This is a genomic window from Staphylococcus sp. Marseille-Q5304, assembly GCF_943737015.1.
GTDB classification, from domain to species: domain Bacteria; phylum Bacillota; class Bacilli; order Staphylococcales; family Staphylococcaceae; genus Staphylococcus; species Staphylococcus hsinchuensis.
Genome location: NZ_CALSFP010000001.1, coordinates 749729 through 980414 on the forward strand (window position 1 = coordinate 749729; position 230686 = coordinate 980414).

A 230686-nucleotide genomic window follows, 5' to 3' on the forward strand; every position below is an offset into this window, starting at 1 on the left:
GTACGCAGTTTGGTTAGTTGCATTAGGGTTTGGTGGCGGTATGATTGTACCTGCTATTTATGCGTTAGCGGGGGCTGTTTGGCCACAAGGCGGGCGCCAAACGTTTAATGCAATTTATTTAGCTCAAAATTTAGGTGTGGCAATTGGAGCAGCTACAGGTGGTTTCGTAGCTGAGCTTAGTTTTAACTATATTTTTATTGCGAATCTCGTAATGTATGTAGCCTTTGCGATTGTAGCTATTACTCAATTTAATTTAAGTATAGACTTTAAAGTTAAACACCAAGATGCATTTAGTTTATTTTCAAAGGAAAATAGGACACGTTTCATCGCTTTAGTACTATTATGTGTGATGTTCAGTATCTGTTGGATTGCCTACATTCAATGGGAAAGTACAATCGCTTCCTTCACACAGGAAATAGACATTTCTATGAGTCAATATAGTTTATTGTGGGTGGTTAATGGTATCATGATACTCATTGCACAACCTATTATCACACCCGTAGTCCGACTGTTAAAAGGTAATTTGAAATATCAAATGTTTGTAGGTATTGGCGTATTTATTCTGTCATTTTTCATTACTAGTTTTGCAGAACAATTTAGTGTGTTCTTAGTAGGTATGATTATATTAACTATTGGTGAAATGTTCGTTTGGCCTGCAGTACCAACAATTGCAAACCACTTAGCTCCTGAAGGTAAACAAGGAGCATTCCAAGGATATGTTAACTCTGCTTCTACTGTAGGGAAGGCCTTTGGTCCCCTCATTGGTGGTGTCGTTGTAGATGTGTTTAATATGTCGACAATGTTCTTATCGATGATTGGATTATTGGTTATTGCGTTATTTTTCTTATTTATATTTGATAGAAAATTAGACTCACAAATCAAATCATAAATTATTGAGAAATAACTAGACTAAAAATGAATATGATAATTTATTAAATATTCCAAGGTAGAAGTATTTTCCGTTTGAATGACTTGAAATAAAAGTATTTTTAAAATAGAATTATTTATGATAGGAGTAGTAGCTTGATTGCTGTTCTAAAGAGAGCTAGTGATGGTGGAATCTAGCGTTCGGCATTAAGTGAACTTGCCAGGAATAAGTGAATGACAAACATCTCTAACTATTAATCCAAACGAGTGCACATCAAATATGTGAATCAGGGTGGTAACGCGGCACAGTCGTCCCTGCTAAATGCTTAATAGTTTGAGGTGTTTTTTTAATGAATAGGAGGAAAAGTTGTGAATTACAATCATAATCAAATCGAGAAAAAATGGCAGGATTATTGGGAAACACATAAAACTTTTAAGACCAATGATCAACTTGGACAAAAGAAATTCTACGCTTTAGATATGTTTCCTTATCCATCAGGAGCTGGTTTACATGTAGGACATCCTGAAGGTTACACAGCAACGGATATTATTTCACGTTATAAACGTATGCAAGGTTATAATGTGCTACATCCGATGGGATGGGATGCATTTGGTTTACCTGCTGAACAATACGCCTTAGATACTGGTAATGATCCACGAGAGTTTACGCAACAAAATATTCAAACATTTAAGAGACAAATTAAAGAATTAGGTTTTAGTTATGATTGGGATAGAGAAGTAAACACAACGGATCCAGAATATTATAAATGGACACAATGGATTTTTATTCAACTTTATAATAAAGGACTTGCTTATGTAGATGAAGTAGCCGTGAACTGGTGTCCGGCCCTTGGCACAGTACTATCAAACGAAGAGGTAGTAGATGGTGTCTCTGAACGTGGTGGTCATCCTGTTTATAGAAAACCGATGAAACAATGGGTATTAAAAATAACAGAATATGTTGACCGTTTATTAGAAGACTTAGATGATTTAGACTGGCCTGAATCATTAAAAGATATGCAACGTAACTGGATTGGACGTTCTGAAGGTGCGAGTGTTACTTTCGATGTAGAGGGTTCAGATAAGGATATTGAAGTCTTTACCACACGTCCAGATACGATTTATGGTGCTTCTTTCTTAGTGTTAAGCCCAGAACATGAAGTTGTGAATGAAATTACAACAGAAGATAAGAAAGCAGCAGTTGAAGATTATCAAAACGAAGCGTCTAAAAAATCAGATTTAGAAAGAACTGGTTTAGCTAAAGAAAAAACAGGCGTCTTCACAGGAGCTTATGCAGTTAACCCATTATCAGGAGAAAAAGTTCAAATATGGATTGCAGATTATGTACTTGCTTCATATGGTACGGGTGCTGTTATGGCAGTACCTGGTGGCGACGAGAGAGATTATGAATTTGCTAAGGCTTTTGATCTTCCAATCGTTGAAGTGATTGAAGGTGGAGATTTATCGAAAGAAGCTTACACAGGTGATGGCCCACACGTGAACTCAGGAGAGCTCAATGGATTATATAATGATGAGGCAATCACTAAAGCAATTGAATTGCTTGAAGCTAAAGGTGCCGGCAAGAGACAAGTCAACTATAAATTAAGAGATTGGTTATTCAGTCGTCAAAGATATTGGGGTGAGCCTATTCCAGTAATCCATTGGGAAGATGGCTCTATGTCAACAGTTCCTGAAGATGAATTGCCACTACTTTTACCTGAAACAGATGAAATCAAACCTTCAGGTACAGGAGAATCACCACTTGCTAACATTGATGACTTTGTAAATGTCGTAGATGAAAAGACTGGTATGAAAGGGCGTCGTGAAACGAACACAATGCCACAATGGGCAGGTAGCTGTTGGTATTACTTAAGATATATCGACCCTAATAACGAGAAGATGTTAGCAGATCCAGAAAAACTTAAACATTGGTTACCAGTTGATTTATACATCGGTGGTGTAGAACACGCTGTATTACACTTATTATATGCAAGATTCTGGCATAAAGTACTTTATGATTTAGGTGTTGTACCTACGAAAGAACCATTCCAAAAGCTATTTAACCAAGGTATGATTTTAGGTGAAGGTAATGAAAAAATGAGTAAATCTAAGGGTAACGTTATCAACCCTGATGATATCGTTAAATCTCATGGTGCCGATACTTTACGCTTATATGAAATGTTTATGGGGCCACTAGATGCGGCGATTGCTTGGAGTGAAAAAGGTTTAGATGGTTCACGTCGTTTCTTAGATAGAGTATGGAGATTGTTGATTACTGAAGATGGAGAACTATCAGATAAAATTGTTAATAACCACTCTAAGACATTAGATAAGAGCTACCATCAAACTGTGAAAAAAGTAACTGAAGACTTCGATACACTTAACTTCAATACCGCAATTAGTCAAATGATGGTATTTATCAACGATTGTTACAAAGCAGATGAATTGTATAAACCATACGTTGAAGGCTTTGTTAAAATGCTCGCACCTATTGCGCCACATATTGCTGAAGAATTATGGTCACGTCTAGGCCATGAAGAAACAATCACTTATCAACCGTGGCCATCATATGATGAATCATTATTGGAAGATGATGAAGTAGAAATCGTTATCCAAGTAAATGGTAAAGTGAGAGCGAAAGTGAAAGTAGCAAAAGAAGCTACGAAAGAAGAAATGGAACAGATCGCATTAGATGAAGAAAATGTTAAAATGGCTATAGAAGGCAAAGATATTAAAAAAGTGATTGCAGTTCCACAGAAGCTAGTAAATATCGTAGCTAAATAATGAAGTAGGAGGAATTAACTATGCAAACTATTTCAGTTGATGAATTAAAGAATAAAGTTTTAAATTCAAATCCTGTAAATATTATTGATGTTAGAACTGAAGAAGAAACAGCGATGGGAATTATTCCAGGTGCTAAAACGATTCCGATGAATCAAATTCCTGATCATTTAAGTGACTTCAGTGAAAATGAAAAATATTATATCGTTTGTAAATCAGGTGGACGTAGTGCTCAAGTAACAAACTACTTAGAGCAAAATGGTATCGATGCTGTAAATGTTGAAGGTGGCATGGATGAATGGGGAGACGAAGGTCTTCAAATTGACCGCATTTAATAAAAGTTTAAAACTTTAAATATAAAAATAGACCAGATGAAACATTGAGTTTTCATCTGGTCTATTTATTTTATGTGTTAATTTCATGCTTAAATTGACTTGCATTAGACCCTGCAATATGACCTGTAACGAGGGCACTTGTGATGTTGTACCCACCTGTATAGCCATGTATATCTAGAACTTCGCCACATAAATATAGCCCTGGTACTATTTTAGACATCATTGTTTTAGGTTGGATTTCTTTAAGTGTAATGCCACCACCTGTTACAAATGCCTTATCTAAAGGTAAAGTGCCATTTACTGTAAAGGTAAAGCCTTTAAATAAATTAACTATTTGTTCGATTTGTGTTTTTGAGATGTGATGACCGGTTAAGGATTGTGAAATCTCAGCATATTCTAAGATTAACAATAAATATCTTTCCTCTATTAATCCATGTAAACTATTCTTTATATATTTATCGGGTGTGGCATTGATACGTTGTCGAATTTCTGATTCAAGTTCATCAGCGTTTAAATCAGGAAATGCATCGATTTGCATTTGGATATCTTTCTTTTTTTGATATTTTTGTTCTTTATAAACAAACTGACTACAGCGAAGTGCGGCAGGGCCACTTATACCGAAGTGAGTAAATAGCATGTCCATTTGATGCGTGACACGTTTTTTACCATTTTTCTTAAGTACAGACAACCTGACATCTTTTAGACTTAGACCTTTCATTCTTTTGCTCGTAATGAATGGTTCAGAAGAAGTAATCGGTACTTCAGTAGGGAATAGCTCAGTGATTGTGTGGCCTAAATGTTGGGCGAATTTGTAACCATCACCTGTGGATCCTGTTTTTGGGACACTTGTCCCACCTGTAGCTATGATTAAGCTTTTGCTTTCAAATAGCGTCTGATCATTTAATTGTACTTGGAATGTTTGGTTATCTGTATATTCAATGTTCGAAACAGTAGCCATTTCCTTTACTGACACGTTATTTTGATTTAAGGTTTCAATGAGGGCATCAACAACATCTTGTGCTTTATTGCTAACTGGGAACATACGACCATGATCTTCTTCTTTCAGACGTACGCCTCTCGATTCGAAAAATTGAATAATAGATTCATTATCAAAAATTGAAAATGGACTATATAAAAACTTTCCATTTCCTGGGATGTTTTTTATAATTTCATCATAGGGAAGGCGATTGGTTACATTACAACGACCACCACCTGAGATTTTTAATTTTCGACCGAGACCTTTTTTCTTTTCGAGTAATAAAATATTATCATCATGTTGGCTTGCGGCGGCTGCAGCCATAAGACCACTCGGTCCACCACCTATAATAATTGTTTGATACATAAGATATGCCTCCCTAAACGATATAGTCTTATTTTATAGTAATATATTTTTGAAAAAAAGTAATTTAAAGGTTATTATTAAGTTTACGAGTGTAAAAATTTAATTGAGAATAGGAAGATCTGAATGAGTGAAAGTAAGGAATTAGTAAGAGGTACTTTCTTAATTACTTTAAGTATCATGATTACTAAGATATTAGGGATTATTTATTTCATTCCATTTAGTAGTATGTTTGGCGATAGTAGAAATTTAGCACCATTTTCATATGCGTATACGCCTTACAATATTGCTATTGCTGTGGCGACAGCGGGAATACCACTCGCAGCTTCAAAGTATGTTGCGAAGTACAATGCGTTAGGCGCCTATCGTGCCAGCCAAAAGTTCTATCGTTCTAGCTTTATCGTCATGGCTATCACTGGTTTTATCGGCTTTTTAATACTATATTTTTTAGCACCTGGCATTGCAGACCTTACCTTAGGTCACGGTAATGGTAAAGGTAATGGTGACGGGTGGTCAGTCGGTGAAGTAGCTTGGGTAATCAAGATTATCAGTGTGGTAGTCATCTTCATACCACTACTCGCTACATGGCGTGGTGTATTCCAAGGTTATAAATCCATGGGACCAACTGCCGTTTCAGAAGTAATTGAGCAAATTGCACGAATCATCTTTATTCTTGTAGGATGTTACCTCATGTTACATGTTTTAGATAGTTCATTGCTAATCGCTAACGGAATTGCAACATTTGGTGCAGCGATTGGTGCAATTGCAGCACTTTTCACTCTTTGGTATTACTGGCAGAAACGGAAACATAATATTGATAGAATGATAGAAGAAGATACGACCGACATCAATATTAGTTATACGAAAATGTATTTGGAAATCATTTCTTATAGTATACCGTTTGTTATTGTAAGTTTGAATTTCCCATTATTTAACTTAGTCGATCAGATGACACACAATCCAACTTTAAAACTTGTGCATGTTGATCCTGGAGAACGAGACCATTTCTTTACAATTTTAAATATGTTTACAAATAAAATTGTAATGATACCAGCGTCACTTGCTTCTGGTTTTGCAGTGAGTTTAATACCATTTATTACAAAGACTTTCGCTGAAGGTAACACACGAGAAATGCATCGTCAGATTCGTACATCTCTTGGTGTCTTAATGTATATCACTGTTCCAGCTAGTTTAGGTATCATGGCTTTAGCTTTACCTATATACGTTGCGTTTTATGGTAGAGCAGATGGTAGTGAAATCTTATTCTATTACGCACCTGTAGGTATTTTAATTGCGTTATTGAGTGTAACTGCATCGATGTTACAAGGTATAGACAAACAAAAATTAACGGTCTTTGTTATTTTAGCTGCAGTTGTTATTAAATTTATATTAAACATACCTTTAATTATGATGTTCCATACAGTTGGTGCAGTATTTAGTACCGGACTTGCTACATTGTTTGCTGTTATATGTAATTTAGTGATATTAAAGATATATGCTAAGTTTAACTTTAGTGAGACGTGGTTACATTTCGGTAAAATCTTTATCTATAGTTTCATTATGATGATCGTAGTTGAAATTTGTTCATATGTTTTACAAATGTTTATTGAGCCACATGGCAGATTTAGTGCAGGTCTCATAGTTACAATTAGTGTAATAATTGGTATGTTGCTATATGCAATTATGACTATGAAGACACGTCTTGCTGATGAATTTTTAGGTGATTTGCCAAATAAAATCAGACGCAAGCTAGGAATTTTAAAATGAGATTAGATAAATATTTAGCGAATATGGGTCTAGGTACCCGAACTGAAGTCAAGCAAATGCTTAAAAAAGGTAAAGTTGCTGTAAATGACAAAGTTGAAAAATCACCTAAAACGCAAGTTCAAGCTGAAACAGATCGTGTATACGTGGATGGTCAAGAGGTACAATTTATAGATAAGGTTTATTTAATGTTGAATAAACCGAAAGGATACATTTCAGCAACTGACGATGATCAACATCCAACTGTTATTGAATTAATTGACGATTACCAGTATTTAGACATCTTTCCAGTTGGGCGTTTAGACAAAGATACAGAAGGATTACTATTAATTACCAATGATGGTCAATTTAATCATCAAATAATGAATCCTTCAAAGCACGTTTCAAAGACTTATGAAGTTATTTCAGAAAAAACTATCACGAATGATGATATAAAATCCTTCAAAAAGGGTATTGAATTGAGTGAAGGAGTTATGAAGCCCGCCGAATTATCGCATGGTAAACTGGACAAGCAATCATTTGTTACGATATCCGAAGGTAAGTACCACCAAGTTAAGCGTATGTTTCACGCGATAGATAATGAGGTATTAGTATTGAAACGTGTCAGTATAGGCGACTTGCAACTAGATTCAGGTTTGGATTTAGGCGAGTATCGTCATTTAACTGAAGAAGATTTTAAAAAATTAAGACAAAATTAATGAAGAGGTGTAATTATGGCTAAATCAAACGTATTAAGAGCATTAGTTGGAATTGGAGGAGCAGCTGCAGCAATTGTACTGTCTAAAAAGGAAAACCGCGATAAATTAAAAGGTGAATATGATAAATATAAAGAAAATCCAGAATCATATAAACAAAACGCAAAAGATATCGCAACACAAATCAGTTCAAAAGCAAACGAAACTTTCAATGAAGTAAAACAAGACCCTAAAGGTTATGCAAACAAAGTAAAACAAGATCCAAAAGGATTTATCAATGACCAAAAAGATAGAATTAAAGGGTCAACTGTGAAAAATCAAGACGAAGAACATGTTGAAGAAGCAAGATTTACAGACGAAGGTGCTGCAGATCCTTCAAACAACTTACGTGTTGTAACTGAAGATGAACTTAAGAATAACAGTAATAAACACGATAGTGACAATGAAGACTCAAATAAATAATTGTTAATATTCATTATTTAAAATATAAAAGGTTGAAAGAAATGATTCGATTTCTTTCAACCTTTTTTTCGTCCATAACATAAGATTGCCTGATTTTTCACAAAATAAAACAGTCAAAATTTTCAAAAAATATGGCGTCTTACTGTAGTTTATACAAAAGTTCATGTAAAATAACAGATATATCAGACTTAAGAAGGAAGTTGATCATACATGTGGAGAGAAAAAGTTCAAGAGTACGAAGATCAAATAATAGAGGACTTAAATGGATTACTAAAAATCGAAAGTGTCCGAGAAGACAACAAAGCAGATGAAGACCATCCAGTCGGTCCAGGGCCGCGCGAAGCTTTAGATTATATGTATAAATTGGCTCAAAGAGATGGCTTCGAATCACATGACGTGGATCATATCGCAGGACGTATAGAAGCAGGTGAAGGTTCTGACTTATTTGGCATTTTATGTCACGTAGATGTTGTGCCAGCAGGAGAAGGTTGGGATTCAAACCCATTTGACCCAGTGGTAACTGATAAAGATATAATCGCTAGAGGGACATTAGATGATAAAGGCCCAACAATTGCAGCGTATTATGCTGTTAAAATTCTTAACGAGATGAATGTAAACTGGAAAAAAAGAATACATATAATCATAGGTACAGACGAAGAGTCTGACTGGTTATGTACAGATCGTTACTTCAAAACCGAAGAAATGCCTGCTTTAGGTTTTGCGCCAGATGCGGAATTTCCTGCAATTCATGGAGAAAAAGGTATCAGTACATTCGATATTAAACAAACTTCAAAAGATGATGAGTTAGATGAACCTGACTATGAACTTATTTCATTTAAATCAGGTCAACGTTATAATATGGTGCCTGATGAAGCAGAAGCACATGTTGGCGTCAAAGAAAACATGACAGATGTGATACAAAACTTCGAACAATATTTATCTGAACAAAATTTAGATGGAGAAAGTACAGTGGATAGTGGCGTGTTAGTATTAAATGTCCAAGGTAAAGCTGTACATGGTATGGATCCTTCAATTGGAGTAAATGCAGGTCTTTATTTATTGAATTTCTTATCTGCATTGAACTTGGATAAAACTGCTGCAAACTTTATTGATTTTAGTGAAAAATATTTATTTGAATCACACTTCGGCGAAAAAATGGGTATGAAATACCATACAGATACGATGGGGGATGTGACTACAAATATTGGTGTTATTAGCTATGACAAAGAAAATGGCGGCCAATATGGTGTTAATTTAAGATATCCGCAAGGTTTTGAATTTGAAGAAGCGATGGACCGCTTTAAAAATGAAATTAAACAACTTGGATTTACTTTTGAAATAGGTAAAGATCAAAAACCTCATTACGTAGAAAAAGATGACCCATTCGTACAGAAATTAGTGCAAGTATATCGTGAACAAACTGGAGATGAAGCCGAACCATATACAATCGGCGGTGGAACATATGCACGTAACCTTGATAAAGGTGTTGCTTATGGTGCTATGTTTAAAGGTTCAGAAGACTTAATGCATCAAAAGAATGAATATATTTCTAAAAAGCAATTATTTGATGCAACAAGTATTTATTTACAATCAATTTATGAAATATGCGTGGAGGGATAATATGACAAAAGTATTAATCAATGAACAATTAGTAGAAGAACAAGATGCAAAAGTACCGTACAATGACAGAGGATATGTATTTGGTGACGGCATTTATGAATATATCCGTATTTATGACAATTATATGTTTATGGCGAAACCTCATTTTGAAAGATTAGTAAGAAGTGCTGGAGAAATCGGTTTAAATTTAAAATATAGTGTTGATGGATTTATCGAATTAGTTCAAGAATTAATCGATGCCAATGGTATTATTAACGGCGGTGTTTATATCCAAGTGACAAGAGGTGCAGCACCACGTGATCATGCGTTCCCAGAGGAATCAACAGAAGCAAATGTTATGGCATTTACTAAATCATATGATCGCCCTTATAAAAAATTAGAAGAAGGTATCAGTGCAGTAACAACTGAAGATATACGTTGGTTAAGATGTGATATTAAAAGTTTAAACTTACTTGGTAACGTCTTAGCAAAAGAATACGCAGCTAAAAATAACGCTGGCGAAGCTATTCAACATAGAGAAGACATCGTCACTGAAGGTTCTTCTAGTAACGTATATGCGATTAAAGATGGAGAAATTTATACACATCCAGTTAATAACTACATCTTGAACGGTATTACACGTAAAGTGATAAAATCTATTGCTGAACAATATGAAATTGAATTTAATGAAGAAGTCTTTACTTTAGATTTTCTTAAAAATGCAGATGAAGTTATTGTTTCAAGTACTTCAGTTGAGGTTATGCCTGTAGTTAAATTAAATGATAAACCAGTAGGAGATGGAGAAGTAGGCTCAATTACTAAAAAGTTACAAGAAGGATTCACAAAATATATAGCTGAAGATAGAAAATAAATTACGAATTTCGATAGTAATATCTCAAAAATTACTCTCAAATTATGTTATAATTTTAAATGAGCCGTAAAAAAGTAATCTAAAAAATCAAAGGTAAAAAGTGACTTTTTGTTTCTGATTTTTGGTTGAAAAACACCCTTAAACGATATAAAATCTTTTATGAGTCTTCAAAAAATGAACTAATAAAGTTTATAAAAAAGATAAAATAAAAGCCTGTAACAACTCAATTTATGTTAGAATAACTAAGTTGAGAATAAAGAGGGAAATACGAGTGACAAATACATTTTAGTTTGTTTTATGTTCACATGGGGACAGTGTGTCATATATGCTTGTAAATGTTTGTTGCTTTAATATAAAAACTGTTGAAATTCAAATTCAGTGTAAATGATTAAATATGGCTCTTGGAATTATTTTCTGGAGCCATTTTCTATTTGGAAAGTGAGGTGAACGTGTTGGAGCAGTTTTATCAATTAGGGTGGACACTTGATTCTGCAGGAGGCGCATCTGGTGAAGCTTACATGGCCGAACAAGATGGACAAAAGCTATTCTTAAAAAGAAATTCTAATCCTTTTATAGCGGCATTATCTGCCGAAGGAATCGTACCGAAACTAGTATGGACGAAACGTATTGAAACTGGAGAGGTTGTCACAGCGCAACATTGGAAAAACGGTAGAGAGCTTGCTTTTAACGAAATGAAAGAAAATCGTGTCGCTTTATTGTTAAAAAAGATACACAATTCTAAAACTTTATTAAACATGCTTAAAAGAATGGAAATGGAACCTATCACACCTGAAATAATGTTGAATAAGATTAATGCCTCGTTGTCACGCGAAGTACTTACGCATCATGTGACAAGGAAGGCGCTTACTTATTTAGAAGACAATATACCTGATATGGATCCTCGCTTTTTCACCGTCGTTCATGGCGATGTAAACCACAACAATTGGTTACTTTCTGATCGAGATGAACTTTATTTGGTTGATTGGGAAGATGCCATGATTGCCGACCCTGCAATTGATTTAGGTATGCTGCTTTACAACTACGTTCCTGAAAGAAACTGGGCACAGTGGTTAGAAGAATATGGAGTAAAAGATTCAATTGAATTACAAAAGAGAATGAAATGGTACACAGCTATTCAAGCCATAGGAATGATTCAATGGTATGAAGAACAGAAACGTTACAAAGACATGAATATGTGGTTGAAATTTTTAAATGATATGATGAATCATAATGCATTTATATAAGGAGTAATATTAATGAGAGTGCGATACAAACCATGGGCTGAAGATTATTTGAAATCTCATCCAGAGATTGTAGATATGGATGGTGCACATGCAGGTAAGATAAGTGATTGGTTTGAAAAAGAACAACCGATTTATATAGAAATTGGTTCAGGTAAAGGCCAATTCATCACAACTTTAGCAGAACAACATCCTGAAATTAATTTTATTTCTATGGAACGTGAAAAAAGTGTCATGGTAAACGTTTTACAGAAAGTATTTGATTTAGGATTAACAAATATCAAATTAATTTGTAATGATGCGATAGAATTAAATGAATATTTTAAAGATGAAGAAGTTTCTCGTATCTATTTAAACTTTTCTGATCCATGGCCTAAAAAACGACATGCCAAACGTCGTTTAACATATCATACGTATTTAGCACGTTATAAACAAATATTAAAGAAAGATGGAGAAATCCATTTTAAAACAGATAATCGTGGTCTGTTTGCGTATAGTTTAGAAAGCATGTCGCAATTTGGTATGTATTTCACGAAAATGAATTTAAATTTACATGAAGAAGATATAGAAGAAAATATCGTCACTGAATATGAGAAAAAGTTTTCCGAAAAAGGTTCTCGTATTTACCGAATGGAAGCTAAATTCCATGAATAACATTTGTAAAGAGGCTGGGACAAAAATAGTTGTCTCAGCTTCTTTGTCGATTATACAGTAGATGACTGAATTGTAAATGCGCTTATATCAAGCTTTTCCAATCCTAGTCATCCTTGCCGGGGTGGGACTACGAAATCTCTATTAGAAAATTCGATTTCTGTCCCGCTCCCTCTTTTTATTTATATTAAATTAGGTAAATGTAAATATATAGTATTTGATTTCGTTATGTGATAGTTATAATCAATATTTAAAAATTTAAGCAAACATTATATAGAATGTTTTACCTCCCGTCATTATTATATTAATATGTTAATAAAGTGTTACGTAATTGGAAATATTCAAGGGGGTATGTGAGATGAAGTTAGGACAATTTGAAATTAATTATGTGAATGGTGGCATCACTTAGATGGATGGGGGAGCCATGTTTGGTGTCGTTCCTAAAGCACTGTGGTCCAAAAAATATCCTGTTAATGATAAGAATCAGATTCCTTTACCAACACATCCTATATTAATTCAAACAGGTGATAAAAATATATTAATTGATAGTGGCATCGGTAAAGATAAACTTACAGATAAAGAACGCCGCAACTTCGGGGTAGACTATGAGAGTGATATAGATGCAAGTTTAAAAGCATTTTCACTGACAACAGCAGATATAGATATTGTGTTAATGAGCCATATGCATTTTGATCATGCTGCAGGGTTAACATATTCAAACGGTGACTCAGTATTTGAAAATGCTATTCACGTATTACAACAAGATGAACGGCATGAATTCCAAAGTCCGAATATGCGTAGTCAATCTACTTATTGGCCTAAAAATAACGGGGATTTCAAAAACAATTTAATATTATTTGAAAAAGAAATTGAAATTTATCCAGGTATAAAGATGATACACACAGGCGGACATAGTTATGGTCACAGTATTATTACTATAGAGAGTAATGGAGAAAAAGCAGTCCATATGGCAGATATCTTTCCTACGACAGCCCATAAAAATCCATTATGGGTAACGGCATACGATGATTATCCACTACAATCCATTCGAGAAAAAGAACGCCGAATAACGAATTATATTATGGATAATTTCTGGGTTTTTGTTTTATCATGATGCAACTTATTTTGCAGTTAAATTTAATAAAGCAAATTCAAAAGAAATCGAATCATATATTCAAAGAGAATCTTAGTATGAGTAGGGTTTAATTTTTATAAAATGATACGGTTTTAGTACTGTCATCATAAATATAAAAGATTGCATTTTAAAATGAGCCTGAGAAACGATAAAGTATCCCGGGCTCATTACCATTTCTTGTTGATAAATTATTTTGAATAAACAAACTCGTCAATCCACATTATCAGTTTCATGACGAGTAAATATACATGTAAGCTTATTTGAAATGGGTGTCGTGTTCGCACAAAAGTTAAGAAGTACGTTCAATAATATCGATGATTTCACCGTTGTTGGCATCAGCATAGAAATCATAATACGTGCGTTTATCATTTGATTGCGTTGTAATACCACCTTGGTAAACCGTAAATGTACCTTCACTTGTTTCATATGTTACGGTTTCATTTAATATGTATGAGCCGACAACATTTCTGAAATATGTTTTAACTTCTGCTAACGTCTTTTCGGATTGAAAGACATGATGGTGTAATTGTCGATGAATTAAATACATCACACCGATAATAGATAGAAATGAAAAAATAAAGGTAAAGTACCACTTCATTTTACTGAACATAACAGTTCTACCCCCTAAAAAGTCATATTTATAGTTTACCACAATGAAGATGCTATAATAAAGATAAGGAGTGAGCGAACGTGACTATTGATTTTAATAAAACAATTAAGAGAATGCAGACATTAACAGAATTACATGGTGCTCCAGGGTTCGAAGATGATGTTAAATCATATTTAATAAAAGAGATGGAACCTTGCGTCGATGAGTTTGTTTATAACCGAATGGGCGGGTTTTATGGCGTGAAGAAATCAAATAAACAAAACGCAAAAAAAGTAATGGTTGCTGCACACATGGATGAAGTTGGATTCATGGTGACGCATATAACCCCACAAGGTTTATTACATTTCACTAATTTAGGCGGTGTCGCAAATGATATTTGGCAAGGACAACGCTTAAAAGTAAAGACACGCGAAGACGAAGAAATTATCGGAATTGTATCTAATATACCTAAACACTTTAGATCCGGTAATGAAGGTGCACCTAAGATTGAAGATTTGATGTTGGATATAGGTTGTGACTCAGAATCAGAAGTCCTTTCACGTGGTATACAGATTGGAGATTCAATCGTTCCTGAAACACCGTTTACACAGTTATCTGAATACCGTTATGCTAGTAAAGCATGGGATAATCGCTATGGTTGTTTAATTGCCCTAGAACTATTAGAGTCATTACAAGGAGAAACGTTAGATTTCGATTTATATGTGGGTGCAAATGTACAAGAGGAAGTAGGTCTCAGAGGTGCACGCCCAGCAGCCGAATTAGTCGATCCTGACGTTGCTTTTGTAGTAGATTGTTCACCAGCCAATGATATGAAGGGAAGTCAACGTCTCTCAGGTACATTAGGATCTGGAACGTTAATTAGACTTAAGGACGGGACGATGATACTCAAGCCTTCATTTAGAGACTATTTAATGCGTTTGGTAGAACAACATGATATCAATTACCAATATTACATTTCACCAGGTGGAACAGATGGTGGAGAAATTCATAAAGCAAATATTGGCGTACCGACAGCTGTGATTGGTGTATGTGCTAGATATATCCATAGCACAAATGCAGTATTTGATATTAGAGATTATCACTCAGCTCGACAATTATTAATTCAATCAGTTACGCAATTGGATGATAAACAAATAGAACATTTACAATATCAATAAGATTTAGGAGAGAGAATATGAAAGCATTAGAAAATGAACAACAATTTAATGAATTGAAACAACAAAAGACAGTATTTCTTTTCACTGCAGATTGGTGCCCTGATTGTAAAGTCATCGAACCAGATTTACCTCAATTAGAGGAAAAGTATGATTCATATCATTTTGTATCTGTAGATAGAGATCAATTTATGGATATTTGTATTGAACATGGCATTATGGGCATCCCAAGTTTTTTAGTATATCGAAACAATGAACAAATAGGCTCGTACATTGGGAAAGAACGCAAATCTATCGAGCAAATAGATGAATTTTTATCTAGTTTATAATGTCTAGTATAAATTTTAAAAGTAAATGATGGGGGTTTGTTGGAAAAATTTATTTATTTAAGTAGAGATGAGTAATGATTCATTATCTACAGACAAATCCCTACAATTTACTTTTTTTCTGTTACTAGCTTATTATTTATTGTAAACTATATTAAGGCACGTAAATAGGAGTGTTATCAATGAATGTCTTTCAAATGAGAGATAAGCTTAAAGAACGTTTAAGTCATTTAAATGTGAAATTTAGTTATAATCGCGAAGAAGAAACATTACGTATTTCAAGAGAAGATAACGGTAAAGGTGTAACCGTTAAACTTGATACAATTGTAGCTAAATATAAAGAACAAAAGGAAAATATCGTAGACGAAATTGCATATTATGTTACTGAAGCTATTGGTCAAATGAAAGATCAAGATATTTCAGAACTTGAAAACATAGAAGTAATGCCAGTATTAAGATCACCAAGTTTTGACAAAAAAGATAAAAACGGTGTTCCATTTGTTATCGAACGTCATACTGCAGAAACAAATATATTTTATGCTGTTGACTTAGGTAAGTCATACCGTTTAATAAATGAAAAAATGTTGGAACAAATGAATTTAACACAACAACAATTAAAAGAAATGGCTTTATTCAACGTCAGAAAATTAGACAATAAATACAAAACTGATGAAGTTAAAGGTAATATTTTCTACTTTGTTAATTCAAATGATGGTTATGATGCGAGTCGCATATTGAATACCCAATTTTTAAATGAAATTCAACAACAGTGCGAAGGTGAAATGTTAGTTGCCGTACCACATCAAGATGTATTGATTATTGCTGATATACGAAACAAAACAGGTTATGATGTTATGGCACATTTAACAATGGAGTTTTTCACTAAAGGATTAGTGCCGATTACTTCATTATCATTTGGTTACGATCAAAGTCACTTTGAACCTATATTTATTCTAGGTAAAAATAACAAACAAAAAAGAGATCCGAATGTTATTCAAAGATTAGAAGCAACAAGAAAACAATATCAAAATAAAGATAAACATTAAGGAGTTTTAAATATGAATTTATTTTATAATAAAGAAGCAGTAGGAGATGTAGCTTTTTTACAAATTGATCCTACACCAGGTGAATTTAGTTACGAAACTAAAGGAGATGTAGTGGAAATCACACGTGAAAGTCAAGTAGTTGGCTATAACATCTTCAACGTTTCTCAACACGTAGAAATTAATGGAAATGGACATATCAAACTCACAGAATCATTGCTCAATGGGCTACAACAGTTAATTAAAAATGCTGGATTTAATTATGAACTAGACGCTGATTTATCACCCAAATTTGTAGTTGGATATGTAGAAACGAAAGAAAAACATCCAGACGCTGATAAATTGAGTGTATTAAATATAGATGTAGCAACTGAAAAGTTACAAATTGTTTGTGGTGCACCGAATGTTGAAGCGGGTCAAAAGGTAGTCATTGCTAAGGTAGGCGCAGTAATGCCTAGTGGTATGGTGATTAAAGATGCGAAACTCAGAGGCGTAGAGTCAAGTGGTATGGTATGTTCTATGAAAGAATTGAACTTGCCGAATGCACCGCAAGAAAAAGGAATTATGGTGTTATCTGATGATTACAAAGTGGGACAACCATTTTTTGAAGAATAAAAGGAGGTCATGCACGAATGAGCTGGTTCGATAAGCTATTTGGAGAAGATAATGATTCTAGCGATAGTTATCTTAATAAGAGAAACCAACGACGTCAAAGAGCTAATGAACGCGAGAGACATGACTCATTACATTCGCAAAATAACGATGTATACGAGAGACCTAGAGGTAAATTTAGATTTCCCATCAATGGTTTAGATAAGACGGAAGGTTCTCATCATAATGACGAGGTGAATGAATCTACTTCATACAGACACGAACAGACAGAACCTGACTTTATGAGTGATCAAGGTCAACGTAGACGCCGTAGACAAAGCAATGAGGCAGATTCAACATCACAGAATAATCGTAACAATAGTAGTTATACATCGACTAAACGCAAACAATCTAGTATAGAGCATAAGCCTAAACAACACAAAGGCACAAGAATGCGTATACAAACAGACGCTTTACGTGCGAGTAGTAATACGAAACAAAATCGTTCAAAACCTTTGTATCATCAACGAGAGTTTAAAGCGAGCGAAGTACCGTCAGCTATTTTCGGTACGAAGACGCCTAAACCGCTTAAAGCAGGTAAGATTGTAACTTCTAACAACTCTGAAGACACTTCGGATTCTAAACAACAAGAAACGAAAAGAGATTACAGTAGCACTGGGCATTCAAAAACTTCATCTTCTGAAAGCAATCGCAGTGAAGTACGTCAACAACATTCAGAAACGTCAAACACTTCGAATAAACAAGGGACACCAGAAGGTAAGAACAATACGATAAATATTGAAAATATTTACGCGTCACAAATTGTTGAAGAAATTCGTAGAGAACGTGAACGCAAAGTTAACCAGAAAAAGCAATTTAAAAAGGCTTTACAACAAAAGCGTCAACAATATCAACAAAACGATTCTGATAGTATACAAAAAGCGATTGATGAAATGTATGCAAAACAAGCGAAAGATTATTTAGGTGAAAGTTCTTTAGATGACCTAGAATTAGATGATATTGATTCACAAAACGATGAACAACATAATTCAACACAAAGTGAAACAAATACATTACATGAATCAAATCATGCAAATGATGCGTCACAGCATGAAGGTGGACAATATTCACCATTTAATTATGAAGAAGTTGACTTAGATAATGTAAGTAACGTACATACAGATGCAAACGAAACACAAATTATTGAAGACGTTGAAGACGAGAATAATGAGCAAGATTCTGTAGAAACATCCTCAAATAATGAGGACACGGAATCAAATCATTCAGAACAATCTCATTTAGAAGAAGTGCAATTATCTAATCCTCAACAAACAAATACGGAAAATGGTACTACTTCTACAACGAATATTGATGAAAATATAACAGACAATCAATATTCAGAATCTAATACTTCACCAGAAAATGAAGTAACTGAGGCAAATTATCGAGAAATTGATGAATCTTCAAGCAATAAACAACACGATGAGGATTCAGATATTCATGAAACTTCATCGAAAGAAGAAACTGATGGTGAAAACATATCTAACGACCAATTAACAGAAAACACTCAAACTTCTGAGTTTAAAGAAGATAATTCAGAAACATCTAATTTAACAGAAGAACAAAGTACTGGAAGTGAACATTCATCGCATGTTGTTTCAGAAACACCGACATCCGATATTGATTTAGTTGATAATGATAATGATTCTAATAACGATGAAACAGATGAACGCTCTGAAAACATAAACCAAAATGAAGAAACACAATCGCAGTACGAAAGTACAAAACATCACAGTGAAAATCAACCTCAAGCAACGGAATCATCTATCGTTAATAATTCGCATGATACTGCATCAAATCAGCAATCTTCAGATGTTGAAAATGCAAAAAATAATGAAAAATCAACGGAACCACGAACATCGAAAGAACAACCAAATTCAAATATTAAGAAACGTCCTAAGAAGAGTGGGGGTAGCCCGTTCAATGTTGTAATGACGCCTTCAGATAAGAAACGCATGATGGATGCACAAAAAGAAAAATATATTTCACAACATAAAGATATTTCAAATAACCTCGTAGACCAACAACAAGAAGAATCGAATGAAACAATGTCGGTTGAAGACGATTCAGATAAAGATAAAAATGAGCCACCAAGTCAAAATAAGGCAAATCTTGAAAAACCAAGCAGTGGAACAACTTCTTCTACACAAGAAAAACAGAAGGTAACTGAGCCGCCACTAAAACCAGAAGTTTCAAATCAACAAGCAGTTGAACATTCGGTAGAACAAACCGTTGAACAACCATCGCAAGATTCTCAAAATAAAAATTCATTAAGAAAAGGTCCAATGATTCAACTACCAAGTACAACTCTTCTAGAAGAGCCAGAAGAAATCAAGGTAGATAATGAGTGGATTGAAGAAAAGAAACAAGAACTTAATGAAGCATTTTATTACTTTAATGTACCAGCAGAAGTCCAAAATGTTACAGAAGGACCAAGTGTGACACGTTTCGAACTTTCTGTTGAAAAAGGTGTGAAAGTGTCACGTATTACTGCATTACAAGATGATATAAAGATGGCTTTAGCAGCAAAAGATATTAGAATAGAAGCACCGATACCGGGTACGAGTCTAGTTGGTATCGAAGTGCCCAACCAATCATCGACAAAAGTTAACTTGCGTTCGATTATTGAATCACCAAGTTTTAAAAATGCTGAGTCCAAATTAACAGTTGCTATGGGTTATCGTATAAATAACGAACCACTGTTGATGGATATAGCTAAGACACCGCATGCACTTATAGCAGGCGCAACAGGTTCAGGTAAATCTGTATGTATCAACAGTATTCTTATGTCATTGCTTTATAAAAACCATCCAGAAGAGTTAAAGTTATTACTCATAGATCCTAAGATGGTTGAATTAGCGCCATATAATGATTTGCCACATTTAGTGTCACCTGTAATTACAGACGTAAAAGCAGCTACACAAAGTCTTAAATGGGCTGTCGATGAAATGGAACGTCGTTACAAAGTATTTGCGAAATACCATGTACGAAATATTTCAGCATTTAATAAAAAAGCACCATATGAAGACAGAATGGCGAAAATCGTTATCGTTATCGATGAGCTTGCCGATTTAATGATGATGGCACCACAAGAAGTTGAACAATCTATTGCACGTTTAGCACAAAAAGCACGTGCAAGTGGTATCCATATGTTAGTTGCTACACAACGACCTTCTGTAAATGTCATAACTGGATTAATCAAAGCAAACATTCCAACTAGAATTGCATTTATGGTATCATCAAGCGTAGATTCACGTACTATTTTAGATAGTGGTGGCGCTGAACGTTTATTAGGTTATGGTGACATGCTTTATTTAGTTAATGGTATGAATAAACCAATCCGCGTTCAAGGTACATTTGTTTCAGACGATGAAATAGATGATGTAGTAGACTATATAAAACAACAACGTGAACCTGAATATTTATTTGAAGAAAAAGAGCTCCTTAAGAAGACTGAAGCACAACCACAAGACGAATTATTCAATGATGTTTGTCAATTTATGGTTCGAGAAGGACATATTTCTACGTCATTAATTCAAAGACAATTCCAAATCGGATATAATAGAGCAGCAAGAATCGTAGACCAACTTGAACAATTAGGTTATGTTTCAGGTGCAAATGGTTCTAAACCGCGAGATGTGTATATGACAGAAGCTGATTTAAATGACACATAAAGATAAATAAACAATAAATAAGGAGTGGTAAAATGACGCATTATCATTTTGTTGGAATTAAAGGATCAGGTATGAGTTCTTTAGCCCAAATTATGCATGATCTTGGAAATAAAGTACAAGGTTCAGATATTGAAAATTACGTATTTACAGAAGTTGCGTTAAAAAATAATGGTATTGAAATCTTACCGTTTGATCCAAATAATATTAAAGAAGATATGGTGGTTATTCAAGGTAACGCCTTTCCTGATACACATGAAGAAATTGTTAAGGCACATGAGTTAAAGCTTGATGTTATTCGTTATCATGATTTCCTAGGACATGTGATTAATCAATTTATTTCCGTCGCTGTAACTGGTGCCCATGGGAAAACATCAACAACTGGTTTGTTATCACATGTGATGAATGGTGACAAGAAAACATCATTCCTAATTGGAGATGGAACTGGTCTTGGAATTCCAGCTAGTGACTACTTTGCCTTTGAAGCGTGTGAATACCGTAGACATTTCTTAAGCTATCACCCTGATTATGCAATTATGACAAATATCGACTTTGATCACCCAGATTATTTTAAAGACATAAATGACGTTGTAGATGCCTTTCAAGAGATGGCACGAAACGTTAAAAAAGCAATTATTGCTTGGGGTGAAGATGAGCATTTAAGAAATTTAGATTTTGAGGTACCTGTGTATTACTACGGATTCTCTGAAAATGATGATATCTATGCTAATAACATTCAAATAAGTGAAAAAGGTACTCAATTCGATGTTTATATAAAAAATGAATATTTCGATACTTTCATTTCACCACAATTTGGTGATCATAACATTTTAAATAGTTTAGCCGTAATTACTATTTGTTATTTAGAAGATTTAAATATTGAAAATATTAAAGAAGCGCTTGAAACTTTCGGCGGTGTTAAACGTAGATTTAATGAGACAAAAGTAGGTAAACAAGTACTCGTCGATGATTATGCACATCATCCAAGAGAAATTAGTGCTACAATTGAATCTGCGAGAAAGAAATACCCACAAAAAGAAGTAGTCGCTGTCTTCCAACCACATACATTTAGCCGTACGCAAGCATTTTTAGACGAATTTGCTGAGTGTTTAAATACAGCTGATAAAACTTACTTATGTGATATTTTCGGTTCAATAAGAGAAAATAATGGTGAGTTAACAATTCAAGATTTATTGCAAAGAATTGATAATGCCGAACTCATCGATGAATCGACTGTAAATGTCTTAGAACAATACGATGATGCTGTTATTTTATTTATGGGCGCTGGTGATATTCAAAAAATTCAGCGTGCATATATGGAAAATATAGGTGTTTCCACCTCATTTTAATATGTTTATGTTAAAATGAATTGGGTATTTATATTAAATAACAAGATATGTTTATTAGGAGGCGTTTTAAAATGGAATGGATTTTACCCATAGCTGGAATTATTGCGGCAATTGCTTTTTTAATCTTAGTCATTGGAATCGTAGTCGTATTAATTTCAGTTAAGAAAAATTTAGATCATGTTGCTAAAACTCTTGATGGGGTTGAGGGACAAATTCAAGGTATTACACGTGAATCAACGGATTTACTTCACAAAGCTAACCGCTTAACTGAAGATATCCAAGACAAATCAGATCGTTTAAATTCAGTTGTTGATGCAGTTAAAGGTATCGGTAACTCAGTTCAAACTTTAAATGGTTCTGTAGACAGAGTTACAAACTCAATTACGCACAATATTTCTCAAAACGAAGACAAAATTTCTCAAGTTGTTCAATGGTCAAATGTAGCAATGGAAGTTGCTGATAAATGGCAAAACAGAAGAGATCGTAGAAATAGTGCAAATTATAAAGCGGACAGTGTAGCAAATGAAACAAATTATTCAAGCGAGTCAAATTACTCAAATGATAGAAGAGCTTACTCAAATGAGTCAACTCATTCAAATGAATCAAACCAAAGCTATACAACACGCGTAAACAAAAAATAAATCATATACTTAAACAAACAAATGCACTTAAATGAGGGTAGTACTTATTTAAGTGCTTTTGTTATAGGAGGCTATCTTTTATGAAATATTATAATCGTGATAATTATGAAAGAAATAACTATGAAGGCAATTTTGAAAGTTATGAAGTACCAGAAAATTTTTCAGAAGGACCACGTAATGTATTTGTCTATGGTTTTATCGTAGGGGCAGTACTTGGTTCAGCGATTGGCATTGTTTCATTAAATAAACCTAAAAAACGTGAAAAACCTTCTGACAAAGCATACAATTCAAACATCATTGCTCAATCAGAACAAGATAAATTAGAAGCTGATAAGCAAGTTGATCACATTAAATCTAGTGTAAATGGAGCACAACGTAAAGACAACCCAGAATTAGAAGCGCAGAAATCTGCTATTCAACAAGAATCTGCAAGCAGTAATTTAGCTGATAATTCACCAAATCCTCAACACGATGAAAATAAACAACTTAATGCGGATGAAAGTAAATCAGATTCAAAAGATACTGAAGCATCACATATTAATTCAAATTCTACACCTTCAACAGACGAATACAATGCACAACAGCAGGCAATTAAAGAAGAGGTTGCTGAAGATGATGCTAAACATTCAGATAGTAACGCCTCTGATTCAAAACATACTGGTGCTAAAGTAGCAGCTGCTACAGGTGGAACAGTTGCTGCGGCTTCAGTTGCAAAAGCAGCGAGTGATAAAAAAGATGCAATGCATTCAGATGATAAAGTTGTAGAAGACACTAAAAAAGCCCAAACAACAAATGAAATCAACAGTAAGAATGACAAAGATGTACCTAACTTAGTTACTGAAGATGATAAAAAGCAAAATTCTAAAAAATCAGCAGCTGTAGCAACAGGTGCAATTACAGCATCTAGCCTTGCTTTAGCGGCAAAAAATAAAAATAATGCTTTATCAAAAGATAGCCAAGTAGCTAAAAAAACTGAGAACTTATTAAAACCTGAAGCAATCAAATTAGGTAAGAAAAAAGATGTACCTAACTTAGTTACATCTAGTGCTAGCACTGCTGGTGTTTCAAATGATAAAGTGAATAACACACCAGATAAAGAACAATCTGCGCAACCGGCACCAGCTGAAAGACGTGTAAAACAAACACACGAATCAGCAACATTCAACAATGGTATCATTACACATAATAAAGCAGGAGCTTCTGAAAACAATTCGACTGTAAATGAATCTAACAAAGAGCAAAATTCAGCTGAAGCAAAAAATAATGAACCTGTTTATAAAAAGAATAGACCACAATCAACAAAAGCTGAAAAAGCTGAAAGCAAAATCGAGAAAAGAACATTTAACGATTAATAATATTAAATAATTACTTCTGCCTGAGACAGGTCACTGTCTCAGGCTATTTTTATAAACAATAGATTCGCTAAATAATTTTAAAGATTTTGCTAAAAATATATCTTTATTCATATGTAAAAAGTAGGGTATTTGACAATTTCTATTTGAATATGACTGAAAATTCAGTTATTATTAAGCGTACCCGTTCCAAATATATTTTATATTCTGACTTGAACTTATATACGGTTCTTGTTAGAATGTTTTTTAACATTTATTTTATCGCTTTAAAGCGAAACAAAATATTTAAATTTTCATAGAGGTGAGTAAAAATGACGGACAGATTACAAGAACTGAGAGAAGAACTTGTTGGGATTAATGATGAAATACTTACGCTTTTATCTAAAAGAGGGAAGCTCGCACAACAAATAGGTCAGGAAAAACGTAAACAAGGTACAGTCGTTTATGACCCACAACGTGAAAAAGAAATGATTAATCAATTATTAGATAAAAATGAAGGCCCATTTAACGACAACGTGATAAAACAATTATTTAAAGAAATTTTTAAAGCCTCTACTGATTTACAAAAATCAGAAAACGAAAAGCATTTATATGTATCAAGAAAGTTAAAACCTGAAGATACAATCGTTCAATTTGATAATGGTGGTATCATTGGTGACGGTAACAAGTCATTCGTATTTGGACCATGTTCAGTTGAATCTCAGGAGCAAGTAGATAAAGTGGCTGCTGATTTACAGGCAAAAGGCGAGAAGTTCATTAGAGGTGGCGCATTCAAACCGAGAACATCACCATATGATTTCCAAGGACTTGGTGAAGAAGGATTAAAAATACTTAAAAATACAAAAGAGAAATACAACTTGAATGTTGTTAGTGAAATTGTAAATCCAGCTGACTTCGAAATCGCTGATCAATACTTAGATGTATTCCAAATCGGCGCACGTAACATGCAGAACTTTGAACTATTAAAAGAAGCTGGTCGTACAAACAAACCAGTCCTATTAAAACGAGGACTTTCAGCAACGATTGACGAATTTATTTTTGCTGCAGAGTACATCGCATCTCAAGGTAATGAAAATATCATCTTATGTGAACGCGGTATTCGAACTTACGAAAAAGCGACACGTAATACATTAGATATTTCAGCTGTTCCTATTTTAAAACAAGGCACGCATTTACCAGTATTTGTTGACGTCACGCATAGTACTGGACGTAAGGATATTATGTTGCCAACAGCAAAAGCTGGTTTAGCAGTAGGTGCTGATGGTATTATGGCCGAAGTACATCCTGATCCATCTGTAGCATTAAGTGATAGTGGTCAACAAATGGACCTAGATGAGTTCAATACATTCTACAATGAATTAAGACCACTTGCTGATATGTATAATAATAAACAATTAAAATAATAAATATTGAACTAAATCAACAATACATCTACTTAATTTAAAATTTTTCTATCCTTATCACATGTTCGAAATGCTTGTGATAAGGATATTTATTTTATAAATAAGTAACTTTACAAGAGCATTTTAAAGGTAAATTTGACATAACCATGACAACTAAGTCAAATTTATTTGATTACTTCACAAAATGTGATAAACTTTGAAAAGTCATGAAAACAGGATATAATAGTAAATAAAACGCTTACAAGGAGGAAAATATGACAGTCACTATATATGACGTTGCACGTGAAGCACGTGTTTCGATGGCAACTGTATCAAGAGTTGTAAATGGTAACCATAACGTTAAACCGCAAACCCGAGATAAAGTAAATGAAGTTATAAAGAAATTAAATTATCGTCCTAATGCCGTTGCAAGAGGGTTAGCTAGTAAACGCACGACAACTGTAGGCGTGATCATTCCTGACATATCAAACGTATACTATTCTCAACTTGCACGCGGTTTAGAAGACATCGCAACGATGTATAAATATCACACAATTATTTCTAATTCGGATAATGATCCACAAAAAGAAAAAGAGATTTTTAATAACTTATTAAGTAAACAAGTTGATGGCATCATCTTTTTAGGTGGTACGATTTCTGAAGAAATCAAAGAAATTATAAATAAATCTTCTGTACCTGTAGTCGTTTCTGGTACTAATGGAAAAGACGATGGTATTGCTTCAGTTAACATTGATTTTAAAGCGGCAGCCGAAAAAACTACGCAACACTTAATTGACAAAGGTGCTAAAACGTTTGCATTTGTTGGAGGAGAATACTCTAAGAAAGCTCAAGAAGAAGTACTCATGGGCTTAAAAAACGTTTTATCACAGCATCAATTAACATTAGATGATGATCATATATATAACGGTAATGAAACGTATAAAGATGGCATCAAAGCTTTTGAAGCTTTAAAGAAATATAAACCTGATGCAATTTTATCTATTAGTGATGAGCAAGCAATCGGACTCGTTTATGCAGCACATGATGTTGGGGTTGAAGTACCTGAATCATTACAAATTATTAGTTTTAATAATACGCGTTTAGTTGAGATGGTACGTCCACAGTTATCAAGTGTCATTCAACCATTGTATGATATAGGTGCGGTTGGAATGAGATTACTGACTAAATATATGAATGAAGAAGACATTGAAGAGCCTAATGTAATCTTGCCACATCGAGTTGAATACAGAGGTACAACAAAATAATTTGATATTCTAGATTTATCTTACTCATTTAGCAAGTAAAAGCGATGATTTCACTGTTTTATAAAATCATCGCTTTTTTATATACATTTATAAATTACTCAAACCAACTTTTTACTTGTAATGCATGCTTACGATTGGTTTGAGATATTTCGTCTTTTCTCGGAATCATTTGGTAGTTTGTCAATTCATCTTTCCAGACTGTTGGAAGGGGACATGTCGCATAACTTTGCCATTTATTTAACCATCGTTCAGGCAAATTCCCGTCTTGAGGTGGCTCATTAATCAATGCTAAAAATACATGACTCCATGCACGTGGTACAACTTCCCATATATTATAACCACCGCCTCCGAACATCATCACTTTACCTTCCGTATATTTGTCAGCTAATTCTTTAATCATATAAGGTATTTGATATAGTGCATCTAAAGTGCAATTCATATGTGTAAGTGGGTCTAAATAATGGATATCTGTACCATGCACACTGAGTATAATATCTGGCTTAAAGGTAGCAATTACTGGTTCAATCGTTGTTTTGAATGACTCAATAAACGATTGATCTTCAGTGTAAGGTTCTAGTGGCACATTCACTGTGTAGCCGTAGCCTGTTTCACTTCCCCGTTCTGTATAATGGCCCGAACCAGGAAATAGAAATTTACCTGTTTCATGAATGGAATAATTTAATATATGGTTGTTTGTATAAAAACTCCATTGTGTGCCATCTCCATGATGGGCATCTGTGTCGATACAAAGCACACGTTGATTGTAGTTCTGTTGTAAATAAGCTGCAGTAATTGCAACATCATTATAAATACAAAAGCCATTGGCACGACCTGGTAAACTGTGATGTAAACCGCCACCTAAATGACACCCATTTGTCAATTTACCTTCCATAATTAAATCAGCGAGATTAAGCGCGCCACCAACGATACGAGCTGAATGTCTGTGCATCATACGAAACTGAATGGTTTCTTCGCCATCTAAACCATATTTCTTCGCTTCTGATTCACTTAAAATACCATGAGAAGCATGACGTATTGCCTGTATATAATCATGTGTGTGAATTAAACCTATTTCTTTATCGGTAGCTATACGAGGTTGGATGATTTGTGTTTCCTTTAATGCACCTAACTCTAATAATAATTCGGTTGTTAATTTTAATCTCATTTGATTGAAGGGATGACTGTTATTAAAGCGATATTGTAAAATTGCGTTTGAATAAACATACCCCGTTGTTTGTTTTACGTTGTTCATGACATACCCACCTTTAAAAGAAAAATCGATTCATAAAACGAATATCATCAAATGATTGTAATTGATCGATTGTTATTCTTGAACCAATTCTGGCCATCAGACAATTTGCTGGATGACTTGTAATTTCAGGGTCATCTGTAGCAAATACTTCTAGGCCACCATAACCCATTAATTTTTGCATTAACTTTTTATATTGGTAAACATCTAATTGGGAATTCTTCAAATCCCAATGCCAATAATACTCAGTAGTTAATACGATATAATCTTCATATTCATCTGCTGCCAAACTAACCTTTATTAACTCACTACCAAGATGTAGGTGACGAAACGCTAAACTGACCTCTATGGCACCTAATTCAATTAAATAAGATAATTTACCAGTTGCCCATCGTTCTAGTGGATCGGGGTAATGATAAGTTACATAACCAATGATATGCTGCTCTTCACGCAATACGAAAATACGTCCTTCAGGTAATTCACTTATTTCTTTAAGTGCTTCAAATTGATCGTCAGGTGTACGAAATGCATCTAAACCTTCGTCGAATGTCATAGAAGATAACGATTCTATAGGGACTGGACCTTCAATTATGAACGTACCTTCATCCAAATGATAAGTTTCAGATTGATATGTTTTAATGTGTTCCATTGTTTCACTCCCATCACGCACGTTAAGGTATAAAATATTAATTAAATTATCTTTATTATATGTGATAGTTCTAGAAAATCCTACAAAATGAGGCGTTTTATTTTGATTATTTTGAAAATTTAAAAATTATTCTGTATAATCAACTATAAGAAAGCGATTTCAAACAAGGGGGATTTAAAATGAAAGTAGAAGTTTATGAAGGGGAACAAGGAAATTTTAATCTTCAAGATTATGAAAAGGAATATCAAAACTTCGACTGGAAAGAAGTTGAGAAAGCATTCACGTGGTCAGAAACAGGAAAAGTTAATATGGCACATGAATGTATCGATCGTCATGTAGATGACGGTAAAGGCGATAAAGTCGCATTACACTATAAAGATGCGAAACGTCAAGAAAGCTATACTTATAAAGAAATGCAGTTAAATATTAATAAAGCTGCCAATGTGTTAAAGGATGAGGCAAATGTAGAGAAGAGCGATCGAGTATTTATCTTTATGCCTAGAACACCTGAGTTATACTTTGCATTTTTCGGGATTTTAAAGTTAGGTGCAATTGCAGGTCCTTTATTCGAAGCATTTATGGAGAAAGCTGTCGGTGATCGTTTAGATAATAGTGATGCTAAAGTAATCATTACAACGAATGCATTGTTACCTCGTATTCCTAAAGATAAATTGCCTAACCTTGAAACAATCGTCGTAGTTGATGACGAAGTTGATGATGAATACGTTGACTTTAATAAATCATTTGAACAGGCAAGCGAAGAATTTGAAACAGAATGGTTATCACTTGATGACGGTTTAATTTTACATTATACATCAGGTTCTACAGGTCAACCTAAAGGTGTGTTACATGCACAAAAAGCAATGTTATTACATTATATTTCTGGTAAATATGTATTAGATTTTAAAGAAGATGATGTTTATTGGTGTACGGCTGACCCAGGTTGGGTTACAGGTACATCTTACGGTATCTTCAGCCCATGGTTAAATGGAGTGACGAACTGTATTGCAGGTGGACGTTTCTCACCAGAGTTCTGGTATAACATGATTGAAGAATATAAAGTAACTATTTGGTATACAGCACCAACTGCTTTAAGAATGTTAATGAGTGCTGGTGATGATGTCGTTGAGAAATACGATTTATCATCATTAAAGAGTATCTTATCAGTAGGTGAACCGTTGAACCCAGAAGTTATAAAATGGTCTAAAGATGTCTACGGTAAACGTGTATTAGACACATGGTGGATGACTGAAACAGGTGGCCATATGATCGTTAACTACCCAGCAATGGATATCAAATTAGGCTCAATGGGTAAACCTCTACCTGGTGTGGAAGCAGCGATTGTTGATGATCAAGGAAATGAGCTACCTCCAAATCGCATGGGTAATTTAGCAATTAAAAAGGGTTGGCCATCAATGATGGTTTCTATTTGGAAGAATCCAGAGAAATATGATTCTTACTTTATTGGTGATTGGTATGTATCAGGAGATTCAGCTTATAAAGATGAAGATGGCTATTATTGGTTCCAAGGACGTGTCGATGATGTCATCATGACTGCTGGAGAACGTGTTGGCCCATTCGAAGTTGAGTCTAAATTAGTTGAGCACGAAGCTGTCGCAGAAGCGGGTGTGATTGGTAAACCAGATCCAATTAGAGGAGAAATCATTAAAGCCTTCGTAGCATTACGTTCTGGATATGAGCCTTCGGACGAACTTAAAGAAGATATTCGTAAATTTGTAAAAGAAGGTTTAGCGGCACATGCTGCACCACGCGAAATCGAATTTAAAGAAAAATTACCAAAAACACGTTCAGGTAAAATCATGCGTCGTGTACTTAAAGCTTGGGAACTTGATTTACCAGAAGGCGATTTAAGTACAATGGAAGATTAAAAAACTTTATAAATAGTATTAATTAATTCAAGAGTCCCTATTTAAGGGAAGCTATTTTATAACAATGAATAGGAGAGGAGTCTGAGGCAAAAATAGATGTCTCAGACTCTTTTTCAATTAGCCATTAGAAATCTGAATTGAAAATGCACTTAAATCAAGATTTTTTCAATCCTAGTCATCATGCCGAGATGGGACCACGAAATCTCTATTAGAAGATTCGATTTCTGTTTCACGTCACTAATTCAACACCGTGATGTCGCAAATGAAAGCGTTATCTAAATTGTCGACATTCAGATGTAAGTTAGATACTATTAAAGTGTAAGGACGTAGTGAAATTTTTTACTATAAACTAAAAGGGGCTGAGGAATTTGGCACAATTATCGGATTTAGATATTGCGAATAAAGCAACGTTGCAACCAATTAGCGATATTGCAGAAAAGGCTGGAATCGACGCAAATGCATTAGAACAATATGGACATTATAAAGCTAAGATCGATATCAATCAGATTAAACGTCGTGAACAGAAAGGGAAAGTTGTACTCGTCACTGCAATGAGTCCAACTCCAGCAGGTGAAGGTAAATCAACAGTAACTGTAGGCTTATCAGATGCACTTAATCATTTAAAGCATAACGTAATGGTTGCATTACGCGAACCTGCATTAGGACCTACATTTGGTATCAAAGGTGGCGCAACTGGTGGTGGTTACGCACAAGTATTACCGATGGAAGATATCAATTTACATTTCAATGGTGATTTTCATGCAATAACAACTGCCAACAATGCGTTATCAGCTTTTATAGACAATCATATTCATCAGGGTAACCAACTTAATATAGATCAACGACGAATTGAATGGAAACGTGTCTTAGATATGAATGATCGTGCATTACGTAATGTGGTTGTCGGATTAGGTGGGCCAACACAAGGTGTGCCGAGAGAAGATGGGTTCAATATTACGGTAGCTTCTGAAATAATGGCAATACTTTGTTTAGCTCGTGGAATTAAAGACCTTAAAGAAAAGATAAGCAAAATTACAATTGGTTATACGACTGACAAAAAGCCTGTTACTGTAGCTGATTTAAAAGTTGAAGGCGCACTAGCGATGATTTTAAAAGATGCTATTAAACCGAATTTAGTTCAAACCATTGAGGGCACGCCTGCACTTGTTCACGGAGGTCCCTTTGCTAATATTGCACATGGATGTAATTCCATTTTAGCAACAGAAACAGCTAGAGATTTAGCAGATATTGTAGTTACAGAAGCAGGATTTGGTTCAGACTTAGGTGCGGAAAAGTTCATCAATATTAAAGCGCGTGAAGCAGGATTTGAACCATCAGCTGTAGTAGTCGTGGCTACAATTAGAGCAATTAAAATGCATGGCGGCGTTGCCAAAGATAATTTGAAAGAAGAAAATGTTGCAGCTTTAAATGACGGAATCGTAAATTTAGAGCGTCATGTAGATAATGTTAGAAAGTATGGACTTGAACCTGTTGTCGCATTAAATGCATTCGTCAATGATACGGACAAAGAAATTGAATTTGTTAAAAACTGGGCAAACACACATAACGTGAAACTTGCACTAACTGAAGTGTGGGAGAAAGGCGGGCAAGGGGGAGTTGAATTAGCAAATGAAGTGTTAGATGTAATTCAACAGCCTCAATCATTTAAACATTTATATGATTTACAAACGCCATTAGAAGAGAAAATAGAAACAATTGTCAAAACTATATATGGTGGAAGTAAAGTTACTTTTTCTAGTAAAGCAGAGAAACAATTGCAACAATTTAAGGCGAATGGGTGGAATCATTTTCCAATATGTATGGCAAAAACGCAATATTCCTTTACAGATGATGCCAACAAACTCGGTGCACCTGAAGATTTTGAAATTACGATTCGTGAATTAGAAGCTAAGACTGGCGCAGGATTTATTGTAGCATTAACGGGGTCAATTATGACAATGCCTGGTTTACCAAAAGAACCAGCTGCATTAAACATGGATGTGACTGATGATGGAAAAGCAGTAGGTTTATTTTAATGGAACATTATCAAGTGAAATAAATTTTTTACACATAAAAGGAGAGGCGTCCGAATATTAAAGACGCCTCTTTTGTTCATATTTAATTGAATGATTATTATTGTGTTACTAAATGTGCTTTAATGTTATATTTTTTTGCACGTTCATATGTTTTAGAGGAGATTTGTTTTTCCACTAACATACGTTTAAGAACGTAATGTTGTCGATCAATGCCAATTTGAAGCGCTTGATCTGATTTTAAAGAACCATCTTTGTTATAAGGCGTATAGTGATAGGGACTTTGTAGTAAGCCTACGATGTAAGCGGACTCAGCAACGTTTAAATTTTCTGCTGATTTACCGAACAAGCTAAATGAAACAGACGCAATACCACTAATATTTGCACTATGACTATCCAAACCAAATGGGACAATATTTAAATAAGTAAAGAGTATTTCTTTCTTACTGAGTAAATGTTCTGTACGCATTGCCAATACCAATTCATTGGCTTTACGGCTATAGGTGCGCTCTTTCGAAAGGACTTGGTTCTTAACGAGCTGTTGTGTGATAGTGCTGCCACCTGTAGCAGATTGTGAATTAAATAAATCTTCACTGATAGCTCGAAAAACTGCCTTTGGTAATACACCGTTATGGCGGAAAAACATACTGTCTTCAGAAGAAGTAAGTGCCTTAATAACATTGGGGCTGACTTCCTTAGGTCCTGTAATAAGTGTATTTGTAGAATTGTCATATTGAGGTAATATCGGTTTGTTGATTTTCATTTTAGTGTTGCCAGAAATGGTTAATAATTCCTTTTTTAGTTCTGCATCAGACATATTTGTGGAGGTTTTTGATAAACTATGAAAATATATCATTAAAGCTAATAATGTGATTCCACATATTAAACAAAAAATTAAAAATAGTCCTATACAGATGCGTTTAATCTTTTTATATATGCGTTCAAAATTTTGGAATGTTGTTTGGTCTGTTTGATGTTGAGGTTGATCAAAAATTTGTTTTTGCATTGTTACCTCCTTGATTTAACAAATATTATAACATATATTGTTTCATTGACTTTTAAAAAGGAGTTAATTATAATGAGTTACAAATCGATATCGTTATTTGGATATAGGACAAGTAGCATTTTGCCATTTCTTAAGAGAGTTAGTGGTTGCTGGAAACTAATGTAATGCTTAATGTGAATACACCTAGCTAATATTATCCAAACATTTTAGTTAATGAATGTATCATTAATAAAGTTGCTTTCTAGAGTATGGTGGTACCGTGCAATTGCGCCCTTACAATTCGTTGTAAGGGTTTTTTATTTTTTATAATGGTGAAATGTATGAGTAACGATATCCAATTTTCAATAATATAGAGCTAAATTACTAGGAGGTTAGGTTGATGACAAATGAACTCATTTCAGAATTACAATGGCGAGGTTTAATTTATCAACAAACGGATGAACAAGGTTTAGAAGATTTACTCAATAAAGAACAAGTGACTTTGTATTGTGGTGCTGATCCAACAGGAGATAGTTTACATATAGGGCACTTATTACCATTCTTAACATTACGTCGCTTCCAAGAACATGGCCATCGACCACTTGTATTAATAGGTGGCGGTACAGGAATGATAGGAGATCCTTCTGGTAAATCAGAAGAACGTACACTACAAACGGAAGAGCAAGTTCAACATAACGTTGAATCTCTTAGTAAACAAATGCACCAATTATTTGAATTTGATACAGATAAAGGTGCAACGTTAGTAAATAACAAAGATTGGTTAGGACAAATATCTTTAATTGATTTTCTAAGAGATTATGGTAAGCATGTCGGTGTGAACTATATGCTTGGTAAAGATTCTATTCAAACACGTTTAGAACATGGTATTTCATACACTGAATTTACGTATACCATCCTACAAGCGATTGATTTCGGTCATTTAAATCGAGAATACGACTGTAAAGTACAAGTTGGCGGATCTGATCAGTGGGGTAATATCACAAGCGGAATTGAATTAATGCGTCGTATGTATGGTCAAACTGAAGCTTTCGGTTTAACAATTCCATTAGTTGTAAAATCAGATGGTAAGAAATTTGGTAAAACTGAAGGCGGCGCAATTTGGTTAGACGCAGAAAAAACAAGCCCTTATGAATTTTATCAATTCTGGATTAATACTTCAGATGATGATGTAATTAAATTCTTGAAATACTTCACATTCTTAGAAAAAGATGAAATCGATAAATTAGAACAATCACTAGAAGAAGCACCACATTTACGTGAAGCACAAAAAGCATTAGCAGAAAATGTTACTCGATTTATTCACGGTCAATCAGCACTTGATGATGCTATTCGAATTTCACAAGCATTATTCTCAGGTGATTTACAATCTCTTTCTGCTCAAGAGTTAAAAGAAGGATTCAAAGATGTGCCACAAGTTGAATTAAGTCAAAATACGACAAACTTAGTTGAAGCAATTGTAGAAACTGGTATCTCTTCTTCTAAACGTCAGGCACGTGAAGATATTAATAACGGAGCAATTTATATTAATGGTCAACGTCAACAAGACCTCAAATATGAATTAAGCGATGAAGATAAGATTGAAAATGAATTTACGATTATCCGTCGCGGTAAGAAAAAATATTTCATGGTGAACTATAAATCATAATTCGATTAACAAAATATATAAAAGAGGATGGAAAATAAATTATTTTCCATCCTCTTTTTTGTTATTGAAATAAGCCTGAGCCATCACTTGATCCTTGGTCGGGTTGTTGCTGAGTAGAAGATTGACTTTCACTATCTTTTTGTTTAGATAATTTAACTTTAATATCTTTCGTTTTGTTTTTCCGTTCAACTGTGATTGTGATAGTATCTCCTGGTTTTTTGTTGTGATAAAGATATGATTTTAAATCAGTGTCTTCTTTGATTGATTTACCATCAACTTTAGTGATGATGTCGCCTTCTTTTAAGCCATTATCCTTTTCTACTTTAGCAACGTAGATGCCGTCGTTGCGTTTTGTTTTTAATTCGTCTTTATAAGATTCTGGAATTTCACTCAAGTTTAATAAACCAATTCCAATTGAAGGGCGCTCGATTTTACCATGTTTTGCAAGTTCCTTGATTGTTTCTTTAACTTCATTACTAGGAATGGCAAATCCAATTCCTTCAACTTGTTCATTTGCAATCTTCATTGAATTAATTCCGACTAAATTACCATTAACGTCTACTAAGGCACCTCCAGAATTACCTGGATTAATAGCAGCATCAGTCTGAAGTACATTCACCTTATTATTACCAGATGAAGTTTGACTATCTATCGTTCTTTCATTTGCTGAAATGATGCCGGAAGTGACAGAATTGGCAAATTCTAAACCTAGTGGATTACCCATTGCAAAAACACTATCTCCCGTTTTAACTTTAGAAGAATTTGCAAATTGGATTGATTTTGTACCTTTCGTGTTATCTATTTTCAAAACAGCCATATCGGTTTGAGCGTCTTTACCGATAAGTTTAGCATCGACCTGCTTAGAATTATGTAATTGAACTTTGATTTCACTCGCATCATCGATGACGTGATTATTCGTAACAATGTAAGCAGAGCCGTTACTTTTTTGATAAATAACACCTGAACCTACGCCAGCTTCTTCTGATTTAGAAGATTTCCCTTTTAATAAATCATCTAATCCTTCAGCTTTTTGCATATTGATGACGCCGACAATTGCAGGTGAAACGTCATTAATCATCTGATTGACAGAGTCATATTTATCACTTTTACCATCTAGTGTATTACCACCACTTTTGGTATTCGTCGTTTCTTGAACTTTACCAGCATCTTTGTTAGACATTGTTCGGTCAATGATCTTTCCAACGCCTAGAACGAGTAAAGCACCGATAATACCTGCAATAAGTGCAACGATAATCGTTTTTAACCAAGGAAAACGTGATTTGTTATGACGACTATAACGCTGATTTGATTGTTCTTGATGTTGATTCATCCCATTATTAAAATCTGACATGTTTTACCTCCCAACTCGTCTATAAGTATTATTATCTAAGTTTTTTCAAATGATTTCTAGTGTAAAAACTTCATACTTTAGACTGAAATATAATTGTACTTGTTCGGAACAATTCTAAATGATAAAATCAGTAGGTGATAAAAAGCAAATAAAGTAGGTGGGAAAATGTATAGTTTTATCAGTGGTTTATTAAAGTTAATCATCGTTAAGTTAAGTCGTTCATTAGAAGTACAAGGTAAGGAGAATATACCCCAATTACATAAGTATGTAGTGACATGTACTCATGAAAGCTATAACGAAGTAATCATGTTAGGTATGGCAATTCATCCAAATCAAATTCATTATATGGCGAAAAAAGAATTATTTAACCATAAATTGTTTGGTAAGTTTTTATTATCTCTTAATGCCTTTCCTGTGGATAGAGAAAATCCAGGGCCAAGTACTTTAAAGAAACCAGTTAAACTAATTAAAGAGAACAAAACGGTTGGAATCTTCCCTACAGGTCAACGTAAAAAATATAGTGAAGGGGCACCTTTAAAACGAGGAGCTGCTACAATTGCAATGCTTTCAGGTGCACCGATATTACCTGCTGCTTACGTAGGGCCAAGTAAAATTATAGGATTAATTACTGGGAAAGCAATTATTAAATTTGGTGAACCAATCGAAACAAAAAATCTACCAAAAGAAATGAAACGTAATGAAAAGCTTGAATATATTACGAAAACGTTAGAGAGTCGTACGAAAACGTTACAAGACGAGCTCTATGCTTATGTTGGTAAAAAATAACTATATTGTTAATTCATGAAATGTTAAAATATATTATTAAATAATATGTTAAAATAACATTGTACAATAACGATATATGTTCGACACCACGTGTACAAATATTGTACGTGGTGTTTTTTTAATGAAAAGGGGGATTTGTTTTGTTAAGTTTCTTACAACGATTAGGTCGATCGTTAATGTTACCAGTTGCGGTATTACCAGCTGCTGCGATAATTGCAGGAATTGGTAACGCACTTAAAGCGATGCATATATTACCTACAGTAGCAAACTTCTTCAGTACTGCGGGACAAACGATACTAGAACAATTAGGGATTTTATTCGCCATTGGTGTAGCGCTTGGGATGGCAAAGAAAAATGATGGTGCAGTTGCATTGGCTGCAACAGTCGGTTATTTCTTAATAACAGGTGTATTAAGTCCTGAAAAGTTGGCACCGCTATTAGGTGAAAAACAGTCTCACGTAGATGCTGCTTTCGAACAAATGAATAATGGTAATGTACTTATTGGGTTGTTTGTTGCGTTAATCGCAGCATTTACATATAATAAATTTGCAGAAACAGAATTACCTGCTGCTTTATCTTTCTTTAGTGGTAAACGTTTAGTGCCAATTATGACTGCTTTCTTTAGTATCTTCTTAACTGTCGCAATGTTATTTATTTGGCCTGCAATTTATTCAGTTATAGTTAACTTCGGTAAATGGATTATAGATTTAGGACCATTTGGGGCATTTCTATATGGATTCTCTAATAGATTATTAATACCAACTGGATTGCATCATGCATTGAATACAGTATTTTGGTTTGATTTAGCTGGTATAAATGATATTGCTAAATTCCAGTCGGGAGATGGTGCTGAAAAAGGTGTTACTGGACGTTACATGGCTGGTTTCTTCCCAGTGATGATGTTTGGAGTGCCTGCTGCCGCACTAGCTATGTACCGTGCTGCTGAATCTAAACAGAAAAAACGTGTCTACGGTTTGATGCTAGCAGGTTCAATTTCAGCATTCTTTGTAGGTGTCACAGAACCCATTGAATTTGCATTTATGTTCGTTGCACCTGAATTATTTGTTATCCATGCATTTTTAACAGGTGTATCAATGTTTATAGCAGCATTGTTTCATTGGACAGCAGGATTTTCATTTAGTGCAGGTCTCATAGACTTTGTGCTGTCTCTAGTTAACCCTGTTGCGAATAAACCTTATATGTTAATTGTACAAGGACTCGTTTTCTTCGTAATGTATTACTTTGTTTTCAGAGCTGCAATTAAATTCTTAAAATTAAATACACCAGGCCGAGGAAACAATTTATTACCTGACCCAACTTCAGAAGAAGCTTCAACGGGAGACAAAGATAGCCAATCTGACAATCGCACGTCTAATAAATATGCGAAGACAGCAAGTCAAATACTTGATGGGCTAGGTGGTAAAGATAACGTTAAGACATTAACAAACTGTGCCACACGATTACGTATGGAGTTAAATGACAATTCAATTGTCGATGATAGTAAAATTAAAGGCGCTGGTGCAGTAGGCGTCACTAAGAGTGGTAAACATAATACGCAAGTTATCGTTGGTACTCAAGTACAACAGGTTGCAGATGAGATAGAAAAATTAATAGACTAGCATGTATCAACGTGTTAGTTTCACCAGAAGCTGAGACAAAAATAGTTGTCTCAGCTTCTTTGTCAATTAATGAGACTACGAAATAACTTTCTGTCCAAATCCATATTTTTAACAATAAATATAGCTATAGATAGTTCCTTTTAAAATATAAATTAACACTTAACTTTGAAAGGAGCTTATTTATGTTTGAAAAGTGAGTGAAATCTAATTGCGCTTTATTATAGGACATAGTACGATTAATACATATCAGAATTTTCTGATTAAAGGAGAGGCGATAGTATGAAATCGGTATTATTTGATGTAGATGGTGTATTTTTAAGTGAAGAAAGATGTTTTGATGTTTCTGCTTTAACTGTGTATGAGCTACTAATGAGTAAATCATATATAGGACTTGATCCTTCGTTTGAGTTTGAAGGTCTGACAGATCAACAAATCAATGATATTAGAAATACTGTATTTTATCATGATGAGATACTTAAGAAATTAAAGTCATTAGGCTTAAATTCTAATTGGGATATGTTATTTATTGTAGGGGCACTTCATTTTATTGAATTATGTAAGACACTACCACCACAAATGAAGGAAAGTGTATTAGAAGCAGAGAAATTTAATGAACAGACTTTACAAACTGTAGGCGGACAATTAGATGATATTACGCTTAATTTTGAATTACCATTATCATTTTTAGAAGGTGTTAAATCTGGAAAAGATAATATATATAAAGCGTTAATTACATATGCGAGCGAAACTTTGCACACTAACCAGACAGAGATATTTGAATTGAAGAGCCCATTCTGGAAATTGACTCAAGAAATTTATCAAGAGTGGTATTTAGGAGTAGAGCTATTTAAACAGGTTGAACAAAAAGAAAACCGTTCTTTATTTAAAAAGGGCTATATATACGAGGAAGTGGTTTTACGACCTGTCGAAGAAATCAAGCAATTATTAGCTGATTTAAAAGCAGCAGGCTACCATATTGCGATAGCAACAGGGAGACCACGTACAGAAACAATCGTTCCGTTCGAAACGATAGGGATTAAATCTTACTTTGATGAGAAATATATTGTCACAGCCAGTGAAGTATTAATTGCTGAAGATAAATTTCCACATTTAAAACCGTTGGGCAAGCCTAATCCATTTAGTTATTTAGCTACATTATCTGGTAATGATGAAAATGAATACGAAAGTTATACTACAAATCAAGAACAACGTGTAACAAAGGATGAAGTATTTATTGTGGGTGATTCGCTAGCCGATTTATTAAGCGCGAAAAAGATTGGCGCAACTTTTATCGGACCATTAACTGGTTTAAAAGGTCAACAGGCACGTGAAGAGTTAGAAAGTTATGAAGCGGATTATATTGTAAATCATGTAGGGGAAATTCGTGATATATTACTCTAACGTTATAAATAACGTATTTTAGATATTAAAACCCCTCTAACAGATATTTTAACTAAATCTGTTAGAGGGGTATATTTTTGGTTTTTCAACATTTTTAAAATAATGGAAATATGGCGCGTACATTAACTTTTTGCATTTACTTATAGAACGGGCTGCGTTTGTTCTATGTCTTCTAATTCAACACTTCGAACTTGGTTGAAACCTTCAATTTGATATAAACTTTCAATTACTTCTTGCGTAGCAGGATTATCAATTGAAAGAATCATTAAAGCATTTCCGCCTTGTTTAGAACGGCCTAAATGCATTGAAGCGATATTGATATTATATTCACCTAAGATTTGACCAGTTCGACCAACGATACCTGGTTTATCAGTATGATTTACTACAAGTTGGTGTCTTTCAGGTTTGAAATCAACAGGATATTCGTTGATTCGCACAATACGCGTACCGTAACCATTTAAAACTGTTGCACCGATTTTAATTTGTGTATCTTGGTTTACGAGTGTTAATTCAACGTAATTACTGAATCCACGATGTTTTGAATTTTTTTCTATATTATAAGATACACCTTGTTCATTCAGTGAAACTAAAGCGTTGATAAGGTTCACGCGTTCTCCTAAATCTTGGCGTAACACACCAGAAACAAGCGTTCTTGTTAATAAACTTGTATCATCTAAAGCGATATCGCCTTCATATTTAATGTGTAATTCACGCGGAGCTTTTTCTAATAATTGAATACCAACTTCTCCAGTTAATTTACTTAATTCGATATATGGTTTTAATTCTTCATTGATGACATCATATGTCATTTTTGGAGCGTTAATTGCATTGAGTACATTTCCATTTTCAAATATATCAATAATTTCATTCGCCACTGAGATTGCGACTTTTTCTTGAGCCTCTACTGTTGATGCACCTAAATGAGGTGTGACAATAACTTTATCATTCTTAACGATAGGTGATTCTGTTGCAGGTTCATTTTCAAATACGTCAATTGCAGCTGCTTGTATTTTATCTTCATCTAAAGCTTTCACTAATGCCTCTTCATCGATAATACCACCACGTGCGACATTGATAATCTGTAACGTTGGCTTTGCGCGTTGGAAGAATGCTTCATTGACAATGCCTTTCGTTTTAGGCGTGAGTGGGGTATGCACAGTGACAAAATCAGATTGCTCTGCAATTTCTTCTACCGTAGCTAAAGTAATATTTAGTTCTTTAGCTTTATCTTCAGAAAGGTAAGGGTCAAAGGCTAGTATACGCATGCCGAAACTTTGCGCACGTCTCGCAACACCAATACCGATTCTTCCGGCACCTATTACACCTAAAGTTTTATTATATAACTCTGTACCTCTATACGCTTTTCGATCCCAGCGACCGTCCTTTAAAGATTGATGTGCTTGTGGAATATTACGCGCCATTGATAAAATCATAGCCATTGAATGTTCAGTTGCAGAAATGGTATTTCCGTCAGGCGCGTTAATTACAATGACACCGTGTTTTGTAGCAGCATCAATATCTATGTTATCTACACCAACACCTGCTCTTGCAATGACTTTTAAATTTGGCGCAGCTGCAATAACATCTTGAGTCACTTGTGTTTGACTACGTACGATAAGCCCTTCATAGTTAGCTATTTTTTCGATAAGTTGCTGTTCATCTAAATCGGTATGCGTATCTACTTCAAAATCATCGTGCTCAAAAAGACTTTTTAAACCTTCTGGTGAAATTGGATCAGAAACTAAAATTTTATACATAAGCTTTAATAACCTCCATATATTGAGTAATTGCTGTTCCGATATATGATTTCTGTCTAAAGTCAGAAACTAAAATTTCAAGTGCTGATACAACATGTAAGATATCAAATGGTGAAATTTGTCCCATGTGTCCGATACGTAATATTTCGCCTTTTAAATGTCCTTGACCACCAGCAATTGTAATATTGAAACGAGACTTGAGTTCACCTTTAAGATAATTGAGTTCTTCCTTTGATTGAGGTACAAAGGCAGTAACAGTAGGTGAAGCATACTCATCTTGTACGAGTAGCTCTAACTCTAAAGCTTTTAAAGCTTGTCTCAATGCATCTCTTATCGCATAATGTCTAGAAATAACATTTTCTAAACCTTCTCGTTCTATTAATTTCGCGTAAGCATTTACACCTCGAAAGAGTGAAACATTCGGTGTGAATGGTGTAGAATTCTTAGAAAGTGAGGTTAAATATTTATTTAAGTCTAAATAAAATCTTGGCGTCGTCACTTCGCTAAATCGTTCTTTTGCACGATCATTGTACGCCACGAAAGCAAGGCCAGGGGGTAACATGATTGCTTTTTGACTGCCTGATACGAGCACATCAATATCATCACGTTCAAGGTCGACGTCGACTGCACCGATACAACTTACTCCATCTACAATGAAATAGATAGAATCATCGAATTGTTTTAATGCATGGCCGAGTTCATTAACTGGATGTAATACAGCGGTAGAAGTCTCACAATATTGACTGAAGACTGCTGTAATAGAAGTGTTTAATGATTGTAGATAGTCCATAAATGCATCAACATCTACTGCTTGTCCCCATTCCACATCGTATATATGTACATTGTTGTAGTAGGTCTCTGCAATTTGTTTGAAACGATTACCAAATGCGCCAGAAACAATAATAACAATTTCGTCGTCTGGATTAGCGATATTTAACATACTTGCTTCTAAAGCGCTTGTTCCACTTGATGTTAGAATCATGACATTATTCTTTGTACCAAATGTTGGTTTAAGTGCTTGGAATGCTTCCTCTGCAATTGCTTCAAAGTCAGTTGACCGATGTCCTACCATTGGTTGTTGTGTTGCATGTAAAATTTCTTGAGCTACAGGAGTAGGACCAGGTGTTAATAACAAAGCGTTATAATAGTTCATTGAATAATCCCCCCAAATGAATAAGATTTAATAAGTTTAGCAAATTTTCTGATAATAAAAAAGTATTAAATTGTGAAAATAAAGAAAATTAGGAAAATTAAACCGAGATGTAAGGGCATACATCTTTAGTATATAGGACTTAGTGAAATATTTAAAAAATTATACAATTTTTGGTTCGATTTCGACGATCACATTGCCTTTTATAGAATTAGAAATCATACAATTGCTATCTGCAATTTTTAATAATTTATCAATTTTTTTAATAAGTTTTTGTTTTTGTGTATCATTTACAGTAATTTGTGGGTAATGAATGATAGAGTGCATTTTAAATTTGCCTTTTTCAAGCATAGCATTACCGACGCTTGATTGTTCAATATGAATATCTTTGAAACCTGAGCGTTCTAACACTGTTGCTAGTGAAATGATATAGCAAGAGGATGCTGCGGATACAAGTAATTCATCAGGGTTGGTTCCTATACCATTACCACCTAATCCGGATGGAATCGAGATTTGTTCATTTAGTACATCACCTGTTAAGTCACCGTGAGCATTTCGCCCATCTTGCCACTGTGTTTTTACTTTAAATTGATGTTTTACCATTATCGGCACCTCCGTAATATAGATAATAATTTAAGTTTAGATGATTATTTTAAATAAAGAAAGGGGAGATGTTTTTTCATGGTTGAAACGCATGGGAAAAATATAACTTTAGTTGCACATAGAGGTTTATCTCTAGAATACCCAGAAAATACTAAAGTTGCATATAAAGCAGCATTAAAAGAAAATATTGATATTTTAGAAATTGATATTCACCGCACTAAGGATGATTACTTTGTAGCCATACATGATGATACGATAAACCGTACTTCTAATGGTGAAGGTAAAATAAGAAAAGAAACGCTTGAAGAGTTAAAAAAATATGATATTGGTGCTTGGAAAGATATTAAATATTCAGCGTCAGTTATACAAACGCTTGATGAGGTCATTGAATTAATCAAGGATCATCCACAAAAGTTATTAATTGAATTAAAAGATCCAAGTAAATATCGAGGCATCGAAGAAGAAATTGTAGAATTTTTACATAATAGTGATTTATCTAACGATAGAATTATCGTTCAATCTTTTAATCATAAAACAATTAAAAAGATGTATAAGATTGGCGTTGAATTTGAATTAGGTGTATTGGTAAGTAAAAGAAATTATTGGTATAAATTACCGAGATTCAAAAAAATAAGCAAATTTGCTCATTATGTAAATCCAAATGCAGCACTCGTAAGAAAAAGATTTATTAAAAAAGCGCATGAGTATAATTTAAAGGTCATGCCCTATACTGTTAATGCCCCTAAAAAAGCAAAATCTTTAATCGATTTAGGGGTCGACGGTTTAATCTCAGACACACCAGATACATTACTCAATGAAGAAACATAATATACAAAAAACCACGCAGAAACAAATGCTTCTGCGTGGTTTATTATGGAATCGTAAATTCCTAAAGTTATTAACCAACTCAGCTTATCTTGAGTAGTACTCAACGATAAGTTGTTCGTTGATTTCAGCTGGTAATTCGCTACGTTCTGGAATGCGTACGAATTTACCTTTTAAGTTGTCAGCATCAAATTCTAAGTAATCAGGTACAAAGTTATTGATTTCAACTGATTCAGCAATGATATCTAATTTCATAGATTTTTCACGAACTGAAACTTCTTGACCAGGTTTTAATGTGTAAGATGGGATATCAACACGTTTACCATCAACTTCGATGTGACCGTGGTTAACGATTTGACGAGCTTGACGGCGTGTACGTGCTAAACCTAATGAATATACAACAGCGTCTAAACGAGCTGCTAATAATTGCATGAAGTTTTCACCGTGTACACCGTGTTGGTTACCAGCGATTTCGAATGTGTTACGGAATTGTCTTTCAGTCATTCCATATAAGTAACGTAATTTTTGTTTCTCACGTAATTGTAACGCATATTCTGATAATTTTTTACGTTGGTTTGGTCCATGTTGACCTGGAGCGTATGGACGTTTTTCTAATTCTTTACCTGTACCGCTTAGAGAGATACCTAAACGACGAGATTTCTTCCAATTTGAACCTCTGAATCGAGCCATAATAGGACTCCTCCTTTTTCTTTTTTGTTGTTATGAAAAAACAAAAAAGATGTTGTATGCTTAGTTGGATATGTTGTTTTATGTGTCCTCGCCTCATAGCTACGGTTACACGGCACGTCCGCGTTGGGAACAACATAGAGCCAATTAATATACAACTGCTATTTCGTTAATTCACACAAAGTTCATTGTACCACGATAAACAAAACTGTCAATAAGGTTTAGTGTTTTTCTTCAAATAAGTATGAACAGATTTTATTTGATGCGTTGTTCAATAATTTGTACAACTTTCTTTAATTCGGTTGCATCCGTTTCAGAAAATCGACCTTTAATCGGGGCATCAATATCAAGTACACCTATCACATCATTATCTTTATGTACAGGGATAACGAGCTCTGATTTACTATTAGCATCACATGCGATATGTCCTGGAAAAGCATGAACATCATCAATACATTGTGTCGTATCATCCTGGACTGCGGTACCACAAACGCCTTTACCAATAGGAATATGCATACATGCTGGATGTCCTTGGAACGGTCCTAAAATTAATTCATTCTCGTTGATTAAATAAAACCCGACCCAATTAATTTGAGGAAGTGTATCATTTAATAAAGCGGATATATTACTTAATATTGCAATTAAATTAGACTCATCTTCAATAAGACTTTCAACTTGTTTCTGCAAAAGATCATAGTTAGTTTGTTTCATTTCTGTCATATGGGTACCTCGCTTTTTACTTTTCATTTAGTATAAAGACTGTTTTAATAGTAATCAATCAAATGATTTTAAACTGAGAGATAATTTGTATTTCAAAATGTGTGACCACAATAAAATATTTGTAATTTTATCTTCAATTCACTCATTTTCTATTTTAATGGATGTGTTAATTACGTTATAATGGAAGGTGATAAAATAGGAGGAGAAAAAATATATGGTGTTGTATATAATTTTAGCAATTATTATCGTTATACTGATCGTAGTCGGTATATTATTTTATATGCGTTCGAGCAAAAGCAAAATGATTGAAAAAGCCGAATCGCGTAAAGAAGAGGTAAAGAAATTACCATTCGATGAAAGTTTGAATAAACTTTCAAAGCACAAATTAACAGGTGAAACTAAATCCACATATGAAGGATTAAAGAAATCATCAGAAGATAGTAAAAACAAATATCTTGTTCCAGTCGAAGAAAAGATTCATAATGCTGAAGATTTATTGTATAAATTTAAATTTTCTCAAGCCGAAAATGAAATCAACGAAGCCCATGAGTTTATGGATCAATACGAAGCAAATTATAATTCTATGACGAATGATGTTGAAAAAATTAATTCCGTACATAAAGAAAATGATCAACTTTATAATGATTGTAAAAATGATTATAGAGAAATGAAACGTGATGTATTGGCAAATAGACATCAATTTGGTGAAGCAGCAGAACCACTTGAACATGAAATTGAATCATTTGTTCCTGAAATGGAACAATATGAAGCCTATAAAGCAGAGGGTAACTATAATCAAGCGCATCAACATATCAAGACGTTACATGAAGATATGGATTTCTTAAAACGTGATATGGCTGAAATACCTGATTTAATCAGAGAAGCTCAAAAGGAATTACCAGGTCAATTTCAGGATTTAAAATATGGTTGTAGAGATTTGAAGGTTGAAGGTTACGACTTAGATCATGTTAAGGTTGATAGTAATTTACAAACGTTGAAGACGGAACTTAGTTTTGTAGAACCTATGATAAGTCGATTAGAACTTGACGAAGCCAATGAGAAGTTAGCAGCAATTAACGATAAATTAGATGAAATGTATGAGTTAATTGAAATTGAAGTAAAATCTAAAAACTCAGTGGAAGAATCTAAAGAAGTAATTACAGATGACTTATTTAAAGCGAAAGAAATGAACTATACACTCCGTACAGAAATAGAATATGTACGAGAAAATTACTACATCAACGAAAGTGATGTTCAAAACGTTAGATTATTTGAAAATGAAATTCAAAATTTAATCTCAGTTTATGATGAAATTTTAGGTGAGATGTCAAAATCAGCTGTTCGTTATAGCCAAGTTGGTGACAATCTTAAATATATTGAAGAGCATGTTGTTGTCATTAATGAAAAACAAGAAAAATTACAAAACCATCTCATCCAATTAAGAGAAGATGAGTCAGAAGCAGAAGACAACATTCTTCGCGTTCAAGCGAAAAAAGAAGAAGTTTATAGAAAGTTACTTGCTTCAAATTTACCAAGTGTGCCTGAACGTTTCGTTATTATGAAAAACGAAATTGATTATGAAGTACGTGAAATAAATGATAAGTTCAGTGTTCGACCTATTCACGTAAAGCAATTAAAGGATAAAGTTTCTAAAGTTGTGTTACAGATGAATAAATTCGAAGACGAAGCAACAGACGTATTAGTCAATGCAGTTTATGCAGAAAAACTTATCGAATATGGTAATAGATACCGTAAAGACAATACAAATGTTGATAAGAGTCTAAACGAAGCCGAACGACTCTTCAAAAACAATCGATATAAACGTTCAATTGAAATTTCTGAACAGGCGTTAGAAAGTGTCGAACCTGGTGTTACAAAACATATTGAACAACAAGTCATTAATTAATAAAAATATAGTTACGGTGAGTAATTTATACTGAAAAGCCAACCCAAAAGATAAATTTAATCTTTTGGGTTGGTTTTTTAATTTTCACGAATATATAAAGAACTGTTCTAGACGTAAGTTGAGGGAATTGGTAAGATGTTTTATGCGAGTTAAAAGTATATTCATTATAAGATTAAATTAAAAGCAATGATTATTATTGATAAAAAATGAATTGGAAATAACCATTTTCAATTTGCGATACAATATTTGATTTGAAGTGGCTTTTCAAACATGGTGATGAGGCGTATAATAATCAAATTGTAATTAATGAATAAGAGATAACAGCTATCGAAATAAAAGGAGTGAACAAAGTGATATACCTTGATAATGCCGCTACGACGAAACCTAATAAAGATGTTTTAGACACGTTTTTAAAAGTAAATGAGTCATTGTATTTTAATCCAAATAGTCCTCACCAAGCTGGACTCCAAGCAGAACAATTATTACAACAGACAAAATCACAAATAAAATCGTTATTTAACATAAAAAATGAATATGATATTTTGTTCACGAGTGGCGCTACAGAGTCCAATAATATCGCAATCAAAGGCATAGCTCGAAAGAAAAAAGATTCTGCAAATGAAATTATCACTTCGTTATTGGAACATCCATCTGTACTAGAAGTTGTCCGAGCACTAGAGGATGAAGGTTTCGTAATAAAATATGTGGACGTGACGTCTGAAGGTAAAATCAATTTAGACCATCTAGAAGAACTCATGTCAGACCGCGTAGCATTGGTGACATGTATGCATGTGAATAATATTATGGGACAAATTCAACCTATAAAAGAAGTTGCAAATATCGTACATCAATATCCGAAAGCACATTTACATGTAGATGCTGTTCAAGCTATTGGTAAAGTAGATTTAATATTCGAAGGTGTTGATACTTTAAGTTTAAGCGGTCATAAATTTAATGGTCTAAAAGGGCAAGGCGTGTTGTTTGTACGTAACGTTCATCAATTAGAAACCATAGTTCATGGCGGTGGCCAAGAATTTGGAGTTCGTAGTGGGACGGTTAATTTACCCATAGATATAGCAATCGTGAAAGCGATGAAACATGCAGTTACACATACAGAACAACTTTTTAAACAATTATTGCAATTCAATAACGATTTACGACAATTCTTAAATCAGTTTTCAGGCGTGAAAATTAATTCGCCTCAAGATGCCGCATCGCATATATTGAATGTCGGCTTTCCAGGTGTTAAAGGAGAAGTGCTCGTAAACGCGTTTTCAAAACGTGATGTGATGCTCTCGACGACGAGTGCTTGTTCATCAAAGAAAGCGAGCTTGAATGAAGTACTGCTATCAATGAATATCCCAGCCAAATGTATAGAGGGAAGTATTCGAATTTCAATGGGTGCAAATACTACAGAAACTGATATTAATCAATTTAAACAGAACTTTACAGAAGTCTATGAAGAAGTGAGGGAGTTGTTACAATGATTTACGATCATTTATTAGTAAGATACGGTGAACTAACGTTAAAGGGCGCAAATCGTAAGATGTTTGTTAACCAGTTACGTTCAAATACGAAACGTGCATTAATGCCTTTACAAGGATATAAAGTGAAAGCAAATAGAGATAGAATGTATATAGAATTAGAGCAAGATGCTGATATGGAAGAAATGTGTAACCGTCTTAAACAAGTATTCGGCATTTATTCTATCAGTCCCGTGTTAAAGATTGAAAAAGATATTGCCACAATTAAAGCACAAGCCATTGAATTTGCTCATCAATATAAAGAAAATGATACTTTTAAAATAGATGTAAAACGTTCAGATAAGAACTTTGAATATGATACTTTTCAATTACAACGTGAAGTAGGCGGTGCTGTATTATCTGAAACTGACCATTTATCGGTAGATGTACATCATCCTGATCACGTAATTAAGATAGAAGTACGTCACGATGCAATTTACATTTATGATCGTGTCATTGAAGGTGCAGGTGGCTTACCAGTTGGCACAGGCGGTAAAACATTACTTATGTTATCTGGTGGAATAGATTCACCCGTAGCTGGAATGGAAGTAATGCGTAGAGGCGTAACTATTGAAGCAATCCACTTCCATAGTCCACCATTCACAAGTGAAAAAGCAAAAGATAAAGTAATTGAATTAACACGTATCTTATCTGAACACGTAGGTGAAATTAAATTATACATTGTCCCATTCACAGAACTACAAAAACAAATTCATAAAGTTGTTCATGAAAGGTATACGATGACATCTACGCGTCGTATGATGATGCGCGTTGCAGATAAAGTTGTACATCAAGTCGGTGCAAATGCAATTGTAAACGGTGAAAATTTAGGACAAGTAGCAAGTCAAACATTAAAAAGTATGTATGCTATCAATGCAGTAACTTCTACGCCAGTATTACGTCCGTTATTGACGTTAGATAAAGAAGAAATCGTTCATAAAGCAAAACAAATAGGAACTTTCGATGTGTCAATCCAACCATTTGAAGATTGTTGTACAATCTTTACACCTAAAAATCCTGTTACTGAACCAGATTATGATAAAGTGTTAAAATACGAAGAAGGTTTTGATTTTGAAGAAATGATTCAAAGTGCTGTAGATAATGTAGAAACTATAAATATAGATAAAAATTATGAAAGCAAAAAAGATAGTGAAACAAATTCATTAGCAAAAGATTTGTTTTGATTTTTAACTTTTATAAAAAGTATGGTATGATTCTGAATGTCTTTTATTTATATATAAAATGATCAAAAAGTTATAATAGTTAGGAGTTAGCACAGTGTTACAACCAGATATTTCAATTATTTTGATCATCGTAGGTTTAGGTTTTTTAGCGGCATTCATTGATTCAGTCGTAGGTGGGGGCGGACTCATCTCGATACCTGCATTACTCTCTGTCGGCATGGCACCCTCAGTGGCCCTTGGAACGAATAAATTAGCAAGTTCGTTCGGGTCATTAACAAGTGCTGTGCGTTTTACAAGAGCAAGAAAGGTAGATTTAAAGCTTGTAGGGAAACTATTTCCATTCGTATTCGTAGCAGCGATTGGTGGGGCTTGTTTAGCAATTATATTACCACCTGAACTGTTAAAACCATTAGTAATCGTCGTTTTAACCTTTGTATTGATTTATACTTTAGTTAAGAAAGATTGGGGCAGTGTCCGTTCTGTAAAGAAATTCACTATAGGTAAAGCAATCGTCTTCGTCCTATTGATGAGTGGTATTGGCTTTTATGATGGATTTCTAGGTGGCGGCACTGGTTCATTTATGTTATTTGGACTACTGATGTTTGGTTTTGACTTTTTAAGTGCTGCAGGAAATACCAAAGTGCTTAACTTCGCTTCAAATGTAGGTGGATTAGTGCTATTTATGTTTCTAAATGAAGTAGATTATTTTTATGGAATAATCATGGCGCTTAGTATGATCGTTGGATCATATGCTGGTACAATGTTTGCACTGAAAAAAGGTGTAGGTTATGTTAAAATTTTATTCATAATTGTAACCGCTATCTTAATCGTTAAAAATACCTACGATTACATTATGACATTAATTTAAAATATTTTACGTCTGGATTATAAAGTACTCAGACCGGTATTCATGGCAATTTCTATTGAAATAATATAGAAATTGCCTTTTATTTTTATTAAATCATTCGGGATATAAGTAAAATGCACAATGATTATCAAGCTGATTTAAGTTTTTCTACATATGAAAATAATAGTTAACTGAGGTGTACATATATATAATTCTTATGTTTAAATTAATAGTGAAATAAAATATTGTATATAGGAGTATGTGTAATGTCGAAAAAGAGAATAATTGCAATTATTATAGCAGTCGTTATCGTATTAGGTGGCATATTCATGAGCACTATTTCTACGATTGTTACGAGCATGTTTAGTGATTCTGGTGCGACGTCTGACATGAACCCGTTCCCAGAAACGGTCGAAAAAGACGGAAATTCAAATAAACGTATTGCGCATTTAACATTGAATGGTGAAATTACAGAAGGAACAGGCGCTGATGCGTTTGGTGGAAGTACGGGTTATAACCACGAAGCGTTTCTAAAGCAACTCGATGTCGTTAAAAGAGATGACACAGTTAAAGGTGTGTTATTAACCGTAAATTCTCCAGGTGGAGGTACATATCCAAGTGATGAAATTTATAAAAAAATTAAGGACATAAAGAAAAAAGGTAAAAAAGTCTACGTACATATGGGCACAATGGCCGCTTCTGGAGGTTATTATATTTCAGCACCTGCTAATAAGATATATGCAGGGCCACAATCAATGACAGGTTCAATTGGTGTTATTATGTCTAACTTAGATTACTCTGAATTACAACATAGACTTGGTGTAAAAGAAAACGTAATTAAATCTGGGGCTCATAAAGATATAATGAGTAGTTCACGTAAAATGTCTAAAGAAGAACGTAATATATTACAATCTGTTTTAGATGATAGTTACAATCGATTTGTGAATATCGTGGCAGAAGGTCGAGATATGCCGAAGAAAAAAGTTAAAAAATTAGCAGATGGCCGTATATATAGTGCCCAACAAGCAGAAGATAACGGTTTAATTGATAAGATTAGTTACGAAGATAAAACCATTAAAGATTTGAGAAAAGATATACATGCAAAAGATGCAGAAGTTTTCCAATATGATCAAGAAGGTGGTTTCTTCCCTGGTCTATTCCAAACTAAAGCAACAATCACACAATTCAAAAATGATCTTCACGGTTTAAAATCAATTATTAACAATGATTCTAATGCCAAACCGATGTATTTGTATGAAGGGTAGGTGTTACGATGAGCGATAATAACAATAATGCTTATAAGAATAGTTATAATAAACAGTTTGATATACATCCGACTAATGAGTATGACCAACAAGGAGAATCGAACAGTGATCGTGACGCACAACATACAAAGCATTCGTCACAACAAGATGCACAAACACAAACCAATCAAAGTGAAACATCTGATTTGTATCACCAAGAAGTAGCGAAAGCGATTTATGCGGGATTTGGAATAAGATTCTTTAGTTTCATCATAGATTTGTTAGTATTATTTGGAGTTGGCGCTTTCGTATTAAGTCCAATATATGCCTTCACGCATATCGATGAAGCAAAGTTATGGATTGATTACTTTAGTATAGGCCATTTAATAGACGCATTATTATTTTATTTATATTTTGTCTTAATGACTAAATATTTCAAACAAACAATAGGTAAGATGATATTTAATATTAGAGTCGAACGCATTGATAGAAAGACTTTAAAATGGTCCGACGTGTTATTTAGAGAGTGGATTGGTCGAATTATTTGTGGTGTGTTTGCTTGTCTACCGTATTTAGTAGTTATTTTTACTCCACAACACAGAGGTATACATGATTACTTTGCAGATACAGTCGTTATTAAAAATAAATTAGAAAAGTTATTTTACGAGAAAAAATAACAAAATGTACAAGCAAGATCTTTTCATTTATAGATGTTGTATCGTTATAATGACGTTAGTCAACATAATTTAAGGAGGCATACACAATGACACAAATTACATTTAAACAGGAGCCAGTTACTTTATTAGGTTCACCAGTGAAAGTAGGAGACACAGCTCCTGATTTTACCGTTTTAGCTAATGATTTAAGCGAGGTAAATTTATCTAAATATGATGGGAAGAAAAAATTAATTAGCGTAGTCCCATCAATCGATACAGGTGTATGTGACCAACAAACACGTAAATTTAATGAAGAAGCTTCACAAGAAGATGGTGTTGTCTTAACAATTTCTGTAGACTTACCATTTGCACAAAAAAGATGGTGTGCTTCAAATGGTCTAGATAACGTTATTACATTGAGCGATCATAAAGATTTATCATTCGGTAAAAGCTACGGCGTAATTATGGAAGAATTGCGATTATTAGCACGTTCAGTATTTGTATTAGATGAAAATAATAAACTTGTGTATACTGAAGTCGTGCCAGAAGGTACAGATTTCCCAGACTTTGAAGCAGCATTAAATGCTTATAAAAATATTTAAATATAATTTTGAATTGCCGTGAATTTTATATATTGTAGATTAGTCACGCATTCTTATTATAAAAAGATAGAAATATTGACATAATAAAGTAAACTGTCCATAATAGTTGAGTCATACAAGGTTGAGATTTGCATTACTTGAGTTGTTTTAAGTGAGATACTTTATAAATATTTTGAAACAACGATGTATTTGCAATGCCTTTATTTCAAACAATTTATGGACAGTTTTTTTAGAAAGGACTATTCAATGACACAAGAAGAAACAGTATTGGAAAGATTATTCCAGACATTAGACGACAAAACAAAATCATTAAACAAAGAAAATGGTCAAAGTTTAATTGAAAATTTAGGTTTAGCTATGGAAGATGTCTATACTAATCAAAGAGATTTGTTAGAGCAAGCTACGTTACAAGATCGTAGAAAGGCATTTCAATTCACTTATTTAAGTTTATTACAACAAGAAGATATTCAAGCAAATCATCAAATTACACCGGATTCAATTGGTTTAATTTTAGGATTTTTAGCACAACGCTTTTTAAAAAATAAAGATGAAATGCATGTAGCTGATATTGCGAGTGGTGCAGGTCATTTAAGTGCCTCTATTCATGAAGTAATGATGGAAAGTACATTAATGCACCATCTCGTTGAAGTTGATCCAGTATTATCAAGAGTAAGCGTTCATTTGGCTAATTTCTTAGAGATACCGTTCGATGTTTACCCCCAAGATGCAATTATGCCATTACCGTTTGAAGAAGCAGATGTTGTGGTAGGAGATTTACCAATAGGGTATTATCCTATTGATGAACGTAGCCAACAAATGACTTTAGGTTTTAAAGAAGGACACAGTTATTCTCATCATCTCTTAATCGAACAAGCTGTGGCTGCATTGAGACCTTCAGGTTTTGCATTTCTAATTGTACCAACACATATCTTTGAAGGTGACAAAGTGAAACAGCTTCAAAATTTCATTGCAACAGAGACAGAAATGCAAGCATTTTTAAACTTACCTAAAACATTGTTTAAAAATGAAAAAGCTAGAAAATCGATCTTAATATTACAGAAGAAAGAAACTAATGTAACACGCCCTGTAGAGGTGCTTTTAGCAAACATTCCAGATTTTAAAAACCCACAACAGTTCCAAGCATTTTTACAGGATTTAAATAGTTGGATGGAACAAAACCATTCAGAATTATAAACTGTAATATCCTTGAATTTGATCTGTATTAATGGTTAAATAGAAATGAATACTACAACACATAAATTGGGGGCATTACGCATATGTCAAAGTTAATCTTGGCCATAAACGCTGGTAGTTCTTCATTGAAATTTCAACTTATAGAAATGCCAGAAGAAAAGGTAATCACTAAAGGACTTATTGAACGCATTGGATTAAAGGATTCGGTGTTCACTGTTCAAGTTGATGGAGAAAAATTCACGAAAGTTGAAGATATTTCTAATCACATAGATGCAGTAAATATTATGTTAGAAAGCTTTAAAGAGCACGGTATAATTGATGATATTAATGACATCGATGGTACAGGACACCGTGTCGTTCATGGTGGGGAACTGTTCCCAACATCAGTTTACGTAGATGATGAAGTTGAGAAGAAGATCGAATCATTGAGTGAACTAGCGCCATTACACAACCCAGCAAATTTAATGGGTATTAGAGCTTTCCGTAAATTATTACCTGAGATTCCACATGTAGCTGTATTTGATACATCATTCCATCAAACAATGCCAGAAAAATCATACTTGTATAGTTTACCATACCAATATTATAAAGATTACGGTATTCGCAAGTACGGTTTCCATGGTACAAGCCATAAATATGTGTCACGCCGTGCAGCGGATATTTTAAATAAACCAATCGAAGAGTTGAGAATCATCTCTTGTCACATTGGTAATGGTGCATCTATAGCTGCAATTGAAGGTGGCGAATCAGTAGATACTTCTATGGGATTCACACCATTAGCAGGCGTTACAATGGGGACACGTTCAGGTAATATTGACCCAGCATTAATTCCATTTATTATGGAAAAAACTGGCAAAAGTGCAGAAGAAGTATTAAATACTTTAAACAAAGAATCAGGTTTATTAGGTATTTCAGGTACTTCTAGTGACTTAAGAGACATTATCGAGGATGCGAATGAAGGTAAAGATAGAGCCCAACTTGCTTTAGATGTATTTGCATCTAGAATTCATAAATATATTGGTTCTTATGCAACACGTATGCATGGTGTAGATGTTATCGTCTTCACAGCAGGAGTTGGAGAAAATTCTGATCCAGTAAGAGCGAAAGTTTTAGAAGGGTTAGAATTTATGGGTGTGTACTGGGATGCTAAGAAAAATGAACATATTCATGGAGAAGAAGGCTTTATTAATTACCCACATTCACCGGTCAAGGTTCTCGTAATTCCTACCAATGAAGAAGTAATGATAGCACGTGACGTAGTGAAATACGGAAACGTAGAATAATTATATTATTCCATACTAATAAATAAATCGTATTGTTCTAATATCCTAATAATGGAGTATAGAAACAATACGATTTTTTTATACGGAAAAAGGTGAGGCAATAGCTCAATAGAGCTATTGCCTCACCAAATAAATGTGTAGTAGTCTGACAGCTTTAAATATGATTATTTAGATTCTGGTTGTACCTCATATGCTAAGAATTGTGTTTGTTGTTCTTTATTGAAATTATCATCAGCTACTAGAACGATACTGTCATGTCCGTTTGGTAATTTTTTACCGAAAGTAATTCCTTCAACGTTATCGATTTTTTTGAAGTTATCATCGTTTAAGTTAAGTAGGCATTCTTTCTTAACTGGTTGAACATTTTGTCCTTTAAGTGATGCCTTATTTTTCACGTCAGTCCCTTGGTTTACATCTATTTTGTAAACGCGAATATAATTGTGGAACACGCCATCAGCTGATTGAACTGAAGCACGTTCTAATGTTAAGAATTGATGATCGTTAATCGCTAGCATTTCTGTAACACCATTAAGTGCGAATTTACCTTTACCAGGTGTTGCAGGAATTGGATCAAGTGGGTAAGCAACTTCTGATAATACGTTACCTTGACGATCGTATTGAGTAATACGTGATAATGCTCCTTTTTCTGGTGTAGGTTCTTCATCATCTTGTTTTAATGGTCCTTCTAACGCTGTCCAAATCGTTTTACCATCAGCTGAGAATGTACTACCTTCAATAGCTTGGTTATTTCTAAATCCTTTTTGTTCTTTATCATCCATTTTTACAGTATCTTTTACTGGGATATCTGATTTATATTGACCGTTTAATGAAGCCTTTCTTATGAAAGGATTAATACCTAATGTACGGTCGCCTTCACTTGTATATAAAATTTCGTTATTGTTTAAAGGATCGAAACGGATAGATTCTGGATCCACGACTGTATCATCTGATTTGCTGTCATATTTATCTTTACTTACGTAATTTTTACCATTTGGTTGTTTTAAAGTTTCAACATCTTTGAAGTTAACTTTTTTAAAGCCATTTTGATTGTAGTTTAGTTTAAGTCCATAAAATCTTGCTGGATTATATTCTGAACGGTCGTCACTAATAGCTAACCATTTGTTATTTTTAGGGTTGTATGTAATACCTGATAATCCACCAACTTTTGTACCTTTATAAGTTGTGTTTTGAGGTAATGATTGTGAACCTAAAAATTTTAATGAACCAACTGTTCTTGTATCTTGAGATTGTTGGTGTTGAGAACCGTTAGATTGTGCCGGTGCGTTCATTCCAGAAGCAAATGCAACACTACCTGTACCTAATACACCTAAAGTACCAACAGTTGCGATTGAAGTTAAAATAACTTTATTGAATTTTTTCATATTTAAATTCGACTCCTTTCAAAATTTCCACTACATATCAAGCATATAGATAAATTATGAATGATATATAAAGCAATAATAATTTTTTTGTAAAAATGTACGTATTTATATGGAAATCGAACGCTTCAATGAAAACATTCATATACAAAGGCCAAACTCAAAGATTAAACGTTGAAGGTATAGTGGGGTATCTTTAAATATTTTTTGAAAATTGTTCCTGAAACAATACTTAAATATTTCAGGTACTGGTAAATAATCGATAACTATTATTTTATCTAATAAATAGAAAAGGCAATTTCCATATGAATAAAATAGAAATTACCTTTTCAACAGTCGGAGCACGATAAATCTCAGACATTAATGATTTGATTGTTATAGAAATTGATATGCTTACCTTTGAGATTTAAATGGTTCATTATTGCTCTTTGTATTGTGATTTTAAATGTTCTGTTGCAACTTGTGGTTGGAAATCTTCTGGGAGTTCTTCAGTACGAACAACGAGCACATCGCAAGGTGAGTGACGTACGATTGCTTCTGATACTGAACCTACAATAAAACGTTCAACAGCATTGAGTCCAGAAGTACCACACATAATTAAATCTGCACCAACTTCGTTAGCAAGTTTCTTAGGAATGATGGCTTTCGGTGAACCGAATTCTAATCGCGTTTCAACGTTTGTTACGCCAGCATTTGTCGCAACTTCTTTATAACCACTAAGTAAATCTTCTGAGAAATTTTTAGATTTCTCGGTAAATTGTGCGTCGTAAACTTCATATGATGAATACGTTCTTGAATCGATGACATTTACAACAGTTAATTTAGCGTCGTTACGATTTGCAACATCAACCGCTTTGTTGAATGCCCATTCCGCTTCATGTGATCCATCTACGGCAATTAGTATATTTTTATAAGTTCTCATCACAATTACCCCCTCGTTTTCTTTACTTTATTATACCACAATTTACAGAAAATTAACACAACTTAAAAGAGTTGTAAAAATGCCCGTTTATTTTGATTGCGCTTTCACTTTATAAACGTTAATATAGTCCTTGGAGGTGGATGGAATGATTATAGGTATTCCTAAGGAGATAAAAAATAACGAAAACAGAGTAGGGCTATCACCAAGTGGTGTACACGCCCTTGTTGAACAAGGTCATACATTACTTGTTGAGACTTCAGCTGGTTTAGGTTCTTATTTCGAAGATGAGGACTATACACAAGCAGGGGCAAAGATTGTTTCTAAGAGTGAAGAAGCATGGGATGTAGATATGGTTATTAAAGTTAAGGAACCATTAGAAGAAGAATTCGAATTCTTCAAAGAAGGTTTAATCTTATTCACTTATTTACACCTAGCTAATGAAGAGAAATTAACTCAAGCTTTACTAGACAAAAAAGTTGTTGGTATCGCATATGAAACAGTTCAATTAGCTGACAAGTCATTACCATTATTAACACCAATGAGTGAAGTTGCAGGTCGTATGTCTGCACAAATTGGTGCTGAATTCTTACAAAAATATAAAGGCGGTATGGGAATCTTACTTGGTGGAATTCCAGGTGTTGCTAAAGGCCGCGTTACGATTATCGGTGGAGGTCAAGCAGGTACAAATGCAGCTAAAATCGCACTGGGTTTAGGTGCAGATGTAACAATCCTTGACGTAAACCCTAAACGTTTACAAGAATTAGAAGATTTATTTGATGGTCGCGTTCATACAATTATGTCAAATCCATTAAACATTGAACAATGTGTTGAAAACAGTGACTTAGTAATCGGTGCAGTATTAATCCCAGGAGCTAAAGCACCAAACTTAGTAACTGAAGACATGGTTAAGAAAATGAAAGACGGTGCTGTAATCGTAGATATCGCTATCGACCAAGGTGGTATTTTCGAAACAACAGACCATATTACAACACATGATGACCCAACTTATAAGAAACATGGTGTCGTTCATTATGCTGTTGCTAATATGCCTGGTGCAGTTCCACGTACTTCAACAATCGGTTTAAATAATGCTACTTTACCATATGCATTACAAATCGCTAAAAAAGGCTACAAGAAAGCATTACAAGACAATCATGCACTTTCATTAGGTTTAAACACTTACAAAGGTGAATTAACAAATAAAGGTGTAGCAGATGCTTTTGATAGAGACTACGTTGAAATTGAAGACGCATTAAATAAATAATTCTAATTAATATAGATCTAGATATAATCTAATTACAATTAAGGAGTAACGCATAATTTTCAGTAGGTGACATCAAGTCTTAAAGACTTGTCTAAAACCCAGGTTGCTAGTTGTGTAGTATTAAGTTCATATTACTGATAATGTTGCTTCTTATATCGATATAATTTGGGAGTGGGACAGAAATCGAATTTTCTAATAGAGATTTCGTAGTCCCACCCCGGCAAGGGTGACTAGGATTGAAAAAAGCTTGTTCTAAGCGCATTTTCAATTCAGACATCTACTGCCAAATTGATAACGAGTCTGAGACACCTATTTTTGTCTCAGACTCGTTTTTTATTTTATTCAAATGTGAAATTCAGTTATACAATTTTCGTTCCGTGTACTTCTTGAAATGGAAATGCGTCAACTAGTTTATGAACATTATCTTTTGTCAAACCACCGCCAGGCATAATTTCTATTTTACCCGAAGAGTGCGTTACAAGTTTGCCTAGATGGTTTAAATTATCAAATATATTTGTGCCTTTTGGGCCACCATGCGTTAATAATCTAGTGAAACCTAATTCAATTAAATGGTTTAAAGCTTTCATTTGACGTCTTTCATGTACTTCATCAAATGCCATGTGGCAAACTGTTGGTATTGGGTGGGCAAGTTGTTTTAAAGTTTTCATTTGCCATATATTTAGATCACCTTCTTCGTTTAGACAACCGAAGACGAAGTAATCCACATCAATTTCTTTTAATGCTTTCATGTCTCGCTGCATAATTTCAATGTCATATAATTGGTATATAAAGTCACCACCTCGTGGGCGAATCATCACAGCAAGTTCTACATTATTCATCTTACAAATTTCAGAAGCAATTTGCGTCATACCAAAGCTAGGTGTTGTACCGCCAACCGCTAAGTTATCACATAGTTCAATTCGGTCTGCACCATTTGCAATTGCATCTTCTAATTGTTGAATCGTTTCTACTACAGCTTCTCTAATCATTTTTTATACTCCGTTAAAGATATTGCGCCATCATCAGTAACTAAAATATCATCTTCTATACGGACACCAGCAATGTTCGGCGCATAAATTCCTGGTTCTATTGTAATCACCATGCCTGCTTCAAATGAGTTATCGTTATTTCCAGATACATCTTGATATTCATGTTCTTCAAGTCCTAATCCATGTCCAAGACGGTGGGTGAAGTACTCACCATAACCAGCTTCGGCGATAATGTCTCTAGCAAGTTTGTCAATATCACTTATTTTAACACCTGGTTTAATCGCAGCGATTGCTTTTTCTTCAGCTTCTAATACGATATTGTAAATATTTTTAGCTTCATCTGATGGATTGCCAAATGGAATTGTTCTCGTGATGTCACTACAATAGTGTTCATAGACGACACCTAAATCAAATAATACGAATTCATCTTGCTGTAATTTACGGTCACCTGGTATTCCGTGAGGTGATGCTGCATGATCACCAAAGAGCACCATCGTGTCAAAACTCATTTCATTTACACCATATGCTTTAATTTCATTTTCAATATAGTTTACGACCTGTCGTTCTGTGACACCTTCTTTTAAGTAAGACACGCCAAACTCTATACACTTATCAGCAAGGGCGCACGCTTTTATAATTTTATCTATTTCTTCATCACTTTTGATGTTTCGTAATTCGCGTAATGTTTGATCAATATCAGCGAAACTATTTACTTCAAAAGTCTCTTTCAATTCACGTTGACGTGCAACGGTTAAGTGGTATGCTTCGATTAACATTTTGTCAAAAGTTGAGTCTAATTTTGACAATGGATTTTCACTATCTAAATAACCAATAACCTTACCTTCGAATGGGGAATTTTGTACTTCTCCCATTTCCATTTTTGGACATATGAGAATTTGCTCTCCATCATCTTTGATTAGTAAAGCGAACAAACGCTCATGAGGTTCGCTATGGTAACCTGTTAAATAAAAAATATTAAGTGGTGTTGTAATCCAAGCTGCTTGAGCCTGTTCTTCTTTTAAAATTGACTGGATTTGCTTTAACTTCATATTTATCATCTCCACTTCATCTATTAAGTTTAATTTTAAGTGAGTTATTAATAAATTTCAAAATTTAAATACATTCGTATAAATAAATGCTTCATCTTATTGCGTGTTATAAAACGGCTTCTACGTGGTATAGTAGAAATAAATAGTTGAACAGGGGGAAATATAATGAAACTTTCATTTCATGGTCAATCAACAATCTATTTTGAAGCAAACGATAAAAAGGTAATAGTTGATCCATTTATTAGTGGCAACGAATTATCAGACTTAGATGTAGAAAATTTAGAAGTGGACTATATTATTTTAACGCATGGTCACGCTGATCATTTTGGTGATACAGTTGAGCTTGCGAATAAAAACAATGCTACAGTGATTGGTTCAGCAGAGTTAGCTGATTATTTAACTACAAATAAAAATGTTGAAAATGTAAGACCTATGAATATTGGTGGGAAAGCAGAATTTGAATTTGGTTCTGTGAAATATGTACAAGCATTCCATAGTTCAAGCTTAACAAATGATGAAGGTATCCCAGTCTATTTAGGTATGCCAATGGGTATTGTTTTAGAAGTAGAAGGTAAAACAATTTATCATACAGGCGATACAGGATTATTCAGCGATATGAAATTGATTGCTGACCGTCATCCAGTTGACGTTTGTTTCATTCCAATCGGAGATAACTTTACAATGGGTATTGATGATGCAAGTTACGCAATCAATGAATTTATTAAACCTAATATCACAGTGCCAGTACACTATGATACGTTTGAATTAATTGAACAAGACCCTAAGCAATTCGAATCAGCTGTTAAAGAAGGGGAAGTTCAAATTCTAAAACCAGGTGAACAAGTTAAATTTTAATTGATTTTACAATTTAACTTACAATATAAAAAAGGCCAGTCAGCTTACTATAGTTGACTGGTCTTACTTATTGGTGGAAAATTCAAAAGTTATTTAACGATAAGTACAGGTATTTTAGCTCTTTTTGCTACTTTATGGCTCACGCTACCTAAAACAATTTTCTTTTGTTCTTCTGCTTTACGGTTACTTAATACAACGATTTCATATTCACCGCTATTGGCGTGTTTGATTAATAACTCTTTTGCATTACCGCGTTCGATACGTTCATTATACTGTATCCCGTAAGATTTTAATTTATCGCGTGTTTTTGCTAAACCTTCTCTACGTTTTTCGATGAGTTCATCGATATGAATGCCTGACTTTACCGAAGATTGTGCATCTTGTTCATTGATGGCATTTAAAATAGTAACAGTTGAACCTTCGCCCACTAGTTTTGAAATTTGTTCTAGTGCTTTATCATTTTTTAAAGTTGTATCTACGCCAAGTAAAATATGTTTATACATAACAACCCCTCCTTAATATTTATTTAATAATATCGTTTCTTAAAAATCAATGAAATAATTATGAACTATATTTAATTGAAACAGCATAGCATTTAAATAATATATTGTGAGACAATACATGTTTGAAATAGTGTTAATTAACTAAGCCATACACAAACTTCGCAATTTTAAAATTAAGAAGTTATAATATGATCAAATGGTTTGATAAATGGGGTTTGAATAATGACGAAACATGAACAGATATTATCACATATTGAATCGCTCTCGATAGGCCAAAAAATTTCAGTTAGAAAGATTGCAAAAGATTTAAATGTTTCTGAAGGTACGGCCTATAGAGCAATCAAAGATGCAGACAAAATAGGGTTAGTTGCAACAATAGATCGTGTAGGTACTGTAAGAATTGAAAAGAAGAGTAGAGAGGAAATAGAACAGTTAACATATAATGAAATTGTAAAAATCGTAGAAGGTGAAGTACTCGGCGGTAAAAATGGCCTCACAAAAACATTAAACAAATTTGCGATTGGCGCTATGGAACTTAATGATGTAGTTAAATACCTCAGTTCAAACACCATATTAATTGTTGGTAACCGTGAAGACGTACAACTTGCGGCACTTAAGAAAGGGAGTGCAGTACTTATTACCGGAGGCTTTTCAACTACACAAGAAATTATTAAATATGCCAATGAGCATGATTTACCAGTGTTATCTTCTCAATACGACACATATTTAGTTGCTAATTTGATAAATAAAGCCATGTACAATCAGAAAATAAGAAAAGAAATTCTTTTAGTTGAAGATATCGTAAAACCAGTAAATGATAATTCAATTATTTTTGACGATATGACTTTATTTGATTATAAAGAGAAGGCAGATATGACTGGGCATTCAAGATTTCCTGTTGTAGATAAATCTAGACATTTAGTAGGCATCGTGACAAGTAAGGAAATAATAAAAATGCATGAAGATGATAAGATTGTTCATTTTATGACAAGAAATCCACTCAAAGCTCAATTGAATACAACTGTAGCAAGCTGTGCACATATGATGATTTGGGAAGGTATTGAGTTATTACATGTTATTGATGTGAGCAAGAAACTCATCGGGGTAATTACAAGAAAAGATGTGTTAACTGCGATGCAATTAATAGGTCGACAACCTCAAGTAGGCGAGAAGATTAACGATCAGGTCGCTAAATATATGACGATCACTAATGATAATATTAAAGTTCAAGTAACGCCATTATTAACGAGTCAATATGGCACTTTAAGTAAAGGTGTGTTTGTAGCATTAATCGAAGAATCGATTCGCTATGAAATACGTAAATTGAAAAAGTTAGAAGTAATGATAGAAAGCTTAAATATCATTTACATTAAGGCAGTGCAAATTGAATCAGAAATAGAAATACATTATGATATGTTAGATGTGGGCAGAAATTTTGCTAAGATGGAAGTGACAATGACCAATGAAAGTCAAAACGTTGCCAAGGCATTAATAATTTGTCAATTAATAAACTAATATACTTTACACGAAAAGGGCGATACATATGGTAGAACAATTTAATGAAATTATGGAAATAATTGAAAGTTATGATGTTGTGATTATACATAGACATGTGAGACCTGATCCAGATGCTTTGGGATCACAACTAGGTCTTAAACGTTATTTACAATTAAAGTTTCCCCAAAAAAAGATTTATGTAGTAGGTGAAAGAGAAACTTCATTAGACTTTATGGGTGAAATAGATGAAATTACAGATGATCTATACAAAGATGCACTTGTTATTGTGTGTGATACAGCAAATGCACCACGAATTAGTGATCAAAGGTTTAATGAAGGTCAAAGGTTAATTAAGATTGATCACCACCCAGCCGTTGATCAATACGGAGAGGTCAATTATGTGAATGTAGAAGCATCTTCTACAAGTGAAATTATCTTTGATTTCATTGCACATTTTAATGATTTATCAATCATTGACGAGAATGTTGCACGATTGCTTTACCTAGGTATTGTTGGTGATACAGGACGATTCTTGTTTAACAACACGACACCACATACGTTGCAAGTTGCAAGCCAATTAATAGAATATCCATTTAATCCAAATGAGGCATTAAATCATTTAGGTGAAAAGGATCCAAAACTATTGCCATTCCAAGGCTATGTATTACAGAACTTTGATTTAAATGATAAAGGATTTTGTAAAATAACGATTTCACAAGATGTTTTAGAGGAATATAACATTGCAGCGAATGAGGCGTCGTTATTTGTAAATGCAATTGCTGATATCAAAGGCTTAAAAATTTGGGTCTTTGCAGTTGATGAAGGGTCTGAAATCCGCTGTCGCATCCGTTCTAAAAATATTGTAATTAATGATGTTGCTAGTGACTTTGGTGGTGGAGGCCATCCTAATGCTTCCGGAGTATCAGTTAGTAGTTGGGAACGTTTTAACCTATTAGCTGAAGCGTTAAATAATAAGTTGTAATCTAATAAGAGGTGTTTCTCATGTCAGTGCATTTGAATATTCACACAGCATACGATCTATTACATTCTAGCCTGAAAATCAAAGAAGTTGTGTCAAAAGCAGCACGACAAGGTTATACATCTTTAGCTATTACAGATACAAATGTATTATATGGTTATATTGAATTTTACGATGCATGTATCGAAGCTAATATTCACCCAATATTTGGTATGACTATTTATGTCACAGATGGGTTATATGATATTGAAACGGTCGTTCTCGCTAAGAATAATAATGGTTTGAAAAATTTATATCAACTTTCTTCAGCGCTTAAGTTGAAGGATAAGCGTGAAACGCCAATAGAATGGTTGAAAAAGTACGTGAAAGATCTCGTAGTTATCTTTAAAAATGCATCAGAGGAACACCAAACAATTATTAAACAATTTGATGAAATAGAGCACATATACGTAAATCATACGAGTCAAAGTGAGATAAAACGTCCTAAAGTTTGGGCTCAAAATGCTTATTATCTAAATCCTGAAGATGCAGATACAATTTATGCGTTAGCAGCTATTAGAGATAATAGTAAGTTAGATCTTGTGAATGAACATGGTTCTAGAGAAGAGCATTTTTATAATCAAGAGGAGTTACAACATTTAGAAGTCAATGACGCTATATGGCAACAAACATTAGAAATTGAAAACATTTGCCGTGCTGAAATGACATTTAATCAAACGCTACTACCTAAATATCAAACTCCTAATCAACAATCTTCTAAACAATATTTATGGAAATTATTAGAACAAGCTCTAAATAACCTTAATCTTTCACCCCAACAGTATGACACTTACTATGAAAGATTATCACATGAATATGATGTCATTACGGGTATGGGATTCGAGGATTATTTCTTAATTGTAAGTGATTTAATACACTTTGCGAAAACGAATAGTATTATGGTCGGTCCAGGTCGTGGTTCATCAGCAGGCGCACTAGTGAGTTATTTATTAAATATAACGACGATTGATCCGATAAAATATAATTTATTATTTGAACGTTTTTTAAATCCGCAACGTGTCACAATGCCAGATATTGATATTGACTTTGAAGATACAAAAAGAGATCAAGTCATTCAATACGTACAAGAAAAATATGGTACGCACCATGTAGCTGGTATAGTTACTTTCGGACATTTACTTGCTAGAGCCGTAGCGAGAGATATTGGTCGAGTAGTAGGATTTGATGATGTCACATTGAATGAAATATCTAAATTAATTCCTCATAAATTAGGTATTACTTTAGATGAAGCTTATCAACAAGAAGACTTCAAACAATTTGTACACCGTAATCATAGACATGAACGTTGGTTTGAAATTTGTAAGAAGTTAGAAGGATTACCAAGACACACTTCTACACATGCTGCAGGGATTATTATTAATGATCATCCTCTTTACCAATATGCGCCATTAACACAAGGTGACGGCGGGATTTTAACACAATGGACGATGACCGAAGCAGAACGTATCGGATTATTGAAGATAGATTTTTTAGGTTTAAGAAATTTATCTATTATTCATCAAGTCATCGATCAAGTTGCTCGCGAGAAAGACATTCATATAGATATAGAATCTATTCCATTCGATGATAAAAAGGTATTCCAATTATTATCAAGAGGCGATACAACAGGGATATTCCAGTTAGAATCAGATGGCATTCGCAACGTGTTAAAACGGCTGAAACCAGAACATTTTGAGGATATTATAGCTGTGACTTCATTGTATCGTCCAGGTCCAATGGAAGAGATTCCGACGTATATTGCTAGAAGACATAACCCTTCAGAGGTTCAGTATTTGCATGAAGATTTAGAACCAATTTTGAAAAATACTTACGGTGTAATAATATATCAAGAACAAATCATGCAAATTGCTAGTAAATTCGCTAATTTCAATTACGGAGAAGCGGACATATTACGTCGAGCAATGAGTAAGAAAAATAGAACTGTATTAGAAAGTGAACGTCAACACTTTGTTCAAGGTGCCTTAGCAAATGGCTATAGCGAACATTTAAGTGGTCAGATATTCGATTTAATATTGAAGTTTGCTGACTATGGTTTTGCTAGAGCACATGCCGTTAGTTATTCAAAAATAGCTTATATTATGTGTTACTTAAAGGTTTACTTTCCAAATTATTTTTACGCACAAATACTTAGCAATAATATAGGTAATGAGAAAAAAACGGTGCAATTAATGGAAGAAGCAAAGCAACAAGGATTAAATGTGTTACCACCTAACGTTAATGAGAGTCATTGGTTTTATAAAGCAACTTCTAAAGGTATTTATCTTTCACTTGGTGCGATTAAAGGTGTTGGATACCAAAGTGTTAAAATTATCGTAGATGAGCGTAAGAAAAATGGGCCGTATGATGATTTTATAGATTTTACCAGACGCCTTTCCAAACGCGTTAAATCTCGCAAGTTGTTAGAGGCACTTATATTGGTAGGTGCATTTGATACTTTAGGTAAGAATAGGGCGACGTTATTACAGACGATTGATCAAGTATTAGATGATGTAAGTCAAGTTGAACAAGATAGCTTTATTATTGAAAGGTTAACGCCAAAAACCTCATATGAAGAAAAGGAAGAGCTACCTGATAAGACACTAAGTGCGTATGAGAAGGAATATCTTGGTTTTTATGTTACGACGCACCCTGTGGAGAAATTTTTCGAACAAAAACAATACTTGGGTATTTTTAAATTAAATAATGCCAAAGATAACCAACCGATTATGGCTCAAGTTGATAGTGTGCGAAAGATAAGAACGAAAAATGGTCAAAATATGGCGTTTATACAGTTAAACGATGGATTACAAAATTTAGATGGCGTCGTATTTCCTCAGAGCTTTAAAAATTATGAACTATTACTTCAAAATGAAGAAACGTATATCGTGAGGGGGAAATTCGAAACGAGAAATAATAAGCCACAACTCATCGTAAACCAAATAGAAACAAGTGATGACTTTGAATCTCATAAAATAAACTCTGCACGAAGTATTGTCATTCGTAATGTAGAAGACTTAACTGTTTTAGAAAATATGCTCTCTCATTCTAAGGGGGAATCACATATACCAGTTCAAGTGTTACAAGGTGAACGACAAACAGTTAAAACAATTGGATTTGTAAATAAAGATCTCGAAATCATTCAAGCACTAATAGACAAAGTCACGCCTTGGAACATTAGGATTATATAACTTTAACGGCCATATGAATTGTGTTATAGTAAACTGATGGTTAATGTTTAATTCTCCATCAGTTTATATTTTTTAAGAAAATAATTTGAATAGTATCTGATTCACATATGTGTTTTTATTACAACTATTAACGAGTTGAAGTGAATTTAAGCGCTGTAAACGTTATCATTTGTATTCTGTGTTAGAGTGTAATAAAAATATATATGTACAGTATTATTATAATTTCTATTTTGAATGTAAAGGGGTAGATTTCATGTCATTGAGAGACGAAGCTTTAGAAATGCATAGACGCAATAAAGGGAAACTTGCAGTATCACCTAAAGTTAAAGTAACGAACAAAGAAGAATTAAGTCTAGCTTATTCACCAGGTGTAGCAGAACCTTGTAAAGAAATTCATGAAAATCCTAGAAAAGTATTCGAATATACAATGAAAAGTAATACAGTTGCTGTAGTAACAGATGGGACTGCTGTTTTAGGATTAGGTAATATTGGGGCAGAAGCGAGTATTCCGGTTATGGAAGGTAAATCTGTATTATTTAAAAGCTTCTCAGGTGTAGATAGTGTACCAATTGCTTTAAATACGACAGACACTGATGAAATTGTCAATACAGTTAAATTACTTGAGCCAAACTATGGCGGTATTAACCTAGAAGATATTTCAGCCCCACGTTGTTTTGAAATCGAAGAGCGACTAAAAAAAGAAACGAAAATTCCTGTATTCCACGATGACCAACACTGAACTGCAATCGTGACTGTAGCAGGTATGATTAATGCACTACGTATCGTTGATAAAGATTTATCTGATATTAAAGTAGTACTTAACGGTGCTGGGGCAGCAGGTATTGCTATAGTTAAATTATTATACTCTTACGGGGTCCGCGATATGATTATGTGTGATTCAAAAGGCGCTATTTACGAGGGTCGTTCATTTGGTATGAATGATACGAAATCATATGTTGCGAAATGGACAAACAGAGATAAACAAGAAGGTAATTTAAGTGATATTATCGCTGATGCGGACGTATTTATCGGCGTTTCTGTAGCGGACTTATTATCAAAAGAAATGGTAGAATCCATGGCTAATGATCCAATTATCTTTGCAATGGCGAATCCAAACCCTGAAATTCACCCTGATACAGCTAAAGAAGCAGGTGCAAAAGTTATCGGTACAGGACGTTCTGATTTCCCTAACCAAATTAATAACGTACTTGCGTTCCCAGGCATCTTTAGAGGAGCTTTAGATGTTGAAGCTACTCACATAAACGAAGAAATGAAACAAGCAGCAGTTGAAGCAATCGCAGACTTGATTAAACCAGAAGAATTAAACCCTGATTATTGTATACCAGGTCCATTCGATAAACGTGTTGCGCCATCAGTAGCTAGAGAAGTTGCTAAGGCTGCGATGGAATCAGGTGTAGCACGCGTAGATGTAGATCCAGAAGAAATTTATAACAAGACGATGAAATTAACTGAGATAGACAACGGCTAATCAGTTTTATAAAATATTAAGTTGAGGCACCAATTAATATGATATGTTAATCGTATCTATTAATTGGGTTTGCCTTTTTTAAATTAAGAAAGCAATGGTTATTTTGTGGAGGTTTACTAATGTTTAAAGATTTTTTCAATAGAAGTAGTAAAAAGAAAAAGTATGTAACAGTATCGGATTCTAATCAAAGTGATGTACCAGCAGGAATAATGACGAAATGCCCCAAATGTAAAAAAATAATGTATACAAAAGAATTAGCTGAAAATCTAAACGTTTGTTTTAATTGTGATCATCATATTTCATTAACAGCATATGATCGAATTGATGCGATTTCTGATGAAGGTACATTTGTAGAGTTTGATAAAGGCATGACTTCTGCAAACCCATTAGACTTTCCAAGCTATGAGGAAAAGATTCAGAAAGACCAGGGTAAAACTGATTTAAAAGAGGCAGTTGTTACAGGTACAGCTAAATTAGATGGCATTGAATATGGTGTGGCCGTAATGGATGCACGTTTCAGAATGGGGAGCATGGGCTCTGTCGTAGGTGAAAAAATTTGTCGCATCATCGAACATTGTACAGAACACCGATTACCATTTATCCTATTCTCTGCAAGTGGTGGTGCCAGAATGCAAGAAGGAATCATCTCTTTAATGCAAATGGGTAAAACAAGTGTTTCACTTAAAAAACACGCAGATGCAGGTTTACTTTATATTTCATACATTACGAACCCTACAACTGGTGGTGTTTCAGCAAGTTTCGCTTCAGTTGGAGATATCAATATTAGTGAACCGAAAGCGTTAATTGGTTTTGCTGGTCGACGCGTTATAGAACAAACTATAAATGAAAAGTTACCAGATGATTTCCAAACATCAGAATTTCTTTTAGAACACGGTCAGCTTGACATGGTTGTCCACCGTAAAGAAATGAAAGAAACACTAGCGAGTATTTTAAATATGCATCAAGAGGTGAAAACAAATGCTTGATTTTGAAAAGCCCCTATTCGAAATAAAAAATAAAATTGAATCCTTAAAAGAATCGCAAGAAAAAAATGATGTAGATTTACAAGAAGAAATAGATATGTTGGAAGCCTCGTTAGATAGAGAAACGAAGAAAGTATATACAAACTTAAAGCCATGGGATCGTGTACAATTAGCACGTTTACCAGAAAGGCCAACAACATTGGATTATATTTCTTATATTTTTGATGATTTCCTACAGTTGCATGGTGATCGTAATTTCCGTGATGACCCAGCTATGGTTGGTGGTATAGGATACCTTAATAACACGCCTGTAACTGTTATCGGTCAACAAAGAGGTAAAGATACTAAGGATAATATTTATCGAAACTTCGGGATGGCGCATCCAGAAGGTTATCGTAAGGCGTTACGTTTAATGAAACAAGCTGAAAAGTTTAATCGTCCTATCTTTACTTTCATCGATACGAAAGGTGCGTACCCAGGGAAAGCCGCCGAAGAACGTGGCCAAAGTGAATCTATAGCTAAGAACTTAGTCGAAATGGCTTCGCTAACAGTACCAGTCATCTCAATTGTTATTGGTGAAGGTGGTAGTGGTGGTGCTTTAGGTTTAGGTATCACTAATCGCGTACTGATGCTTGAAAATAGTACATATTCTGTAATTTCTCCTGAAGGTGCTTCTGCATTACTGTGGAAAGATAGTAATTTAGCTAAGATTGCCGCAGAAACGATGAAAATCACTGCACCTGATTTATATGATTTAAATATTGCAGATGAAGTTATAAATGAACCGCTTGGTGGAGCGCATCACGATGTAGAAACACAAGCCCAATCAATTAAATCAACTTTTGAAAAACACCTAAAAGAATTAAACACTTTATCTAAAGATCAGTTGATAGAAGATAGATATAATAAATTCAGACAAATTGGTGACTATATAGAAGAATCATAATATTTGAGATAACCCCCTATGCACTTATGTGCATAGGGGGTGTGTTTCTATTTAAGATGATGACCATTTAGTATAAATTGGTTTACTTCATTTTGTAAAAAAGGTTCGATCTGTTCGTCGTGTAAACTGTTTAGATTTATTAAATAAAAGGTAAATGATAAGTGTGAAGTTAAAAGATTTCACTTCCTAATAAGCAACCGCTTACTTTGTGAAAATCGTGTGAAAACTTGTTGTTAAAACGTTTTCATATATTTAAATAATCTATATTGATGGCACCACATAATAAATTATGGTATTTTTATTATAAGAAAATATGTAAGAAAGGTATGTCGTCATGAAAAAAATAGCAGTCTTGACTAGTGGTGGAGATTCACCAGGAATGAATGCGGCTGTAAGAGCTGTGACGCGTAAAGCGATTTACAATAACATTGAAGTTTATGGTGTATACCAAGGCTATCAAGGGTTATTGAATGACAATATTGAAAAGTTAGAACTCGGTTCTGTTGGTGATACGATACAACGTGGCGGTACTTTTTTATATTCCGCGAGATGTCCTGAATTTAAAGATGCGGATGTGCGTAAAAAGGGTATCGAAAACCTTCGTAAACGCGATATCGAAGGTCTTGTCGTAATTGGTGGAGACGGTAGTTATCGTGGGGCACAACGTATCAGTGAGGAATGTAAAGAAATTCAAACGATTGGTGTTCCAGGCACAATCGATAACGACATTAACGGTTCTGACTTTACAATTGGATTTGATACAGCTTTAAATACTATCATTGATAGTGTCGACAAGATTCGTGACACAGCCTCAAGTCATGCTCGTACATTTATTATTGAAGTGATGGGGCGTGATTGTGGTGATTTAGCTCTTTGGGCAGGACTTTCTGTTGGTGCAGAAACAATTATCTTACCTGAAGTAAATGTAGATATTAAAGACGTTGCTGAAAAAATCGACAACGGTATCAAACGTGGTAAGAAACATTCAATCGTTATGGTAGCCGAAGGTTGCATGTCTGGAGAAGCATGTGCGAAAGAATTATCAAAATATATTAACATCGATACGCGTGTTTCTGTATTAGGACATATACAACGTGGTGGTAGCCCAAGTGGTGCTGATCGAGTATTAGCCTCACGTTTAGGTGGCCATGCTGTTGAATTATTACTATCAGGAAAAACAGCTGTAGGTGTAGGCATAATGAATAACGAATTAACAGACACACCTTTCGATGAGATTTTTAATGCTAAAAATCAAAAATTCGAACATTCAATTTATAATTTAGCAAAAGAATTATCTATTTAATCATACTGGGAGGCATTAATAATGAGAAAGACTAAAATTGTTTGTACTATAGGACCAGCTTCAGAATCAGAAGAAATGTTAGAAAAGTTAATGAAAGCAGGCATGAACGTTGCAAGATTGAACTTTTCACATGGTGATCATGCTGAGCATAAAGCGAGAATCGATTCAATTCGAAAAGTAGCTGATAAGTTAGGTAAGACAGTAGCTATCTTATTAGATACTAAAGGTCCAGAAATTCGTACGCATAACATGAAAGACGGTGCTATTGAACTTGAAAAGGGCACTGAAGTTATCGTGAGTATGACTGAAGTAGAAGGTACACCAGAAAAATTCTCAGTAACATATGACAATCTTATTAATGATGTAGATGAAGGCTCATATATTTTATTAGATGACGGTTTAATTGAATTACAAGTTAAGCAAATTAATAAAGATAAAGGCGAAGTACTATGTGATGTATTAAATAGTGGTGAGCTTAAAAATAAAAAAGGCGTTAACTTACCAGGTGTTAAAGTAAGTTTACCAGGTATTACTGATAAGGATGCTGAAGATATCAAGTTCGGTATTAGTGAAAACATCGACTTTATCGCAGCAAGCTTTGTACGCCGTCCAAGTGATGTATTAGATATTCGTAAATTATTAGAAGAACAAAATAATAAAAATATCAGTATTATTCCAAAAATTGAAAACCAAGAAGGTATTGATAACATTGAAGATATCTTAGAAGTCGCTGATGGCTTAATGGTTGCTCGTGGTGACATGGGTGTAGAAATTCCTCCAGAATCAGTGCCAATGGTTCAAAAAGACCTAATTAGACAATGTAACAAATTAGGTAAACCAGTTATCACTGCTACGCAAATGTTAGACTCAATGCAACGTAACCCACGTGCAACACGTGCTGAAGCAAGTGACGTAGCGAACGCTATTTACGACGGTACAGATGCAGTTATGCTTTCAGGTGAAACAGCTGCCGGTCAATATCCAGAAGAAGCCGTTAAAACTATGAGTAACATTGCCATCTCAGCAGAAGGCGCACAAGATTATAAGAAATTATTATCTGATCGCACGAACTTAGTAGAAACTTCTTTAGTTAATGCAATCGGTGTTTCAGTTGCTCATACTGCATTAAACTTAAATGTAAAAGCTATCGTAGCAGCTACTGAAAGTGGTTCTACAGCGCGTACAATTTCAAAATATCGTCCACATTCTGACATCATTGCAGTTACACCAAGCCATGAAACTGCACGTCAATGTGAATTAGTGTGGGGGATCCATCCAGTAGTTAAAGAAGGACGTAAGACAACTGACGCATTATTAAACAATGCAGTTGCGACAGCAGTTGAAACTGAAAAAGTTCAAAACGGTGATTTAATCATTATTACAGCAGGTGTTCCTACTGGTGAAAAAGGAACTACAAACATGATGAAACTTCACTTAGTAGGTGATGAAATTGCTAAAGGCCAAGGTATTGGTAGAAATTCTGTAGTAGGTACAACAATGGTTGTTGATAAAGCGAGTGAACTTGAAGGTAAAGATTTATCCGAAACAGTTATCGTGACTTCTTCAGTCGACGAATCATTCGTACCTTATATTGAAAAAGCAGTAGGGCTAATTACTGAAGAAAATGGCATCACTTCACCAAGCGCAATTATTGGATTAGAAAATGGTATTCCAACAGTTGTGGGCGTTGAAAATGTAGCAAATGTTGTTAAAAACAATTCACTTGTTACTGTTGATGCAAATCATGGTAAGATATTTGAAGGTTACGCAAACGTACTTTAATCATAAGTTTAGAGAAGAAACTATATATTAAACGAATAAATTAAATTGATATCGATGATTTCTAGAGTTGGAGTTCTAGGAATCATCGATTTTTTATAGTAATAAGTATTAGATATGTGTTGATGATGACGATAAATATTTTTGTATTTATATCAAAAGCTAATGCATTAGATTAAAAAAACGCATTTACAAACACAAGTATTTAACGAGTGTCTGTAAATGCGCTAACTAGATATTATTATTTTTTGTCTTCTTTCAGTGCCATTTTTTTATATCGTATATACATTAGGATTAAAATGATAAACCAAATAGGTGTTAAGTAAATTGCGATTCTTGTTTCTGTATTTACAAATAACAAGCAGAATACTAAGAAGAAGAATGCTAAAATAATGTAAGCAACATATTTACCACCTGGTAATTTGAATTCCAATTGTTTATGAGCATTTGGATTTTGTCTATGGTAGTTAATGTAAGCTACCATAATCAATGACCAAACTACTAAGAATAATACAGTGGAAACGGTTGTTACATATGTGAATACTAATGTTGCATTTGGAATAATGTAGTTTAACAATGCTGCTATTAACAATAATGCACAAGAAACAAAAATTGCTGTGTGCGGTACACCGTTTTTATTTGTTTTAGAAAAATGCGGTGGTGCTTGATTTTTCTTTGATAAACCAAATAACATACGGCTATTTGAGAATATACCACTGTTACATGATGAAGCCGCGGCTGTTAACACTACAAAGTTAATGATTCCGGCAGCAAATGGAATTCCAATCAATGCAAATAGTCTAACGAATGGACTCTCTTCCGGATTCATTTCATTCCATGGAATGATAGACATAATTACTGCAAGTGAACCAACATAAAACACTAAAATTCGCACTGGAACATTATTCACTGCTTTTGGAATTGTAGTTTTTGGATCTTTCGTCTCACCGGCAGTTACACCGATTAATTCGATACCTACAAATGAGAATAACGCCATTTGGAATGACATCATAAATCCGCTAATACCTTTCGGGAAAATACCATTATCGTATAAATGTGTCATAGATGCGTGACCAAATTGTGTTTTGAATCCGAGAATGATCATCACTGCCCCGACAATAATTAATGCTAAAATTGTTATAATCTTAATAAGTGAAAACCAAAATTCTAACTCACCGAATAACTTCGCGCTAAATAAGTTTAATGACATTAAGACTAATACACAAAATAGTGCACTTAGCCAGTTTGGAATATGTGGAAACCAAAAGCTCACATACTTTGCAACGGCTGTCACTTCTGCCATGCCGGTAATAATCCAACATAACCAATACGTCCAACCAGTGACAAACCCTGCAAACGAACCAATATATTCATTGGTAATGTCAGCAAATGATTTGAAATTGGTATTTTTTACTAAAATTTCTCCCAAACCACGCATAAACATAAATAGCATAAATCCAATTATTATGTAGGTAAGTAATATAGAGGGACCGGTTAAAGCGATTGTTTGACCTGCTCCTAAAAATAATCCAGTTCCAATTGCTCCCCCAATTGCAATCAACTGGATATGTCGATTACTTAGTTCTCTTTGTAATTGATTTTTTGCCATATGCATAACTCCTTTATCTAGTTAATTATTATTATGCTATTTGAAGTTAAATAAAACAACTATTTTCTATATACAAGATTTCTGAAATTTAAAAATACCTTAATAATTAGTTATTAATCATGATAACGAATTAAAAAGGTATAAAAATTGATGTGAAGTCAAATACATACTAAAATAGAGTCATAAGGACGAAAACGTGCATAACGTTTGATAAGGCATATGATGTATGATTTTATTTATGATGAAACACAATTAATCCAATTGTTCAATAATTATTCACAAATTACGAATGATTGGATATAATGGTAGCTGAAAGCCATTTCATAATGAAATAGAAAAGGGGAATTTATATATGGCAGAGTTAAAAAAAGGTTTAGAAGGGGTAATCGCCGCTGAAACCAAAGTGAGTTCTATCATTGATAGCCAATTAACTTACGCTGGATATGATATCGATGATTTAGCTCAAAATGCAGAATTTGAAGAAGTTATCTTCTTATTATGGCATTACCGATTACCTAATAAAGAAGAATTACAAGATCTTAAAGAAAAGCTACATGAGTACATGACGCTTAACCCTCGAGTATATAGCCACTTTAAAGAATACTCGACTTCTAAGGTTCACCCTATGACTGCTTTGAGAACATCAGTGTCATATATAGCACATTTTGATTCAGATGCTGACGAAGAAAGCGAAGATTTTACAATGGATCGTGCAATTAAAATCCAAGCAAAAATGGCATCACTTGTAACTGCGTATGCACGCACAAGACAAGATAAAGAAATCGTTCAACCTAATAAAGATTTAAACTATGCTGGTAACTTCTTATACATGTTACGTGGTGAATTACCAAGTGACATCGAAGTAGAAGCATTTAACAAAGCATTAGTTTTACATGCAGACCACGAATTAAATGCATCTGCTTTCACAGCGAGATGTGCAGTTTCATCATTATCAGATATGTATTCTGGTATCGTTGCAGCTGTTGGTTCTTTAAAAGGACCTTTACACGGTGGTGCAAACGAACGTGTTATGAGCATGTTAACTGAAGTTGGTTCAATCGATAATGTTGATAGCTATATTAACAAGAAGATTGAAAATAAAGAAAAAATCATGGGATTCGGTCACCGCGTATACAAAGATGGAGACCCTCGTGCAAAATACTTAAAAGAAATGAGTAAGAAAATCACAGGCGAAACTGGTCAAAGTGAATTATTTGATATCTCTGTTGCAATTGCGGATAAGATGAAAGAAGAAAAAGGTTTAATTCCAAATGTCGACTTCTTTAGTGCAACAGTTTACCATAGTTTAAATATTGAACATGACTTGTTCACACCAATATTCGCAGTAAGTCGTACATCAGGTTGGATTGCACATATCTTAGAACAATATAGAGATAATAAAATTATGCGTCCAAGAGCAAACTATATTGGTGAAACTTATAGAACATATGAACCTATTGAAAATAGATAACATTTGATTGATTTGCGTACTTTAGTGGTATGCAATATATGAGTGCTGAATGATTTCAGCGTTAAATTATTGATTCAATAGTTAATATAAGAAATTTAAACACGGAGGTTATTTACATGTCAGGTGAAAAAGTTACAAAAACAAATGAAGGTTTAACAGTACCAAATAATCCAATTATTCCATTTATTATCGGTGACGGAATCGGACCAGATATTTGGAAAGCAGCAAGTCGTGTTATTGATGCAGCTGTTGAAAAAGCTTATAACGGTGAAAAGAAAATCGAATGGAAAGAAGTATTAGCTGGTCAAAAAGCTTACGATGAAACTGGCGAATGGTTACCAAAAGAAACACTTGATACGATTGAAGAGTACTTAATCGCAATCAAAGGACCTTTAACAACTCCAATCGGTGGCGGTATTCGTTCATTAAACGTTGCTTTACGTCAAGAGTTAGATTTATTTACTTGCTTACGCCCAGTACGTTGGTTCCAAGGCGTACCTTCTCCAGTTAAACGTCCAGAAGATACTGATATGGTTATTTTCCGTGAAAATACAGAAGATATTTATGCTGGTATCGAATTTAAAGAAGGTACTCCAGAAGCTAAGAAATTAATTGATTTCTTACAAAATGAAATGGGTGCTACTAATATTAGATTCCCAGAAACTTCAGGTATTGGTGTGAAACCAGTATCTAAAGAAGGAACTGAACGTTTAGTACGTGCGGCTATTCAATATGCAATTGATAATAACCGTAAATCAGTTACTTTAGTACACAAAGGTAACATCATGAAATTCACTGAAGGTGCATTCAAACAATGGGGCTACGATTTAGCTCAAAACGAATTCGGCGACAAAGTCTTCACTTGGCAACAATATGACAAAATTGTTGAAGAAGAAGGTAAAGACAAAGCAAACGAAGTACAAGAGCAAGCTGAAAAAGAAGGTAAGATCATTATCAAAGATTCAATCGCTGATATCTTCTTACAACAAATCTTAACTAGACCAGCTGACCACGATGTAGTTGCTACAATGAACTTAAACGGTGACTATGTATCAGATGCATTAGCTGCACAAGTTGGCGGTATCGGAATTGCTCCAGGTGCTAACATTAACTATGAAACTGGTCACGCTATTTTCGAAGCAACACACGGTACAGCTCCAAAATATGCTGATTTAGATAAAGTTAACCCTTCATCAGAATTATTAAGTGCTACTTTAATGTTAGAACATTTAGGTTGGCAAGAAGCAGCTGATAAGATTACAGCTTCAATTGAAAAAACAATTGCTTCTAAAGTTGTAACTTATGACTTTGCCCGCTTAATGGATGGTGCGAAAGAAGTTAAAACTTCAGAGTTTGCTGATGAATTAATTAAAAACCTATAATAGATACGGTTACCAAATATATTAAGTTATTAAACTGAAGGTCTGAGATATAAATTGCTCCGACCATGAGATAAAGAGTCTGAGACACCTATTTTTGTCTCAGGCTCTTTTCTTTTTGATTTAAGATACAAAGGATATTGATTTAGTGGTTGTTACCTTTAAGGTTCAGATTATTTTTTAAAATAGATATACTAATATTATTAATTGTTACAATACTTTGGTTAGAAGTATATATAGCAAAAGTGAAAAGGGTTAAATAATATTGTGTAGTGTATAGGTTTGGTTATTCTAAGTAATCAATGTTAAGATATCATTAAATGATTGTTTTGTAGATATGTAGTGCAATATAGCTAAGTAAACTCAAATTAATTCGAAGTAAAATTACATTTTATTTATAAATACTCAATAAACATAAAAAGTTGTTGGAAGTATTAAGATTATGTAAAATCGTTATAAATTATGTTATTTTTATTAAAATTTGAGTTATACTGTATTCGTAAACCACAAATATGGAGGTACACTATGTCACAGAAAGTACTTGTAGTAGATGATGAGCAGTCAATTGTAACCTTGTTAAAATATAATTTAGAACAAGCAGGATACATAGTTGATGTAGCATATGATGGGGAAGAAGCTTTAGATAAAGTAAATACATCTAATCCAGAACTTGTCGTACTGGATGTTATGCTACCTAAAAAAGATGGAATTGAAGTTTGTAAAACAATTAGATCAGATAAGAACTTAGTTCCAATTTTAATGCTTACAGCAAAAGATGATGAGTTTGACAGGGTTCTAGGTCTTGAGCTCGGTGCAGACGATTATATGACTAAACCGTTTTCTCCAAGAGAAGTTGTGGCAAGAGTCAAGGCAATACTAAGACGTTCTGCGATGATCAATGAAGCTAAAACCGTTGAAAGTGATGAAGCAGATATTATTATTGGCTCGATTCGTATACGTCCTGAATACTTCGAAGTATATCGAGACGAAGAATTATTAGAATTAACGCCGAAGGAATTTGAGTTATTACTTTATCTAATTGAAAGACAAGGAAGAGTAATAACACGAGAACATATGTTGAACTCAGTTTGGAACTATGAGTTCGCAGGAGATTCACGAATTGTGGATGTACATATTAGTCATTTAAGAGATAAATTAGAAGAAAATCCTAAACAACCAAAACTTATAAAAACTGTGAGAGGTTTAGGATATAAGTTGGAAAGACCTAAAGCCTAATGCTCAAGTTTCACCAACGACTCTTACTATTATTATGTACAATTGTCATTTTGAGCTTTATTGCTCTAGGCGGTATTATATCTCATGTGATATATGATACGGTGACAATGAGTCAACAAGGTGATTTAGAACATCAAGCAAAGCATTTTGCAAGTTTATATGACCATGACAAACAACGCGAAATTCAAGATGTTGCAAAAAATAAGCGACTCACTGTAGTAATAAAGCAAAAAAACGAAGACAATGAAATTTTTTCCACAAAACAAGGATTACCTATCAATGAGCATATTAATAATGCAGCAAATCCTTCGAATTTAATCTACGATAAGGTAGATGATGACAATCGATATACTTATAAAACACCTATTAACCATTACGATGTTTTAATCACAGGAGTTAATAATAATATTTTAGCTTTACAAATTCAGGTTTGGAAGTATACAGGTTTGATTGGCATATTTGTATTATTTATTATTTTCTTTGTGGTACGTAGTATAAACCGAACTTATATACGTCCAATCAACGAAGTAACTTATGCGACTAATTTATTAACTGAAGGGTACTATCATGTCCGTGTACCTGAAAGTAATGTTAAAGAAACACGCGAACTTTTTGTTACAACGAATGAATTAGCACGTAAATTACAAACGTTAAACCATAAACAAAAGTTACAGTCTAATCGATTGAAGACGACGGTTGAAAATATTCCAAGTTCGATATTAATGATTGATCGTTATGGAGAAGTTGTAGTCGCTAACAAATCATATTATGAAGTATTTACACCGGAAGCAACGGTGGAAAATAAAAACTATAATGATTTTATCAACCCTAAGATACAAAAGTTAATTTCAGAGACATTTAAAGTTGAAAAACCTATTTATGATCAAATTGAATTGAAGATTGATCAAGTTCATGAAAAATACTTTGACGCGGCATGCGTGCCGATTTTATCTAAATCACGAAAAAATTTATATGGTATGGTTGTCGTACTACACGATATTACTAACTTAAAGAAATTAGAAAATTTACGTCGAGAATTCGTAGCAAATGTATCTCATGAGTTGAAAACACCGATTACTTCGATTAAAGGTTTTGCTGAAACTTTACTTGATGGCGCTAAAAATGATGAACAAACGCTGACAGATTTCTTAAAAATTATCTCCAAAGAATCGGATCGAATAGAAACTTTAGTATTTGATTTACTAGATCTTTCACATATTGAACAACAAACTGAAATTGAAACAGATTTAATTAGTTTGTCAGATATAGCTGAGTCAACAATCGAAAATATGTATACAATCGCAGAAGAAAAAGATATTTCGATAATAAATCAAATTCATCCTGATATTGTAATAGATGCAAATAAAGACAAAGTTTCTCAAGTTGCTGTAAACTTATTATCAAATGCTATTAGTTATTCTAAAACAGGTAGCGAAGTCATCGTCAGAGTCTTTAAAGAAGGTAACAAACGCATGTTGGAAGTTGAGGACTTTGGTATTGGTATTAGTGAAGAAGATCAGAACCACATCTTCGAACGCTTTTATCGTGTTGATAAAGCGAGAAGTCGAGATTCAGGTGGCACAGGGTTAGGATTATCAATAACAAAACATATTATGGAGGCGCATAATGGCCGAATAAATGTTTATAGTGTGCCAAATGAAGGTTCTACATTCAGAGTGACTTTCTTTGAAAACGAAGATTAGACTAACTACAAATTAACATAAGAAAAGGCTGGAACATTTTAATGTTTCAGCCTTTTTATTATAAATCTTTCATGAGAAGAATATGAGTAACGTTTATAGATAGATTCAATGAACTCTACAAGTGTTCAAGGATTATATATGATAAAATATAAGATAAATATGTGTTGGAGGTTAATTATAGTGAATAAATTAGTCTTAATTGATGGTAATAGTTTAAGCTTTAGAGCATTTTATGCATTACCACTGCTACAAAATAAAGCTGGCATTCATACAAATGCAATATACGGTTTTGCAATGTTGCTTGAAAAAATTTTAAAAGAAGAACAGCCTACACATTTCTTAGTGGCATTCGATGCTGGTAAAACTACTTTTAGACATGAAACGTATGGTGAATACAAAGGCGGACGTCAAAAGACGCCACCAGAGTTAAGTGAGCAATTCCCATATGTGCGCCAATTATTAGATGCATATCAAATTAAGCGTTATGAATTAGAAAATTACGAAGCTGATGACATCATCGGTACATTAAGTACAAAGGCAAGTAATGAAAATTTTGAGACGATCATTATTACGGGCGATCGAGATTTAACGCAACTTGCTACAGGTAATGTAACGATTTATTACACTAAAAAAGGTGTGACTGATGTCGATCACTATACGCCTCAATTTATCGCTGAAAAATATGATGGGTTAGAACCGAAACAAATTATTGATATGAAAGGTTTAATGGGAGACACTTCAGATAACATACCAGGTGTTGCTGGTGTAGGTGAAAAGACCGCTATTAAATTATTAAAGCAATTTTCAACTGTAGAAAATGTCTATGACAATATTGATGATGTATCAGGTAAAAAACTAAAAGAGAAATTAGCCAATAGTAAAGATGATGCGTTAATGAGTAAAGAGCTTGCAACCATTAATGTAGAAAGTCCAGTTGAAGTATCATTAGCGGATACAAAATTACCGGTCGAACCAGATACAAATGACAAGATTGAATTATTCAAGAAATTAGAATTCAAACAGTTGTTAGATCAAATGGATGCACAAAGTGAAACGCAAGACACAGAAGCAAAGGAAATTAGCGTTATAACTGAGTTTAATGACGTAGATTTTAATAAGCTAACTTCTGCCGCGATACATTTTGAAATTGACGGTATCAACTATTTAAAAGAAGACATTTTAAAATTCGGACTGTTCGATGGTACAAATCATTACGTTATCGATGCAAAACAAATTAATGAGTACCCTCAATTAGTTCAATGGTTAGAAAGTGATAAAACTGAAAAAATCGTTTATGATGCGAAGAAAACTTATGTGGCAGCACACCGCTTAGAGATTGACGTGAAAAATATTCAATTTGATATTATGTTGGCGAGTTATATTATTGATCCATCTCGAAGTATCGATGATGTGCACTCAGTAGTAACACATTTCGGTCAACATTACGTGCAATCCACTGTCTCGATTTACGGTAAAGGTAAGAAGCGTCAAGTTCCAGAAGATGAGACATTAAATTATCACATTGCTACGATTACTGAGGCAATATCTGAATCTCAAAAATATATGGAACAACAATTAGAAGAATACAACCAAACTGATTTACTTAATGATTTAGAGTTACCATTGGCTCGCATTTTAAGCAAAATGGAAGAGATTGGTATTTACACTGATGTTGATGATTTGAAACAAATGGAACAAGAAATCCAAAGTAAATTAGACGTCTTAATTGATAATATATACGAAGCAGCAGGTGAATCATTTAATATTAACTCACCAAAACAATTAGGTGTCGTGTTATTTGAAACTTTAAAACTACCAGTAATTAAAAAGACCAAAACTGGATATTCTACGGCAGTAGATGTGCTAGAACAATTACAAGGTGAACATCCAATCATTGATCACATCTTAGAATATCGTCAACTATCAAAGTTACAATCTACGTATGTAGAAGGGTTACAGAAAGTAATTAGTGATGATCAACGCATACACACACGCTTTAACCAGACGTTAGCACAAACGGGAAGATTATCATCAATCGATCCAAATTTACAAAACATTCCAGTTCGTCTAGAAGAAGGTAGAAAAATTAGAAAAGCATTCAAATCAACAGATAAAAATAATGTAATTTTCTCAGCGGACTATTCACAAATTGAATTACGCGTATTAGCGCATATTACCCAAGATGAAAGCATGAAGAAAGCATTCATAAATGATGAAGATATTCATACGGCTACGGCAATGAAAGTATTTGGCGTTGACGCTGATGAAATTGATTCAAATATGCGTAGACAAGCAAAAGCTGTAAACTTCGGTATAGTTTACGGAATTAGTGATTATGGTTTAAGTCAAAGTTTAGGCATTACGCGTAAAGCAGCTAAAAAATTTATAGATGATTATTTAGATAGTTTCCCAGGCGTTAAACAATATATGGAAGATGTCGTAAAAGACTGTAAAGCACAAGGCTTTGTAGAAACATTGCTTCATCGACGTCGTTATATTCCAGATATTACAAGTCGAAACTTTAATTTAAGAAGTTTTGCGGAAAGAACTGCAATGAACACACCAATTCAAGGTAGCGCTGCAGATATTATTAAATTAGCCATGGTGAACTTTGATCGTGAAATTGAGAAAACAGATTTTAATGCTAAATTATTATTGCAAGTTCATGACGAATTAATTTTCGAAATTCCTAAAGATGAGGTCGAATCATTCGAACCATTTATTGAAGAAATTATGGATAATGCTTTAAAATTAGATGTCCCACTCAAAGTAGAATCAAGCTATGGACAAACGTGGTACGATGCAAAATAGAAAGTAGGTCAATATATGCCTGAATTACCAGAAGTAGAACATGTTAAAAGAGGCATTAAGCCTTTTGCCAAAGGTCAAAAAATAGAGTCTATTACTTACTCTGATAAAGTGCAAGAAGGTAAAGCTGCAAATAAAGAGACGATTATTAAAGGTTTAGAATTGGATACGTTTAAAACGTTTACCGAACAATATATCATTACTGATATAGAAAGAAGAAGTAAATATATTGTCTTTTATTTAGAAAAAGATGGCGATCAGAGAATATTGCTAAGCCATTTAGGCATGGCAGGTGGTTTCTTTGTTGTTGATGAGCTAGAGGATATTGGAAATGCGAATTATCGTAAACACTGGCATGTCATTTTTCAATTAGATAATCATAAACTATTAGTATATTCAGATATAAGACGATTTGGAGAAATACGCAATTTACCTTCATTTGATGCGTATCCATCATTTTTAGAAATAGCACCTGAACCATTTGATGAAGAAGCACTGCCACATTACATGGCTTGTTACGACAAGTCCTATTATCAAAATAAACCTATTAAACAAATGATTCTTGACCACCGCGTCATTGCAGGTTGTGGTAATATATATGCTTGTGAGGCATTATTCCGTGCAGGTATTCATCCTGCGACCCTACCTAATGATTTAAATCATCAACAACGAGAAATGCTTTTTTATTATGTTCGTGAAGTACTTCAAGCGGGTATAGATAGTGGAGGTACAAGCATTTCCGATTACCTTCATGCAGATGGTAGTAAAGGGACAATGCAATTACATTTGAACGTATATAAACAAAAATACTGTAAAGTATGTGGTAATGAAATAGAAACAGCGGTAATAGGGGGACGAAATAGTCATTTTTGCCCTCATTGCCAGAATTAAGGAGAGATGAGTCATGCCAAAAGTTATAGGCTTAACAGGGGGAATTGCTACTGGCAAATCAACAGTAGCCGAATTATTAGAAATTCATGGTTTTAAAATAGTAGATGCTGATACAGCTTCGCGTCAAGCAGTGGAAAAAGGGTCCCCTGGACTTAATCAAGTTAAAGAAAAGTTTGGAGACGAAGCCATTGATGAAGATGGCAATATGAATCGTGCATATGTAGGTGACATTGTATTTAACCAACCAGAAAAACGATTGGAATTAAATGAAATTGTACATCCAATTGTTCGCGAAATCATGGAACGTGAAAAACAACAATATTTAGATGCTGGTCAAGATGTTATTATGGATATCCCATTATTATTCGAAAATGACTTACAAAATACTGTTGATGAAGTATGGTTAGTTTATACTTCAGAGAGTATTCAAATAGATCGTTTAATGGAACGCAATGATTTATCAATGGAAGATGCAAAAGCAAGGGTCTATAGTCAAATGTCTATTGATAAAAAGCGTCGTATGGCTGATCACGTTATCGATAACAGAGATTCAAAATTAGAATTAAAACAAAATTTAGAACGTCTATTAGTAGAACAAGGATATTTACAATCTTCTGAAGAAGATAATGAATCAGTATAACTTTAATAATTTTAATGAGCGAGACAGAAATCTATAGTTTAGTCGTAGATTTCGTTGTCTCGCTTTTTTTATTTTAAAGGTGAAACGGTATAAATTGCTTTGAATATGTCATACTAATTTAAAATAAGGAGTAATTTTAAGCTTCTTATAGCAATGCATATAATTTTTTAAAAATCAATATAAATCCCGACAGAAAAGTGAAATGAAAAATTTTATTTTAATAAGAAAACGCTTTCTAAAATGTATTATTTTATGCTATACTATTTTTTGTAAAGTATAACACATAAACGAGGAGTGCTATCAATGGCGACAAATATTGCAATTAATGGGATGGGAAGAATCGGACGTATGGTGCTACGCATCGCTTTAAAAAAGGATGATTTAAATTTAGTAGCAATCAACGCGAGCTATCCTCCAGAAACAATTGCTCATCTTATTAACTTTGATACTACACACGGAAAATTTGATTTAACTGCTGAACCAACTGAAGATGGTATTAAAGTAGGAGATCAACAAATTAAGTTAATTTCTGAAAGAGATCCTGAAAAATTACCTTGGGATGAACTAAATGTTGATTTAGTTATCGAAGCAACAGGTAAATTTAACCATGGTGATAAAGCCGATGCACATGTTAAAGCAGGTGCGAAGAAAGTATTACTTACAGGCCCTTCTAAAGGCGGTAAAGTTCAAATGGTTGTTAAAGGCGTAAATAATGACCAATTAGATACTGAAACTTATGATATCTTCAGTAACGCATCATGTACTACAAATTGTATTGGTCCCGTTGCTAAAGTATTAAATGATCAATTTGGCATTCAAAATGGATTAATGACTACAGTTCATGCAATTACAAATGATCAGAACAATATTGATAACCCACATAAAGATTTACGTCGTGCACGTTCATGTAATGAAAGTATTATTCCAACATCTACTGGTGCAGCTAAAGCGCTCAAAGAAGTGTTACCTGAATTAGAAGGTAAATTACACGGTATGGCATTAAGAGTTCCTACTAAAAATGTTTCTTTAGTAGATCTTGTTGTAGATTTAGATAAAAATGTTACTGTTGAAGAAGTTAACCAAGCATTTAAAGATAACGATCTTGGTGACGTAATTTCAACTGAAGATGCACCATTAGTTTCAATGGACTTCAATACAAATCCATACTCAGCTATCATCGATACACAAAGTACAATGGTGATGGAAGATAATAAAGTTAAAGTTATTGCTTGGTACGATAATGAATGGGGTTACTCAAATAGAGTAGTTGAAGTTGCGCAACAAATTGGTGAATTAATTAAATAAAATGAATGTTTTCTTAAACATAAAGATATTTGAAACATAATGTACTCAAACAGGTAAAAAGCAATTTCTATTGAAATAATATAGAAATTGCTTTTTTCATATATTAAATTATTTTTAGCATTAAGTTTACTGATGTTATAACAAATGTCTCACCATATGTATGGTAAAAATATTAAAATGATAACCTTTAAAGTTTAAATAGTTTCACTCTATGGAGTGAATAACTTTTGAATATTAATCACAAATAGTCATTCTTTTGTGTCATAGACATTTATAGTATAATGTAAGTTAATCAAATTGAGAGGGTGATAATTCGGTGAAGTGCCCGAAATGTAATTCGACGCATTCTCGTGTTGTGGACTCTAGACATGCGGATGAAGTGAATGCGATTCGACGCAGAAGAGAATGTGAAACATGTGAAACGCGTTTTACAACGTTTGAACATATAGAGAAAAGACCATTGATCGTCGTGAAAAAAGATGGCACACGCGAACAATTTTTAAGAGAGAAAATATTAAATGGTCTTGTGCGTTCATGTGAAAAAAGACCCGTGCGCTATCAAAAATTAGAAGAAATAACTGATAAAGTTGAATGGCAATTAAGAGATGCAGGGCAAGCAGAAATTTCATCTAGAGATATAGGGAATTATGTGATGGATTTATTGATGGAAGTGGATCAAGTTTCTTATGTTAGATTTGCCTCTGTATATAAAGAATTTAAAGACGTGGATCAGTTATTACAATCCATGCAAGGTATTCTTTCAGAGGATAAACGGAGTGATGATTAATGGGTTTACAATCAGAAGACTTTGGATTAAGACCACATGATAACTTTACGGTCATAAGACATTTTGATTTAACTCAACATCATTTGGATATATTAAATCGTCTGTTCACCCCTTTAACTGGCCCAAATGCGATAGGTGTTTATCATTATCTCAATCAATTCGTAGCTCAGCAATCTTCTGATGTATTAACGCATTATATTATAATGAGTGAGCTTAAAATTAATTTAATAGACTTTCGTAAAAGTATGGATTTATTGGAAGCTATCGGACTTGTTCAATCTTATGCAAAACATGATGAACAACTTTCATCTTTTGTTTATAAACTCGTTCAACCTCCGTCTGCTAAACAATTTTTTAATGATCCGATGTTATCTGTTTATTTATTTAGTGAAGTGAGTAAACAGCGTTATTTACAGTTAAAGCAATACTTCGAAACGCATGATGACGTCAATTTAGCTCAATATCAAAATATTACTCGTAAGTTTACGGATGTGTTTAAAGTACCGCGTCATTCTGTTAATGAAGATACGCAACATATTCAAGGTGAAGAAACATATGATGGAGTAGATTTGTCAGAAATTAAATTTGACTTTGAACTATTATATGACTTGTTGGAATCTCACTTTGTCAGCAAACAAATTATAACGCAAGATGCGAAGGCCTTAATTATTCAACTTGCAACTTTATATGGGTTAACGCCAGAAGCTATGAAACGGATTATTTTAAAATCTATCACGAGTGCACAAGAGTTGTCATTTGAAGAATTAAGAAAGCAAGCTAGGTCATACTATTTAATAGAACATGAACAACAATATCCATCGTTACAAGTCAAAGAAAATGACAACAAAGTGTCCATTTCACAATCGACAGATGTCACAACTCAAGAGAGTAAAGCAGATGATTGGTTAGAACAGTTAGAAACGACGAGTCCTATAGATATGCTTGTGTCATGGTCAGAGTCTGAACCAACTTTTAAACAGAAACTGATGGTCGAAGAATTAATAGAACGCGAAAAGTTGCCATTTGGTGTGATTAACATATTACTTCAGTTTGTCATGTTAAAGGAAGATATGAAACTTCCGAAGTCTTATATTTTTGAGGTAGCATCTAACTGGAAAAAATTAGGCATCAAAACGGCGAAACAAGCATATGAACATGCTAAAAAGGTAAACCAACCGAAAACAAATCAATCATCAAATGAAAAAGGAAAAGCAACTTATCGTCAACAACAATTACCTTCAAGAGAAATGACACCAAAATGGTTAGAAGAACGAGATAACCCACAATATCAAAATAAAGATACCGTTGATGAAGACTTTGAACGAGATAAAGAAACATTTCTTAAAGAATTAAAGGAAACATGGAAGGAGGGTGATGAATGAAATCTTTCAACCAAATCATGGGTGATTCAAAGGCTTTAACAAACCGCATTGAAAAAATTAAAAAGAACGTCGTCAATAATCCCGATGTCAAAGCATTTCTTCAAGAACACCAAGCTGAAATAACAAACGCAATGATAGATGAAGATTTAAATATTTTGCAAGAATACAAAGACCAACAAAAAGTGTATGACGGCCACCGATTTGAAGATTGTCCAAACTTTGTACAGGGGCATGTTCCCGAGCTATATGTCGATCAAAACAGAATCAAAATTCGCTACTTACAATGCCCTTGTAAAGTGAAGCATGATGAAGAGAAGTTTAACGCTAGCTTAATCACCTCACATCATATGCAACGAGATACTTTAAATGCAAAGCTCGATGATATTTATTTAAAAGGTAGAGGCAGACTTAATATTGCTAAAGAAGCACATGAAATTTGTCGAAAGTTAGTTGATCAAGACGATTCTGTGAAAGGTTTATATTTATATGGACCTTTTGGTACAGGTAAATCGTTTATTTTAGGTGCCATGGCAAACCAATTAAAGTCTAAAAAGATTCCTTCAACAATTATATATACACCTGAGTTTATACGAACGTTAAAAGGCGGATTTAAAGATGGTAGTTTTGAAAAAAACTTGCAGAAAGTTCGAGAATCAAATATCTTAATGCTCGATGATATCGGAGCAGAAGAGATTACACCGTGGGTAAGAGATGAGGTTTTAGGACCGCTTCTCCATTATCGTATGGTTCAAGAACTTCCAACATTCTTCAGTTCAAATTTAAGTTTTGAAGAATTAGAGTTTCATTTATCGGTCTCTCGTGCTGGTACTGATAAAACCAAAGCGGCGAGAATTATGGAGCGCATTAAAACATTAGCAAAACCATATTTCTTAGAAGGCGAAAATTACCGGAACGATTGAAAATTATAACAAATGATGTATAATATAATTAAATCTAAATCGAAGTGAAACGAAACAAAGACATGATGTATAAACTAGAACTTTACAGAGAGTCAAAGAAGATGAGAATTTGGCAAGTTCATTTATACATTACTACTTTGTCAATGATGTTGTAATGAACATCCGGCTCAAGACCGTTATCTTAAGTAGAGTAGAGTGGCTTTCTTATAGTTAGTCGCTTTTATTTAGGGTGGTACCGCGAAGACCTCGTCCCTTTTGGGATGGGGTCTTTTTCATTTTCAACCATAATTAATTGGTACATCACGTGCAACTTCGATTTAAATTTCAAAAATAGGGAGGATATATCATGGATCAAATTAATATTACATTTCCTGATGGTAATTCAAAGGCGTTTGATAAAGGTACAACAACTGAAGAAATTGCACATTCAATTAGTCCAGGTTTAAGAAAAAAAGCAGTCGCAGGTAAATTAGACGATCAAATGATTGATTTAACAAGACCGATTGAAGAAGATGGGGCACTTGAAATCGTGACGCCTGGTAGTGAAGAAGCATTAGAAGTATTACGACATTCTACTGCACATCTTATGGCTCAAGCATTAAAAAGATTATACGGCGATGTGAAATTTGGTGTCGGTCCTGTTATCGAAGGTGGTTTCTATTACGACTTTGATACAGACGAAAATATTTCTTCAGATGATTTCGAAAAAATTGAAAAGACAATGAAACAAATTGTTAATGAAAATTATTCAATTGAACGAAAAGTGGTAACTAGAGAAGAAGCTAAATCATTCTTTAGTGATGACCCATATAAATTAGAATTAATCGATGCGATACCTGAAGGCGAAAATGTAACGTTGTATTCTCAAGGTGAATTTACAGATTTATGTAGAGGTGTCCATGTACCTACTACTGCGAAGATTAAAGAATTTAAACTTCTATCTACTGCAGGTGCTTACTGGCGTGGAGATAACGATAATAAAATGTTGCAACGTATATACGGTACAGCATTTTTCGACAAAAAGGATTTAAAAGCACATTTACAAATGTTAGAAGAGCGTAAAGAACGGGACCATCGTAAAATTGGTAAAGACTTAGAGTTATTTACAAATAACCAACTCGTAGGTGCAGGTTTACCATTATGGTTACCAAACGGGGCGACAATTCGTCGAGAAATTGAACGCTATATTGTTGATAAAGAAGTGGAAATGGGTTACGACCATGTGTATACACCAATCATGGCAAACGCTGATCTTTATAAAACATCAGGCCACTGGGATCACTATCAAGATGACATGTTCCCTACAATGAAATTAGATGAAAACGAAGAAATGGTATTAAGACCAATGAACTGTCCTCACCATATGATGGTCTATGCTAATAAACCGCATTCTTATCGTGAATTACCTATACGTATCGCTGAATTAGGTACAATGCATCGTTATGAAGCGAGTGGTGCCGTTTCTGGTTTACAACGTGTAAGAGGGATGACACTAAATGACGCACACATCTTTGTAAGACCAGATCAAATTAAAGAAGAATTTAAACGCGTCGTAAACTTAATTATTGATGTATATAATGACTTTAATTTCGAAGATTATTCATTCAGATTAAGTTATCGCGATCCTGAAGATAAAGAGAAATATTTCGATGACGATGAAATGTGGAATAAAGCCGAAAGCATGTTGAAAGAAGCGGTTGATGAATTAGGTTTACAATATGAAGAAGCAATTGGCGAAGCAGCGTTCTACGGTCCTAAATTAGACGTGCAAGTACAAACTGCTATGGGTAAAGAAGAGACATTATCTACAGCGCAGTTGGACTTCTTATTACCGCAAAAATTTGATTTAACATATATCGGTAATGATGGAGAACAACATCGTCCAGTAGTGATCCACCGTGGTGTCGTTTCTACAATGGAACGTTTTGTTGCCTTCTTAACTGAAGAGACTAAAGGTGCATTCCCTACATGGTTAGCGCCTAAGCAAGTCGAAATCATTCCAGTAAATGTTGATTTACACTATGATTATGCGCGCTCTTTACAAGATGAACTTAAATCACAAGGCGTAAGAGTTGAAATTGATGACCGCAATGAGAAAATGGGATACAAAATTAGAGAAGCTCAAATGCACAAAATCCCATACCAAATCGTAGTCGGGGATAAAGAAGTTGAAAATAAAGAAGTTAACGTTAGAAAGTATGGCTCTCAAGACCAAGAAACAATGGAAAGAGATGAGTTTATTTGGAACTTGGTTGATGAGATTCGTTTGAAAAAACAAAGATAACTTGAAAAGATAAATTATTTAATGTATATTGTTAATCAGTGAAATTAATAAAAATTTGAGTTAGAGGTTGCATTTTTAAGGAGTAATTATCCAGAAATCATATGGGATACATGTTGGATTGATGAAAGGTAAAAATGCCGAAGCTTTTATTGCCCATATACAATAAGAGTTGGGTCAGTTACCGAAAGGAACTGGACTGTCACATATGTGATGTGCTACCTATATAAGTGTTTGAGTTAAGGGTGCATATCAAAAGGTATGCACCCTTTTAATGCTGGGTTATTGATTTACATGATAGAAGCAAAAACGTAATTTTATAAATATTAGTATGTATTACGTTCAGCAACTCATGAAATTTAACCTTATAGAAAGTTAGCCTCTAAGTTTAAAGAAAGGAAGCTTTTATGGCAAAACAACAAAGTCAAAATGATGGAGTACAAAGAGGTTTAAAAGATCGCCACATATCCATGATTGCAATAGGTGGATGTATTGGTACAGGTTTATTTATGACGTCAGGTGGCGCTATACATGATGCAGGTGCATTAGGGGCATTACTTGCATATACGATTATTGGTGCAATGGTGTTCTTCCTGATGACCTCGTTAGGAGAAATGGCCACTTACCTTCCAGTTTCGGGGTCATTTAGTACTTATGCTACACGATTTGTAGATCCCTCACTAGGATTTGCATTAGGGTGGAATTACTGGTTTAACTGGGTCATTACGGTGGCTGCAGACGTCACGATAGCCGCACAGGTAATAGAATATTGGACGCCATTGACAGCTATCCCGGCATGGGTTTGGAGTTGTTTATTCCTAGTAATTATCTTCGGTTTAAACTCACTTTCAGTTAGAGTGTACGGCGAAAGTGAATATTGGTTTGCATTAATTAAAGTAGTTACCGTGATTATATTTATCATCATCGGCTTACTTACGATATTAGGTATCATGGGTGGTAAGTTTGTTGGCTTTGATACATTTACTAAAGGTCAAGGTCCGATTTTAGGTGATGGATTAAATGGTAGTTTACTTTCAATATTAGGTGTATTCTTAGTTGCAGGCTTCTCTTTCCAAGGAACTGAATTAATTGGTATCACAGCTGGTGAATCTGAAAACCCAGAACGTGCAGTACCAAAAGCAATTAAACAAGTCTTTTGGAGAATTTTACTGTTTTATATTTTAGCTATTTTCGTCATCGGTATGTTAATTCCTTATGACAGTTCTGCGTTGATGGGCGGAGAAGATAGTGTGGCAACTTCACCGTTTACTTTAGTATTTAAAAATGCAGGCCTTGCATTCGCAGCCTCATTTATGAACGCAGTTATTTTAACTTCGGTATTATCTGCTGGTAACTCAGGTATGTACGCTTCAACGCGTATGCTATATTCTATGAGTAAAGATAAACTAGCATTTTCAGCATTTGGAAAAACAAATAAAAATGGTGTACCTTATATCGCATTGTTAGTAACAGGACTACTTGTTATCGGTATATTCGTACTACAACATTTAAGTGGAGATGCTTACCAATATATTGTTGCAGCAAGTGGAATGACCGGATTTATAGCTTGGGTCGGTATTGCGATTAGTCATTATCGTTTCAGAAAAGCATTCGATAAACAAAAACACGATAAATCTAAACTGAAATATAGAGCCACATTGTTCCCATTTGGACCAATATTTGCTGGGATATTATGTGTGATTGTTATCATCGGACAAGATGTTGACTTTATTAAAACAGGGCACTTTGATTTAAATCGATTTATTATCACATATATGGGTATACCAGTGTTCTTAGTCTTTTTCCTATATCATAAACTACGTTATAAAACGAAAAAGATACCATTGGATAAAGTTGACTTAAGACAAGATGTCCAAATGGAAGAATTCGAAAAAAATAAATAAAATAGTCTTGACTTAATTGTGTATTGTTGCTATCATGGTCAATGTTGAATACGAAACGAACCAAGTAGAGGCTCCCGCTTCTCACCTGTAGCGACGCATATGCAGTTGGCAGGTCTATAGTACATGAGTACGATTATCATGTGTAAAAGAGGGCGGGTATATTGTATACTCGCTCTCTTTTTGCTTGGGATAATTTCGTAAAAAAGTTGGAGGTGTCAACCATAGCAAAAGATCAAACTCAAGTTAACGAAAAGATTCGCGCAAAAGAATTACGACTTATTGGACAAGATGGAGAGCAAATTGGAGTTAAATCTAAAAATGAAGCGTTAGAAATGGCAGAACGCGTAGGTTTAGATGTAGTTATTATGGCTCCTAATGCTAAACCACCAGTTGCTAAAATTATGGATTACGGTAAGTACAAATTTGAGCAACAAAAGAAAGAAAAAGAAATGAAAAAGAAACAAAAAACGATTAACGTTAAAGAAATCCGTTTAAGTCCAACGATTGAAGAACATGATTTCCAAACTAAGTTGAAGAACGGCCGTAAGTTCTTAACTAAAGGTGACAAATGTAAAGTTTCAATCCGTTTCAGAGGACGTGCGATTACGCATAAGGAAATTGGTCAACGCGTATTAGAGCAATTCGCAAATGAAACGAAAGATATTGCTACAGTTGAACAAAAACCTAAAATGGATGGACGTCAAATGTTTATCATGTTAAGTCCAATTAACGAAAAACAATAATCGAAATTAGTAGGAGGAAATGAATCATGCCAAAAATGAAAACACACCGTGGAGCAGCTAAACGTGTTAAAAGAACTGGTTCAGGTAAATTAAAACGTTCTAGAGCTTTCACTTCACACTTATTTGCAAACAAAGAAACTAAACAAAAACGTCAATTACGTAAATCTGCTTTAGTTCACAAATCAGATATGAAACGCGTAAAACAATTATTATCTTATAAAAAATAATCGAACGATATAACAATTGAAATATAATTTTTGAGGAGGAGTTATTATGCCACGAGTTAAAGGTGGAACAGTAACAAGAGCTCGTCGTAAAAAGACGATTAAATTAGCTAAAGGTTACTTCGGTGCTAAACGCACATTATATAAAGTAGCAAAACAACAAGTAATGAAATCAGGTCAATATTCATTCCGTGACCGCCGTCAAAGAAAACGTGATTTCCGTAAATTATGGATTACACGTATTAATGCGGCAGCACGTCAACACGACATGAGCTATTCAAGATTAATGAATGGTTTAAAGAAAGCTGAAATCGACGTAAACCGTAAAATGCTTTCTGAAATTGCTATCTCAGACGAAAAAGCTTTCGCTGAATTAGTATCAAAAGCAAAAGAAGCATTAAAATAATAAAGACGATACATTTTCAAAGTGATAATTTCTACTATTATATGTAGGAGTTATCACTTTTTTATTATTATAAATTTCCATACATAAATCACAGGAATAAATATAGAATCGTGTGTAAGCGTGATGATATTTTGATATCTACACTGCATTTGATAAAATAACAAAGAAGTCATATATGAAGGAGATACTTATGTCTAAATTTGATGAAATGATCACAGTTGTTCCAAGAACAATTTTATTTTCAGATGAAAAAAATCAATTTAATGGATTTTTAGATAAAAATTCACCCCAGGGTCAAGAAATTTTTGATACGTTACAGCAATATGAAGTTAAACGTAGAGGTGATATGGAAGAAGATCCATCCTATAAACAACTCGTTTCATATTGTTTATTAGAAAATGAACATGATGAGTTATTGATTTATGAGCGTCTCTCAGGTGGAGGTGAATCTCGTCTTCACGGCCAGTCATCAATTGGTGTCGGTGGACATATGAATGAAGTTCCAGGGGCAGACTCTATAAATGAAGTGCTAAGAACAAATGCACAAAGAGAATTAGAAGAAGAGGTTGGCCTTTCACAACAAAAATCACAAAATCTAACGTATACTGGATTTATTAATGATGATACGAATGAGGTAGGAGAAGTTCATTTAGGTGTCGTTTTTAAAATTAAGGTCAATAGTAAAGATGTAGAGGCTAAAGAAACTGACACATTAAAAATTAAATGGGTAGATCAAAACAAAATTGACAACTATGATGAATTTGAAACGTGGAGTTCATTAATATTACAAGCGTTATAATAGAGGTGTATTTGAATGTCTGACATTATTCCGTTTCCCCGTTCTCAAGATAAGTTAATAAGGGAGATTAAACAGTCATTTAACAAAGATAAATTTGATCAGACTTATGAACTTTTTGAACAATATGAACAACAATTTGAATTAGATGAACAAATGTCATTACTCAAATGTGCATTATTGTACCAAATGGGTAGTTACCTAGAATTAAGAGAAGAGGCTATCATTTTATTGAAGCAAGGCATCACTAAATATGATGATTTAATGATTTATTATATTAAAAGTTTAGAAGGTTTAGGACAATACTTTGAAGTGGTAGAAGTGATAAATCAGGTTATAGATGAAGTTCATAATCACAAGACACGTATGGAATTATATCCTATTAAAGAACGTGCGTTACGAGAATTAGAGAAACACAACGAACACGCTTCAGAGTTGCTTCAACAATTTGATGAACTATCATTACGCGAACAGATAAATACAATCCTAATGCTTATAGATTTTAATGAATTCCACTATAAAGAAACAATTGTTAACATCTTAGTCCATTCTGATTTAGCGCCCAATGTAGTAAGTATTATGTTAGAATATTTACGCTTTGCTCAGTATGACAATGAAATTGAAATTACAAAGTTAAAGCAAAAGGTCTCTGTTAATCCCAATCATTTAACAGGGCTAGAGCACACTAAGATCAAGGAACAAATCATTCCTCATGTAATTGGTCGATTAGAAGATCAAGTAGCGACGATTACTACTGAGGCGCTCCATTTAATGAATAATCACGCGATACTCCTTTATCCTATTGACGTTGAAAGCATTGCATCTATAGACGATTGGATATATGCATATACAAATTATTTCAAGTCAATGGTTAACTTAGAAAAGCGTGACGATCAACACCCTGTAATTAAATATCTCGAACAATTAGATAGTCAATCATAATTAAAGTATGTAGTTCAGGGTAAATTAAATATTGAAAATAAATTTCAACGAACTATTCTTTGTATGGGTGAGTGCCATGTTTGTGTAGCACAAGGTCATATGCTATAATAGGGAAGTTGAAAAAATAAAATAGGATAATCATGGAGGTTTTTATACATGACAGCAACTTGGGAAAAAAAGGAAGGTAACACTGGAGTATTATCAGTTACTGTTCCTGCAGAAAAAGTAGATCAAGCAATTGACAAAGCTTTCAAAAAAGTAGTAAAACAAATTAACGTGCCAGGTTTCCGTAAAGGGAAAGTACCTCGTCAAATTTTCGAACAACGTTTTGGTGTAGAAGCATTATATCAAGATGCTGTAGACATTTTACTACCAGAAGCTTATGGGGAAGCAATTGATGAAACAGGTATTAAACCAGTTGATCAACCAGAAGTAAACGTTACTTCAATTGAAAAAGGTCAAGACATGACATTTGAAGCAACTGTTGTTGTTGAACCAGAAGTTGAATTAGGTGACTACAAAGGTTTAGAAATTGAAAAACAAAGTTCAGAATTAACTGACGAAGAAGTTCAAGAATCTATCGATCACCAATTAGGTCACTTAGCTGAAATGGTCGTTAAAGAAGATGGTGCTGTAGAAGATGGAAACACAGTAAACATTGACTTTGATGGTTATGTTGATGGTGAACAATTCGAAGGCGGACAAGCTGAAGGTTACGACTTAGAAATTGGTTCTGGCTCATTTATCCCAGGATTCGAAGAACAATTAGTAGGCGTGAAAACAGGCGAAGAGAAAGATGTAAATGTAACATTCCCTGAAGAATATCATGCTGAAGAATTAGCTGGTAAAGAAGCTACTTTCAAAACAAAAGTTAACGAAATTAAATATAAAGACGTACCAGAATTAACTGATGAAGTTGCAAATGAATTAGATTCAGAATCAAATTCTGTTGATGAATATAAAGAAAATTTACGTAAACGTCTTGCTGAACAAAAAGAAACTGAAGCTGAAAATGCTCAAAAAGAAGAAGCAATTACAAAAGCTACAAACAATGCAAAAGTTGATATCCCAGAAGCAATGATTAACACAGAAGTTGATCGCATGGTACAAGAGTTTGGTCAACGTATGCAACAACAAGGTTTAAACTTAGAAACTTATTTCCAAATCTCAGGTCAAGACGAATCTCAATTAAGAGAACAAATGAAAGACGATGCAGAAGAACGTGTTAAAACGAATTTAACGCTTACTGCAATCGCTGACGCTGAAGATGTAGAAGTATCAGACGAAGATATTGATAAAGAACTTGAAAAAATGAGTGAACAATTCAATATCTCAGTTGAAGATATTAAACAAACATTAGGTAATACAGACATCGTTAAGAACGACGTTCGTATTCAAAAAGTGATTGACTCATTAGTGGATAACGCTAAGTTAGTTGAACCTTCTAAAGATGATTCAGAAAAATAATATTCACACGATGTGAGCGAAATGCTTTATACAATAGACTTGTGTGTCTAATATAAATAGAGTTGTAGCAGATGCATTTATTCAATGCGTCTGCTACACTGTTATGTGCACAAAACTTGTAGATTAAGTAAGTTGCATATTAAAATACTATCTAGTATAGTCTTTAGGGAATAGGGGTGTAAATAAATGTTTAAATTCAATGAAGATGAAGAGAATTTAAAATGTTCTTTCTGTGGCAAAGACCAAAATCAAGTTAAAAAGTTAGTCGCAGGAAGTGGCGTATATATATGTAATGAATGTATTGAATTATGTTCAGAAATTGTTGAAGAAGAATTAGCTCAATCTGCACCAGAAGGGCTAACTGAATTACCAACACCTAAAGAAATTATGGATCAATTAAATGATTATGTAATAGGCCAAGAAAAGGCTAAAAAATCATTAGCTGTAGCTGTATACAATCATTATAAACGTATCCAACAATTAGGTCCGAATGAAGATGAAGTAGAATTACAAAAAAGTAACGTTGCTCTAATCGGACCAACTGGTAGTGGTAAGACATTACTTGCACAAACTTTAGCGAGAACACTTAATGTTCCATTTGCAATTGCAGATGCAACAAGTTTAACTGAAGCTGGTTATGTAGGTGATGATGTTGAAAATATCTTACTACGTTTAATTCAAGCAGCAGATTTTGATGTCGATAAAGCTGAAAAAGGTATTATTTACGTAGACGAAATCGACAAAATAGCTCGAAAATCAGAAAACACATCAATCACTCGAGATGTTTCAGGTGAAGGTGTTCAACAGGCACTATTAAAAATATTAGAAGGTACTACAGCTAGCGTACCGCCACAAGGTGGACGTAAGCATCCAAACCAAGAACTTATCCAAATTGATACTACTAATATTTTATTCGTATTAGGTGGTGCGTTTGACGGTATAGACGAAGTAATTAAACGTCGTCTAGGTGAAAAAGTGATTGGTTTCGCTAGTAGTGAAGCTTCAAAATATGATGAAGATGCTATTCTTGAACAAATTAGACCTGAAGATTTACAATCATATGGTTTAATTCCTGAATTCATCGGTCGTGTGCCAATTGTAGCTAACTTAGAAACATTAGATGTTAATGCATTAAATAACATCTTAACTCAACCTAAGAATGCGTTAGTTAAACAATATACTAAGATGTTAGAACTAGATGATGTAGAACTACAATTTACAGATGAAGCTTTAGCTGCTATTAGTAACAAAGCTATAGAACGTAAAACTGGTGCACGTGGTTTACGTTCAATCATCGAAGAAGCACTTATCGACATTATGTACGATGTACCTTCATCAGATGGTGTAGTTAAAGTCGTAATCACAGATAAGACAATTAATGAAGAAAAAGAACCTGAGTTATATGATAAAGAAGGTAATCTTGTAAACAAGGAACAAACTTCAGCTTAATTTTTTAAAATGTACCCTAAGTTGTGCTTTATATCACAGAACAACTTAGGGTATTTTTATGTGTGAAATTTGTAAATCAGTAGATAATGTTATGATTGGTCTCAATTTGCGTATTGTTATTGTCTCATTTGATTGAAAAAATTATTATTACTAAAGTTTTTAGAATGATATAATATATAATAAATGTCACATTAAAGGAAAAGAGGGTCAGACTTTATGGAAGTGAATCCTAACCAAATAGAATTATTAATAAGTGCAGTAAAAAAAGAACAGTATCCAGAAACAGGGCTAGGTGAAGTAGCACTTAGCGGTAGATCTAATGTAGGGAAATCTACCTTTATCAATAGTATGATTGGTAGAAAAAATATGGCACGTACTTCTCAACAACCGGGTAAAACACAAACACTAAATTTTTATAATATCGATCAACAATTAGTATTTGTCGACGTTCCTGGTTATGGTTATGCGAAGGTAAGTAAAAAACAACGTGAAGCCTTTGGTAAAATGATTGAGCAATATTTGTCAGAAAGAGAAACATTAAAGCTTGTAATTCAATTAGTAGATTTAAGACATAATCCAACAGAAGACGATTTATTGATGTATGATTACTTAAAATATTTTGATATTCCAACGTTAGTTGTTGCTACGAAAGAAGATAAAATTGCAAAAGGTAAAGTTCAAAAGCATCTAGCTAATATCCAAAGCAAACTAGAAATGGAACCTGAAGATGAAATTATTAGTTATTCTTCAATTAAAAATAATAAGCAAAAACAAATTTGGGAAATTATTGAAAAATACTTGTAATCAATCTAAATTACATGGAAATTTTTTTCAGTTAGATGCCCGTTCTCACTCAAATAGAATCACAAATTGTTGATATTCTTAAGTTAAATTCAGTAAACTACACGGTTTCAATTTTTGACAACTATTTGACTGTAGATTGTAATTCTTCTAATTTATTTGAGCAACGTGGTTAACTGTGGGAACAAATGTGTTATAATTTACATATTGTAAAGTGTATGGAGGGCGTTATAAATGCATTTAATTGCGATAAGCATTAATCATCGAACAGCAGATGTTGCTTTAAGAGAAAGAGTTGCTTTCAAAGATGATGCCATACGTTCAGCTAATGTTGATTTATATGAAACTAAATCCATTTTAGAGAATGTCATATTATCAACTTGTAATCGAACTGAAGTATATGCAGTAGCAGACCAAATTCACACAGGTCGTTATTATATCCAAAGATTCTTGGCAAGATCATTTGGATTTGACGTTGAAGAAATAAAAGAAATGACTGAAGTTAAAGTAGGGGACGAAGCAGTTAGACATCTATTAAATGTAACTGCGGGCTTAGACTCAGTTGTGTTAGGTGAAACGCAAATCTTAGGTCAAATCAGAGAATCTTTCTTTATCGCACAAGATGAAGAAACAACGGGTACGATTTTTAATCATCTATTTAAACAAGCAATTACATTTGCGAAAAAAGCACATAACGAAACTGATATTGCTGATAATGCAGTGAGTGTTTCTTATGCAGCTGTTGAATTAAGTAAAAAAGTATTTGGAAAAATAAATAACAAGCAAGCAATTGTAGTTGGCGCTGGTGACATGAGTGAGTTATCTATTTTAAACTTAATAGGTTCAGGCGTTACAGATATCACGATTGTTAATAGAACGTTAGCTAAAGCTGATCAACTTGCTTCAAAACATCAAGTTAAAAGTGCACCTTTATCAGACCTCTCTAATTTATTATCTTCAGCTGACATTGTTATTAGCTCCACAAGTGCTGAAGACTACATCTTATCTATGGATATGATGCAACACGTTCAACAATATCGTAAAAATGATTCACTTGTTTTAATAGATATTGCTGTCCCTAGAGATATTGATCCACAAATTGACGAGCTTGAAAGCGTGTTTAACTATGATGTTGATGACTTAAAAGGACTTGTCGATGCAAACTTAAGAGAACGTCAAAACGCAGCAAATGAAATTGCCCAAAGAATTCCTGCCGAAATCGAAGCACATAATGAATGGGTCAATATGTTAGGTGTTGTACCTGTGATTCGTGCATTACGTGAAAAAGCAATGGGTATTCAAGAAGAAACAATGGAAAGTATCGATAGAAAGTTACCAGGGCTTTCTGAAAGAGAACGTAAAGTTATATCCAAACATACAAAGAGTATCATTAATCAAATGTTAAAAGACCCTGTTAAACAGGCGAAAGAATTGAGTAGTGACAAAAATAGTAACGAAAAATTAGAGCTATTCCAAAACATTTTTGACATTGAAGCTGAACAAGCTTATGAACCGAAAAAATCGAAAAGAAGAGTGAACAGCACAGGTCGAATATTAGGTTTTGAATAGTTACTACAAATGGTGATGACATGCAAGATATTTTATTAATTAGGTTAAATGAGCTGTTATTAATTATATATTTATTTAGTATCGCTTGTTATTTTTATGATTTTGTGAAAAAACATCATTTGGCTAGTAAAATCGGCTTTGTAACACTAGGGATTGTTTGGGTATTACAAACAATCTCTTTATCTATATACATTAATGTGACAAATCAGCTTCCATTGGTGAATATTTTCAATATATTATTTGCACTTGCATGGTTAATTATTTCGATTTCCCTCGTAATTAGTGTGATAAAGCAAATTAATATTTCCATATTTTTATTTAATATGGTGGGTTTTGTACTAATAGCAATGAGTACTTTTCAACCGATGTATTATAATAGTACGAATAAACATCTCAATATTATAAATGAATTATTAATTGTCCATATTATTTTAGCGACGATAAGTTATGCTTTATTTACATTTGCATTTGTAAATGCGATTTTGTATATCATTCAATATAATAATTTAAAGCAAAAACGGTTTACGCAAAAATATTTCCGCTTAGGTAGCGTGGCAACTTTAGAACAAACGGTATTTATTAGTTCATTAGTTGGATTTGTGTTTATCATTTTAAGCATTATCCTGGGTGCTCAGTGGGGCTTTAACACACTTGGAGTTAAAATTTTACTTGATCCTAAAGTTGTATTATCAAGCATCATCACTGTATTATATGGGTTGTATTTATATTTCAGAGTAAGACACAAGTTCAATAAGAACAAATTAATCTATTTTAATATCATATTATTCTCTATTAGTATGCTTAATCTCATATTCACATCACACTTTTCTGTTATCCATTAATACAAGCATTTATACGAATTATTTCAAACTAACTATAAAGGAGGATAATAACGATGCGTAAGTTAATCGTTGGTTCCCGCAGAAGTAAATTAGCTTTAAAACAAAGCCAACAATTTATTGATAAATTAAAAGCCGTTGATCCGAACTTAGAAATTGAAATTAAAGAAATAGTAACTAAAGGTGACCGCATAGTAGATAAACAATTGTCTAAGGTTGGGGGAAAAGGGCTCTTCGTTAAAGAAATTGAAAATGAATTATTCAATAAAGACATTGATATGGCTATACATTCTTTAAAAGATGTGCCGAGTGTAATGCCTGAAGGTTTGACATTAGGATGTATACCTGATCGTGAAAACCCATTTGATGCGTATATTTCTAACAACCATGTGCCAATAGATGAATTACCAGCAGGCAGTATCGTGGGCACAAGTTCCCTTCGTCGTGGTGCTCAAATTATTGCTCAATACCCACACTTAGAAATAAAATGGATACGCGGTAATATCGATACGCGTTTAAGTAAATTAGAAACGGAAGATTTCGATGCTATTATATTAGCAGCTGCTGGTCTTAAACGTATGGGTTGGTCAGAAGATATTGTGACATCTTATTTAGATGATGGAACAGTTGTTCCGGCTATTGGACAAGGTGCGCTAGGTATTGAATGTCGTTCAGATGATCATGAACTGCTTGAATTATTAAATAAAGTTCATAACCAAGAGGTTGCAGATTGTGTAACTGCTGAACGTACATTTTTAAAACGTATGAATGGTAGTTGCCAAGTTCCTATTGGCGGATATGCAACAAAAAACAATGATGATACAATTGAGTTCACAGGCTTAATTATGTCAACTGATGGTAAAGAACGCTACCAACATACAGCACAAGGCATAGACCCAGTGAAAGTTGGGGAAAGTGTTTCAAAAGTTTTAGAAGACCAAGGTGCTTATGAAATTATAAAGGCATTAAACGAATCCGAATAATCGTTTGAGGTGACAAAATGAAACCAGTTATAGTAATGACGCAAACTAGTGAATTTGAAACAGAAGATATGACAATTTTGCATAAACCCTTGATTTATGTAGAACCGTTATCTTTTGATTTATCACTGCTTGATGTTAACTATGACTGGTTTATTTTTACGTCTAAGAATGCAGTTAAATTGTTCTATCCTCGTATGAGCCAAATGCAAGACACCAAAATTGCTGTTATTGGTAAAAAAACGGCTCACTACTGTGAGAGTTTAGGTTTAAAAGTAGATTTTATACCATCAGATTATTCACAAGAAGGATTTTTAAAGCAATTTAATCCGCAAGTCAGCAGCCGCATACTTATTCCTTCTAGTAAAAAAGCGCGTCCATTATTACAACAATCTTTGCAACAACAAGGGCATACAGTTAGGAAAATTGACTTATACCAACCTCTCCCACATACTGAAAATATAAATGAAGTAAAGCGATTAATAGAAACTGATAAAATCAATGCGATTACCTTTGCGAGTACTTCAGCAGTAAAATATTTTTTTGAAAGTGGAGAAGTGCCCGCATTTAACAATTATTTTGTAATTGGTCAGCAAACTTTTGAGGCGCTTAAACAATTTGGTATACAAGCGACAATGGCTGACAAACAAACATTAGAATCATTAATTAATATTATTAGAGAAAGTTGGGAAAAATGATGAAATTTAATAGACATAGAAGATTACGTAGCAGTAAAACAATGAGAAATATGGTAAGTGAAACACATGTAAGAAAAGAAGACTTAATCTATCCTATATTTGTCGTTGAACGAGATAATGTTAAAGAAGAAATCAAATCTATGCCAGGCATTTACCAATTAAGTTTGAATTTATTAAGTGAAGAAATTAAAGAAGCGCACGATTTAGGCATCAAAGCATTTATGTTCTTCGGTGTACCAAATGAAAAAGATGAAGTTGGTACGGGCGCTTATGATCATAACGGCATCGTTCAAGAAGCTACTCGTTTAGCAAAATCTATGTATGATGATTTACTTGTAGTAGCAGATACGTGTCTATGTGAATACACAGATCATGGTCATTGTGGTGTCGTAAATCATGAAACGAAAGATGTTGATAATGATAAATCATTACCATTATTAGTAAAAACGGCGATTTCTCAAGTTGAAGCGGGTGCAGATATTATAGCTCCTAGTAATATGATGGATGGTTTCGTAGCAGAAATTAGAGCTGGACTTGATGATGCAGGTTATTACAACATTCCAATTATGAGTTATGGTATTAAATATGCCTCAAGTTTCTTTGGACCGTTCCGAGATGCTGCTGAATCAACGCCACAGTTTGGTGATCGTAAAACATATCAAATGGATCCTGCTAATAGACGTGAAGCTTTAAGAGAACTTGACAGTGATCTTAAAGAAGGTGCAGATATGATGATTGTTAAACCTGCTTTAAGTTTCTTAGATATAATTAGAGATGTTAGAAATACGACAAACTTACCAGTGATTGCGTATAACGTAAGTGGGGAATACAGTATGACGAAAGCAGCTGCGCAAAACGGTTGGATTGATGAACAAGCTGTAGTCATGGAACAAATGATTTCTATGAAACGCGCAGGTGCAGATATGATTATCACATATTTCTCTAAAGACATTTGTAGATATCTAGATGAAAAATAAGGAGGTACATTGATGAGATATACAAATTCTGAACAAGCGATGGAAAAGGCGGAAGAACTTATGCCAGGTGGCGTTAACAGCCCCGTACGAGCATTTAAATCTGTAGATACACCAGCTATATTTATGGATCATGGTAAAGGATCTCGTATTTATGATATAGATGGAAATGAATATATTGACTATGTATTAAGTTGGGGACCGTTAATTCTAGGTCATCGTAACGAACAAGTAATCAGCAAAATCCATGAAGCCGTTGATAAAGGTACAAGTTTCGGTGCTTCAACTCTCCAAGAAAATAAATTAGCTGAACTCGTAATTGAACGTGTACCTTCTATTGAAAAGGTGCGTATGGTTTCTTCAGGTACAGAAGCAACATTAGATACGTTACGTCTCGCACGTGGTTATACAGGACGTAATAAGATAGTTAAATTTGTAGGTTGTTATCATGGACACAGTGATTCACTATTAATAAAAGCAGGTTCAGGTGTAGCAACATTAGGACTACCTGATTCACCTGGTGTGCCAGAAGGTATTGCTAAAAATACAATTACTGTACCTTACAATGATTTAGATGCAATTAAAGTTGCCTTTGAAGAATTTGGTGATGACATTGCTGGTGTTATCGTAGAACCTGTAGCAGGCAACATGGGCGTTGTGCCTCCTGTTGAAGGATTTTTACAAGGATTAAGAGATATAACAAATGAATTTGGTTCATTGTTAATCTTTGATGAAGTAATGACAGGCTTCAGAGTAGGGTATAACTGTGCCCAAGGTTATTACAATGTAACACCTGATTTAACTTGTTTAGGTAAAGTTATCGGTGGTGGATTGCCTGTTGGTGCAATTGGTGGTAAAAAAGAAATCATGGATAAAATAGCACCGACTGGTGATATCTATCAAGCTGGTACATTATCAGGTAACCCATTAGCAATGACGAGTGGTTATGAGACGTTAAGTCAATTAACGCCTGAATCTTACGATTATTTCAATCGTTTAGGTGATTTATTAGAAGAAGGACTAACTGAAGTATTTGCGAAACATAACGTGCCAATTACGATTAATAGAGCCGGTTCAATGATTGGTTATTTCTTAAATGAAGGGCCTGTTACCAACTTCGAACAAGCAAATGAAAGTGACCTTGAATTCTTTAGTCAAATGTACAGAGAGATGGCTAAAGAAGGTATATTCTTACCACCTTCACAATTCGAAGGTACTTTCCTTTCGACTGCTCATACGGAAGAAGATATTAAACAAACAGTACAAGCATTTGATCGAGCTTTAAGTAGATTAGTATAATCAACTTCAGTGCCCATGCATAAATTTTGCATGGGTACTTTTTTGTGATTAAATGCACATTGGAGCGTGACGATAAAGACGAAAGATGTGAGGACATGAAGATGCGATTAAAGAATAATATTATTGTATTCATTTTAGCACTTGTGATTAGTTTAATATTAAATGCTGTGCATATGTTACTACCATTTATGTTCGGACCTATCATTGCCAGTATTATTTGTGTAAAAGTTTTCAAAATGAAAGTAGAGTGGCCTCAATCCTTAGGTTTACTAGGTATGATATTACTAGGTGTACAAATTGGTTCAACATTTACTAAAAAAGTTATCCTCGAAATAAAGGATGATTGGTTATCAATTGTTTTCATTACCTTGATGCTATTAACCCTATCGATGATAATTGCATACTTCTTTAAGAAAATTGCAAAAGTAAATTATGAAACTGCAGTTTTAAGTGTCGTGCCCGGCGCCCTAAGTCAAATGTTGATTATGGCCGAAGAAAATAAAAAAGCTAATATTATGGTAGTGAGTTTAACTCAAACTTCTAGAATTATATTCGTAGTTATTTTAGTACCTTTAATATCATTTTTCTTTAAAGATTCAGGGTCCGGAAGTGCTGGAGCATCATCCGTGAAACCATTAACTCAAATGTTATCGCTTCCTAATGTAATAATATTAATTGTTGCAATTGCGCTTGTTTATTATATTATGGATAAGATTAAATTTCCTACTAAGCAATTGCTGGCACCGATTATAGTACTCATCGCGTGGAACTTAATTACAGGTATTAACTTTAAACTAGATAACTTCCTTATAGCAGGTGCACAAATTATTTATATGATTAGAATTGGTATCCAAATATCTAAATTGTTAGATCAGATGAAAGGCCGTGTCGCAGTAGCAATAGCTTTTCAAAATATATCATTAATATTGTTGTCATTTATCATGGTATTGATTATTTCAACATTTACGAAACATCCTATCAATGAATTGTTCTTAGGTGCAGCCCCTGGAGGAATGAGTCAAATTGTTCTTGTTGCAATAGAAACAGGAGCGGATGTCGCCCGAATTTCTAGTTATCACATCTTTAGAATATTCTTTATCCTATTCGTAATAGCACCATTAATCAGTTATCTCTTAAAATATTTAGCAAAATTAGATCTTCAGAAAGAAAAAAACGAAGAATCACAAAGGTGAAAATTCATATATAAATAAACTGTCGATTAACTACAATGTTGATCGACAGTTTTTCTAGAATAAGATATTTTCAATTTGAATGTTATATAGTTTGGTTGTTTGGATTATGAGGACAATCACGTAAGTGGGCGTTATATAAACCTGCTGCTTCTAAAAATGAAAATACTGTAACTGGACCTAAGAATTTAAAACCGTAACTTTTAAGTTTTTTAGATAAACGTGTTGCTCGTTCATCTACCGTAATACGGTCGCTTGAATGAATATACCCCATGTCTATTGGTTCATCATCTACGTATGACCATAGAAACTTACTAAAACTTCCATAATCTTCCTCAATTTTAAAATAACCTTTAGCTTGACTCACAATCGCTTCCAATTTCTTACGATTATGAACGATATTTGGAAATTCCATAAGTGCGTCTATATCACTCTCTGTCATCTGTGCAATTTTTCTGGTTGAAAATCATGAAAGGCTGCTTCATAAGATGCTTTCTTTTTTAAAATAGTTAACCAAGATAAGCCTGCGTGTTGGGATTCAAGTGCTAATAATTTAAATAATTGATGACTATCATATAATGGTTTGCCCCAAACTTCATCATGATATTTTAAATAAACAGGATCTTTAGTACCAAAAGCGCATTCATTCATTTTTATTCCTCCTGTGGATTGACTTATTTTATTATCCATTATACTATAAATGATGAAAATGAATAATGTCGATTGGGAAGAGTAAATAGAGTTGAATTTCACAGAGAGTGCATATAGGCTGAGAATGTACATTTTACTTTGTTGAAGGTAGCCCAGAATAATCTTTGATTGAACGGCTGTGGAGAGTAAACAGTTAAAGTAGATGAAAGCGTGATTGAGCGTTAATCATAAATTAAGTGCTCGAGATGCATATTTCACATCTTGAGAATTTAGGTGGTACCACGGAATATCCGTCCTATATGATTTAGGACGGATATTTTTATATTTAAGGAGGATGTTGTAAATGGAGATGAAACCAAAGTATAACCCGAGCGAAGTTGAATCGGGTCGCTATGACCAATGGGTTAATAATGGTTATTTTGAAGCGGAAGGTAGTCAAACTAAAGAAACATATACGATCGTAATCCCACCTCCAAATGTGACTGGTAAATTACATTTAGGACATGCATGGGATACGACTTTACAAGATATCATTACACGTATGAAACGTATGCAAGGTTATGACACTTTATATTTACCTGGTATGGATCATGCAGGTATTGCGACTCAAGCTAAAGTTGAAGCTAAGTTAAACGAACAAGGTATTTCACGACATGATATTGGCCGTGAAAAATTCTTAGAACAAGCATGGGATTGGAAAGAAGAATACGCACAGTTTATTCGCAGTCAATGGGCTAAACTAGGATTAGGTTTAGATTATAGTAGAGAGCGTTTCACATTAGATGAAGGTCTTAGTAAAGCAGTTAAAAAGGTCTTTGTTGATATGTACAACAAAGGATTAATTTATCGCGGAGAATATATTATTAACTGGGATCCTCATACACGTACTGCATTATCTGATATCGAGGTTATTCATGAAGATGTACAAGGGAAATTCTATCACTTTAAATATCCTTATGCCGATGGTGATGGATTTATTGAGATTGCTACAACACGCCCTGAAACTATGTTAGGGGATACAGCTATTGTAGTTAACCCAGATGATGAGCGCTATAAAGATGTTATTGGTAAAAAGGTTATTTTACCTATCGTTGGGCGTGAATTACCAATTTTAGCAGATGAATATGTCGATAAAGAATTTGGTAGTGGTGCAATGAAAGTGACACCTGCACATGATCCAAATGATTTCGAAATAGGTAATCGTCATGACTTAGAACGCATCGTAGTTATGGATGAATCTGGTAAGATGAATCAACACGCTGATAAATATGAAGGTATGGATCGATTTGATTGTCGTAAACAACTTGTTGAAGACTTAAAGGCTGAAGATCTTGTTATAAAAATCGAAGAACATGAACATTCTGTCGGACATTCTGAACGTTCTGGTGCGATTGTCGAACCTTATTTATCAACACAATGGTTCGTTAAAATGAAACCACTTGCCGAACAAGCACTCAATAACCAAGATACTGATAACCGTATAGACTTTGTTCCGCAAAGATTTGAAAAGACTTTCAACCGTTGGATGGATGAAATAAGAGATTGGACGATTTCACGTCAGTTATGGTGGGGTCATCAAATCCCTGCATGGTATCACAATGAAACTGGTGAAATGTATGTAGGAGAAGAAGCGCCATCAGATATTGAGAACTGGACACAAGATGAAGATGTACTTGATACTTGGTTCTCAAGTGCTCTATGGCCGTTCTCAACTTTAGGTTGGCCAGATTTAGATAATGAAGATTATCATCGTTATTTCCCAACAAATGTATTAGTTACAGGATATGACATCATCTTTTTCTGGGTAGCTAGAATGATTTTCCAAGGATTAGAATTTACTGGGCAACGTCCATTTAATGATGTGTTACTACATGGCTTAGTACGTGCAGAAGATGGACGTAAAATGAGTAAATCCCTTGGAAATGGCGTTGATCCAATGGATGTTATTAATGAATATGGTGCAGATAGTTTAAGATACTTCCTAGCAACTGGTTCTTCACCAGGTCATGATTTACGTTATTCAACTGAAAAGGTTGAATCCGTATGGAATTTCATTAATAAAATATGGAATGCGGCACGATTTAGCCTCATGAACATTGGCGAAGAGTTTAAAGTTGAAGATGTTGATTTATCAGGCAACTTGTCATTAGCAGATAAATGGATTTTAACGCGATTAAATGAAACAATAAAAACAGTAACTGAGTTAAGTGATAAATATGAATTCGGCGAAGTTGGTCGTGCACTATATAACTTCATTTGGGATGAATTCTGTGATTGGTATATTGAAATGAGTAAGATTCCAATGAATAGTGATGACGAAAGTCAAAAACAAGTCACGCGTTCCGTATTAACTTATGTATTAGATAATACGATGAGAATGTTACATCCATTTATGCCTTTCGTAACAGAACAAATTTGGCAGAATCTTCCACATGAAGGTGACACAATTGTCAAAGCAGCTTGGCCACAAGTTAATGACGCGTTAGTTTTTGATGAAAGTAAGGAAACAATGCAACATCTAGTTGAGATTATAAAATCTGTAAGAACATCTAGGTTAGAAGTGGATACACCGTTATCTAAAGCGATACCTATTTTCATCCGTGCGAAAGATAGCAATATTAAACAAACATTAAATGACAATTCAAACTATATTGATCGTTTCTGTCATCCAAGTGAATTAACAATAGATACAGAAATCGACATTCCAGAAAAAGCTATGACTTCTATAACAACGGCGGGAGAAGTTGTGCTACCATTAGAAGGGCTCATAGATATGGATAAAGAGATAGCTAGATTAGAAAATGAACTTGTCAAATGGGAAAAAGAATTAGACAGAGTAAATAAAAAATTAGCGAATGAAAACTTTGTAAATAAAGCACCTGAAAAAATTATTAATGAAGAACGTGAGAAAAAACAAACGTATCAAGAAAAATATGACGGTGTTAAATTACGAATTAATCAATTAAAAGCATAGGAGTCGTAGAGATGAATTACCTAGACAGCTTATATTGGATACATGAACAAACTAAGTTTGGTGTGAAACCTGGTGTGAGACGTATGGAATGGATGCTCCAACGTTTGAATAATCCTCAAGAAAATATCCGTGGTATTCATGTAGGTGGAACAAATGGGAAAGGTTCTACCGTTGCATACTTAAGAACTGCATTAGTAGAAAACGGATATCAAGTTGGAACATTCACTTCTCCATTTGTTGAGATTTTTAATGAACGCATCGGATTAAATGGAGAACCTATTTCTGATGATGCCATTGTCGAATTAGTGAAACATGTCAAGCCTGTCAGTGAAGCATTAGTACAAGAAACAGAATTAGGTTCAGCAACTGAATTTGAAATTATTACCACGATGATGTTTTTATATTTTGGAGAAATACATCCAGTGGATTTTGTCATAGTTGAAGCGGGTTTAGGCATAGCAAATGATTCTACAAATGTGTTTAAACCGATACTTTCAATACTTACAAGTATTGGTTTAGATCATACTGAAATTTTAGGAAATACATTTGCGGATATAGCTAGAGACAAAGGTGAAATCGTGAAGACAGAGACACCTGTAATTTACGCTGTTAAAAACGAGGATGCCTTAAAAATTATTCGAAATAACGTTGAAGAAAGAAATGCGATAGGTATCGAGTTAGATAGAGAAATTAGCGTTATTTCCGATGATGAAGAATTCACTTATCGTTACAAAGATTATGAACTTGAAAACTTATTACTAGATATGAAAGGTGAACACCAAAAAGAAAATGCAGCATTAGCAATAACAGCACTTATTGAAATGTATGAATCTAATATAGTAGATTTAGATTTTAATAAGATGATAAATGGTATAGAATCTGTAAGTTGGATAGGTAGAATTGAACAAGTTAAGGAAGAACCAATCATCATTTTAGATGGTGCACATAATGTAGAAAGTGTAGAAGCATTAACAGATACATTAAAAAAATATTATAAGATAGATAACATAGATATACTATTTTCAGCTATTCAAGGTAAACCATTACATGAAATGTTGGATCAACTTACTACGATTGCCTCAACGATGTATATTACTGAATTTGATTTTCCAAAGGGTTTAACAAAGGAAGAAATATACGAAGAATTACAATATGATGATAAAGAAATCATTTATGATTATGTTGACTTTATTGAAAACTATAACGGCGAAGGTTTAATAATTACGGGTAGTTTATATTTTATTAGTGACGTTAAAACTAAGGTTAAATTTTAATTATTTGCATCTAAGTTAATTAATATATTTTGTTTTGCTGGAAGGAGAAGTTTAATTTGAATAAAGACATTAAGTATCCACAATTGAGGCTATTGATTGATGTCATCGGTTCATTAGCAGCAGTAGGCTTTGTAATTATGATGGTATTCGGTAGTTATTTTAAAAATGACACAACTGGTTTTGAATTAGGAATCAATTTAACAGGAGAACTTATGCCAGTATCTATGACATTTTTAAGTATTGTAATTATTTGTGCGGTAGCTTCTATCGTCTTGCAAAGAATTAAATAATCCGGCTTTTTATGCAAAAGAGAGTGGACAGTAATCGAATTTTTAATGGAAAATTCGTGGTCACACCTAAATGAAAAAAGTCTGAGACACCTATTTTTGTCTCAGACTTTTGTTTTATTTATTTACGTATTCTGCAATTGCATCTCTTAAAAACTGCGTACCACCCTTAACGTGTTTATCATAATATGCAGTAAATCGTTCGTCTGCGATATACATTTCGGCTAACCCGAGATGTGCCTCTTTCGTGTATCTTGGCCAAGTGTAAGTCAGCCATTGACGATGCTTATCAGCGAGTAATTGCGCCTCTTCTGAAGTTGGGTCTTGTGTTTGATATGCATCTGCGAGTAATTCTAGTATTTCATGCTCTAATTGTTTAAATTGTTGGAAGTCTTTCTCGGACATTCCCATAACTTTCGCATTGCTCTTATCAATCATATCATTACCATATTTTTCTCTTATTTCATCCCCGTAAAGTGCTTCATTTTTATCAATCATGTCTTGTTTAAATCCTTCAAATTTTTCGTTATCATTCATAGTTACCTTTCCTTTATGGTAGGCTAGCGTTTTTTCAATTGTCGTGAGTATTTGGTCTAAACGATCTCGTTTAGCGGTTAATTTACGATGTTGTTCATCTAATGTTTCAATTTGGTTATACGATGGTTCGTTTAGTAATTTTTTTATCTGTTGTAGTGATAAATCTAATTCTCGATAAAAAACAATCTGTTGTAATACATCGACGTGTGTAGTTTGATAAATACGATAACCTGCTTGATTAATTCTTGATGGTTTGAGTAAATCAATTTCATCATAATAACGTAACGTACGTGGACTTACACCTGAAATTTTAGCTAGTTCACTAACTGTGTACTCCATAACATCACCTCCTACAATTGCAATATAAACTATGACGTAACGTAAACCTCAATACTAAAATAGCATATTTTTATACTAAGCATGTTTTTAATAATATTTGCTATTGTATATTGTTCAGTGGTAAGTTTTATGTAGATTAACTAAGGGTCAATAGGGGGATTATAAATGAATTCGTTAGCAAAAATTACAGCCCATGGGAAATATGTTCCGTCTAAAGTAATGACGAATGAAGATTTTGAAAAAATTGTAGAAACTTCTGATGAATGGATACAACAAAGAACCGGTATTAAAGAACGTAGAATTACTGCTGATAACGAATACACGAGTGATATGAGCTATCAGGCAATTTTAAATCTCAAAGAGAAGTACAATGTAGATTTAACTGATGTAGACATGATTATTAACGCAACAATGACACCCGACTATAAAACGCCAAGCGTAGCAGCATACGTACAAGCTAGACTTGGACTTAAACAATGTGGTTCATTAGATATTAATGCAGCCTGCGCAGGTTTTGCTTATGGATTGAATATAGCGAATGGGTTGATTACTTCTGGACAACATAAAAAGGTATTAGTGGTCGGGGCAGAGGCTTTATCAAAAATTACCGATTATAAAGACAGAAATACATGCATTTTATTTGGTGATGGTGCAGCAGCATTTTTAGTAGAATATAGTGAAGATGAAACGAGTTTCATCGCGAGTAGCACAGGTACTGATGGTGAAAAAGGGAAATATCTCTATAGTACAGATCTATCTAATAAGATGTTTGACGAAGACATGGAAAATCCTGGGTATATCGTACAAAATGGTCGCGGTGTATATAAATGGGCAGTTACTAATGTGCCACAAGTTATTCAAAACACATTATCTCAAACTGAATATAGTATAGATGATTTAAATTGGTTTGTACCACATAGTGCGAATGCACGTATGATTGAAGCAATTTGTAAAAAGTCTGGTATCAGTTATGACAAAGCATTAATGAGTTTACAATATTTTGGAAATACCTCTTCTGCAACGATACCTCTCGCAATTGATTTAGCAATGGAGCAACAAAAGTTAAATAAAGGAGATTTAATGTTGCTCGTTGGTTTTGGTGGAGGATTAACTTACGCCTCTACTTTGATAAAATGGACGATTTAATAATACTTAAGTATAGAATTTAGAATATCAATTTCTAGCATTAAGCCCATCAAAGTTTCTGCAAACTTGATGGGCTTAAATTATATCGATAATTAGTTTTGACTTTGCTCGCTTACCTAGGGGGCTGGGTCGAGCCTCGGTCTCGACACACATCCTGCTCCCTCTGGTGTCTCGCAAGCAACATCACTTTTTATATATGATTATTATAAAATATGACAATTACGTAAATTATAAAGTACAACCTCACCAATTTAACGACTTGTCTTTAAATTAAAAGTTTTAACAACTCTCAATTAACTCTACCAATGGTAACTGAAATGATACCACACATATTGAGAAACATTTAGTAGAAACGATTCCAGAAAAAATTTAATATTTTCTATGGTGCTGCCTCTTATCAACTTAAAGCGATGTAAAATCATATTTTATTTAAAGATGTTTGTGTAAATATACAAATAATGATATCATTAAATTAGTTAGGTACCTAACTAATTAGGAGGCAGTTTTCATGAAAGATTTTTATTTATACGATAGTCCTTCTTTTAAAAGACTTAAAAATTTACGACAAGATTATCCAGAGTTAGATCCGAATTCTGTAATGCTTTATTTAGAGTTACAGAAAACTTATAAGTTAATGAAAGAAAAGCACGATAATTTAATGCAACAGTACGAAATATCAGATGCAAAATTTACAATTATGATGTTATTAACTAAAGAACAAGATATGACATTAGCGCCATCACAATTATCAAAAAAGATAGGAAGTAAAAAATCTACTATTACTGGCATTTTAAAAGGGATGGAGAATAAAGGTTTAATTCAAAGAAAGTTATATGAAGAAGACAAAAGAACTAATTATGTACAGCTTACGAAAGAGGGATTAACTGTATTAAAAAAAGTTTTACCAGAAAATTATGAATTAGTATCTAGTATGTTTGAAACTTTCACTTCAGAAGAAAAGGAGACTTTTTATAATTTAATAAGCAAGTTAAAAAATAAATTATTAAAGGATGAGGAAAATGAAGAAGAAAATTGAATTATTAGAAACATATTTAAGTTTGTATATTAACCATCATGAAGTTTTAGAAGATATGGAAAAAGACGGGAATAAATATAAAGTTATTGACGTAAGAAATGCTCCAAAAAAAGTAAAAAAAGATAAAATAAAGAATTCTATTGAAATACCTGCCAAAGAATTGAAAGAGCAGTTAGATACATTATCTAAGGATTACATTTATGTCGTATATGATTGGACAGGTGGCACAATACTAGGAAAGGTTGCACTACTAGAATTATTGAAGAACGACTTTGAAGCTTATGAATTAGCTGGAGCACTTGAGGGATGGAAAGGTATGAACCTCCCACTTGAAGAAGTTTAAGTAATTAAAATAAAAAAATGAGTGAATGTGATGAAAAAAGTTTTGGATGATTTTAGTTCTTATCAATTTATAAAATATGTACTGTCTTATATGGAGATAGATAGTATAGATAGCCCTACTAAAGAAAGATATAACGTTGAATATGAAGCATTTCAATTTTCTGTTCAAAACACAACCTTTAAAAGTCGGTTAGCAAAACAGACACCTAAGAAAAAAGGTTATTTTGTCGCAATATGGCACAAAAACAAGGACAATGTAAATATTCCATTTCATTTCGAAATCATGCAAGACTTTTTAGTGATTAATATATTAGATAAAAACTATAAAGGACAGTTCATTTTTCCGAAAGAACTTTTAAGACACAAAGGCCTCATTACTTCAAATAAACACAAGGGTAAAATGGCATTTCGTGTGTATCCATCATGGGAAACAAATTTAAATAAAACTGCCAGCCAAACGCAAAAATGGCAACTACAATATTTTATAGATATGTCGGAAGAAATGGATTTCATAAAAATGAAGAATCTGTATTTTAATAAATTTTAAAATCGAAAAGAGGCTATAAAATTGAAAATAGCAACATTTCTTATATTAGACCAATATGCTGAATGGGAAGCAACGTATCTAAGTGCAACTTTGAGCAAGAGTGATGAGTGGGAAATACGAACAATCTCAACTCATCAACAAGTTAGGTCAATAGGTGGGTTTAATACGTTAGTAGATTATACATTAGAAAATGATCCTGGTGATGAAGCGTTACTTGTGTTAGTTGGTGGAGATAGCTGGAATATTGAGGACCCTACTGTGACAGAAAAAGTAAAGGATGCTTTTGATAAAGGCATTGCCATTGGGGCAATTTGTGGGGCAGTCGATTATTTAGCACGTTATGGCTTTTTAAATCAATATATTCATACGGGTAACGATCAATCTTTGTGGTCTAATTATGTTAATTATCAACCTGACAAACATTTTGTGTCTCAACAATCAGTTGCGGATGGCAATCTTGTTACTGCTAATGGAACTGCTGCGCTATCATTTACTCAAAAAGTGTTACAATTAGTGAACTTTGATACAACTGAAAATATAGAAAAGCTGACGTATCTATATCAAAATGGCTTCTATCGTTATTGCGAAAAGTATGGTAATCCATATATGTAATATTTTCGTAATGTAAGACAATTATGCATTTTTACTACAAAAATATTTCATAACTGGGACAGTTAAGCACTGAAATTGACCATTTAATAAATTTAATGTCATTAATTGAAAAAAATGATAGAATTTAAATTACATTATTGTTACAACTATGACATGTATTTTACATTCAATAATAAATGACATGTTAATATTAAAAAATTGGTGTGATTCAGTGGAAAGCCCGATATTATTAAAAAGGTTATTGATACCTGTGTACTTTATATTAGCATTTTTATTATTTTTACTTTTTTGTGTGCATATTAAGACAGAGGTATTTGCAATTTATGTTTTGATTCTTATGTTATTTGGTTTAGGTATTGCTTCCATTATTTATAACTATAAAATCAAGCAGTGACAAATAAATAATAAAACCTTCCTTAGGTTTAAAAAAGGCTGGCATAGATTATGTGCCAGCCTTAAATTTATGTTGTAATCCCTATAAACATGTGTAGGAATACATAGATTATGCTTCATACGGTAAACAAATTTCAATATTCAACCTATATTGTATTAAATAATGAAGACAACTAAAATAATTACAATTAATAAAATTGATATCCAAATGACTATATCTTTAATCTTTCCGTGAAGGACTTCAGGTAACATTAGTAAAATAACGCCTAGGATGACAAGTGTTTTTGACAAATAACTTAAAAAGTTAGGGCTGGGCGTTACTGTGTCCCCAATAATAAGTAAAATAATAGCTAAGATAAAAACATATTTTGCGAAAGAACTAAGTTTTTTTAATATTAATTTGCTTTGATCTTTCATTAATAGCCTCCTACAGGTAATTATGTCTTTTTTAGCGTATCATAATGGTACTTTTTCTAATAGTTAATTTATTAAATTAATATCGTTTATTTGACATAAGAATAATGTTTTATTTTAAGATAATGTGATAGTATTTAAAAAAGGGAGGCAAGGAAAAATGTCAGATAAAAAATTCCCAAAAGATGCGATGCGTGTCTTGAAAGAAACGAGTCGTACATTCTATATACCCATTACATTTTTGGAAAAGGAATTAAAACATTCAGTTGCGTCAGCATATCTTATCATGCGTGCGATTGATGAAATTGAAGATCACGAAGATGTTGATAATGACACTAAAAATAAAATATTATTACAAGTCAGTGATTTATTAAAACATTCATTTGATGAAACGCGTTATCAAGAAATATTGAGTCCTGTAAAAGAAAAAATGCCGGAGGTTACTATACGGTTAGGCGATTGGATTGATGCTTGTCCTGATCAAACAGTGTCAATCGTTACGGAATATTCTAGTGAGATGGCTGAAGGCATGGCAAAATGGGCTAAAGCAAATTGGAATGTTCGTACCCGTGAAGAGTTAGACGATTATACATATTACGTGGCAGGCCTTGTCGGAGTGATGTTGTCCGAGTTATGGGAGGTTTGTGCAGGAGAAAAAACAGATCGTGAACTTGCGATTGGTTATGGTCGAGGACTACAAGCCGTAAATATTTTACGCAACGAAGAAGAAGATTATGAGGAACGTGGTGTAAGTTTTGTTCCAGACGATATGAATCGTGATGATTTATTTAAATATGCCGAGGACAATTTGGCGAAGGCTGATGAATATATGACTATGGTACATAAACGCAGTATAAGACTTTTCTGTAAATTACCATTAGCGTTAGCTCATAAATCTTTAAAAGCAATGAAAGATGGACGTGAAAAGATTTCTCGTCAGGAAGTAGAAGAAACAGTAGAAGAAGTAAAAAAAGATTAAATTAATTTTAAGTGGAACTCAGAACTGATCACGGTCATGAGTTCCATTTTTTGTATTAAAAGTATAAAATTATAAAAGTTTTTAGGAATATGATAATTTTGTTAAGTTTATGATTTATACGTGCTATACTTAGTACGGAGGCGTTCTGATGATTTATATATTATTATTTTGTCCTGTTCTCTTTAGCTTTTTATATCAATTTTGTGAGGTAGAAGATTTATCGTTAAAATATTTATTTCGTCGATATACATGTGATTATTGTCATCAACCGTTAGGTTTTACTAGTTTAATACCTATTTGGAGTTTCATCCAACTTAGAGGTCGTTCCATTTGTTGTCACCAACGCATTTCAAGAACATATTTGATTGGTGAATTATTCGCACTTATTCCTATAATTTTTTTTATTTCACTTTTCCTATCAATTCCACTTCTTATTTACTTACATATTTATTTTTACTCACTTTTGCAATCTATGATTTTAAAACTTTCACCTTACCATTACATGTCTTTATTGTATTTAGTTTCTGTGTGTTTTATTTAATTTCAGGTGAGTGGTTATTTTTTATCTTAGTAACGCTTTTATCACACTTATTTTATTTTCTTTGTCATAAAGGTATAGGATATGGTGATATTTTAATATTTTCTATCTTATCTTACATACTTCCATATAACACGTTAGTTATTATGCTTTTATTAACAAGTATTTTAGCCACTATTTTTGGGCTCTATTACCATTTGTGTTTACATCAGAAAAATAAAAAAATACCATTGTTACCATTTGTATTTATAGCTTTCAATATTGCTATACTATTTTAAACAAGGAGATGAAACATCATGAGAATCAATGAATTGGCAGATTATCAAAAGCCAAAAGAACGCATGCTTAATCATGGTGCCTCTGAATTGTCTCATGCTGAATTGTTAGCAATTCTAATTAATACAGGGCGAAAAGGATATTCAAGTTTAGACATTGCACATGAATTATTGAGATCAGTCAGTAATTTAAAGGAATTAAAGTCACTTTCATTAAATGATCTAAATCAAATCAAAGGAGTAGGAGTATATAAAGCATTAACATTAAAGGCGGCATTTGAACTTGGGGAGCGTATGCATTCAGGTAGTGTTGAAGAAAAGGTTCAAATCAATTCACCAAAAGATGTCGCTAATTATATGATGGCTAAAATGGAGCATTTAAAACAGGAACAACTTGTAGTGTTATTTTTAGATGCTAAAAACGTTGTGTTTAAACAAAAGATAATATTTATTGGTACATTAAATTCTTCAATTGTGCATCCTCGTGAAATATTTAATGAAGCCATTAAACAATCTAGTCATTCAATAATACTCATTCATAATCATCCTTCAGGAGAGGTCACGCCTTCTAATGAAGATATCGAGACAACAAAAAGACTCATCCAATGCGGTGCAATCATAGGTATTGAGATTTTAGATCATATTATTATAGGGGACCATCAATATCTAAGTTTAGCTGAAGAGGGATATATTGATTGAAATTTTGAAATAGATAGACAGAAATCGAATTTTCTGACAGAGGTTTCGTAGCCACTTTTAAATGATAAAGAGTCTGAGACAATTATTTTTGTCCCAGACTCCTACAGATATAGTGGGTTTTTAATTTGAATAGTAAAGATTATTTAAACGTTGAGACAATTAGATACTAGATTTCACATCATAAATTAACTGATTGATATCTACATTGAAATAATCTAGCGCGTATATTGCACCTTGATAAGCTAAATAAAGGCATAAAAGTACAAGACCTATATATATTAAAGCTCTTATAATCGAAACGCTAACTCTAAATAATAAAATAACTAAGAGTGCGATAAGTATGATAGTTAGCATGCTCATGATATATTCACTCCTTTATGTATATCATACAGTTTACAAGACCAATTGACATCGGTCTATGGTAATGTTTGAATTACGCCCATAGACTGATGTAGTTATATACTTATAGAATTTATAATATGATAGTATATTAGAAATGGAGGGTGGTTCATGCGTTTTATATTTAGGTTAATAAAGAATATTATTGCTATCATTGCGATATTGATGATTGTCTTTTTCGCTATGAGATACGCACCAGTTTTAAAAGATCAAGCATGGAACCCAGTTCATAATGAAGAACCATCTATGAATAAGAACGCACCAAACTCACAAATGACCGGTGGCGAAAGGTATACGGTCGAAGATAATGATTTATTGAATAATGTACCATTGAGCCAAGTTAAAAATGTGTTCAATTTTATTGATAAGAGAGAGTTTATGTCAGTATCTGGCATAGGACGTATGGGGTATAATGATAAATATTTAGCAGGCCAAAGAGATGATAAATTTATTATATATAAATTTGGTTCAGATTCTATCAGAGTATATAAAACTGAAATTGAAATGCAACAAGACTTAAATAAAATGGGTCAAAATATTGAGTTAAAAACACCATCAAGCTTTGAGTAACACATTTGAATTATACTATAAAATGCGTTAGCCTTATTACAGTAAATTATTAAAAGGTTGGTGTGTAATGATGAGTGAAAAATCTAGCGAGAAAAAAGCTGATGAACAAGCAAAAGCACAAAATCTATTTGCACGTTGGCGTAAAGATGAAACTTTATATAAAGAAGATGAAAAGGATTCAAACGAATCTAAAGAAACAGATGAATCTAAAGAGGATAATAAATAATATTTTATTAACCAAAATTACAATTTTTCAGATAGCTTAAGAAAGATGGTTTCTCTAACAAGAGACAGCCATCTTTTTTTATTGCAAAATAAAGTGCAACGGTAATCGAATTCGAATCCATTGGTCGAGGGTTAAAGAAATGGTATACTTTGATAGCGTGAGGTAAGTTGAATTTAGAACAAATTTAAACAAGTTATATTTGTTATTCATGCTTGTATTATCGCTAATAGTAATCATATTGATAATATTAATATACATATTTATATTTTTATGGATACATAAATGGTTTTATTTGAAAATTTTTCACATCAAATTATCAAATATAATTTCAAACAATTTTGATATTCATAAATATGGTTAGTGCTTTATTTCATAAGATAAGTAATATAAAATAAGAACAGAACATAATAAGATGGTTAATTGAGGTGTTTAGGTTGTCAAAGTTTTTTAAAAATAACAAAGCGGTTGTTATTTTATGTGCAATCATTCTTTTTATAGCGTTGATTGGGATGTCGTTACGTTCTCAATCACAATCACCAGTTGAACAATATGTGGGTGACTCAGTTTCCTTAGGACAGAGGGTAGTTAGTTATCCTACGCAATTTATCGCTGGTTCAATCGGCAATTTCTTTAATAATGATAAAGATTCTAAAGATGAGTCTGCAAAGTTAAAAAAACTTGAAGCCGAAAATGAAAGATTGAAAGCTGATAACAAGAAATATAAAAAGGAATTGAAAATTGATGATATTTCAAAATATGAGCCGATATCAAGTACAGTTTTGGCAAGAAATCCTGATCAATGGATGAACAAATTAGTAATCAATCAAGGTGCTAAAAATGGAATAGATAAAAATATGGCCGTAATGACTTCGAAAGGTTTAGTAGGTCGTATCACAAAGGTCAACCAATTCTCCTCTCAAGTTGATTTAATTACTACGAAAGCACGTTCCAATCGTTTATCTGTAAACATACAACATAAAGGTAAGAATGTGTTCGGTTTAATCGATCATTACGATTCTAAAAATGAAGAGTTAGTCATTTCAGATGTCGATAATAAAGATAAAATCAAAAAAGGGGATAAAGTTGTTACAAGTGGTTTAGCTGATCAACTTCCAAAAGGTATTTACATAGGTGAAGTTACTAAAGTTCAAAATGACGAATATGGTTTATCAAAACAAGTCAAAATAAAAACAGCAGCTGACTTATCAGATTTAAATCATGTATATGTCGGAAAGAGAGATCCTGATACATTACCAAAAGAAGAAAGTGGGGACAAGTAATGCGTACGTTATCCTACTTCTTAATTGGTTTAATATTATTTTACATTGATACGATTATTGGTTTAGTCATACCAATGCAAATCAATGATAAAGCAATCATCTTTGTACCACATTTAACATTAATGTATCTTTTAATGCTATGCATTTATCGTAGTTTTGGTGTATCTATTGTATTATCTATTATCTTGGGATTAATGGCAGATTTATATTTTGGAAGTTTTTATGGGTTATATCTATTTGGATATATATTACTCGTAGTGATGATGGACTTTTTCTTCAAAACATTTTATAGAGATCATGGAATGATATTTATAGTAGTTTTATTTGGAACTATGGTTTTTGAAGTATACAGTGGTGTTATTTATAGTATTTTAGGTATCGTTGATATGAACGTAGTCAATTTCATATTATTTAGAATGATTCCAACATTTATCTTGAATTTTATTTTATTATTGATTTTATTTCCAATTATCAAGAAATTTACATCGAAAATGCAATTCAAGATTGACAGTAAGAATAGCTGATGCTAAAATGCAGTAGTTGAGTAGTTTATAGCTACATACAACCGCTCAAATACAGGTTTAAGTACATTCAATGTCACCTGCATTTGGCGTGACTTAAATTATAGGAGGTGCAAAGTATGTTTGCTATTATTGAAACAGGCGGTAAACAAGTTAAAGTTGAAGAAGGTCAAGAGATCTTTGTAGAAAAATTAGCTGCAAACGAAGGTGATTCTTTCACTTTCGATAAAGTACTATTTGTAGGTGGAGACGCAGTGAAAGTTGGTGCGCCAACAGTTGAAGGTGCTTCAGTTTCTGCTACAGTGCAAAAGCACGGTCGCGGTAAGAAAATCACTGTTTTCACTTATAAACGTCGTAAAGACTCTAAGCGTAAACAAGGTCATCGTCAACCTTACACTAAATTAACAATCGACAAAATCAACGCATAATTATGATTAAAGTTGATGTTACATTAAATGACGATGGTCAAGTAACAGACGTGATTATGGATGGTCATGCAGAAGCTGGCGATTACGGACATGATCTCGTGTGTGCTGGTGCTTCAGCAGTTCTATTTGGTAGCGTGAATGCTATTATGGGACTAACGACTGAAAAACCAGATATCGATTACGCCGATGATGGAGGATACTTCCACATCAGAAGTGTTGATACAAACAATGAACAAGCGCAATTAATTCTTCAAGCGATGCTCGTATCGTTACAAACTATTGAAGAAGACTATAAAGAAAATATTAGATTAAATTATAAGTGAGGTGCAACCAAATGTTAAAATTAAACTTACAGTTCTTCGCATCTAAAAAAGGGGTAAGTTCTACAAAAAACGGCCGTGACTCAGAATCAAAACGTTTAGGTGCTAAACGTGCTGACGGTCAATACGTAACTGGTGGTTCAATTCTTTTCCGCCAACGTGGTACTAAAATTTATCCTGGTGAAAATGTAGGTCGTGGTGGAGACGATACATTATTCGCTAAAATCGACGGCGTTGTTAAATATGAACGTAAAGGTCGCGACAAAAAACAAGTTTCTGTATACGCAGCAGCTGAGTAATTTTTGTCTTCGGTAACACCAGAAGTTATACTTCTGGTGTTTCTTTTTTGTCTTTATTTTCTACAAAGCTAGATAATGCTATAATAAAAAAGATACGATAAAAGTAAATTGAGAAAAAGAGGTGAAATCATGTTTGTCGATCAAGTTAAAATATCACTTAAAGCAGGTGATGGTGGTAATGGTATAACTGCCTATAGAAGAGAAAAATATGTGCCGTTTGGAGGCCCAGCTGGTGGCGATGGTGGAGACGGTGCAGATGTCGTGTTTGTAGTAGATGAAGGTTTAAGTACCTTATTAGACTTTAGATACCAAACTCATTTCAAAGCTAAACGTGGCGAAGGCGGACAAAGTAGTAATATGCATGGTAAAAATGCAGAAGATTTAGTATTGAAAGTACCACCTGGCACAATTATTAAGAGCTTAGAAACAGAAGAAGTATTAGCCGATTTAGTTGAGCATGGCCAACGTGCTGTGGTTGCTAAAGGAGGTCGCGGTGGTCGTGGAAATTCACGATTTGCATCACCAAGGAACCCTGCACCTGATTTTAGTGAAAATGGTGAACCAGGTGAAGAAATTGATGTCACATTAGAACTGAAATTACTTGCAGATGTCGGATTAGTTGGTTTCCCAAGTGTAGGTAAATCAACATTATTGTCAATAGTTTCAAAAGCAAAACCAAAAATCGGTGCTTATCATTTTACAACGATTAAGCCTAATTTAGGTGTGGTATCTACGAAAGATAATAGAAGTTTCGTCATGGCAGACTTACCAGGTTTAATCGAAGGTGCGTCAGATGGCGTAGGGCTTGGACATCAATTTTTACGACATGTTGAACGTACGAAAGTAATAGTACACATGATTGATATGAGTGGTTCAGAAGGTAGAGATCCTTTTGAAGACTATAAAGTGATAAAAGAAGAATTAAAAGCCTATGAGCAACGATTAGAAGATCGCCCTCAAATCTTGGTGGCGAATAAAATGGACATGCCAGATGCAGAGGATAATTTAGAATTATTTAAAGAACAATTAAATGATGAAACAATGCAAATTATACCTATGTCTACTTTCAAACATGATCACATTGATGAGTTGCTATACACAATTGCTGACAAATTAGAAGAAGTGAAAGACATAGATTTCACCAAAGTTGACGATGAAGCAATGGGTATTAACCGTGTGGTTTATAAACATACGCCAGATCAAGATAAATTTACAATTACACGTGATGATGATGCTGCTTATGTAGTAAGTGGTAAATCGATTGAACGTATATTCAAGATGACTGACTTTAATAGTGAACCAGCAGTACGTCGATTTGCACGTCAAATGCGCTCTATGGGTATTGATGATGCCTTACGTGCACGTGGCTGTGAAAATGGCGATATCGTAAGAATCTTAGGTGGAGAATTCGAATTTGTTGAATAGGAGTGCTAAATATGGACACAAACGATCATAAAAAGTTTTATTTAATTAGAGAAGACGTACTTCCAGAATCGGTTGTTAAAACACTTGAAATTAAAGATGCTTTGAAAAAAGATCCATCACTGTCCATATTTGAAGCTGTTAAACAACATAACTTATCGAGAAGTGCATTTTATAAATATCGAGATACAATTTTTCCTATTGATGACAAAAAAGAAGAAACGAGAGAATTTACATTAATTCTATATGTTAACGACATGGTTGGTATGTTAGCGAATGTACTTAATAAGTTATCCAGTTTAAGCCTATCAGTACTGACGATACATCAAAGTATCCCGATGGAAGGCAGAGCAACTATTACGCTTTCATTAGATGCACAAGCAACAGATTTGGAAATTGATGATATTATGGAATCTATAAAAACCATTGACCATATTTCTAAAGTAGAATTAATCAGTATGTCAATGTAAGGGAGTAAAATAGATGTATGCATATGTAAAAGGAACTTTAACAGAATTATATCCAACACATGTTGTTGTTGAAACGGGTGGAGTTGGTTATGAAATACAGACACCCAATTCCTATCGATTTCAGAAATATTTAGATAATGAATTAAAAATCTTTACGTCTTTAATCGTACGTGAAGATGCTCAGTTACTTTATGGTTTTATAAATCAAGAAGAGAAAGAGATGTTTCTAAATTTAATTAAAGTAACTGGTATTGGACCAAAATCTGCGCTTGCTATATTAGCAACGAGTACGCCAAACGAAGTTAAAATAGCAATTGAAAATGAAAATGATGCGTACCTCACTAAATTTCCAGGTATCGGAAAGAAAACAGCACGACAAATCGTTTTAGATTTAAAAGGTAAAGTTCAAGTTAATGATACAGAAGAACAACAAGTGCTAACTCACGAAGAAACGTCTGATCAATCACCGTTAATCGAAGAAGCGTTACTTGCTCTAGGTGCGTTAGGTTATTCAAAACGAGAACTTACAAAGGTGGAAAAAGCCTTAAATAAAGAAACAGTTGAGTCTGTAGATGACGCAGTTAAACGCGGTTTACAATTACTCGTTTCTTAATATGATAAATTATGTATTATAAGGGGGATTAAACATGGATGATCGAATGGTAGATCAATCATTACATGATGACGAATCTAACTTTGAATTGTCGTTAAGGCCAACCAAATTAAGACAATATATCGGTCAATCAACTATAAAGTCAAATCTAGAAGTTTTTATTAAAGCAGCTAAAATGAGACAAGAACCATTAGATCACGTGTTGTTATTTGGTCCCCCTGGGTTAGGTAAAACGACATTATCAAATATTATAGCGAACGAGATGGAAGTCAATATGAGAACAATAACGGGTCCTTCCATTGAACGACCTGGTGATTTAGCAGCAATATTATCTGGATTACAACCTGGCGATGTTTTGTTTATTGATGAAATACATCGCTTGAGTAGTGTCGTTGAAGAAGTATTATATTCAGCAATGGAAGATTTCTTCTTAGATATTGTCATTGGAAAAGGCGAGGAAGCACGTAGTATTCGTATAGATTTGCCACCATTTACACTCATAGGAGCTACAACGAGATCAGGTAGTTTATCAGCACCTTTACGTGATAGATTTGGTGTTCATCTAAGATTAGAATATTATAAAGAACAAGATTTGAAAGAAATTATATTGCGAACAGCAGAAGTACTTGGTACTCAAATTGATGATGAAAGTGCGAGTGAATTAGCTAAGAGAAGTAGAGGCACACCACGTGTTGCCAATCGTTTACTTAAAAGAGTGAGGGATTTTCAACAGGTGGAAGATGATGACTATATTAAAATTCGTACCACAAAGCGTTCTTTAGAGTTGCTGCAGATTGATGATGAAGGTCTTGATTATATTGATCATAAAATGATGAATTGTATATTAAAGCAATACAATGGTGGACCAGTTGGTCTAGATACGATTGCTGTATCAATTGGTGAAGAACGTGTGACCATTGAAGATGTTTATGAACCATTTTTAATTCAAAAAGGTTTCCTTGAGCGCACACCGAGAGGACGTAAAGCGACGGCATATGCGTTCGAACATTTTAATATGCATGGAGAGAGGGAATAATTTGGAAATTGAAGCATTTGATTATGATTTACCGGAATCTTTAATCGCTCAAACCCCATTGAAAAATAGGGATCAAAGTCGATTGCTTGTTTTAGGCAGATCTACTGGAGAAACAGAGCATAAACAGTTTAAAGATGTTATTGATTATTTTGAGAAAGGCGACACGCTCGTTCTTAATGATACACGTGTAATGCCAGCACGATTATTTGGGCTAAAAGAAGAAACTGGCGCAAAGGTAGAAATGTTAATGTTAAACCAAATCGAAGGCAACGATTGGGAAGTATTACTTAAACCAGCTAAACGTGTCAAAATAGGTCAGGTTTTAACATTTGGAGAAGGCAAAATAAAGGCTGAATGCGTTGAAGAACTAAATCAGGGCGGTCGTATTATGCGTTTACACTATGAAGGTATTTTACAAGAACGTTTAGATGAATTAGGAGAAATGCCATTACCTCCATATATTAAAGAACGTTTAGATGACCCTGATCGATACCAAACTGTATACGCTAAAGCGATTGGTTCAGCTGCTGCACCAACAGCAGGATTACACTTTACAGATGCATTGTTGGAACAAATTCGTGAAAAAGGCGTAAACATTGCCTTTATAACGTTGCATGTAGGTTTAGGCACATTTAGACCTGTAAGTGTTGATAATATAGATGACCATGAAATGCATAGTGAGTATTATCAAATGGATCAACAAACTGCAGACTTATTAAATGATACAAAAGCACGTGGTAAAAAGATTGTGTCAGTTGGTACAACGACAACACGAACGCTTGAAACTATTATGCAAAATCATACAGAATTTAAGGCGCAAAGTGGTTGGACAGATATATTTATCTTCCCAGGATTTCAATACAAAGCAATAGATGCACTTATCACAAATTTCCATTTGCCAAAATCAACGCTCGTAATGTTAGTTTCAGCGTTTAGTACACGTGATAATATATTAAATGCATATAAAGAAGCAGTGGAGATGAAATATAGATTCTTTAGTTTTGGAGATGCTATGTTAATCATATAGTGAAAGGATTGAAATAAAATATGCCAGCAGTGACATATGAACATATAAAAACATGTAAACAATCTGGCGCTCGATTAGGAATCGTTCATACACCGCATGGTTCATTTGAAACGCCGATGTTTATGCCTGTAGGAACAAAAGCGACAGTTAAAACAATGAGCCCTGAAGAACTACATCAAATGAATGCTAAGATTATCCTTGGAAACACCTATCATTTGTGGTTACAACCGGGAAATGATATTATTAAAAAGAGTGGGGGCTTGCACCAGTTTATGAACTGGGATGGTCCTATACTGACGGATTCAGGCGGATTTCAAGTATTTAGTTTAAGTAATTTACGTAATATTACTGAAAAAGGTGTTGAGTTTAGACATCATACCAACGGTTCGAAATTATTTCTAAGTCCTGAGAAATCAATGCAAATTCAGAATGATTTAGGCTCAGATATAATGATGGCATTTGATGAGTGTCCACCAATGCCATCAGAGTATCAATATGTAAAGGACTCACTAGAAAGAACGACACGTTGGGCTGAAAGATGCTTGAAAGCACATCAAAGACCTGAAGATCAAGCTTTATTTGGAATTATTCAAGGTGGAGAATATAAAGATCTTCGTCAACAAAGTGCCGAAGAACTTGTAGCATTAGATTTTCCTGGCTATGCAATTGGTGGTTTGTCTGTAGGTGAACCGAAACCAGTAATGTATGATATGGTTGAACATACTGTACAATTCATGCCAGAAGATAAACCACGTTATTTAATGGGTGTTGGATCACCTGATGCATTAATCGAATGTAGTATACGTGGTATGGATATGTTTGATTGTGTATTGCCGACAAGGATTGCGCGTAACGGCACTTGCATGACTTCACAAGGTAGACTGATCGTAAAGAATGCCAAATATGCGGAAGATTTACGACCGCTTGATGAAGCATGTGATTGTTATACTTGTAGAAATTATAGTCGTGCTTACATAAGACACTTAATCAAGGCAGATGAAACATTTGGTATTCGTCTGACAACGTATCACAACTTACACTTCCTCTTAAAGATGATGGAAGATGTAAGACAAGCAATTCGTGAAGATCGTCTTCTAGATTTCAAAGAAGAATTCTTCGAACAGTATGGGCTCAATGTAGACAACCCTAAAAACTTTTAGAAAGGAGTTTTATAATAATGAATACATTACAGTTTATTTTTCCTGTCTTATTAATCGTATTAATGTATTTCTTAATGATTCGTCCACAACAAAAGAAAGCAAAACAGCATCGTGAAATGATCAATCAAATTGAATCAGGTCAACGCGTAACTACAATTGGTGGTATTAAAGGTACAGTACGTAGTGTTGATGAAACAACTGTTGTATTAACTTTAAATGGCAGTGGCACTGAAGTTACTTTAGAAAAACCAGCAATCAAACAAGTTGATCCTTCATAGTTGTAAAACTGAAGGTTCACGAAGAATAAATGTGTAAAGTGTTTAAGACATTGATATTACACATATTAAAATAAACGATGATTTCTACAGCTATTTGTAGAGGTCATCGTTTTTGTATTTGTTCAAATTTATTCACTTTTACTGGAAAATATCATTTTATATTTCAAAAAAACAAAATGGATGAGTGGTATATTTGGTCATTGTTTATTTTGATTTGCTTTTAAGGAAATTGACAATACATGTTATACTATAGTAGTTGTCATTTTTATTAAATTTACCAAAAGTGATACAATGACGCATGTTCAATCGAAAGGATTGTAAAAATGATTTCATGTGTTTGTTTTTACAAACAATGTAATATGTTAAGATATATATCGCCGTTAGAAAATCATAATTATAGACTTTAACTTGCAATATTATGATTTAATCGAGTATTCTTAAAACATAAGCTTACAATGAGGTGTTCAAGTGAAGAAAGGTAGTAGAATAGTTGCGTTCTTATTACTTGTAGTTCTATTGTTCGCGGGCATGGGACTTACATATAAAAAGGTAGTAAAAGATGTAAACCTTGGTCTAGATTTACAAGGTGGTTTCGAAGTATTATATCAAGTTAACCCTCTTCAAAAAGGCGATAAGGTAGACGATAAAGCAGTAAAAGCAACTGCAAAAACGCTAGAAAATCGTGTCAACGTCTTAGGGGTCTCGGAGCCGAAGATTCAAGTCGAAGATAAAAACAGAATCCGTGTTCAACTTGCCGGAGTTAAAAATCAATCACAGGCGAGAGATATTTTATCTTCACAAGCTAACTTAACGATTCGTGATGCTAATGATCACGTAATGTTAACAGGTAAAGATCTGAAACAGGGCTCTGCGAAGCAAGAATTTAAACAAAATACGAACCAACCCGCTGTTACATTTAAAGTAAAAGATAGCGATAAATTTAGAAAAGTTACAGAAAAAATTTCTAAAAAACGCGAAAATATGATGGTTGTGTGGTTAGATTACGAAAAAGGCGATTCTTATCATAAAGAGAAAAAGAAAGAAGAAAACCACAAAAAGCCTAAATACGTATCTGCCGCTTCCGTAGATAAACCAATTAATTCAGACAGCGTTGAAATTTCTGGTAACTTCAATGGTGAAGAAGGCGTTAAAAAGGCCAAACAAATAGCTGATTTATTAAATTCTGGTTCATTACCAGTAGATTTAAAAGAGATTTATTCAAACTCAGTGGGAGCACAATTTGGTCAAGATGCCTTAAATAAAACAGTGTTTGCTTCACTTATTGGTATTGCGGCAATTTACTTATTTATGATTGGGTTCTATCGATTACCGGGTCTCGTTGCAACAATAGCGTTAACTGCTTATATTTACTTAACGTTATTAGCATTTAACTTTATTTCCGGTGTGTTAACATTACCTGGTCTTGCTGCCCTTGTGCTTGGTGTAGGTATGGCTGTCGATGCTAATATCATTATGTACGAACGGATAAAAGATGAACTCAAGATTGGTCGAACGCTTAAACAAGCGTATAAGAAAGCAAATAAAAGCTCTTTCTTAACAATCGTCGATGCACAGTTAACCACTGTCATTGCTGCAGCAGTACTGTTCTTCTTCGGTGAAAGTTCAGTAAAAGGTTTCGCAACAATGTTATTATTAGGTATTTTAATGATCTTTGTTACAGCAGTATTCTTATCACGAGGTTTATTATCATTACTCGTTTCATCAAACTTCTTTAAGAAATCAAAATGGTTGTTTGGTGTTAATAAGAAGAATGTTCATGATATCAACGAAGGTAAGGATGTTCACGATTTAAAAACACCTTACGAACGCATCAATTTCATGAAATTAGCTAAACCATTACTTTCTTTAAGTGTTTTAATATTACTTGTAGGAACGATTATTTTATTCATTTTCAAATTGAATTTAGGTATCGATTTCTCAAGTGGTACACGCGTTGATTTTGACTCGAAAGATCAAGTTAGCGATAAAAAGGTAACGAAAGTATTGGAACAAAAAGATTTCAAACCTGATCAGGTTTCTATAGGTGGTAATGGCAAGCAAGGTACTGTTCAATTTAAAAAGGATTTATCAAAAGATGAAGTCTCTAAAGTTAAATCAACGATTAAAGATGAATTTGGTAAAGATCCTTCAGTCAATACGGTATCACCAGTTATTGGTCAAGAACTTGCTAAGAACGCAATGTTAGCACTTGCGTATGCTGCAATTGGTATTATCTTGTATGTCACATTCAGATTCGAATGGCGCATGGGCTTAGCCTCAATCTTGTCATTATTACACGATGCCTTTATGATTGTTGCTGTATTCAGCTTATTCCGACTTGAAGTCGACATCACATTTATCGCTGCTGTGTTAACGATTATCGGTTATTCTATCAACGACACAATCGTTACATTCGATAGAGTAAGAGAAAACTTACGAAAAGTTAAAGTGATTACTGACAAGTCACAAATTGATGATATTGTGAATAGATCAATACGTCAAACAATGACACGTTCAATCACTACAGTATTAACTGTTGTAATTGTAGTTATAGCACTACTTATTTTAGGTGCAAGCAGTATCTTTAATTTCTCATTAGCATTATTAATCGGATTAATTTCAGGTGTATTCTCATCTGTCTTCGTCGCTGTTCCTTTATGGGGCATTATGAAAAAACGTCAGTTGAAAAAATCAGATAACAACAAATTAGTTGTTCATAAGAAGAAAAAATCAAACGACGAAAAAATCCTCGTTTAATAATCAGATGAAGCCATAATTCATGATAAATCATGAATTATGGCTTTTTAATTTAAATGAAATAAATACAATAAGTAACGGCACTGGTAAACTACTTTTTATTTTAGGTTATCTTTTGTATAATGGCTTGTGGAAACGAGGGAGAGACGTATGATTAAATCTAAATTTAATTGGGATATTCAAACACCCGAAACTGAAATATCAGAAGAAGTTGCATCTAAGTTTAAGTTATCTCCAATAGTCAAGAAAATATTAGAAAGCAAAGGTTTCATTGCTGAAGATACGATTGACTCAATACTATCAGGTACACAAACATTACATGATCCATGGCAACTCAGCGATATGTCAAAAGCAGTAGAACGTATTAACTTTGCTATTGACCAAAATCAAAAGATATTAGTTTATGGAGATTATGATGCAGATGGTGTGACATCAACCACAATACTAGTAAATACGCTTAAAGAACTTGGTGCACACGTTGGCTGGTATATACCAAATCGTTTTTCAGAAGGTTATGGACCAAATGAAATGGCCTTTAAAAATGCATATGATGAAGGTATATCACTTATTATCACCGTAGATAATGGCATCCAGGGTCACGATGAAATTCAAATGATACAAGAATTAGGCGTTGACGTTATTGTCACAGACCATCATGAAATCGGTAGAACTTTACCGAATGCTCATTCAATCATACATCCAATGCATCCTGATTTTGATTATCCTTTTAAATATCTATGTGGTGCGGGCGTAGCTTATAAATTAGCACAAACTTTATTATCACAACCGCCGTCATACTTTGTAGGTTTAGTGGCTATAGGGACAATAGCTGATTTAGTTTCTTTAACTAATGAAAATAGAACACTGGTTAAACAAGGTTTAGAAGTATTAAATGATCATTGTCCACCTTCAATCAAGTCCATTTTAAAGCAAGCTGCTTATAATGATGATATTAATGAAGAAACGGTCGGTTTTGTAATTGGCCCAAGACTTAATGCAGTGGGCAGACTTGAAGATGCGGGACTTGCAGCTGAATTATTAATGTCAGACTCTGAAGACGAGGCAGAATTTCTCGCTGAACAGGTAGAATTCTTTAATCAAGAACGTAAAGATATTGTTGCAAAAATCACAGAACAAGCTTTAGAAATGGCTGAGACACAAGTTCAACAAGGCAATAAGTTCTTACTACTTGCCGAAAGAGATTGGCATGAAGGTGTGCTAGGTATCGTTGCATCAAAAATAGTCGAAACATATCATTTACCTACATTGATATTGAATATTGATGATATTCAAGACCATGCGAAAGGTTCAGCTCGAAGTATCGCTCAAGTTTCGATGTTTGAAATATTAAATAGTCATTCAGATTTAATTTCTAAATTTGGTGGTCATCATATGGCAGCTGGTATGACTATGCCTATTGAAAATGTAGAGCCGTTACAAGAAGCGTTAAATGCATGGATGGATCAACTTGCTGAAACAACATCATTAGAACCAAGTAAAAAGGTAGACGTGCAAATTAATGAATCTGAGATAACGATTGATAACATTCGTGATATTGAAAGGTTGCGACCATTCGGTACTGATTTTGCAAGCCCTTGCTTTGAATTACAAGATGTTAACGTACATCAAGCGAAAGGTATCGGCCAAGATAAAAGACATTTAAAACTCGTAATAGGTCAAAGTCAACTTCAAGCCCTCTATTGGCAAAATGGTAAACTCGTACACGAATTAGGGCAACAACAACCTATCAATGTTATCGGTACATTACAAATTAATGAGTGGAACGGTCATCAATCTCCTCAATTTATGATTCAAGATCTAGCAAGTAATAATTTACAAGTGTTGGATTACCGTAGTAAAAATAAAACAACCAATTTCGAGGAAAATGATACAGAAGTTGCATATTTTATCCATGAAAAAAGTGAAAAATTGGGTGAGCATTATTATTTCTATGGCGAATATGTGCCACGCGATTACGAAAAATATGTACTTAGAGATTTACCTGCGACAATTAAAGAATTGCAAGTTACTTTACAAATGATTAACGCTTCACAAATTTATCTCGTCTTAAATCATAAGCATTCAGTATATTTTGACGGTATGCCAAAGATTGAAACCTTTAAGCAATGTTATAAAGCGCTCATTGCTAAGCAAGAGACAGATTTATCGAAAGATGGGATGCAACTTTGCAATTATTTAAATATTAAGCCTGAGTTACTGAAGTTCATTCTGAAAGTATTTATCGATTTAGAATTTATCCAACAGCAAGAGGGTATAATTAAAATAAATCATTCTTCTGAAAAGACGGCGATTGAATCAAGTCAATTTTACCAAGCACGCCTTGAAAGAATTGAAGTAGAGAAAAGATTGTTGTATGAAGATTTCGGTAATCTGAAACAATGGATTAGAAATGAAATGAAAGAGAACTAGGAGGAAGTTTGTATGGATTTAAAGCAATATGTATCAGAAGTCAGTGATTGGCCAAAACCGGGTGTAAACTTTAAAGATATTACGACAATTATGGATAACGGTGAAGCTTATGGTTATGCTACGGATCAAATCGTTGAGTATGCTAAAAATAGAGACGTAGACCTTATAGTAGGTCCGGAAGCACGTGGCTTTATAATCGGCTGTCCAGTAGCGTATTCAATGGGAATAGGTTTTGCTCCAGTGCGTAAAGAAGGTAAGTTACCTAGGGAAGTCGAGCGTTATGAATATGATTTAGAATATGGAACAAATGTCTTAACAATGCACAAAGACGCTATTAAACCAGGTCAACGCGTATTAATTACTGACGATTTATTGGCAACTGGTGGGACAGTAGAAGCCACGATTAAAATCGTTGAAAAATTAGGCGGCATTGTGGTCGGTTTAGCTTTCATAATTGAACTTAAATATTTAAATGGTATTGATAAATTAAAAGATTATGATGTTATGCGATTAATCTCTTACGACGAATAATAGAAAGTGTAAATATTAATTAAAAACCAAGTGATGCCAAAGATGTTGGCGGTCATTTGGTTTTTCTCTATGCCAAATATTTATACACTAAGATGGAAATGTTTCCAATTTAGTTAAATTGCTGTAACGCATTATACAAAATGTTATTTCATCTATTGAACGCATTTATTTATTTAATAACATGTAGTATTATATAACTATTATCAAAAATTATAGAGTAAGAATTATAATGTCATATTAGTAACTTAAACCTAAGGATAATACGTATTCGAAATAGAAATTTGCATTTAGAACTTGTCATCAATCACACTTTCAAGTAACTACTAGGTGCATAATAATAAATACAGTATATGTATTTATTATTATGAAAATCGTACTTTTACTATCGTTATATGGGTAAAACAAGTAAACAATGATATCATGTTAAATTTCTTTCTTATCTTGAATTTTTGTAATAATATGACAGATAAATATTGAAATTGATGTTTAAAATAGAATGGGGGGTCTCAAATGAATAATGAATATCCATATAGTGCGGATGAGGTATTATATAAAGCCAAATCATATTTAACAAAAGAAGATTATGAGTTTGTGCTAAAAAGTTATCATATCGCATATGAAGCACATGAAGGACAATTTCGTAAAAATGGCCTTCCATATATCATGCACCCCATTCAGGTCGCAGGTATTTTGACTGAAATGCATTTAGACGGGCCTACCATTGTCGCTGGGTTTTTACATGATGTAATAGAGGATACACCTTATACATTTGATGATGTAAAAGGCATGTTTAATGAAGAAATTGCAGTCATCGTTGAAGGTGTGACTAAACTTAAAAAGGTGAAATACAGATCAAAAGAAGAACAACAAGCTGAAAATCACCGTAAGTTATTTATTGCTATAGCTAAAGATGTGCGTGTCATTTTAGTTAAATTAGCTGATCGTCTACATAATATGAGAACGTTAAAGGCAATGAAAAGAGAAAAACAAATTCGTATTTCTCGAGAGACTTTAGAGATATACGCACCATTAGCGCATCGTTTAGGTATTAATACGATTAAGTGGGAGTTAGAAGATACTTCTTTACGATATATAGATAGCGTGCAATATTTCAGAATTGTCAATTTAATGAGAAAGAAAAGAAGCGAACGAGAAGAATACATTCAAAATGCCATTGACCGTATTAATGTAGATATGACTAAAATGAAAATCGATGGTGAAATTAACGGTAGACCTAAGCATATTTATAGCATTTATAGAAAAATGGTGAAACAGAAGAAGCAATTTGATCAAATATTTGATTTATTAGCTATAAGAGTGATCGTTAATTCGATTAATGATTGCTATGCTGTATTAGGTTTAGTTCACACTTTATGGAAACCTATGCCAGGTAGATTTAAAGACTATATTGCAATGCCTAAACAAAATATGTATCAATCATTACACACCACCGTTGTTGGGCCTAACGGTGATCCATTAGAAATTCAAATTCGTACCTTTGAAATGCATGAAATAGCTGAACATGGGGTTGCTGCGCATTGGGCATATAAAGAAGGCAAACAAGTTACTGACGAATCTCAGAATTTTAATAAAAAACTGAATTGGTTAAAAGAATTAGCCGAAACAGATAATACCACTTCAGATGCGCAAGAATTTATGGAAACACTGAAGTTTGATTTACAAAGTGATAAAGTGTATGCTTTCACGCCTGAAAGTGATGTTATCGAATTACCTTATGGTGCCGTTCCAATAGACTTTGCATATTCGATTCATAGTGAAGTAGGAAATAAGATGATTGGCGCCAAAGTAAATGGTAAAATAGAACCAATCGATTATGTCTTGCAAACAGGTGATATCGTTGAAATTAGAACGAGTAAACATTCATATGGTCCAAGTCGTGATTGGTTAAAAATTGTTAAATCCTCAAGTGCGAAGAGTAAAATTAGAAGTTTCTTCAAAAAACAAGATCGTTCATCGAACATCGAAAAAGGTAAGTTCATGGTCGAAGCGGAAATTAAAGATCAAGGATTTAGAGTTGAAGATGTTTTAACGGATGAAAATATTCAAATCGTAAATGAGAAATATAACTTTACAAATGAAGATGATTTATTTGCAGCAGTTGGGTTCGGCGGTGTGACGTCGTTACAAATCGCAAATAAATTAACAGAAAAGCAACGTATTTTAGATAAACAGAAAGCACTTAACGAAGCACAAGAAATAAGCAAATCAATCCCTATAAAAGACGGCATTACAACTGACAGTGGAGTTTATGTTGAAGGTATTGAAAATGTCTTGATCAAATTATCAAAATGTTGTAATCCAATCCCAGGAGATGATATTGTAGGTTATATCACGAAGGGTCATGGTATAAAGGTACATAGAACTGATTGTCCAAATATTAGAAACGAACAAAACCGTTTAATTAACGTAGAATGGGTGCGTTCTAAAGACTCTTCACAACGATATCAAGTTGATTTAGAAGTTAATGCATATGATAGAAATGGACTACTTAATGAAATATTACAGGCTGTAAATTCTACAAAGAGCAACCTTGTCAAATTTGCTGGTAGATCTGATGTGGATAAAAATGCAGTTATTAATATTAGCGTTATGGTAAAAAATGTAAACGAAGTATACCAAGTTGTAGATAAAATTAAACAGCTCGGAGATGTGTATACCGTCACGAGAGTATGGAATTAGAGGTGCAACATAAATGAAAATAGTGGTTCAAAGAGTAAAAGAAGCAAAGGTTACTAATGAATCCATTGAAAATAGTATAAATCAAGGTTTTTGTTTACTCGTTGGGGTTGGCCAATCTTCAACTAAAGCTGACATAGAGACTTTAGCTAAAAAGATCGCTAATGCACGATTATTTGAAGATGAAAGTGGTAAGTTAAATCTTAATATTCAACAAATTGAAGGTCAGATTCTATCTATTTCTCAATTCACATTATATGCAGATGTTAGAAAAGGAAACCGCCCAGGTTTTGCTAAATCTATGCCACCACAAGAAGCAAAAGAAATGTATGAACAGTTCAATGATGCATTACGTGCTTACGGAATTGAAGTTAAAACAGGTGAATTCGGTACAGACATGCTTGTAGATATCGCAAACGATGGACCTGTGACTGTTATATACGAAAGTCAGGATGGCAAAATAATATGAAAAAAATCATCGCATGGTTAGAGAAACATAATCTTTTAAATTTACCTTCATTAATTATCGCAATTTCTTTTGTTTTCTTTGTAATTTTAATCATTGCATTATTAAATGTTAATGATAAAGATAGTAATAATATTTATGTTACAGAGAACGCTGAGTTAAGAACCGGACCAAGTCCTGTTTATCCTGAATTAAATAAAGTACACCAAGGGCAAAACTTCAACAAAGTAAGTGAACAAGGAAAATGGATTCAAGTAGAGTCATCTAATGGTAAAGAAAAAGGTTGGATTGCTGGGTGGCATACCAACCTCAATATCAAATCTGATGCTAACCCTAACAAAAAACCACTTAAGAAAAAAACAATCGTATTAGACCCTGGACATGGGGGCAGTGATGAAGGAGCTTCCAGTAATACAAATAAAAAAAGTAAAGAAAAGACTTACACTTTGAAAACAGCTAAAGAATTAAAAAAGCTTCTTGAGAAAAAAGGTGCAACTGTAACTATGACACGTAATTCTGATACATATGTGTCACTTGATGATCGAAATATTAAAGGTGATGCTTATATCAGTATACATAACGACGCATTAAAATCAGATAAAGCAAACGGTAGCACAGTTTATTGGTTTAAACAAAATCAACAAACATTAGCCCAAACGTTAAATGCGAGCTTACAGAAAAAAGCATTGTTGACAAATAAAGGTGCAAGACAACAAAACTATCAAGTTTTAAGACAAACTGATATACCAGCTGTATTAATAGAGATGGGCTATATCAGTAATCCAACAGATGAGAATATGATTAAGGATAGATTACACAGACAAATTGTAGAACGTGGCATAGTCGATGGGTTAGAAACTTATTTCTCTGGTTAAATATGTTGCAAATCATTTCAAAAACAGTTAACATATAACTTGAATTCTATATTAAAACCGTTATGATTCTTGAAGACTCACTATGAAACAGGTAGTACAATAATTGTGCGTAGAGACGTAATGCTAGGCTGAAACATTATGCTGAGTAATTTTGGGTTTAAACACAAGAACAGGTGCTTATACAAGCCGTTTAACGAACGTTATTCGTATGAAGTGGGTTACACTTTTTGTTATTGTAACCAATAAGGGTGGCAACACGGAGTTTCGTCCCTTGTATGACTGTATAGTCATGCAAGGGGCTTTTTTATTGTCGAAAAGGAGAGGTTGTTTATGATAAATATTCCTAGAGGGACACAAGATATTTTACCTGAAGAAACCAAAAAATGGCAGTTGATAGAAGCAAAATTACATGAATTAATGAAATTATATAATTATCAAGAAATTAGAACACCTATATTTGAGAGCACTGATTTATTTGCTAGAGGCGTGGGTGATTCAACTGATGTTGTGCAAAAAGAAATGTATACATTTAAAGATAAAGGTGACCGTAGCATTACGTTAAGACCAGAAGGTACAGCGGCTGTAGTACGTTCATATATTGAGAACAAAATGCAAGGTTTACCGAATCAACCAGTTAAACTTTATTATAATGGTCCAATGTTCCGTTATGAACGTAAACAACGCGGACGTTATAGACAATTTACTCAATTCGGTGTAGAAGCAATTGGTGCTGAGAATCCAGCAATTGATGCCGAAGTATTAGCGATGGTTATGCATATATATCAATCATTCGGTTTAAAACATTTGAAACTTGTAATTAATAGTATTGGTGATATTGATTCACGTAAAGAATACAATGAAGCGTTAGTTAAACATTTTGAACCTGTGATAGGCGAGTTTTGTTCTGATTGCCAATCTAGACTACACACGAATCCAATGAGAATACTAGATTGTAAAGTAGACCAAAATCATGAAGCCATTCAAAATGCACCAAAAATTAACGATTATTTAAACGAAGAATCAAAAACATATTTTGCAAATGTAAAACAGTATTTAGATGAGCTCGATATTCCATATGTAGAAGATTCAAACTTAGTTCGTGGATTAGATTATTACACGCACACTGCATTTGAACTAATGATTGATAATCCTGATTATGATGGTGCAATCACAACGCTTTGTGGTGGGGGACGCTATAACGGATTATTAGAGTTATTAGATGGTCCAAGTGAAACAGGCATTGGCTTTGCATTTAGTATCGAACGTTTATTGATGGCTTTAGAAGAAGAAGGCATTGATCTTGGTGTTGAAAATAATTTAGATCTCTTCATCGTTACGATGGGAGAAGAAGCTGATGATTATGCCGTACAATTGTTAAATAAATTACGCCACAACGGTGTGAAAGCTGATAAAGATTACATGGAACGCAAGATTAAAGGTCAAATGAAACAAGCTGATAGACTGAAAGCTCGCTATACAGTTGTTATTGGAGATCAAGAATTAGAAAACAATCAAATTAACGTAAAACATATGGAATCAGGTAACAGTGAAACAATTCGACTATCTGAAATAGTAAACTTTTTTAATTAATAAGGAGAAGATATAAATGAGTAAACGTACTACGTATTGTGGTTTAGTCACAGAAGAGTATTTAGATCAAGAAATCGTATTAAAAGGTTGGGTACATAACCGAAGAGATTTAGGTGGCCTAATCTTTGTTGATTTACGTGATCGTGAAGGTATTGTTCAAATCGTATTTAACCCTGATTTTTCACAAGAAGCTTTAGCGACAGCAGAAACAGTAAGATCAGAATACATCATTGAAGTTAAAGGTACGGTTAAAAAACGTGATCCTGAAACAGTAAATCCTAAAATTGCTACTGGACAAGTTGAACTTCAAGTTTCACACATTGAAATTATAAATAGATCAGAAACACCTCCATTTGCGATTAATGAGGAGAACCAAAACGTTGATGAAAATATTCGCTTAAAGTATCGCTATTTAGATTTAAGAAGACAAGAATTAGCACAAACATTTAAGATGCGTCATCAAACTACACGTTCAATTAGACAATATTTAGATTCTACAGGATTTTTCGATATTGAAACGCCAGTGTTAACAAAATCAACTCCTGAGGGTGCACGTGACTATTTAGTGCCTTCTCGTGTACACGAAGGTGAATTTTATGCACTACCACAATCACCACAGTTATTTAAACAATTATTAATGATCAGTGGTTTCGATAAATATTACCAAATCGTAAAATGTTTCCGTGATGAAGATTTACGTGCTGACCGTCAACCAGAATTTACTCAAGTCGATATTGAAATGAGCTTTGTCGATCAAGAAGATGTTATGGATATGGGAGAAGAAATGCTCCAAAAAGTAGTTAAAGATGTTAAAGGGGTAGAGGTGCCACGACCATTCCCACGTATGACATATAATGAAGCAATGGCTCGTTTCGGTTCAGATAAACCTGATACACGTTTTGGTATGGAATTGAAAGATGTATCTGATTTAGGTCGCTCTATGGATTTCAAAGTATTTAAAGATACAGTAGAAAATAACGGTGAAATTAAAGCAATTGTAGCAGAAGGTGCTGCCGATCAATATACACGTAAAGATATGGATGGCTTAACAGAATTTGTAAATATTTATGGTGCCAAGGGTCTTGCGTGGGTTAAAGTTGTAGATGATGGATTAAGTGGTCCGATTGCAAGATTTTTCGAAGAAGAAAATGTAGAACAAGTATTACAATTAACTGGTGCTAAATCAGGTGACTTAGTGATGTTCGTTGCTGATAAACCAAACGTTGTTGCTCAAAGTTTAGGCGCTTTACGTATTAAGTTAGCTAAAGAATTAGATCTTATCGACCAATCTAAATTAAATTTCTTATGGGTAACTGATTGGCCATTATTAGAATATGACGAAGATACTAAACGTTACACTGCAGCACATCATCCTTTCACTGCACCAAAAACAGAAGACATTGATAAATTAGAAACTGAACCAGAAAATGCTCAAGCTAATGCCTATGATATCGTATTAAACGGTTATGAACTCGGCGGTGGTTCAATAAGAATTCACGAAGCAGAAATTCAACAGAAGATGTTTAAAGCATTAGGTTTCACAGAAGAACAAGTACAAGAACAGTTTGGATTCCTAATGGATGCATTTAAATATGGTGCTCCACCACATGGCGGAATTGCATTAGGCTTAGACCGATTAGTAATGTTATTAACAGGCCGTACGAACTTACGTGATACAATTGCGTTCCCTAAAACTGCATCTGCGACTTGCTTATTAACTAATGCACCAGGTGAAGTGTCTGACGCACAATTAGAAGAGTTATCTTTACGTATCCGTCATTAGTCTAAATGTAAGTTCAAATCCTTGCTAAATAGGAATTATGTGGTATGATATTTAGCATAAGATAGTCATCTGTAGTGTTCGTAAGTTTGCTTTTTATTTGGGCCTAACGCACTTTGATCAGGGAGCTCAATAGGTTTTCTTGCAGCGCACACGCCTCTAAAGGAGGACTTGCAAAACAAGAAACAGGGCACCCACCTGTTATATAGCAGGCCGAATGATCAAGCATTTTATAACTACGGCACAGACGGACTCTATCGGTACGCAAGGCTTTAAGTCTTGCGTATTTTTTTGTTTAAAATGCAAAATTTAAATTAGATAGTTAGTTGATTTAATCTTACGTTGGCAATCATTGTTTCGTTCGATATAATACATATTAAAGCATAGTAGTTTAATAAGAATCATTATTATTTTAAGGAGTAACGATTTAAATGAGACATCAGTTTTCTAGAAACGAATTAGCATATGGCCAAGAAGGTCTAGACCTATTAAAAGAAAAAACAGTTGTCGTATTAGGTGTAGGTGGAGTAGGTTCATTTGCAGCAGAAGCTTTAGCACGTACTAATATAGGACATATTATTTTAATTGATAAAGATGATGTGGATATAACAAATGTCAATCGACAAATACATGCACTCACTACCACTGTAGGACAAAGTAAAGTTAATTTAATGGAAGAACGTATTAAATTAATAAATCCAGAGTGTAAGGTTACATCGTTACATATGTTTTATACTGAAGAAACGTATGAAGCATTATTTAGTGAGTATGACATCGATTATTTTATCGATGCGAGTGATACAATAATGTATAAAGTACATTTAATGAACGAATGTTTAAAGAGAGATATTAAAGTTATTTCAAGTATGGGAGCTGCTAATAAAATAGATCCTACTCGTTTCCAAATTGCAGACATTTCTCAGACACATACAGATCCTATGGCGAAGATTATACGTCAAAAACTTAAAAAGTTAGGCATTCGTCGCGGAATACCAGTTGTTTTTTCCGATGAAAGTCCAATTGTTATTAGAGAAGACGTCAAAGATAAAGTTGGAGATGCAAATGCGCCATCAAGAAAAGGGCAAATGCCACCATCTTCAAATGCTTTTGTTCCAAGCGTTGTAGGATTAATTTGTTCAAGTTATGTTATTAATGACATTTTAAAAGATATACCAGTCACACGTATCAAAGATAAGAGATAAAATAAAAACATTTTAGGATGATAAGAAGAGGCACCATAGGAATGGTTGAATTCATTTTCTAGAATTTTTTTACTAAATGATTTACAATTTGTACGGTATTTTGTCAGGGATAAGCATTTCAGTTTCCATCAGTAGAGTTTCTTGAGACATGTTATAAATTTATACATAAGACACCTCGTTAATTTGGTTTAGTGGTTTTTATTAAATTATACGAAAGTGTCTTATTTTTTTGTAGTAATAATATATAAGAACTAAGTGTTGTTTGCGAGACACCTGTATAGAAGTACTAGCTTCAAAATAGATATATTTTGAAGCTAGTACTTCTTAATGCAAGTGACAATGGTCACTTGTATACCACTGTGATTGGGTCGAGAACGAGGCTCGACCCAGCCCCCTAGGTAAGCGAGCAATAACAAGCCCATCAAAGATCAAAATCTTTGATGGGCTTAATGCTAGGTATTTATGTCCCGGCTTCTATTTTGTTTTAAATCATTACTTGTTTTTGTGTTGTGATTGATTAATATGTTCGAAAATTGATTTAAACTGTTGTTCTGTTTTTGAAGTTGTTTTAGGTTCATAATATATTTTATCTTTTAATTTATCCGGTAAATATTGTTGCGCAACGAATCCGTTATCATAATTATGTGGATATTTGTATCCTATTGCGCGACCTAAATCTTTTGCACCTGAATAATGTCCATCTCGTAAATGATTAGGTATTTGTCCGACGTTGCCTTTTCTAATATCAGACAATGCTGAATCAATTGCCTTAATGCCTGAGTTTGATTTAGGTGAAAGACATAGTTCAATTACGGCTTGGCTTAATGGGATTCTTGCTTCAGGAAAGCCTAGTCTTTCAGCTGATTCAATAGCAGCTAACGTGCGTTGACCAGCACCAGGTGAAGCAAGTCCGATATCTTCATAAGCAATTACAAGCAAACGACGTACAATTGTTGGTAGGTCTCCAGCTTCAATTAAGCGGGCAAGGTAATGCAATGCAGCGTTGACATCACTACCTCGGATTGATTTTTGAAAGGCACTCATCACATCATAATGCATATCGCCATCTTTATCACTGACGAATGCACCTTTTTGTAAGCAATCTTTTGCATCTTGCAATGTAACATGTCTGACGTCGTCTTCTGGTTGTGCACTTAATACTGCTAATTCTAAAGCATTTAATGCACTTCTGACATCTCCTTGACTTTGTGTAGCAAAATACTCAATTGCTCCTTCTTCAACTTGTGGATGATAAGATGCTAGACCATCTTCAGCATTTTCGATTGCACGCTCAATAGCAACTCTAATGTCATTTTCATCTAATGGATACAACTCAAATATTTGTGCTCTTGAACGAATTGCAGGGTTTATTGCATGGTATGGATTAGAAGTCGTGGCACCGATGAGTATGATTTTTCCATTTTCTAAATAAGGTAATAAGAAATCTTGTTTAGCTTTGTCTAATCGATGAATTTCGTCTAACAATAGGATTACTTGTCCAGACATCTTAGCTTCTTCTACAATGAGTTGCATATCTTTTTTTGTATTTGTAACAGCATTTAACTGTCTAAATTTAAATTGTGTGCTTCCTGCAATGGCTTTTGCAATACTTGTTTTACCAATGCCTGGTGGACCATGAAAAATCATTGAAGATAATCTTTTTGTTTCAACCATTCTCCTGATAATCCCTTTAGGGCCGACAAGATGTTGCTGTGAAATAATATCGTCTATGGAGTTTGGTCTCATTTTGGAAGCTAATGGTTCATTAGTCAAAATCATTCAACACCTTTCTAATATAATATTAACGTAAAAAATGATAGAATGTTATCATATAGTATTCGAATTAAGTGAGGTTATAATATGAAAATATCAACAAAAGGGAGATACGGTTTAACTTTAATGATATCTTTAGCTAAGAAACAAGGTCAAGGTTGTGTCTCATTGAAATCAATAGCTGAAGAAAATAATTTAAGTGATTTGTATCTAGAACAACTGGTTGGACCTTTAAGAAATGCAGGATTAATTCGAAGTGTCCGTGGGGCCAAAGGTGGTTACCAATTGCGTATACCAGCAGAAGAAATAACTGCTGGCGACATTATAAGATTATTAGAAGGTCCTATTACATTTGTAGAAAGTATCGAATCTGAACCCCCAGCACAGAAACAATTATGGATAAGAATGCGCGATGCAGTACGAGATGTATTAGATAATACGACTCTAAAGTATTTAGCAGAATATAAAGAAACGAACAATTTAGACGGCTATATGTTTTATATTTAATAATTTTCATTTTTAATAGTGAAGAACTTAAAATATAATATGATATGTTTATAATTTTTCTTAAACGGGAATGTCTAATACATAAGTATTAAGGAGGTTCTTTATCATGGCTGATGAAAGTAAATTTGAACAAGCAAAAGGTAACATGAAAGAAACTGTAGGTAATTTAGCTGACGATAAAGATTTAGAAAATGAAGGTAAAGAAGATAAAGGTTCTGGAAAAGCGAAAGAATTTGTAGAAAATGCAAAAGAAAAAGCTAACGAAACTATCGATAAACTTAAAGGTAATAACAAAGACCAATAAGCTTTATTAAAAGAGGTGTAAAACATGGCTGAAAATTTCTTAGATAAAGCTAAAGAAACTGCAAAAAACGTTTCAGACAAATTAAAAAATAGCGATAATGAAAAAGCACAACAAGCTTCAGAACAAATTGATAAATATACAGGCGGTAGCGAAGACAACACGAAAACGACAAAGAAAATGAATAGTTGTTAATTATTATAAAAGGCTTAATCCAAATGGATTAAGCCTTTTTATTTATAATAACAACTTACAGTTGTTCGACTACATTTTTTAGCTTTTTATAAGATTCAAGTTGTGCTGTTTGGTCATAGATATAACTAACAGCCATGAGCTCATCTATTTCACCATAATCGTGTATGAATTGATTAAGTTTTTGTTTAACTGTTTCTTCTGATCCAACGAGTGAGTGTTGAATACGCATTTGCGCCATTTCATATTCTCTAGGCGTTAGTAGTCCTTTTAAATCATCAGTAGGGGGTTGGACAGGTTGCATTTTGCCTCGCGTGATACTCGTCATCACTTGAGCTTGTGTTGTTGCTAAATAATGAGCTTGTTCATCAGTATCTGCGACGATCGCATTTAAACAAACAATCATATAAGGCTCGCTTAATACATCTGAAGGTTCAAATAATTCTTTGTATATTTCCATAGCTTCTTTCATTTGTTGTGGAGCAAAATGACCTGCAAATACATAAGGTAATCCCTTTCTCGCAGCTAAATGAGCAGAATCAGTAGACGATCCTAATATATATAAAGGTACATTTTTACCGATTGCTGGATAAGCACGTACATAAGCCTGTTGATTAGCAGGTCCGAAATATGTGGCTAATTGTTCAACTTCGTCAGGGAATTCATAAACACCGTTATGTTGATCCCTTCTCAGTGCGCTTGCCGTTATCATATCTGTGCCGGGTGCTCTACCTAAACCTAGATCTACACGATTAGGAAAGACCGTGGCCATTGTACCGAATTGTTCTGCTACAACGAGGGGGGCATGGTTAGGTAACATAATGCCTCCTGAACCTACACGAATATGATTTGTATGCTCTAAAGTATGTTGAATTAATAGTGCTGTCGCAGAACTTACCAAGTTTGGAGCGTTATGATGTTCTGCAATCCAATAACGATGATAATTTAATGATTCTAAATTTTGAGCTAATGTGACCATATCAGCAATAGCATCTTTATCTTCTTGACCTTCACGAATAGGTACTAAATTTAATGCTGAAAGATTTAAACGTTTCATCTCGTCCTTAACTCTCCTTATTTTAATAATATAAAGAGTATAACAGTCAAAAAGAAAGTTGCGTAAAATATTGCTCACTGTTATAATATACCCAAATAAAACGTTAGGTGGCTTAAATTAAGACGATGGATATAACTCATAAGAAACAATTAATTAATAACAATATATTAAATAAATTATGGGATATGTCTATGTCTTAAAAAGCCCGTGTTATATAAAATAACAGAATATAAATGAGTTCGTTTATGACATGTCATATCTTCGAAAGTGAGGAATAGGTATGTCATTTTATTTTGAAGAAAAACCTTTCGAGAAATATGGTAAAGAACTGATAAAGCACGTTAATATTAAGGTAGAACCAGGGGAACATATCGCAGTGATAGGTGAGAACGGTATAGGGAAGACGACATTACTGCGTTCCATTTTTAATAAATATGAAGAGACAGCTTATTTAATGGAACAAGATTTATCACAATTTCAGGAATTTACTGCTTTAGATTACATTATGTCTTGGTATCCTAAGTTGTTTGAATTGAAGCGTAAAATTACAACAGATTATGAATATATTTCAGATTATATTGAACATAATGGTTATGAAATTGAAGAACGTATTATACGAGTGGCTAAACAATTTGCATTATCTGAGGAAGATTTAGATAAAACATTATCTGTATTGAGTGGCGGACAACAAACTAAAGTAGCATTAGTGAGAGCAATGATTTCGCAACGCAGTTTAATATTATTAGATGAACCTACTAACCATTTAGACCATGAAATGATAGATGAAGTTGTAAAATATATTAACCGTAGTAATAGTAGTCTATTATTTGTGTCGCATCATCGAGGATTCATTGATTTAACTGCCAGTCATATTATTGAAGTCAGTCCGGATAGCACAAGAAAATTTGTAGGTAATTATAGTCAATACCAATCAATTATCGATGTGGAACGCCAAACAGAAGCAAGAGCATATGAAAAAAAGCAAAAGGAAATCAAAGCACTGGAATCGACTATTCAACGCGTTCAAGATTGGCATCATTCTGCTAAACAGTCGGCAAGTGTGCGTAATCCATTAGAACAGAAGCGTTTAAGTAAACTCGCTCAAAAAGCAAAAGTTAAAGAATCTCAACTCAACCAAAAGATTGATAAACTCAATACTCAAAAACCGAATGAAGATAATAGGCATTTTCATTTTGTTAATCAGCATAGTGTAAATAAGAAATTCTTAGTAACTATGAAAGATGTGTCAGTAACAATAAATAATCAAATTATTTTTAATGAGATGAATTTTGAAATAAAACATAATGAAAATATATTACTGACTGGTCCGAATGGTAGTGGTAAATCATTATTGATTGCGTTAATAAGTCAACAATTTGCTCCTGATGAAGGCGATGTATATGTTACTCCTTCATTAAAAATCGCGTATTTCGACCAAAAAAATGCTAATTTGGATTATCAAAGTACACCGCTATCGATGTTATTAGATATGGATGGTATGGCACGGAGCCAAGCGCAAACGATACTTGCTTCATTTGGATTTGATCAACGCAAAATCACTCAACCAATTTCAAATCTATCCATAGGCGAAAAAAGTCGATTACAATTTGTTCTCTTATATTTTTCTAATCCACATTTACTCATATTAGATGAACCGACCAACTATTTCGATATTGCTACACAAGATTTAATTTTAAAAATGTTAGACAGCTTTACAGGCCAAGTATTAATCGTTACACATGATGATTATTTAAAATCCCAGTTTGAAGCTACACATTGGTCAATTGAAAATAATAAATTAGTCAATGTATCATTAACGCCACAAGAAGAATCAAATGTCGATGATACATTAAAATTATTGGAGGATTATAACTCTATTGATGAAGATGGACATTTTCAAACAGACGACTAGAAAATTTAATTAGATGGTGCTATCATTGGAACATTGATAAAATTGTAAGGAGTGTCAAACATGGAAGTTTATGCGGATTATGCTGCAACCACGCCAGTTAAAGAGGAAGTTATAGATAAGATGACTGCAGTGTATCAACAACACTTTGGTAACCCCTCTTCAATTCATAGTGTTGGCAGAAATGCACGTAAATATTTAGATGATGCACGTCGTCAAATTGCTAAAGGATTAGGCGCGAAGACAAGTGAAGTTATCTTTACAAGTGGTGCGACAGAATCAAATAATACCGCTATTAAAGGTATTGCATACGCAAATAAACATCGAGGCAATCATCTCATTACCTCTAAGGTAGAGCATCATTCTGTACTTCATGTATTTGAGCAACTAGAAAGAGAAGGCTTTGACGTTACTTATTTAGATGTAGACAATGAAGGACTTATTAAATTAGATCAATTAGAAGCAGCGATGACTGAGGAAACAATATTAGTTTCTATTATGTTTGTTAATAACGAAGTAGGTACCGTTCAACCAATGTATGACATCGATGCTATCGTTTCTAAATCTAACGCGTTATTCCATGTAGACGCAGTTCAAGCTGTTGGCCATTTAGAGATAGACTTTCATGACTTCGATATTGATACTATGAGTATAACTGCACACAAGTTTGGAGGCCCAAAAGGAATTGGGGCGTTTATAGTTAAAGATGGGACTACAATAAACTTTCCGCAATTAGGTGGAGAACAAGAGAAGAAAAGAAGAGCAGGTACAGAAAATGTGCCTCAAATTGTTGGTTTTGCAGAAGCATTGAAACTAGCGAATGAACATCGAGATGCAAACAATGTTCATTTAATGAACTTAAAGAATTTATTTCTTGTATCATTACAAGAACGTTCAGTTCTATTCGAATACAATGGTTCAATGACTGATTCTACAGGTCATGTAGTAAATCTCTATTTCCCATTTATCGATGTTGAAACGATGTCGACGTTATTAGATTTATCGAATATTTATGTCTCTTCAGGGTCAGCATGTACGGCTGGTACTACAACTGCTTCCCATGTACTCGTTGCCATGTATGGAGATGAAGATAGAGCAAATCATTCCGTTAGATTTAGTTTTAATGAACAAATGACAGAACAAGAGATTAAATATATAACTACGGAAATTCATAAAATTTATCATAAGTTTAAGGAGGAAAATTAGTTGTCAAATAAAGATATACGTGTAGTTGTAGGTATGTCTGGTGGTGTAGATAGTTCAGTGACGGCACACTTGTTAAAAGAACAAGGCTATGATGTCATCGGAATATTTATGAAAAATTGGGACGATACCGATGAAAATGGTGTTTGTACAGCTACAGAAGATTATAATGATGTCATTGAAGTGTGTAACCAAATTGGAATTCCATACTATGCGGTGAATTTCGAACAAGAATATTGGGACAAAGTATTTACTTACTTCTTGGACGAATATAAAAAAGGACGTACACCAAATCCTGATGTGATGTGTAATAAAGAAATTAAATTTAAAGCATTTTTAGAACATGCTTTAAAATTAGGCGCAGACTATGTAGCGACAGGACACTACGCGCGTGTAAGACGACATGAAGATGGTCATGTAGAAATGCTACGCGGTGTAGACAATAACAAAGACCAAACTTATTTCTTAAATCAATTATCTCAATCACAACTAAAACATGTCATGTTCCCAATTGGTGATATCGATAAGAAAGAAGTTCGTAAAATTGCTGAAGAACAAGATTTAGCCACGGCTAAAAAGAAAGATTCTACTGGAATTTGTTTCATAGGCGAACGTAATTTCAAAGAATTCTTATCTAACTATTTACCTGCACAATCAGGTGACATGCGTACATTAGCAGGCGAAAAAGTAGGCACTCATGCAGGATTAATGTATTATACAATAGGCCAGCGTCATGGTCTTGGCATAGGTGGAGACGGCGACCCATGGTTTGTTGTAGGAAAGAATCTAAATGATAACGTGCTTTACGTTGAACAAGGCTTCCACAATGAAGCATTATATAGTGATTATCTAATTGCTTCAGATATTTCATTTGTGAACCCTGTCGATTTAGAAAATGGCTTTAATTGTACGGCTAAATTTAGATATAGACAAAAAGATACAAAAGTTTTCGTATCAAAAGAAAGCGATAATTCAGTTCGAGTTACATTTGATGAACCAGTTAGAGCAATTACACCTGGTCAAGCAGTTGTATTTTACGATGGTGATGTGTGTCTAGGTGGCGCTACTATTGATGACGTGTATAAACAATCAGGTCAATTGAGTTATGTCGTTTAATCATTAATGAATTAAGGTGAGAGATTAGAACAAGTGCACAACAAGAGTATTAAAGACTCTTTGTAATCCGCATCTGTTCTAATCTCTTTTTTTAAAATGAATGTTTCCACCTATATGAAAATGTTATAATAAGATGCAGAAAAGAGGTTTTTTAAGTGAATCAACAACAAATTTATGAATTAATAAAACAAGGTCAATTTGAAACAGCGTTAAAAGCATTATTTGAAAATATAGAAGCTGAACCAAAAGAGGTTGAAAATTACATAAATGCAGGAATATTATTGGCTGAAGCAGGAGAAATTGAAAAAGCTGAACGTTTTTTCCAGAAAGCCTTAACGTTAGATCCTGAAAACGGAGCAATTTATTACAACTTAGCTAACGTCTATTACAATGTGGATCAATTTAAAGACGCAATTAAGTTATATCAACAAGCGTTAAAATTTAACGTAGATAAAATTGATACGAATTATATGATAGGTATGTCTTTCAATCATTTGGAAGCATTCAAAGAAGCTCTACCATTCTTTATGACAGCTGCAGAAATGGACGATCGAAAAGATGTAGAAGTACAGTTTCAATACGGACTCGTACTCTGTCATTTAGAAATGTTTGACCAGGCAATTAAACAATTAGAGTACGTATTAACACTAGATGAAAAACATACAGATGCATTATATAATCTTGGTTTAGCAACTTATATGAAAACTGAAGACACCGACAAGGCGATTAAATTATTTGAACGAGCGGTTGAGATTAACCCAGAACATCATATGAGCCAACACGCAATCACAACCTTTAAAGCTATAGCAGAGGAGGAATAACATATGGATGACCCTACATTATTTACACAGTCGATGATCAAAGGGACTGTTGACGCCATACTTTTTCAAAATAAAGACAACTTTTATACCGTGTTGAAAGTCGACACGATTGAGTCAGACGAGTCATTTGATTCTATGCCGACGATTGTAGGGTTCTTTCCAGATGTTACTGAAGGAGATGTCTATACTTTCAAAGGTCAAGTTGTTACACACCCTAAATACGGTAAACAATTAAAAGCTGAAACATTTGAAAAAGAATTGCCACAAACTAAAGAAGCTATCATCAGTTACTTATCCAGTGAATTATTTAAAGGTATCGGTAAAAAAACAGCGCAAAATATTGTAAATACGATTGGCGAAAATGCAATCAACGACATTTTAAACAACCCAGAAGTATTAGAGCGCGTTCCAGGTTTATCTAAAAAGAAACAAAAGCAAATTGCCGATCAAATTGCTAGTAATCAGGAAACTGAACAAATTATCGTAAGATTACATGACCTTGGATTTGGTCCGAAATTAGCGATGTCCATTTATCAAGCTTATTTAGGTGAAACACTTAATATTGTTGAGAACAAACCCTATCAACTTGTTTATGATGTGCGTGGTATAGGTTTTAATAAAGCAGATGCACTAGCGAGAAAGTTAGGCATTCACTTTAATGATGTAGAAAGAATTAAAGCAGGGTTACTATACGTATTAGAAGAAGAATGTGTAAAACAAGGACATACCTATTTACCGAAAGCATATACACTTGAAACAACACAAGACATGTTATCTAATGAACCTTCCGAAATAATTGAAATAGAAGATTTAGCTCAGGTAGTTGATGATTTGGTGCAAAATGATCAGTTGATTCTACAACAAGATGAGTTAGCGATACCTAGTTTATATTACTCAGAATTAAAAAGTGTACAAAATCTTTATCGAAATTATATTTATACTCAAAAGTTAACCGAGATAGAACAATCGGATGTATTGATGGAAATTGGAGAGATTGAGGATTATAACAAAGTTTCGTATGCTGCATCACAAAAGGACGCATTACAAACTGCTATCAATTCAAAGGTGATGTTATTAACCGGGGGACCTGGTACTGGTAAGACTACTGTTATCAAAGGTATCGTAGAATTATATGCACAAATTCATGATTTATCACTAAATTACGATGATTATCAGAATAACGACTATCCAGTCGTTTTAGGTGCACCAACAGGTCGCGCTTCTAAACGTTTAGCCGATGCAACAGGATTAGAAGCGATGACCATTCATAGATTAATTGGTTGGAATCAAGATACACAACCCGAAGATTTATTAGAGAATGAAATAAACGCAAAATTGATTATCATTGATGAAATGTCAATGGTCGATACTTGGTTGTTCCATCAATTTATGAACGCAGTACCTTTAGATGCTCAAATCATATTGGTAGGAGATGAAGATCAATTACCATCCGTAGGTCCTGGTCAAGTGTTTAAAGATTTAATAGATTCTAAAGTGATTCCTCGAGTAAATTTGACGGAGGTATATCGACAACAAGATGGCTCAAGTATTATAGAGTTAGCCCACCGAATGAAACTCGGTCAAGACATAGATATTACACAGCGATTCCACGACCGAAGCTTTATTAATTGTTCAACAGAGCAAATACCTAACTTTGTAGAAAAGGTTGTCGCAAGTGCTGTGAAGAAAGGTTACGATATGAGTGATATCCAAGTGTTAGCACCAATGTATAAAGGTGCTGCAGGTATTAAAAAGCTCAATGTAATCTTACAAGATATTTTAAATCCAAAGGAAAAAGATTCAAGAGAAATCACTTTTGGAGAGGTTGTTTTTAGAAAAGGCGATAAAGTTCTGCAACTTGTGAATCGCCCGAGTGATAATATCTTTAATGGCGACATTGGCGTTATCGTCGGTATATTTTGGGCTCAAGAAAATGACTTAAATAAAGATGTGTTAGTCGTGGATTTCGAAGGTAATGAAATCACATTTACGAAACAAGATTTGATGGAACTCACACATGCTTATTGCACTTCAATTCACAAAGCACAAGGTTCAGAGTTTCCTATCGTTATTATGCCGATGGTTAAACAATATTTTAGAATGTTACAAAAGCCTATTCTATATACAGGGCTTACACGAGCAAAGCAATCCTTAGTGTTTTTAGGCGATCCTCAAGCTTTTGAAATAGGCTTGAAGACGCACGGTCAAACGAGAATGACTCATCTGTGTACATTTTTAAAGGCATACTTTAATAATGAAGAAATAGAACCTAAACTTTCAACAGCTAACACGGGCGATTCAGACGAAGAAGAGAATGAAGATGCATCGCTCGTATTAACTGAAGAAACGATATTTAAAATTAATCCTATGATTAATATGGGACAAATTACGCCTTATGACTTTGTTGAAGATTGACACGAGCTTGTAAAATAAATACAATAAAGATAACTTCAACATAAAGATGAGTAAATTGTGTTAGTCATAAAGAGATGTGCTGGTTGGTGTAAAGTACAGGTGACACAATTGAACGCTACTTTATGTCAAACTTTATACTTAACTAATTGAGTGATAAATGTGTAAATCATTGACGTTATATACATTGATGAATGTGGTTTACTTTATTTATAACTAGGGTGGTACCGCGAAACGTTCGTCCCTTTTTGAGGATGAGCGTTTTTTTTGTTTGGACAAAACGTTTAAAAATTGTTCTTATGGGAGGAAAAAAGATGAAAAATTTAAAAGCAAGTGAAATTAGACAAAAATACATTGATTTTTTTGTTGAAAAAGGGCATATGGTAGAGCCTTCAGCACCATTAGTACCGATAGATGACGAATCATTATTATGGATTAATTCAGGTGTTGCTACATTAAAAAAATACTTCGATGGTCGTGAGACGCCTAAAAAACCGCGTATTGTAAACTCTCAAAAAGCGATTCGTACGAATGATATAGAGAATGTAGGTTTTACTGCACGTCACCACACATTTTTCGAAATGTTAGGTAATTTCTCAATCGGTGATTACTTTAAAAAAGAAGCAATCGAGTTTGCTTGGGAATTTTTAACAAGTTCAGATTGGATGGGAATGGAACCAGAAAATTTATACGTTACAATTCATCCAGAAGATACTGAAGCATACCGTTTATGGAATGAAGAAATTGGTTTAGAAGAAAGTAGAATAATAAGAATTGAAGGTAACTTCTGGGATATCGGTGAAGGTCCATCTGGTCCTAATACTGAGATATTCTATGATAGAGGGAAGGAGTTTGGACAAGAAGACCCACCAGAAGAAATGTACCCAGGTGGCGAAAACGAGCGCTATTTAGAAGTTTGGAACCTAGTATTTAGTGAATTTAACCATAATAAAGATAATACGTATACGCCGCTTCCAAATAAAAACATTGATACGGGTATGGGACTAGAACGTATGGCATCTATTGCTCAGAATGTACGTACGAACTATGAAACAGATTTATTTATGCCTATTATTAAAGAAGTTGAGCAAATTTCAAACAAAAAATATCTTGAAAATAATACTTATGATATCGCGTTTAAAGTTATTGCAGACCATATCCGAACAATTTCATTTGCTATTTCAGACGGTGCATTGCCAGCTAATGAAGGTCGGGGCTATGTATTACGTCGTCTACTCAGACGTGCAGTTAGATTTAGCCAATCATTAGAAATTAATGAACCATTTATGTATCGCTTAGTTGATATTGTTGCTGAAATTATGGAACCATATTACCCAAATGTGTTACAAAAATCAGACTTTATTAAACGTGTAATTAAATCTGAAGAAAAACGTTTCCATGAAACATTAGAAGAAGGTATGGCTATACTGAATGATTTAGTGGCTGAAGCTAAAGAAGGTTCAAAGATAATAGATGGTAAAGATGCCTTCAAGTTGTATGATACGTATGGTTTCCCAATCGAATTAACAGAAGAGATCGCAACACAAGATAATTTAACTGTTGATATGGAAACATTTAACGTTGAAATGGAAAAACAAAGAGAAAGAGCAAGAAATGCCCGTCAAAATTCACAATCTATGCAAGTGCAAAGTGAAGTATTGAAGAAGATTAATACTGAAAGTAAGTTTGTAGGCTACGATGTTTTAGAAACAAACACAACTTTATCTGATATTATTTTTAATGGTGAACTTGTAGATGAAGTTGAAGCGGGAGAAACGATTCACTTTATTTTACAAGAAACGCCATTTTATGCAGAAAGTGGTGGACAAGTAGCGGATAAAGGAAATATTAGTAATGAAAATTTTGAAATTGCAGTTCAAGCCGTTACAAAAGCACCCAATGGTCAGAACTTGCATAAAGGTGAAGTACAATTTGGCACTGTAACTCAAGGCAGTACAGTGACAGCGACTGTAGATGAAGCTAATCGACGTGCGATTGAGAAGAATCATAGTGCGACGCATTTAGTTCATGCTGCATTAAAAGAAGTATTGGGGGACCATGTTAATCAAGCAGGTTCACTCGTTGAGCCAGATAGACTAAGATTTGACTTTTCACACTTTGGTCCAATGACTGCTGAAGAAATTCAACAAGTAGAAACTAAAGTGAACAATGAAATTTGGAAGAATATTAACGTTAAAGTTCAAGAAATGCCAATCGATGAAGCGAAACAAATGGGAGCTATGGCGTTATTTGGAGAAAAATACGGCGATATCGTACGAGTAGTTAACATGGCACCATTCTCTATTGAACTTTGCGGTGGTACGCATGTAAATAATACTGCAGAAATTGGCTTATTTAAAATAGTAAGTGAATCAGGTACTGGAGCTGGCGTGCGTAGAATCGAAGCATATACAAGTAAGGCTGCTTTCCTATATTTAGAAAGTATTCAAGAAAAGTTCAATACTGTTAAAGATAATTTAAAAGTTAAATCAGATGACCAAGTCAATGAAAAAGTATTACAATTACAAACGACAGAAAAAGATTTAACGAAACAATTAGAACAAAGCAATAGAGAAATTACGGCACTGAAGATGGGTGACATTAAAGATCAAGTTGAAGAAATAAATGGAATTAAAGTACTTGCTACGGAAGTTGAAGTTGCTAATGCTAAAGCAATTCGTGAAACGATGGATGACTTCAAATCAAAATTACAGGATACAGTGATTATTTTAGTGAGTGACGTCGGAGGCAAGGTTTCTCTAGTAGCAACTGTTCCGAAAGATTTAACAGATAAAGTGAAAGCTGGAGATATCATTAAAAATATGGCACCAGTCGTTGGTGGTAAAGGTGGTGGCCGCCCAGACATGGCTCAAGGCGGTGGTACGGAACCTGAGAACATCACAGAATCATTACGTTTCATTAAAAATTACATTAAATCGCTATAACTTCCTTTTGTAGTACGGTAAAATGTAAGCAAATATGTTTTATTCAAGTTAAAGGAGTGTTTATAAATGGATGGCTTCGACAAAACTATGAAATTTAATTACGAGGAAATTCCTAAAGAGGATGTAAAGACTGTACTTCAAAATGTTTATAATACGTTACAAGAAAGAGATTATAACGCTGTGAACCAAATTGTAGGTTACTTATTATCAGGGGATCCCGCATATATTCCACGTCACAATGAAGCACGAAATCAAATCCGTCGAATTGACAGAGACGATATTATGGAAGAATTAGTGTCTACGTATTTGCAAGAGTACGATAAATAAATATGCTCAAACATAAAATAATTGGTTTAGACGTAGGTAGTAAAACCGTGGGGATCGCTATAAGTGATCTCATGGGATGGACCGCACAAGGTTATGATACACTCCGCATTGATGAAAGTAATAATGATTTAGGTATTGATAAGTTAGTAGAGATTATTAATAAGGAACAAGTAGGCACAGTAGTAATCGGTTTACCAAAAAACATGAACAATTCTATTGGATTTCGCGGCGAGGCTTCGTTACAATACAAGGAGCAACTTAAAGAAACACTGCCATCTATTGAAATTATTATGTGGGATGAGCGATTAAGCACCATGGCTGCAGAACGTTCACTATTAGAGGCTGATGTTTCCAGACAGAAACGTAAAAAGGTAATAGATAAAATGGCAGCAGTATTTATCCTACAAGGATATTTAGACTCTATTCAATAAAAGGAGCGTTTTAAAATGACAGAGCATAATCATGATGCTGAATTAGAAGTTAACAACGAAGAGGAACTATTAACTTTATATGATGAAGAAGGAAATGAAGTATTATATCGTAAAGTCTTAGAATTTTATCATCCAGAATTCAAGAAAGAATACGTTATTCTTGCAGAAGAAGGCGCAGAGTCAGACGATGATGATATGATAGAATTAGTTCCAATGATTAATGACCCAGACGAAGATGGAGAGGGAGGAAAATTCCTTCCTGTTGAAACTGATGAAGAATGGGATATGATCGAAGAAGTGGTTAACACAGAAATGGATGACCATGACCACGAACATTAATTGAGTGGTAATTAAACAAATATGTTATTCAAACCTTCAAAGTATACAACTATATACTTTGAAGGTTTTTTATTATTTATGAGGTCCTTTTGAGAATTATTGGATTCAAATTTAAAAGAAATATATTCACAATTTACACTTATATTCTAACTTACTTTATGGTAAAATATATTAAGTTAAATTGTAACGTTATGGTAAATTGTAATTTTTTAAATATCAAAGACGTCGTGAAGAACGTTAAAAAGATTAACTTAATCAGTCACCTATATATGACTGATTTATTTTATTGTAGGGCGGAAGAAGAGATTATAAATTAAAGAATATCTATGTAAGCCGACCTCTGAACAGTAGATAAAGGAAGTTTTGAAATATGGATAAAAATCATCTATATGTTCTGAGTTTATTAGAACATAATAATGTAGATATAGAATCGTTGAGACCTTACGCTGAAAGGCATAAGGTCCCTATTGTTGATAAAGTCAGTTTAGAGATGATTAAACAAACTATACGCCTTCATAAACCAATACATATATTAGAAATTGGAACGGCTATCGGCTATAGTGCGATGCAATTTGCTTCTGTCGATCGAAATATTCAAGTTACAACGATTGAAAGAGATGAATCAATGATCAATTTGGCTAGAACAAATTTCAAGCAATTTGGGTATGAACAACAAATCAATTTGATAGAAGGAAATGCATTAGAACAGTTTGAGAGCGTTGAGGATAAACAATTCGACATGATTTTTATTGATGCCGCAAAGGCGCAATCATTAAAGTTCTTTCAACTTTTTACACCTTTATTAAAAACAGGTGGTGTTGTAATTACGGATAATGTATTGTACCACGGCTTTGTTTCAGACATAGATGTAGTGAGAACGAGAAATGTACGTCAGATGGTTAAAAAGGTTCAACAATACAATGAGTGGTTAATGCAACAACCTAATTTTAATACAAACTTTTTAAACATAGATGATGGTTTAGCCATTTCAATCAAAGGAGAGTCAAAATGACAGAATTACTAGTAACACCTAAATCTGTTAATCATATAGAAACTTTAATAGAAAAAGGTGCCGATGCATTTGTAATTGGGGAACAGAAATATGGACTGAGACTTGCTGGAGAGTTTAACAAGCAAGCGATGCGTGAGGCAGTTGAATTAATTCATAGTCATAATAAAAAGGCATATGCTGCAGTCAATGGTATTTTTCATAATTATCATCTAAATGGATTAAAAGCATATATTGAATTTTTACATGAAATTCAAGTTGATAGAATCATTTTTGGCGATCCTGCTGTTGTTATGTATGTAAATGAACAAGCAAATCCGATTGCTCTTCATTGGGATGCCGAAACATTAGTAACCAACTATTTCCAATGTAATTATTGGGGCAAGAAAGGTGCTAAACGTGCACAACTTGCTCGAGAACTAAGTTTAGAAGAAATAATCAATATCAAGAAAAATGCTGACGTTGAAATTGAAGTTCAAGTTCACGGAATGACTTGCATGTTTCAGTCAAAACGAATGTTATTAGGCAATTACTATACATTCCAAGAACGACAATTGAAAATAGAACGTAATCGTGAAGCGAATGAATTGTTACTTTATGATGAAGAAAGAGATAACAAATATCCAGTTTTTGAAGACTACAATGGTACACACATTATGTCGCCGAATGATATTTGTTTAATAGAAGAATTAGATGCATTATTAGAACACGGTATTGATGCGTTGAAGATAGATGGTGTGTTGCAAACTGAAAAATATATCAACGTTTGCACCGAACAATATCGACAAGCAATTGATTTATACGATGAAGATCCAGAACTATATGATGACGAAAAATTTATGTTAGTAGATCCTATTGAAGATATACAACCAGAGCATCGCCCGTTTGATGAAGGATTCTTATTTAAACATACTGTATATTAAGGGAGGCTTTATAATGAAAGTTTTAGAAGAAGTACAACCAAAATCTAAACCTAAGATGAAAAAGCCTGAACTTCTCGCTCCTGCCGGTAATTTAGAAAAACTAAAAATCGCTGTACATTATGGTGCAGATGCTGTATTTTTAGGCGGTCAAGAGTATGGGTTAAGGTCTAATGCAGATAACTTTACGATGGAAGAAATTAAAGAAGGTGTAGAGTTTGCTAATCGTTATGGTGCACAAATTTATGTTACAACTAACATCATTGCTCATGATGAAAATATGGACGGCTTAGATGACTATTTACGTGAATTAGAACAAACAGGAGCAACTGGTATTATTGTTGCTGACCCTTTAATTATCGAAACATGTAAAGAAGTTGCACCTAAATTAGAAATTCATCTATCTACACAACAATCTCTTTCCAACTACAAAGCTGTAGAATTTTGGAAACAAGAAGGATTAGATCGTGTAGTATTAGCGCGTGAAACAGGTGCACGTGAAATGCAGGAAATGAAAGACAAAGTCGATATTGAGATTGAATCCTTTATTCATGGTGCAATGTGTATTGCTTATTCAGGGCGTTGTACATTGAGTAACCACATGACAGCACGTGACTCTAATAGAGGCGGTTGTTGTCAAAGTTGTCGCTGGGATTATGATTTATTGCAAGTAGACGACGAAGGAGAACTAGATTTATTCTATGAAGATGGTGAAGTGACGCCATTTGCAATGAGTCCTAAAGATTTAAAACTAATTGAATCTATTCCCAATATGATGGATATCGGTGTGGACTCATTAAAAATAGAAGGGCGTATGAAGTCTATCCACTATATTGCAACGGTCGTTTCTGTTTACAGAAAGGTTATCGATGCATATGCTGAAGATCCAGACAAGTTTAAAATTAAACCAGAATGGCTCATGGAATTAGATAAATGTGCTAATAGAGATACCGCTTCATCATTTATCGAAGGTACACCAGGATATGAAGAGCAAATGTTTGGAGATCAAAATAACAAAAAAACACCTTATGATTTTTGTGGATTAGTGTTGGATTATGATAAAGAGAGTGGTATTGCGACAGTTCAACAAAGAAATAACTTCAAACCAGGTCAGGAAATCGAATTTTTTGGACCTGAAATAGATACATTCAGACAAGTTATTGATACGATCTATGACGAAGAAGGTAACGAATTGGATGCTGCTAGACATCCATTGCAAATTGTTCAAATCAAAGTAGATCATCCAATTTATGCTAACAACATGATGAGAAAGGAAATTGGATAATGAAACACACAACTATTATCGGCATTGCTGGTGGCTCAGGTTCAGGTAAAACATCAGTAACGAATGAAATCATGAAAAATCTTGAAGGTCACAGTGTAGCTTTGTTAGCACAAGATTATTATTATAAAGATCAATCACATTTATCATTTGAAGAAAGACTTGAAACAAATTATGACCATCCGTTTGCTTTTGATAATGATTTATTAATCAAAAACCTAAATGAGTTGAAAAATGGTCAAACAATCGAGGTGCCGACGTACGATTATTCTACACATACACGTAGTGATGAAACAATTGCATTTGAGCCAAAAGATGTTATCATCGTAGAAGGCATATTTGCACTGGAAAATAAAACATTAAGAGATTTAATGGATGTTAAAATTTATGTCGATACAGATGCAGATTTACGTATTCTTCGTAGATTAATGAGAGATACAGAAGAGCGTGGTCGTACAATGGATTCAGTTATTAACCAATACTTGAATGTTGTTAGACCAATGCACAATCAGTTTATCGAGCCAACGAAAAAGTATGCGGATATTATTATCCCTGAAGGCGGAAGCAACAAAGTGGCTATCGACATAATGACAACAAAGATTCAAACGTTAGTGAGTAAACAATAGTATATATGTAAAGGAAGATGACAATATGGAAAACCAAAAACAATATCCTATGACTCAAGAAGGATTCGAAAAACTTGAACAAGAATTAGAAGAATTAAAGACTGTTAAACGACCAGAAGTCGTTGAAAAAATCAAAGTTGCTCGTTCATTTGGTGACCTTTCAGAGAACTCCGAATACGATGCAGCAAAAGACGAACAAGGATTTATTGAACAAGATATTCAACGTGTAGAACATATGTTACGTAATGCATTAATCATTGAAGATAATGGTGATAATAACCAAGTACAAATCGGCAAAACAGTAACATTTGTTGAACTACCAGGTGAAGAAGAAGAAAGTTATCAAATCGTAGGTTCAGCTGAGTCAGATGCATTTAAAGGTAAGATTTCAAACGAATCACCTATGGCACAAAGCCTTATCGGTAAGAAATTAAACGAAGAAGTACGTGTACCACTACCAAATGGTGATGAAATGAATGTTAAAATTGTTAATATAAAATAATAAACTTAATTATAATTCATTTGTAATGAACTTTAAATTGCAAAAGTACCCATAAATGATGATTTCTATATGTATTTTTATAATAGAAATCATCTTTTTGTGTACGAATCATCTGCAATTTTCATACATTTACACAAAAAATGTAAACGATTACATAATATTTTATATACTTATTGACTGGTTTTTGGTAAATTATAAATATATCTATACATAATTTATCCTTGTGTATTTGCAAAATTTATTTTAACAAAATTGTTGGCAGTGATTACTTATAATTTATATCATTAATTAAGCAAGATTTGTACGTAGATGGTACAATAGTAGTATTACGCGTTAATGAGTATAATCTAAGTTAAATTTTTATTTTATGGTAAAGGGGAGTATTATTTTGGAATATAAGTTGATAAATGAACAGACGTTTATGATTTATTTTAATAACCAAATCGATCGTCAAACGTTCCAAAAAGTACAACAAGTTGAACAATACATAAAAGATCAACAACATGACGCTATAGTTGAAGTTATACCATCATACCGTGCTATTATGGTCAATGTTGATATTACTCAACAGAACGTTAAACAAGTTATTGACGATTTACAGCTAGATCAACTAGATGAGTCACAACTGTCAATGACTGATAGTCGCACACGAGTTATCAATCTACCAGTTGTTTACGGGGGACAATATGGTCAAGATATTGAGGAAGTTGCGAACTATAATGATATTACTGTTGATGAAGTTATTTCCAAACATACAAAGAATGCTTATTTAATCTATATGTTAGGATTTATGCCTGGTTTTCCTTTTTTAGGTGGACTTGATGAAGCATTACATACGCCACGTAGAACAGAACCAAGAACACGCATTGATGCTGGTTCAGTTGGTATCGCTAATAATCAAACAGGTTTATACCCTACAGAGTCACCAGGCGGTTGGCAGATTATTGGGCGTACGCCAATTAAAGTATTTGATTTGAATCGAAACCCTATGTGTTTATATGAACCCGGTGATTATTTGAAATTCTATGCAATCGATGAAGCGACATATGAACAAATTCTCGATGAAATGAAACAATCAGATTTTAATATTGAAAAGTGGGTGAAAGTTCAATATGAGCATTAAAATATTAAAACCAGGTTTATTTAGTACGATTCAAGACTTGGGCAGAATAGGTTATCAAGATCAAGGTTTTTCAACTGCGGGTGTGTTAGATTCATATGCATTTAGATTAGGTCAAGCATTAATCAATAATGAAGGACCTGCGATTGAATGTACCGTGATAGGGCCTGAGATTCAATTTTTAGAAGATAATGCTTTTGTTATCACAGGTGCACTATTTGATGCCAAATTAAATGATGAATCAGTGAGTAATCAGACAGTTTATTCAGTTGAACAAGGTGATGTACTTAAACTTGGCCAAGCCGTGACGGGTGCACGTGGCTATGTACTATTCGAGAAACCCTTGGATTTACCACTTGTAGCTGAAAGTTATTCAACTCATACGCGAAGTCAAATGGGTGGTTTACAAGGCCGTGTGTTAAAACCTAATGATATTATCCCTTGTAAAACAATAGAAGATCTTACTTCACACGTTGCTTACAGTTTAAATATAGATCATCAAGACTTTGAACAAAATACAATTAGAATCATTGAAGGTTCTCAAATTGATGCGTTTTCTCAAGAAGCTCAAGAAATTTTAGTTTCAAATGAATATAAGATTTCTGAAAAATCAGACCGAATGGGCTATCGATTACAAGGTGAAAATATTTCTCCTGAAGAGAAAGCAGATATTATTTCAGAACCTGTAGCTTTAGGTAGCATCCAAGTACCGAATGATGGTAATCCGATTATCCTCCTTAATGATAAACAAACAGTAGGTGGGTATACTAAAATCGCAACTGTATGTGCAGCAGATCTTTCTGTTTTAGCTCAGAAAAAACCAGGTGAAACAATTCATTTTGAGTGGTCTACAGTAGAATCTGCGATAGAAAGTTTAGAACAAAAGGAAAAATCATTCCAAGAAAGAATTAAGCAAGTAGTTGAGATGCCAACTTTTGATATAAATCAAATGCGACGTACGTCAACACGTATTAATAATTTATTAAAAGGAGAATAATAATGAACTTTGAAAATATTGAACAAGTTATCAAATTAATCAAACAAAATGATGTGAAAAAATTTAAATATAAAGATAACGAATATGAAATAGATGTTGACTTTACTGAAGCTGTAAGTCAAAGTCCAGCACCACAAGTAACTCAAGCTACGCAACAAACTGAATCTACTACTTCAACGTCAGATTCACAAAGTAGTTCTGAATCAACTCAAGGAGAAGAAGTTAAATCACCAATGGTTGGTACATTCTTCTTACAAGACGAAAAAGAATTAACTGATCCAATCATTGAGGTTGGCGATGAAGTGAAAAAAGGTGACGTAGTAGGTTATATCGAAGCTATGAAAGTTATGAATGAAGTTACAAGTGATGTCGAAGGTGTAGTCGATGAAATTCTAGTATCACACGGTACGAATGTAGAATATGATCAAGCTATTATTAGAGTGAAATAACTTTGAGAAAGGGGCGTTTGCAGTGTATCGTTGTTTAATTGCAAACAGAGGTGAAATTGCGGTTCGAATCATCCGTGCTTGTAGAGAATTAAATATTGAAACAGTTGCAGTTTATGCAAAAGGGGACGAATCAAGCTTGCACGTTAGTTTGGCTGACCAAGCAATTTGTATTGGTGAAGCGAATCCATTAGATAGTTATTTGAACCAAGATAGAATCATAAGTGCAGCAGATATTACAGGAGCGAATGCAATTCATCCTGGTTATGGATTTTTATCTGAAAGTTCATCATTTGCACAAAAAGTTGAAGAAAATGATATCCACTTTATCGGTCCTACGAAGAAAACGATGGAGTTAATGGGAGATAAAATAACAGCTCGTCAAACAGTTGATAATGCTGGTGTGCCCATTATTCCAGGTTCAACAAATGATGTTAAATCTGTAGAAGAAGTAAAAGAATTGGCTGAAGAAATTGGCTATCCATTAGTATTAAAAGCAGCAAGTGGCGGTGGCGGTAAAGGTATCCGTATCGTTAAATCAGAAGATGAACTTGCAAAATCATTTAAAGAAGCGAAAAGCGAAGGTAAAAAATACTTTGATGATGATCGTGTGTATGTTGAAGCATTTATACCTGTAGCTAAGCACGTAGAAGTTCAAGTTATTGGTGATGGAAAAGACAATTACATACATTTAGGTGAACGTGATTGTTCAGTTCAACGTAAAAATCAAAAGCTCATAGAAGAATCACCATGTGCTGCAATTTCCGATGAAATGAGAGAATCGATGTGTAACGACGCCGTTAAAGTTGCGCGAGCTTCAAATTATAGAAGTGCAGGAACGATTGAGTACCTCGTGACTGATGATGCTTACTATTTTATCGAAATGAATGCACGTATTCAGGTTGAACATACAGTCACTGAAATGCGTTCAAATAGAGACTTATTGAAAGCACAACTTTATTTACTACAAAATGGCGAGCTACCTTTCTCACAAGAAGACATAATCTTTGATGGGCATGTCATAGAAGCGAGAATTAATGCTGAAAATCCACAACGTCAATTCCAACCTTCACCAGGTAAAGTTAAAGCATTACATTTACCACAAGGTCACAACGTTCGTGTTGATAGTTTACTATATCAAGGATACATGGTTTCACCTAATTATGATTCGTTAGTTGCGAAGGTAATCGTAAAATCAGAAGATCGTCAATTAGCAATCAATAAATTAAAAGTGACACTAGATGAGATGGTCATCGATGGATTTACGACAACTGCTGATTTCTTATATGCAGTCTTATCATTCCCATTATATGCTGATGGAGATGCTAAAGATGTCGACATCAAATTCTTAGATAAACATCAAATTATCAAGGAGGAATCATAAATGCAAATAGATTTAAATTGTGATTTAGGAGAAGCATTTGGTAATTATTCATTTGGTGGCGATGCGCAAATTATCCCTCACATTACTTCAGCTAATATAGCTTGTGGTTTCCATGCTGGAGATCCAGATGTAATGAATGAAACGATAAAGCATGCAAAAGAACATGGCATTGGAATTGGTGCGCACCCAGGTCTGCCTGATATACAAGGTTTTGGTCGTAGAAAAATGGATTTATCACCACAGGAAGTTTACGATATTGTTGTTTATCAACTCGGTGCATTAAATGGTTTCTGTCGTATTCACGACGTAAAACTAAACCATGTTAAACCACATGGTGCACTTTACCAAATGGGTGCGAGAGACGCAGCTATTGCTAAAGCTATTGCACAAGCGGTATATGATTTTGATTCTTCACTAATTTACGTTGGTTTATCTAATACATTATTAATTTCAGAAGCAAAAGCAGTTGGCTTAACAACGGCTTCAGAAGTATTTGCAGATAGACGCTATGAGGATGATGGACAACTTGTAAGTCGTAAAGAAAGTGATGCAGTTATTACAGATACAGAGCAAGCAATAGAACAAGTCGTGATGATGGTAAAATCACAAAAAGTTGTTTCAAAAAACAACAAAAAAATTGATATTGAAGCGGATACAATTTGTGTGCACGGCGATGGCGCTCATGCCGTTGAATTTGTATCACAAATCAAAGAAAGATTAACGAAAGAAGGAATTTCTATTTCGAAATTAGGGGGATAAGATATATGGGAGAAAAACAAATACCTAAAGAAAATGACGCGAAGTTTACGAAAAACCATCGCAGGTTGTTATTAGGATCAGTATTCTTAATGGCAACTTCAGCGATTGGGCCTGCGTTTTTAACGCAAACAGCAGTGTTCACTGAACAATTTGCTTCAAGTTTTGCTTTTGCAATTTTACTATCAATCCTGATAGATATTGGAGCTCAAATTAATATATGGCGTGTGTTAGTAGTTACAGGGAAACGTGGACAAGAAGTAGCTAACGATGTTGTAAAAGGTCTAGGAACAGTTATTTCTGTACTCATAGCCATAGGTGGTCTTGCCTTTAACATAGGTAATATCGCCGGTGCAGGTTTAGGTCTACAAGCTATATTTGGGATAGACGTTAAAATTGGTGCAGCAATTACAGCGATTTTATCAATTGCAATCTTTATGAGTAAGAGTGGACAAAAAATCATGGACGTCGTTACGATGTTCCTTGGTATTTTAATGATTGTAGTCATTGCATTTGTAATGGTAAAAGCACAACCACCATATTTAGAAGCAGCACAACATTTAGTATTACCAGAAAAACCGCTCGCACTCGTACTTCCAATTATCACATTAGTTGGTGGTACAGTTGGGGGTTATATCACATTTGCAGGAGCACACAGAATTTTAGACTCAGGTATTGAAGGTAAGTCTTTCTTACCTTTCGTTAATAAAGCAGCTGTTTCTGGTATTTTAACAACTGGTGTATTACGAGCTTTATTATTCTTAGCTGTACTTGGCGTAGTTACAACAGGCGCAGCATTGAACGCAGATAATCCACCTGCATCAGTATTTGAACATGTATTAGGCCCAATAGGTCGTAATATTTTTGGTATCGTTTTATTTGCAGCGGCGATGTCATCAGTTATTGGTTCTGCATACACAAGTGCAACTTTCTTAAAAACTATGACAAAATCTTTAAATAATCGTACTAACTTAATCGTTATAGCATTTATTGTTATTTCTACTCTCGTATTTTTATTTATTGGTAAACCTGTAACATTATTAATCGTTGCAGGTGCGTTAAATGGATTAATTTTACCGGTTACTTTAGGAACAATCTTAATTGCGAGTAAACGTAGATCGATTGTTGGAGATTATAAACATCCAACGTGGATGTTAGTTGCAGGTATTATTGCAGTTATCATAACGATTTTTACAGGGGTATTTTCACTTCAAGAATTAGGTCAATTGTTTGGAAAATAAGGGTTTTGACGACTCTAACATTTCAACCTTGGGTTTTAAATTTTAAAACTCAAGGTTTTTTGTTTTGAAAAAGGACAAAAAAGGCAGATTTAATAAGTAATTTTTTCTAACTTTTCATCTAATTTTTTATCAATTTTTTAATCACGATTTAGAAAATGATTTTTAGATTTCATATTTACCTCAAAATATACAATCACTTATTCCAATACATTATGTATTCTTTGTTTTGAGTTTCATCTTTGGTTTCTTCTTTTATTTTAAAGTTATGATGTTTATAAAATTTAATTGCTTTTTTGTTTTGTTGATATATTTTTAGTGATAGATTATCTTTTTCAGTTTGCAAGTATTTTATTAATTTATCACCTATCCCTTGATTTCTTTCATTTTTTTCAACAAACATTCCTGCTATATAATTATCCACCAAACCGCAGAAACCTATGATTTCTTCATTTCTTGTATAAACAATAATATCAGCTTTTTTAAAGGCTTTTAAAACATTTTCATAATTACTAATCCAATATTTTTCATCGATAAAGTTATGGGTAGTTATATTTGAATTTAATCAGAGGTCTCCTAAAGTCTTTAATTTTTGTTCGTCCTTATTGTTTAATTTATAAATCATTTTTTTACCACCTTGGTCTTGATTTTTAAAGCACGTTGTTATCTTGATGTTACTATAAATTAAATTATACGAATACGCAAAAACTTACCTATTAATTTAGGTGGTTTTTAAGGGTAAAAAAGGACAGATTTAATAAGTAATTTTTTATCAATTTTTTAATCACGATTAAGAAAATGTTTTTTAGACTCTATTTTTAAAAGTTAGAGATACTTTCAAAGTTTTTAGTTTATGTCGAGAATATTTATTGATGGTGAGAAGTACCCTTAACTAAATTTGGAGACGAATGTTGGCAGAGCGTGAGCTATTAAGCCCACGATTCGACAAGTTTTGGGATTGTTAAGGGTTCCGAAGATTAATGTCAATAAAGTAAATTTTTTGGTAAGATAAAAAGAAAGGGGTTATTTTATGAAGTTGTATGTTTATGAAACTGTTAGGACAAATAATTTTGAAGATAAAGATATTATGAATAAAATTCTAGGGATGTGGGATAGCTTTTATAAAAATAATGATGATTATAATGGTAAGGTATATGCAGTTTACTATGATTATGAGTCGAATTATAAAGGCGATTACTCGTTAGCTTTGTGTACAGAAGATATTTTGGCTGATAAATTTTTCGAGGTTGACTTTGCTAAGAGTATTGAATATAAGTGTGCTGGAAAAGATGAAATTATAACCGTATGGAAACGAATTTGGGAAGATGAAGAAGAAAACAAAATTAAAAGAAGTTATGATATTGATTGTGAAGAATATAAAAAAGATGGATCAGTTGTTATACATCTATTTTAGCTTTTTGTAAAACGAGGTTCTTCTTGTATTAATCTTTCAATTAGGAATTTTGCTTTTCAAGATTTCTAGAGGTATTATAGCAGTTATCATAACGATTTTCAAAAGGGTACTTTCATTTCGAGAATTAGGTCAATTTTTTGATAAATAAAAATAGATTTAAATGTAAATAAAGAATGCGAACTTCCTTTAAATTATACAAAAGGGATTCGCATTCTTTTTTTGATATGAAAATTTTATTAATTGAAATTTGTTATTAATTTTTGTCTTGTTTTTTAGTCTAATAACAATTTGATACCTCTAACTATGTTTAATATAAATAAATAAACTGTTAAAGCTAATAATATAATAGCGATAACGATCACTAAAAAGAATAACCATCCACTATCTTGCAATAATGGACCTGATCCTACCAAAGCTAAAATGCCTAAGTAGAAACATACTACGGTTAATATATGATTTAATAATGCTTTGAAACCATGACTAGATGTTTCTCCTTTTGCTACAATACCTACAATAAGTGGTAAAATAATTGGTGCAAAAAAGAAACTTAAATAACTTATAGAAGAAAGAACATGTTCGTTTCGTTGATTCATACGTTACACCTCCTACAACTATTGAACCATATAATTTGCATAAAAGTAATGGTAATGATGTGATATAACAAAAGTGTTAGGTCGTAAGCGTTTGCACCAAATTTGATTCAACATTTTGTCATTATATTGTATGGAAAACATTTATGGGTTATTATTTTATATTTATAGATGTATGATCGAGGTATTTACATAAATATGATAAAATAATCAAGGTTAGGATTAATTTAATGAGGTGAGTGTGAATGATAGGTATCATTGGTGCAATGGAAGAAGAAATTACAATTTTAAAAAATAAATTAACAGAATATGAAGAAATAAATATTGCCCATGTTCATTTTTATAAAGGTAAGCTCGAAGGTAAAGACGTTGTCCTTACTCAAAGTGGTATTGGTAAGGTAAATGCTTCAATATCAACCACATTATTAATTGAAAAGTTTAATCCTGAAGTAATTATTAATACAGGTTCTGCGGGGGCTCTAGATGATAAGCTAAATGTAGGTGATATTGTTGTAAGTGATAAAGTAAGTTATCATGATGCAGATGCTCGTGCATTCGGCTATCAAATAGGCCAAATTCCTCAAATGCCAGAAAGTTATCAAACAAACGTTGGTTTATTGGATAAAACGGTTCAAATTATTGAACAACGTCAACTTGTTGCACAAACAGGTTTGGTTGTCAGTGGGGACAGCTTTATTGGTACACCCGAACAAAAAACACAGATTAAAAGTAACTTTCCAGAAGCGTTAGCAGCTGAAATGGAAGCTACAGCGATTGCACAGACATGTTACCAATTCAATACACCATTTATTATTACCCGTGCCATTTCAGATTTAGCTGATGGAGATGCGGGAATAACATTTGAAGAATTTTTAGGTAAAGCAGCAAAATCGTCTAGTGAAATCGTCGTACGACTCATTAATAATATATAAAAAGGTGAATGATATGGGAATTATTAAAAAAAATTTCTTGCCAAATGAATATGTTCAATCGGTTTATCAAATCGATTTTAATAAATTAGCTGAACAAGGATTTAAAGGCATAATTACAGATTTAGATAATACACTTGTTGGTTGGGATGAGTTACAACCAACTGAATCAATAAAGAAATGGTTTAAACAAGCAGATGACCTTGGCATTACGGTAACGATTGTATCGAATAATCATGAAAAGCGTGTGGCTGATTTTTGTGAAGATTTAAATGTTGATTACATCTTCGAAGCGAGAAAACCACGCGGTCGTGCTTTTAATCAAGCGATTCAACGTATGAATTTACAACCATCTGACATCGTAGTAATTGGAGATCAAATGATGACTGATGTATTTGGTGGGAATCGTCGTGGATTATTTACAATTATGGTTGTGCCAATCAAAAAAACAGACGGTTTTGTTACGAAATTTAATCGCATAGTTGAAAGAAGATTATTGCATCACTTTAAGCGAAAAGGTTATATAAAATGGGAGGAAAACTGATTGACTGAAATAGAAGAATTAAAATGTATAGGTTGTGGCGCGCCATTACAATCTGAGAATCCTGATGCGCCTGGTTATGTGCCTGAACATAATTTATTTCGCGAAGACGTCATTTGCAAGAGATGTTTTCGTCTGAAAAACTATAATGAAGTTCAAGATGTTGGATTAGACAGTGAAGATTTTCTGAATTTACTCAATGGACTTGCAGATAAAAAAGGCTTAATTGTAAATGTAGTAGATGTTTTTGATTTTGAGGGTTCATTTATCAATGCAATTAAAAGAATAGTTGGCAATAAGAAAATTATTTTAGTTGCTAATAAAATAGATTTATTACCTAAACAAATTAATAAACGTCGCGTTAAAGAATGGTTGAAAAAAACTGCACGTCGATACGGACTAGAGGCAGAAGAGGTTGTCTTAATTTCAGCTGAGAAAAATGAAGGTATTGAAGATTTGTTACAATCAATTAATCAGAATCGTAATAATGAAGATGTTTATATCGTTGGCACTACAAATGTCGGCAAATCAACTTTAATAAATAAACTGATTGAACGTAGTGTAGGTGAGAAAGACGTTGTTACTACTTCAAGATTTCCTGGAACGACATTAGATATGATTGATATCCCACTAGATGAAACAACCTTTATGTATGATACACCAGGTGTAATACAGTCTCATCAAATGACTCATCTAGTGTCAGATCAGGAATTAAAAACAATTATGCCTAAAAAGGAAATAAAACAACGTATTTATCAGTTAAATGAAGGGCAAACATTATTCTTTGGAGGTTTAGCAAGAATTGATTATGTTAGCGGTGGCAAACGACCTTTAATCTGTTATTTCTCAAATGAGTTAAATATCCATCGTACTAAAACTGAAAATGCAAATGACTTATGGCGAAATCATTTAGGTGATTTATTATCCCCACCTAATCAAACTGAAAATTTCGATTTAGAAAATATTAAAGCTGTTCGACTAGAAACAGGAAAAGAAAAGAGAGACGTAATGATTTCAGGGCTTGGCTTTATTACGATTGATGCTGGTGCCAAAGTGATCGTACGTGTCCCTAAAAACATTGATGTAGTATTAAGAAATTCTATCATGTAAGGTGTGGTATCAAATGAAATACGCAGTAATTGGTCACCCTATAGATCATTCATTATCACCTGTCATGCACAATGCAAATTTCGAATCTTTAGGTGCGTCTTCATCATATGAAGCATTAAATATACCGGAACAACAATTTCATCTCATTAAAGATATAATATCAGATAAAGGATTAGCAGGTTTTAACGTAACGATTCCTCATAAAGAACGCATTATTCCATATTTGGATGAGATTGATGACCAATCAAAAACAGTTGGCGCAGTTAATACTGTTAATATCGAAAATGGTAAGTGGATTGGGTATAATACAGATGGAATAGGTTATGTAACTGGTCTAAGACAAACCTATGAAAATTTAGAAGAAGCGAAAATTTTAATAATTGGCGCAGGTGGAGCAAGTAAAGGCATCGCGAATGAATTGCAACAATTTGTGAAACCAAAACTTACTGTTGCAAACCGTACATTAAGTCGGTTTGATAACTGGCACTTAGATATTAACAAAATGAGTCTAGCTGAAGCGGAAACTTCATTAGCTAACTTTGATATTGTAATAAACACAACACCAATTGGTATGAAAGATAACCGAGAAGTCGTGATAAGCTTGGACAATCTGTCCTCTCATACATTAGTGAGTGATATTGTTTATATTCCATTTAAAACTTCAATTTTAAAACTAGCTGAAGCAAAGGGAAATCCAATTTATAACGGGTTAGATATGTTTGTGTTTCAAGGCGCAGAAAGTTTTAGAATATGGTCGGGTCAAATGCCTGATATAAACACGATGAAACAAGCTGTATTAAAACGATTATAAAGGAGATTTATATGTTAACAGGAAAACAAAAAAGATTTTTACGTAGTAAAGCACATCATCTTGAACCAATTTTCCAAGTAGGGAAATCTGGTATCAATGACAACATGGTGCAACAACTAGTAGAAACACTTGAAAAAAGAGAATTAATTAAAATCCACGTATTGCAAAATAATTTTGAAGATAAAAATGAATTAGCTCAAGACTTAAGTAAAGCAACTGAAAGTGATGTTGTACAAGTTATCGGGTCTATGATCGTACTATATAAAGAATCTCAAGAAAATAAACAAATTCAATTACCATAATGACACAATCAATTGTATTGTACGGTGGACAGTTTAACCCGATTCACACCGCACATTTAATAGTTGCTAGTGAAGTGAACTTTCAGATCAAACCAGAAAAGTTTGTCTTTTTACCAAGTCATATGTCTCCGCTTAAAAAACATGATGATTATTTAAGTGGTGAACATAGAGTTAACATGATCAAAGGTGCAATCGAAACACTAGGTTTTGGGGAAATTTGGTTAGACGAGTTGGAAAGAAAAGGCCAAAGTTACACTTATGACACAGTAAATGATATCGTTAAACGATATCCTCAAGCACAAGTATTTTTTGTTATAGGAACTGATCAATACAATCAATTAGATAAGTGGTATATGATTGATGCTTTAAAATCAAAGATAACTTTCATCGTCGTAAATCGCGAAAAAGAAACACAAAAGGTAGAACGTGGCATGAAAGCTATAAATATTCCACGAATTGATATTAGTTCAACTTCTATACGAGAAAGAGTAAAAAATAATCAAAACATCCAAATGCTAGTTCCTCAAACAGTAGAAAGCTATATTAGAGAGGAAGGGTTATATGAAAATAGAGAAAGCTAAAAAGTTAATCGAAGATAAATTACCAGAAAAAAGATATAAACATTCTTTAAGAGTAGCTGAAACCGCGGTTAAATTAGCGGATATCTATGATGGTGATAAAGATAAAGCAGAACTCGCAGGTATTTTACATGACTATTGTAAATACGATGACTTAGGTTCAATGTATCAAATCGTCAGACAACATGAACTTAATAGTGATTTACTGAGCTATGGTTCAGAAATTTTACACGGGCCGGTTTGTGCTGTAATTATGAAAGAACAGTATGGTGTCAGCGATGAAGAAGTCTTATTAGCTATTGAAAATCACACGACTGGCCGTGCACAAATGACTAAAACAGAAAAGCTTGTGTTTATTGCAGATTATATAGAACCCGGTCGTCAGACCCCAGGAATTGAAGAAATTCGAGATTTAGCATACAATCAAGGTAGCTTAGATAATACAATTTATGAAATATCTAAGCGAACTGTCTTGCACTTAATCAGTAAGGATATCAATGTTTTTGACGCGACCATTGGATGCTTGAATTATTACAATTATAGTGACCAAAGAGTAAAGGATGATTAAATGAATTCAGATCAATTATTAAACATGGCTGTCGAAGCGACAGAGAGTAAAAGAGCAGAAGATATTATTTCTTTAAACATGAACGGTATTAGCGATATGACAGATTACTTTATCGTTTGCCACGGCAACAATGAAAGACAAGTACAAGCGATTGCACGTTCAGTAAAAGATGCTGCACACGAAGCGGGCATTGATGTAAAACGTATGGAAGGATTTAACGAAGCAAGATGGATACTTATCGATTTAGCTGACGTGGTTGTCCATATTTATCATAAAGACGAACGTGGTTATTACAATATCGAGAAATTATATCAAGATGTTCCTCTGGAAACCTATAGACAGGCAGTTTATTAATTATGGTTCAATATGAAGAAATGAGTTTATTTTATGATCAATTAACATTTGATCAACCATATGAATCATGGTTGGACATCGTAAACCATTTTTCATTGAAAAAGTCATCAATATTAGATTTAGGTTGTGGAACCGGTAGTTTTACAACATTGTTAGAAAGCTTTGATGAGGTAACCGGTATGGATTTAAGCATTGATATGTTATCCGTGGCAACTCAAAAATCTAATAACGTTAACTGGATAGAAGGTGACATGACTGAATTCAATCTCGACAAACAATTTGATGTAATTACGATATTTTGTGATTCATTAAATTATTTGCCAAATGAAGATGATGTCATAGCAACATTCTATAATGTCTTCAAACATTTAGACCAAGAAGGTACATTTATGTTTGATGTACATACAGTTCATAAGATGAATACATTATTTAATAATCAAAGCTATATTGATGAGTCAGAAGATGTATTCTTAGCATGGGAAGCTGTTAGAGGTGAAGAACCTCTAAGTGTGTGGCATGACATGACGTTTTTTATTAACCAAAGTGAGCATAACTATAAACGTTTTGATGAATCGCATTACCAACGTACATTTACTGAAGCAAAATATAAAGAAATGCTTACTCGAGTAGGCTTTTCTAAAATAGATACATTTGTAGACTTTGAAATAGAACATCATGATGATAATGCAGCTGAGCGCTTATTTTTCATAGTTAGAAAATAAATAAAGTAAAAGCACTTCTTTATACGTGTAATGTATAAAGGAGTGTTTTTTTATGCAACGATATTGGGAGAAGATTAAACCGTTTATTTTAAAGTATAAATTGATTATAGCTTTGAGTCTCACCTTAGTAATGATGTGTGCTTTATTAATATCTAGTTTGTTTAACTCTAATCATGCTAGCTCTGAACCTCTAAAAACGGATGAATTTAATTTGAATCAAACCCCGTCTTTAGCATCATCGACGAACGAATTGTCTGCACAACAAAATAAACATACGCCAAAACAGCCTCAAACTGAATCGCAAAGTACAAATGATTTTATTTATGTTGATATAAAAGGGGCAGTAAAAAAACCAGACGTCTATAAAATGAAAGCAACGGACCGAATTAAACAACTTTTAGCGAAAGCCCAAGCCAAAAGTAATGCTGATTTAAGTCAAGTGAATCTTGCTGAAAAACTTATGGATCAAAAACTCGTCTATATTCCTAAGAAAGGAGAACAAAGTAATCAAATAAGTGGAAATATTGATGGTCATCAAGAAGATGTGGCTGCTACTAGTAATGTTTCTAAATCTGAAAACAGTGAAACAATAAACTTAAATAATGCAACAGAATCTGATTTAATGAAAGTTCCTGGTATCGGACCAGTAAAAGCACAAGCGATAATAGAATATAGAGACAACGAAGGCAGTTTTAATTCTGTAGATCAACTAACTGAAATAAGAGGTATTGGTGAGAAGACATTAGAAAAATTACGAGACTATTTCACAGTTTAGTTATTGAAAAATGATTTAAATATATTTAATCTATGAGTATATGAAATTTTTGGAGGTAACATCATGAAACGAATAAAATGGGATGAATACTTTATGGCTCAAAGTCACTTATTGGCATTACGTTCTACATGTCAGCGTTTGTCAGTAGGTGCGACCATTGTTAAAGATAATAGAATTATTGCTGGCGGATATAATGGTTCAGTTTCCGGCGAAGTACATTGTATTGATGAAGGTTGTTTAATTGAGGATGGCCATTGTATAAGAACGATTCATGCAGAGATGAACGCGTTATTACAATGTGCCAAGCAAGGGGTATCCACTGAAGGAGCAACGATATATGTAACTCATTTTCCTTGTCTCAATTGTACGAAGTCAATTATTCAAGCGGGTATTACAACAATTTATTACGCTGAAGATTATCATAATCATGAGTATGCAATAAGATTATTAGATCAATCTAATATTGAGTATAAAAAAATACCTTTCGACCAGCATCACGTAGCCCAATATTTATTAAATAAATAATAATGATCTACTACGCTATCGCATTATTAGTAGGTATCTTATGGGTGCACGTTAAATTATTAGCTATATGTGTTTTTATATTATTAATCTTTGTTGCCATTAGGAAACATTTTAAATGGCAACAATATTTACTGCTTTTAACTATTCCAATAGTAAGTTATTTTTATTTTCAACACCATTATAATTTAGCAATTTCAAAGCAAACATACATAAAGACACACGAAGATTTTAATGGAAGTGTTCAATTTTTAAACCAAGCCTTTATAAAAGATAATAAATTACAAGGCACAGTCAAAGTAAATGATGATTTATATAAATATTACTATTTTCTAGATAATCAAGATTTAAGTAAAGTGCAAATGTTTCTACAACATCGCAGTTGTAACGTTAAGGGTAAGATAAAGCAGAATAATAAAGATCCAAATAGTAAACCTTTTTTATTTATTAATGATGTGGACTTCAAGAGTTGTAAAGCAACAGATAACGCAGGTTTGTTAAATCTTTTAAATCATCATAAGCAATATATTTATGAGAAGTTGAAAGGGACACAACTCAATAAACCTGAAAGAATTATTGCTCACATTAGTGGTGACACGTTGAAAATGGACGAAGACATTATTGATAAATTTAAAGAAATAGGAATATATCATTTATTAGCAGTGAGTGGCACACATATAGGCATTATAGTGGGATTATTGTATTTCATCTTAAATAAACTTAAGATACCGTTAATATTGATTAACACCATTATTGTTATGATATTGCCAATTTATGCGATTTATACTGATTTTGCTCCGAGTGCGGTACGTGCAATATGTGGGGCTATTTGTATCGTATTGTTTAAAGACCTTATCTTTAAAAATTCAATGAATATTTTAGGTTGTAGTTTTATATTTTTGAGTTTGTTGAACCCCTCGTTAATATATAATATTGGTTTCCAGTTCTCCTATTTAATCACTTTTTGTATATTATTTTCTTCACCAATTTTCACTAATACGACTCCTATTTTTGCGCTCATACATATGACGGTCATTGCCCAATTAGGGTCATTTATTATCAGTGCAATCTATTTTAATCAAATTCAATGGATAGGAATTTTTGCAAATCTATTCTTCGTCCCTTTTTATAGTTTATTATTTTTCCCGATAATTATTTTATATTTTATAACAGTTCATTTTCCTTTTGAAATAAACATTCTCACTTATTTCGTTAATATATTATTTAATTTTCATGATTTTATGATTGAGTTATTTTATTTATTAAGTCGTTTTAAATGGTTTATTCCAAAACTTAGTGAATTGTACGTAGTGATTGCAGTTTTATTGATTTTATTTATGTTGATTATTTATACTTATAAACGCTATTTGTTATTTATTATGATGAATGTTGCGCTTTATGTATTGGTTACTATTCTACCTATCCCCCATGAATATAGATTAACTATGTTAGATGTTGGCCAAGGCGATGCTTTACTATTTGAAACCGCGCATCATCATAGTATTTTAATAGATACCGGTGGAAAGGCGATGCGTCAGAAAGGACATAATAGCCATAATATAGCAAAATACCATATACTATCTACTTTAAAAAAGCATGGTCTAAATCAAATCAATTACCTCGTTTTAACACATCCACATGAAGATCACATCGGTGAACTCTTTTATTTAATTGACCATTTCTCTATTGAACATATTATTATAAATCCAGCTAGTTATAACAGTATACAATTACAACATTTAAAGCACGTCTGCGATCAAAAGCACATCAAATTAATAGACTATGTATCATTATCTTCCTTTAAATTTGATGATGCACAAATTACATTTTGTAAAACAACAATGAATCAATCGCAGGATCTTAATGAACATAGTATTACTACGTATATCCAGTATAAACACTATAAGATTTTATTAATGGGAGATGCGACTACGAATAATGAACAACAATTTTTGCAAAGATATAATATTTCTCATATTGATATTTTGAAAGTTGGACACCACGGTAGTAAAACAAGTTCAAGTGAACAATTTATAAATCAGGTAGAACCTAAAGTTAGTTTAATATCGGTAGGTAAAAACAATATATATTACTTACCAAACAATGAAGTTTTAGAACGACTTCAGCGTTTACATTCAAAAATTTTTATGACCTCAACTGAAGGTGAGACAACTGTGACTTTATCTGAGGAATTACAAGTTGAGACCGAAGCATCATAATGATTTTATCTAGTTAGAAATTATTACACATGATATAATGACGAAGTATGTATTAGCGATGAAAGGGTGCCACTTATGAGTGAAAATATAATCGTTTTATATGGGGAAGTACCTGAATTAATCGAGAAGAAGTCGGAAGAGTTGATTGACCAATATTTAGATGAACCGAAAGATGATTTCAACTTTGTTAAATTTAATTTGTATGAAACAGAAATCTCACAAATTATTGAAGAGGCCTTAACAATGCCGTTGTTCTCAACCCAAAAAGCATTACTCATTCAAAATGCTTTTGTCTTTACTGGAGAAAAGCCACCTAAAGATATTAATCATAATCTTGAAGCATTAAAGGAATTTATTGAAAAATACGATGGTGAAAGTTTAATTATTTTTGAAGTTTATAATACAAAGCTAGATGAAAGAAAAAAGCTTGTTAAAACATTAAAGAAAAATGCCCAATTAAAAAAGATTGAACAAATGTCAGAAGAAGAAATAAAAAAATGGATTCTTAATCAATTACATAATAATTATAAAGACATTAAAAGAGACGGATTAGACTTATTTATTGAGTTAACAGGCGTAAACTATAATATAGTGAAACAAGAGTTAGAAAAATTAATGCTTTTTTTAGGGGATCGTCCAACGATAAACAAACAGGATGTTAACCAAATTGTTAATAGAAGTCTTGAACAGAATGTGTTCCTTCTTACTGATTACATTCAGAAAAATAAAAAAGATAAAGCAATTCAACTTGTAAAAGATTTAATTGCGATGAAAGAAGAACCAATAAAATTACTAGCACTGATTACGAGCAATTATCGTTTGTTTTATCAAAGTAAGATTTTAAGTCAAAAGGGCTATAGTGGGCAACAAATTGCGAAAACGATTAGCGTGCATCCATATCGAGTTAAATTGGCTTTGAATCAAGCTAGATATTATCAATTAGAGGATTTGTTAAATATAATAGATAGCTGTGCAGAAACTGATTATAAATTAAAATCATCCTATATGGATAAGCATTTAATCCTTGAATTGTTCATACTTTCACTTTAAATCAAATAAAAAAAGTTCAAGCTAAGGCTTGAACTTTTTTATTATTTACTACCAGTCATCAATGATGATTTGATGCGAGCAGCTTTATTTTTGTGGATTAAGTTGCGTTGAGATGCTTTGTCAACTTTTTTCAAAGCAAAGCTTACTAATTCATCTTTGTTATCAGCGTTTGTGTTGATAGCTGAATGTGCTCTTTTAATAGCAGTACGCATTTCACTTTTTTGTGAGATATTACGTTCCTCAGCAGTGTGAGTTGTTTTAACACGTTTAATTGCAGATTTAATGTTTGGCATCTATGTCACCTCCTAAAAGTGATCTTTTCTATCAAATAGAAATTTGATTACAACAAGAAATATTTTATCAAAAGGAGCCTTTTTCTGCAATCATTATTTTACTAAAGCACGATTTAATAAATAATATGAGGTTATGCCATTTGGCATAAGCGACAATAACTACTATAATGTTAAGCGTATTAATAACGGAATTTAATAATACTTATATTACTTTAATAGAGTTCTTGAGACGTTTGCAATTGTGTTGTAAAAGCGTTATTATATCGAAGAATGTTATACATAAGATAAGGTAATAATTTTGAAAGTGGGAAGGAAAAATTACATGGATAAACAAGAACGTTTTGATAGAAGGAAAAATATTAGAAATTTTTCTATAATCGCACATATAGATCATGGAAAATCTACATTAGCTGATAGAATTTTAGAAAATACTAAATCAGTTGAAATGAGAGACATGAAAGATCAATTACTAGATTCCATGGATTTAGAAAGAGAACGAGGCATTACAATAAAGTTAAATGCTGTTCGCTTAAAGTATGAAGCTAAAGATGGAGAGGTCTATACGTTCCATCTTATAGATACACCTGGACATGTCGATTTTACATATGAAGTTTCACGTTCATTAGCAGCTTGTGAAGGTGCTATTCTCGTAGTAGATGCTGCTCAAGGTATAGAAGCACAAACACTCGCAAATGTATATTTAGCTTTAGATAACGAACTAGAGTTACTTCCTGTAGTTAATAAAATTGATTTACCAGCAGCTGAACCAGAACGCGTGAAACAAGAACTTGAGGACGTAATCGGTTTAGATCAAGATGAAGTCGTTTTAGCAAGTGCTAAATCTAATATTGGAATTGAAGATATCCTAGAGCAAATCGTTGATACTGTACCACCACCAAGCGGTGATCCAGAAGCACCATTAAAAGCATTAATTTTCGATTCGGAATATGATCCTTATCGAGGTGTTATTTCATCAATTCGCGTTATCGAAGGTGTAGTTAAAGCTGGAGATCGTATTAAAATGATGGCGACAGGTAAAGAGTTCGAAGTGACAGAAGTGGGTATCAACACGCCGAAACAATTAGCCATTGATGAATTAACAGTAGGTGACGTTGGTTATATCATAGCTAATATTAAAAATGTTGATGATTCTCGTGTTGGTGATACAATCACACATGCAGCTAGACCAGCTGAAGAAGCATTAGAAGGTTATAAGAAAATGAACCCGATGGTCTTTTGTGGTCTATTCCCAATAGATAATAAAGACTACAATGATTTACGTGAAGCGCTTGAAAAATTACAGTTAAATGATGCCTCACTTGAATTCGAACCAGAATCATCTCAAGCATTAGGTTTTGGTTACCGTACTGGTTTCCTAGGCATGTTACATATGGAAATTATACAAGAACGTATTGAACGTGAATTCGGAATTGAACTTATAGCGACAGCGCCTTCAGTAATTTACCAATGTATCATGAAAACAGGAGAAGAAATTTCAGTAGATAATCCAGCGCAAATGCCAGAAAGAGATCAAATAGAGGCGATTTATGAACCGTTTGTTAAAGCTACTATGATGGTTCCAAACGATTTCGTAGGTGCGGTAATGGAATTATGTCAACGTAAGCGTGGGAATTTTGTAAATATGGAATATATCGATGATGTACGTGTAAACATTATTTATGAAATTCCATTATCTGAAGTTGTATTTGATTTCTTCGATCAACTTAAATCAAATACGAAAGGTTATGCTTCATTTGATTACGAATTTATTGATAATAAAGAAAGTAATTTAGTGAAAATGGATATCCTCTTAAATAGTGAAAAAGTAGATGCACTTAGCTTTATCGTACATCGTGATTTTGCTTATGAAAGAGGTAAAGCATTAGTTGAAAAACTTAAAACACTCATACCAAGACAACAATTCGAAGTGCCTGTTCAAGCAGCTGTTGGGCAAAAGATAGTAGCCCGTACAAATATTAAATCTATGGGTAAAAACGTATTATCTAAGTGTTACGGTGGGGATATTAGCCGTAAGAGAAAATTATTAGAAAAACAAAAAGCAGGTAAGGCTAAAATGAAAGCAGTTGGTAATGTAGAAATACCTCAAGATGCTTTCTTAGCAGTTTTAAAAATGGATGATGAATAGAAACCTTAATTTTGGAGGTCAGGACAAAGTGCTAATAAATGATTTACCTTTCATAGGTGATTAGCACAACATTATAAAGTGTCCTAGCCTCCAGTTTTTTTGGAAAAATAGAAGTAAAGTAAGTATTATAAAGTCGGGTGAATTAATAATGGAAGTAAAAAGTGCATATATTCATATACCATTTTGCGTGCGAATATGTACATATTGTGATTTCAATAAATATTTTATACAAAATCAACCAGTCGACGAATACTTAGATTGTTTGATAGAAGAAATGGAACGAAGTACTGTACGAACACTACAAACAGTATTTGTGGGAGGCGGGACGCCAACTGCATTAAATCTAGCACAATTAGAAAAGTTATTACTTGCCATCACGAAAATCTTTAACATTAAAGGTGAATTTAGCTTTGAAGCAAACCCTGACGAATTAACTTTAGAAAAAGTAAAATTATTAAAAGCATATGGCGTCAATCGCTTATCGATGGGTGTACAAACATTTAAGCCTGAATTATTAGAAATCTTGGGACGCACTCATAATATGCAAGACATATATCAATCCGTTGAAAACGCTCGTAAAGTAGGTATCCCATCAATTAGTTTAGATTTAATGTACCATTTACCTAGTCAAACAATGGAAGATTTTAAAGATAGTTTAGATAAAGCATTAGCTATGGATATTGATCATATTTCTAGCTACGGGCTTATTTTGGAACCTCAAACTCAATTTTATAATATGTATAGAAAAGGGAAACTGAAGTTGCCGAATGAAGACGTAGGTGAAGAAATGTATGATTATTTATTGCATCGCATGGAACGATCTTCTATGCATCAATACGAAATTTCAAACTTTGGTAAAGAAGGTCATGAATCTGAACATAATAAAGTTTATTGGAGAAATGAAGGTTATTATGGATTTGGTGCAGGTGCTAGTGGTTATGTTGACGGAGAGCGTTATACAAATGTAAACCCTGTGAATCACTATATTAAAAAAATAAAAAGTAATGAACGACCGTTACTACGTTCAGAATTTCCAACAAAAGTTGAACAAATGGAAGAAGAAATGTTTTTAGGCCTACGCATGAACGAAGGCGTTAGTAAGCAGAGATTTTATGATAAATTTGGTCAAACAATAGAGGATGTATATGGTTCATCACTTACGCAGTTACTAGATCAACACTTGATTAAAGAAGAAAATAATCATCTCAAATTGACTGATAGAGGCAAGGTTGTAGGTAATCTTGTATTTGAATCATTTTTATTAAACATTTAATTTAAAATTTCGATGCTTTAACATTGACTTACTTTGACCAATTTGATAAATTATAATTAGCACTTGAGAGAAAAGAGTGCTAATGAGGTGAAAGCATGATTAGTGATAGACAATTGAGCATACTTAATGCAATTGTTGAAGATTATGTTGAATTAGGCCAACCAATTGGTTCTAAGACGTTGATAGAACGTCATAAGCTCAATGTAAGCCCAGCTACTATAAGAAATGATATGAAACACCTAGAAGAACTTGCATTGATTGAAAAATTGCATACGTCTTCAGGTCGTTCGCCTTCTGAGTTAGGCATTAGATATTATGTGAACCAATTATTAAAGCAAACATCTCATCAACAAGAGAAGAAGATACAACGGTTGAGAGCATTACTAATTGAAAATCAATACGATATATCATCAACTTTAAGTGAATTTGCTGATGAATTATCAGTAGCCTCTCAATATACAACGTTGGTCATGCATCCTAACCACAATAAAGATATTATTAATAACATCCACTTGATTAGAGCCAATGCACATTTGGTTATCATGGTTGTGGTATTTTCATCAGGGCATGTTGAGCACTTACATCTAGCATCTGATGCGCCATTATCAAATGATGAGTTAATGAAAATATCGAATTTTGTTACCGATAAATATAACGAATGGAACAATTATCATTTCGAAGATGAATTAATGTCATTCGTTAATTCCAATATGGAGAAATCATTTATCGAGAACATGCTAAATACAATCGATGCTCATTTTGATAATCAAAGTAATGGCATTTACATGGGTGGAAAGGTTAAACTAATTGATGCATTAAATGAAAATAATGTTTCGTCGATCCAACCCATTTTGCAATATATAGAATCAAAGAAAATCACCCAATTACTTGATGACATGTCTAATTCCGAGATAAATGTTAAGATTGGACATGAAATAGAATCAAGTTTGAGTGATATATCTATCGTTACAAGTGAATATCACATTGATGATAGACTAAAAGGAAAGATAGCGGTAATCGGACCGACGGCTATGAATTATCAAAATGTTATCAAAATCTTAAATACGATTTGGTAACGAGGAAATGTATTGGAGGGCAGACAATGACAGAAAAAAATGAATCAGTAAACAACCAGTTTGATGATCAACAATCAGATGATCAATCAAATTCAGACAACCAAGGTCAGACATCTGAAGAAACGGTTAAAAATACTGAAGAAACGACGCAAGAGGAACAAGACAATCTGCATGAAGACAATACAGAATCAACTGACGCAGATTTAGACCCTAAAGATGAAGAAATTCAACAATTGAAACAAGATGTTCAAGAAAATGAAGAAAAATATTTAAGATTATATGCTGAATTTGAAAACTACAAACGTCGAATTCAAAAAGAAAATCAAACGATGAAAGCTTATAAAGCACAAGATGTGTTGAATGATATTTTACCAACAATTGATAACATCGAACGTGCTTTACAAATAGATGGTGAAGATGAACAATTCAAATCACTTAAAAAAGGTGTAGAAATGGTTCATGAAAGCCTATTAAATGCCTTGAGTAAAAACGGATTAGAAAAAATCGACGCAGAAGGACAGCAATTTGATCCAAATGTACATCAGGCAGTAGTTCAAGATGAAAACCCTGATTATGAATCAGGACAAATCACCCAAGAACTACAAAGTGGTTATAAATTGAAGGAACGTGTATTAAGACCTTCAATGGTTAAAGTAAACCAATAAGAAAAAACATTAATAAAAACATAAATTTCAATAAACATACAGGAGGAATTTTATTATGAGTAAAGTAATAGGTATTGACTTAGGTACAACAAATTCTTGTGTCTCAATTTTAGAAGGTGACGAACCTAAAGTTATCCAAAATCCTGAAGGTGCTAGAACAACTCCATCAGTTGTAGCATTTAAAAACGGTGAAACACAAGTAGGTGAAGTTGCTAAACGCCAAGCAATCACTAACCCTAATACAATTCAATCAATCAAACGTCATATGGGTACAGATTATAAAGTAGATGTTGAAGGCAAATCTTATACACCACAAGAAATCTCAGCAATGGTACTACAAAACTTAAAAGGTACTGCTGAAGATTACTTAGGTGAAAAAGTAGAAAAAGCAGTTATCACAGTACCTGCTTACTTCAATGATGGTGAACGTCAAGCAACTAAAGATGCTGGTAAAATTGCTGGTTTAGAAGTTGAACGTATCATCAACGAACCAACAGCAGCAGCATTAGCATATGGTTTAGACAAAACTGAAGAAGATCAAAAAGTATTAGTATTCGACTTAGGTGGCGGTACTTTTGACGTATCAATCCTAGAATTAGGCGATGGCGTATTTGAAGTACTTTCAACAGCAGGTGACAACAAACTTGGTGGTGACGACTTTGACCAAGTTATCATCGATCACCTAGTATCTGAATTCAAAAAAGAAAACGGCGTTGATTTATCACAAGATAAAATGGCATTACAACGCTTAAAAGACGCTGCAGAAAAAGCTAAAAAAGACTTATCAGGCGTATCTCAAACACAAATTTCATTACCATTCATCTCAGCTGGTGAAAGTGGTCCATTACATTTAGAACTTAACTTAACTCGTTCTAAATTCGAAGAATTAGCTGATTCATTAATCAAACGTACTATGGAACCTACACGTCAAGCTATGAAAGACGCAGGTTTAACAAGTTCAGACATTAACGAAGTTATCTTAGTTGGTGGTTCAACAAGAATCCCAGCAGTACAAGATGCTGTTAAAAAAGAAGTTGGCAAAGAGCCACACAAAGGTGTTAACCCTGACGAAGTAGTAGCTATGGGTGCTGCTATCCAAGGTGGCGTTATCACTGGTGATGTTAAAGACGTAGTATTACTAGACGTTACACCATTATCATTAGGTATTGAAATCATGGGTGGACGTATGAATACACTTATCGAAAGAAATACAACTATCCCAACTTCAAAATCTCAAGTTTACTCAACAGCTGCAGATAATCAACCAGCAGTTGATATCCATGTGTTACAAGGTGAACGTCCAATGGCTTCAGACAACAAAACACTTGGTAGATTCCAATTAACTGATATTCCACCAGCTCCACGTGGCGTACCTCAAATCGAAGTTACTTTCGATATTGATAAAAACGGAATCGTTAATGTTAATGCAAAAGACTTAGGTACTAATAAAGAACAAAACATTACAATTCAATCAAGCTCTTCACTTTCAGACGATGAAATTGACCGTATGGTTAAAGATGCTGAAGAAAATGCAGAAGCAGATAAAAAACGTCGTGAAGAAAGTGATTTACGTAACGAAGCAGATAGCTTAGTATTCCAAGTTGAAAAAACAATTAGTGATCTTGGTGACAACATTGGTGAAGAAGATAAGAAAAATGCTGAAGACAAGAAAGAAGCATTAAAATCAGCACTTGAAGGTGAAGATATCGAAGATATCAGAACTAAGAAAGAAGAATTAGAAAAAGTTGTTCAAGATTTATCAGCAAAAGTTTATGAGCAAGCTGCACAAGCACAACAACAAGCTCAATCTGGTGAATCAGCTGATTCATCTGCACAAGATAGCAATGTAGAAGATGCTGACTTTAAAGAAGTAAAAGATGACGAAAACAAAGACGACAAAAAATAAGTTCAGTAATGACTAACAAATTGTTAATAATCAAATATAACACAATTGCTTAGCCAAAATTAGTCAAAGTCAATTGAACATTGGCTTTGACTTTTTTCTTTATTTTGAATTGCAATGAGGTCACGTTATATAATTTTCTTAAATGAGTTTATATCTCAAACGACTATAAAATACAGTAAAGGAGAGATAACTGTGGCTAAAAGAGATTATTATGAAGTCTTAGGAGTAAGTAAAGATGCTTCGAAAGATGAAATAAAAAAAGCTTACCGTAAATTATCAAAAAAATATCATCCAGATATTAACCAAGAAGAAGGTGCCGACGAAAAGTTCAAAGAGCTTTCAGAAGCATATGAAGTATTAAGTGACGAAAATAAACGTGCAAATTATGATCAATTTGGTCATGATGGTCCACAAGGTGGTTTTGGTGGACAAGGTTTTGGCGGCCAAGACTTCAGTGGCTTCGGCGGCGGTTTCGAAGACATCTTCAGTTCATTCTTTGGTGGTGGAAGACAACGTGATCCAAACGCCCCACGAAAAGGTGATGATTTACAATACACAATGACAGTAACATTCGACGAAGCAGTGTTTGGTACTGAAAAAGAAATTTCTATTCGAAAAGACGTTACTTGTCATACTTGTGATGGTGAAGGTGCAAAACCTGGCACGAAAAAGAAAACTTGTTCATACTGTAACGGTGCCGGTCACGTATCTGTTGAACAAAATACAATTCTTGGCCGAGTAAGAACTGAAAAAGTTTGTCCATCATGTAATGGTACAGGACAAGAATTTGAAGAGCCATGCCCAACTTGTCATGGTAAAGGTACAGAAAATAAAACAGTTAAAATCCGTGTAACTGTGCCTGAAGGTGTAGATAATGAACAACAAATCCGTTTAGCAGGAGAAGGTGGTCCAGGTGAAAACGGAGGACCACAAGGTGATTTATATGTCGTATTTAGAGTAAAACCATCTGACACATTTGATAGAGATGGAGACGATATATTCCATTCGTTAAATATTAGTATTGCGCAAGCAAGCTTAGGTGACGAAATTAAAGTACCTACTCTAAATGGACAGGTAATGCTTACTATTCCAGCAGGTACACAAACAGGTAAACAATTCCGCCTAAAAGATAAAGGTATTAAAAATGTACATGGATACGGATATGGTGACTTGTTTGTAAATGTTAAAGTTGTTACACCAACAAAAATGTCTGATCGACAAAAAGAATTATTACGTGAATTTGCAGAAATAGATGGAGAACAACTAGAAGAGCAACCGACAAATTTCAAAGATAAAGCTAAAAGATTCTTTAAAGGAGAATAGCAAATGAACTGGACCGAAGTATCAATTACAGTAAATCATGACGTTGTCTACGTGGTCACGAATATTCTAGAAGAGTTAGGCTCCAATGGTGTCGTTATCGAAGATTCAAATGATCTTAAACATGACTTTGCAGATAAACATGGTGAAATATTTGAATTAAATGAATCAGATTACCCGGACGAGGGTGTAAGAGTTAAAGCTTATTTCAATGAAATGAAATATACAGCACAACTTAAAAACGAAATTCAAACACAAATTAAGCAAATATCAAACCTCGATAATAATATATTTGAATTTGAAGAATCTACGATAAGAGATCAAGACTGGGAAAATGAATGGAAAAATTATTTCCATCCTTTCCGTGCATCAGAGAAATTTACAATTGTTCCAAGTTGGGAATCATACCAAAAAGAAGACGCAAATGAACTATGTATAGAATTAGATCCTGGAATGGCCTTCGGAACTGGTGATCACCCAACAACAAGCATGTGTTTAAAAGCAATAGAAACATATGTAAAACCTGATGATTCTGTAATTGATGTTGGTACTGGTTCTGGCATTTTAAGCATTGCTTCTCATCTATTGAATGTTCAACATATTAAAGCAATAGATGTTGATGAACTTGCTGTGAGAGTAGCTAAGGAAAACTTCGAAAAAAATCAATGCGTAGATGCAATCGAAATTGTTGAAGGCAATTTATTAAAAGAAGAACAACAACAATATAACGTCGTAATTGCGAATATTTTAGCTCACATTATTGATGAAATGATTGAAGATGCTTATAATACGTTAAAAGAAGATGGTTATTTTATCACATCTGGAATTATTGAGGAAAAACACGAGGCCATCGTAGAACATATGAAGCGTATTGGGTTTAACATTATTTCAATTAATCACGATAACGGATGGGTCTGTATCGTTGGACAGAAAGTGAGCGAATCATAATGCAAAGATATTTTTTAAACCAAAACGCTGATGATCATCAGCGTTTTTTTATTACAAATAAAGATGATATACATCATATTAAAAATGTGATGCGTCATCAAATAGACGATTATATTATTATTACTTTTGAAGATAAACAGGTTTATGAATGTAAAATCATTGATATGAATGACAACGGTGTTGAAATTATACTTGAGAATAAAATTGATATAGATACAGAATTGCCACAGGAGGTTACAATTTGTAGTGGTTTAATCAAAGCAGATAAATACGAGTGGTTGTTACAGAAAGCTACTGAATTAGGGGCAAGCCAATTTATAGCTACAGCGATGCAACGTTCTGTCGTGAAATTAAACAATAATAAAGTTGCGAAGAAATTGGATCGTTGGGAAAAAATTATTAAAGAAGCTGCAGAACAAAGTTATCGACTTACGATTCCTAAAATAAACTATGCATCGAATTTAAAAGAAATTTATGGTAGTATTGAAGAATATGACTATGTTCTTATTGCATATGAAAATGCAGCTAAAGATGGAGAGAATATAAATTTTAAATCGATAATAAAGCAATTCTCTTATGGTGATCGTATCCTTGTCATATTCGGGCCAGAAGGAGGGCTCACCGAAGAAGAGATTTCTTTATTTGATAATAAAGCCAATCAAATTGGTCTTGGTCCGAGAATATTAAGGGCAGAAACAGCACCGCTTTACGTATTGAGTGCTATAAGTTATGAAAAAGATTTATTGGAGTGATATTTATGTCAACTGTAGCCTTTCACACATTAGGCTGTAAAGTAAACCATTACGAAACTGAAGCAATTTGGCAATTATTTAAAGATGCAAATTACGATCGCGTTGACTTTAATACAAACGCTGATGTATTTGTAATCAATACATGTACTGTTACTAACACTGGTGATAAAAAAAGTAGACAGGTTATTAGAAGAGCCATTCGTCAAAATCCTGATGCTGTTGTATGCGTAACAGGTTGTTATGCACAAACTTCACCAGCTGAAATTATGGATATTCCTGGAGTGGATATCGTTGTAGGTACTCAAGATAGAACGAAATTAATTGGTTATATTGAAGAATATAAAAAAGAAAGACAACCTATCAATGGTGTAGGTAATATTATGAAGAATCGTACTTATGAAGAATTAGAGGTACCGTACTTCACTGATAGAACACGTGCATCATTAAAAATTCAAGAAGGTTGTAATAACTTCTGTACATTCTGCATTATTCCATGGGCACGAGGCCTTATGCGCTCTAGAGATCCAGAAAAAGTAGTTGAACAAGCTACGCAATTAGTCGAATCAGGGTATAAAGAAATCGTACTTACAGGTATTCACACAGGTGGATATGGTCAAGATTTAAAAAACTATAATCTTGCTCAACTACTAAGAGATTTAGATACAGTAGATGGTTTAGAACGTATTCGTATTTCTTCTATTGAAGCAAGCCAACTGACGGATGAAGTAATTTCTGTTCTAGAACAATCCAATAAAGTTGTTAGACACTTACACATTCCATTACAATCAGGATCAGATTCGGTTCTAAAACGTATGAGAAGAAAGTATTCTATGGCTCATTTTTCAGAGCGTTTGACTCGTTTGCATGAAGCATTACCTGATTTAGCAGTGACTAGTGATGTTATTGTAGGATTCCCTGGAGAGACTGATGAGGAATTCCAAGAAACATATGATTTCATCGTTAATCATCAATTCTCAGAGTTACACGTATTCCCATATTCACCTAGAATTGGTACACCAGCTGCGAGAATGGACGATCAGATTGATGAAAATATTAAAAATGAACGCGTGCATACTTTAATTAACTTAAGTGATCAACTAGCTAAACAATATGCTTCAAAATTCGATCAAGATGTATTAGAAGTAATACCTGAAGAAGTTGGTAGTGAAGAAGGTACTTTAGTTGGTTATGCAGATAACTATATGAAAGTGGAATTCCAAGGTGACGAATCTTTAATTGGACAAATTGTTAAAGTGAAAATCACTAAACCAGATTATCCAATGAATGAAGGTCAATTATTAAGAATTGTAAACCATGCTTCTAATAGCACTGATCAGTCTGTGTTAGTATAATGTTAAAAATGTAAATTCATAATTGACCCGACTAATAAGTTATATTATACTATTCTATACATAGTTGAATACTATGTGCTGACAATAAAGTTTCGTTGATATTTGGAGGGAGGGAAATACACATGTCTAAAACAGTAGTAAAAAATAACGAATCTCTTGAAGATGCGTTACGTCGATTCAAGCGATCAGTTTCTAAAAGCGGTACAATCCAAGAAGTTCGTAAACGTGAATATTACGAAAAACCAAGTGTTAGACGTAAAAAGAAATCTGAAGCTGCGCGTAAACGCAAATTCAAATAATTGTTTGTTTCGTTGACTCCCTCAATACCAACATTTAATTATAAATAAAAAGCCTTAGTTGTTAATAACAACTAAGGCTTTTTTCTATATTTTTAACAATAAAGTAGATTCAAGTTTGATTAAATGGTTTAGCGAAAATGTGTAAAAGTATCAATGGTCAAACTTTACAAAAAATTATGTACTAATCGACTTAATTTGTCTTCGCATTATATGGATGCGGATCATTGTTTCTTTTATTCTAAGGGTAAATGTGCGATTTATTTCCCATTCATTACTATAATATATTTTGTTTATTCCATTTGAGTAAAAGAATATTATGAAAATATAGAATTTTAAGATGTAAACGGTATAATCATTTATTAATTTCATGTATAATTGAGTGGAGAGCGAGGTGATAGCGTGTTTTCTTCGAATAATTTACATAGAATCTTTGCAACTCAATTTGTAGAAAATGACACCTGGGTAAGCCATATTGCAAATTTCATTGTGAACCCCATTGTTTCACTTATTCTTACTTGTATTATCTTTACGGGGTTTTTATATCAATTATATTCCAAAAAAGTAAATATAATTGGTATCATTGCAACTCTTGCATTGATGACTTTCTTTTTAGGATTCTTTGTTAAGGGTGATGTTAATTTTTACTCAGTATTGTTATTTATTATTGGGGCAATATTAGTCATAATTGAGTTATTTGTCATAGGTGCAGTGATTGGTATTATTGGTTTAATACTCATTACTTTAAGCATAATTACATTAGGTGATAATTTAGTTTTGATGTTAGCCAATGTCGTTATAGCATTAATTTTATCATTAATTGAGTGGGTGGTACTTGTGAAAATATTTAAACGGACAATACCATTTTTAGATAAAGTAGTTCTAAAAGATTCTACAAACGCAGAAGCTGGTTACACTTCTCATGAAGATCGCTCTTATCTAGTTGGTCAAATTGCCAAAACGTCAACAGATTTACGACCAGCTGGCATAATAACTGTTAACAATGAACGTATTGATGCTGTCTCAGATGGTTCTTTTATTTTAAGGAATAAAGAAGTCAAAATTCTAGAAGTTGAAGGTACACGTGTCGTTGTTAGAGAATTTGAATCGTAAAGGAGAGTAAATATGATACCAATTATTATTATTATTGCAGTAGTAGTCGTTTTAGCACTACTAATTCTACTTTCTTTTGTACCTGTTGGATTATGGATTTCAGCTATAGCAGCAGGTGTTAAAGTAAGTATTAGTACACTTGTAGGTATGAGATTAAGACGTGTTTCACCACGTAAAGTGATTTCACCTTTAATCAAAGCACATAAAGCTGGATTAAATTTATCGACAAATCAATTGGAATCACATTTCTTAGCTGGTGGTAATGTGGATCGCGTAGTTGATGCAAATATTGCAGCTCAACGTGCAGACATTGATTTACCTTTTGAAAGAGGTGCAGCAATCGATCTAGCAGGTCGTGATGTATTAGAAGCTGTTCAAATGTCAGTAAATCCAAAGGTTATTGAAACACCATTTATTGCCGGCGTAGCGATGAACGGTATTGAGGTTAAAGCTAAAGCAAGAATTACTGTACGAGCAAATATCGCTCGTCTTGTCGGTGGTGCAGGTGAGGAAACGATTATCGCACGTGTAGGTGAAGGTATTGTTTCAACAATCGGTTCAAGTGAGCATCATACACAAGTGTTAGAAAATCCAGATAATATTTCAAAAACCGTGTTAAGTAAAGGATTAGATTCAGGTACTGCTTTTGAAATACTTTCAATTGATATTGCAGATGTAGATATTAGTAAAAATATCGGTGCAGACCTTCAAACTGAACAAGCACTTGCTGATAAGAATATTGCTCAAGCGAAAGCGGAAGAACGTAGAGCAATGGCTGTAGCAAGTGAACAAGAAATGAAAGCACGCGTTCAAGAAATGAAAGCGAAAGTTGTTGAAGCAGAAGCCGAAGTTCCTAAAGCTATGTCTGAAGCATTACGTTCAGGAAATATTGGAGTAAAAGATTATTACAATCTAAAAAATATCGAAGCTGATACAGGCATGAGAGAATCAATTAATAAACGCACTAACCCAGAAGATAACGAATCACCAGATAAATAATTAGGGGTGATTATATATGAACATTGGTATTATAATTTTTGTAATATCTGTTGTAATTTCCATAATAAGTGCAATTCGTGATGATAACCACAAGAAAAGGAATAAAACCCCTAAACAAACACAATCGTCAAAACCGAATGGTGAGCAGCCAAAATCTAAAGGGTTTTTAGAAGAAATAGAACGTACATTTAAAAAGCTTGAGCAAGAGTTTGATGATCCTTTTGGAGAATATACAGAACCTGAGAAAAAAACGACAGAGAAAAAAGAAACACCAAAACAAAAAGAAGCGCAACCAACTCAACCTCAGCTACAAACAGCAACACGTACTGAGAACAGAGAGGTAAAACCAGAAAAGGTTAAAAAAGTACAAGACGCTAAACCTGTTCAAACTACAAAACAACTTGAAGATGACTTGATGTCTGAACTCGAACAAGTTCGATCTGAAATAGATCGGGAACATGCTAAGCGAATTGAACGAACTGAACGAAAAGCACAAGAAATTATAAAAGATGAAAACTTAAGTGAGAGAACTAAAAGGTATCGCTTAAGACAGTTATTACAATCTAATCAAAACCATGAAGCACAGCCTAAAGAGAAATTACGTTTTGACCAAGATGAAATAGTAAATGGTATCATTTGGTCAGAGGTATTAGAACAACCTAAACGTTTATAAACACTTGAACGAAAACAAATAGTACGAAACATACTAATAAATATTTTTTACAGTTTGTCGCTGAATATGTTATAAGACTGGACTTATTAAAGGTCCAGTCTTTTTTGTTAACGTGATTTTTAAAAAATGAAATTTACCCATTGAATTTGGGTCGCTTACAAATAATATTTTTGAAATCCATGATATAATGACAGTGTAAGATTTAATTGACAATGACCATTGATAGCATTCTTTGTGTTCGTCTTACATGCATTCATAAATTTTAAAGTTATATTCACTATGTGTTTTCAAATTTAAAATTTTAAATTTCGAGCGCTTCTATGCTTATATTTTAGTATTTATTTTTGTAACAGAAAATTTAATAAGATAAAATGATATTAAACTAATTTTTCAGGAAAAGGAGCACCTATATGCCAGGAATTATTCAAATTGATGACATCAATGAAGCTCAAGCTCTCATTGGAAATAATGATGAACATATCAAAGCCATTGAGGAAGGATTTGATGTCATTGTTCATGCTCGAGGACAAGAAGTTTCAGTTAAGGGAGAACGTATCGAGCATGTTGAAAAAGCAGAATCAGTACTCATTAATCTATTAAAAGTTATACAACAAGACGTTACCATTACGCTTAAAGATGTTGAAGCCGCAATTAAAATGGCTCAAAATGGTAAGATCCAATATTTATTAGATTTATATGATGATGAGATTACTAAAGATGCCTTTGGTAAGGTTATACGTGCTAAAACAATGGGACAACGCCTATACGTGAATGCGATGCATCATAATGATTTAGTATTTGGTGTAGGTCCTGCTGGTACAGGGAAGACATTTTTAGCTGTGGTTTATGCCGCTAAACAACTCCGAAAAGGGAATGTAAAGCGAATCGTGTTAACTAGACCTGCAGTAGAAGCAGGGGAATCATTAGGTTTCTTACCAGGAGATTTAAAAGAAAAAGTCGATCCATATTTACGTCCTTTATACGATGGTTTAAACACAGTTTTAGGTAGAGAACAAACTGAACGTTTTATTGATAGAGGAATCATCGAAATTGCACCACTTGCATATATGCGTGGTCGTACGTTAGATGATGCGTTTGTAATCTTAGACGAAGCACAAAATACAACACATGCTCAAATGAAAATGTTTTTAACACGTTTAGGATTTGGTTCTAAAATGATAGTAACAGGTGACCACACACAAATAGATTTACCAAAAGGTGTTAAGAGCGGATTAAAAGAAGCGATAAAAAAACTTAAAGATGTTAAAGGATTAAGTATTCACCATTTAGACCAAAGCGATGTCGTACGTCATCCATTAGTAAGTAAAATTATAGATCGGTATGAAGGAGAGAACTAAATGTTTACAATAGATTTTAGTGATCATACAAATATAGTTGAAACGGAATGGATTGAACAAATCGAGAAATTATTGAATTTTGCAAAAGACCAAGAAGGTATAGAGAGTGATGCAGAATTATCCATTACATTTGTAGATAAAGAAGAAATTCAAAATATTAATAAAATGTATCGCGATAAAGATAAAGTAACAGATGTTATTTCGTTTGCATTAGAAGAAGATGAACCAGTTATACATGATATTGACATGCCTCGTGTATTAGGCGATATTATTATCTGTACAGATGTTGCAGCTGAACAAGCCGAAACTTATGGCCATACCTTTGAAAGAGAACTAGGTTTTCTAGTATTACATGGTTTCTTACATTTACTTGGATATGATCATATGAATGAAACTGATGAAAAGCAAATGTTTGGTCGACAAGATGAGATATTAAATGCCTATGGCTTAACAAGAGATTAGGGCATTATTATGAAAAGATTTTCTTATGCATTTCAAGGTATGTGGGTCTTGTTGAAGAAAGATTATAAATTTTTGATGCATTTAATAACAGCATTCGTTGTCGTTTGTTTTGGTTTTTTCTTTAACATTTCACGCATAGAATGGCTCTTAATCATCGTTTCAATAGGTCTTGTTATCGCATTTGAAGTAATCAATACTGCTGTGGAGTATGTGGTGGATTTAGTAACTGAAGATTATCATCCTTTAGCTAAACATGCTAAAGATGTTGCCGCGTTTAGCGTGTTAATTGCTGCTATTGTGGCATTTATTGTTGGATTACTCATCTTTATACCTCACATTTTTAAGTAAGTTACTACAATTAAAACAAGGTAAGTAGAGAAAGTAATACAAAGGAACATCTCTTTTCTTTGAAACTTAGAATCTCTACTATTTATTTAGGAGTGATTTATTTGGCATATCAACAACATTATTTTGAAGCAGTAAGAGAGGCACAATCTCGAGCGTATGCACCTTATAGTCAATTTAAAGTAGGCGCTTATTTAGTTACTAAACATGGCCAAACATATTCAGGTGCCAATGTAGAAAATGCAGCTTATCCTATGGCTATTTGTGCTGAGCGTTCAAGTTTAGTAGCAGCAATATCAGATGGCGTTCAACCTGGTGAATTTGAATCAATTACGATTACTGTAGATGCAGAACAACCATCGTCACCGTGTGGCGCATGTCGCCAGTTCTTAAAGGAATTATGCGATGATGATATGCCAGTATATATGACAAATCACAAAGGTGAAATAATCGAATCAACGGTGGGTGAGTTATTACCGTTAGGATTTTCTGGAAAGGATTTAACAAAATGACAGAACATAAATCAGGATTTATATCAATAATAGGTAGACCCAATGTAGGTAAGTCTACTTTTATGAACCACGTTTTAGGACATAAAATTGCAATTATGTCGGATAAAGCGCAAACTACTAGAAATAAAATTCAAGGTGTTATGACACAAGATGATGCTCAAATCATCTTTTTAGATACACCAGGTATCCATAAACCTAAACATAAACTTGGAGATTATATGATGAAAGTTGCCAAGAATACATTATCGGACACTGATGCGATTATGTTTATGGTTAACGTCACTGAAGAAATTGGTCGTGGTGATGAATTTATCATGGAAATGCTAAAAGATGTTAAAACACCAGTCTTTTTAGTATTAAATAAAATTGATTTAGTGCATCCAGATGCGTTAATGCCTAGAATTGAACAATATAAAGAATATATGGAATTCACAGATGTGATTCCAATTTCAGCACTAGAAGGGTTAAATGTTGATCACTTTATTGAAGTGCTTAAATCATACTTACCAGAAGGACCAAAATATTACCCTGATGACCAAATTTCTGACCATCCTGAACAATTTGTCGTAAGTGAATTAATACGTGAAAAGATTTTACATTTAACAAGTGAAGAGATTCCTCATGCTATCGGGGTGAATGTAGACCGAATGATAAAAGAGTCAGAGGATAGAGTTAGAATTGAAGCCACGATTTTTGTCGAAAGAGATTCACAAAAGGGTATTATTATCGGAAAAGGTGGTAAAAAGTTAAAAGAAGTTGGAAAACGAGCAAGAATTGACATCGAAAGATTACTCGGTTCAAAAGTTTATTTAGAGCTTTGGGTTAAAGTACAGAAAGATTGGCGTAATAAAGTTAATTTCATACGTCAAATGGGATATTTAGAAGATCAAGATTAAGTTGGAAGTCGGTGAGCTATCATGTTAATCAAACAAAAAGGAATTATTATTAAAACGGTTGATTATGGCGAATCCGATAAAATCATAACGATATTAAATGAATATGGTGCCAAAGTACCTCTAATGGTACGCAGGGCAAAAAAGAACAAACAAGGGTTGCAGGCAAATACGCAACTCTTTGTTTATGGTTTATTTATTTATTCAAAATGGAAGGGCATGGGATCTTTAAGTTCAGTTGATGTAATCGAGCAAAATTATCATTTGCGATTAGACATTTATGAAAGTAGTTATGCGAGTTTATGCACTGAAGCTATAGATCGTTCAATCGAATACGACGAGATTTCTCAATTTAGTTATGATTTATTGCATTTTATTCTTGAAAAGATTAAATCAGGTGTTTCAGCTCAGTTGATGTCAGTCGTTGTATTACTGAAATGTATGTCTCGTTTTGGATTCAGTGCAATTTTTGATCATTGCGTAGTCACAGGTAATACAGACCAATCTCAGCTTGTAGGTTATAGCTTTAAATTCGATGGAGCTATTTCACAAAAGGTTATACATCAAGATCCATATGCTTTCAAAATATCTAATAAAACATTGTACTTATTAGATATATTACTTAAATTACCAATTAATCAAATGAATAGTTTGAATATACATGGTGATGTCGTAGACGAAATGTCAGAATTAATTATATTACTATATAAAGAGTACGCAGGGACGTACTTCAAAAGTCAAAAATTAATCAATCAACTTAATCGATTAGAAGATATATAAAACCCGGAAAGTGATGAAATCTCACTCTCCGGGTTTGTTGTTTATATAAGTGTGATTATGAATTAAAAAGTAACTCTTTCAGCTAGGAATGATTCAAGCTCAGAAATTGGCATACGCACTTGTTCCATTGAATCGCGATCACGTACTGTAACTTGTTGATCTTCTAATGAGTCGAAGTCGAATGTGATACAGTATGGTGTACCGATTTCGTCATGACGACGGTAACGTTTACCAATTGATTGTGATTCATCAAAGTCGATTGAGAATTTAGTACTTAGTTGTTCAAAGACTTTGATTGCTTCGCTTGATAATTTTTTACTTAATGGTAATACTGCTGCTTTATATGGTGCTAAGGCAGGGTGGAAACGTAATACAGTTCTAGCATCTTTACTACCTTCAACGCCTTCTTCTTCATATGCATCACATAAGAATGCAAGTGTCACACGATCTGCACCTAATGACGGTTCGATACAATATGGTAAATATTTTTCACCAGTTTCTTGATCATGATATCTGAAGTCTTCACCAGAATGTTCACTATGTTTCTTCAAGTCAAAGTCTGTACGACATGCGATACCCCATAGTTCACCCCAGCCGAATGGGAAGCGGTATTCAATATCAGTTGTGGCATTTGAATAGTGAGATAATTCATCTGCATCATGATCACGTAAACGTGTGTTGTCTTCGCTTAAGTTTAAGTCTTTAAGCCATTGACTTGCGAATGTTTTCCAGTAATTTTGCCATTCAATTTCTTCGCCTGGTTTACAGAAGAATTCTAATTCCATTTGTTCGAATTCACGTGTTCTAAAGATGAAGTTACCAGGTGTAATTTCATTACGGAATGATTTACCAATTTGACCAATTCCGAATGGTAACTTTTTACGCATTGTACGTTGAACATTTTTATAGTTCACGAAAATACCTTGAGCTGTTTCAGGGCGTAAGAAAAGTTCGTTAGTAGTATCTTCGGTAACACCTTGGAACGTTTTGAACATAAGGTTGAATTGACGAATGTCTGTCCAATTTGCTGTGCCACTTACTTCACAAACAATACCTTCTTCGTCAATAATGCGTTTCATTTCATCAAAGCTTAGACCGTCAGCTACGAAATCTTCATCGCCTTTTTCTTCAGCCATGTAGTTTTCAATTAATTTGTCAGCACGGTAACGAATCTTACTGTCTTTATTATCGATCATTGGATCATTAAAGTTACCTAAATGGCCAGATGCTTCCCAAGTTTTTAGGTTCATTAATATTGCAGCATCGATACCAACGTTATATGGGGATTGCGTGATGAACTTTTGCCACCAAGCTTTTTTAACGTTGTTCTTTAATTCAACACCTAGTGGACCGTAATCCCATGTGTTTGATAAACCACCATAAATGTCACTTCCTGGAAATACAAAACCTCTATGTTTTGCTAATTGAACAATCGTTTCCATATCTTTTGCCATTAAAAAACACTCCTTTTTTTACATAAAAACGCCCCAAGACCAAGAATAAGCCATAAAAGAGCTCACTCAAGGTCTTGGGACGAGTTAATTTTAAAATTTCATTAATTAAATGTATAAATGAATTATTATTTCATAACCCGCGGTTCCACCCAAATTAGTGTGTACACTCGCTTTCAAAGTCATTAAATTGTAGCCAAATATTTATGTTAAGCTCCCACCAACCTTAACTCGCTTTATATACTAATTTTAATGTATTGCTTATTTATTCGCAAGTAAATACATGTATTTGTGGCAATTTTAATTTCAATGTATAATTAATATGAACGAGTGAAAGGGTGAAGTCCTATAGAACTTAATAAAAGACAACAACAAATTGTTGAAATTGTTAAAAGTAATGGCCCGATAACGGGTGAACGAATTGCAGACCGACTCGATTTAACACGCGCTACACTTAGACCTGATTTAGCTATTTTAACAATGTCTGGTATTTTAGAAGCTCGTCCAAGAGTAGGTTATTATTATTCTGGTAAACCAAAGAATAAATTAATAACGGATGAGTTAAAGCAATATATTGTTAAAGATTATGCATCTTTACCGGTTGTAGTTAAAGACGAAATGTCGATATACGATGCGATTTGTACGATTTTCCTAGAAGATGTCAGTACATTATTTGTCATTAATAAAAATGGAGATTTTTTCGGTGTATGTTCTCGAAAAGATTTATTAAGAGCGTCTATGATTGGAGAGGATATACATACGATGCCAGTGAATATAATAATGACACGCATGCCTAATTTACATTATATTTTCGAAGATGAAAAGGTTGTTCATGCAGCAAAGTTAATGATTGATAAAGAAGTAGATTCTTTACCTATAGTTACAACTAAAGATAACGGTAAATTAGAAGTTAAAGGACGTATTTCTAAAACGACAATTAATAAAATCTTTGTATCATTATCTAATGAATAGGTGGTTTATATAAATGGAAAATATTAGAATTATTGTGGCCTCAGATTCTGTAGGAGAAACTGCTGAACTTGTCGCAAGAGCTTGTTTATCACAATTCAATCCTAAACAGTGTGAAAGAGAAGTAAGTAGATATCCATATATTGATGCACTTGAAAATGTAGACGAAGTTATTCAAGTAGCAATCGATGCAGATGCTATTGTTGTGTATACATTAGTAAAACCTGAAATTCGTAAATATATGGAAGCTAAGGTACGTGAAAATAATATTCAAGCAGTTGATATTATGGGACCATTAATGAATATTTTATTAGAAAAGTTCGATGAAGAACCCTATTTTGAACCAGGGCTCGTACACCAACTGGATGAGGCGTATTTTAAAAAGATCGATGCTATTGAATTCGCAGTTAAATATGACGATGGTAAAGATCCGAAGGGATTATCAAAGGCCGATATTGTATTATTGGGTATTTCTAGAACTTCAAAAACACCACTTTCCCAATATTTAGCACATAAAAGCTATAAAGTTATGAATATACCGATCGTGCCTGAAGTAACACCACCAGATCATTTATTCGAAATCGATCCTTCAAAATGTATTGCTTTGAAGATAAGTGAAGAAAAGCTGAATCGAATTCGCAAAGAACGATTAAAGCAACTAGGTTTAGGTGATCATGCAAGATATGCAACTGAACAACGAATAGAAGAAGAGTTGAATTATTTCCACGAACTTGTAGACAAAGTAGGTTGTCCGGTCATAGATGTATCTGATAAAGCAATTGAAGAAACTGCTAATGATATTATAAGCATCATTGAGCAAAATCGTTTTACAAATTAATACAATAGTATATAATAGTAACCCAACATTTGATAGGTGATAAATTTGAAGATCGATCAAGAGACAATTAATACGATAAAAGCGCGAACAGACATATTAGATTTAGTGAGTGAATATGTCAAATTAGAAAAAAGAGGACGTAATTATATAGGACTATGTCCATTCCACGATGAAAAAACACCTTCATTTTCAGTATCAGAGGATAAGCAAATATGTCATTGTTTTGGTTGTAAAAAAGGTGGAAATGTCTTTCAATTCATACAAGAAATTAAAGGGATTTCCTTTACTGAAGCGGTGAAAGAACTCGGTGAACGTGTCGATGTTAAAGTAGACATAGGAGACAGTCACAACAATCCTTCTCACCAAGTTGCTTCAGAAGATTTACAGATGATTGAAATGCATGAACTTATGCAAGCATATTATCATTATGCTTTAAAAAAGACAGTAGAAGGTGAACAAGCTTTAAATTATTTGAAACAACGTGGTTTTACTGATGAATTAATTGATAAACGTAAAATAGGTTATGCACCGAATAGTGCTAAATTTTGTCATGACTTTTTAGAGCAGAAAGGTTATGACATACAACTCGCATATGAGTCTGGTTTGTTATCCCGTAACGAAGAGAATTTCAGTTACTATGATCGTTTTAGGGATCGGATTATGTTTCCTTTAAATAATGCACAAGGTCGTACAGTAGGATATTCAGGTAGAACATATACGAATCAAGAACCTAAATATTTAAATAGTCCTGAAACACCGATTTTCCAAAAACGAAGATTACTTTATAATTTAGACTTTGCGAGAAGATCTGTGAGACAAAGTGACGAAATTATTTTATTAGAAGGATTTATGGATGTTATTAAGGCTGATCAAGCAGGCCTTAAACAAGTTGTCGCTAGTATGGGAACAAGCCTTTCTCAAGAACATATGACTTTCATAAAAAAACTCACTTCCAATGTGACACTTATGTTTGATGGTGACCGTGCCGGTAGTGAAGCAACGCTAAAGACAGGTCAATTATTATTGCAACAAGGTTTGAATGTATTTGTTATCTCATTACCCAATGGTATGGATCCGGATGAATACATTGAAAAGCATGGTGCAGAAGCCTTCAATTACTTCGTGGAACATGAGAAAAAATCGTTTATCCTATATAAAGTTGCTTTACACAAAGATGAAATTGAAAATAATGATTTAGCTTATGAAAAATATTTAAAAGAAATTATCAATGATATTTCGTACATGAAATCTAATATTCTTCGCAAAAAGATATTGCAAGACGTGTCAGAATTGTTTAAAGTAAGCATTGATAGTCTAAATAAGGAAGTAGGATATAATCACACAGATTACAATTCATACAATCAAACACCTACTGTCCCGCAATTTTCTAACTTATCTAAAGAGGAGAAAGCAGAACGAGCACTCTTGAAACACTTTATGAATGATAAAGATATATTTTTAAATAATCATAAATTAATTGAGTTAGAAGACTTTACAAATCAGTATTTTAAGCGTATATTTAATGTTTTATGTGATTTCTATTCTGAACATGATATGTTCAATTTAAGCGACGTGTTACCATACATCGATTCAAACGAAGTTAAAGAAGTAATGTTTTCATTAGATAATTATGTAATAAATAATGAACCATTTGAAAATGAAATCGATGATTATATCAACACTATGACGATGAATAGAAATGAAGAAACGATTGAGACGCTTAACCACAAGCTACGGGAGGCAAATAGGTTAGGTGATTTTGAACTGCAGAAGTATTATTTAGAAAAGATAGTTAACTACAATAAAAACAATAAAAATTAAATTGATAATGAATATATGTGTATATAAATGCAATATACAACATGTTCAATGTAATATATTATGAAAATTGACAATTTTACTTTTCAATTATTATTTACATGTTGATATTATATTCGGGAGGCCATTTCATGTCAGGAAATAAAGTTAAAGTAAAGAAACAAACAATAGACCCATCTCTAACTTTAGACGATGTAAAAAAACAATTGATTGAAAAAGGTAAAAAAGAAGGTCATTTGAGTCACGAAGATATCGCTGAAAAAATGCAAAATTTCGATATGGATTCTGACCAAATGGATGAATTCTTTGACCAAATCGCAGACAATGACATAAGTTTAGTAAATGAAAAAGATAGTTCTGATACTGATGAAAAATTAAATCCCAATGATTTAAGTGCGCCTCCAGGTGTCAAAATTAATGACCCTGTTCGAATGTATTTAAAAGAAATCGGTCGAGTAAATTTATTAAGCGCACAAGAAGAAATTGAATTAGCAAAACGTATAGAGCAAGGCGATGAAGTTGCGAAGTCCCGATTAGCAGAAGCTAACTTACGTTTAGTAGTAAGTATCGCCAAAAGATATGTAGGTAGAGGTATGTTATTCCTTGATTTAATTCAAGAAGGTAACATGGGACTTATTAAAGCCGTTGAAAAGTTCGACTTTAATAAAGGATTTAAATTCTCAACATATGCAACATGGTGGATTCGTCAAGCAATCACAAGAGCGATTGCCGACCAAGCTCGTACAATTCGTATACCTGTGCATATGGTCGAAACGATTAATAAGTTAATTAGAGTACAAAGACAACTATTACAAGATTTAGGTAGAGATCCAGCACCAGAAGAGATTGGTGAGGAAATGGATCTACCACCTGAAAAAGTAAGAGAAATATTAAAAATAGCACAAGAGCCTGTGTCATTAGAAACACCAATCGGTGAAGAAGATGACAGTCATTTAGGTGATTTCATAGAAGATCAAGAAGCACAAAGCCCTTCAGATCATGCTGCTTATGAATTGTTAAAAGAACAATTAGAAGATGTTCTTGACACATTAACAGATAGAGAAGAAAACGTGCTACGTTTACGTTTTGGTTTAGATGATGGTAGAACACGTACATTAGAAGAAGTTGGTAAAGTCTTTGGTGTAACAAGAGAACGTATTCGTCAAATCGAAGCAAAAGCACTAAGAAAGTTAAGACATCCTAGCAGAAGTAAACGCCTAAAAGACTTCATGGACTAAAATATAAGCTCTTTTGTACGATGATGTACAAAAGAGCTTTTTACATATATTAAAGAGGAGATACGAAAATGATTTCTTTAAATCAAAGGTTAACGCATGTGAGTCGTTATATTATAGGTGATTTTCTTGTCGATATTGGCTCAGATCATGCATATTTGCCAATTTATGCAATTGAAAATCAAATGATTGAAAAAGCTATCGCTGGTGAAGTAATCACTGGCCCATATGAAGCTTCGCAGAAAAACGTGAAACACAATCAGATGACTAATGTAATAGATGTTCGTTTAGGTGATGGTCTCTCCGTTTTGAATGGTGATGAAAAGGTAACATCAATTACAATTTGTGGAATGGGTGGCCCATTAATTGCTAAAATCTTAAATGAAGGTGCCAAAAAATTAACGCATCAACCGCGTTTGATTTTACAAAGTAATATACAATCCAGCGCAATTCGAGAATTATTACCTGAAATCAACTACCAATTAGTAGCAGAAGAAATATTAGAAGAAAAAGGACATATTTATGAAATTCTAGTATGTGATCCAACTACCACGTCGCATAATCTTTCTGCATTAGAAATTAAATTTGGTCCTTATTTGCTTGAAAATAAAGATGCTTTATTTTATAAAAAATGGCAACGTGAGCTTGATGCATTATTTAAAATAAAAGCTAATTTAAATCCACAACAACATGCCAACCGTTTAACAGAAATTAATAGAGAAATTGAAATGATACAAGAGGTGATTTAAGTGAAAATAAATCAATTATTAAATATTATAAATACTCATGTACCATTAAATACTGCTGAGTCTTGGGATAATGTAGGATTACTCATTGGTGATAATGATTCAGAAATAACCGGAATTTTAACGGGTCTCGACTGTACTGAAGAGGTCGTGGATGAAGCGATTTCTAAAAAATGCAACACGATTATATGTCACCATCCACTCATTTTTAAAGGCGTAAAACAAATTGTCGAACAAGACGGGTATGGTGCAATTATTCGTAAATTGATTGAACATCAAATCAATTTAATTGCGCTACACACTAATCTAGATGTTTATCCAAGTGGCGTAAATGCCATGTTAGCCAACCATTTAAAACTACAACAACAACGAATTTTAAATCCAGAAACAATACATTACTATAAAGTGCATGTTTTTATCCCTCAAACACACCTTGAAACGTTTAAAAATAATCTTTCTCAGCATGGTTTAGCACAAGAAGGTGAATACGAATATTGTTTCTTTGAAAGTTCTGGAACAGGTCAATTTAAGCCAGTTGGAAACGCTCAGCCGTATTTAGGAGACGTAGGAAAAATTGAACACGTTGAAGAATATAAAGTTGAATTTATGATTAACAAACATCAACGACAAACAGCTCAACAATTAGTTGAAAAATACCACCCGTACGAAACACCTGTTTATGATTTTATTAAAATGGAAAAAACAGCTGATTACGGTCTAGGTATGATAGGTGAGTTAGAAGAAAGTATGTCAGTACAAGAATTTGTTGATCATGCTAAAGATGCATTAAAAATGCCTAGTGTAAGATTTGTTGGTGATAATAAGCAGCAAATTAAAAAAGTAGCTATTATTGGTGGTTCTGGCATTGGGTTCGAATATCAAGCTGCTCAGCAAGGTGCAGACATCTTTGTAACTGGTGATATTAAACATCATGATGCTTTAGATGCAAAAATAGCTGGTGTTAACTTGCTCGATATTAATCATTACAGTGAATATGTAATGAAACAAGGACTCAAAGATTTATTGTATCTCTGGTTAGATGGCGAAGACAGTTCACTGAATATCATTGAATCAGAACTTAACACAGATCCTTTTGAATATATGTAAGCATTCAAGTAATTATTAATAAATTGAAATTTAGTTCAAAATTAATTAGTAATCCATTATAATGGATAAGATGAAGTTTTAAGGAGGCTAAATCATGGCGAATCACCCATTCGAAAGTTTTAATTTGGAACCAAGTCTGATTGAAGCTGTTAAAGATTTGAATTTTAATCAACCAACAGAAATTCAACAAAGAGTTATTCCAAAGATTATTAAAGAATTAAGCTTAATTGGACAATCTCAAACTGGTACAGGAAAATCACACGCGTTTTTACTACCATTAATGCACATGATTGATCCAGATATTAAAGAACCACAAGCAGTAGTAGTAGCACCTACAAGAGAATTAGCTCAACAATTATTTGATGTCGCAAGTCACTTAGTTGAGTACAAAAAAGATGTTTCAGTCAAATTATTTATTGGTGGTACAGACATTGTAAGAGATCGACAACGTGTAAAAAACCAACCTCAACTCGTGATTGGTACGCCAACGCGTATTAATGATTTAGCGAAAAATGGTGATCTTCATGTTCATTTAGCATCTTATTTAGTTATTGACGAAGCCGATTTAATGATAGATTTAGGTCTTATTAATGAAGTGGATTTAATTGCAACAAGATTAGAAGATAGTGCCCATATTGCAGTATTTAGTGCTACGATTCCTAAATCATTACATCCATTTTTAAATAAATATTTAGAAAACCCTGAGTTCATTGAAATAGAGAATACAACCCAGAATAAAAAGAATATTGAATTTTATCTAATTCCTACTAAAGGTACGGTTAAAGTTGAGAAGACTTTAAAACTTATAGATATATTAAACCCTTATCTATGTATCATATTTTGTAATAGTAGAGATAATGCAGACGAATTAGCAAAGCAGTTAAATGAATCAGGGATAAAAGTAGGAATGATACATGGTGGTTTAACACCACGTGAACGTAAGCAACAAATGAAACGCATAAGGAATTTAGAGTTTCAGTTTGTTATTGCCAGTGATTTAGCTTCCAGAGGTATTGATATAGAAGGAGTCAGTCATGTAATAAACTTTGATGTTCCAAATGATATAGATTTCTTTACTCACCGTGTCGGCAGGACAGGTAGAGGTCAATATAAAGGTGTTGCCATAACATTATATAGTCCTGAAGAAGAAGAAAATGTATCATTAATTGAACAACGTGGATACAAATTTGAAAATGTCGATATTAAAAATGGTGAATTAAAAGCAATAAATGCACATAATAAACGCCAAACACGTAAGAAAAAAGATGACCACCTTACAAATCAACTTAAACACAAAGTTAAACGAAATAATAAAAAGGTTAAGCCTGGTTATAAAAAGAAATTCAAGCGTAATTTAGAAGAATTAAAACAAAAAGAGCGTAAACAATACAGTAAGCAACAACGACGTAAAAATAGAAAAGGATAGGTGAACGATATGTTATTAGGATCTCACGTTTCTATGAATGGCAAAAAAATGTTACAAGGTTCTGCAGAAGAAGCTGCCCGTTTAGGTGAATCTACCTTTATGATTTATACCGGGGCTCCTCAAAATACGCGCCGTAAACCTATTGAAGAATTAAATATTGAAAAAGGTCAAGAAGTCATGAAAGAACAAGGTTTATCAAATATTGTTGTTCATGCGCCTTATATTATTAATATCGCAAATACTGTAAAACCACATGTATTTGATTTAGGTGTGGAGTTTCTACAAAGTGAAATTGAAAGAACGCAAGCGATCGGCGCGAAAGACATCGTACTTCATCCTGGTTCCCACGTTGGCGAAGGTGCAGATAAAGGTATTGCAAAAATAATTGAAGGTTTGAATGAAGTATTAACTAAAGATAATGATGTTAGAATCGCGTTAGAAACTATGGCGGGTAAAGGATCAGAAGTCGGAAGATCATTTGAAGAAATCGCTAGAATTATCGATGGTGTAAATCATAATGAACGTTTATCAATATGCTTTGATACATGCCATACACATGATGCTGGATACAATGTAAAAGAAGATTTCGATGGTGTATTAAATGAATTTGATAAAATCATTGGAGTCGATCGAATTAAAGTTGTTCATGTGAACGATAGTAAAAACGATATTGGTGCTCATAAAGATAGACACGAAAATATTGGCTTCGGTTATATCGGCTTCGATGCATTAAACTACGTAGTACATCACGATACATTTAAAGATATTCCAAAAATATTAGAGACACCATTTGTTGGTGAAGATAAGAAAAGCAAAAAGCCACCATACAAACTAGAAATAGAAATGCTTAAACAACAACAATTTGATTCAGAATTAAAAAACAAATTGTTGAATGAATAATTGACCTTACGTTTTTTCATTAATTAATTAAACTTTCATAAATAAAGTAAGAGTAGAATGTTAAATCTGTTTAAAAGCAGTTTTTGACGTTCTACTCTTTTTATAATTCGTAAAGATTACTATTTACATAATTGTATGACCCATGTATAGTATAGTACGAGGTGAAAACATGACTACACCAGTTTTTGAATTAAAAAATATAAATTATCATTTTGATAACAAACGTGTGTTAGAGAACATCAATATTAAAATAAATAGAGGTACCTTTCTTGCAATTGTAGGGCCGAACGGTGCCGGTAAATCTACGTTATTGAAACTTATACTGGGCTTACTACCTTTACAAAATGGAGAAATATTAGTCGATGGCAATGACTATAACGGTAAACAGTCGTCTTTGAAAGTAAGTTACGTTTCTCAAAAAGCTCAAGCATTTAAAGCGGGATTCCCAGCTAGTGTTAAAGAAGTCGTAATAAGTGGCTTAACTAAACGTAAAAAGCTAGGTAAATGGTTCAATAAAAATGACGAACGTAAGGTTCAAACTGTACTTAAAAGATTGAATATTGAACATTTAATTGATAAAAATATAGCCGAACTATCAGGAGGTCAACAACAACGTGTACTCGTTGCCAGAGCCTTGATAAGCGATCCAAGTGTGCTTGTACTAGATGAGCCTACAAACGGTATAGATGCAAAACATGTAAGTGAATTTTACGAAACGCTAGAAAGATTAAAGCATGAAGGTGTAACTATTATTTTAGTTACACACGACATAGGTGTGGTGGCAGATACAGCTACAGAAGTGGCATGTTTAAATAAACATTTACATTTCCATGGGACTACAGAAGCCTTTAAATCGTTGGATGAGGTTGAAATTTCGAAAATATATGGACATCCAATCCAATTTGTCGATCACCAACATGATAGGGAGTGTTGTACATCATGATTGAGGCATTATTGAATTTCGACTTCATGAGGTATTCTTTATTAAGTGGGATGCTAATTGGTTTTCTAGCTCCGTTAATTGGAGCATTTATTGTGGTGCGTAGGTTATCATTGATTGCTGATGCACTGAGCCACGTGACACTCGGTGGTATTTCTTTCGGAATGTTTGTTTTAACCATCTTTCCTGCTTTAACTTTCCTTAATCCAATGTGGTTCGGTATTTTATTTGCAATTGTCGGTGCACTGTTAATTGAAAACTTAAGAAGTATGTATAGTAATTATCAAGAAATAGCTATCCCCATCATTATGAGTGCTGGCATAGCTTTAAGTGCTATTTTTATATCTTTATCGGATGGTTTTAACCAAGAAATCGTCGGACTGTTATTCGGTTCGATTAGTGCAGTAACTCAAAGTGATTTGTTGACGATTATCGTGATTGTGATTATTGCAGTTGCATTTATTTTAATATTTTATAAAGAATTATTCATTTTATCTTTCGATGAGGAATATAGTAAAGTTATAGGCATTCCTAAATGGATTCAATTCGTATTCATTATAATCGTAGCAATGGTAATTTCTGCATCAATGCGCGTTGTAGGTATTTTACTAGTAAGTGCTTTAATCACTCTACCTGTCGCAATTGCAATGCGATTTACAAAAGGATTTAAACAATTGATTATCACTAGTATTGTAATTGGAGAATGTTCTGTAGTAGGTGGTTTAATTTTATCTTTCTATATGAATATTTCTCCTGGTGGCGTTATCGTCGTACTACTAGTATTATTATTAGCAATAACGATGGTTTATCAACGTTTAAAATTGAGATCAAATAAAGGAGCTGTTATTGATGGAAACAAATGAAGCAATTGATATTCTTAAACAAGAAGGGCATAAGTACACTGATAAAAGACGTACAATATTAGACATTTTTGTTTCTGAAGATAAATACATCAATGCGAAACATGTTCAGCAAAAAATGGATAAACATTTTCCAGGTATTTCATTTGATACAGTTTATCGTAATCTACATTTATTTAAAGATTTAGGTATTGTAGAAAGTACTGAATTTGATGGTGAAATGAAATTTAGAATTGCATGTACAAACCATCATCATCATCACTTTATTTGTGAAACTTGTGGAGAAACTAAAGTTATTGATTTCTGTCCGTTAGAAGAAGTAAAATCTCAACTTCCAAAAGTAAGTATCAATACTCACAAATTAGAGGTTTATGGTGTTTGTGAACATTGCCAGACAGTATAAGTCGAACAAACGAAGTTAAAACATAGGCCATTAGTCTGAATTCTAATGATCATGAGCCGTAAATGTTTAAAACATCGCTATTTGAGATATACTATAAATGTAGTTAAAGATGACACATAATTTTAATTGACATGCATGATAGTTTGTTAAGCATATTGATTGTTGTCATTTATATTAGTTGTTATGCTTTATTTAACATTAATTAGGAGGATGATTAATTATGGCTTTTGAATTACCAAACTTACCTTATGGTTTCGACGCATTGGAACCACATATCGATAAAGAAACTATGGAAATTCACCATGACAAACACCATAACACTTATGTAACTAAATTAAATAGTGCAATCGAAGGTACTGACTTAGAATCTAAGTCAATCGAAGAAATCGTTGCTAACTTAGATAGTGTACCAGAAGATATTCAAACAGCTGTTCGTAATAATGGTGGCGGACACTTAAACCACTCATTATTCTGGGAATTATTAACTCCTAACTCTGAAGAAAAAGGTACTGTAGTTGATAAAATTAAAGAACAATGGGGTTCTTTAGATGAATTCAAAAAAGAATTCGCAGACAAAGCTGCAGCTCGTTTCGGTTCAGGTTGGGCATGGTTAGTAGTTAACGATGGTAAATTAGAAATCGTTACAACTCCTAACCAAGACAATCCAATTACTGAAGGTAAAACACCTATCCTTGGCTTAGACGTTTGGGAACATGCTTATTACCTTAAATATCAAAACAAACGTCCTGACTACATCAGTGCATTCTGGAATGTAGTTAATTGGGAAAAAGTTGACGAATTATATAACGCTGCAAAATAATTAAATAAAGCGTCAGTAAAGGCTGGGACATGATAATGCCCCAGCCTTCTCTTATTTATATTATTATGTGTGAGATTTTGAAATCTACTATATCAGTAAGATTTCCAATCTACACACTTTTTTAATTAAAATAATAGAAATCTTTAGTGATTTAATATATCATTTGTATTGAGAACTTTTGAATAGAGGTATGTTAATGTGTTAAAAAGACTAAAGGAAAAAACAAAAGAAGAAAAAGCTAGAAATACGATGAATAAAAGAATTGGTTTTTTATTTGGCGTCATCGTATTTATCTTTGCAGTAGTTGTTCTCAGGTTAGGGTATTTACAAATTGCTCAAGGTTCTCATTACAACCAACAAATAAAAAATAGTGAAAACATAACAATGAACGAAGCTGTACCGCGAGGACGCATTCTAGATAGAAATGGAAAAGTCCTAGTTGACAATGCTTCAAAGAAAGCAATTACATATACGAGAGGTAAGAAAACCTCACAAAAAGAAGTTTTAAAAACAGCAAGAGATTTATCAAAATTAATCAAAATGGATACTAAAAAAATTACACCACGAGATAAAGAGGACTATTGGATTCAAATACACCCTAAAAAAGCCAAAGCGCTAATGAAGGAAGAAGAGCAACTGCTCAATGATGGTAGTATTTCTCAAGAAGAATACGATAAGACGCTTTATAAAAAGATAACTGCAAAGCAAACTGACAAGTTATCAGATAAAGACTTACAAATACTTGCGATTTATCGACAAATGATGTCAGGATCTCCAATGGATCCACAAACGATTAAAAATGATGATGTGTCTGATGAAGAATACGCTAGAGTAGCACAAAAATTACCTGATTTACCAGGCGTGAATACGACTACTGATTGGGATAGAAAATATCCTTATAAAGATACTCTAAGAAGTATATTTGGTGATGTATCAACTCCTGAAGAAGGTATACCGAAAGAACTCGTTGATAAGTATTTAGCTAAGGGTTATTCTCGTAATGATCGTGTAGGTAAGTCTTATTTAGAATATCAATATAATGATGTTTTAAAAGGTAAAAAGAAAAAGATGAAATACACTACGGATAAATCAGGTAATGTGGTTGATTCTAAAGTGATTAGTAAAGGTTCACGAGGAGATGACCTTGTATTAAGCATTGATATTAATTTACAGAAAAAAACTGAAGACTATCTTGAAAAACAAATTAAAAAATTACGTAGTCAGGGTGCCAAAGATATGGATAATGCCATGATTGTGGTACAAAATCCTAATAACGGTGATATTTTAGCAATGGCAGGTAAGCAAATTGATAAGGACGGAGATATGAAAGATTATGATATCGGTACGTTTACTTCACAATTTGCAGTTGGATCATCAGTAAAAGGTGGTACTTTACTAGCTGGTTATCAAAACAATGCTATAGATGTCGGTGATGAAATGATCGATACTCCATTAAAATTTGCTGGTGGATTAACGAAACGTTCTTACTTTAACAAAAAAGGCAAAGTAAAGATTAACGATAAAGAAGCGTTAATGCACTCATCAAACGTTTACATGTTTAAAACAGCCTTGAAATTAGCAGGTAAACCATTCTCGCCAAATATGACATTACCACCAGATATTTCTGATGCTGGTAAGAAATTACGTAAAGGTTTAAATCAAGTTGGTTTAGGTGTTAAGACAGGTATTGATCTACCAAATGAAACAGTTGGTCAAATAGAACCATTAACGAACAACCCAGGTAATTACTTAGATTTAGCAATTGGTCAGTTTGACACATATACACCAATGCAACTTGCACAATATGTTTCAACTATCGGAAATAATGGTTACAGAATTCAACCACACATTGGTGAAGAAATTAGAAAAGCAAATAACAAAGATAGCCTTGGACCAGTAAAAAATAAAATCAAAGGTACCGTATTAAATAAAGTCAATAATAAACCTTCGGAAATAAAACAAGTTCAAGAAGGGTTCAAGATGGCATTTAATGAAAAAGAAGGTACGGGTTATCAAAGCTTTAAAGATACTGTCGTTCCATCTGCTGGTAAGACTGGTACTGCTGAGGTTTATCAAGATGGAGAATCACGTGTTAACCAAACTTATATAGGCTATGCACCACAGAAAAATCCGAAACTTGCTTTCTCAATTGTTTATACAAACCAACCTGTTCCACCACCATGGTTAAACGGTGGCGATTTAGGTCGCGATGTAATCAATTATTATTTCAAACGAGATAAAGAAGAAAAAGAAAATAAGCAAGAAAATAAACAAGAAAATAAACAACCACAAAATAACGGCCGAAATGCCAACCAAGCCATTAACCAAAATAATAGAAACGTACAAAACGGAGCGAACGCACAAAATAATCTAGTGAATAATAATAACTAATAAAGCTTGCAATCATACGATTTTAATCAAATAGTACTTTTCATTTTTAATTGTAAATGGTATTATAAATAGGTCGTATTTTAAAAGGTAAGGAGGAAATAACATGCGCGTAAATGTTACATTAGCTTGCACAGAATGTGGAGAAAGAAATTACATTACTACAAAAAATAAACGTACAAATCCTGAACGTATCGAAATGAAAAAACACTGTGCTAGAGAAAATAAGCACACACTTCACCGTGAAACGAAATAATAACCTTAACTTAAGGTAAATTTATTGCTCAATATCACATTTATTCGAGTATATAACTAATTAATAAAAATGGGAGTGGAACAGAAATCGAATTTTCTAATAGAGTATTCGCTGTCCCTCCTCGGCAAGGATGACTAGAAATTGAAAAAGCTTGATAAAAGCGTATTTTCAATTCAGTTATATATTGCCAAATTGATTAAGAGTCTGAGACATCTATTTTTGTCTCAGACTCATTTTTAATATGTATAACTTTTGAATTATTTTGTGTTAAGTTTTGTTTTGATAGTAAAAGTAATCATGAAAAATACATAAATCAAAGTTTGATGACATCAAAAACTTAAAACGTTATAATAAGATTAGTATGGAATGCAGGAAGGTGACGACTTGGATAAGAAAAGTTTACGTAAATCAATGATTGATAAAATGAAAAAGTTTTCATATAACTCAAATAAGTCGGATATAGACGCTTATTTAGCTGACCTTTTATTTGATACTGAGGAATACTTGAATGCTCATCGAATTGGAATTGTGCTTTCGATGTCTCACGAAGTAGATACATATTCAATTATTAAACAAATTTTAGATGATGGAAAACAAGTATTTGTACCCAATACTAATTATCAAGAAAAAAGTATGACTTTTAAAAGATTACTCAACCTCCAACAAATTGATAAAGACGAAAAAGGTATATATCAAGTAATGGGAGAAACTGAATTATCCAATCAATTAGATTTAGTCGTCGTACCTGGCGTAGTTTTTAACCAAACTGGTTATAGAATCGGTTATGGTGGCGGTTATTTTGATAAATTTTTACATCAATTTAACCCTACAACACTCAGTTTAATTTATGATTTTCAACTTAGTGATTTTGAACCAGAATCGCATGATCAACCAGTGAGTAAATTGTTGGTCGCTACAACAAAATAATGGAGGTAAAGATGTATACTGAAAAACATTATTGGAAAACAATATACACATGGATAAAGTATCTTAATTATGAAGTTGTCCATAGAAATCAACAGGATGATGAAATATGGTTAGCAAATAAACGTAAACAAAGCGTCGTCGTTTTTAAAAATGGCGCCAATACAACACAAGAAGTAAGATTCTCTAAAGAACGTATTATTGATCATCAAGAAGATATTACTTCTTATTTAGATTTCGAACCGAAGCATTTTAATTTATATATATTTACAGAAAAAACCTTTGCCGATGAACATTTAGATGAAACTGACCCGATCAAATTAAAAGTTAAAGTAATAAGAGAAGAACACCAAATTGACCAGTTACTACCTAATTTCGCTATAAAACAGCTATATTCTAGACGTGAAAAGCAAACGCCAACTTTTTATAAAAATCGTGTATTACATAATGGTGAATTAGAAAAACATATGATTAAATTCGCGCCCGTTACATATAGTCTCATTGCGATTAATGTCATTATATGGCTGTTTATGATTGTTTATTTAAATCATTTTTCAGATATTAAACTGCTAGATGTTGGAGGACTTGTACACTTTAATGTCGTACATGGTGAATGGTATCGATTAATTAGCTCAATCTTCTTACATTACAATTTTGAACACATATTCATGAATATGTTGAGTTTATTTATTTTTGGTAAGATTGTTGAATCGATTATTGGTTCATGGCGAATGTTAGGCATCTTTATTATTTCTGGGATTTTTGCTAACTTTGCTTCACTTTCATTTAATACCGATACAGTGTCGGTTGGAGCAAGTGGTGCGATATTTGGTTTAATCGGTGCAATAATTGTATTTATGTATTTGAGTCAAAAATACGATCGTAAATTGATTATCCAATTACTCGTTGTAATCGCAATTTTAATATTATTATCTTTATTAATGAGTAACGTGAATATCGTAGCGCATATTGGTGGTTTTATTGGTGGTGCATTAATTACTTTAATGGGGTATTACTTTCATAAAGATCGTAATCGATTTTGGATTGTAGTAATTATCATTTTATTACTTTTTATTGCTGCACAAATACGTTTGTTTACAATTAAGGAAGTAAATATTTATAATGCCATCATTACAAAAGAAATGAAAAAGGGTAACTATTCTAAAGCAGACAAAATGGTTGATCAAACTTTCAAGAAAAACTATGCAGATGCGCAAACGTATTATTTAAGTGGATTAATTACTTCAGAACGTTCATCTAAATCAGAAGGCATGGCAAGTTGGAAACGAGGCTTAGATCATTATCCTGATTCAGGTTTACTCAATTATCAACTTGCAGTTGCGAATAGATCCTTAAACGATAATGATAAAGCCAAAAAGTACATTAGAAAAGCAGTAAAAATTGATCCAAACAATTCAGACTATAAAGATTTACAAAAAGAGTTGAGCGATTAATTTGAAGCAACAAAAGCTTGCAACATTTTATGATGTGCAACAATTATTGAAACAATTCGGCTTTATTATTTATTTCAAGGATAAAGATGATATGTATGAGATGATGAAACAAGAAATTAAATCACTTTACCAATATGATTTAATCTCAAAAAATGATTACTTACAATGTATATTAATTATTAATCAACGACAAAAAGAAAAATAATGATTCACTGAAGAGGTAGGAATCCAAGGTACCTGAGACATTAACCATTAAGTAAATGTTCAGAGCTTACTAAGGTAATTCCTTCCTCTTTTTTATTTAATTATGTGTATATGATTTATTAATATTCATGCGACTTATCGTAGTTAAACAAGTTGATTATAATTGCAATTGATAAAGTATTAATATTAAAATAGGTATAAATACAGATTCTATTGTAATTCTAATAGAAAAACCATATTCGATTTTTTCATTCAATTATAGAGCAATTTGTCTTTTTATTTAATAAGTAAAAATATTACATATTGTTTCATTTAAATATTATTTGAAATGCTTTTTAACATGTATTATTGCAACTATAATTGTATGTTTGAATCTTAATTCAAGAAGGATGAGTAATTGATGAAGAAAATTATTTTAGCAGCAGATATAGGTGGTACGACTTGTAAATTAGGTATCTTTGATGAAAATTTAGAAAGATTATCTAAGTGGTCCATAGATACAGATACTTCAGATTCGACAGGTTATCAATTATTGAAAAATATACACGATTCACTCGTTGAACATGTGGAAAAATCTAACTATACGATGAGTGATGTTTTAGGTGTTGGTATTGGGGTGCCAGGTCCTGTCAATTTTGCAACAGGTGAAGTTTACGGTGCAGTAAATTTATACTGGAAAGAAGTAGTAAATGTGCGTAACATATATGAACAATTTGTCGATTGTCCCGTTTTTGTAGACAATGATGCCAATGTAGCTGCGTTAGGTGAAAAACATAAAGGTGCTGGACAAGGTGCAGATGATGTTGTCGCAATAACTTTAGGAACAGGATTAGGTGGAGGCATTATTTCAAATGGTGAAATCGTCCACGGACATAATGGTTCTGGAGCTGAAATAGGCCACTTTAGAGTAGACCAAGATCAACGTTTTAAATGTAACTGCGGCAAATCAGGGTGTATAGAAACTGTTGCATCGGCTACCGGTGTTGTAAATTTAGTTAATTTCTACTATCCAAAATTAACGTTCAAATCATCTATACTACATTTAATCAAAGAAAATAAAGTTACAGCCAAAGCTGTTTTTGATGCTGCTAAAGCGGGCGATCAATTTTGTATTTTCATAACTGAGCGCGTGGCAAACTATATTGCATACTTATGTAGTATATTAAGCGTTACGAGTAACCCTAAATATATTGTGCTCGGTGGTGGAATGTCAACAGCAGGGTTAATTCTAATCGAAAATATTAAAACAGAATATAGAAATATCACATTTTCTCCAGCGCAAGAAGGAACGGAAATTGTTCAAGCCGAGCTAGGTAACGATGCCGGAATAACAGGTGCAGCAGGACTCATATATACTTATATATTAGAGAAGGACGGTGTTAAATAATGGCAATTGTAGACGTAGTTGTAATTCCAGTAGGTACTGAAGGTCCAAGTGTTAGTCAGTATATTGCAGAAATTCAAACAAAGTTAAAGGAATATAAAGCAGAAGGTAAAATTGATTATCAACTTACACCTATGAACACGTTAATTGAAGGGGATTTAAAGGATTTATTCGAAGTGGTACAAGCAATTCATGAGTTACCATTCAATAAAGGACTTGACCGTGTATGCACAAATATTAGAATTGATGATAGACGTGATAAATCTCGTAAAATGGATGATAAAATTCAAGCAGTAGAAAGTCATTTAAATAAAGGTGTAGATAAATAATGAGAATTTCAAAATTAACATTAGGTATTGCAGATACAAATACGTATTTTATAGAAAATGATCAAGATTTAATTATAGTTGATCCTGCGAGTGACAGCGATTTAATCATTAAAAAGGTCAATCAAATTAATAAACCGGTAAAAGCAATTTTATTAACACATGCACACTTCGACCACATCGGTGCACTGGATGATATTGCTCAGCATTATGATGTGCCAGTTTATATGCATCGTGAGGAATTCGATTTCTTAACAGACCCAGAGAAAAATGGATCGGCTAAATTGGTTCCACGTGGCTTTGAAAAAGTAACTAGCCAAGTTCAACCAAAGCCTTTAGATGAAGGGAATACTGAAATTGAAGGTTTCAAATTTAAAGTACTTCATACGCCAGGTCATTCACCAGGAAGTTTAACTTATGTATTTGACGATTTTGCAGTTGTCGGTGATACTTTATTTAAACAAGGTATTGGGCGTACAGACTTATACAAAAGTGATTACGAAACTTTAATTGATTCAATTAAAGATAAACTATTTGAACTTGAAGACGATTTGCCATTATTCCCAGGCCATGGTGAATATACTACAGCGGCAGAAGAAGAAAACAATCCTTTTATAAATGGATAAATTAAAGTAAAACAACGACCTCCTACGTGTATATATGTAGGAGGTGATTTTTTTGAAACAGTTGTTTCGTAATATAATTAATAAAGCCATTGAACAAGAAGCGAGTGATATTCATTTTATCCCGTCAGAACAAGAGGTCGCGCTCAAATTTCGTGTAAATGACCAGTTTATTGATGTAGAGACGATACAATTACAGCTTTATAAGAAATTATTAACCTTTATGAAATATCAAGCTGGTTTAGATGTTTCAAATCATAACAGTGCCCAAAGTGGTAGACACTTGTATAAATTAAAGCAATTGTATTTTTTACGTATATCAACGTTACCTTTGTCACTTGGAAATGAAAGTTGTGTTATCCGCATTATTCCCCAATATTTTCAAAAGCAAAGCCAAGTAAATAATATTGATAATTTATACCGGTTAATGAATAAGAAACAAGGATTGATATTATTTAGTGGGCCTACTGGATCAGGTAAGAGCACTTTAATGTATAACATGGTATTGTATGCGAAAGAACATTTAAATCTCAATATCATAACTGTAGAAGATCCTGTTGAAAGACTAGTGAAAGGCATAACTCAAATTTCAATAAATGAAAAGGCAGGGATTAATTATGCTTCTTCATTTAAAGCGATATTAAGGTGTGATCCCGATGTGATTTTAATTGGTGAAATAAGAGATGCTTCAATTGCTAAATATGTTATCCAAGCTAGTCTTAGCGGTCACCTCGTTTTATCTACCTTACATTCCAGTGATTGTAAAGGAGCATTGTTAAGATTATTAGAAATGGGAATCAGTAAACAAGAAATATGCCAATCTATTATAAGCATGCTTAGTCAACGTTTAGTAACAACATCTGATCAACAAAGAAAATTAATTTATGAGCATCTCACAAAGAATGATATTAAATACTTCTTCGATAATGGTTTATCATTACCTAATGATTTTCAAAACTTAACATATTACCTAAAACAAATGTCGAAGGAGGGAGTGATTTGTGAATCAACGATTGAAAGATATTTATAATTTCTTTCGCTATCGTAAATTAAATGATTATGAAAAGATAGAGATACTACAAAGACTACGCAATTTAATAAGCCATGGTTTTACTCTATCGGAAGCATTTACGTTCTTATTATCTAATATTAAATTTTGTTCTCCCCGTTTGACTGAAAATATTTTAAATGAATTAAAGAACGGTGCGAATTGTTCTGACATTTTAAAGATATTAAATTACCCTAAGACAATTGTAATGCTCATATATTTTTCTGAAATGTTTAGTGAATTAACGATTAGTCTAGCACATGCTGAAGACTATATGTTAGCAAACTATAAAGCTAAGAAAGCACTATATAAGAATCTTCAATATCCTCTCGTATTATTAGGGTTATTCCTCACAATGTTAGTTGTTTTAAATCAAACTATTATCCCTGAGTTTGAAAGTTTATATCAAAATATGGATGTACAGGTGTCAAATTTACAACTATATTTATCACTTTTTATTATGACTTTACCTAGAAATTTATTTTTAACATTTATTCTCCTATTAATACTTTCTTTACTATTACTCCTCATATTTCGCAAACTTTCAATCTATAATAAACATCGCTTTTTATTATTCATCCCAATCATTCGTCAATTTTTTAAATTATATAAAACTTATCGTCTTGCATCAGAATTTTCATTATTTTACAAGAATGGGATAAATTTACAAAAGATCGTAGATATTTATTCCAAGCAAAATGACGACCCTTACTTGTTATTTTTAGCAAATGAAATAAAGTTTGGTACTCACCAAGGGCAAAGTCTCAGTGAAATATTAATCAATATTTCTTGTTTTGATAAGGATTTAATTACCTTTATTGAAGAAGGTGAGAAAAAAGGAAAGGTTGATATTGAATTAAAACTATTTAGTGAAATGATCATGACAAGAATCGAACGAAAACTTCAAACGCTTATTAAATTCATACAACCATGTGTATTTCTATTATTAGCATTTTTAATCGTATCTTTATATCTCGTTATCATGTTACCAATGTTCGATTTGATGCAGACAATAAAATAATTTTAGGAGGCAAAGTTATGAAGAAAAATTTAAAAGTTATTAAAACTAAAGCATTTACTTTGATTGAAATGTTACTCGTGCTTTTAATTATAAGTTTGTTACTTATTTTAATCATTCCAAATATAGCGAAACAATCTAAACATATTCAATCTACAGGGTGTGAGGCTCAAATAAAAATGGTTGAGAGTCAAATCGAAGCTTACACATTGAAACATAATAAAAAGCCAGATTCGATCGAAATCCTCGTATCAGAAGGTTATATTAAGAGTAATCAAAAACAATGTAAAAATGGTTCAACTTTATCTATAAATAATGGTGAAGTAGTTGCGAGTTCTTAAAGCCTTTACTTATTTAGAAATGATTTTTGTTTTAGGTATTATTAGTATTTTACTTTTTATACAAACGCAATTTTTACACGGCGACATCAACGAAAATCAAATGCATCAACATAAATTAAAAAACATTATTGCACATTTTACTTATCTTAAGTCTCAAGCTATACGTAATCAACATTATGTATCAGTCATTTTCGATAAATATTCAAATAAAATCAAAATAATGGAACTGGAACACCGACATACACCAATTGAGCTAGGACAAGAAAGTTATATTCATCCTCGCACAAATTTAAATTATGTATCTTTTGATAAGCGAGGACATATTAATAAATTTGGTTCACTTTATATTTCAATTCAAAATAAATTATATCGAATCATATTTCATATCGAAAAAGGGCGTATGCGTTTTGAAAAAGTTAAAATGTGAAGCTTCATTATGTTTAGACGCCTTACTTTCGTTTGCACTAATAATGACAATATGCACTATTTTTATACCCATGTTAAAACAGCAAAATATGACTACACTAAATAAATTAAATGATATTGAAATGAAAAGGCGCCTAATTACGATTATTCAAAACTCTTCGAAAAATCAATTAAAATCAGGTATTTCAACAGATGAATATAAAATAAAACTAGACGCCAAAAAATTATGTATTGCTAAAAAGGGAACAAAGGATGAAAAATGTTATACGAAGAATTAATGCTTTTACGTATATAGAAGCTATTTTTACACTTTTTATCACTGTATTAATATTATCAGTAGTACCTATATTAATAAAAACATCATCTACCATCCATCAGGTTTACAATAATCCAGCTTTTGTTGAATTAGAATTTTATGCATATGATATGACTAAAGACTTGCAGTCAGCAAAAAATGCAGAATTTCATACAAACATTAGTAATGACACACTTATAATGAAAACTAAGCACAGAATAACACGTTATGAATTTAAAAATTTTAAAATCGTCAAAACGATAAATGGTGGTGGAAATATTACTATGCTTAATAATGTATTGAATGTCAGATATGAAATTAAAAACAAAACAATCGTTGTACATCTTAAATTATTAGAAAGTGGACATAAATTTGAAAAAACTATTTATTTTTAAATGTAAAGCCTACATGTATCCTTTTGTCACAGTTCTTTTTATGCTATATTTATCTTTAATTACATCGAATATTTATCAATTTTCAATGCAACAAAAAACATTAGATAATTTAGAAAAATCATATGAAAAACGACTTCATATATTAATCAAAGAGGAAGATATATTTGGCAAATAACAGTAGACATCCATTAATTTTCATCGGATTTATGGGAACTGGTAAATCCACTTTAGCAAAACATATTTCGAACAATGAACAACTTTCATTTGTTGATTTAGATAGTTATATTGTAAAAAAAGAAAACAAATCGATACCTCAAATCTTTTCAGATAGTGGTGAAAGTGGTTTTAGAAAGCTCGAAACAAAGTATTTAGAAGAATGTATTAACAAATATGATGTGATAGCTACAGGTGGGGGTATTATTGAAAGCGCTACTGCTCTAAAATTATTTGCATCACAGCAATATGTATTTTGGTTAGATTGCGATTTAAATATTATCTATGACAGGATTAAAAATGATTCTAATAGACCCAATGCTAACAATAAAAGTTATTCAGAATTAA

General features: G+C 33.4%; 215 protein-coding genes, 1 other RNA gene, 6 pseudogenes, 1 riboswitch and 3 other annotated features (2 of these 226 cut by a window edge). Of the genes and pseudogenes, 195 read left to right on the forward strand and 27 right to left on the reverse strand.

What is annotated here, in order from left to right:
• The 3 genes from NGI30_RS03865 to NGI30_RS03875 all read left to right on the forward strand — a co-directional run.
• Positions 1 to 889, forward strand: partial view of an MDR family MFS transporter gene (locus tag NGI30_RS03865; protein ID WP_251519742.1) — the 3' portion only. It extends 287 nt beyond the left edge of the window; the window shows 889 of its 1176 coding nt (coding positions 288-1176); its start codon lies off the left edge, out of view; the stop codon is at positions 887 to 889.
• 347 nt (positions 890 to 1236) lie between these two features.
• A complete protein-coding gene (leuS, locus tag NGI30_RS03870) occupies positions 1237 to 3651 on the forward strand; it encodes a leucine--tRNA ligase (protein ID WP_251942761.1) in 2415 nt (804 codons plus the stop codon).
• Between the two features lie 20 nt (positions 3652 to 3671).
• A complete protein-coding gene (locus tag NGI30_RS03875; RefSeq protein ID WP_251519745.1) occupies positions 3672 to 3983 on the forward strand; it encodes a rhodanese-like domain-containing protein in 312 nt (103 codons plus the stop codon).
• 70 nt (positions 3984 to 4053) lie between these two features.
• Here NGI30_RS03875 and NGI30_RS03880 read toward each other — a convergent pair whose 3' ends face one another.
• Complete coding sequence (locus NGI30_RS03880) at positions 4054 to 5325, reverse strand: BaiN/RdsA family NAD(P)/FAD-dependent oxidoreductase (RefSeq protein WP_251519747.1); 1272 nt, start codon at positions 5323 to 5325, stop codon at positions 4054 to 4056.
• 123 nt (positions 5326 to 5448) lie between these two features.
• Between NGI30_RS03880 and NGI30_RS03885 the strand changes: the two genes are divergently transcribed.
• From NGI30_RS03885 to NGI30_RS03920, 8 genes and pseudogenes are all read left to right on the forward strand, one after another.
• Positions 5449 to 7089 carry a putative polysaccharide biosynthesis protein gene (locus tag NGI30_RS03885; RefSeq protein WP_251942763.1) on the forward strand — a complete coding sequence of 547 codons (1641 nt, stop codon included), beginning with the start codon at positions 5449 to 5451 and terminating at the stop codon, positions 7087 to 7089.
• A complete protein-coding gene (locus NGI30_RS03890; protein WP_251519751.1) occupies positions 7086 to 7784 on the forward strand; it encodes a pseudouridine synthase in 699 nt (232 codons plus the stop codon). Before NGI30_RS03885 ends, NGI30_RS03890 begins: the two co-directional genes overlap by 4 nt.
• 15 nt (positions 7785 to 7799) lie before the next feature.
• Positions 7800 to 8243, forward strand: coding sequence for a YtxH domain-containing protein (locus NGI30_RS03895; RefSeq protein ID WP_251942765.1), 444 nt, complete (start codon positions 7800 to 7802; stop codon positions 8241 to 8243).
• 210 nt (positions 8244 to 8453) lie between these two features.
• Entirely contained in the window at positions 8454 to 9863 is a 1410-nt protein-coding gene (gene pepV, locus NGI30_RS03900; RefSeq protein WP_251942767.1) for a dipeptidase PepV, read from the forward strand.
• A gap of 1 nt (position 9864) precedes the next feature.
• Positions 9865 to 10713 (forward strand): D-amino-acid transaminase, encoded by an 849-nt coding sequence (dat, locus tag NGI30_RS03905; protein WP_251942769.1) that lies wholly within the window; start codon positions 9865 to 9867, stop codon positions 10711 to 10713.
• A gap of 452 nt (positions 10714 to 11165) precedes the next feature.
• Positions 11166 to 11957 (forward strand): phosphotransferase family protein, encoded by a 792-nt coding sequence (locus tag NGI30_RS03910; protein ID WP_251519760.1) that lies wholly within the window; start codon positions 11166 to 11168, stop codon positions 11955 to 11957.
• Between the two features lie 12 nt (positions 11958 to 11969).
• Entirely contained in the window at positions 11970 to 12608 is a 639-nt protein-coding gene (trmB, locus tag NGI30_RS03915) for a tRNA (guanosine(46)-N7)-methyltransferase TrmB (protein ID WP_251942771.1), read from the forward strand.
• Positions 12609 to 13014: 406 nt separating this feature from the next.
• Positions 13015 to 13795: pseudogene (locus NGI30_RS03920) on the forward strand (MBL fold metallo-hydrolase).
• Between the two features lie 234 nt (positions 13796 to 14029).
• On the opposite strand, the gene NGI30_RS03925 reads toward NGI30_RS03920, so the two are convergent.
• Entirely contained in the window at positions 14030 to 14350 is a 321-nt protein-coding gene (locus tag NGI30_RS03925) for a PepSY domain-containing protein (RefSeq protein ID WP_251519764.1), read from the reverse strand.
• Positions 14351 to 14430: 80 nt separating this feature from the next.
• On the opposite strand from NGI30_RS03925, the gene NGI30_RS03930 reads away from it, so the two are divergent.
• The 10 genes from NGI30_RS03930 (at position 14431) to ccpA (ending at position 27184) form a co-directional block, all read left to right on the forward strand.
• A complete protein-coding gene (locus tag NGI30_RS03930) occupies positions 14431 to 15507 on the forward strand; it encodes a M42 family metallopeptidase (protein WP_251942772.1) in 1077 nt (358 codons plus the stop codon).
• A gap of 17 nt (positions 15508 to 15524) precedes the next feature.
• Positions 15525 to 15833 (forward strand): thioredoxin family protein, encoded by a 309-nt coding sequence (locus NGI30_RS03935; protein WP_251519768.1) that lies wholly within the window; start codon positions 15525 to 15527, stop codon positions 15831 to 15833.
• Between the two features lie 179 nt (positions 15834 to 16012).
• The gene (locus NGI30_RS03940) at positions 16013 to 16876 is read left to right on the forward strand and encodes a DUF1444 domain-containing protein (RefSeq protein ID WP_251942773.1); all 864 of its coding nucleotides are present in this window, start codon (positions 16013 to 16015) and stop codon (positions 16874 to 16876) included.
• A 12-nt stretch (positions 16877 to 16888) separates the two neighbouring features.
• Positions 16889 to 17488, forward strand: a complete 600-nt coding sequence (gene ytpR, locus NGI30_RS03945) for a YtpR family tRNA-binding protein (RefSeq protein ID WP_251942774.1) — start codon at positions 16889 to 16891, stop codon at positions 17486 to 17488.
• A gap of 17 nt (positions 17489 to 17505) precedes the next feature.
• Positions 17506 to 21198 carry a DNA translocase FtsK gene (locus NGI30_RS03950; RefSeq protein WP_251942776.1) on the forward strand — a complete coding sequence of 1231 codons (3693 nt, stop codon included), beginning with the start codon at positions 17506 to 17508 and terminating at the stop codon, positions 21196 to 21198.
• Between the two features lie 32 nt (positions 21199 to 21230).
• A complete protein-coding gene (murC, locus tag NGI30_RS03955) occupies positions 21231 to 22544 on the forward strand; it encodes a UDP-N-acetylmuramate--L-alanine ligase (protein ID WP_251519776.1) in 1314 nt (437 codons plus the stop codon).
• Between the two features lie 71 nt (positions 22545 to 22615).
• Complete coding sequence (locus NGI30_RS03960) at positions 22616 to 23185, forward strand: DUF948 domain-containing protein (RefSeq protein ID WP_251519778.1); 570 nt, start codon at positions 22616 to 22618, stop codon at positions 23183 to 23185.
• An 80-nt stretch (positions 23186 to 23265) separates the two neighbouring features.
• The gene (locus NGI30_RS03965; RefSeq protein ID WP_251942779.1) at positions 23266 to 24537 is read left to right on the forward strand and encodes a hypothetical protein; all 1272 of its coding nucleotides are present in this window, start codon (positions 23266 to 23268) and stop codon (positions 24535 to 24537) included.
• A gap of 311 nt (positions 24538 to 24848) precedes the next feature.
• Positions 24849 to 25940 (forward strand): bifunctional 3-deoxy-7-phosphoheptulonate synthase/chorismate mutase, encoded by a 1092-nt coding sequence (locus NGI30_RS03970; RefSeq protein ID WP_251942780.1) that lies wholly within the window; start codon positions 24849 to 24851, stop codon positions 25938 to 25940.
• A 254-nt stretch (positions 25941 to 26194) separates the two neighbouring features.
• The gene (ccpA, locus tag NGI30_RS03975; RefSeq protein WP_251519784.1) at positions 26195 to 27184 is read left to right on the forward strand and encodes a catabolite control protein A; all 990 of its coding nucleotides are present in this window, start codon (positions 26195 to 26197) and stop codon (positions 27182 to 27184) included.
• A gap of 94 nt (positions 27185 to 27278) precedes the next feature.
• Here the strand turns inward: ccpA and NGI30_RS03980 are convergent, their stop codons facing one another.
• Both NGI30_RS03980 and NGI30_RS03985 read right to left on the reverse strand, forming a co-directional pair.
• Positions 27279 to 28436 (reverse strand): acetoin utilization protein AcuC, encoded by a 1158-nt coding sequence (locus tag NGI30_RS03980; protein ID WP_251519786.1) that lies wholly within the window; start codon positions 28434 to 28436, stop codon positions 27279 to 27281.
• A gap of 13 nt (positions 28437 to 28449) precedes the next feature.
• The gene (locus NGI30_RS03985) at positions 28450 to 29082 is read right to left on the reverse strand and encodes a GNAT family N-acetyltransferase (protein ID WP_251519788.1); all 633 of its coding nucleotides are present in this window, start codon (positions 29080 to 29082) and stop codon (positions 28450 to 28452) included.
• Between the two features lie 179 nt (positions 29083 to 29261).
• On the opposite strand from NGI30_RS03985, the gene acsA reads away from it, so the two are divergent.
• Together acsA and NGI30_RS03995 are read left to right on the forward strand one after the other, a co-directional pair.
• Entirely contained in the window at positions 29262 to 30971 is a 1710-nt protein-coding gene (gene acsA / locus NGI30_RS03990) for an acetate--CoA ligase (protein ID WP_251519790.1), read from the forward strand.
• 368 nt (positions 30972 to 31339) lie between these two features.
• On the forward strand, positions 31340 to 33007 hold the full coding sequence (locus NGI30_RS03995; protein WP_251942782.1) for a formate--tetrahydrofolate ligase: 1668 nt from the start codon (positions 31340 to 31342) through the stop codon (positions 33005 to 33007).
• A 97-nt stretch (positions 33008 to 33104) separates the two neighbouring features.
• Here the strand turns inward: NGI30_RS03995 and NGI30_RS04000 are convergent, their stop codons facing one another.
• Positions 33105 to 34010, reverse strand: coding sequence for a biosynthetic peptidoglycan transglycosylase (locus NGI30_RS04000; protein ID WP_251942784.1), 906 nt, complete (start codon positions 34008 to 34010; stop codon positions 33105 to 33107).
• 379 nt (positions 34011 to 34389) lie between these two features.
• On the opposite strand from NGI30_RS04000, the gene tyrS reads away from it, so the two are divergent.
• Entirely contained in the window at positions 34390 to 35655 is a 1266-nt protein-coding gene (tyrS, locus tag NGI30_RS04005) for a tyrosine--tRNA ligase (protein WP_251519801.1), read from the forward strand.
• A 61-nt stretch (positions 35656 to 35716) separates the two neighbouring features.
• Here the strand turns inward: tyrS and NGI30_RS04010 are convergent, their stop codons facing one another.
• Positions 35717 to 37006 carry a S1C family serine protease gene (locus NGI30_RS04010; RefSeq protein WP_251519803.1) on the reverse strand — a complete coding sequence of 430 codons (1290 nt, stop codon included), beginning with the start codon at positions 37004 to 37006 and terminating at the stop codon, positions 35717 to 35719.
• A 165-nt stretch (positions 37007 to 37171) separates the two neighbouring features.
• Between NGI30_RS04010 and NGI30_RS04015 the strand changes: the two genes are divergently transcribed.
• From NGI30_RS04015 to NGI30_RS04025, 3 genes are all read left to right on the forward strand, one after another.
• Positions 37172 to 37792: a lysophospholipid acyltransferase family protein gene (locus NGI30_RS04015; RefSeq protein ID WP_251942785.1), complete on the forward strand. Its 621-nt coding sequence runs from the start codon at positions 37172 to 37174 to the stop codon at positions 37790 to 37792.
• Between the two features lie 140 nt (positions 37793 to 37932).
• Positions 37933 to 39411 carry an N-acetylglucosamine-specific PTS transporter subunit IIBC gene (gene nagE / locus NGI30_RS04020; protein ID WP_251942787.1) on the forward strand — a complete coding sequence of 493 codons (1479 nt, stop codon included), beginning with the start codon at positions 37933 to 37935 and terminating at the stop codon, positions 39409 to 39411.
• A gap of 279 nt (positions 39412 to 39690) precedes the next feature.
• Positions 39691 to 40812 carry an HAD family hydrolase gene (locus NGI30_RS04025; protein ID WP_251519807.1) on the forward strand — a complete coding sequence of 374 codons (1122 nt, stop codon included), beginning with the start codon at positions 39691 to 39693 and terminating at the stop codon, positions 40810 to 40812.
• A gap of 140 nt (positions 40813 to 40952) precedes the next feature.
• On the opposite strand, the gene serA is transcribed toward NGI30_RS04025, so the two are convergent.
• From serA to NGI30_RS04040, 3 genes are all read right to left on the reverse strand, one after another.
• Positions 40953 to 42569 carry a phosphoglycerate dehydrogenase gene (serA, locus tag NGI30_RS04030; RefSeq protein ID WP_251519814.1) on the reverse strand — a complete coding sequence of 539 codons (1617 nt, stop codon included), beginning with the start codon at positions 42567 to 42569 and terminating at the stop codon, positions 40953 to 40955.
• A complete protein-coding gene (locus NGI30_RS04035) occupies positions 42562 to 43722 on the reverse strand; it encodes a pyridoxal-phosphate-dependent aminotransferase family protein (RefSeq protein ID WP_251519816.1) in 1161 nt (386 codons plus the stop codon). The genes serA and NGI30_RS04035 overlap by 8 nt, the downstream gene beginning before the upstream one ends.
• Positions 43723 to 43881: 159 nt before the next feature.
• Positions 43882 to 44322 carry an SACOL1771 family peroxiredoxin gene (locus tag NGI30_RS04040; RefSeq protein WP_251519818.1) on the reverse strand — a complete coding sequence of 147 codons (441 nt, stop codon included), beginning with the start codon at positions 44320 to 44322 and terminating at the stop codon, positions 43882 to 43884.
• A 78-nt stretch (positions 44323 to 44400) separates the two neighbouring features.
• On the opposite strand from NGI30_RS04040, the gene NGI30_RS04045 reads away from it, so the two are divergent.
• Positions 44401 to 45150 carry a glycerophosphodiester phosphodiesterase gene (locus NGI30_RS04045; protein ID WP_251519820.1) on the forward strand — a complete coding sequence of 250 codons (750 nt, stop codon included), beginning with the start codon at positions 44401 to 44403 and terminating at the stop codon, positions 45148 to 45150.
• Between the two features lie 84 nt (positions 45151 to 45234).
• Here the strand turns inward: NGI30_RS04045 and rpsD are convergent, their stop codons facing one another.
• Together rpsD and msrC are read right to left on the reverse strand one after the other, a co-directional pair.
• The gene (gene rpsD / locus NGI30_RS04050; protein ID WP_251519829.1) at positions 45235 to 45837 is read right to left on the reverse strand and encodes a 30S ribosomal protein S4; all 603 of its coding nucleotides are present in this window, start codon (positions 45835 to 45837) and stop codon (positions 45235 to 45237) included.
• A gap of 252 nt (positions 45838 to 46089) precedes the next feature.
• A complete protein-coding gene (gene msrC / locus NGI30_RS04055) occupies positions 46090 to 46554 on the reverse strand; it encodes a free L-methionine (R)-S-oxide reductase MsrC (RefSeq protein WP_251942789.1) in 465 nt (154 codons plus the stop codon).
• A 214-nt stretch (positions 46555 to 46768) separates the two neighbouring features.
• Between msrC and ezrA the strand changes: the two genes are divergently transcribed.
• The 9 genes from ezrA (at position 46769) to NGI30_RS04100 (ending at position 56993) form a co-directional block, all read left to right on the forward strand.
• Complete coding sequence (gene ezrA, locus NGI30_RS04060; protein WP_251519859.1) at positions 46769 to 48460, forward strand: septation ring formation regulator EzrA; 1692 nt, start codon at positions 46769 to 46771, stop codon at positions 48458 to 48460.
• A 350-nt stretch (positions 48461 to 48810) separates the two neighbouring features.
• Positions 48811 to 49947, forward strand: a complete 1137-nt coding sequence (locus NGI30_RS04065; RefSeq protein WP_251942791.1) for a cysteine desulfurase family protein — start codon at positions 48811 to 48813, stop codon at positions 49945 to 49947.
• A complete protein-coding gene (gene thiI / locus NGI30_RS04070) occupies positions 49944 to 51167 on the forward strand; it encodes a tRNA uracil 4-sulfurtransferase ThiI (RefSeq protein ID WP_251942793.1) in 1224 nt (407 codons plus the stop codon). The genes NGI30_RS04065 and thiI overlap by 4 nt, the downstream gene beginning before the upstream one ends.
• 94 nt (positions 51168 to 51261) lie before the next feature.
• Positions 51262 to 52035 carry a sulfite exporter TauE/SafE family protein gene (locus tag NGI30_RS04075; protein ID WP_251519865.1) on the forward strand — a complete coding sequence of 258 codons (774 nt, stop codon included), beginning with the start codon at positions 51262 to 51264 and terminating at the stop codon, positions 52033 to 52035.
• Positions 52036 to 52280: 245 nt separating this feature from the next.
• Positions 52281 to 53279, forward strand: coding sequence for a signal peptide peptidase SppA (gene sppA / locus NGI30_RS04080; protein WP_251519867.1), 999 nt, complete (start codon positions 52281 to 52283; stop codon positions 53277 to 53279).
• 8 nt (positions 53280 to 53287) lie between these two features.
• Positions 53288 to 53935 (forward strand): RDD family protein, encoded by a 648-nt coding sequence (locus NGI30_RS04085; protein ID WP_251519872.1) that lies wholly within the window; start codon positions 53288 to 53290, stop codon positions 53933 to 53935.
• A gap of 86 nt (positions 53936 to 54021) precedes the next feature.
• Positions 54022 to 54516, forward strand: a complete 495-nt coding sequence (gene tpx / locus NGI30_RS04090) for a thiol peroxidase (RefSeq protein ID WP_251942795.1) — start codon at positions 54022 to 54024, stop codon at positions 54514 to 54516.
• A gap of 246 nt (positions 54517 to 54762) precedes the next feature.
• Positions 54763 to 55710 carry a class I SAM-dependent methyltransferase gene (locus NGI30_RS04095; protein WP_251519878.1) on the forward strand — a complete coding sequence of 316 codons (948 nt, stop codon included), beginning with the start codon at positions 54763 to 54765 and terminating at the stop codon, positions 55708 to 55710.
• An 83-nt stretch (positions 55711 to 55793) separates the two neighbouring features.
• A complete protein-coding gene (locus NGI30_RS04100) occupies positions 55794 to 56993 on the forward strand; it encodes an acetate kinase (RefSeq protein ID WP_251519881.1) in 1200 nt (399 codons plus the stop codon).
• Between the two features lie 164 nt (positions 56994 to 57157).
• On the opposite strand, the gene NGI30_RS04105 is transcribed toward NGI30_RS04100, so the two are convergent.
• Complete coding sequence (locus tag NGI30_RS04105; protein WP_251942797.1) at positions 57158 to 58375, reverse strand: esterase-like activity of phytase family protein; 1218 nt, start codon at positions 58373 to 58375, stop codon at positions 57158 to 57160.
• Between the two features lie 415 nt (positions 58376 to 58790).
• Positions 58791 to 59294, reverse strand: coding sequence for a universal stress protein (locus NGI30_RS04110; protein WP_251519888.1), 504 nt, complete (start codon positions 59292 to 59294; stop codon positions 58791 to 58793).
• A gap of 145 nt (positions 59295 to 59439) precedes the next feature.
• On the opposite strand from NGI30_RS04110, the gene ald reads away from it, so the two are divergent.
• Positions 59440 to 60558 (forward strand): alanine dehydrogenase, encoded by a 1119-nt coding sequence (gene ald / locus NGI30_RS04115; RefSeq protein ID WP_251519891.1) that lies wholly within the window; start codon positions 59440 to 59442, stop codon positions 60556 to 60558.
• A 359-nt stretch (positions 60559 to 60917) separates the two neighbouring features.
• Here ald and NGI30_RS04120 read toward each other — a convergent pair whose 3' ends face one another.
• Both NGI30_RS04120 and NGI30_RS04125 read right to left on the reverse strand, forming a co-directional pair.
• Positions 60918 to 61547, reverse strand: a complete 630-nt coding sequence (locus tag NGI30_RS04120) for a copper homeostasis protein CutC (protein WP_251519894.1) — start codon at positions 61545 to 61547, stop codon at positions 60918 to 60920.
• Complete coding sequence (locus tag NGI30_RS04125; protein ID WP_251942799.1) at positions 61544 to 62596, reverse strand: M24 family metallopeptidase; 1053 nt, start codon at positions 62594 to 62596, stop codon at positions 61544 to 61546. The genes NGI30_RS04120 and NGI30_RS04125 overlap by 4 nt, the downstream gene beginning before the upstream one ends.
• A gap of 165 nt (positions 62597 to 62761) precedes the next feature.
• Here NGI30_RS04125 and NGI30_RS04130 point away from each other — a divergent pair, with 165 nt between their 5' ends.
• On the forward strand, positions 62762 to 63451 hold the full coding sequence (locus NGI30_RS04130) for a metal-dependent hydrolase (RefSeq protein WP_251942801.1): 690 nt from the start codon (positions 62762 to 62764) through the stop codon (positions 63449 to 63451).
• An 89-nt stretch (positions 63452 to 63540) separates the two neighbouring features.
• Here the strand turns inward: NGI30_RS04130 and NGI30_RS04135 are convergent, their stop codons facing one another.
• The gene (locus tag NGI30_RS04135; protein ID WP_251519903.1) at positions 63541 to 63954 is read right to left on the reverse strand and encodes a universal stress protein; all 414 of its coding nucleotides are present in this window, start codon (positions 63952 to 63954) and stop codon (positions 63541 to 63543) included.
• 222 nt (positions 63955 to 64176) lie between these two features.
• Here NGI30_RS04135 and NGI30_RS04140 point away from each other — a divergent pair, with 222 nt between their 5' ends.
• From NGI30_RS04140 to pyk, 8 genes and pseudogenes are all read left to right on the forward strand, one after another.
• Positions 64177 to 65469, forward strand: coding sequence for a DRTGG domain-containing protein (locus NGI30_RS04140; RefSeq protein ID WP_251942803.1), 1293 nt, complete (start codon positions 64177 to 64179; stop codon positions 65467 to 65469).
• Between the two features lie 28 nt (positions 65470 to 65497).
• A complete protein-coding gene (locus NGI30_RS04145) occupies positions 65498 to 66433 on the forward strand; it encodes a DHH family phosphoesterase (RefSeq protein ID WP_251519920.1) in 936 nt (311 codons plus the stop codon).
• A gap of 20 nt (positions 66434 to 66453) precedes the next feature.
• Entirely contained in the window at positions 66454 to 69657 is a 3204-nt protein-coding gene (gene dnaE, locus NGI30_RS04150) for a DNA polymerase III subunit alpha (protein WP_251519923.1), read from the forward strand.
• A 253-nt stretch (positions 69658 to 69910) separates the two neighbouring features.
• Positions 69911 to 71146 (forward strand): annotated as a pseudogene (ystJ, locus tag NGI30_RS04155) (NADP-dependent malic enzyme).
• A gap of 119 nt (positions 71147 to 71265) precedes the next feature.
• Complete coding sequence (gene accD, locus NGI30_RS04160; protein ID WP_251519926.1) at positions 71266 to 72132, forward strand: acetyl-CoA carboxylase, carboxyltransferase subunit beta; 867 nt, start codon at positions 71266 to 71268, stop codon at positions 72130 to 72132.
• Positions 72125 to 73075, forward strand: coding sequence for an acetyl-CoA carboxylase carboxyltransferase subunit alpha (locus NGI30_RS04165; protein ID WP_251519929.1), 951 nt, complete (start codon positions 72125 to 72127; stop codon positions 73073 to 73075). The genes accD and NGI30_RS04165 overlap by 8 nt, the downstream gene beginning before the upstream one ends.
• A 334-nt stretch (positions 73076 to 73409) precedes the next feature.
• On the forward strand, positions 73410 to 74378 hold the full coding sequence (pfkA, locus tag NGI30_RS04170) for a 6-phosphofructokinase (RefSeq protein ID WP_251519931.1): 969 nt from the start codon (positions 73410 to 73412) through the stop codon (positions 74376 to 74378).
• Positions 74379 to 74399: 21 nt separating this feature from the next.
• Positions 74400 to 76160, forward strand: coding sequence for a pyruvate kinase (gene pyk / locus NGI30_RS04175; RefSeq protein ID WP_251519934.1), 1761 nt, complete (start codon positions 74400 to 74402; stop codon positions 76158 to 76160).
• A gap of 238 nt (positions 76161 to 76398) precedes the next feature.
• On the opposite strand, the gene NGI30_RS04180 is transcribed toward pyk, so the two are convergent.
• Entirely contained in the window at positions 76399 to 77766 is a 1368-nt protein-coding gene (locus NGI30_RS04180; RefSeq protein ID WP_251519937.1) for an amino acid permease, read from the reverse strand.
• A 352-nt stretch (positions 77767 to 78118) separates the two neighbouring features.
• Here NGI30_RS04180 and NGI30_RS04185 point away from each other — a divergent pair, with 352 nt between their 5' ends.
• From NGI30_RS04185 to NGI30_RS04320, 28 genes are all read left to right on the forward strand, one after another.
• Entirely contained in the window at positions 78119 to 79237 is a 1119-nt protein-coding gene (locus NGI30_RS04185; RefSeq protein ID WP_251942805.1) for a citrate synthase, read from the forward strand.
• 116 nt (positions 79238 to 79353) lie between these two features.
• Positions 79354 to 80619 carry an NADP-dependent isocitrate dehydrogenase gene (gene icd, locus NGI30_RS04190; RefSeq protein WP_251942806.1) on the forward strand — a complete coding sequence of 422 codons (1266 nt, stop codon included), beginning with the start codon at positions 79354 to 79356 and terminating at the stop codon, positions 80617 to 80619.
• A gap of 522 nt (positions 80620 to 81141) precedes the next feature.
• Complete coding sequence (locus NGI30_RS04195; protein ID WP_251519946.1) at positions 81142 to 81852, forward strand: response regulator transcription factor; 711 nt, start codon at positions 81142 to 81144, stop codon at positions 81850 to 81852.
• Positions 81852 to 83555: a two-component system histidine kinase PnpS gene (gene pnpS, locus NGI30_RS04200; RefSeq protein ID WP_251519949.1), complete on the forward strand. Its 1704-nt coding sequence runs from the start codon at positions 81852 to 81854 to the stop codon at positions 83553 to 83555. Before NGI30_RS04195 ends, pnpS begins: the two co-directional genes overlap by 1 nt.
• Before the next feature lie 180 nt (positions 83556 to 83735).
• Positions 83736 to 86366 carry a DNA polymerase I gene (gene polA / locus NGI30_RS04205; protein ID WP_251942808.1) on the forward strand — a complete coding sequence of 877 codons (2631 nt, stop codon included), beginning with the start codon at positions 83736 to 83738 and terminating at the stop codon, positions 86364 to 86366.
• 15 nt (positions 86367 to 86381) lie between these two features.
• Positions 86382 to 87254 carry a bifunctional DNA-formamidopyrimidine glycosylase/DNA-(apurinic or apyrimidinic site) lyase gene (gene mutM / locus NGI30_RS04210; protein ID WP_251519955.1) on the forward strand — a complete coding sequence of 291 codons (873 nt, stop codon included), beginning with the start codon at positions 86382 to 86384 and terminating at the stop codon, positions 87252 to 87254.
• Between the two features lie 13 nt (positions 87255 to 87267).
• Positions 87268 to 87894 (forward strand): dephospho-CoA kinase, encoded by a 627-nt coding sequence (gene coaE / locus NGI30_RS04215; protein ID WP_251519958.1) that lies wholly within the window; start codon positions 87268 to 87270, stop codon positions 87892 to 87894.
• Positions 87895 to 88197: 303 nt separating this feature from the next.
• Positions 88198 to 89199 (forward strand): type I glyceraldehyde-3-phosphate dehydrogenase, encoded by a 1002-nt coding sequence (gap, locus tag NGI30_RS04220; RefSeq protein ID WP_251519961.1) that lies wholly within the window; start codon positions 88198 to 88200, stop codon positions 89197 to 89199.
• A gap of 316 nt (positions 89200 to 89515) precedes the next feature.
• Positions 89516 to 89986: a transcriptional regulator NrdR gene (gene nrdR, locus NGI30_RS04225; protein ID WP_251519964.1), complete on the forward strand. Its 471-nt coding sequence runs from the start codon at positions 89516 to 89518 to the stop codon at positions 89984 to 89986.
• Positions 89986 to 91368, forward strand: a complete 1383-nt coding sequence (gene dnaB, locus NGI30_RS04230) for a replicative helicase loading/DNA remodeling protein DnaB (RefSeq protein WP_251942810.1) — start codon at positions 89986 to 89988, stop codon at positions 91366 to 91368. The genes nrdR and dnaB overlap by 1 nt, the downstream gene beginning before the upstream one ends.
• Positions 91365 to 92288 carry a primosomal protein DnaI gene (gene dnaI, locus NGI30_RS04235; protein ID WP_251942812.1) on the forward strand — a complete coding sequence of 308 codons (924 nt, stop codon included), beginning with the start codon at positions 91365 to 91367 and terminating at the stop codon, positions 92286 to 92288. Before dnaB ends, dnaI begins: the two co-directional genes overlap by 4 nt.
• Positions 92289 to 92634: 346 nt before the next feature.
• Positions 92635 to 94572 carry a threonine--tRNA ligase gene (gene thrS / locus NGI30_RS04240; RefSeq protein WP_251519974.1) on the forward strand — a complete coding sequence of 646 codons (1938 nt, stop codon included), beginning with the start codon at positions 92635 to 92637 and terminating at the stop codon, positions 94570 to 94572.
• 53 nt (positions 94573 to 94625) lie between these two features.
• Positions 94626 to 94798: riboswitch (Lysine riboswitch) on the forward strand.
• A 178-nt stretch (positions 94799 to 94976) separates the two neighbouring features.
• Entirely contained in the window at positions 94977 to 96473 is a 1497-nt protein-coding gene (locus NGI30_RS04245; protein ID WP_251519979.1) for an amino acid permease, read from the forward strand.
• Between the two features lie 56 nt (positions 96474 to 96529).
• Positions 96530 to 96660 (forward strand) — a sequence feature (ribosomal protein L20 leader region).
• Between the two features lie 25 nt (positions 96661 to 96685).
• Positions 96686 to 97216: a translation initiation factor IF-3 gene (infC, locus tag NGI30_RS04250; RefSeq protein ID WP_251519982.1), complete on the forward strand. Its 531-nt coding sequence runs from the start codon at positions 96686 to 96688 to the stop codon at positions 97214 to 97216.
• A 26-nt stretch (positions 97217 to 97242) separates the two neighbouring features.
• Complete coding sequence (gene rpmI, locus NGI30_RS04255) at positions 97243 to 97443, forward strand: 50S ribosomal protein L35 (RefSeq protein WP_251519985.1); 201 nt, start codon at positions 97243 to 97245, stop codon at positions 97441 to 97443.
• A 46-nt stretch (positions 97444 to 97489) separates the two neighbouring features.
• Positions 97490 to 97846, forward strand: coding sequence for a 50S ribosomal protein L20 (gene rplT / locus NGI30_RS04260; protein WP_251519988.1), 357 nt, complete (start codon positions 97490 to 97492; stop codon positions 97844 to 97846).
• Between the two features lie 190 nt (positions 97847 to 98036).
• A complete protein-coding gene (locus tag NGI30_RS04265; RefSeq protein ID WP_251519991.1) occupies positions 98037 to 98645 on the forward strand; it encodes an NUDIX domain-containing protein in 609 nt (202 codons plus the stop codon).
• A gap of 15 nt (positions 98646 to 98660) precedes the next feature.
• Positions 98661 to 99584, forward strand: coding sequence for a hypothetical protein (locus NGI30_RS04270; RefSeq protein ID WP_251519994.1), 924 nt, complete (start codon positions 98661 to 98663; stop codon positions 99582 to 99584).
• A 156-nt stretch (positions 99585 to 99740) separates the two neighbouring features.
• Positions 99741 to 101051 carry a trigger factor gene (gene tig / locus NGI30_RS04275; RefSeq protein ID WP_251519997.1) on the forward strand — a complete coding sequence of 437 codons (1311 nt, stop codon included), beginning with the start codon at positions 99741 to 99743 and terminating at the stop codon, positions 101049 to 101051.
• Positions 101052 to 101237: 186 nt separating this feature from the next.
• Positions 101238 to 102500, forward strand: coding sequence for an ATP-dependent Clp protease ATP-binding subunit ClpX (clpX, locus tag NGI30_RS04280; protein WP_251520000.1), 1263 nt, complete (start codon positions 101238 to 101240; stop codon positions 102498 to 102500).
• Positions 102501 to 102716: 216 nt separating this feature from the next.
• Positions 102717 to 103304, forward strand: coding sequence for a ribosome biogenesis GTP-binding protein YihA/YsxC (gene yihA, locus NGI30_RS04285; RefSeq protein WP_251520029.1), 588 nt, complete (start codon positions 102717 to 102719; stop codon positions 103302 to 103304).
• A 231-nt stretch (positions 103305 to 103535) separates the two neighbouring features.
• Positions 103536 to 104870, forward strand: a complete 1335-nt coding sequence (gene hemA, locus NGI30_RS04290) for a glutamyl-tRNA reductase (protein ID WP_251942814.1) — start codon at positions 103536 to 103538, stop codon at positions 104868 to 104870.
• Positions 104871 to 104890: 20 nt separating this feature from the next.
• Positions 104891 to 105712: a cytochrome C assembly family protein gene (locus tag NGI30_RS04295; protein WP_251520035.1), complete on the forward strand. Its 822-nt coding sequence runs from the start codon at positions 104891 to 104893 to the stop codon at positions 105710 to 105712.
• 53 nt (positions 105713 to 105765) lie between these two features.
• Positions 105766 to 106692, forward strand: a complete 927-nt coding sequence (hemC, locus tag NGI30_RS04300) for a hydroxymethylbilane synthase (protein ID WP_251520038.1) — start codon at positions 105766 to 105768, stop codon at positions 106690 to 106692.
• A gap of 17 nt (positions 106693 to 106709) precedes the next feature.
• Positions 106710 to 107387, forward strand: coding sequence for a uroporphyrinogen-III synthase (locus tag NGI30_RS04305; RefSeq protein ID WP_251520041.1), 678 nt, complete (start codon positions 106710 to 106712; stop codon positions 107385 to 107387).
• Positions 107387 to 108364 (forward strand): porphobilinogen synthase, encoded by a 978-nt coding sequence (hemB, locus tag NGI30_RS04310; protein WP_251943919.1) that lies wholly within the window; start codon positions 107387 to 107389, stop codon positions 108362 to 108364. The genes NGI30_RS04305 and hemB overlap by 1 nt, the downstream gene beginning before the upstream one ends.
• 12 nt (positions 108365 to 108376) lie before the next feature.
• Positions 108377 to 109660, forward strand: a complete 1284-nt coding sequence (gene hemL / locus NGI30_RS04315) for a glutamate-1-semialdehyde 2,1-aminomutase (RefSeq protein WP_251942815.1) — start codon at positions 108377 to 108379, stop codon at positions 109658 to 109660.
• A 95-nt stretch (positions 109661 to 109755) separates the two neighbouring features.
• Positions 109756 to 110853, forward strand: coding sequence for an AbrB family transcriptional regulator (locus NGI30_RS04320; protein ID WP_251520047.1), 1098 nt, complete (start codon positions 109756 to 109758; stop codon positions 110851 to 110853).
• Between the two features lie 82 nt (positions 110854 to 110935).
• On the opposite strand, the pseudogene NGI30_RS04325 reads toward NGI30_RS04320, so the two are convergent.
• Positions 110936 to 111501: pseudogene (locus tag NGI30_RS04325) on the reverse strand (DNA-3-methyladenine glycosylase I).
• Between the two features lie 59 nt (positions 111502 to 111560).
• Positions 111561 to 111802: a binding site (T-box leader), on the forward strand.
• A gap of 42 nt (positions 111803 to 111844) precedes the next feature.
• Here NGI30_RS04325 and NGI30_RS04330 point away from each other — a divergent pair.
• From NGI30_RS04330 to NGI30_RS04340, 3 genes are read left to right on the forward strand one after another with little or no spacing between them, the layout of a single operon-like run.
• Entirely contained in the window at positions 111845 to 114475 is a 2631-nt protein-coding gene (locus NGI30_RS04330) for a valine--tRNA ligase (protein ID WP_251520066.1), read from the forward strand.
• An 11-nt stretch (positions 114476 to 114486) separates the two neighbouring features.
• A complete protein-coding gene (locus NGI30_RS04335) occupies positions 114487 to 115749 on the forward strand; it encodes a bifunctional folylpolyglutamate synthase/dihydrofolate synthase (protein ID WP_251520069.1) in 1263 nt (420 codons plus the stop codon).
• Positions 115750 to 115805: 56 nt separating this feature from the next.
• Complete coding sequence (locus tag NGI30_RS04340) at positions 115806 to 116039, forward strand: hypothetical protein (protein ID WP_251520072.1); 234 nt, start codon at positions 115806 to 115808, stop codon at positions 116037 to 116039.
• A 114-nt stretch (positions 116040 to 116153) separates the two neighbouring features.
• Here the strand turns inward: NGI30_RS04340 and NGI30_RS04345 are convergent, their stop codons facing one another.
• Entirely contained in the window at positions 116154 to 116912 is a 759-nt protein-coding gene (locus NGI30_RS04345) for a MerR family transcriptional regulator (protein WP_251520075.1), read from the reverse strand.
• Between the two features lie 165 nt (positions 116913 to 117077).
• Between NGI30_RS04345 and NGI30_RS04350 the strand changes: the two genes are divergently transcribed.
• From NGI30_RS04350 to NGI30_RS04370, 5 genes are all read left to right on the forward strand, one after another.
• Positions 117078 to 118058 (forward strand): ketoacyl-ACP synthase III, encoded by a 981-nt coding sequence (locus NGI30_RS04350; RefSeq protein ID WP_251942817.1) that lies wholly within the window; start codon positions 117078 to 117080, stop codon positions 118056 to 118058.
• 508 nt (positions 118059 to 118566) lie between these two features.
• The gene (locus tag NGI30_RS04355) at positions 118567 to 119094 is read left to right on the forward strand and encodes a MarR family winged helix-turn-helix transcriptional regulator (RefSeq protein WP_251520081.1); all 528 of its coding nucleotides are present in this window, start codon (positions 118567 to 118569) and stop codon (positions 119092 to 119094) included.
• Positions 119069 to 119437: a rhodanese-like domain-containing protein gene (locus tag NGI30_RS04360; RefSeq protein WP_251520084.1), complete on the forward strand. Its 369-nt coding sequence runs from the start codon at positions 119069 to 119071 to the stop codon at positions 119435 to 119437. The genes NGI30_RS04355 and NGI30_RS04360 overlap by 26 nt, the downstream gene beginning before the upstream one ends.
• A 30-nt stretch (positions 119438 to 119467) precedes the next feature.
• Positions 119468 to 119983: a MepB family protein gene (locus NGI30_RS04365; protein WP_342610357.1), complete on the forward strand. Its 516-nt coding sequence runs from the start codon at positions 119468 to 119470 to the stop codon at positions 119981 to 119983.
• 21 nt (positions 119984 to 120004) lie between these two features.
• Positions 120005 to 120595, forward strand: coding sequence for a DJ-1/PfpI family protein (locus NGI30_RS04370; protein ID WP_251520087.1), 591 nt, complete (start codon positions 120005 to 120007; stop codon positions 120593 to 120595).
• A gap of 549 nt (positions 120596 to 121144) precedes the next feature.
• On the opposite strand, the gene NGI30_RS04380 is transcribed toward NGI30_RS04370, so the two are convergent.
• Complete coding sequence (locus NGI30_RS04380) at positions 121145 to 121405, reverse strand: hypothetical protein (protein WP_251520093.1); 261 nt, start codon at positions 121403 to 121405, stop codon at positions 121145 to 121147.
• 157 nt (positions 121406 to 121562) lie between these two features.
• On the opposite strand from NGI30_RS04380, the gene NGI30_RS04385 reads away from it, so the two are divergent.
• The 4 genes and pseudogenes from NGI30_RS04385 (at position 121563) to radC (ending at position 123893) form a co-directional block, all read left to right on the forward strand.
• Positions 121563 to 122381: a squalene/phytoene synthase family protein gene (locus tag NGI30_RS04385; RefSeq protein ID WP_251520095.1), complete on the forward strand. Its 819-nt coding sequence runs from the start codon at positions 121563 to 121565 to the stop codon at positions 122379 to 122381.
• Between the two features lie 148 nt (positions 122382 to 122529).
• Positions 122530 to 122772 (forward strand): annotated as a pseudogene (locus tag NGI30_RS11445) (prepilin peptidase); the annotation flags it as partial.
• Between the two features lie 26 nt (positions 122773 to 122798).
• Positions 122799 to 123197 carry a prepilin peptidase gene (locus NGI30_RS11450; RefSeq protein ID WP_353047302.1) on the forward strand — a complete coding sequence of 133 codons (399 nt, stop codon included), beginning with the start codon at positions 122799 to 122801 and terminating at the stop codon, positions 123195 to 123197.
• 18 nt (positions 123198 to 123215) lie between these two features.
• Positions 123216 to 123893 carry a RadC family protein gene (gene radC / locus NGI30_RS04390; RefSeq protein ID WP_251942821.1) on the forward strand — a complete coding sequence of 226 codons (678 nt, stop codon included), beginning with the start codon at positions 123216 to 123218 and terminating at the stop codon, positions 123891 to 123893.
• A gap of 159 nt (positions 123894 to 124052) precedes the next feature.
• Here the strand turns inward: radC and NGI30_RS04395 are convergent, their stop codons facing one another.
• Complete coding sequence (locus tag NGI30_RS04395) at positions 124053 to 124253, reverse strand: hypothetical protein (RefSeq protein WP_251942823.1); 201 nt, start codon at positions 124251 to 124253, stop codon at positions 124053 to 124055.
• A 150-nt stretch (positions 124254 to 124403) separates the two neighbouring features.
• On the opposite strand from NGI30_RS04395, the gene NGI30_RS04400 reads away from it, so the two are divergent.
• The 24 genes from NGI30_RS04400 to NGI30_RS04515 all read left to right on the forward strand — a co-directional run bounded on the left by NGI30_RS04400 (position 124404) and on the right by NGI30_RS04515 (position 148270).
• Complete coding sequence (locus NGI30_RS04400; protein WP_251942825.1) at positions 124404 to 124862, forward strand: DUF4930 family protein; 459 nt, start codon at positions 124404 to 124406, stop codon at positions 124860 to 124862.
• 67 nt (positions 124863 to 124929) lie between these two features.
• Positions 124930 to 125088: a hypothetical protein gene (locus NGI30_RS04405; RefSeq protein ID WP_251520979.1), complete on the forward strand. Its 159-nt coding sequence runs from the start codon at positions 124930 to 124932 to the stop codon at positions 125086 to 125088.
• Positions 125089 to 125522: 434 nt separating this feature from the next.
• On the forward strand, positions 125523 to 126368 hold the full coding sequence (gene mreC, locus NGI30_RS04410) for a rod shape-determining protein MreC (RefSeq protein ID WP_251520107.1): 846 nt from the start codon (positions 125523 to 125525) through the stop codon (positions 126366 to 126368).
• Positions 126368 to 126892 carry a rod shape-determining protein MreD gene (gene mreD, locus NGI30_RS04415; protein ID WP_251520110.1) on the forward strand — a complete coding sequence of 175 codons (525 nt, stop codon included), beginning with the start codon at positions 126368 to 126370 and terminating at the stop codon, positions 126890 to 126892. The genes mreC and mreD overlap by 1 nt, the downstream gene beginning before the upstream one ends.
• A gap of 29 nt (positions 126893 to 126921) precedes the next feature.
• Positions 126922 to 126996: a sequence feature (ribosomal protein L21 leader region), on the forward strand.
• A gap of 12 nt (positions 126997 to 127008) precedes the next feature.
• A complete protein-coding gene (gene rplU, locus NGI30_RS04420; RefSeq protein ID WP_251520113.1) occupies positions 127009 to 127317 on the forward strand; it encodes a 50S ribosomal protein L21 in 309 nt (102 codons plus the stop codon).
• A gap of 2 nt (positions 127318 to 127319) precedes the next feature.
• Complete coding sequence (locus NGI30_RS04425; protein WP_251520116.1) at positions 127320 to 127640, forward strand: ribosomal-processing cysteine protease Prp; 321 nt, start codon at positions 127320 to 127322, stop codon at positions 127638 to 127640.
• 11 nt (positions 127641 to 127651) lie between these two features.
• Positions 127652 to 127936 (forward strand): 50S ribosomal protein L27, encoded by a 285-nt coding sequence (gene rpmA, locus NGI30_RS04430; RefSeq protein ID WP_251520119.1) that lies wholly within the window; start codon positions 127652 to 127654, stop codon positions 127934 to 127936.
• 129 nt (positions 127937 to 128065) lie between these two features.
• A complete protein-coding gene (gene obgE / locus NGI30_RS04435; RefSeq protein WP_251942827.1) occupies positions 128066 to 129361 on the forward strand; it encodes a GTPase ObgE in 1296 nt (431 codons plus the stop codon).
• A gap of 11 nt (positions 129362 to 129372) precedes the next feature.
• On the forward strand, positions 129373 to 129828 hold the full coding sequence (locus NGI30_RS04440) for an ACT domain-containing protein (RefSeq protein ID WP_251520124.1): 456 nt from the start codon (positions 129373 to 129375) through the stop codon (positions 129826 to 129828).
• A 13-nt stretch (positions 129829 to 129841) separates the two neighbouring features.
• Positions 129842 to 130441: a Holliday junction branch migration protein RuvA gene (ruvA, locus tag NGI30_RS04445; protein WP_251520127.1), complete on the forward strand. Its 600-nt coding sequence runs from the start codon at positions 129842 to 129844 to the stop codon at positions 130439 to 130441.
• Positions 130442 to 130475: 34 nt separating this feature from the next.
• Positions 130476 to 131477, forward strand: a complete 1002-nt coding sequence (gene ruvB / locus NGI30_RS04450; protein WP_251942829.1) for a Holliday junction branch migration DNA helicase RuvB — start codon at positions 130476 to 130478, stop codon at positions 131475 to 131477.
• Position 131478: 1 nt separating this feature from the next.
• The gene (queA, locus tag NGI30_RS04455) at positions 131479 to 132504 is read left to right on the forward strand and encodes a tRNA preQ1(34) S-adenosylmethionine ribosyltransferase-isomerase QueA (RefSeq protein ID WP_251520133.1); all 1026 of its coding nucleotides are present in this window, start codon (positions 131479 to 131481) and stop codon (positions 132502 to 132504) included.
• 20 nt (positions 132505 to 132524) lie between these two features.
• A complete protein-coding gene (gene tgt / locus NGI30_RS04460; protein WP_251520136.1) occupies positions 132525 to 133664 on the forward strand; it encodes a tRNA guanosine(34) transglycosylase Tgt in 1140 nt (379 codons plus the stop codon).
• A gap of 17 nt (positions 133665 to 133681) precedes the next feature.
• Entirely contained in the window at positions 133682 to 133942 is a 261-nt protein-coding gene (yajC, locus tag NGI30_RS04465) for a preprotein translocase subunit YajC (protein ID WP_251520139.1), read from the forward strand.
• A 468-nt stretch (positions 133943 to 134410) separates the two neighbouring features.
• Positions 134411 to 136699: a protein translocase subunit SecDF gene (gene secDF, locus NGI30_RS04470; RefSeq protein ID WP_251520142.1), complete on the forward strand. Its 2289-nt coding sequence runs from the start codon at positions 134411 to 134413 to the stop codon at positions 136697 to 136699.
• 150 nt (positions 136700 to 136849) lie between these two features.
• Positions 136850 to 139129: a single-stranded-DNA-specific exonuclease RecJ gene (gene recJ, locus NGI30_RS04475; RefSeq protein ID WP_251942831.1), complete on the forward strand. Its 2280-nt coding sequence runs from the start codon at positions 136850 to 136852 to the stop codon at positions 139127 to 139129.
• A gap of 12 nt (positions 139130 to 139141) precedes the next feature.
• Positions 139142 to 139660, forward strand: coding sequence for an adenine phosphoribosyltransferase (locus NGI30_RS04480; protein WP_251942832.1), 519 nt, complete (start codon positions 139142 to 139144; stop codon positions 139658 to 139660).
• A 510-nt stretch (positions 139661 to 140170) separates the two neighbouring features.
• Positions 140171 to 142360 carry a RelA/SpoT family protein gene (locus tag NGI30_RS04485; RefSeq protein ID WP_251520195.1) on the forward strand — a complete coding sequence of 730 codons (2190 nt, stop codon included), beginning with the start codon at positions 140171 to 140173 and terminating at the stop codon, positions 142358 to 142360.
• Between the two features lie 13 nt (positions 142361 to 142373).
• Positions 142374 to 142826, forward strand: a complete 453-nt coding sequence (gene dtd / locus NGI30_RS04490; protein ID WP_251520225.1) for a D-aminoacyl-tRNA deacylase — start codon at positions 142374 to 142376, stop codon at positions 142824 to 142826.
• Positions 142823 to 143698, forward strand: a complete 876-nt coding sequence (locus NGI30_RS04495) for an N-acetylmuramoyl-L-alanine amidase (RefSeq protein WP_251520228.1) — start codon at positions 142823 to 142825, stop codon at positions 143696 to 143698. Before dtd ends, NGI30_RS04495 begins: the two co-directional genes overlap by 4 nt.
• Positions 143699 to 144028: 330 nt before the next feature.
• The gene (gene hisS / locus NGI30_RS04500) at positions 144029 to 145288 is read left to right on the forward strand and encodes a histidine--tRNA ligase (RefSeq protein WP_251520246.1); all 1260 of its coding nucleotides are present in this window, start codon (positions 144029 to 144031) and stop codon (positions 145286 to 145288) included.
• A gap of 16 nt (positions 145289 to 145304) precedes the next feature.
• On the forward strand, positions 145305 to 147071 hold the full coding sequence (gene aspS / locus NGI30_RS04505; RefSeq protein WP_251942834.1) for an aspartate--tRNA ligase: 1767 nt from the start codon (positions 145305 to 145307) through the stop codon (positions 147069 to 147071).
• 63 nt (positions 147072 to 147134) lie between these two features.
• Positions 147135 to 147326, forward strand: a non-coding RNA gene (ssrS, locus tag NGI30_RS04510) — 6S RNA.
• A gap of 173 nt (positions 147327 to 147499) precedes the next feature.
• Entirely contained in the window at positions 147500 to 148270 is a 771-nt protein-coding gene (locus NGI30_RS04515; RefSeq protein ID WP_251520253.1) for a tRNA threonylcarbamoyladenosine dehydratase, read from the forward strand.
• Between the two features lie 492 nt (positions 148271 to 148762).
• Here the strand turns inward: NGI30_RS04515 and NGI30_RS04520 are convergent, their stop codons facing one another.
• Positions 148763 to 150043 carry a replication-associated recombination protein A gene (locus NGI30_RS04520; RefSeq protein WP_251520256.1) on the reverse strand — a complete coding sequence of 427 codons (1281 nt, stop codon included), beginning with the start codon at positions 150041 to 150043 and terminating at the stop codon, positions 148763 to 148765.
• 87 nt (positions 150044 to 150130) lie between these two features.
• Between NGI30_RS04520 and cymR the strand changes: the two genes are divergently transcribed.
• The 3 genes from cymR (at position 150131) to NGI30_RS04535 (ending at position 151046) form a co-directional block, all read left to right on the forward strand.
• Entirely contained in the window at positions 150131 to 150550 is a 420-nt protein-coding gene (cymR, locus tag NGI30_RS04525) for a cysteine metabolism transcriptional regulator CymR (RefSeq protein WP_251520259.1), read from the forward strand.
• A 106-nt stretch (positions 150551 to 150656) separates the two neighbouring features.
• Positions 150657 to 150854, forward strand: a complete 198-nt coding sequence (locus NGI30_RS04530) for a CsbD family protein (RefSeq protein WP_251520262.1) — start codon at positions 150657 to 150659, stop codon at positions 150852 to 150854.
• 24 nt (positions 150855 to 150878) lie between these two features.
• Positions 150879 to 151046 carry a hypothetical protein gene (locus tag NGI30_RS04535; RefSeq protein WP_251942836.1) on the forward strand — a complete coding sequence of 56 codons (168 nt, stop codon included), beginning with the start codon at positions 150879 to 150881 and terminating at the stop codon, positions 151044 to 151046.
• Positions 151047 to 151101: 55 nt separating this feature from the next.
• On the opposite strand, the gene NGI30_RS04540 is transcribed toward NGI30_RS04535, so the two are convergent.
• Complete coding sequence (locus NGI30_RS04540) at positions 151102 to 152100, reverse strand: LLM class flavin-dependent oxidoreductase (RefSeq protein ID WP_251520268.1); 999 nt, start codon at positions 152098 to 152100, stop codon at positions 151102 to 151104.
• Positions 152101 to 152380: 280 nt separating this feature from the next.
• Here NGI30_RS04540 and sal point away from each other — a divergent pair, with 280 nt between their 5' ends.
• From sal to NGI30_RS04640, 21 genes and pseudogenes are all read left to right on the forward strand, one after another.
• Positions 152381 to 154012, forward strand: coding sequence for a Sal family ABC-F type ribosomal protection protein (gene sal, locus NGI30_RS04545; protein WP_251942838.1), 1632 nt, complete (start codon positions 152381 to 152383; stop codon positions 154010 to 154012).
• 60 nt (positions 154013 to 154072) lie between these two features.
• Entirely contained in the window at positions 154073 to 155215 is a 1143-nt protein-coding gene (locus NGI30_RS04550; protein ID WP_251942839.1) for a cysteine desulfurase family protein, read from the forward strand.
• The gene (gene mnmA / locus NGI30_RS04555; protein ID WP_251520277.1) at positions 155216 to 156328 is read left to right on the forward strand and encodes a tRNA 2-thiouridine(34) synthase MnmA; all 1113 of its coding nucleotides are present in this window, start codon (positions 155216 to 155218) and stop codon (positions 156326 to 156328) included. It begins immediately after the preceding gene.
• Between the two features lie 155 nt (positions 156329 to 156483).
• Entirely contained in the window at positions 156484 to 157149 is a 666-nt protein-coding gene (locus NGI30_RS04560; RefSeq protein WP_251942841.1) for a tetratricopeptide repeat protein, read from the forward strand.
• Between the two features lie 3 nt (positions 157150 to 157152).
• Positions 157153 to 159564: an SF1B family DNA helicase RecD2 gene (gene recD2, locus NGI30_RS04565; protein WP_251942843.1), complete on the forward strand. Its 2412-nt coding sequence runs from the start codon at positions 157153 to 157155 to the stop codon at positions 159562 to 159564.
• 311 nt (positions 159565 to 159875) lie between these two features.
• Positions 159876 to 162506 (forward strand): alanine--tRNA ligase, encoded by a 2631-nt coding sequence (alaS, locus tag NGI30_RS04570; protein ID WP_251942846.1) that lies wholly within the window; start codon positions 159876 to 159878, stop codon positions 162504 to 162506.
• A 66-nt stretch (positions 162507 to 162572) separates the two neighbouring features.
• Entirely contained in the window at positions 162573 to 162833 is a 261-nt protein-coding gene (locus NGI30_RS04575) for an IreB family regulatory phosphoprotein (RefSeq protein WP_251942848.1), read from the forward strand.
• 2 nt (positions 162834 to 162835) lie between these two features.
• On the forward strand, positions 162836 to 163264 hold the full coding sequence (ruvX, locus tag NGI30_RS04580; RefSeq protein WP_251520291.1) for a Holliday junction resolvase RuvX: 429 nt from the start codon (positions 162836 to 162838) through the stop codon (positions 163262 to 163264).
• Positions 163265 to 163279: 15 nt separating this feature from the next.
• Positions 163280 to 163603 (forward strand): DUF1292 domain-containing protein, encoded by a 324-nt coding sequence (locus tag NGI30_RS04585; protein ID WP_251520295.1) that lies wholly within the window; start codon positions 163280 to 163282, stop codon positions 163601 to 163603.
• Between the two features lie 370 nt (positions 163604 to 163973).
• Complete coding sequence (locus tag NGI30_RS04590) at positions 163974 to 164615, forward strand: O-methyltransferase (protein ID WP_251520298.1); 642 nt, start codon at positions 163974 to 163976, stop codon at positions 164613 to 164615.
• Positions 164612 to 165535, forward strand: a complete 924-nt coding sequence (locus tag NGI30_RS04595; protein ID WP_251942850.1) for a peptidase U32 family protein — start codon at positions 164612 to 164614, stop codon at positions 165533 to 165535. Before NGI30_RS04590 ends, NGI30_RS04595 begins: the two co-directional genes overlap by 4 nt.
• A gap of 13 nt (positions 165536 to 165548) precedes the next feature.
• Positions 165549 to 166817 carry a peptidase U32 family protein gene (locus NGI30_RS04600; RefSeq protein WP_251942852.1) on the forward strand — a complete coding sequence of 423 codons (1269 nt, stop codon included), beginning with the start codon at positions 165549 to 165551 and terminating at the stop codon, positions 166815 to 166817.
• Entirely contained in the window at positions 166817 to 167440 is a 624-nt protein-coding gene (gene udk / locus NGI30_RS04605; RefSeq protein ID WP_251520307.1) for a uridine kinase, read from the forward strand. Before NGI30_RS04600 ends, udk begins: the two co-directional genes overlap by 1 nt.
• A 25-nt stretch (positions 167441 to 167465) precedes the next feature.
• A complete protein-coding gene (gene greA, locus NGI30_RS04610; RefSeq protein ID WP_251520310.1) occupies positions 167466 to 167942 on the forward strand; it encodes a transcription elongation factor GreA in 477 nt (158 codons plus the stop codon).
• A gap of 388 nt (positions 167943 to 168330) precedes the next feature.
• Positions 168331 to 169065 (forward strand): 5-oxoprolinase subunit PxpB, encoded by a 735-nt coding sequence (pxpB, locus tag NGI30_RS04615; protein WP_251520329.1) that lies wholly within the window; start codon positions 168331 to 168333, stop codon positions 169063 to 169065.
• Entirely contained in the window at positions 169055 to 170059 is a 1005-nt protein-coding gene (locus NGI30_RS04620) for a 5-oxoprolinase subunit C family protein (protein WP_251520332.1), read from the forward strand. The genes pxpB and NGI30_RS04620 overlap by 11 nt, the downstream gene beginning before the upstream one ends.
• A gap of 2 nt (positions 170060 to 170061) precedes the next feature.
• A pseudogene (locus tag NGI30_RS11500) lies at positions 170062 to 170170 on the forward strand (acetyl-CoA carboxylase biotin carboxyl carrier protein subunit); the annotation flags it as partial.
• 110 nt (positions 170171 to 170280) lie between these two features.
• Positions 170281 to 170508 (forward strand): annotated as a pseudogene (locus NGI30_RS11505) (acetyl-CoA carboxylase biotin carboxyl carrier protein); the annotation flags it as partial.
• 22 nt (positions 170509 to 170530) lie between these two features.
• Positions 170531 to 171889 (forward strand): acetyl-CoA carboxylase biotin carboxylase subunit, encoded by a 1359-nt coding sequence (locus tag NGI30_RS04630; RefSeq protein ID WP_251942853.1) that lies wholly within the window; start codon positions 170531 to 170533, stop codon positions 171887 to 171889.
• Positions 171890 to 172648 carry a 5-oxoprolinase subunit PxpA gene (gene pxpA, locus NGI30_RS04635; RefSeq protein ID WP_251520338.1) on the forward strand — a complete coding sequence of 253 codons (759 nt, stop codon included), beginning with the start codon at positions 171890 to 171892 and terminating at the stop codon, positions 172646 to 172648.
• Positions 172649 to 172653: 5 nt separating this feature from the next.
• Positions 172654 to 173886: an NRAMP family divalent metal transporter gene (locus NGI30_RS04640; protein ID WP_251520340.1), complete on the forward strand. Its 1233-nt coding sequence runs from the start codon at positions 172654 to 172656 to the stop codon at positions 173884 to 173886.
• A 193-nt stretch (positions 173887 to 174079) separates the two neighbouring features.
• Here NGI30_RS04640 and NGI30_RS04645 read toward each other — a convergent pair whose 3' ends face one another.
• The gene (locus tag NGI30_RS04645) at positions 174080 to 174436 is read right to left on the reverse strand and encodes a GNAT family N-acetyltransferase (protein ID WP_353505252.1); all 357 of its coding nucleotides are present in this window, start codon (positions 174434 to 174436) and stop codon (positions 174080 to 174082) included.
• 477 nt (positions 174437 to 174913) lie between these two features.
• On the opposite strand from NGI30_RS04645, the gene NGI30_RS04650 reads away from it, so the two are divergent.
• Positions 174914 to 175297 carry an effector binding domain-containing protein gene (locus NGI30_RS04650; protein WP_251520343.1) on the forward strand — a complete coding sequence of 128 codons (384 nt, stop codon included), beginning with the start codon at positions 174914 to 174916 and terminating at the stop codon, positions 175295 to 175297.
• A gap of 272 nt (positions 175298 to 175569) precedes the next feature.
• Here the strand turns inward: NGI30_RS04650 and NGI30_RS04655 are convergent, their stop codons facing one another.
• A complete protein-coding gene (locus NGI30_RS04655) occupies positions 175570 to 175890 on the reverse strand; it encodes a hypothetical protein (protein ID WP_251942855.1) in 321 nt (106 codons plus the stop codon).
• Between the two features lie 242 nt (positions 175891 to 176132).
• Here NGI30_RS04655 and NGI30_RS04660 point away from each other — a divergent pair, with 242 nt between their 5' ends.
• The 13 genes from NGI30_RS04660 (at position 176133) to holA (ending at position 186368) form a co-directional block, all read left to right on the forward strand.
• Positions 176133 to 176819 carry a 5'-methylthioadenosine/adenosylhomocysteine nucleosidase gene (locus NGI30_RS04660; protein ID WP_251942857.1) on the forward strand — a complete coding sequence of 229 codons (687 nt, stop codon included), beginning with the start codon at positions 176133 to 176135 and terminating at the stop codon, positions 176817 to 176819.
• Positions 176820 to 176832: 13 nt separating this feature from the next.
• Positions 176833 to 177360 carry a YqeG family HAD IIIA-type phosphatase gene (locus NGI30_RS04665; protein WP_251942859.1) on the forward strand — a complete coding sequence of 176 codons (528 nt, stop codon included), beginning with the start codon at positions 176833 to 176835 and terminating at the stop codon, positions 177358 to 177360.
• A 9-nt stretch (positions 177361 to 177369) separates the two neighbouring features.
• A complete protein-coding gene (gene yqeH / locus NGI30_RS04670; protein WP_418129372.1) occupies positions 177370 to 178467 on the forward strand; it encodes a ribosome biogenesis GTPase YqeH in 1098 nt (365 codons plus the stop codon).
• 13 nt (positions 178468 to 178480) lie between these two features.
• Positions 178481 to 179278, forward strand: coding sequence for a shikimate dehydrogenase (aroE, locus tag NGI30_RS04675; protein ID WP_251520358.1), 798 nt, complete (start codon positions 178481 to 178483; stop codon positions 179276 to 179278).
• An 11-nt stretch (positions 179279 to 179289) separates the two neighbouring features.
• Entirely contained in the window at positions 179290 to 179580 is a 291-nt protein-coding gene (gene yhbY / locus NGI30_RS04680) for a ribosome assembly RNA-binding protein YhbY (protein WP_251520361.1), read from the forward strand.
• A complete protein-coding gene (gene nadD / locus NGI30_RS04685) occupies positions 179580 to 180161 on the forward strand; it encodes a nicotinate (nicotinamide) nucleotide adenylyltransferase (protein WP_251520364.1) in 582 nt (193 codons plus the stop codon). Before yhbY ends, nadD begins: the two co-directional genes overlap by 1 nt.
• Positions 180142 to 180726, forward strand: coding sequence for a bis(5'-nucleosyl)-tetraphosphatase (symmetrical) YqeK (yqeK, locus tag NGI30_RS04690; RefSeq protein WP_251520367.1), 585 nt, complete (start codon positions 180142 to 180144; stop codon positions 180724 to 180726). Before nadD ends, yqeK begins: the two co-directional genes overlap by 20 nt.
• A complete protein-coding gene (gene rsfS, locus NGI30_RS04695; RefSeq protein ID WP_251942862.1) occupies positions 180727 to 181080 on the forward strand; it encodes a ribosome silencing factor in 354 nt (117 codons plus the stop codon).
• Between the two features lie 2 nt (positions 181081 to 181082).
• Positions 181083 to 181802, forward strand: a complete 720-nt coding sequence (locus NGI30_RS04700; protein WP_251942864.1) for a class I SAM-dependent DNA methyltransferase — start codon at positions 181083 to 181085, stop codon at positions 181800 to 181802.
• Between the two features lie 52 nt (positions 181803 to 181854).
• Entirely contained in the window at positions 181855 to 182577 is a 723-nt protein-coding gene (locus NGI30_RS04705; RefSeq protein WP_251520375.1) for a helix-hairpin-helix domain-containing protein, read from the forward strand.
• Between the two features lie 63 nt (positions 182578 to 182640).
• Positions 182641 to 183102, forward strand: a complete 462-nt coding sequence (locus tag NGI30_RS04710) for a ComE operon protein 2 (protein WP_251520378.1) — start codon at positions 182641 to 182643, stop codon at positions 183100 to 183102.
• Positions 183103 to 183104: 2 nt separating this feature from the next.
• Complete coding sequence (locus NGI30_RS04715; RefSeq protein ID WP_251942866.1) at positions 183105 to 185318, forward strand: DNA internalization-related competence protein ComEC/Rec2; 2214 nt, start codon at positions 183105 to 183107, stop codon at positions 185316 to 185318.
• A 75-nt stretch (positions 185319 to 185393) separates the two neighbouring features.
• On the forward strand, positions 185394 to 186368 hold the full coding sequence (holA, locus tag NGI30_RS04720; protein WP_251520384.1) for a DNA polymerase III subunit delta: 975 nt from the start codon (positions 185394 to 185396) through the stop codon (positions 186366 to 186368).
• 41 nt (positions 186369 to 186409) lie between these two features.
• Here the strand turns inward: holA and rpsT are convergent, their stop codons facing one another.
• A complete protein-coding gene (rpsT, locus tag NGI30_RS04725) occupies positions 186410 to 186661 on the reverse strand; it encodes a 30S ribosomal protein S20 (RefSeq protein ID WP_251520387.1) in 252 nt (83 codons plus the stop codon).
• Positions 186662 to 186983: 322 nt separating this feature from the next.
• Between rpsT and lepA the strand changes: the two genes are divergently transcribed.
• From lepA to recO, 19 genes are all read left to right on the forward strand, one after another.
• Positions 186984 to 188807, forward strand: coding sequence for a translation elongation factor 4 (lepA, locus tag NGI30_RS04730; RefSeq protein WP_251520397.1), 1824 nt, complete (start codon positions 186984 to 186986; stop codon positions 188805 to 188807).
• A gap of 148 nt (positions 188808 to 188955) precedes the next feature.
• Positions 188956 to 190080 (forward strand): radical SAM family heme chaperone HemW, encoded by a 1125-nt coding sequence (gene hemW, locus NGI30_RS04735; protein WP_251520407.1) that lies wholly within the window; start codon positions 188956 to 188958, stop codon positions 190078 to 190080.
• 95 nt (positions 190081 to 190175) lie between these two features.
• The gene (gene hrcA, locus NGI30_RS04740; protein WP_251942868.1) at positions 190176 to 191156 is read left to right on the forward strand and encodes a heat-inducible transcriptional repressor HrcA; all 981 of its coding nucleotides are present in this window, start codon (positions 190176 to 190178) and stop codon (positions 191154 to 191156) included.
• 26 nt (positions 191157 to 191182) lie between these two features.
• On the forward strand, positions 191183 to 191821 hold the full coding sequence (gene grpE, locus NGI30_RS04745; RefSeq protein ID WP_251520412.1) for a nucleotide exchange factor GrpE: 639 nt from the start codon (positions 191183 to 191185) through the stop codon (positions 191819 to 191821).
• A gap of 55 nt (positions 191822 to 191876) precedes the next feature.
• Positions 191877 to 193727, forward strand: coding sequence for a molecular chaperone DnaK (gene dnaK / locus NGI30_RS04750; protein ID WP_251520414.1), 1851 nt, complete (start codon positions 191877 to 191879; stop codon positions 193725 to 193727).
• Positions 193728 to 193919: 192 nt separating this feature from the next.
• Positions 193920 to 195050, forward strand: coding sequence for a molecular chaperone DnaJ (gene dnaJ / locus NGI30_RS04755; protein ID WP_251520416.1), 1131 nt, complete (start codon positions 193920 to 193922; stop codon positions 195048 to 195050).
• Between the two features lie 3 nt (positions 195051 to 195053).
• On the forward strand, positions 195054 to 195995 hold the full coding sequence (gene prmA, locus NGI30_RS04760) for a 50S ribosomal protein L11 methyltransferase (RefSeq protein ID WP_251520418.1): 942 nt from the start codon (positions 195054 to 195056) through the stop codon (positions 195993 to 195995).
• The gene (locus NGI30_RS04765) at positions 195995 to 196747 is read left to right on the forward strand and encodes a 16S rRNA (uracil(1498)-N(3))-methyltransferase (protein ID WP_251520420.1); all 753 of its coding nucleotides are present in this window, start codon (positions 195995 to 195997) and stop codon (positions 196745 to 196747) included. Before prmA ends, NGI30_RS04765 begins: the two co-directional genes overlap by 1 nt.
• A 5-nt stretch (positions 196748 to 196752) precedes the next feature.
• Entirely contained in the window at positions 196753 to 198099 is a 1347-nt protein-coding gene (gene mtaB / locus NGI30_RS04770; RefSeq protein WP_251520423.1) for a tRNA (N(6)-L-threonylcarbamoyladenosine(37)-C(2))-methylthiotransferase MtaB, read from the forward strand.
• Between the two features lie 122 nt (positions 198100 to 198221).
• The gene (rpsU, locus tag NGI30_RS04775; protein WP_251520426.1) at positions 198222 to 198398 is read left to right on the forward strand and encodes a 30S ribosomal protein S21; all 177 of its coding nucleotides are present in this window, start codon (positions 198222 to 198224) and stop codon (positions 198396 to 198398) included.
• 399 nt (positions 198399 to 198797) lie between these two features.
• Complete coding sequence (locus NGI30_RS04780; protein WP_251520429.1) at positions 198798 to 199508, forward strand: NfeD family protein; 711 nt, start codon at positions 198798 to 198800, stop codon at positions 199506 to 199508.
• Positions 199509 to 199520: 12 nt separating this feature from the next.
• Positions 199521 to 200507 carry a flotillin-like protein FloA gene (floA, locus tag NGI30_RS04785; RefSeq protein ID WP_251942870.1) on the forward strand — a complete coding sequence of 329 codons (987 nt, stop codon included), beginning with the start codon at positions 199521 to 199523 and terminating at the stop codon, positions 200505 to 200507.
• Between the two features lie 16 nt (positions 200508 to 200523).
• Positions 200524 to 201180, forward strand: a complete 657-nt coding sequence (locus tag NGI30_RS04790; protein ID WP_251520434.1) for a hypothetical protein — start codon at positions 200524 to 200526, stop codon at positions 201178 to 201180.
• A gap of 410 nt (positions 201181 to 201590) precedes the next feature.
• The gene (locus tag NGI30_RS04795; RefSeq protein WP_251520437.1) at positions 201591 to 202538 is read left to right on the forward strand and encodes a PhoH family protein; all 948 of its coding nucleotides are present in this window, start codon (positions 201591 to 201593) and stop codon (positions 202536 to 202538) included.
• Entirely contained in the window at positions 202539 to 203000 is a 462-nt protein-coding gene (ybeY, locus tag NGI30_RS04800; protein WP_251520449.1) for an rRNA maturation RNase YbeY, read from the forward strand.
• 9 nt (positions 203001 to 203009) lie between these two features.
• On the forward strand, positions 203010 to 203348 hold the full coding sequence (locus tag NGI30_RS04805) for a diacylglycerol kinase family protein (RefSeq protein WP_251942872.1): 339 nt from the start codon (positions 203010 to 203012) through the stop codon (positions 203346 to 203348).
• Positions 203349 to 203449: 101 nt separating this feature from the next.
• Complete coding sequence (cdd, locus tag NGI30_RS04810; RefSeq protein ID WP_251520502.1) at positions 203450 to 203857, forward strand: cytidine deaminase; 408 nt, start codon at positions 203450 to 203452, stop codon at positions 203855 to 203857.
• A complete protein-coding gene (era, locus tag NGI30_RS04815; protein ID WP_251520558.1) occupies positions 203854 to 204753 on the forward strand; it encodes a GTPase Era in 900 nt (299 codons plus the stop codon). Before cdd ends, era begins: the two co-directional genes overlap by 4 nt.
• A gap of 21 nt (positions 204754 to 204774) precedes the next feature.
• Positions 204775 to 205530, forward strand: coding sequence for a DNA repair protein RecO (gene recO / locus NGI30_RS04820; protein ID WP_251520561.1), 756 nt, complete (start codon positions 204775 to 204777; stop codon positions 205528 to 205530).
• Between the two features lie 62 nt (positions 205531 to 205592).
• Here the strand turns inward: recO and NGI30_RS04825 are convergent, their stop codons facing one another.
• On the reverse strand, positions 205593 to 206984 hold the full coding sequence (locus NGI30_RS04825) for a glycine--tRNA ligase (RefSeq protein WP_251942875.1): 1392 nt from the start codon (positions 206982 to 206984) through the stop codon (positions 205593 to 205595).
• Positions 206985 to 207329: 345 nt separating this feature from the next.
• Between NGI30_RS04825 and ccpN the strand changes: the two genes are divergently transcribed.
• The 27 genes from ccpN to NGI30_RS04960 all read left to right on the forward strand — a co-directional run.
• The gene (ccpN, locus tag NGI30_RS04830; protein WP_251943923.1) at positions 207330 to 207953 is read left to right on the forward strand and encodes a transcriptional regulator CcpN; all 624 of its coding nucleotides are present in this window, start codon (positions 207330 to 207332) and stop codon (positions 207951 to 207953) included.
• A 13-nt stretch (positions 207954 to 207966) separates the two neighbouring features.
• The gene (locus tag NGI30_RS04835; RefSeq protein WP_251942876.1) at positions 207967 to 208788 is read left to right on the forward strand and encodes a pyruvate, water dikinase regulatory protein; all 822 of its coding nucleotides are present in this window, start codon (positions 207967 to 207969) and stop codon (positions 208786 to 208788) included.
• Between the two features lie 45 nt (positions 208789 to 208833).
• Entirely contained in the window at positions 208834 to 210609 is a 1776-nt protein-coding gene (gene dnaG / locus NGI30_RS04840) for a DNA primase (protein ID WP_251942878.1), read from the forward strand.
• A gap of 128 nt (positions 210610 to 210737) precedes the next feature.
• Entirely contained in the window at positions 210738 to 211844 is a 1107-nt protein-coding gene (gene rpoD, locus NGI30_RS04845; RefSeq protein WP_251520573.1) for an RNA polymerase sigma factor RpoD, read from the forward strand.
• Positions 211845 to 211912: 68 nt separating this feature from the next.
• The gene (locus NGI30_RS04850; protein ID WP_251520590.1) at positions 211913 to 212590 is read left to right on the forward strand and encodes a tRNA (adenine(22)-N(1))-methyltransferase; all 678 of its coding nucleotides are present in this window, start codon (positions 211913 to 211915) and stop codon (positions 212588 to 212590) included.
• Entirely contained in the window at positions 212591 to 213694 is a 1104-nt protein-coding gene (locus tag NGI30_RS04855) for a Nif3-like dinuclear metal center hexameric protein (RefSeq protein ID WP_251520604.1), read from the forward strand. It abuts the gene before it with no gap.
• 94 nt (positions 213695 to 213788) lie between these two features.
• Complete coding sequence (locus NGI30_RS04860) at positions 213789 to 215120, forward strand: DEAD/DEAH box helicase (protein WP_251520607.1); 1332 nt, start codon at positions 213789 to 213791, stop codon at positions 215118 to 215120.
• 9 nt (positions 215121 to 215129) lie between these two features.
• Positions 215130 to 216020 carry a deoxyribonuclease IV gene (locus NGI30_RS04865; protein WP_251520611.1) on the forward strand — a complete coding sequence of 297 codons (891 nt, stop codon included), beginning with the start codon at positions 215130 to 215132 and terminating at the stop codon, positions 216018 to 216020.
• A gap of 169 nt (positions 216021 to 216189) precedes the next feature.
• Complete coding sequence (locus tag NGI30_RS04870; protein ID WP_251520614.1) at positions 216190 to 216963, forward strand: metal ABC transporter ATP-binding protein; 774 nt, start codon at positions 216190 to 216192, stop codon at positions 216961 to 216963.
• Positions 216960 to 217823, forward strand: coding sequence for a metal ABC transporter permease (locus tag NGI30_RS04875; RefSeq protein WP_251520617.1), 864 nt, complete (start codon positions 216960 to 216962; stop codon positions 217821 to 217823). The genes NGI30_RS04870 and NGI30_RS04875 overlap by 4 nt, the downstream gene beginning before the upstream one ends.
• Entirely contained in the window at positions 217810 to 218223 is a 414-nt protein-coding gene (locus NGI30_RS04880) for a Fur family transcriptional regulator (RefSeq protein WP_251520619.1), read from the forward strand. Before NGI30_RS04875 ends, NGI30_RS04880 begins: the two co-directional genes overlap by 14 nt.
• Before the next feature lie 220 nt (positions 218224 to 218443).
• Positions 218444 to 219043: a superoxide dismutase gene (locus tag NGI30_RS04885; RefSeq protein WP_251520623.1), complete on the forward strand. Its 600-nt coding sequence runs from the start codon at positions 218444 to 218446 to the stop codon at positions 219041 to 219043.
• A gap of 198 nt (positions 219044 to 219241) precedes the next feature.
• Positions 219242 to 221434, forward strand: a complete 2193-nt coding sequence (locus NGI30_RS04890; protein WP_251942881.1) for a penicillin-binding transpeptidase domain-containing protein — start codon at positions 219242 to 219244, stop codon at positions 221432 to 221434.
• Positions 221435 to 221537: 103 nt separating this feature from the next.
• Entirely contained in the window at positions 221538 to 221687 is a 150-nt protein-coding gene (rpmG, locus tag NGI30_RS04895; protein WP_251520629.1) for a 50S ribosomal protein L33, read from the forward strand.
• Positions 221688 to 222071: 384 nt separating this feature from the next.
• A complete protein-coding gene (locus NGI30_RS04900) occupies positions 222072 to 222614 on the forward strand; it encodes a 5-formyltetrahydrofolate cyclo-ligase (RefSeq protein WP_251520632.1) in 543 nt (180 codons plus the stop codon).
• Positions 222615 to 222625: 11 nt separating this feature from the next.
• Entirely contained in the window at positions 222626 to 224065 is a 1440-nt protein-coding gene (locus NGI30_RS04905) for a rhomboid family intramembrane serine protease (RefSeq protein WP_251942883.1), read from the forward strand.
• 1 nt (position 224066) lies between these two features.
• Complete coding sequence (locus NGI30_RS04910; RefSeq protein ID WP_251520638.1) at positions 224067 to 224270, forward strand: YqgQ family protein; 204 nt, start codon at positions 224067 to 224069, stop codon at positions 224268 to 224270.
• A 399-nt stretch (positions 224271 to 224669) separates the two neighbouring features.
• A complete protein-coding gene (locus tag NGI30_RS04915) occupies positions 224670 to 225656 on the forward strand; it encodes a glucokinase (protein ID WP_251942885.1) in 987 nt (328 codons plus the stop codon).
• A complete protein-coding gene (locus tag NGI30_RS04920; RefSeq protein WP_251520646.1) occupies positions 225656 to 225982 on the forward strand; it encodes an MTH1187 family thiamine-binding protein in 327 nt (108 codons plus the stop codon). Before NGI30_RS04915 ends, NGI30_RS04920 begins: the two co-directional genes overlap by 1 nt.
• Complete coding sequence (locus NGI30_RS04925; protein ID WP_251942887.1) at positions 225982 to 226605, forward strand: MBL fold metallo-hydrolase; 624 nt, start codon at positions 225982 to 225984, stop codon at positions 226603 to 226605. Before NGI30_RS04920 ends, NGI30_RS04925 begins: the two co-directional genes overlap by 1 nt.
• A 52-nt stretch (positions 226606 to 226657) precedes the next feature.
• On the forward strand, positions 226658 to 227632 hold the full coding sequence (gene comGA / locus NGI30_RS04930) for a competence type IV pilus ATPase ComGA (protein ID WP_251942889.1): 975 nt from the start codon (positions 226658 to 226660) through the stop codon (positions 227630 to 227632).
• The gene (gene comGB / locus NGI30_RS04935; RefSeq protein WP_251942891.1) at positions 227604 to 228671 is read left to right on the forward strand and encodes a competence type IV pilus assembly protein ComGB; all 1068 of its coding nucleotides are present in this window, start codon (positions 227604 to 227606) and stop codon (positions 228669 to 228671) included. The genes comGA and comGB overlap by 29 nt, the downstream gene beginning before the upstream one ends.
• A 17-nt stretch (positions 228672 to 228688) precedes the next feature.
• Positions 228689 to 229009 (forward strand): competence type IV pilus major pilin ComGC, encoded by a 321-nt coding sequence (comGC, locus tag NGI30_RS04940; RefSeq protein WP_251520656.1) that lies wholly within the window; start codon positions 228689 to 228691, stop codon positions 229007 to 229009.
• A complete protein-coding gene (gene comGD / locus NGI30_RS04945; protein WP_251942893.1) occupies positions 228996 to 229436 on the forward strand; it encodes a competence type IV pilus minor pilin ComGD in 441 nt (146 codons plus the stop codon). Before comGC ends, comGD begins: the two co-directional genes overlap by 14 nt.
• Entirely contained in the window at positions 229417 to 229713 is a 297-nt protein-coding gene (locus tag NGI30_RS04950; protein ID WP_251520662.1) for a hypothetical protein, read from the forward strand. The genes comGD and NGI30_RS04950 overlap by 20 nt, the downstream gene beginning before the upstream one ends.
• Positions 229688 to 230125, forward strand: a complete 438-nt coding sequence (locus NGI30_RS04955; protein WP_251520665.1) for a ComGF family competence protein — start codon at positions 229688 to 229690, stop codon at positions 230123 to 230125. Before NGI30_RS04950 ends, NGI30_RS04955 begins: the two co-directional genes overlap by 26 nt.
• Before the next feature lie 206 nt (positions 230126 to 230331).
• Positions 230332 to 230686 carry the 5' portion of a shikimate kinase gene (locus NGI30_RS04960; RefSeq protein ID WP_251943924.1) on the forward strand. It continues 119 nt past the right edge of the window, so 355 of the gene's 474 nt are visible here — the first part of the coding sequence; its start codon is at positions 230332 to 230334; its stop codon lies beyond the right edge, outside the window.

Coding starts and splice junctions, on each gene's coding strand:
- NGI30_RS03875 (WP_251519745.1), top strand. CDS start 3,672: ATGCAAACTATTTCAGTTGATGAATTAAAGAATAAAGTTTTAAATTCA.
- NGI30_RS03880 (WP_251519747.1), bottom strand. CDS start 5,325: ATGTATCAAACAATTATTATAGGTGGTGGACCGAGTGGTCTTATGGCT.
- NGI30_RS03885 (WP_251942763.1), top strand. CDS start 5,449: ATGAGTGAAAGTAAGGAATTAGTAAGAGGTACTTTCTTAATTACTTTA.
- NGI30_RS03890 (WP_251519751.1), top strand. CDS start 7,086: ATGAGATTAGATAAATATTTAGCGAATATGGGTCTAGGTACCCGAACT.
- NGI30_RS03895 (WP_251942765.1), top strand. CDS start 7,800: ATGGCTAAATCAAACGTATTAAGAGCATTAGTTGGAATTGGAGGAGCA.
- pepV (WP_251942767.1), top strand. CDS start 8,454: ATGTGGAGAGAAAAAGTTCAAGAGTACGAAGATCAAATAATAGAGGAC.
- dat (WP_251942769.1), top strand. CDS start 9,865: ATGACAAAAGTATTAATCAATGAACAATTAGTAGAAGAACAAGATGCA.
- trmB (WP_251942771.1), top strand. CDS start 11,970: ATGAGAGTGCGATACAAACCATGGGCTGAAGATTATTTGAAATCTCAT.
- NGI30_RS03925 (WP_251519764.1), bottom strand. CDS start 14,350: ATGTTCAGTAAAATGAAGTGGTACTTTACCTTTATTTTTTCATTTCTA.
- NGI30_RS03935 (WP_251519768.1), top strand. CDS start 15,525: ATGAAAGCATTAGAAAATGAACAACAATTTAATGAATTGAAACAACAA.
- NGI30_RS03940 (WP_251942773.1), top strand. CDS start 16,013: ATGAATGTCTTTCAAATGAGAGATAAGCTTAAAGAACGTTTAAGTCAT.
- ytpR (WP_251942774.1), top strand. CDS start 16,889: ATGAATTTATTTTATAATAAAGAAGCAGTAGGAGATGTAGCTTTTTTA.
- NGI30_RS03950 (WP_251942776.1), top strand. CDS start 17,506: ATGAGCTGGTTCGATAAGCTATTTGGAGAAGATAATGATTCTAGCGAT.
- murC (WP_251519776.1), top strand. CDS start 21,231: ATGACGCATTATCATTTTGTTGGAATTAAAGGATCAGGTATGAGTTCT.
- NGI30_RS03960 (WP_251519778.1), top strand. CDS start 22,616: ATGGAATGGATTTTACCCATAGCTGGAATTATTGCGGCAATTGCTTTT.
- NGI30_RS03965 (WP_251942779.1), top strand. CDS start 23,266: ATGAAATATTATAATCGTGATAATTATGAAAGAAATAACTATGAAGGC.
- NGI30_RS03970 (WP_251942780.1), top strand. CDS start 24,849: ATGACGGACAGATTACAAGAACTGAGAGAAGAACTTGTTGGGATTAAT.
- ccpA (WP_251519784.1), top strand. CDS start 26,195: ATGACAGTCACTATATATGACGTTGCACGTGAAGCACGTGTTTCGATG.
- NGI30_RS03980 (WP_251519786.1), bottom strand. CDS start 28,436: ATGAACAACGTAAAACAAACAACGGGGTATGTTTATTCAAACGCAATT.
- NGI30_RS03985 (WP_251519788.1), bottom strand. CDS start 29,082: ATGGAACACATTAAAACATATCAATCTGAAACTTATCATTTGGATGAA.
- acsA (WP_251519790.1), top strand. CDS start 29,262: ATGAAAGTAGAAGTTTATGAAGGGGAACAAGGAAATTTTAATCTTCAA.
- NGI30_RS04000 (WP_251942784.1), bottom strand. CDS start 34,010: ATGCAAAAACAAATTTTTGATCAACCTCAACATCAAACAGACCAAACA.
- tyrS (WP_251519801.1), top strand. CDS start 34,390: ATGACAAATGAACTCATTTCAGAATTACAATGGCGAGGTTTAATTTAT.
- NGI30_RS04010 (WP_251519803.1), bottom strand. CDS start 37,006: ATGTCAGATTTTAATAATGGGATGAATCAACATCAAGAACAATCAAAT.
- NGI30_RS04015 (WP_251942785.1), top strand. CDS start 37,172: ATGTATAGTTTTATCAGTGGTTTATTAAAGTTAATCATCGTTAAGTTA.
- NGI30_RS04025 (WP_251519807.1), top strand. CDS start 39,691: ATGAAATCGGTATTATTTGATGTAGATGGTGTATTTTTAAGTGAAGAA.
- serA (WP_251519814.1), bottom strand. CDS start 42,569: ATGTATAAAATTTTAGTTTCTGATCCAATTTCACCAGAAGGTTTAAAA.
- NGI30_RS04035 (WP_251519816.1), bottom strand. CDS start 43,722: ATGAACTATTATAACGCTTTGTTATTAACACCTGGTCCTACTCCTGTA.
- NGI30_RS04040 (WP_251519818.1), bottom strand. CDS start 44,322: ATGGTAAAACATCAATTTAAAGTAAAAACACAGTGGCAAGATGGGCGA.
- NGI30_RS04045 (WP_251519820.1), top strand. CDS start 44,401: ATGGTTGAAACGCATGGGAAAAATATAACTTTAGTTGCACATAGAGGT.
- rpsD (WP_251519829.1), bottom strand. CDS start 45,837: ATGGCTCGATTCAGAGGTTCAAATTGGAAGAAATCTCGTCGTTTAGGT.
- msrC (WP_251942789.1), bottom strand. CDS start 46,554: ATGACAGAAATGAAACAAACTAACTATGATCTTTTGCAGAAACAAGTT.
- ezrA (WP_251519859.1), top strand. CDS start 46,769: ATGGTGTTGTATATAATTTTAGCAATTATTATCGTTATACTGATCGTA.
- thiI (WP_251942793.1), top strand. CDS start 49,944: ATGATTTACGATCATTTATTAGTAAGATACGGTGAACTAACGTTAAAG.
- sppA (WP_251519867.1), top strand. CDS start 52,281: ATGTCGAAAAAGAGAATAATTGCAATTATTATAGCAGTCGTTATCGTA.
- NGI30_RS04085 (WP_251519872.1), top strand. CDS start 53,288: ATGAGCGATAATAACAATAATGCTTATAAGAATAGTTATAATAAACAG.
- tpx (WP_251942795.1), top strand. CDS start 54,022: ATGACACAAATTACATTTAAACAGGAGCCAGTTACTTTATTAGGTTCA.
- NGI30_RS04095 (WP_251519878.1), top strand. CDS start 54,763: ATGACACAAGAAGAAACAGTATTGGAAAGATTATTCCAGACATTAGAC.
- NGI30_RS04100 (WP_251519881.1), top strand. CDS start 55,794: ATGTCAAAGTTAATCTTGGCCATAAACGCTGGTAGTTCTTCATTGAAA.
- NGI30_RS04105 (WP_251942797.1), bottom strand. CDS start 58,375: ATGAAAAAATTCAATAAAGTTATTTTAACTTCAATCGCAACTGTTGGT.
- NGI30_RS04110 (WP_251519888.1), bottom strand. CDS start 59,294: ATGAGAACTTATAAAAATATACTAATTGCCGTAGATGGATCACATGAA.
- ald (WP_251519891.1), top strand. CDS start 59,440: ATGATTATAGGTATTCCTAAGGAGATAAAAAATAACGAAAACAGAGTA.
- NGI30_RS04120 (WP_251519894.1), bottom strand. CDS start 61,547: ATGATTAGAGAAGCTGTAGTAGAAACGATTCAACAATTAGAAGATGCA.
- NGI30_RS04125 (WP_251942799.1), bottom strand. CDS start 62,596: ATGAAGTTAAAGCAAATCCAGTCAATTTTAAAAGAAGAACAGGCTCAA.
- NGI30_RS04130 (WP_251942801.1), top strand. CDS start 62,762: ATGAAACTTTCATTTCATGGTCAATCAACAATCTATTTTGAAGCAAAC.
- NGI30_RS04135 (WP_251519903.1), bottom strand. CDS start 63,954: ATGTATAAACATATTTTACTTGGCGTAGATACAACTTTAAAAAATGAT.
- NGI30_RS04140 (WP_251942803.1), top strand. CDS start 64,177: ATGACGAAACATGAACAGATATTATCACATATTGAATCGCTCTCGATA.
- NGI30_RS04145 (WP_251519920.1), top strand. CDS start 65,498: ATGGTAGAACAATTTAATGAAATTATGGAAATAATTGAAAGTTATGAT.
- dnaE (WP_251519923.1), top strand. CDS start 66,454: ATGTCAGTGCATTTGAATATTCACACAGCATACGATCTATTACATTCT.
- accD (WP_251519926.1), top strand. CDS start 71,266: ATGTTTAAAGATTTTTTCAATAGAAGTAGTAAAAAGAAAAAGTATGTA.
- NGI30_RS04165 (WP_251519929.1), top strand. CDS start 72,125: ATGCTTGATTTTGAAAAGCCCCTATTCGAAATAAAAAATAAAATTGAA.
- pfkA (WP_251519931.1), top strand. CDS start 73,410: ATGAAAAAAATAGCAGTCTTGACTAGTGGTGGAGATTCACCAGGAATG.
- pyk (WP_251519934.1), top strand. CDS start 74,400: ATGAGAAAGACTAAAATTGTTTGTACTATAGGACCAGCTTCAGAATCA.
- NGI30_RS04180 (WP_251519937.1), bottom strand. CDS start 77,766: ATGGCAAAAAATCAATTACAAAGAGAACTAAGTAATCGACATATCCAG.
- NGI30_RS04185 (WP_251942805.1), top strand. CDS start 78,119: ATGGCAGAGTTAAAAAAAGGTTTAGAAGGGGTAATCGCCGCTGAAACC.
- icd (WP_251942806.1), top strand. CDS start 79,354: ATGTCAGGTGAAAAAGTTACAAAAACAAATGAAGGTTTAACAGTACCA.
- NGI30_RS04195 (WP_251519946.1), top strand. CDS start 81,142: ATGTCACAGAAAGTACTTGTAGTAGATGATGAGCAGTCAATTGTAACC.
- pnpS (WP_251519949.1), top strand. CDS start 81,852: ATGCTCAAGTTTCACCAACGACTCTTACTATTATTATGTACAATTGTC.
- mutM (WP_251519955.1), top strand. CDS start 86,382: ATGCCTGAATTACCAGAAGTAGAACATGTTAAAAGAGGCATTAAGCCT.
- coaE (WP_251519958.1), top strand. CDS start 87,268: ATGCCAAAAGTTATAGGCTTAACAGGGGGAATTGCTACTGGCAAATCA.
- gap (WP_251519961.1), top strand. CDS start 88,198: ATGGCGACAAATATTGCAATTAATGGGATGGGAAGAATCGGACGTATG.
- dnaB (WP_251942810.1), top strand. CDS start 89,986: ATGGGTTTACAATCAGAAGACTTTGGATTAAGACCACATGATAACTTT.
- dnaI (WP_251942812.1), top strand. CDS start 91,365: ATGAAATCTTTCAACCAAATCATGGGTGATTCAAAGGCTTTAACAAAC.
- thrS (WP_251519974.1), top strand. CDS start 92,635: ATGGATCAAATTAATATTACATTTCCTGATGGTAATTCAAAGGCGTTT.
- NGI30_RS04245 (WP_251519979.1), top strand. CDS start 94,977: ATGGCAAAACAACAAAGTCAAAATGATGGAGTACAAAGAGGTTTAAAA.
- rpmI (WP_251519985.1), top strand. CDS start 97,243: ATGCCAAAAATGAAAACACACCGTGGAGCAGCTAAACGTGTTAAAAGA.
- rplT (WP_251519988.1), top strand. CDS start 97,490: ATGCCACGAGTTAAAGGTGGAACAGTAACAAGAGCTCGTCGTAAAAAG.
- NGI30_RS04265 (WP_251519991.1), top strand. CDS start 98,037: ATGTCTAAATTTGATGAAATGATCACAGTTGTTCCAAGAACAATTTTA.
- NGI30_RS04270 (WP_251519994.1), top strand. CDS start 98,661: ATGTCTGACATTATTCCGTTTCCCCGTTCTCAAGATAAGTTAATAAGG.
- tig (WP_251519997.1), top strand. CDS start 99,741: ATGACAGCAACTTGGGAAAAAAAGGAAGGTAACACTGGAGTATTATCA.
- clpX (WP_251520000.1), top strand. CDS start 101,238: ATGTTTAAATTCAATGAAGATGAAGAGAATTTAAAATGTTCTTTCTGT.
- yihA (WP_251520029.1), top strand. CDS start 102,717: ATGGAAGTGAATCCTAACCAAATAGAATTATTAATAAGTGCAGTAAAA.
- hemA (WP_251942814.1), top strand. CDS start 103,536: ATGCATTTAATTGCGATAAGCATTAATCATCGAACAGCAGATGTTGCT.
- NGI30_RS04295 (WP_251520035.1), top strand. CDS start 104,891: ATGCAAGATATTTTATTAATTAGGTTAAATGAGCTGTTATTAATTATA.
- hemC (WP_251520038.1), top strand. CDS start 105,766: ATGCGTAAGTTAATCGTTGGTTCCCGCAGAAGTAAATTAGCTTTAAAA.
- NGI30_RS04305 (WP_251520041.1), top strand. CDS start 106,710: ATGAAACCAGTTATAGTAATGACGCAAACTAGTGAATTTGAAACAGAA.
- hemB (WP_251943919.1), top strand. CDS start 107,387: ATGAAATTTAATAGACATAGAAGATTACGTAGCAGTAAAACAATGAGA.
- hemL (WP_251942815.1), top strand. CDS start 108,377: ATGAGATATACAAATTCTGAACAAGCGATGGAAAAGGCGGAAGAACTT.
- NGI30_RS04320 (WP_251520047.1), top strand. CDS start 109,756: ATGAAGATGCGATTAAAGAATAATATTATTGTATTCATTTTAGCACTT.
- NGI30_RS04330 (WP_251520066.1), top strand. CDS start 111,845: ATGGAGATGAAACCAAAGTATAACCCGAGCGAAGTTGAATCGGGTCGC.
- NGI30_RS04335 (WP_251520069.1), top strand. CDS start 114,487: ATGAATTACCTAGACAGCTTATATTGGATACATGAACAAACTAAGTTT.
- NGI30_RS04345 (WP_251520075.1), bottom strand. CDS start 116,912: ATGGAGTACACAGTTAGTGAACTAGCTAAAATTTCAGGTGTAAGTCCA.
- NGI30_RS04350 (WP_251942817.1), top strand. CDS start 117,078: ATGAATTCGTTAGCAAAAATTACAGCCCATGGGAAATATGTTCCGTCT.
- NGI30_RS04355 (WP_251520081.1), top strand. CDS start 118,567: ATGAAAGATTTTTATTTATACGATAGTCCTTCTTTTAAAAGACTTAAA.
- NGI30_RS04360 (WP_251520084.1), top strand. CDS start 119,069: ATGAGGAAAATGAAGAAGAAAATTGAATTATTAGAAACATATTTAAGT.
- NGI30_RS04365 (WP_342610357.1), top strand. CDS start 119,468: ATGAAAAAAGTTTTGGATGATTTTAGTTCTTATCAATTTATAAAATAT.
- NGI30_RS04380 (WP_251520093.1), bottom strand. CDS start 121,405: ATGAAAGATCAAAGCAAATTAATATTAAAAAAACTTAGTTCTTTCGCA.
- NGI30_RS04385 (WP_251520095.1), top strand. CDS start 121,563: ATGTCAGATAAAAAATTCCCAAAAGATGCGATGCGTGTCTTGAAAGAA.
- radC (WP_251942821.1), top strand. CDS start 123,216: ATGAGAATCAATGAATTGGCAGATTATCAAAAGCCAAAAGAACGCATG.
- NGI30_RS04395 (WP_251942823.1), bottom strand. CDS start 124,253: ATGAGCATGCTAACTATCATACTTATCGCACTCTTAGTTATTTTATTA.
- NGI30_RS04400 (WP_251942825.1), top strand. CDS start 124,404: ATGCGTTTTATATTTAGGTTAATAAAGAATATTATTGCTATCATTGCG.
- NGI30_RS04405 (WP_251520979.1), top strand. CDS start 124,930: ATGATGAGTGAAAAATCTAGCGAGAAAAAAGCTGATGAACAAGCAAAA.
- mreD (WP_251520110.1), top strand. CDS start 126,368: ATGCGTACGTTATCCTACTTCTTAATTGGTTTAATATTATTTTACATT.
- rplU (WP_251520113.1), top strand. CDS start 127,009: ATGTTTGCTATTATTGAAACAGGCGGTAAACAAGTTAAAGTTGAAGAA.
- NGI30_RS04425 (WP_251520116.1), top strand. CDS start 127,320: ATGATTAAAGTTGATGTTACATTAAATGACGATGGTCAAGTAACAGAC.
- rpmA (WP_251520119.1), top strand. CDS start 127,652: ATGTTAAAATTAAACTTACAGTTCTTCGCATCTAAAAAAGGGGTAAGT.
- obgE (WP_251942827.1), top strand. CDS start 128,066: ATGTTTGTCGATCAAGTTAAAATATCACTTAAAGCAGGTGATGGTGGT.
- NGI30_RS04440 (WP_251520124.1), top strand. CDS start 129,373: ATGGACACAAACGATCATAAAAAGTTTTATTTAATTAGAGAAGACGTA.
- ruvA (WP_251520127.1), top strand. CDS start 129,842: ATGTATGCATATGTAAAAGGAACTTTAACAGAATTATATCCAACACAT.
- ruvB (WP_251942829.1), top strand. CDS start 130,476: ATGGATGATCGAATGGTAGATCAATCATTACATGATGACGAATCTAAC.
- tgt (WP_251520136.1), top strand. CDS start 132,525: ATGCCAGCAGTGACATATGAACATATAAAAACATGTAAACAATCTGGC.
- yajC (WP_251520139.1), top strand. CDS start 133,682: ATGAATACATTACAGTTTATTTTTCCTGTCTTATTAATCGTATTAATG.
- recJ (WP_251942831.1), top strand. CDS start 136,850: ATGATTAAATCTAAATTTAATTGGGATATTCAAACACCCGAAACTGAA.
- NGI30_RS04480 (WP_251942832.1), top strand. CDS start 139,142: ATGGATTTAAAGCAATATGTATCAGAAGTCAGTGATTGGCCAAAACCG.
- NGI30_RS04485 (WP_251520195.1), top strand. CDS start 140,171: ATGAATAATGAATATCCATATAGTGCGGATGAGGTATTATATAAAGCC.
- dtd (WP_251520225.1), top strand. CDS start 142,374: ATGAAAATAGTGGTTCAAAGAGTAAAAGAAGCAAAGGTTACTAATGAA.
- NGI30_RS04495 (WP_251520228.1), top strand. CDS start 142,823: ATGAAAAAAATCATCGCATGGTTAGAGAAACATAATCTTTTAAATTTA.
- hisS (WP_251520246.1), top strand. CDS start 144,029: ATGATAAATATTCCTAGAGGGACACAAGATATTTTACCTGAAGAAACC.
- aspS (WP_251942834.1), top strand. CDS start 145,305: ATGAGTAAACGTACTACGTATTGTGGTTTAGTCACAGAAGAGTATTTA.
- NGI30_RS04515 (WP_251520253.1), top strand. CDS start 147,500: ATGAGACATCAGTTTTCTAGAAACGAATTAGCATATGGCCAAGAAGGT.
- cymR (WP_251520259.1), top strand. CDS start 150,131: ATGAAAATATCAACAAAAGGGAGATACGGTTTAACTTTAATGATATCT.
- NGI30_RS04530 (WP_251520262.1), top strand. CDS start 150,657: ATGGCTGATGAAAGTAAATTTGAACAAGCAAAAGGTAACATGAAAGAA.
- NGI30_RS04535 (WP_251942836.1), top strand. CDS start 150,879: ATGGCTGAAAATTTCTTAGATAAAGCTAAAGAAACTGCAAAAAACGTT.
- NGI30_RS04540 (WP_251520268.1), bottom strand. CDS start 152,100: ATGAAACGTTTAAATCTTTCAGCATTAAATTTAGTACCTATTCGTGAA.
- sal (WP_251942838.1), top strand. CDS start 152,381: ATGTCATTTTATTTTGAAGAAAAACCTTTCGAGAAATATGGTAAAGAA.
- NGI30_RS04550 (WP_251942839.1), top strand. CDS start 154,073: ATGGAAGTTTATGCGGATTATGCTGCAACCACGCCAGTTAAAGAGGAA.
- recD2 (WP_251942843.1), top strand. CDS start 157,153: ATGGATGACCCTACATTATTTACACAGTCGATGATCAAAGGGACTGTT.
- alaS (WP_251942846.1), top strand. CDS start 159,876: ATGAAAAATTTAAAAGCAAGTGAAATTAGACAAAAATACATTGATTTT.
- NGI30_RS04575 (WP_251942848.1), top strand. CDS start 162,573: ATGGATGGCTTCGACAAAACTATGAAATTTAATTACGAGGAAATTCCT.
- ruvX (WP_251520291.1), top strand. CDS start 162,836: ATGCTCAAACATAAAATAATTGGTTTAGACGTAGGTAGTAAAACCGTG.
- NGI30_RS04585 (WP_251520295.1), top strand. CDS start 163,280: ATGACAGAGCATAATCATGATGCTGAATTAGAAGTTAACAACGAAGAG.
- NGI30_RS04590 (WP_251520298.1), top strand. CDS start 163,974: ATGGATAAAAATCATCTATATGTTCTGAGTTTATTAGAACATAATAAT.
- NGI30_RS04595 (WP_251942850.1), top strand. CDS start 164,612: ATGACAGAATTACTAGTAACACCTAAATCTGTTAATCATATAGAAACT.
- NGI30_RS04600 (WP_251942852.1), top strand. CDS start 165,549: ATGAAAGTTTTAGAAGAAGTACAACCAAAATCTAAACCTAAGATGAAA.
- udk (WP_251520307.1), top strand. CDS start 166,817: ATGAAACACACAACTATTATCGGCATTGCTGGTGGCTCAGGTTCAGGT.
- greA (WP_251520310.1), top strand. CDS start 167,466: ATGGAAAACCAAAAACAATATCCTATGACTCAAGAAGGATTCGAAAAA.
- NGI30_RS04620 (WP_251520332.1), top strand. CDS start 169,055: ATGAGCATTAAAATATTAAAACCAGGTTTATTTAGTACGATTCAAGAC.
- pxpA (WP_251520338.1), top strand. CDS start 171,890: ATGCAAATAGATTTAAATTGTGATTTAGGAGAAGCATTTGGTAATTAT.
- NGI30_RS04640 (WP_251520340.1), top strand. CDS start 172,654: ATGGGAGAAAAACAAATACCTAAAGAAAATGACGCGAAGTTTACGAAA.
- NGI30_RS04650 (WP_251520343.1), top strand. CDS start 174,914: ATGAAGTTGTATGTTTATGAAACTGTTAGGACAAATAATTTTGAAGAT.
- NGI30_RS04655 (WP_251942855.1), bottom strand. CDS start 175,890: ATGAATCAACGAAACGAACATGTTCTTTCTTCTATAAGTTATTTAAGT.
- NGI30_RS04660 (WP_251942857.1), top strand. CDS start 176,133: ATGATAGGTATCATTGGTGCAATGGAAGAAGAAATTACAATTTTAAAA.
- NGI30_RS04665 (WP_251942859.1), top strand. CDS start 176,833: ATGGGAATTATTAAAAAAAATTTCTTGCCAAATGAATATGTTCAATCG.
- aroE (WP_251520358.1), top strand. CDS start 178,481: ATGAAATACGCAGTAATTGGTCACCCTATAGATCATTCATTATCACCT.
- yhbY (WP_251520361.1), top strand. CDS start 179,290: ATGTTAACAGGAAAACAAAAAAGATTTTTACGTAGTAAAGCACATCAT.
- nadD (WP_251520364.1), top strand. CDS start 179,580: ATGACACAATCAATTGTATTGTACGGTGGACAGTTTAACCCGATTCAC.
- yqeK (WP_251520367.1), top strand. CDS start 180,142: ATGAAAATAGAGAAAGCTAAAAAGTTAATCGAAGATAAATTACCAGAA.
- rsfS (WP_251942862.1), top strand. CDS start 180,727: ATGAATTCAGATCAATTATTAAACATGGCTGTCGAAGCGACAGAGAGT.
- NGI30_RS04700 (WP_251942864.1), top strand. CDS start 181,083: ATGGTTCAATATGAAGAAATGAGTTTATTTTATGATCAATTAACATTT.
- NGI30_RS04705 (WP_251520375.1), top strand. CDS start 181,855: ATGCAACGATATTGGGAGAAGATTAAACCGTTTATTTTAAAGTATAAA.
- NGI30_RS04710 (WP_251520378.1), top strand. CDS start 182,641: ATGAAACGAATAAAATGGGATGAATACTTTATGGCTCAAAGTCACTTA.
- NGI30_RS04715 (WP_251942866.1), top strand. CDS start 183,105: ATGATCTACTACGCTATCGCATTATTAGTAGGTATCTTATGGGTGCAC.
- holA (WP_251520384.1), top strand. CDS start 185,394: ATGAGTGAAAATATAATCGTTTTATATGGGGAAGTACCTGAATTAATC.
- rpsT (WP_251520387.1), bottom strand. CDS start 186,661: ATGCCAAACATTAAATCTGCAATTAAACGTGTTAAAACAACTCACACT.
- lepA (WP_251520397.1), top strand. CDS start 186,984: ATGGATAAACAAGAACGTTTTGATAGAAGGAAAAATATTAGAAATTTT.
- hemW (WP_251520407.1), top strand. CDS start 188,956: ATGGAAGTAAAAAGTGCATATATTCATATACCATTTTGCGTGCGAATA.
- hrcA (WP_251942868.1), top strand. CDS start 190,176: ATGATTAGTGATAGACAATTGAGCATACTTAATGCAATTGTTGAAGAT.
- grpE (WP_251520412.1), top strand. CDS start 191,183: ATGACAGAAAAAAATGAATCAGTAAACAACCAGTTTGATGATCAACAA.
- dnaK (WP_251520414.1), top strand. CDS start 191,877: ATGAGTAAAGTAATAGGTATTGACTTAGGTACAACAAATTCTTGTGTC.
- prmA (WP_251520418.1), top strand. CDS start 195,054: ATGAACTGGACCGAAGTATCAATTACAGTAAATCATGACGTTGTCTAC.
- NGI30_RS04765 (WP_251520420.1), top strand. CDS start 195,995: ATGCAAAGATATTTTTTAAACCAAAACGCTGATGATCATCAGCGTTTT.
- mtaB (WP_251520423.1), top strand. CDS start 196,753: ATGTCAACTGTAGCCTTTCACACATTAGGCTGTAAAGTAAACCATTAC.
- rpsU (WP_251520426.1), top strand. CDS start 198,222: ATGTCTAAAACAGTAGTAAAAAATAACGAATCTCTTGAAGATGCGTTA.
- floA (WP_251942870.1), top strand. CDS start 199,521: ATGATACCAATTATTATTATTATTGCAGTAGTAGTCGTTTTAGCACTA.
- NGI30_RS04790 (WP_251520434.1), top strand. CDS start 200,524: ATGAACATTGGTATTATAATTTTTGTAATATCTGTTGTAATTTCCATA.
- NGI30_RS04795 (WP_251520437.1), top strand. CDS start 201,591: ATGCCAGGAATTATTCAAATTGATGACATCAATGAAGCTCAAGCTCTC.
- ybeY (WP_251520449.1), top strand. CDS start 202,539: ATGTTTACAATAGATTTTAGTGATCATACAAATATAGTTGAAACGGAA.
- NGI30_RS04805 (WP_251942872.1), top strand. CDS start 203,010: ATGAAAAGATTTTCTTATGCATTTCAAGGTATGTGGGTCTTGTTGAAG.
- era (WP_251520558.1), top strand. CDS start 203,854: ATGACAGAACATAAATCAGGATTTATATCAATAATAGGTAGACCCAAT.
- recO (WP_251520561.1), top strand. CDS start 204,775: ATGTTAATCAAACAAAAAGGAATTATTATTAAAACGGTTGATTATGGC.
- NGI30_RS04825 (WP_251942875.1), bottom strand. CDS start 206,984: ATGGCAAAAGATATGGAAACGATTGTTCAATTAGCAAAACATAGAGGT.
- NGI30_RS04835 (WP_251942876.1), top strand. CDS start 207,967: ATGGAAAATATTAGAATTATTGTGGCCTCAGATTCTGTAGGAGAAACT.
- rpoD (WP_251520573.1), top strand. CDS start 210,738: ATGTCAGGAAATAAAGTTAAAGTAAAGAAACAAACAATAGACCCATCT.
- NGI30_RS04850 (WP_251520590.1), top strand. CDS start 211,913: ATGATTTCTTTAAATCAAAGGTTAACGCATGTGAGTCGTTATATTATA.
- NGI30_RS04860 (WP_251520607.1), top strand. CDS start 213,789: ATGGCGAATCACCCATTCGAAAGTTTTAATTTGGAACCAAGTCTGATT.
- NGI30_RS04865 (WP_251520611.1), top strand. CDS start 215,130: ATGTTATTAGGATCTCACGTTTCTATGAATGGCAAAAAAATGTTACAA.
- NGI30_RS04870 (WP_251520614.1), top strand. CDS start 216,190: ATGACTACACCAGTTTTTGAATTAAAAAATATAAATTATCATTTTGAT.
- NGI30_RS04875 (WP_251520617.1), top strand. CDS start 216,960: ATGATTGAGGCATTATTGAATTTCGACTTCATGAGGTATTCTTTATTA.
- NGI30_RS04880 (WP_251520619.1), top strand. CDS start 217,810: ATGGAAACAAATGAAGCAATTGATATTCTTAAACAAGAAGGGCATAAG.
- NGI30_RS04885 (WP_251520623.1), top strand. CDS start 218,444: ATGGCTTTTGAATTACCAAACTTACCTTATGGTTTCGACGCATTGGAA.
- rpmG (WP_251520629.1), top strand. CDS start 221,538: ATGCGCGTAAATGTTACATTAGCTTGCACAGAATGTGGAGAAAGAAAT.
- NGI30_RS04905 (WP_251942883.1), top strand. CDS start 222,626: ATGTATACTGAAAAACATTATTGGAAAACAATATACACATGGATAAAG.
- NGI30_RS04915 (WP_251942885.1), top strand. CDS start 224,670: ATGAAGAAAATTATTTTAGCAGCAGATATAGGTGGTACGACTTGTAAA.
- NGI30_RS04920 (WP_251520646.1), top strand. CDS start 225,656: ATGGCAATTGTAGACGTAGTTGTAATTCCAGTAGGTACTGAAGGTCCA.
- NGI30_RS04925 (WP_251942887.1), top strand. CDS start 225,982: ATGAGAATTTCAAAATTAACATTAGGTATTGCAGATACAAATACGTAT.
- comGC (WP_251520656.1), top strand. CDS start 228,689: ATGAAGAAAAATTTAAAAGTTATTAAAACTAAAGCATTTACTTTGATT.
- NGI30_RS04955 (WP_251520665.1), top strand. CDS start 229,688: ATGAAAAATGTTATACGAAGAATTAATGCTTTTACGTATATAGAAGCT.